Source organism: Kribbella sp. NPDC056345 (genome assembly GCF_042262745.1).
Classification (GTDB): Bacteria; Actinomycetota; Actinomycetes; order Propionibacteriales; family Kribbellaceae; genus Kribbella.
The window spans coordinates 56,719-287,404 of sequence record NZ_JBHJQQ010000003.1 but is presented as its reverse complement, the minus strand read 5'-3'; the positions used below and the strand labels follow the sequence as shown (position 1 = coordinate 287,404).

Here is a 230,686-nt window from a genome sequence, read left to right as displayed (position 1 = left end):
TCGAGGAACTCGTGGGTGCCGAAGCTGTTGTCCTCGACGACGTTGCCCCAGTGGGTGTTGACCATCGTCGGCCGCTCGGCGCGCGGGCCGACGCCGTCGCGCCAGTGGTACTCGTCGGCGAAGCAGCCGCCCGGCCAGCGCAGGTTCGGGATCTGCAGCGCGCGCAGCGCCTCGACCACGTCGGTGCGGATGCCGCGGATGTTCGGGATCGGGGAGTCCTCGCCGACCCAGAACCCGCCGTAGATGCAGCGGCCGAGATGCTCGGCGAAGTGCCCGTAGAGGTGCCGGCTGATCCGCGGTCCGGGCAGATCCAGATCGACAACCGCACGCGTGGTGGTCACAAGTCAGTCCTCCGGTCGTGGTGCAGGGCGGTCAGAAGTATATCGATAAACATCGTCGCCGTACGGCTCGCTCTTGACCCTCTGTTGAGCCCGCACCTACATTCGTCGAAGCGCTTCGACAAATCGACTGGAAGGCCGCAGATGAAGTTCACCGATGGTTACTGGCAGTTGCGGCCCGGGGTGACCCGGTTGTCGCCCGCCGGTGTGGAGAGTGTGGAGGCCGGGGAGCGGTCCGTGACCGCGTTCGCGCCGGCCCGCCGCATCGACCGTCGCGGTGACACCCTCAACCAGCCGTTGTTCACGATCACCCTCGATGCGCCGGCCGAAGGCGTCATCGGGGTCCGGATCGTGCACCACGCCGGGGGAGTCCCGGTCCGGCCGGCCTTCGCGCTGGAGACCGACGACCTGCATCCGGTCAAGGTCGAGGTGGACGACACGACTGCACGGCTGACCAGCGGCGACCTGACCGCCGTACTGCGGCTCGACGGGCCGTGGGACCTGCGCTTCGAGGACGGACGTGGCGAGCTGACCGGGTCGGGGGCCCGCAGTGTCGGGCTGATCACCGACTCGGAGGGCCGGCAATACCTGCACGAGCAGCTCTCGCTGGGAGTCGGCGAGAGCATCTACGGGCTCGGTGAGCGGTTCGGGCCGCTCGTGAAGAACGGCCAGGTCGTCGACATCTGGAACGCGGACGGCGGTACGTCGAGCGAGCAGGCGTACAAGAACGTCCCGTTCTACTCGAGCAGCCGGGGGTACGGCGTACTGGTCGACACCCCGGCGCATGTGTCGTTCGAGGTCGGGTCCGAGGTTGTCTCGCGCAACCAGTTCAGTGTCGAGGGACAGGAGTTGCGGTACCTCGTCTTCGCAGGTCCGACGCCGAAGGACGTGCTGCGCCGCTACACCGGCGTGAGCGGGCGCCCGGCGCGGGTGCCGGCGTGGTCGATGGGACTGTGGCTGTCGACGTCGTTCACCACGGACTACAACGAGCCGACGGTGGCGTCGTTCGTCGACGGGATGGCTGAACGCGATCTTCCGTTGAGCGTCTTCCATTTCGACTGCTTCTGGATGCGGCAGTTCCACTGGTGTGACTTCGTCTGGGATCCGATCGCCTTCCCGGACCCAGCCGGTATGGTCCGGCGGCTGAAGGAACGCGGCCTGCGCGTGAGTCTCTGGATCAACCCGTACATCGCGCAGCGGTCGGTGCTGTTCGAGGAAGGGCGCGAGCACGGCTACCTGCTCAAGCGTCCGGACGGTTCGGTCTGGCAGTGGGACAAGTGGCAGGCCGGAATGGCGATCGTCGACTTCACCAACCCCGCGGCCACGGCGTGGTACCGGTCCAAGCTGCAGAGCCTCATCGATCTGGGTGTCGACTGTTTCAAGACCGACTTCGGTGAGCGGATCCCGACCGATGTCAGCTGGTACGACGGTTCCGATCCGGAGCGCATGCACAACTACTACCCGCACCTCTACAACGAGGCGGTCTTCGATCTGCTCCGCGAGAACCGCGGTGACGGTGACGCCGTCCTGTTCGCCCGGTCAGCGACCGCCGGCGGCCAGCAGTTCCCGGTCCACTGGGGTGGCGACTGCGAGTCGACGTTCGAGGCGATGGCCGAGTCGCTGCGCGGCGGCTTGTCGCTGGCGTCGTCCGGCTTCGGCTACTGGAGTCACGACATCGGCGGCTTCGAGGGCACACCGGACGCCGCGGTCTTCAAGCGCTGGGTGCCTTTCGGTCTGCTGTCCTCGCACTCCCGGCTGCACGGCTCGGGCTCCTACCGCGTGCCGTGGGCGTTCGACGACGAAGCAGTGGCTGTCCTGCGCAGCTTCACCAAGCTCAAGCTGTCACTGATGCCGTACCTCGCAGACGTCGCGGAACAAGCCCACCTCACCGGTACGCCGATGATGCGGCCGATGGCGCTGGAGTTCCCGGACGATCCTGCTGTCAGCCACCTGGATCGCCAGTACATGCTCGGTCCGGACATCCTGGTCGCACCGGTACTGAGCGCCGATGGCGCAGTGACGTTCTATCTGCCGGAGGGCCGGTGGACGAGCTTGCTGGACGGTGGGCAGCTCAGTGGCGGTCGGTGGTTCACCCAGCAGCACGGCTTCGAGAGCCTGCCGGTCTACGTCCGTGAAGGTGCGGTCCTGCCAGTAGGTGCGGTCGACGACCGGCCGGAGTACGACTGGGCCGACGGAGTCGAGCTGCGCTGGTTCCAGCCTGCCGAAGGCGATGTCCGCCGGATCCGGTTGCCCCGGCCCGGCGGCGAGACGGCCGCTGTCATCGAGTTGACGCTGACGGACGGTCAGCCGGTGGCCGCAGTTGCTGAAGGCAACTGCGACCACTTCGACGTGACCGTGATCAGCTGAAGGACAGCTCCCGCAGGGACACCCCGGCTTCGGCGAACACGACGTACAGCGTGTGGACGCCGGAGCCGGTGGTGATTGCGGTGCTGAGCTGAGTCCAGCTGTGGCGATGACCGGTCGGCTGGACCTCGACGGTGGCCAGCACCGCGCCGTGGTACGGATCGTCGAGCCGTAGCTCGATCGTGGCCGGCTTGGAGAGCTCACTGGCCACAGTGAGCAGGCACTGCGCTACTCCGGCGCCGAACGAGGTGTCCGCGAACGCGAGCCAAGCCCCTGGGTGCTCCGACCGTACGGCGTCGCCGCGGTCAGGCTCGGCATCAGTCAGCGCGACACCGCAGTACTCGTCGAACGCGGCGGCAGGCAGGGGAACAGCGGCCAGGTCGCGGTCAGGGATCGGATCACCCAGTACGTCGACCGGCGCGCTGAGCCGGATGTCCGTACACGACCGCCCGATCAGGATGCTGTGCCTGGCCGGCTCGATCCAGTACCGGTCCCGAGTCACATCCCAGATCGCCAGGTCGGCCGCCCGGACGGTCAGCTCGACCCGAGCCGACTCACCGGGAGCGAGATCGAGATGCTGGACCGCGCGGAGCCGGCGCAGCGGCTGCTTCACCCGCGAGTTCTGCTGATGGGTGTAGAGCTGGACGACCTCGTGGCCGGGCCGGATACCGGTGTTGGTCACCGTGCAGCTGACCTGGACCTCGCCATCCTTGGCGATCGTCGGTGCGCCGATCTCCAGTTCGCCGTACGCGAAGGTCGTGTAGCTGAGGCCGTGGCCGAAGGGGTAGAGCGGACTGCCCCGGAAGTACTGGTAGGTGGCGTCGCTGGTGATGATGTCGTAGTCGAGGAGGTCCGGCAGATCGGCCTCGGACCGGTACCAGGTCTGCGGCAGCCGGCCGGCGGCGTCGGCAACTCCGAACAGGACATCGGCGAGGGCGTGGCCGTACTCCTGGCCACCGTGGGCCGACCAGACGATCGCAGGCAGCTCGCGCTCGGCCCATCCGGTCGAGAATGGGTAGCTGCTCGCCATCACCAGGACAGTCCGCGCGTTACCGGCCTGTACGGCGCGGACGAGCCGTTTCTGTCCGGCTGGTAGTTCCAGGCTGATGCGATCCTCGGTCTCGCGGCCGTTCACCAGCGGATGGTTGCCGACGACAACCACTGCGACGTCGGCGCGCGCTGCGGCCGCAGCGGCCAGTACGGCGCCGTCGACGACCTTGGTGAACTCGAACACGGTCGGCTCAGCTGCACTGACCGTGATCCGCCCGTCATCCTGCTTGGTCACGTGGTGACCGGTTGTGTGATGTCGGAGCACGCACTTGCCGTCCTCGACCGGGACGACTGCGAAGGTCTCGTTGACCACCCAGCTGTTGGGACCGGGGTGATCGGCCCGCAGCGTGCCGTCGTCCGTGACGGTCAGATAGCGGCCGGTCCGCACCGAACGCAGGGTGCAGACACCGCCGCCCCAGTCGAAGAGGTCGAATCCGGCGCTCGACCTGGTCAGCCCGACCGCGCCGTCCTCGGCGGCTTCCAACGCCGTACCGTCAGCGCCGAACTGCACCCGATCCGCACCTTCGCAGTACTCGACGGCGTCGGGACCGAGGCGCTCGGTCAGCGCTTTCACCGCAGTCACCTGGTACGGCAGCGTGCCGGAGTACCAATCCTCCTGCAGGGTGTCCGCGAGCGGACCGAGCACAGCCACCCGCTGGATGTCGGTGGGCAGCGGCAGCAGCTCCTCGTTCTTGAGCAGCACGAAGGACTGCCGGGCCGCGTCCCGGGCCAGGTCTCGATGCGCTTGGCAACCGACGATGTCCGGTGCGGAAACGGTGTCACTGACAGGATCGAATTCGCCGAGCCGGAAGCGCAACGTCAGGGCGCGGGCGGCGGCACGATCGATGTCCTGCTGCGTGATCAGCCCTCGGGCCAGGGCCTCTTCGAGCAGGCCGATGACTTTGCTCGGGTCGTTGTCGTCCTGGGTGAAGCTGTCCACCCCTGCGCGCAAGGCCGCCGCGTAGGCGATCGCTCCATCAGCGCAGTAGTCCTGCAGGCCGAAGAGATTCGCTGGGGCGCCGGCGTCGCTGACGACCAGCACTTCCTGATCGGACCAGCCCCGCAGTACGTCGTTGATCAGCGGAGTGAGGTGCGCCGGCCGGCCGTTGACCAGGTTGTACGACGGCATCACGGCGACCGCCGCCCCGGCCCGTAACGGCGCTTCGAAGGCGGGCAGCTCGTACTCCCGCAGCACCCGGGCGGGCATACTGCTGGAGGTCGCGCAGCGATCGGTCTCGTTGTTGTAGGCAAGGAAATGCTTCAGGGTCGGTGCCGTCTGCAACGGACCGGAGCCGTCACCGGCCAAACCGGAGCCGAAGGCGATCGCGAGTTCACCGGTCAGCCAGGGATCCTCGCTGTAACCCTCTTCGTTGCGGCCCCACCGGGGATCCCGCAGCGGGTTCACGACCGGTGCCCAGACGTTCAGGCCGACCGCGGCCGGATCCTTGTCGTGGAAGGCGCGCACTTCGGAGCCGACCGCCGCGCCGACGGCGTGCAGCAGATCGGTGTTCCAGCTGGTCGCGAGGCCGACGGCTTGCGGGAAGACGGTGGCGGGGCCGAGCCAGGCGACCCCGTGCAGTGCTTCCGTGCCGGTCCGGAACGGTCCTACACCCAGCCGGGGGACCGGGGCCTGGTGCTGATGCAGGAGTCCGAGCTTCTCGGCCGGGGCGAGCCGATCCATCAGGTCCGCCACCCGCTCGGCCACGGGGCGCTGCGGATCGCGGAACAGGTCGTCTGACTGGGTCATCGGTTGTCGTCTCCGGGCGTTCGGTGGCTGCCGGCGGCGGGCTGAGAGTAGCAACGGCCCGTCGTCGAAGCGCTTCGACAGTTCTGGAAGGGTCGCACTCCACGGCGACCCGGTCAAGATCCCGGGCAGCGGTCGAGGCGAAATGTTTCGGCGATCGCGCGCCGAGGGGTCAGCCGGGGATGCGCCCGGCGTCGAGTTGGTCCAGAGAACGGGCCACCGCGCCGATGGCGGTGATGTCGTGTCCGAGGGTCGAGAGGACCACGCTGCAGCCGCCGGCCTGTGGTGCCAGCGCCTGCTCCTGCAGCTCCTTCTCGACCCCGGGCAGCAGCCACTCGCCGAGGGTTGCGTAGTACCCGCCGAGGACGATCAGCCCCGGGTTGAGGACGTTGGTGAGCATCGCCACGCCCTGACCGAGCCAGCTACCGGTCTCGAGAAGCGCCTTCACGGTCTTGCTGTCGCCGGCGCTGGCCTGGGCGACGACCTGCTCGACTGCCAGCTGGAGATCGTCGAGCTCGGAATCATCGCGCAACCGGCGCACCAGAGCCGGGATCCCGGCCAGGGCCTCCAGACAGCCGCGGCGTCCGCAGCCGCAGAGTGGCCCGTCCGGCGCGATCCGCAGATGGCCGACCTCACCGACGTACCCGAGGTTGCCTTGCAGTGGACGCCCGTCGGCGATGACTCCAGCCCCGAGACCGGTGTCGCCGGAGATCTGGATCAGGTTGTTCGTACCCGCGAACGGGCCGTAGCGATACTCGGCGAGGGCGCTCAGGTTGGCGTCGTTGTCCACCGACACCGGGAACGTGGGGTGGCTCAGCGCATCGAGCAGCCGGGGCTTGAGCGGGAAGTCGCGCCAGCCGAGACCAGCTGCCAGTACGACGGTGCCTTCGCGATCGACGAGCCCGGGAACTCCGACCGTCAGCCCGAGGATCTCCCGGCCAGTGGCCTCGACGGCGGTCATCGCCCGCCGGGCGAGCGCGCTCGTCGCGGTCAGTGTCTTGTCGGGGCCGGCGCCGCGACCGGGACCCGAGCGATGCCAGCGCAGGATCTGCCCACCGGCGGCGTCGTACGCGATCGCCGTCAGACCGCGCGCGCTGATCTCCATGCCGATCGCCGCGTACGCCGATCCGTCCAGCTCGAGCAGTGTGGCCGGGCGGCCGACGCGGTTCTGGGTCTGCTCGGTCTCGCGGATCAGCCTGCGGTCGATCAGGTCACCGACGATGTTGGTGATGGTCGCCTTGTTCAGGCCGGTGCCGCCGGCGATGGCGGCCCGCGAGCAAGGGGCGTTGGCACGCAGGAATCCCAGCACTGCGGACAGATTGGTGGCCCGGACATCGCTGTAGCCGGCGGTGAGTGTGCTCAACGTGTGTCCGTTCGGAGTCGTGTGTCGTGATTCGTTATGGGAGGTGTTCAGTCTGGCATCTTGTCGCGGCCCGGCGCATCCTCTACTTTGTTTGGCGTCAAGCCAAACTAACTCTAGCTCGGAACGTCCGTCGTTCCCAGTGGAAGGACTCACCGTGACCGGAACTGGAAGCAGCGGACCGAACCGCAGGAGTTTTCTCGCCCTCGTCGGAGCCGGTACGGCGGCCGTCGCCGGTGGCGCCTCGCTGACCGCCTGCTCGGACGGCGGTGGCGGCGGTTCGACCACCGCGGGCCGCGCCGAGGCCACCGACAAACTGACCGGGCTGCTGCCGAAGTACACCGCCTACGAAGGGGTGAAGCCCGATCTGCCTGGTGAGAACGGCGCCGCCCCCGGGTTCACGAAGTACCCGACCCAGCTGACCCGCGCGGTCGCCGAGGCGCCGGTGAAGAGCGGCAAGGAGGTCACGGCGATGACCCCGCTGTGGGCCCCGGCCCCGCCCGGACTGGGCAGCAACTCCTACTACGCCGCCAACAACGAGCGGATCGGCGCCGGGGTTCGGTTCAACATCGTCAACGGGATCGACTACGGCGACAAGCTCGGACCGCTGCTTGCGGCCGGCAACATTCCGGAACTGCTCTGCATCCCGGGCTGGAACATCGGCGGGCTGACCCGGTTCGGCCAGGCCGTGGACAAGCTGTTCGAGGACCTGACGCCGCACCTGGCCGGTGACAAGGTCTCGCCGTACCCGATGCTCGCGAACCTGCCGACCTCGGCGTGGGCGTACGCGGTGTGGAACTCGCAGCTCAAGGCGGTCCCGTTCCCGTCCGACGGGATCCCGTGGCTGCTGTACTACCGCAAGGACCTGCTGGACAAGGTCGGTGCGCAGCCGCCGAAGAACATCGCGGACCTCGAGGCGCTCGGCAAGCAGCTGACCGATGCCAAGCGCAAGCAGTGGGCGTTCGGCTCGATCGCCGACGAGGTGCAGCGGGCGTACGGCGTACCGGCGGGGTGGCGCAAGGATTCCAGCGGCAAGCTGGTCAACAAGATCGAGACGCCGGAGTTCGAGGAGGCCGTGGCCTTCGTCCGCAAGACGTTCCAGAACGGCTGGGTGCACCCGGAGGTTGTCGCGAACGCAAGCGCCGACCAGAAGCCGCTGTTCGAAGGTGGGCAGGTTCTGATCCGCCAGGACGGGACCGGCACGTGGGGCGAGTCGCTGCAGCGTCAGCAGGCCGTCAACCCGTCGTTCCAGATGCAGGCGGTCCTGCCGTTCGCGCACGACGGTGGCACGCCGATCGTGTGGGCCGGTGACCCGGCGGGCATCTTCACCTTCGTCAAGAAGGGCCTGCCCGCCGACCGCATTGCCGAGCTGCTGGGAGTGCTCAACTACACCGCGTCGCCGTTCGGTACCGAGGAGAACCAGCTCTACAACTACGGTCTCGAGGGCAAGCACTACACCCGGCAGCCGTCCGGTGCGCCGAAGCTGACCCCGCTGGGCCAGAAGGAGATCGCGCCCACCTACCTCTTCCTCGGTGGCCGGCCGCTGGCCATCAGCCAGAGCGAGTACCCCGGCTACGTGGAGTCGATGAGCGCCTGGCAGAACGCGGCGGCGAAGGTTCGGGAGAAGAACCTGTTCGAGGGCATCCGGGTCGAGCAGCCGGCCAAGTACGCCGCGCTGGCCCAGCCGTTCGACGACAAGATCCAGGACATCTACCGCGGTCGCCGGCCGATGAGCGACCTGAAGGTGGCGATCAAGGAGTGGCAGACCAAGGGTGGCGACGCCGGTCGCGACTTCTATGCGAAGGTGCTCAGTGACAACGGTCGCTGAGGCTCCCCGCAAGACGTCCCGGCGCGCGACGTCCCCCCGCAAGAGCGGTGCCAACTGGCGGCAGCGGTTCCGCAAGGACTGGCCGCTGCTGCTGATGGTGTCGCCGGTGGTCGTACTGCTCGGGGTGTTCCACTACTTCCCGACGCTGGGCAACGTGATCGCGTTCCAGGACTACTCGCCGTACGCCGGGATCCGGGGCAGCGAGTGGATCGGGTTCGGCAACTTCGCGCGGCTGTTCGCCGAGCCGGAGTTCTGGTCGGCGCTGACGAACACGCTGACGATCACCGGCTTCCAGCTGGTGTTCTTCTTCCCGATCCCGATCTTCCTGGCGCTGCTGCTGAACAGCGTGCTGTCGGTGCGGGTCCGGACGATGATCCAGGGTGTCGCGTACCTGCCGCACTTCTTCTCCTGGGTGCTGGTCGTCTCGCTGTTCCAGCAGATGCTGGGCGGCTCGGGCCTGCTCGCCCAGGCACTGCGCACGCAGGGGCACGGTGCGTTCGACCTGATGACGAACCCGGACACGTTCCTGCTGCTGGTCACCTCGCAGGCGGTCTGGAAGGACGCGGGCTGGGGAATGATCGTGTTCCTCGCCGCGCTCAGCACGATCAACCCGGCGCTGTATGAGGCAGCCGCGGCGGATGGCGCGAACCGGTGGCGGCGGCTGTGGCACATAACGTTGCCCGGTTTGCGCCCGGTGATCGTGCTGCTGCTGATCCTGCGGCTGGGCGACGCGCTCACCGTCGGGTTCGAACAGTTCATCCTGCAGCGCGCCGCCGTCGGCGCCGATGTGTCGGAGGTGCTGGACACCTTCGTGTACTACCAGGGCTTGCTGGTCGGCGACTTCGGGTACGGCGCTGCCGCCGGCCTCTTCAAGGGAGTCGTCGGACTCGTGCTGATCCTGGTCGCCAATCGATTCGCTCACATGATGGGTGAGCAGGGGGTGTACTCGAAGTCATGACGACGCAGAACCTGACGATCCCTGGCCGGTTGGCCCGGCGCCGGGCCGCCGCGGAGAACAAGCGCCCGTCGTGGGAGGAACCGCCCTCGGTCCCCGGCCGGCTCGGCAAGGGAGTCGTGCTCGGGCTGGTCGTGCTGGCGGTGACGTTCCCGCTGTACGTCGTGGTGGTGACCAGCCTGTCGAGCACCGAAGCGGTCACCCGGGCCGGCGGTCTCGTGGTCATCCCGCGAGAGCTGACTCTGTCGGCGTACGTCCAGTTGCTGTCCGGGGGAGTGGTCACCAAAGCCTTGGTGGTCAGCATGGGCGTCACTGTGATCGGGACGGTGTTCAGTCTGGCGATCACGGTCCTGGCGGCGTACGGACTGTCGCGGCCCGGCTCGTTGCTGCATCGGCCGCTGCTGTTCGTGGTGCTGCTGACGTTCCTGTTCGGGCCCGGCATCATCCCCAGCTACCTGCTCGTGAGCTCCTTCGGGCTGATCGACAGCTACGCCTCACTGATCCTTCCGACGGCGATCTCGGCCTTCAACCTGATCGTGATGCGCTCGTTCTTCATGGGCATCCCGGGCGAACTGATCGACAGTGCCCGGGTGGACGGTGCCGGTGAGTTCGGCATCCTGACCCGGATCGTGATGCCGCTGTCGAAGGCGGTCGTGGCCGTCGTCGGCCTGTTCTACGCGGTCAGCTACTGGAATGCCTTCTTCAACGCCTTGCTCTACCTCAACGACAACAACAAGTGGCCGCTGCAGCTCGTGCTGCGGACGTACATCGTGCAGGCCCAGCAGTTGCCGTCCGGTGCCGGGGGGATCGCGGCCTCGCCGGGGATGAACCTGGCCCCCGCGCCGACGCTGGCGATCAAGATGGCGATCGTCGTGATCGCGGTCCTGCCGGTGCTGCTGGCCTACCCGTTCATCCAGAAGCACTTCACCAAGGGCGTCATCATCGGCGCGGTCAAGGGGTGATCAGAACTATGGATCTGAAGCGAAGGAACTTCCTGGCGCTGAGCGCCGGAGCCGCCGCCGTCGCTACCACGTCCGCGCAGCCCGCCGCCGCGGCGGCGGATCGCCGGGAGCGTTATCGCTGGCGCAACGTCGAGATCGTCGGCGGTGGGTTCGTCACCGGCATCATCCATCACCCCAAGCAGCGCGGCCTGGTCTATCTGCGCACCGACATCGGTGGTGCCGCTCGGCTCGACCAGCGCACCCAACGCTGGGTGCAGTTGCTGGAGTGGGTCGGGTTCGAGGACTGGAGCCTGACCGGGGTCGAGAGTCTCGCGCTGGATCCGGCGGATCCGCGGCGTCTCTATCTCGCGGTCGGGACCTACACCAACGAGTGGTCCCCGATCAACGGGGCGATCCTGCGGTCGCGCGATCAGGGCCGGACGTTCGAACGGACGGATCTGCCGTTCAAACTGGGTGGCAACGAGCCGGGCCGGTCGATGGGCGAGCGGCTCGCGGTCGATCCGATGGACGGCCGGGTGCTCTACTTCGGGACCCGCAACCAGGGCCTGTGGCGCAGTCCGGATCGCGGCGTCACCTGGGCCCGGGTGGACAGCTTCCCGAGCACCGGTACGGCGGGGATCGGTATTGGCTTCGTCTTCTTTGACACACGCGGTGCCCGGCGTGGCCGGCCGACGCCGACGATCTATGCCGGAGTCACCGATCTCGCGGCGCCGCTGTTCCGCAGCGATGACGCCGGCCTGACCTGGCAGCCGGTCGCCGCTCAGCCGACCGGCCTGATGCCGCACCACGGCGAACTCGGTCCCGACGGTTGCCTCTACGTCACCTACGGCGACCGCCCCGGGCCGTACGAGATGTACGACGGCTCCGTGCACAAACTCGACACCAAGACCGGGGTGTGGACCGACATCACACCGTTGCGGCCGAACACCGGCGGCGAGGCGGGATTCGGGTACGCCGGTCTCGCGCTCGATCCCCGGAAGCCGGGAACCGTCATGGTGTCGACGATGAGCAGGTGGGGTCCGGTCGACGACGTGTTCCGGTCGGTCGACGGCGGCGCGACCTGGCACTCGATCGCCGAGCGCATCGAGCTGGACGTCTCCGGAGCGCCGTACCTCACGTTCCATGGGGAGAAGGCGAAGCTCGGCTGGATGATCGGCGACATCTCGATCGATCCGTTCGACTCGAACAAGGTCATGTACGTGACCGGCGCGACCGTGTTCGGCACCGATGACGTGACGAACGCCGAGCGTGGCCGCAGTACGCACTGGTCGGTGCGGGCGCAAGGGCTCGAGGAGACCGCGGTGCTGGATCTGATCAGCCCGCCCTGGGGCCCGCCGTTGATCAGTGCGCTCGGCGACATCGGCGTCTACCGGCACGACCGGCTGGACGTCGTACCGGCCGACGGTCAGGCGGCGAACCCGGTCAGCGGTACATCCCCGAGTCTCGACTATGCCGCTCGTACGCCGGGCTTCGTCGTCCGGCTGGCGAATGCCGGGGCGGGGGAGCGCGGTGCGATCTCCGTCGACGCGGGCAAGACGTGGGCGCCGTTCCCTGGTGAGCCTGCCGGGCTCACCCAGACCGGGAAGGTTGCCGTCAGCACCGATGCACGCACACTGGTGTGGGTCTCGGGCAACCTGGTTCCGCACTTCTCGCGGGACCGCGGTGCCACCTGGTCGCCCGTCGAGGGACTGCCGAACGACGTCACCGTGGTCGGCGACCGTGTTGACCCGACGCTGTTCATCGCGGTCGCGGCCGCCACCGGTACGGCGTACCGCAGTGTCGATGGTGGCCGGACTTTCGTGCCGACGGCAACGGGTCTGGTGGTGTCCCAGGCCAAGCTGGAGACCGTGCTGGATCGGTCGGGGCATTGCTGGCTCGCGGGTGGGAGCGGTGGACTGTATCGCTCGGCCGACGGCGGACAGACCTTCGACCGGTTGAGCAGTGTGGACGAGGCGGTGACGATCGGGTTCGGCAAGGCACGACCCGGCTCGTCGCACATGGCGGCGTACGCATCGGCGAAGGTGGCCGGCCAGTGGGGGATCTACCGGTCCGACGACGTTGGTACCACGTGGATCCGGGTGAACGACGACAAGCATCAGTACGCCTCGACGAATGATGCGATCACTGGTGATCCGCGGGTGTACGGCCGGGTGTTCGTGTCCACGAACGGACTTGGGATCCCTTACGGAGAACTCTGTTGACGCTGAGTGGTTGGAGATGAAGGCAATGTACTTCGGCGGCGACTACAACCCTGAGCAGTGGTCGCCGGAGACCTGGAAAGAAGACGCCGAGCTGATGCAGTGGGCCGGGGTGAACCTGGCCACGGTCGGCGTCTTCTCGTGGTCGAATCTCGAGCCGCGGCCCGGGCAGTACGAGTTCGGCTGGCTGGACACGGTGCTGGACCTGCTCGCGGATCACGGCATCGGTGTCGACCTTGCGACACCGACCGCCTCACCACCACCGTGGTTCAGCCTGAGGCACCCGGAAGCCCTCACGGTCACGGCGGCCGGCACGAGGCTGACGCACGGCAGCCGGGACACGTACTGCGTCTGTTCGCCGGCCTACCGCGAGGCAGCGAAGCGGATCTGCGGCGTGCTGGCCGATCGGTACGCCGAGCATCCGGCGCTCACGATGTGGCACGTGCACAACGAGTACGGCACGGTCTGCTTCTGCGATCAGGCTGCCGCGTCCTTCCGCATCTGGCTCCAGAACCGGTACGGCGATCTCGATGCACTCAATGCTGCCTGGACGACGTCGTTCTGGAGCCAGCGGTACTCCGACTGGGCGGAAGTGATGCCGCCACGGGCGACGCAGTACCTGGTCAATCCCGCCCAGTTCGTCGACTATCGGCGGTTCTGGTCGGACGAACTACTGGCGGCCTTCCAGGAGCAGCAGGCGATCCTGCGGGTGGCGACACCCGACGTGCCGGTGACGACGAACTTCGTCTTCGGCAACTGGGTGCCGGTCGACCATCATCGCTGGGCCGACGCGGTGGATCTTGTTGCCATTGACAACTACCCGTCCGGGACCGGTCTGGCGGCCGAGGAGCAGACGGCGTTCGCGGCCGACCAGGCCCGGGGCTGGGCGCGACGCGGTGAGTGGCTGCTGATGGAACAGGCTCCTGGCTCCGTCAACGACGGAACGCGCCTGAGCACCAAGGCCCCGGGCCGGATGACCCGGATGAGTCTGTCGCACGTTGCCCGCGGATCGCGTGGTGCGCTGTTCTTCCAGTGGCGGGCCTCGGCCGGCGGGTCCGAGCAGTTCCATCCCGCGATGGTGCCGCATGCCGGGCAGGAGTCCCGGCGCTTCCTGGAGGTCTGCGAGCTCGGCGGCCTCCTGGGGCGGCTGGACGATGTGACCGGCAGCGAGGTCGAGGCCGAGGTTGCCGTGCTGTGGGACAGTGCGGCCTGGTGGGCGATGCAGGGCACACATCTGCCGTCGTCCGAGCTGGACTACCTCGAGGCGGTCCAGTCCGCGCACCGGCAGTTCTGGCGGGCCGGCGTCGGGGTCGACGTGATTCATCCGGCGGCGGACCTGACGCCGTACCGGCTTGTCGTCGTTCCGTCGCTGTATTTGATCGATCCAGCCCACGCGGCCGTACTGCGGGAATACGTCGCGGCGGGTGGCCACGTGCTGATCACCTATTTCAGCGGCATTGTGGACCCGAACTGCCGGGTATTTCTCGGCGGCTATCCGGGTGCATTCCGTGAGCTGCTCGGAATCCGGGTCGAGGAGTTCTATCCGGTGGCCGAGACCGAGCTCGCCGATGCCGGAAAAGCGCGGTGGTGGAGCGAACTGATCGGCCCTGAGGGCGCCGAGGTGGTCGACGTCTATGCCGGTGGCCCACTGGCAGGTTCGCCGGCGATCACCCGGAACTCGTTCGGTGGTGGCGAGGCCTGGTACGTCTCGACCCAGCTCGAGGATGCCGGCTACCAGCGGCTCGTCGAGACGATCTGCCGACGGGCCGGCGTAGTACTGCCGAACCTGCCGGACGGGGTGGAGATGATTCGCCGCCGGCAGGACGGGACCACGTGGACCTTCCTGCTGAACCACGGCGCGGGAGAAGCCACGATCGAGATCGACGGGCACGACCTCGTCAGCAGGCTGCCGATCGAGGGTGTGCTGACGCTGAAGCCGGGAGATCAGGCGGTGGTCGAGCGGTCCAGCTGAGGCGCGGGGCCACTGCTCGCGCGGGGGGTGAGCACCGCGGGGACGAGAGTCCCCGCGGGCGGGGCGAGCCCGTCGAGCTTGCCGATCAGGAGCTCCACCGCCCGCTGCCCGATCTCCTCGGCCGGTATCGCGACCGAGGAGAGCCGCGGCCGCTGCCCCTCCGCGACGTCGTCGGCGCAGATCGCCAGCACGGACATGTCCTCGGGAACGCGGCGGCCGAGACTGCGCAGGACGTCGAGCAGGGGACCGATGATCGGCTCGTTCTGAACCACCAGGCCGGTCAGCTCGGGCTCGTCGCGCAGCAGTTGCTCGACTGTCTTCAGCACCGCCTCGTGGCTTGACTCGCAGGGCGTCTCGACGCCATGGACGTTGCGGCGGTCGACGCCCGCACGGAAGCCCTCCCGGGTCCGATGCGCGAATCCCGTCTGCCGTTCGTACACGGCCGACGGGGTGCCGAGCAGGGCGATGCGCTGGTGGCCGAGGTCGGCGAGGTGGTCGACGCAGAGCTCGGCGGCCCGGACGAAGTCCAGGTCGATACAGGTCAGTCCCTCGGCATCCAGCGGGAACCCGATCAGGATCGACGGCAGGTCCAAGGCGCGCAGCAGCGGCACGCGCTCGTCGTACAACTCGATGTCCATCACCACGACGGCGTCGACCAGCGAACTCTGCTGGACCCGCTCCAGGCCGGTGGCGCCTTCGTCGGCGGTGAGCAGCAGGACGTCGTGGTCGTACCGCCGGGCGGTCGTCACGACCGCGGTCGCGAACTGCATCATCACCGGGACGTGCATGCCTGCGCGCAGCGGGATGACCAGGGCCAGCACGTTCGACCGGCTGGAGGCGAGGGCCCGGGCGCTCGCGTTCGGCCGGTAGCCGAGGGCGTCGACACTCGCGTTCACCCGCTGGCGTGTCTCGGGGGAGATCGAGCGCTTCCCACTGAGAACATAGGAGACCGTGCTGGTTGCGACGCCCGCGTGCTTCGCAACGTCGGCGATCGTCACCATGGGACCTACCTCGGGGTCGGAGCTGCACTGCGGTCAGAGTTGCAGGTCGAAGCGCTTCGATAATAGCACTGGCCGAGATATTGACGCTGCGCGTTCGCATTGCGACAGTGGTGGTCCCTGGAGTCGGTGGCGGGTTCTCCCCGCCTTCTTTTACGGGAGTTATCGAAGCGCTTCGATCAAATGGTTCGATAAACCAGCCGTCGCCGACGCCCACTCCGAGAAGGGAACATAACGATGATGAAGACCTTCAAGCCGGTGGCAGCGCTGGTGACGCTGTTCGCGGCTCTGTTCGCCTCGGCCCTGCCGGCCCAAGCGGCCACGTGGAGCTCGAGCGACAAATGGGGCACGTGGTCGAACGGCGGCTACACGGTCCGCAACAACGTCTGGGGCAGCGGTGCCGGCGCCCAGTCGATCTGGGCGAACTCCTACAGCAACTGGGGTGTCTGGGCCAACCACCCGAACACCGGCGGCGTGAAGTCCTACCCGCACTCCGACCGGAACATCGGCCGGCGCATCAGTGCCCTCGGCACCCTGACCAGCAACTTCAACGTGTCCAGGCCGGGCAGTGGGGCCTACTGCACCTGCTACGACATCTGGGCCGACGGCACCAACCACGAGATCATGCTGTGGATGAACAAGCAGGGCGCTGTCGGACCCATCGGCAGCCGGCAGACGAGCGCTACGGTCGGCGGCCACTCGTGGGACGTCTACCGCGGTTCGAACGGCTCCAACGCCGTCTACTCGTTCGTCCGCACCAGCAACACCAACTCGGGCTCGGTCGACATCAAGGCCGTCCTGAACTGGCTGCGCAACAACGGCTGGATGGCTGACCACGTCGTCACCGACGTCCAGTTCGGCTTCGAGATCACGTCCTCCAGCGGTGGTCTGAACTTCGCCAGCAACAGCTTCGGGGTCAACTTCTCCTGATCTGTGCAACAGACGAGGCGCTGCCCGCCGGCAGCGCCTCGTCCGGTCCCAGCTAGCTCAGGGTGGTGGGGGCGGTCACCTCCAGTTCGGCTAGCTGGAAGCGGTAGGCGTTACCTGCGGCCTCGGGAATCGGGAGGCCCAGTTTCGTGGCGGTGACTCGCAGATAGCGGTAGGAGCCTGCAGCCGGGAACGTCTGAGGGCCGAGTACCGGGGCGCCAGCGCCGTACCCGGTCTTGGTGACGAGCGGCTGGGACCAGGTGGTGCCGTCGTTCGAGCCCTGGATGGTGAAGTCGGCGGGGAACGCGCGGCCGTCACCGAACTGGTCGCTGCGGGGCCACAACGTCACGGCGTCGAAGGTCCGGGTCGCTCCGAGATCGACGCGGACCGACTCGGTGGCGGCTGCGGTCGGGTGCTCGACCGACGTCCAGCCCATGGTGGGGTTGCCCTCGTTCGCGCCCGTGTAGCTGTAGCGGCGGCCGTCGACAAGTGCGGTCGGACCCCAGCCCTGACCTGCGTTCGTGTACGACGAACTCGGTGCGACCGTCGCGCCCCGCGCGAAGTCGATCGTGGACTGCACTCCTGGTACAGGCTTCGAGCCCGGCGTCTCGGATGACGGGGTGAGTTCGATCAGTGCGACCGCGTTCGGCGCGAGAGTCACCGTGCTGGACCAGTTGGAGGCCGAGGCAACGACCGTCCGGTCCGACGGCCGGAGCGGCTCGTGGGCACTGGGCCGTAGGTTCTTCTGGCCGGCGGCGTTGTCGGAGTAGGAGTTCTGCGTGTTCACGTCGTATTTGGTGACGGCGAAGTTGGACGAGGTGTACGGCAGGCTGCTCAGCGACGGATGGAACGTGGTCGCGTTCAGGGTGTTGTTCCAGAGCAGGACGGTGGTCTTCTTCGTTGCCGTGTCCGCCGTGACCAGACCGTAGGTGGCGGTTCCGTTGTTCCCGGTGATGGTCGTGCTGAGCTTGGTGTTGCCGAGGGCATCGAACATCGCGAATGCGTTACCGACCGCCTTGCGCCGGCCGTCGACGGTCAGCAGGCCGAGGTCACCGTTGAAGTCCGCACTCGGGCGCCAGCCCTCGAGCCCGCTGAAGAAGTGGATCCCGTTGAGCCCCGGTTCGCTGAGTGCGTCGTGCATGCGTTGCAGCGCGTATGACGCGGTCTGGTGCGTGTCCGGCCAGGTGCCCGGGCCGTTGTTCATCGCGGCCGTGGAGTTCCACTCGGTGATGTAGAGCTGCTTGGCCGGGATGCCGCGGCGGGAGAGTTCGGCGCGGATGCCCTGGGTGCTGTTGAATTCGTTGGGGCCGTAGGAGTGCCAGGACACGAAGTCGCAGGGGATGCCGGGGTTGGCCGCGATGTAGTCGAGCCACCCGCCGAGCAGTCCGACCGTGGGTGCCGCGACACCAGGTCCACCGACCTTCGCGGTCGGGTCGCCGCGACGGACGGCCTGGGCGCTGGCGCCGTACAGCTGGTTGTACTGCGCTGTTGTGCCGGTCCAGAAGCCGGCCCTGTTGTCGGGCTCGTTCCAGACCTCCCAGTTCCAGCCGCGGTAGCCGGAGCCGGGCATCGCCGCGTAGTGGGAGACCATCGCCTCGACCGCGCGGCCCCAGGCAGCGTAGTCCCTCGGCGGGCTGAACAGACCATTCGTGGCGAACGCGCCCGGCATGTAGCTGAGGCTGATCCAGGGGCGGACGCCGTTGTCGACCAGGGGCTTCAGTACTGAGTCGAGTTTGCTGAAGTCGAAGTTGTCGACCCCCTTCACGACACCGTAGAAGCTGTCGTCGAAGACGTGATCGACGCGGATCTCGCGCAGGCCGAGGTCGGCCAGCTCGTCGGCGTGGTCCGCGAGGACGTGCAGGTTCTGCAGGGTCAGGTAGCCGCCCTGCGAGGCGCGGAGCACGAGCTCTTTGTTCAGCGTGCCGTTGTCAGTTCCGTAGACGGCCGACACCTCGACGGTCGCAGCGGGTGCGGCGCGAACCGTCGCCGGTATCAGTGCAAGGACAAGTGGCAGAAGTAGTGCGGTCCAGCGGCGCATCGGTATCTCCTTGAGGGTTGGGCGGCTGATCAGCCTTTGATCCCGCCGGCCATCACGCCGGCCAGAATGCGGCGCTGACCGAGGACGAAGACCAGGACGAGGGGCAGGCTGACCACGATCACGTCGGCGAAGACGTAGTTCCAGTTGGTCGAGTGGGAGTTCGAGCTGACGACGGCGAACAGGCCGAGCGGCAGCGTCTGCCGGCTCTCACCGCTGAGCAGGAAGGACGCGTAGAAGAAGTCGTTCCAGATGAAGACCCAGAGCACGATCCCGGCCGCGAACAGCACCGGCCCGAGCAACGGGAAGACGATGGTGGCGAAGATCCGCAGCCGCCCCGCACCTTCGAGCTGCGCGGCCTCTTCGAGTTCCCGCGGTACCGAGCGGACGAACCCGGTGATCAGGAAGATCGCCAGCGAGAGGTAGACCCCGGCGTACAGGCCGATGAGCGACAACCGGGTGCCCTGCAGACCTAGTTGCGCGTCGAGGTACACCGAGGTGATGACCGGCGCCGGTACCAGGATGCCGACGATGCTCGCGTAGAACAGGAGCCGGACCGGACGGGATGCACTGCGGGCGAACACCCACGCGGCCATCGATCCGGCGACCAGGATGAACGCGACCGATCCGGCGGTGATCAGCAGGCTGTTCAGCAGACCGACACCGGCACGGCCCTCGGTCAGCACGGTCCGGAAGTTGTCGATGAGCGCCCAGTCGTGGGGCAACCCGAATCCCGGAGTCCGTGCCTCGGCGAACGGCTTGGCCGCGTTCACCAGCACCATCCACAGCGGTACGCCGATCACCAGGGCGGCGGCCACCGACAGGACGACGTACTTGATCGTCCTCATGCGTCGACCTCCCGGCGCCGGAGTGTCAGCAGCAGCGGGAACGCGACGGCGCAGACCAGGAGCAGAAGCAGGAGGCCCATCGAGATCGAGTAGCCGTAGTACCCCTGCGCGTACTGCTGCTGGATGAACATGTTGAGTACCTGCGTCGAGTCGCCCGGGCCGCCGTTCGTCATCGCGAAGACGATGTCGAAGGTGTTGAACGCGCCGATCAGCGTGGTGACGAAGTTGAAGGTGATGGCCGGTGCGAGCAGTGGCAGCTGAACGGACCGGATGATCCGCCATCGGCTCGCTCCGTCGGTGCGGGCGCTCTCCAGCAGTTCGCCGGGGATCGCGTTCAGGCCGGCGATGTAGACGAGCATGTTGACGCCCATGAACTTCCAGGCGTTGACGAGTGCGACCACCACGATCGTCCAGGTGGTGCTGCCGAGCCATGAGACCTCGATCCCGGCGGCCCGGTTCAGTGGTCCGTCATCCGCGAGCAAGGCCTTGAAGACGTAACCGGCCGCCAGCGGTGAGATCAGTACCGGCAGGAAGAACGCCGCACGGAAGAAGGCGTGGATCCGGCTCGGCTTCTCGAGGGCAAACGCGAGCAGGAGCCCGGCCAGATTCTGCGCCATCATCACGACCACCGCGTAGATCACGGTCACCCGCAGACCGGTGCTCAGGGCACCTTCCTGGAGCAGCTCGCGAAAATTCGCCAGCCCGGTGAACGCGATCGTGCCCTTGTACGCCGACCAGTCGGTGAACGCGAGTGCGAAGTTCAGCAGGTTGGGGATCAGGTAGAACACGGCCACCACGACGAGCGCGGGCAGCAGGAAGCCCGCCGTACCGGCTCGGGCTCTGAGCGAGGTGGTCATCAGAATCCGGTCAGTCCTGCCGTCTTGGCACTCTTCGCCCAGGCGGCCTGCAGATCCGCGGCGACCTGCTCGGGAGTCGACGAGCCGTTGATCAGCTTGCTCAGGTAGGTCGGGAAGGGGCCGAAGTCGGCCGCGAACAACTGCGGATAGCTGGTGCCGTCACTCTCCAGTGCCGCGTACGCCGCCTGGGTCGCGGCCGGGACCTCGGGTGGAGTGGTGAAGCCGGTCAGTGCCGGTGCCTGTTTCTGGACGTCGACGAAGTGCAGATAGCCCGCACCCGACGCGAACTTGAGGAACGCTGCGGCCGCTTGCTCCTGCTTTTCGTTGCCGGTTCGCGGCATCTGGACCGAGAACGTCGTGGAGTACGCCGCTGTCGGGCTGGTCGTGGACAGCGCCTGCCAGCCCATCTTCTGATTCATCGTCGTGACACCGACCGACTTCACGAAGTCAGAGCTGATCCAAGTGCCCTGCGGGAGCATCGCGACCTGACCGGCGGCGAACTTCTCCTGCTGCTCGGCGTACGTTCCCGTCTTCAGGTTGCTGTTGAAGCATCCCTCGGTCACGAGCGACTTGTAGGCCTTCAATGCGTCGACGATGGCTGGGTCGGTCCACTGGGCTTGGTTGTCGTTGAGCTTGTCCTGCAACCCGGCCTTCATCGCATCGGTCCACAGCATGAACGGGAGGATCTGCGTCGTCCACTGATCCCCGCCCGCGTCGTACAGGGGTGTCACGCCGGGGTGCTGTTGCTTGATCGTCTTGCAGGCGTTGACGAGTTCGGTGAGGTTGGTCGGAGGCTTCTCGACCAGTTGCTTGTTGTACCAGAGGCCGAAGACGCTCGGCGGCTCCAGACTGAGACCATAGTTCTTGCCGTCCAGTACGGCGGCGGTCTTGGCCAGCCCGAAGCGCTGCTTGGCCACGAAGTCCTGGCCGGTCAGGTCGTACAGGTTCTTCGCCGGGTCGAGGCGGCGCATGAAGCTGGCGGTCGACTGGAAGATCATCAGGTCGGGCCGGGTTCCGGTCGCCCACTTGGTCAGCAGGTTCGACTCGTACGGGTCGGGGAAGATCTCCGGCCGGATCTTCGCCCCGGTCGCCTGCTCGAAGTCGGCGAACAAGGTCTTGTAGCCGGCCTGCAGGGTGTTCGACTGCCAGACCGTCAGGGTCACGCCGTTCAGGTCGGTGGCCGCCTGCGGGAAGCTCCGGCTCTCGGTCTTGGTCATCGGGTTGCCGCAGCTCGCCAGAACGGTGGTGGCAAGGAGGAGGCTGAGGATCGTGCGTTTCATCGAGGTTCTCCTTCTCGAACGAACAGCCAGTCGCCGGGGCCGACGCGATAGCTCGCCGGTCCGATCGGCTCGGCGTCCTGCGGGGCGGTGATGCTTCCTGTGTGCGGTAGATGGATGACCGCGGGGCGGTCGGTGCGGACCTCGAGCTGGAAGCGGTTGCCGGTGAGGTGCCAGGCGGATCTGACGCCCCGGTGTTCCGCCTCCACCCAGGTCAGGTCGCCGGCAACGATGGGGCGGATGACGAGTTCGGCCGCCGTGAACTGGAGACCGGCCAGATGCTGCGTGAACCAGTCGTCGACGACACCGAGCATGAAGTGGTTGTGCGAGCCGTGGCCGTTCCAGTACTCCGGGAGGGACGTCGTACCGAGGGTCGTCAGGTGGGCGTACCCCGGGTAGCCGGGAGCGGTGACCAGGTCCCAGATGACGTCGTGGCGACCGCCCTCGGCGAGGACCCGGAGGACCGGGCCGAGCCCGATCTCGCCGACGGTGAGGTGGTTGCCCTGCGCAATGATGTCGTCGACCAGGTCTTGCAGGACCGCGGTGCGGGAGGATGCCGGTACCACACCGAGTTCGAGCGCCAGCGCGCGTGCGGCCTGGGTGTTGTAGCGGGGGAAAGCGCGTTGGAAGGCTTCGGAGATCCGAGCGCTCAGTTCCTTGTACGGCGTTGCGTCCTCCTGCAGGACTGTCGCGATCTCGTGCAGCGTCTGCACCGCCCGCAGGTAGCCGAAGGTGGCGGTGAGCTGGATCGGCGTGGACTCGTCGAAGGCGCCCCAGTCGCCGAGACCGTGGTCGAGCAGGTGGCCCTTCGCCTTGCTGGTCAGGTAATCGACGTACCGGACCATCGCGGGGAAATGCTCGCGCAGGGTGTCGACGTCGCCGTACTGGCGGTAGAGCAGCCAGGGGGCGAGGACGAGGGCACTGCCCCAGTTCGGGTCGTCGCGGAAGCCGCCCTCGAAGACGGTGTACTCCGGGGCGATGTCCGGGACCAGGCCGTCGGCGGTCTGCGCCTCGGCGACGACTTTGAGCAATTCACGGTAGTAGTCGGCGACGTCGTACCCGAAGGCGATCGGGCCGAAGACGAGGTGGATCTCCTCGAGCCAGCCGAGCTTCTCGCGGTGTGGGCAGTCGGTGAGGACCGAGTACATGTTGGACTGGACGGCTCGGTCGATCAGCGTGTGCAGGGTGGTGATCAGCGGGTTGGAGCAGGCGAAGCGGCCGACCTGTCGGTTCGCGGTGCGCAGGACCAGACCTTCGATCGTGTCCAGGCGCGGCGGGTGGGGGAGGCCGTCGACCTGGAGGTAGCGCAGGCCGTGATAGCGGAACTTCGGGTGCCAGGTCTCGGTGCCGGTGCCGGCCAGCGTGTAGGTGTCCCAGATCGGGCCGCCGGTGCCGTCGGGGGTCTGGCGCACGTAACCGTGCTCGTCGAGGACCTCGCCGGGGCGCATGGTGATCGTGGTTCCGCGCGGGCCTTCGACGGTGAGCCGTTGCCAGCCGGCGAAGTTGATGCCGAGGTCGAAGACGTAGGTGCCTGGCTCGGGCTCGGTGATCGCTTGGCTGGTGAGGGTTTCGACGAGCTCGATGGCCGGGGCGGTGGTCGCGGAGAGCGCGGGTCCGTCGGTCGTGATTGCGTCTCGCCATCCGTAGAGGTTGCGGGTGGCGTCACAGTCTTCACCGCCGTACCAGCTGGAGAAGGTGGTACGGCCGAGAGCGGTCCGCCAGGCGAGGTCGTGGACGGCGCCGTCGATGCGGAGTTCGGCGTACAGGCGGGGTGGGCCGTCGGAGCGGGTGAGTTTCTGGTACCGGTCGGGGGTCAGCGGGACGTGGGCCATGCCGGGGCCGACCTCGACGGTGATCGTGTTCTCGCCGGGCCAGAGCGCGGCGGTGATGTCGTAGTCGCGGTAGACCACGCGGCGGGAGAAGTCGGTGTACGGCGGTTCGAGGACGGCCGCGCCGACCGGGCGGCCGTTGACCTCTGCGTCGTACACCCCGCGGGCAGTCAGGCGAAGGACGGCGTGGGTGGGCAGGGTACCGACGGTGAACGTCGTCCGGAAGATCGGGAGCGCGGCCGGCGTACTGCCGGGCTGTTCCCAGTCGTGGTTGCCGATCCAGTGAGTCACCCAAGGATCGTGCGCTGCCACGGACACGCCCAGATAGGCCCGGATGAACCGCTACTTGGACGAAACTAACCCCGAGGGAGGTGGACGCCGTGGCTGAACTGCCGGTTGCTCTCGAGAGTGGCCTGATCTTCTTCACCGAAGAGATCACCGCCGGAGCCGGGCGGCACCTGCATCTGGACAGCCACCCGGTACACACCCACAGCTTCATCGAGATCTTCACCGTCGTGGGCGGTACCGGCACCCATCTGTCGCCGCTCGGAACCCAGGTGCTGACCGTGGGCGACGTCGTACTGACGCGTCCCGGGGCCTGGCACGCGTTGGAGAACTGCCACGAGTTGGAGGTCTTCAACTGCGGGTTCGCGCCGGAGATGCTGCGGCGGGAGCTGGCGTGGATGCGTGAGGATCCGCTGCTGTCGTACCTGTTGTTCGAGGGGCCTTACACGCCTGGACATCAGGGAACGCTGGCCCTGCATCTCGAACCGGCTGTGCTGGCCGAGTACGTCGCCCACCTGGAGCCGTTGTCCGATCTGCGGCCACCGCGGACCGAGCGGTACCGCGCCGACGTGATCGGTCGGCTGTCGCTCGGGCTCGGACTGCTGGCCCGGGCGGCCGGTGAGGCGAAGTTCGGGACCGAATCGCCACTGCGGTTCACACATCCCGCCGTACTGCAGGCGATCCGGATGCTGGAGGCCGACGTGACGCGCGCGTGGACGCTGCAGGACCTGGCCGATGCGTGTCACCTCGCCCCGAACTACCTGATCAGGTTGTTCAAGACGAACACCGGCCTGCCACCGCTTGCGTACCTGGCTCACCACCGCGCCGAGACCGCCGCCATCCTCCTCGGCACCACCGACCACCCGATCTCCTCGATCGGCGCCGCCGTCGGCTGGCCCGACCAGAGTCACTTCACCCGCCGCTTCAAGGCCTACTACGGCGTCAACCCGACGACCTACCGCCGGCAGCGCTCGCTTCCGTGACCGGTTCGGTGGCCCGGGCGGCGAGCAGGCCGCCGATACCTGGGATCAGCGAGAGCAGCCAGATGCGATGCCGACCTTTCGCAGTCAGTACGGCGATGATGACGGTGCTCGTGTAGGCCAGGCCGTGGAGCGGGCCGAGTGCGCTGGAGATCGCTGGGTGATGGATCGTTGCGAGATTCGCCAGTAGCAGGATCAACGTGGCGAGCTCGAAGGTGCCGATGACATGCATGAGGCGGCGCGGGTTCACAGCCCGGCTCCGGTGGTCGAGCCCGGGCGATAGATCATCAGTACGACGACGATCGCCCAGAGCAGGTTGAAGATCCCGGTCTGCATCCCGAGCCGCCGGCCGGCTGCTGTGTCATGGAGGTCCGTGAGCAGCCGGCGCTGGCCGGGCAGGATCAGCCCGATCAGTACGGCGGCAGCGATCGCGGTGAGAATCATCGACACGATCAGCCACGTATCCCCGAGAACCCCGAGCCGCGCCCCGGTCGCCAGCCCGAACACCGGCACGAAGATCGCGATCACGCTGTAAACCCGCGTGATCCGATGCAGCACAGCGACCGCCGCCCCCTTCCGCACGTCATCAGGATCCTCAGCCGCACCACGCACCGCCGGCGCAAACATGCTCGCCGCAATCGCCACCGGACCAATGGCCAGAATCGCAGCGAGCACATGAACCGACAACAAGAACGCCGTCACACGCATACCTTTCTCAGGGGAGGTTCGCCTGCACATCCTCGGCCCGGCACCGCCCCACCACCACTGGCGATCCAGACACAAACCACCTGAATCTGGCCACCCACGAACCCCTCCGACCGCCCGCACCGCCACAACCTTGAGCACAGACCACCACCCGCGCCCTCGAACCTGGTCGACCGGCGCCCAAGGTCCCACAGCCAAGCAACCTTGAGCCCACTTCGACCGTTTCGGTGAGGTGTCAGATAGCTGATGCGTGCTCAAGGTGGCTGCGGTCCTGCGATCTCGGGTTCGCAGGCTGTCCCGCGCGTTATCCGATGGATTTTCGTCACCGAGTCCCCAAAATCCTTCGGATAGCGCAGATCTCCAGCCTCACGCACCCCAGCCACAGCCCGTCAGCCCCAGGCAGCGTGGAGCCGCGGTCGCCGGCCTCGCCATCCGGCCTAGCCATCTGCTCGGTGCACCCTCTGGTTTTGTCGGCCGCCTTTGGCGGTCGAGTGGGCTGAGGCCCGAAAGTTCTCGGCCGGGGACGTGCGCTGTGGCTGATCGCCGCGTCCGGCCGATCTGAAAGACAGCGTGGCTGGGCGCCGCGGTGGCTGGGCCGGATGGCGAGGTCGGCGACCGAGCTCCACGTTGCCTGGGGTTGCCGGGCTGTGGTTGCTGCACAGAAAAGACACCAACCGCCAGCTGCCCCACCCCTCACCTCACCCCACCAGCACTTCACCCCAGCCCGCACCTCACCTCACGCAGCCCCACCCCACGCACCCCCGCGCCTGCACGTACGCCCATGTCACCTCGCACCCGCGCACGCAGCTGCACGTAGGCCACCCCGCACCTCGCCCCACCAGCACTTCACCCCAGCCCGCACCTCACCTCACCTCACGCACCCCCGCACCTGCACGTACGCCCATGTCACCTCGCACCCGCGCACGCACCTGCACGTACGCCACCCCGCACCTCACCCCACCCCGCACCCGCGCGTGCACCTCGCACCCGCACCTGCACGCAGGCCCACGTCACCCCGCACCTGCGCGTGCACCTCGCACCTGCACGCACCCCGCTCCCACGCGTGCACCTCGCACCCGCACGCACCCCGCTCCCACGCATGCACCCGCAAACCCACGTCACCCCGCACCTCACCACACCCCGCACCCGCGCGTGCACCTCGCACCCGCACCTGCACGCAGGCCCACGTCACCCCGCACCTGCGCGTGCACACCCACGTCACCCCGCACTCGCGCGCCAACGTCGCCTCGCACCTGCGCGCGCACCTGCACGCAGGCTCACGTCGCCGCGCACCCGCGCATGCACTCCGCACCGCGCCTGCGCGCAGGCCCACGTCACCCCACGCTTCCCGCACGGCACCTCGCCCCGCGCCCACGCCAACCTTGAGGTGCGTCCGAGGTCGGTTGCTTGGGTGGGGCGGGGTGGGTGGGGATTTAGCGGAGGACGGGGCCGGGGGTTTGGTGTTCTCGGCCGGGCCAGATGGCGAAGGTGGCGGCCTCGCTGAGTTGTACGGCGTTGGCTGACCAGCGGCCTGGCCGGGTGGCAGGTCGGGTGGCAGGTTGGGATGGGGTGGCTGTGGCTTGCGTGCGGATCACATGGGGGTGGTCGCGATCGTCGGTGGGGGTGGGTGGTCTTGGGTGGGGTGATTTTTGGTGGGGTGGTGGGGTTGCCCAGGCGGGTTGGGAGACGCGCACTTCACCGTCGACGATGGTGATCTTCCAGTGGCCCAGGTGCAGGTCGCTGTGGTGGCGCCTGCAGAGCAGCACGAGGTTGTGTATGGCGGTGGGCCCGCCGTCGATCCATGAGGTGAGGTGGTGGGCGTCGCACATGACCGGTGGTGCGCCGCATACGACGCAGCCTTTGTCGCGGTGATTGAGGGCGCGGCGCATGCCGCGGGTGATGAGGCGTTCGGCGCGGCCGACGTCGAGTGGTTCGGACTTCGAGCCGAGGACGAGGGGGATGATCTTGGCGTCGCAGGCGAGTCGCCGGATCGTGGCGGCGGACAACCGATCGCCGTACACGAGTCCGCCGGTGGCGTTGGCGGTGGCGGCCTTCAGATCCTCGAAGTCGATGGTGACGGTGATGTTCGCCTTCGCTCCGAACCCAGGCACCCACCCCGCACCCCGACTCCCAGCACTCGCAACAGAACCCGCAGGTCGTGCACCACTCGAAAAGCCCGCCAGCACGGCCGTCTCCTCCAGCCCCGGGAGGGCCACCGACTCAGCAGGAGCATCGACTCCCACCGAATCTGCACCCGCAGCCGCCTCGCCGCCACCGTCCACATCACCGGCTGCCTCCGCGTCCACGTCCGCGCCTGCGAAGTCACCGGCAGTCTCCGCGTCCACGTGAGCGCTGGCGAAATCATCACCTGCTTCCGCGTGCATGTCAGCGCCTGCGAAGTCGCCGTCCGCCTCCGCGTCCGCGTGAGCGCCTGCGAAGTCACCGGCAGTCTCCGCGTCCGCGTGAGCGCTGGCGAAATCACCATCTGCTTCCGCGTGCATGTCAGCGCCCGCGAAGTCACCGTCCGCCTCCGCGTTCAGGTGAGCGTTGGGGAGGCCACCGGCTGCCCGTGGGGCTGTGTGAGTGCTGGGGAGGTCGCCGGGTGCGTCCGGGGTCGCGTTGGTGCTGGCGAAGTTACTGGCTGCCTCGGCGTTCGCGTCAGGGGCGGCGAAATTGCCGTCTGGCTTCGGGGGGACCTTGGCACCCGCACCCGCACCCGCACCCGCGGGTGCGGCTGTGGTAGAAGCGGTGGGTGGCTCGTTGTGGGGGGTGGGGGCTGGTGGTCGGGGGAGGCCGGCGTCGGTGGCGGCGGCTGCGATGGCGAGGGCTGCGGACAGGGCGTCGGCTTGGCGCTTTTCGCGGGGGCGGGGATCGGGGTCGCCGTTGGGGGTTTTGTGTGGGCGGGCTCCGGTGACGACTGCTGACCTCAGCGCTTCGGCGTTCTCGTTGGCCAGGTAGCCGCGGAACTTCACGCCCTGCGGAGCGTTGACGAGTGTCAGCGACTCTCGCTCGTAGGCCTTGCTCTCGTCGGGCTCGGGACCGTCGACGTCCACCACGTCACAGATCTCCCGCGCGGACTTGCGCAACTCGGCAAGCGGCAAGCGGGCGGCCAGCTTCACCAGCTCGGCCTCGGCCACGTCCAGGACCTCGACCGGCACCCTCGAGCGGATCCGCTCCAGCTCTGACACGATCGCCCAGGCCTGCTCCGACCGCATCAGCCGCACAGCCACGTCATCACCAGCAGCAACATCCTCGGTGGAGTCGGGGTCCGGAGGTGGTAGCTCAATGCCGTCTGCCAACCCGCCCGCCACTGCCGCATACTTCGGCAACGCGCGGGCCAGCCGCCTGTCGCGCGACACCTGGGCACGATCCAGGCGATACCGTCGCGTCAGCAACTCGACAACGTCACGAGCACCGAGCTCCTCGGCGTACCCGGTCTCGTCGAGGCTGCCGACGAGCTCCAGCCACCGGGTCTGCAGACGAGCGAACTCAGCATCGAGCCCGTCGAGCTCAGCCAGCTTCTCGCTGCCGCTCATCGACCACACCGGCCGCTCGTCCAAGGCTTCCATGTCTCCAACTGTAGACACCCCCACCGACAGTTTTCAAAGCTGAGAACGCCTTATTTTCAACGGATTTCAGCACCCATCGCCGTACACAACTTATCCACAGGGCGCGATGGAACGAGTAGTTGCTGGTAGCAACAGTGTGGACCGGCGTCCGGTGCCGTCTAATCTGGGCAGATGCAACTGGTTGCTGTTCTGGCGTTGGAAGACGTGATTGCTGCCGACCTGGCCACTCCCGTGGAGCTGTTCGGGCAGGTGCGGCTGCCTGATGGGGGTGCGGGGTATCGCGTGGTGGTGGCCGGGGCGGAGTCATCGGTCGGGGCCGGGCCGCTGCGGATCATGCCGGGGGCCGGGCTCGACATCCTCGAGCGCGCGGACCTGATCGTCGTACCGGGGCGCAACGATTCGACGGCCCGTACGGCGCCGGAAATCCTGACCGCACTTCGTGCCGCGGCGGATCGGGGTGCGCGGTTGGCGTCGATCTGTGTGGGGGCGTTCAGCTTGGCCGAGGCCGGGTTGCTGGACGGGAAGGTCGTGACGACCCATTGGCTCGCCGCTGATCGGCTGGCGCGGGAGTACCCGTTGGCCGACGTCGATCCGGATGTTCTCTACACGGACAACGGATCGATCCTGACCTCGGCCGGAGCGTCCGCGGGGATCGACATGTGCCTGCACGTGGTCGAGAACGACTACGGCGTCGCGGTCGCGGCGGATGCGGCGCGGTTGGCAGTGGCGCCGTTGCATCGCACGGGTGGGCAGGCGCAGTACATCCTGCGCAACCGGCCGACGCAGCATACGGCGAATCTGGAGCGCGTCCTGGAGTGGATCGAGGAGAATGCTCATCGTCGGCTGACTCTTGCCGACATCGGTGCGGCTGCGGGGATGAGCGTGCGCACGCTGGCGCGACGGTTCACCGAGGAGACCGGGCAGAGTCCGATCCAGTGGCTGACCGGTGTCCGGATCAGGCATGCCCAGGAGCTCCTCGAGACCACCGGCTACACCGTCGAGCGGATCGCGGACAAGGTCGGCTTCCCGACCGCAAGCAACTTCCGGGCACTCTTCGCACAGACGGTCGGAGTCACCCCAGGCGCCTACCGCCGCACCTTCCGCCCGGCAGCGTTGAGCCGCTCGTGATCGGCGAATTCGTGGGGTGGCCGCGGAGCGCGTTCGACGTGTTGCTGCAGCTCGAGGGGGAGCCTTCGGTCGAGGTGCGTCGGCAGTGCCGGCGGGACCGTGAAGAGCTGGTACGCCGGCCGATGATCGAACTGCTCGATGCGGTGGCCGAGGCAGACCCGGCGTACGAGGACTTCTCCGTCTGGGGGTACGGCGGGGTCATGCTGGCGGCATGGCAACATCAGAGTGCGATTGTGCGGCTGGCCCGGAACGTCGAGCTGGGCGTTCGGTTCGATCTCGACGGTCTGGAGGTCGGCGTGGCGTGGTGGTATGCGCCGGCCGAGCAGATCGAGCGATACCGGGCCGCCGTGGCGGAGCCCGGGTCCGGGCGGCGGTTGACCGGTATCGTGCGGAAGCTCGAGCGGGAGGGCTTCGGTATCTCGGGTGAACTGCTGAAGCGGCCGTTGCGTGGCTATCCGGCTGACCATCCGCGGGCGGAGTTGTTGCGGCATCGGTCAGTGATCGCACGACGGCCGCTCGGGTGTGAGGACTGGATCCACACGGCGGCAGCGGCCGACCAGGTGCTCCGCGCGTTCACTCAGCTGCGCCCGCTCGACGCTGGCTGCTCGAGAACGTGTCACCCGCCGACGCAACCGATCCCGGCCACCGATTGTCGTGAGGGTGACAAGACGAACTCGGAGGGCTGATGGACGACGAGCGGCTGCGGGAGCTGTACGAGGGCTGCTACGGGCGGTTGATCGGGCAGATGTTCGCCGTCTGCGGTGATCTGGCCGAGGCGGAGGACGTTGTCCAGGAGGCTTTCGTCAAGGCGCTGACGAAGCGGCGGCAGCTCGGGCAGGTGGACAACCCGGAGGCCTGGTTGCGCACGATCGCGCTGAATCTCGCTCGGAACAGGTTCCGCCGGACGGTAAGGCTTCGGCAGCTTCTGCGGCTGCAGCCGCAGTCGGTGAGCCTGCCCGGTCTGTCGCCGGACCGGATCGCTCTGCTCGATGCGCTGCGGCAGCTACCGCTGGAGCAACGCGAGACGCTCGCGTTACGGCACATCGCCGACCTGTCGGTCCGGGAGATCGCCGAAACGCTCGGCATCGCGGAGGGAACCGTGAAGGCCCGGCTGAGCCGCGGCCGGCAGCGGCTGGCTCCCCTCGTCCACGAGTTCGCCGACGAGCCCCAGACGGAGGAGCACCATGTCTGAACTGAAGGATCTGGCCTGGCAGGCACAGAGCCGGTCCCCGGCACCCGAACTCGAAACCCTGCTGAAGCGAAGCCGGATCCGGCTGTGGCGCCGCCGTGTCCTGGCGATCGCGACCGGTGTCGCGGCGATCGCCGTACCGGTCGGCGTGCTGGTCAACCAGCGGCCGGACGCCGCCCCCGAACCAGCGGCTACGCAGGTGCGGCCGGCGTCGGGCCGCGAACTCGCGCACTCCGCGGACGCTGAGCTGACCAGGTTCTACCCGCTCCCCGGCGGCAACTGGGTCGCGGTCTGGAACCGGTGCCGTCAGCCGGATCCCGCTCAGCCGTCGGCTTGCTGGTCCACCCTGGCCTGGAGGTCCGCGACCGGCGTCGAGTTCACCGAACCGGCCGACAACTTCCCGTGGCTGGATCCGTACGGCGACCTGGTCTACGGCTTCCGGAACGTCCACGACGACCCGAAGAACCGCCGGCTGATCACCATCGAGAACGGCCGCCCGGTCGAGCATCCGCTCACGGTCGCCGGGACCACCAGCACGATCGGCGACGGTCTCCTGCTCACCACCGGCGGCCCGCTGCTCGTCGTCGACCCGCGGACGGGCAGCGCTCGGGCGCTGCAGTTGCCCGCCGACCTGCGGAACCCGGATCGCTTCTTCCGCGACCGGACCGGACGCTGGTGGCTGGCTAAGAAGGGGCTGCTGGCCTGGACCGCGGACGGCGGCCGCACCTGGACCCGCCGCCCGATCACGCAGAGCCAGTACCTGGCCTCCGGTTTCAGCCCTGACGGCCGCACGATCCTGCTCCAGGAGCAGTCGAGTGAGACCGAGGGGCCGGGCGAGTATCTGCGATCCCGGGACGGCGGCCGGACCTGGACCACGATCCCGGAGCCGGGCAAGCGGGTACTCGGATTCGATGCCGTGTTCGACGACGGCACTGCCCTGGTCACCGACAAGACCTACCGGACCACGGTGATGACGTCGCTGCTGCGGATAGCTCCCGATGGCTCCGTCGGCACCGAAGTCCAGACGCCGTACGCGCTGAGCTCGATCGCCACCCTGGGAGACCAGGTCACCGGCCTTGTCGAAGGCCCCGCCATCACCTCACCGAGCCCGGTCCCCACCACGACACCCACCCCGCTGCCGCCCCGCACCGAACCGGTCCACAACGTTGCCATCAGCAACAACCAGGGCCGGACCTGGCAGCTCCTGGAACCCCGCTAGGGCCACGCGCCGGCCGGCTACTTTCGACTACCAAGGATGTCCGGAAGTTCGACGGCCGGCGGGCGGTTTCTGGCTAGCGTCGGGGGCATGGGATATTCCAGGCGGCAGATGTTGGGAATCGTGCCGGCGGCGGCAGCGTCCGCGGCGTGGCCGGGGGTGGCGGCGGCTGTGCGGCCGGATGGTGGGGCGGTGCTGATCCGGGACGTTCGCGTCTTTGACGGCCGGCGGATGCTGGATGGTCGGCGGTCGGTTCTGATCCGGGATGGGCTGATCGCTGCGATCGGCGACCGCGGACTAGCCAGCGAAGATGCGGCAGTGGTTGATGGTCGGGGTGGGACGTTGCTGCCTGGGCTGATCGACAGTCATGTGCATACGTTCGAGGGCAGTTCGGCGGATGCGCTGCGGTTCGGGGTGACGACCGAGCTGGAGATGTTCGGCGAGCCTGGTCAGCTTGCGGTGGCGAAGCGGCGGCGCCGGTCGCGGAAGCGGGTGCCGGCGGCCGACCTCTGGTCAGCGGGGAACGGCGTGACCGTACCGGGTGGGCATCCGGTCAACCCGGGGTACGAGTTCCCGCGGGTCTTGCCCGAGACAGATCTGGATCGCTTCGTCGCCGACCGGCTGACGGAAGGGTCGGACTACCTCAAGTTCGTGTACGAGCCGGGCGATCCGCCGGACCGGCCGCTGCCGTCGCTGACGCTTGAGCAGGTGACCGGGACGATCCGCGCGGCGCATCGACGAGGGCGGCTCGCGGTCGGGCATGTGGAGAAACTCAAGCTGTACGTCGAGGCTGTCCTGGCCGGGGCCGACGGGATCGTGCATGTGCCCTACAACGCGGTGGCCAGTGCCGCCGAGGTCGAGACGATCCGGCAGACCGGCAGTTTCGCCGTACCAACGCTCTCGGTCGTCGACTGGGGTCTCGGCGCGAAGTCGCTTCTCGCCGACGACCGGATCACCCCTTGGCTGAGCCCGACTCAGCAATACCTGCTCTCCCAGGACCCGCCGGACCGTCCCGGCCGACCGGACTTCCTCGGCATCGCCTCAGCCAACGTACGTCGCTTCCACGCGGCAGGTATCCCAGTCCTCGCCGGTGCCGACGCCCCGGTCCGCGCGAACGTGAGTGGTGCCAGCCTGTTCACCGAGCTCGAGCACTTGGTCCGAGCCGGTCTCACACCGGCCGAGGCCCTCACCGCCGCAACCGCCGCACCGGCCCGTCACTTCCGCCTCACCGACCGCGGCCGCATCACCCCGGGCCGCCGCGCCGACCTCATCCTCACCACGGCCGACCCGACCCAGGACATCACCAACCTCCGCACCCTCCACACCATCTGGAAGAACGGCCATCAGGTCGACCGCACGCCACCCCCGGAGGAGGCTTAGCGGGCGGCGAGCATCTCGAGGTAGTGCGGGTTGTAGAACAGGCCGAGCCGATTGCCGAACGGGTCGATGACCGACGCGGTGAAGTAGCCCGATCCGGTACCGCCCTGCTCGGTGATCGGCTCATGCTCGGTGGCGCCCATCGCGAGCACTTTCTGTAGCGTCGCACCGAGATCGTCAACGTGCCAAGCGACGGCCGCTCCACTGCCGGGAGCGGCGGCGGGCACGTAGCGCCGGTCGATGAAGCCGAGCTCGACCTGGTCGTCGCCGAACCGGAACTCGATGTAGCCCAGTCGCATCGCCGCGTCGCACTCCGCGCAGTGGTCGACGCCGAATGCCCGCGATCCACAGGTCTCGCACTCGTAGGCACGGAAGTACGGCTCGACGCCCAGTAGTTCGGCGTACCAGCGCGCAGCCGCATCCAGGTCGTCGGCAGCGAACCCGACAGTGCACACGCCTCGAAGCATGATCGTCCCTTTCCGGAAGATGCTGATACCACCATCATCCGGTCAGTAGCGGTCAGGTTCTGTCCTCACGGCTTCGATTTGGTACGGCGTTCCAGCGCGTCGATGACGGTGGGGCAGACGTCGAGGTCGTAGAGCCTCTCGATGCTCTGGAGGCCGCCGGGGCTCTCCGCGTTGATCTCGACCACCTTGCTGCCGATCACGTCGATGCCGACGAAGAACATGCCGTCGGCAACGAGTTTCTCGCTCATCGCTTCGATGATGTCCCGTTCGGTGTCGCCGATCTCGAGCGCGACGGGGTGCCCGCCGGTGCTGATGTTGGCGCGGGGGTCGTTCCCGGTCGGGACCCGGCGGAAGGCGGCCGGTTTGCCGTCGCACTCGAGCAGCCGGCCCTCGAGCAGGAAGATCCGGGCGTCGCCGTCCTCACCGCCCTCGACGAACTCCTGGGCGATCGCATAACCGTCCTCGAGCACCGCCTCCGTCATCTGGGCGAGGTTCGCCTCGCCCTGGCCCTCGATCATGAACACGTTCCGGCCCTTGGATCCGTACAGCGGCTTGACCACGCAGTGGCCGACCTCAGCGGCGAATCGTTCGATCGCCTCGGGGTCGCGGGTGACCAGTGACCGGGGCCGGATCTTGGCCGGGAACTCCTCGAGGTAGAGCTTGCTCGTGGCGCGGCCGAGCGCCGAGGGGTTGTTCACCACTGTCACGCCGCGAGCCTCGAGCAGCTGGCCGAAGATCACGCCCAGTGGGCTCGCCCACGACCGGTCCCGCAGGTCGTCGATCGACTCGTTGCGCAGGAACAGGGCGCCGAGCTCGTCCAGCACGATCCGCTCGGCGTCGCGCTCCTTGATGCGCTCCATGAACGTCTCGAGGGTGTCGCCCTCCTGAAACTCCGCGGCACGCGCCCGGGCCGTCAGCTCCCCGTCACCCGGGCCGGCGTCGACGTCACCGACTCCGACGTACCAAACCTCATGACCACCCTGTACGGCGGCTCTGGCGAGGCGCGTGGTCGTGTATTCGTCGATCTCGGTCGGGACATCGTTGACGAAGAAGGCCAGTCTCATGACGCAACTCCCTCGTACAGGTCGGTGACCGAAACCCCGGCGCGCAGCCTGTCCAGGCGCTCCTGAGCGCCGGGCACCTCCAGCCACCGCGGCCGGACCCAGGGCGCTTCGAGGACGCCGCGGTCGAGCAGGTCCTGGATCAGCGGGACGTGGTCCAGGGCGAGTTTGCCGACGAAGAGCACGTCGAGGCTGTTGCCTTCAGCAAGCGTTTCGAGGATGCGGGTGATGCCGCGCAGGTAGATCGCGTCCTTCACCGAACCGCCACCGACGACGACCCGGGTCGCGATCGACCAGGCCGTCTTGGGCGGGATTCGGTGGTCCGTCCGGAGCGATTCGAAGATGTCCAGGAACTCCACGCCGTCAAGCATCTTGCCGACGGCAACCACTCGGGCCGCGAGCACCCGCAGCCGCCGGGGGTCCAGCCCGCCGACCAGGTATTCGGCGAGGACAGCAAGACCCTCTTGCGTCTCGTCGTACCCAGGCAGCCCGATCTTCAGCATGGTCAGCGGTTGCCGGGCGCCGTTCTGATAGGTGACGACATGGGTTCCGACCTCGTGGTGCAGCAGGGGTTCGACGCGGTCCGCCCGGATTGCGGCAGTCTCGGGGATGAGCAGCCGGCCGAACGAGACCATCAGCTCGGACACGTCCTCACGCACCTCGACGTACGCCGGGAAGTCCGGATAGACGGCCTGGTACCGATCGAACTCCTCCTGAGCCGCCTGCGCGAACGCACCCGCCGTGACGCTGCGGCCACTGGGAGCCTGCGGCGGAATGAGCTCGAGCAACTCCTCCGCCGTGGCGGCGAGCGACGGCGAAACCTCGCCGTACAGCTGTAGTGATCCATACACGAATCGTGACGTGTCGCGGTCCTCCAGGATCGTGATCTCGCGCGCGATCTCGTCCCGCTTCGCCCGGAAGAGCGTGTGCAGCGCGGGATCGTCGACCTTCTCGATCTCGAGGTCGTACAACTCACGCCGTACCAGGTCGGGCTCGAACTCCAGCGGCCGGAGCCGCAGCGTAGGCGCCGACCCGAAGTCTCCCCGTTCGAAGTCCACCCACGCCTCCGCCGTGTTGACCGGCGTCAGATTGAGCAACAGATCCAGCCTCCGCTCGATCGCCGTCAGTTCACCGTCAATCTCAACAGCCGCCCCCAGCCGCTGATCCGAAGAAGTCATCCACCGCCCGTACCCACCAACAACCACCGACAACCTGATCAGGCGGTCATGAGAAAACGTTTTGTTTAATTACGTTCGATTGTGTGCTCAGTCCGAGAGGAGCGCTGACAGCTGGGGGGAGTAGGCGCGGTGGAGGACGAGGGCCGCGCCGCCGACGACGGCGGCGTCGGCGCCCAGGGGGGACAGGACTACGTCGACGCCTCGGATGTGCCTGGACATGGCTCGGGTGGCGACCGCTTGGCGGGCGGTTTCGGCGTAGCGGTCGCCGATATGGCGGATGCCGTGGCCGCCGAGGACGACCAGGTCCACGTCGGTCACGTTGACGACGTTGACGACCGTGCTGGCGACGTAGTCGGCCGCCTGGGCCAGAACGCCGGCGGCCAGCGGGTCATTGGCCACGGCCGCGTCGTGGATCGCCGAGATGTCGACGGTGGCGGGAGCGATGCGGAACCGCTCGGCCAGCGTGCTCGGACTGCCGGCGATGAGCCTGCGGTGGGTCTCGGCGACGATCGCGGCCGGGCGGGCCACGGTCTCCAGGCAACCCCGGTTGCCGCAGTAGCACTCCAGCCCGTCCGGTACGACGGACGTGTGGCCGAACTCGGCTGCGTTGAACGATCCACCTCGGTACACCTGCTGGTTCAGGATCAGGCCGCCGCCGATGCCGGTACCGAAGAAGAAGTACGCGAAGTTGGCGACGCTGCGGCCGGCTCCGGCCCAGCGCTCGCCGATGGCGGCGGCGGAGGCGTCGTTGTCCAGGGTCACGGTCATGCCGGTGGCGTCGCTCAGCAGCTGCTTGATCGGGACGCGGTTCCAGTGCGCCAACTGCGGTGGCGAAACCACCGTCCCGTGTTCCTGGTCGATCGGCCCTGGACTGGCCAGTCCCAGCCCGAGGACCCGGTCGGGACGGACCGCAGCCAGCCCGAGAACCTCCTGGACCAGGCTCGCCATCGACGCGATGACCTCGTCCGGATCTGCGCCGCCCGGCGTCGGGAGCCGCTTGGTGACCAGTGGCCGGCCGCGCAGGTCCACGGCGACGCAGGCGAGCTCCGCCGGGTCGAAGTGCAGCCCGATCGCGCACCCGGCGTCGGCATTGATGCGCAGGATGGTGCGCGGCTTGCCGGAGCTGTTCACCCGGCTGGCGCCGTCCTCCCGCACGATGCCCTCGTCGAGCAGCCGGCGGACGATCCCCGACACGGCCTGGGGAGTGAGGCCGGTGTGCTGGGCGATCTCCTGCCGGCTGATGCCGTCGGCCCGCTGGATCTGCTCCAGCACCACCGCCTGGTTGTACCGCCCGACCTTGGGGAGGTTCGTACCCGCTTGTCGCACCCGTTGCCTCCAGATCACTGATCGGGGCCAGTCTCCCGCAGAGTGTTGACGAAGTAAATCAATTGGATTTACTGTCCTCGCCAGGATGAGCTCGCGACACCCAGAAGTCCCGGAGACAGTGATGCCAATGCAAAGCCCTGCCCTGTGAGCGCCGCTCCGGTGCTGCTCGAGATGCGCTCGATCACCAAGACGTTCCCTGGTGTGAAGGCGCTGGCCGACGTGAACCTGGTGGTGCGCGAGGGCGAGATCCATGCCATCTGCGGGGAGAACGGCGCCGGGAAGTCGACGCTGATGAAGGTGCTCAGCGGCGTCTACCCGTACGGCGACTACAGCGGCGAGATCCGGTACCGGGGCGAGGAGGCCCGGTTCGGCGACATCCGGGCCAGCGAGAACTCCGGGATCGTGATCATCCACCAGGAGCTGGCGCTGATTCCCGGGATGTCGATCACCGAGAACATCTTCCTCGGCAACGAGCCGCGCAAGGGCCTGGCCATCGACTGGAAGACCGCTCAGCGGCGCGCGCTGGAGCTGATGAAGCTGGTCGGCCTCCGGGAGGACCCGGACACGCTGATCAAGGACATCGGCGTCGGCAAGCAGCAGCTGATCGAGATCGCCAAGGCGTTCGCGAAGGACGTCAAGCTGCTGATCCTGGACGAGCCGACCGCCGCGCTGAACGAGTCCGACTCGCAGCAGCTGCTGGACCTGCTGCGCGAGTTCAAGACGCAGGGCATCACCTCGATCATCATTTCGCACAAGCTGAACGAGATCGAGGCGATCGCCGACTCGATCACCATCCTGCGCGACGGGAAGACGATCGAGACGCTCGACGTCAAGGCCGACGGGGTGAACGAGGACCGGATCGTGCGCGGCATGGTGGGCCGCGACATGAGCAGCCGGTTCCCCGACTACACCCCGGACGTCGGCGAGGTCTTCTTCGAGGTCCGGGACTGGACGGTGCGGCATCCGATCGCCCATGACCGGCTGGTGTGCAAGCAGGCGAGCTTCTCGGTACGGCGCGGTGAGGTGGTCGGATTCGCCGGGCTGATGGGTGCCGGGCGGACCGAGCTCGCGATGAGCCTGTTCGGCCGGTCCTACGGCACCTGGCTGAGCGGCCAGGTCTTCAAGGACGGCCGGGAGATCCAGCTGCGGACGGTCTCGGAGGCGATCGGGAACGGCCTGGCCTACGTGAGCGAGGACCGCAAGGCGATCGGTCTCAACCTGCTCGACGACATCAAGACCTCGATCGTGGCGGCCAAGCCGGCCAAGATCGCGCGGCACGGTGTCATCGACGAGGTGGCCGAGCACCGGGTCGCCGAGGAGTACCGGCAGGAGCTGCGGATCAAGACACCGTCGGTCGACGAGGGTATCTCGAAGCTGTCCGGTGGTAACCAGCAGAAGGTCGTCCTGGCCAAGTGGATGTTCACCGACCCGGACCTGCTGATCCTCGACGAGCCGACCCGCGGGATCGACGTCGGGGCCAAGTTCGAGATCTACGGGATCATTCACCGGCTCGCCGCACAGGGCAAGGGCGTCGTGGTGATCTCCTCGGAGCTCCCGGAGCTGATCGGCCTGTGCGACCGGATCTACACGGTGTTCGAGGGCACGATCACCGGTGAGGTCGCCCGCGCGGACGCCGATCCCGAACGCCTGATGAAGCAGATGACCACTACGAAGAAGATGCCGGTGTGATGAGCGGACTCCAAGACCTCAAGAAGAACCTCTTCGGAGGGACCACCTCTGTCGGCCGCCAGTTCGGCATGATCTTCACCCTGGTGGCGATCGTCCTGCTGTTCCAGGTGCTGACCGACGGACTCACGCTGACGTCGGGCAACCTGATCGCGGTGGTCAGTCAGTACTCCTACATCCTGATCCTCGCGATCGGGATGCTGATGGTGATCGTTGCCGGGCACATCGACCTGTCGGTCGGGTCGGTCGCCGCGTTCGTCGGGATCGTGGTCGCCAAGGCGATCCAGAACTTCGACGTACCGTGGCCGCTCGGGATCGTGCTGGGCCTGGTGGTCGGCGCGCTCATCGGTGCCTGGCAAGGCTTCTGGGTCGCCTACATCGGCGTACCGGCGTTCATCGTGACGCTGGCCGGCATGTTGCTGTTCCGCGGTGGCAACCAGTTCATCGGCAACGCCGACACCGTTCCGGTCCCGGAGGGCTTCCGCACGATCGGCGCGGGCTATCTGCCTGAGGTCGGTCCGGCCACCGGCTACAACAACCTGACGCTGCTGCTCGGCCTGATCGGTTGCCTGGCCGTGGCGTGGCGCGAGTGGCAGGCCCGGAAGACCCGGCAGGAGATGGGTGCCGAGCCCGCTCCGCTGTGGATCTCCGGTGTGCGGCTCGCCGTGATGGTGGGCGTCATCATCTTCGCCACCCTGCGGTTCGCCGGTGGACGGGTCGGCACCAGCCTGCCGGTGTCGGGCATCATCCTGATCGGCCTGGTGCTCATCTACTCGTTCTACACGCGCAACACGGTTTCCGGCCGGCGGATCTACGCGGTCGGCGGCAACGCGCGCGCCGCGGAGCTGTCCGGCGTGAAGCTGCAGCGGGTCAACTTCTTCGTGATGACCAACATGGGGATCCTCGCCGCCCTGGCCGGCATGATCTTCGTCGCGCGGTCGGCGGCCTCCGGCCCGCAGGACGGTCTGAGCTGGGAGCTCGACGCGATCGCGGCTGTGTTCATCGGCGGCGCCGCGGTCTCCGGCGGTCTGGGGACCGTCAGCGGCTCGATCGTCGGCGGTCTGGTGATGGCCCTGCTCAACAACGGCCTGCAGCTGATGGGCGTCGGCGTTGACCTGGTCCAGATGATCAAGGGCCTGGTGCTGCTGTTCGCCGTCGCGCTCGATGTCTACAACAAGAGCCAGGGACGGTTCTCCGTCATCGACTCGATCACCCGTCCGTTCCGGCGGGAGGGACCGCCCGCCGCGCCGGTCCCGGCCGATGTGCCCCGGCCGAGCGACAAGACCCCGGCCGCCAGCTGAGGTAGCCAACCGCCCGCGAACGCGGACGGCCCACGAAAGGTATCCACGATGTACAAGTTCATCTCCAAGGCGGTCGCGGCCGGTGCCGTCGCCGTACTCGCTCTCGGGGCCGCGGCCTGCGGCAACACCCGTGAGGGCGAAGGCACCACCGGCGATGCGCCGAAGGGCTTCGCGGCGGACTCCCTGGTGGGCGTCGCACTCCCGTCGAAGACGTCGGAGAACTGGGTGCTGGCCGGTGACCTGTTCACCAACGGCCTGAAGGAAGCGGGCTTCAAGTCCGACGTCCAGTACGCCGGTGCCTCCACGACCGTCGCCGACCAGCAGGCCCAGATCTCGGCCATGGTCACCAAGGGCGCGAAGGTCATCGTGATCGGCGCGACCGACGCCGCGCAGCTGTCCACCCAGGTGAAGCAGGCCAAGGAGTCCGGCGCGGTCGTCATCGCCTACGACCGGCTCATCACCAACACCGGTGACCTGGACTACTACATCGCGTTCGACAACTTCAAGGTCGGTCAGCTGCAGGGCCAGGCCCTGCTGGACGGGATGAAGGCCAAGAAGGCGACCGGCCCGTGGACCATCGAGCTGTTCTCGGGCTCGCCCGACGACAACAACTCCGCGGTCTTCTTCAACGGCGCGATGGACGTCCTCAAGCCGCTGATCGACAAGGGCGAGGTCATCGTCGGCTCCGGCCAGAAGGACATCAAGCAGACCGCCATCCAGGGCTGGAAGGCCGAGGGCGCCCAGCAGCGGATGGACTCGCTGCTGACCTCGACGTACACCGGCAGCAAGACCCTGGACGGCGTGCTGTCGCCGAACGACACCCTGGCCCGCGCGATCCTGACCTCGGTCAAGGGCGCCGGCAAGCCGACCCCGGTCGTCACCGGCCAGGACTCCGAGGTCGAGTCGGTCAAGTCGATCATGGCCGGCCAGCAGTACTCCACCATCAACAAGGACACCCGCAAGCTGGTCGCCGAGACGATCACCATGATCAAGGCCCTGCAGACCGGCGGCACCCCGCAGGTCAACGACACCAAGACCTACAACAACGGGGTCAAGGTCGTCCCGTCCTTCCTGCTCCCGCCGGTCATCGTGACCAAGGCCAACGCGGCCGAGGCCTACGCGAACGACCCCAAGCTCGCCCCGCTCACCAAGTAGCACACCAACGCTGTACGGCGCCCGCCTGGTCTTCCAGGCGGGCGTCTTTGCGGTCCGGGGCGGGATCTGTGCCGAATCTTGACGATTCGCTGACCGGACCATGACGTGGGTTGTGGGAGCTTGGAGCCTGTGCTGGTTCTCCTGGTTGAAGATGATCCCGCGATCGCCGGTGCCTTGTCCGAGGGCCTGCCCCGGTACGGTTTCGAGGTTCGGCACGTGACCACCGGCGCGGAGGCACTGGCCTCGCACCCGGCAGCCGGGGTGGTGCTGCTCGATCTGGGGCTGCCTGATGCCGACGGCATCGACATCTGCCGCCGGATCCGGGCGGTCAGCGACGTTCCGTTGATCATCATCACTGCCCGCTCCGACGAGATCGAGCGGGTCGTCGGGCTCGAGATCGGGGCGGACGACTACGTGTCGAAGCCGTTCGGGTTGCGCGAGCTGGTGGCGCGGATCCGCGCGGTCACGCGGCGTACGGCGGTGCGGGACCAAGTGGTCGCGGCGGCCCCGGTGGATGCTCAGCAGCTCGGCACCGTGACGCTTGATCGAGCTGCCCGGCGGGTGTTCGTGGCCGGGGCGGAGGTCTCGTTGACACCGAGGGAGTTCGATCTGCTCGCATTGCTGGCGTCGCGGCCGGGTGCCGTTCACACCAGGGAGCAGCTGATCGAGGAGGTCTGGGACAGCAACTGGTTCGGATCCACGCGCACCCTGGACGTCCACGTCGGTTCGCTGCGGAAGAAGCTCGCCGGGGCGATCGACGTACAGACGGTTCGTGGTGTCGGCTTCCGGCTCGAGCAGGACGGCGGATGAAGCTCCGGCTGGTCGCGAGCTACGTGATCCTGGTGGCCATTGCGTTGGCCCTGTTCACGATTCCGGTCGCGGCGAGTTCGGCGTCGATCCTGCGGTCGACGCTGGAGCATACCGCTGAGCGGGAGGCCAGGTTGTTCGCCCCGCTCGTAGTCCGGACGGATCCGGCCACCAAGCAGGCGATCAGGGACCGGACCCGTGACTTCGAGAGCGCGACCGGCTCGCAGGTCCGGCTGATCTATGCCGGGGAGGGAGCGGTGAATGACGCACAGGTCAGTCAGGCACTGTCCGGCGGGGATCCAGGCCCGCGCTGGAACGCAGATTCGGTGAGTGTCGTGCTGCCGGTCAAGTCGGGCAGCCGCACCGTCGCCGCCGTACAGATCATCTCGCCGGCCGGCGAGGTCAATGCGCAGATCGCGCAGATCTGGCGGTTCCGGTTGCTCACGGGTGCTGGAGTACTGCTGGCGGCGACCGCGATCGCCGTACTGATCGCCAGCACCATTGCCCGGCCACTCAAGCGCCTCGATGCCGTGGCCCGCCGCATCGGCGAGGGCGATTACTCGGCCCGCGCCGAGACCAAGGGCGCGCCCGAGATCGCGACGCTGGCGCGGACGCTCAACAACAGCGCCCGGCAGACGGACGCCTTGCTGGGTTCGCAACGGGCGTTCGTCGCCGACGCTTCGCACCAACTCCGTACGCCGCTCGCGGCCATGCGACTGACCCTCGACAACATCCGTGACACCAGCGACGACCCGCAGCTGAGTGAGCGGATCGCGACCGTCGACGCCGAGATCCACCGGATGAGCCGGATGGTCGAAGGGCTCCTCACCCTGGCTCGCGCCGAGTCCACCACGACCGCGGCACAATGCGTCGACCTTGCGGAGGTCGTCGATGCCCGCAGCTCGACCTGGTCCGCCGCGATGGACGATGCCGGGGTCACCTTGCACGTCGACGTCGAACGGCCCTGCAAGATCACCGCGACCCCCGGCGCGATGGAGCAGGTCCTCGACAACATCCTCAGCAACGCGCTCACCGCCGCGCCCGCCGGCAGCAGCGTCATACTGCGAGCCCGCCGGCGCGGGCCGACGGTCGACCTCGTGATCCGCGATCAGGGCGCCGGGATGACCGACGAGCAACGCGGCCGCGCCTTCGACCGGTTCTGGCGAGCCGGTCCGCCCGGCACCGGGACCGGCCTGGGCCTCGCGATCGTCCGCCAGCTGGTCGAACATGACGCCGGGACCGTTGAACTGCGGCCCGCCGACGGCGGCGGACTCGACGTACGGATCAGTCTGGGCGCCTGGCAACCACCTGCCAAACGCTGACGTGATCCTGTCGTAGTCCACACCCTTTCTTGGCCGATCGTTGCATGGCGCAACGGAAGTCTGGAGGCATCGAGAACGCCACCAGCCAAGGAGAAACCCAGTGAGGATCCCCACCGCCCGCCGTGTCCAGGTCGCAGCGATCACCCTTCTCGCCATGACTGGCTTGACCGCCTGCAGCAGTGCCGATGCCGCCACCACGGCCAAGCCCACGACGCAGGAGATCGCGGCCCTGTTCGACCAGTGGAACACCGCGCTGAAGGGCGACGCGCAGGGTGTGGCCGACCTGTACGCCGACAACGGCGTACTGCTGCCGACCCTGAGCCCCGTGGTCCGCACCAACCGCGAGCAGATCAAGGAGTACTTCGTCGAGGACTTCCTGCCCAAGAAGCCGACCGGGACGATCACCGAGTCCCACGTCCGCATCATCGACGAGGACTCGGCGAGCCACAGCGGCAACTACACCTTCACCGTGACCGACGAGGACGGCGTTCAGAAGAAGGTCCCGGCCCGCTTCACCTACGTCTACGAAAAGATCGACGGCAAGTGGCTGATCACCGAACACCACTCCTCTGCCGCTCCGGCCAAGTCCTGACCCGTTGCCTGGCCGCGGCCAGGAGCTCGGCGATGATCTCGATGGCGATCTCGTCCGGGCCCTGGCCGCCGAGGTCGAGGCCTGCCGGTCCGCGGAGGCGGGCTTCAGCGGCGGTGATGCCGAGGTAGTCGCGCATCCGCTGGAGGCGACGGCTGGGTCCGAGGACGCCGATATAGGCGGCGGGGGAGGCGAGGGCGGCCGACAGGTACTCCGCATCGCGCAGGAAGTTGTGCGTCATCACCAGGATGTAGCTGCCGGAGTCGACAGGCGGCAGCGTGCGGGTGAGTTTGGTACCGGCGGGAAAGCGAGTGGGGCCGAGCAGAGCACGTCGGTGGTCGGCCACGACGACCTCCCAGCCGAGGCCGGTCGCCGCGCGGGCGATGGGCGGTACGTCGTCGCCCGCACCGCAGATGACGACCCGCGGAGCCGGCGCCAGGGTCTCGGTGAAGACGTGGTGCTCGCCTCTGTCGATGAGGGTGCCGCGGGCCTCCTCGCCGTCCACCTGCCACCGGCGGAGCCCGGTCTGTGGTCCGGACACCACTGTGGTGATCTGTACTGATTTGCGCAGCACCACGGTCTGATCGAGCAACTGCAGCATGCTGCTCGACGGCGTCGCGGGCTCGACGAGGATGCGCAACAACCCGTTGCAACCCATTCCCCAGCCAAGGACGGCCTCCTCGTCACCGCGCAGGTCGTACTCGACCACCTGCGCGCACCCCGTCCGGTGCACGTTCTCGGCTGCCTCGACGATCTCCTGGTCGAGACAGCCACCGGTGAGGTTCCCGACCGTGCTGCCATCGGCGTTGATCAGCAGGCGCGCCCCAGGACGCCGGTACGACGACCCTTCGACCTCAACGAGAGTGGCCAGAGCAAGCGCGGGCCGGCGGCCGTTGCGCCAGGCCTGCCTGATCGCGGCGAGTTCGGCGGCGGTGGCGCTCATCTCCTCACATCACGTCCTCGATGCGGATCGGCAGCCGGCGCAGCCGCCGGCCGGTGGCATGGAAGACCGCGTTGGCGATGGCGGGCGCGACGCCGACCATCGACACCTCGCCGAGGCTCTTCACCCCGACCGAGTTGAGCCGGAGGTCGGGCTTGTCGATGAGGCTGACATCGATGGAGCCGATGTCGGCATTGACCGGAACCGCATAGTCCTCAAGTGACGCACTCAGGAAGCCGCCGAAGCGCGGATCGACCTCGCTGCCTTCCCGCAGCGTCGCGCCAATTCCCCAGACGACGCCGCCCCGAACCTGACTCACCGCGGTGACAGGGCTCGCGACCCGGCCGCAGTCGGCGACGCTGACCACTCGTGGCACCCGGATGCGCCGGATCCGCGGCTCGATCCGCACCTCGACGAAGTGCGCGATGAAGCTCATCGACGTGAATTCGGGGTATTCAGGTCCGGCCCCGGCGCCGATTCCGGTGGCCACGCGGTCCCAGATGTCGTCCGGCTGGCCAGGCGCCTTCGTCCGAGCCTGCAGCTCGATCGGGGGTCTGCCACCCATGGCAGCGGGCAGGTCGACCGGGCCGCTCGGCGGGAGACCAAGCTGTGCACGCAATTTCGCCAGTGCCGCGTCGACAGCAGGCAGGGCGGTCGCCGTACCCCAGGACCCGGCGGTGATGTGTTGCGGTGGCAGACCGCGGGTGTCGCCCACGATGACGACGACATCCCGGGCGGGCACCCGCACGCTGCCGCTGATCAGGTTGGTGATGGCGGTGCGGATTCCCTGGCCCATCTCGTGCCCGTCCACCGTGATGGTGATCCGGCACCGTCGGCGCCCGAGGCTTTCGGCCCGCAGTACGGCGGTGGCCGGTGCCGTGGCTGCCTTGTACGCACCGCTGGCCATACCCCAGCCGATCAGGGTGCCGTCCTTGGTCCGCATCGAGCCGGTACCTGGCCGGCGATCCACCCAACCGAACTGGTCCGCACCGCGGCGCAGGCACTCGGCGAGGTGGCGCGAGGAGAACGGGTGGCCGCTGATCGGGTCGGTGGTGGGCGCGTCGTTGGCGAGCCGCAGCGCCACCGGGTCCTGGCCGAGCCGGTAGGCGAGCTCGTCGACACTCGACTCGAGCGCGAAAGCCGCGATGTGCTCGAACGGCGCCCGCATATAGCCCGGGGTCTGGGCGTCGGTGCGAACCAGTTGCTGCCGGCCACGAAAGTTCGGGATGTTGTAGAGCCGCCCGGTGAGCTCGGTGTACTGCATCGGGAAGAAGTCGCCCCGCGAGGTCTGGGCGTCGATGTCGTGGATCGCCGCGTGCATCCGGCCCGAGTGGTCGGCGCCGAGCCGGATGCGTTGCCGGCTCGCGGGGCGGAAGCTGCCCGCGTGGAACGTCTGGGTGCGGGGGATGACCAGCTTGACCGGCCGGCCCACCCGGCGGGCGGCGATGGCGAGCGGGCCGAGATGCATCTGGAGCCCGTTCTTCTGACCGAAGGCGCCTCCGGCCGACGGGGAGATGATCTCCACCCGGTCGGCGGAGATGTTGAGTGCGTACGCGATGCCGTGCTGGACGCCGTTCGCGTTCTGAGTGCCCTCATGCACGATCAGGTTCTCGCCCTGCCACTCGACCGTGCTGGACAGCAGTTCGATCGGCATCGCGTGCTGCGGCGGGCCGTCGTACGTGGCGTCGAGCTTGATGGGGCTCGCGGCGTAGGCAGCGTCCGCGTCGCCCATGACAGTGTCCGGGAAGCGCGGCAGAACCGCCGACTGGAGGACCGTCTCCGTGCCGGCCGCGCCCAGCTGGACAGCGAAGGACTCAGTCTCGTACCGGGCCTCGACCAACTCGGCGGCCTCGGTGGCTGCAACAAGCGTGTCGGCCACCACGAGCGCGATCAGCTGCCCGCGGTAGGCGACCCGGTCCGACGTCATCGGCTGATAGCCCTGTACGGCGAACCCACCCGCCATCAGGAACGGGGCCGAACGAAGCTCAGCGGGCGAAATGTGCGTCAGCACTAGCCGTACGCCGGGGACGGCCTCTGCGGCTGCGGTGTCGAATCCTGTCACCCGGCCTTTGCCGATGGTGGCGACGACGGGCACGGCATGGGTCATCCCGGCCGGTGCGCGATCGGCACCGTACCGGATCACGCCGCGAACTTTGTCGCGGGCATCGACGCGGCGGAGGTACGACTGCTGCTCGGTCGTGCTGCCCGCCAGGGCGGCAGCGCCCAACGGGGAGCGGACGGTCTCCACTCCGGCCAACGCACTGGCCGCTCCGGCGGCGCGCAGGAAGTTACGCCGTGTGGGCATGGGTCAGCAGCCTCCTGTGGTTGGGCGGGTCATCGAGTGGCTCGGGTTCTGGCGATCAGCAGCGCGTCAGTGACGGTGCGAATGCCCAGCTCGCGCCGGAACCCGTTGTGGTGGCCGACCTTGGCGCCCTCGAAGGCGACTTCACCGGCCCGGCGGGCGGTGTCCTCGGTCAGGCGTGCACCGATCAAGGTCTGCTCGGCGGCCGGGACCCGCCAGGGGCGCGTCGCCACACCACCGAGCGCGATCCGGCACTCCTCGATCCGGCCGCGCCGGCTGACGGTGAGACCGACCGCGGCCGCAGTGAGCGCGAAGGCGTACGACTCGCGGTCACGGATCTTGTGGTACGTCGATCCGCGGCCGGCCGCGGTCTTCGGAACCCGGATCCGCACGATGATCTCGTCCGCAGCCAGGGTGTGCTCCCGCTCCGGCGTGTTACCCGGTTCCAGGTGGAGGTCGGCCAGCTCGATCGTGCGCTGCCCGTCCGGACCGACGACGTCGACCGTGGCATCGAAGGCCAGCAAGGCGATCGCCCAGTCACCCGGGTACGTCGCGATACAGGCATCGCTCGCCCCGAACAGTGCATGGTGGCGGTCGATTCCGTCGATCGCCGAGCAGCCACTGCCGGGTTCGCGCTTGTTACAGGGAAAGGCGGGACCGCCGCGGAAGTAGCTGCAGCGGGTCCGTTGCAGGAGGTTGCCGCCGACCGTCGCCATGTTGCGCAGCTGCTGGGATGCCGCGCGCCACAACGACTCCGACAACGCCGGGTAGTCACGCCGTACGACGGGATCCTCCGCGACGTCGGCCATCCGGGCACCGGCGCCGAAGACGAGCTCGCGGCCGGAGGTCGTGATCCGGGTCAGCTCGGAGATGCGGCTGATGTCGACGACCGAGCGTGGTTTCTCGATCTGCAACTTCATCAGGTCGTACAACGTGGTGCCGCCGGCCAGCACGCGGGTCCCCGGACCGCCGTCGGCGAGTGCCTCGACGGCCTGACCGAGGGTGCGCGGAGCGGCGTACGCGAAAGGTCGCATGGTCAGCGTCCCGCCTGTCGTGCGGTCTGGCGGATCGCGGCAACGATGCCGACGTACGCGCCGCAGCGGCAGAGATTGCCGCTCATGTACTCACGGATCTCGGCGTCGTCGGACGCATGCCCTTCGGCCAGGCAGGCGACTCCGGACATCACCTGCCCAGGTGTGCAGTAGCCGCACTGGAGAGCGTCGTTGTCGATGAACGCCTGCTGCAGCGGATGGAGCTCGCCGTCCGGTCCGCCGATACCTTCGATGGTCGTGACGGCTCGGCCGTCCACCTTGACGGCTGGGGTCAGGCAGGAGACCACCCGGCGCCCGTCGACGTGCACGGTGCACGCGCCGCATTGGCCGTGATCACAACCCTTTTTGGTCCCGGTGAGCTCGAGACGCTCGCGCAGGACATCGAGCAGCGACTCGCGCGGGTCCACGGTGAGCCGGGTCGGGCGGCCGTTGACGGTGAAGGCCAGGGCGTTGTCCATGCCGCCACTGTAGGAATCGCGGACCGAGGACAGGTATCGCCAAATTGCTGCCCGCTACCGGCGGATTGCTCAGGTACGGCGGTGACTCTGCCGGTACGCCGACGGTGACACACCGGTCTCCCGGATGAACACCGCGGACAGTTGCGCCGGACTGCTGAACCCGCACAGGCGCGCCACCTCGCTGATCAGGATGTCGCTGTCGGCCAGGTGCCGACGGGCGGCCTGGACCCGCAGCGAGGTGAGGTAGCGACGTGGTGTCTGGCCGGTCGCCGCCTTGAACACCCGAAGGAAGTGATAAACACTCAGCCAGATCTCGCCGGCGATGTCCGACAACGTCAACGGCGCTTGGAGGTTGTCCCGCATCAGCTCGATGGCCTTGCGTACCCGGGCGTCCTCGTACCGCGGGATCTCGGCCGGCGGCATCCCGCCGTACCGGGTGTGCAGGTGGACTGCGAGGAACTCGGCCGCGGTCTCGGCGTAGAGATCGTCGAGGCCGTCGGACGCTGCCGCGGCGAGGCCGAGTATGACCTGCTCGGCCACGGGGTCGGTCACGGCCAGTGCATCGGGCTGATGCGAGGCGAGGCGATCGCCACCCCAGAGCTCGAGCCCGACCCGCTGCATGAGACTGCCGGGCAGGTAGAGGTGGAGCGTCGTCATACCGGCGGTCGATCGGTAACGCAGCCGCGTCGACCGGCCCGGCGCAGTCAGACCGATCTGACCCCGCGTGTAGTGGGCGGACCGCCAGCCGCCGTCCGCATGGGACTCCAGCCAGGCGTCACCGGCTGTGGCGAGCACCAGGTGCTGTTCCGCGATGGGCGGCAGCGAGAACTCCACGGCGTCCGGGGCGTCGTCGTGCACCTGCAGCAGCACCGACCGCCAACCGGTGTCGGTCCAGCTACAGAACGTGCGCTGCGCGTGTGTCCCGTGATCGAGCTCTAGCGCTTCGTAGGCTGGCATCACATTGCCTCCGGGGTCATCTGTCCCGATGTGCGGAAAACTACCACCGGGCGGAAGGGCTCCCCGGCTGCCGTCCACGGGATGGCCTGCTTGCACTACGTTTGCGAGCGTGCAGATCGTCGGCGTCGTACTGGCGGCTGGGGCCGGTCGCCGGATGGGCGCGCCCAAGGCCCTGGTCCGGGACGCGGCCGGCACGGCCTGGGTCGTGCGAACCTCCCGCCTGCTCGCGGCCAGCGGCTGTGACCCGGTCGTCGTTGTGGTCGGTGCCGCTGCTGCGGAGGTGACAGCAGAGCTGACGGACGAGCCGGTCAGGGTGGTGGTGGCAACCAACTGGGAGCAAGGCATGGGAGCATCGCTGCGCGCCGCGCTGGATGCCTTGGCCCCTGCCGACGCAGCGCTCGTCGTACCGGTGGACCTGCCCGGCCTGACCGAAGCCGCCGTACGCCGGATTGCCGCGGAGGCTGACCGGGATGCCTTGGTCCGCGCCGTGTACGACGGAACGCCGGGGCACCCGGTGCTGCTCGGCACGGACCACTGGTCCGGAGTGCGCGAGGCCGCCGTCGGTGACCAGGGTGCCCGCAGCTATCTACGTGACCACCCGCCGCGGGACATCGACTGCTCAGCCCTCGCCGACGGTGCCGATGTGGATCGCAGCGAGCAGTTACCGCCAGGCCACCGCCTTAGCTAGAGGTGAGGGCGGAGGCGGGAGCGGGCCAGGACGGTCTGGATTCGGTCCGGGAGGCCGAGCTTGGCCAGGACGTTGGAGACGTGGACCTTGACGGTGCTTCGGCTGATGACGAGGCGTTCGGCGATCTCCTGGTTGGACAGGCCGAGTGCGACCAGGTCGAAGACTTCGCGTTCTCGATCGGTCAGGTGCTGCAGTGCTTGCAGGAGGGCTTGGTCTTCGGCGTTGGGGAGGTCGGGGCGGAGGGCCTCGATCAGGCGGGTGGTGGTTTCCGGGGCGAGTACCGAGTTGCCTGCGGCAACGATGCGGATGCCGTCCCGGAGACGTTCACTGGGAGCATCCTTGAGCAGGAATCCGCTCGCGCCTGCCTGCAGAGCGGCGTACACGTAGCTGTCGAGGTCATACGTGGTGAGGATGAGGACGCGCGTGCGGGGGTTGGCGGCCACGATCCGGCGGGTGGCCTCGATACCGTCGAGGACCGGCATCCGGATGTCCATCAGGACGACGTCGGGGGAGTGGAGGTGAGCGGCCTCGATCGCTTCGCGGCCGTTGCCCGCGACGGCGACGACCTCGAGATCGGGCGCGACGTCGACCAGACGGCCGAGGGCCTCGCGCAGGAGCTCCTCGTCGTCACAGACCACGACCCGTACGGCGCCGGTCACGAGCCACCGCCGGAGCGGACCGGTTGGCGGAGGGGCAGCGTGGCGTAGACGGCGAAGCCGGTCTTCGTGGGGCCGGCGTGCAAGGTCCCACCCAGCAGCTCGACGCGCTCGCGCAGTCCCACCAGGCCGGTACCGCGCACAGCCCGCGTCTGACGGCGGTCACGGGGCAGTTCGTTCACGACCTCGATCTCCAGGGCTCCGGTCAGATAGGTCAGCCGGACGTTCGTCGGTACGGCGCCTGCGTGCTTCGCCACGTTGGTCAAGGACTCCTGGACCACCCGGTAGGCGGCGAGCTCGATACTGGTGTCGGCGGGACGCACCTCGCCTTGGCGGTCGACGGTGACCTGCGGTCCGCTCGACGGGATCCGGTCGACGAGTTCGTCGAGCTGGTTCAGATCGGGTGGCGGACGTAGCTCGTCGGGGGTCTCGGTGCGCAGTACGCCGAGGAGGCGCCGCAGCTCGGCGAGCGAATCCCGGCCGGTGTCGGCGACGCGGTACAGGGTCTGTCTGGCGGCGGCCTCGTCACCGGTCTCCGCACCGGCCTCGGCGTCCAGCACCATCCGGGTGACGGAGTGGTTGAGGATGTCGTGCAGTTCCCTGGCCAGTAGTGCGCGCTCTCGATCCGCGGCGCGTTGCTCCGCGACGGCCCTCTCCTCGGCCAGGCGGCTCGAGGTCTCGCGCAGTTCGGAGATGCGGGACCGTTGCGAAGCCTCGAACCGGCCGCTGATCCAGAAGCCGAGGAAGCACATCACCATCGCACCCGCCATCGGCAGCGTCCTGATGTTGCTGATCGTCGTCAGGGCCACCGCGACAGCGCAGTAGCCGAGGCCGGCGGACAACGCGACGATTCGCTGCCGCCGGTCGCCCCACGAGGCTGCGTAGTACGCGGCGATGATGACGCCGAAGGTCAGCACGCTGTGGCTCACCCAGAACAGGGCGGCCTCCATCGCGATGATCACGAGCATCATCGCGGCCGGGAAGCGGCGGGCCCAGGTCAGCGCGACGGTCTGGGCCAGCCCGGCGGCCAGCGCGATCCCGCCGGCGGAGTCGAAGCGCTCGAAGCCGACCAGGGCAACCATCAGCGGGAAGGTCGCCGTGACCAGGTGGTTGACCTGGGCAACCGACAGCGGCGCCGGCCCGAGCCGGCGCCTGAGAGCGGTCAGGTCCATTGCCACGTGTCGCGTCGACGCCCCGGCCTGGTCCTCCACCACAGATAGCCTCCCAGCGGTACGACGGCCGCCAACGGCAGCAGGCCTACTGCCCAGGCTAGTGCCCCAGGCGGTCCCGGACGGCTGCCGACCGGGACTTCGAGTACGCCGGTACCGGGTCCGTCCGGTCCGTCGAGGGTGAACTCGAAGCGCCAGATCCCTGGCTGGTTGAGTGCGACGATGTCGAAGCCCCACTGGTCGAGTGCTCTCGGGTGCCGGGCGAGCTCAGTGCCGTCAGCCGTGGACTGCTGCTGCGGCCGCAACACTTCGCCGTCCGGTGCGACGGGTTTCAGGGTGGCCTTGAGCCCGGCGATGCCCTGCTCGGTCTCGAAGAGGAAGTCGAGTGAGCGTTCGGAGCGCAGGGGCCATCGGCTGAAGGAGGTGCGGACCTGGTAGGGGCCGACCGTGGTCAGTTCGGTGTGCACGATGTCGAGCGGTTCGGCCTCCGTTCCTCGGGCGGAGGCCGGGGTGACTCCGGTCGTTGCGGCGAGCAACACGGCCGCGGCGAGGGCGAACAGGATGCGCTTAGACATGGCTCAGTTCCTTACTTTCCTGGGACGCGGCCCGGCCAACGCTGCCGAGCTGCCAGCCGATCCACGCGGCCAGCGCTCCGACGACAGGTCCGGCGACAAGGGTGAGAGGTTCAGGCTCGAAGACCGGCACCACGAAGTAGCCGAGAGCAACCAAGGTGCCAGCCACGGCACCGAGGACAGGCACCGTCGTCCTGGGAGCCCAGTTGCGCCGTGCAGCGAAGTGCATGCCCGCGGCAAAGGCCAGCGCTGCCAACGGCGTCGCCATTGGGAAGGTGATCGGCATCACCGGCACCCCGACCACATAGTCCCGCAAACCCAGCCCGAGCGATTCGGCGTACAGCTTGGTGGCAGGCATCGGGAAGACCCACAGGACGACCTGTACGACGGCGTAGGTCGCGGCGATCATCGCCACCGCCTTCGGGCTCCGGAGTGCGCCAGCAGTCGCTGCGACCAGGATCACCGCCACGGCAGTGATGGCGAGGACGACCGAATGGACACCGGGCAGAGGCGGGGTCGAATAGGCAAGGAAGACCAGCGAGGCAAGGGATGTCGCGACGGCCGCGGCCAGGCCGAACCTGCCGGACGCACTGCGCCGCATCAGCATGAAGGCCAGTGTCAGGCCGACCGTGTCGAACAGGCTCATCAGCGACATTGCGACATGCGGTGGCGAGGTCGGCGTCACGTCGAAGCCGTAGACCGTGTGCCACCACAGATCCGCCAGGCCGTAGAGCAGTCCGACGGCGGCCGCCGTACCGCAGAGGAGGAAGGGCAGCGGTGCGCGGAAGACGCGCAGTACGGTGATGGCGCCTGCTCGGTCGGCGGCTCGGGTGGTGAGGAGTACGACGGCCAGTGAGGTGGTGCCGCTGATCGCCGAACCCAGGTACATGACGAGGTGCGGGAGGGTGAAGAAGGTGTCGGGCCCGACGTCGGCGTGCCATTGGATGTCCCAGACGAGACCGACGCCGGCGACGGTTGTGCCGAGCAGCAACAGCCAGGCGCCGACGCGTTCCCGGCGCGGTGGTTCGTTGATCATGTGGGTTCCCTTCAGCTCTTCACGGAGGCGGTGATGGTGATCGTGTCGGCGCCCAGCCGGACGGTGAGTTCCCAGGTCCCGGGCATGGCGAACAGCTCGCCGCGACCGCGGTAGTGACCGTCGGCGCCGCGCTGCGCGGTCAGTGGCGCAGTCGCGTGCCCCATGCCCGGCATGCCGGGCTCGAGGGTGATCGCGTCGAGTTGCGTGGTGCTCCCCTCGACGACAGTGAGGTCGAACTCGACTGGGCCGGTGGTCAGTTCCTTGAGCTTGAGTTGGACGGTGTGCTGGTCGGATCGGCCGGTGAGCGTCGTTGCCTCGTCGGTCGGCCAGAGCAGGAAGGCGGCGCCGGCGCAGATCACCACGGCGGTGATCAGGAGCGCCAGCGGCCGGGCAAGGCGGGTCATGGTTGTCCTTTCGCGACGTCGATCGTGAGCGGCACGGTGTGGATCCGGAACGACCGGGCGAACTGCACCCACACGAGATAGCGACCTGGTGCCGGGAACGTGTAGGTGAACCGGAGCGTCGGTCCTTCCCTGGCGACGGTCTCGTCCTGCAGGGGTGCCCGGTCAGCAGTTCGCTGCGCTTGTGCGGCCATCGACGTCAGCTCGTGCACATGGCCGAAGAAGTTGCCCGAGGCATCACGGATGACCAGGTGCCCGGCCATGCCGAGCCAGGGCTGCAGATCACGCGCCGGCCGCCCATCGGCGCTGACCTCCGCCTGGATCGTGACCGGCCTCCCCGCAACCACCCGCCGCGGAGACAACGCCACCTGTACGTCGATCCCGTCGGTCCCGGCGGCAGGTGCTTGTAGCCGTGCCCCGGCCACCTGGAAACTCCCACTGACCAGTTGCGCTCCACTGTCCGCGCGCTCGAACTCGGCGTACAGGAGGTGTTTCCCGGGTGTGCTGACGGACAGCCGCACGGTCAGTACGCCGGGTGCGGTGCGGACCGGATGAACGTGGCGGAACTCGCGCCCGTCCTGACTGGTGATGACGGTGTGGATCAGCGCGGCGTGATGGACGACGAGATCGTCGGCCGGACGGCCCGAACTGCCGTCGGTCAGGCTCAGGAGGAGATCGAAGTCCTGTCCCGTCCGGGGGTTCGCCGGTTGGGTGCTCAGCCGGAGATTCACATACGGGCGGCCGTTGGGTGCCGAACCGTCGGCGGCATCGGCTCGCAGCCCGGTCGTCGGTGGAGCTCCGTCAGGTACGGCGGGCGGCAGATCCTTCGAGAGTCCGGCGGTCGTCGTGGCAATCACCAACGCGAGGACCGCCCCGATCGCCAGCGGTACGGCGAGGGCGCGGAGCAACGGCCGGCGGAGCACCGCACTACCGAGGCTGGTGATGATCAGCAGCCCCCCGGCCGCGAATCCGCCGTACGTGATGATCTCCCAGGCCGCGAGGCGATCGACGAGAACCCGGAACGGGATGGTCGCGCGTTGATCACCCGCGCGGAGTTCGAGGACCTGCTCACCGGCTCGCTCGACGCGGAGCGTCGCGGCCTGTACGCCGGGGGAGACGAGCCTGAGAGTTGCGTCGTGGGGCTGGCCGCTGATGGCGAGCGTCACCGTGATCGGCCGGACCGGGGCGTGCGCGAAAACCTCGACCTGCAACGGACCCGGGACCTCCGGCGTACGCCGCAGCACGATCGTGAGGTCGTTCCCCGCAAAGGTCTGCGCGAGCTGCAGATCCGCCGTCGGACCGACCCCGTGCGCCTGGGCGGGAAGCGGCGATGCCAGGGCAAGGACGAGCACGACCAGAACCAGGACGACCCGTTTCGTCAGCTGTTTTCGCACATCTGTGACGCTACGGACCGCCCGCCGCGCGGACATAGGCCGAGCGGACCGACTTCCCTAGTACCAGAGAACTAGTTCCCCCGGTGCCTCCGGTGGTGGGTGATGAGGGCGACGATGCTGGCGACGGTGATGAGGCCGAAGATGACGCTGAGGACGGGGCTGAAGCCGAGGGCTGAGGTGGTGGCGTTGGCGGTTCCGGCGACGAGCAGGCAGGTCCAGAGTGCGGCGCGGAGTCCGCTTCCGGGGGCTTTGACGGGTGGGCGGTCGTTGCTGATGCGGTAGTGGTCTGTCATGGCTCCACGCTAGGAGCGGATCCGGTGCCGATCCATGCAGTTGGCAGGCCGGACCAAGGTGGGGCCTGCTCTACCTCGGGTGGCCAGCTGGCGGGATGTTGGTGGGGCTGGGAGCTTTCTAGCGTTGAAGCATGACGAAGACCATGCCGTTGCTGACCGCTGATCGTGCCGCCTCCGCCGCGGTGCAGGTACAGGAACTGACTCGCACGTACGACGCCGGCGGCCAGCCGGTGACCGCCCTGGCCGGGATCGACGCGACCTTTGAGCGGGGAACCTTCACTGCGGTGATGGGGCCGTCGGGGTCGGGGAAGAGCACGCTCCTGCAGGCTGCGGCCGGTCTGGATCGGCCGACGTCCGGGCGAGTGTTCGTTGGTGAGACCGAGCTGACGCATCTGTCGGAGACCGCGCTGACCCGGCTGCGCCGTACCAAGATCGGGTTCGTCTTCCAGATGTTCAACCTGATCGGGGCGCTGAACGTCGAGGAGAACATCACGTTGCCGCTCCGGCTGGCCGGTGTGCGGCCGGACCGTCGGTGGTTGGTCGAGGTTCTCGACCGGGTCGGAGTTGCTGGGCTGCTGGACCGGCGTCCGGCCGAGCTGTCTGGTGGCCAGCAGCAACGAGTTGCGATCGCGCGAGCGTTGGCGGTCCGTCCGGACGTGGTGTTCGCCGACGAGCCGACCGGGGCACTCGACAGTCACACGGCGTCCGCCGTACTGGCGCTGTTGAAGTCGATGGTGGACGACCATGGTCAGACCATCATCATGGTCACCCATGACCCGGTGGCTGCGTCGTACGCGGATCGGGTGGTGACGCTGGCCGACGGCCGGATCGTTGCCGACCGCATCCAGCGCGAAGCCGAGGCTGTGGCATGACCGGGATCGCGCTGCGCCTGCTCAGGCACCGGCCAGGGAGCGTCCTGGCAACTTTGATTGCGCTGATCGCCGGGGTGACGATCCTGACCGGCATGGGTGCGCTGGTGGAGTCCGGGCTGCGCCCGCTGCCGGAGCCGCGGCAGTACGCGAACGCCGACATCGTCGTCGCCAAACGCGACCTGACCATCACCGGCAAGCAGTTCGGTGACCCCTACAAGGCCACCGTGCAGCTGCCCGAGCGCGGTTCGCTGCCGGCCGGTCTGGCGGATGAACTGCGTAAGGTGCCAGGCGTCGAGAACGTTGCTGGAAGTGCGGACGCGTTGACTCTTCAGACGAGTGACCGCGGCGCCGTCGAGAAGGTCGCAGCGTCAGCAGGTGCGAAGGTGTACACCGGCAAGAAACGCGTACTCGTCGAGCGACCCGATATCGCTCAGGCGCGCGGTCTGCTGATCGAGGTGGGTGCTGCCTTCGGCGGGTACGTCGTGATGTTGGTCATCTTCGTGGTCGCCGGAACGATCGGCCTGTCGATCCGCAGTCGCCGACGCGACCTGGCGTTGCTTCGGGCAACGGCTGCAACCCCAGGTCAGGTACGGCGGATGCTGATGGCTGAGGCTGCCATCCTGGCTGCCACGGGTTCAGTGGTCGGCGTACCGGCCGGGCTGCTGGCCAGCCGTTGGCTGGGGGACCAGTTGGTGGCGCGCGGTTTCGTACCGGCCGACTATGGCCTCTCCCTCGGGCTACTGGCCGCGCCCGCTGCGGTCCTCCTCATCGTCCTGGTCGCACTCAGCTCGGCATTGCTGGCCAGCCGGAAGCTGTCCGGGATTCGCCCGGCCGAGGCGCTCTCCCAGATCGCGGTCGAGCCCGCGCGGTTGAGCAAAGTACGGCTCGGGTTCGGGCTGGCCGCCCTCGCCGGCGCCGTTTCCTCCAGTGCCATCTCGGTCGGCGCCGGTGGGCAGGCCGCGCTCGCTGGCGCGGTCAGCATGCTGTATCTGTTCGTCATCGCGGTGGCTTTGCTGGCACCGTGGATCAACGGCCTCACCGCGAAGCGCCTCGCCCCGATTCTGCGAGCCGGCTGGGGCAACAGCGGCTATCTCGCCGCGAAGAACCTTGCTGCCAACGCGCGGGGTGGCGCGACCGTGCTGACCGCTCTGGTGCTGTCGATCGGTTTCGGAGGATCCGTGTGGTTCCTCCAGGACAACGTGGAACGCCAGACGGTTCAGCAGTTGAAGTCCGGGACACTCGCGCCGTACACAGTGGTCGCACCCAGCGGAATCTCGAACGCCGCCGTCGAGAAGCTCGGCCGGATTCCCGGCGTCGAGGCAGTGACTCCGATGCGCCAGACCTCGGTGATCGTGAAGGTCTTCGACACGCTCGAGGTCGTCCCTGCCCAGACGATCGACCCGGCCCAGGCCAAGGCGACGCTCGACCTGAAGGTCAGCAAAGGCGATCTTGGAGCGGTCGGGCCGGACAGTATCGCGGTCTCGGCGACCCAGGCCGCCTCGCGGGGCTGGAAGGTCGGCGACGAGGCGAACCTGTGGCTCGGCGACGGAACACCCAAGCGTCTACGGGTGGCGGCGATCTACGAACGCGGCCTGGGCTTCGGCGACGTCGTACTCTCGCAGTCGACCTTCGGGCTGCCCCCGACCAAGCTCCTCGTCCGAGCCACGCCTGACGCCGTACCGGCGCTGACGGCTGCGCTCGGCCGCTCGGCGACCGTGATTCCTTCCGAGCAGGCGACGGCCGAGGTCTCCAAGGATCTCGCGATCAGTGCCTGGCTCAACAAGCTGCTGATCACCGTCATGATCGGGTACGCCGGTTTGGCCGCAGCCAACACGATGACGGTGGCCGCTCTCGCCCGCCGCCGCGAACTCGCCGTACTGCAACTGGCCGGTGTGACAACCCGTCAGCTGAAGCGCATGGTCCACGCAGAACAGGCTGGGCTACTCGGCGTCTCCGTCTTGATCGGGGGAGCCATCGCCGCAGTCACCCTCACCGCTGTTGTCTACGCGTTGACCGGAGGTGCGGTCCCGTACGTACCGCTGGCCGGCGTCCTGGCGATCCTCGGCGGAGCGACCCTGATTGCGATGGGAACCACGATCGTGCCGATCGCCCGCTTGCTCCGGCAGCCGTCACTGGCCGCCGCAGGGACACGGGAGTGATCTACAAGCCGGGGCCGGTCGGTGCGTGCAGTGTGCCGGTCTTGTCGACGGCGTCGTCGGTGATGATCGGGTTGCCCCAGACGAGTGCCTCGTAGTAGGTGGTGTTGGGGATTGCCATGCACAGATGCTGGTTCGGGACGCCCATGCCGTGCACCTCGGCACGGAGGCCGAAGCTCTCGGCCAGGTGGGCGATCCGGAGGGCGCCGGTGATGCCGCCCTTCAGGCCCGACGACGTCCGCACGTACGTCGCCGTACCGGCCTGGATGAAGTCGGCGGTGTTGAAGTGCGCGCCGTCGCTCGTCTCACCGACCAGCAGCGGTACGCCGACCCGTTCGGCCAGCCAGCGATGGCTGGTGATGTTGAACTCGCGCATCGGCTCCTCGTACCAGCGGAAGCCGAGATCGGTCAGGACCTTCCCGAGCTGGATGGCATCCGGCAGATCGAAACCTGCCGACCCGTCGTACATCAGCTCGACGTCGTCGCCGACATGCTCCCGCAATCGCCGGCAGAGCAGAGCATCCCGCCGTACGTCGCCCCAGGCGTGCAGCTTGATCGCCTGGAACCCACGCTCCAGACACTGGTCCGCGATGTCGAGATACTCGTCGACACTGGAGTAGGTAACAGTCGATGCGTACGCCGGGATCTCGGTCCGGTACGTCCCGAGCAGCGCGTGCACCGGCAGCCCGGCGAGCTGACCGGCGATGTCCCACAACGCGATGTCGACGAGGCCGAGGAAGTACAGCGGGAACTCCTCGATCCGGTCGAGTTCCCACATCCGGTGCCACAACCACTCACGGTGCAAGGCATTCTGGCCGATCAGGTCGGCACGCACCCGCCGTTCGACCAGGTCCTTGGCAATCACCCCGCGCGGAGTGGACGCCCGGCCGACGACGCCATCGCGGGTGGTGATCTTCAGTACGCCGCCCTGCAGCGCCGGCTCGGATCCGGGCAGCCCGTCCCGCCAGCGGAACGGATGCATGGCCGGTACGTCGACCAGTTCCACCTCGACCCGGTCGATCAGACTCACTGCGGTCCCGCCTGCAAGCGATCCCGGATGCGCTGCTCGAACTGGGACTGGGTGGTGTCGATGTGCTGGATCATCGCCGTACTGGCCTTGTCCGGGTCACCGGCCGCGATCGCCTCCGCGATGTGCACGTGCTGCTGCGCGGCGACCTCGAGCGAGCCGGGCAGGCCGCCGGCGAACAGCAGCCGGTCGGACTGTTCCTTGAAGTCGCGCAACGACGTGACCGCGGACTGGAGGAAGACGTTGGCCGACGCCTCGGCCACGGCATCATGGAACAACCGGTCCTGCTCCCGGAAGGCGGCGTGGTCGCCGTGCGCCTCGACCGAGGCCTCGGCCGCAGCTCGGATCGTCCGGACCTGAGCCGGCCGGGCGAGCGTCGCTGCGAGCCGGGCGGACTCGGCTTCGATCAGCCGCCGGTGATCGAAGAGCATCGCGACATGTGCGAGGTCGGTCGGCTGGAAGTACCCGACCTGGTTGTCCGCGTCCGGGTTGGAGGGCACGGACACGTAGATGCCCGCGCCCTTCCGGACGGCGACCCGCCCGACCGCCGCGAGAACCTTGATCGCCTCGCGGGTCACCGACCGGCCGGTACCGAGGATCTCGGCCAGCCCCTTCTCGGTCGGTAGGCGATCACCCGGCCGGAGTCCCTGGTCGGCGATGTACCCGAGCAGCTGCTCGGCCACCACCTCGTACCCCGGCCGGTAACTGGGAGTCTCGTTCATCCGTACACCTGGATCTCGTAGATGCTGCCACCGTTGTAGTTGGACCCGACCACTGTCAGGCGAACATATCTCGCCTGGACCGGCGTGGTCCGGATCGACGGGTTCCGCCGTACGGTCGTCGCCGTGGCGGTGCGGTCGTCGAACATCGACCACGCCGTGCCGTCCAGTGAGTACTCCAGCTTGTAGCGGTAGCCGTTGGTGAGCTCGAAGTTGGTCACGATGCTCTGCACCGACGTCGGTGCGCCGAGGTCGACCTGGAACCAGGACGGGTCGGGTAGGCCGAGGCCCTGCGCCCAGCGGGTGCTGAGGTCGCCGTCGACGCCGAAGGCCGGGACGTTCGGTTCGGAGTACGACGAGACCGTGACCGGCTTGCCGACCGCGAGCCCGGCCTCGGCCGGCATGGTGACCTCGACCGGCGGGCTGGCCGGGGCCGCGTTGAGGTTCGCGTCCCGGGCGACCACGGTGAAGGTGTACGTCGACTCCGCGGTCAGGCCGTCGACGCGCAGCTGGGTGTACGGCGTGGTCGCGATCCGCCGGCCGTCCTGATACACGACATAGCTGGTCACACCGACGTTGTCGGTACCGGCCGGCCAGCTGAGGTCGAGCGTGGTCGGCAGCAGCACGTTCACCTCCGGCTTCGGCAGCGCGGCCGGCGGTTCCTGATCCGGGGTGATCACCGCAGGCTTCCCGTAGGCCTCGAGCTCGTAGATGCTGCCGCCATTGAAGTTCGACCCGACAATGGTCAGGCGGAGGTACCGGCCGCGCACGCTCCCAGGCACCGAGGCGTAGTTGTCGGCCTGGGTCGTCGCCGTGGCCGTGTGATCCTCGAAGGTGATCCAGTCGTCCCCGTCGGACGAGACCTCGAGCTTGTAGCGGTAGCCGTTGCTGAGCTCGAAGGTGGTGATCACGCCACTGACGTCGTACTGGGCACCGAGGTCGACCTGCAACCAGGACGGATCCGGGAGACCGAGGCCCTGGGCCCAGCGCGTCGACAACTTGCCGTCGACGGCAAGCGCCGGGAGGTTCGGTTCGGAGTACGAGGAGACGGTCACGTTCTTGCCGAGGGCAAGGTCCTCGTTCGCCGGCATGGTGATGCTGATCGCGGCGCCGGCGCGAGACTGGTTGCCTGCGGCATCACGCGCCGTGACGGTGAACGTGTAGCGCTGACCGGAGGTGAGGCCGGTGACCCGCGCTGATGGTCCCTCGGAAGCGCTGACGAGTTTGCCGTTCGCGAAGACCGCGTAGCCGGTGACGCCGGTCTGGTCGCTGGCCGCGGGCCAGCTCAGGTCGGCGATCGTCGGGAAGTTCGTCCGGACGGTCGGCTTGCCGGGGGCGGTCGGTGCGATCCGGTCGGTCGGCGTCGGCTGCGGGTCGAGGTGCCGGTACGCCGGTTCGAGGCCGGCGTTGGTGACGATCGAGGCGGGCAACTGGTCGCAGCTCGGGACGACCGTGTTGTTGGCGATCGTGGAGTTGGTCGTGTTGGCCTGGGTCAGCGAGACCGGCTGGGTGGTGAAGTTGCGCTGGGCATCGATGTCGATACCGTGGTTGAGGAACAGCCACCGCGCCTGCACGTTGCACAACGCGTTCCCGGTGGTGGTGAAGCCGCGACTGCCTTCGTCGTGGTAGATCGCGCCGTACGCCGGACTCGGGGTGTCCTTGATGTAGTTGCCGGAGACAACGCTGCCGGGCTGCATGCTGAGCGTGTAGATCGCGCCACCGTCGGCCTGCCGCTTCATGATGTCGCTGATCGCGTTGTTGCGGACGATGTTGTTCTTCGCGGTGGTCGGCGTGTCGTAGATCGGGACCCCGACGTTACCGGGGTAGTTGCTGTTGCCGCCGGCATCGGTGTGGCCCCAGCCCCAGCCGATCGAGATCCCGGAGTACGGCAGGTCGCGGATCGTGTTGTGCTCGATCACGGTGTGCTCGGTGTAGCCGGCGAAGATCGCGAGCGAACCGGAGTAGTCGGCCGCGACCTTGGTGATCAGGTTGTTGCTGACGGTCGTGTTCTTGGTGATCGCCCGGACATCGTCCGGGTGGTGGTCGATGATGTCGGTGCCGCCGACCTGGACGCCGGTCGCGGCGACGTCGCGGAAGATGTTGCCGCGGACCACGGAGCCCTGCGAACCGGTGTTGAGGTTCAGTCCGACGGCACCGAGATGGGTGAACGTGCTGCCGGTGAAGGAGATGTTGCGGCTGTAGCCGACGTTCACCGCGCCCGGCGTCTTCTCCCAGTACAGGCGTGAGTGGTCGAAGTCGCGCCAGTCCGGGCCGTTGATCCGGAAGCCGGCCTGGCCTTCGACCATGCCGTCGTCACTGCTCGGGTCGAGCCAGGTCGAGTACGAGAACGTGATGCCGTCGAACCGGATGTTCTGCACCGGCTCCGTGAGCGTCCCGGTGACATTGACCAGATCCTGCACCTGCGGGACCACCACGGTCGCGGTCGCCGGGTTCGGGCCCAGGAAGTAGACATCACCGGTGCTCTTGTCGAGGTACCACTCACCGGGCGCGTCGAGCAGCTCGTAGGCGTTCTCGATCCAGGTCGGGTTCTGGATCTCCTGACCCTCATGGAGGTTCGCGTTCTTGTAGCACGGTTGCTGCATCGTCACCTTGGTGCCGTCGACCGACTGCACCGGGCAGCGGTAGTGCATCCAGCCCCAGCGACTGTTGACCTCGATGTCGCCCTGGTTCTTCCAGCCGACCATGGTCTGCGTGCTGTCCGTGTAGCCGGTGGCCGTCTTCGACCAGCCGGGCGGGTTCTCGGGTCCGCGGGCGCGCTGCTGGCGTTCGCCGTTCACGTAGAGCTGGCGGAAGTCGATCGCACCGACGTGCGCCTTGTAGATGCTCCGGGCCGGGTCGGAGAGCGTCCAGCCGGTCACCAGCCGGCCGCCGTTCACCGTCACCTTGGCGCCGGGCTGCGCCTGGTAGACGACCTGATGCCCGTTCCGCCCAGAGTCGGCGCTGGTCAGCTGGAAGGTGCTGGTCCGCTGGTAGTCACCGGCCAGCAGTACGACGCGGATGTCGGCCCGCTGGTTCTTCGTGAGCTTCCGGACCTGGTCGCGCGCCTGCTCGAGCGACCCGAACGGCCGGGCCAGGGTCCCGGAACCGGCGCCGCCCGACGGAGCGACGTACAGGGTGGTGCTCGCTGCGGAGGCGGTGGGCAGGACGACTGCGGGCAGCGCGAGGCTGGCCAGGACGGCAAGGAGCCGGCGGGCGGAACGCGGCATGGCGACACCTATCTGGACGGATAGATCAGGTCAATCGACCGCGCTACTGTGACATGCTCGCCTGACTTTGGGAAGAGGAACAGGTCTATCTCGTTATGCTTCGGAATAGATCTGATCCTTTCAGTCCACCGGGAGACCGAGTGCGGTGCGGAGGGTGTTGGCCCACCAGGTCCGTTGCGGGCCTGGTCGCTGCGCCGCGGCTGCGCTGACGCCCGCGCTGCGGCGGAAGGCAGCGCCGTACGTGGCGTCGAGTGCGAGTGCCTGGTGGAGCGCGGCCACCGCCAGCCGGGTGTCGGCTAGTGGCCCCGGCCGCCCGCTCCGGGTCCGGGCGGCGTGCAGGACCTGGACCACCGGCTCCAGGAATCCCGTGCCGGGGTCCTCCCAGCCGGCCGCGTGCAGCGCGACGGCGAGTTCGGCGTACCCCTGGTCGTAGACGCGGGCGATGGTCCGGATCAACCCGTCGATATCGGCCTGGCCGTCCGCCCAGCTCGCGACCGCCTCCTCGACCGCGCCGCGAATCCGGCGACCGCCGTACCGCAGGAGTGCGACCAGGAGCTCCTGGCGGCTGCCGAAGTGGTGGGCGACACCGGCATCCGTCATGCCGATCCGCTTGGCGACCGCCCGGACGCTGACGGCGTCCAGCCCGCCCTCAACGAGAAGCTCCTCGGCTGCTTGCAGAATCGCCCGCCGAGACTCCTCCGGTGTTCTGCGAATACGAGTGGCCGCCATAAACCAGGGATTCTAGGACGACGCGGGCCAGGGGCCGAGGGTTTCGCCTTCCTGGCCGCGCGCCTGCACCTGGCCGACGAGGTCAGGGAGTGACTGGGATGTTGGTCAGGCCTGTTTGGGCGTTCTGGACGGTGTTGGAGGAGTGGACGACGTTGGGGTCGGCGCTGCACTTGGACACCGACGAGATGTAGATGGCGTACTTGCCGGTGCTGCCGAGGTTGGATGCGTTGTTGCGCCAGACGTTGCCGCAGCCGTTCGGGAACGACGGGGTGGTGGAGGGGTTGTGCGTCTCGTAGCCGTTCGCGAACGTGCCGGGGGAGGAGAAGGTCCCGGTGTTGTTCTCGATGACGTAGTCGAAGCCCTTGACGTCGACCCACGAGTCGGCCGAGTTCTCGCCCGAGATGCCGCGGCCGTTGAAGGTGTTGCCGCGGATGACGCCGCCCGTCGTTCCCTCCTTCACGTCGATCGCCTCGGCGGCGATGTTCGGGCCGAGCTGGTTGTCCAGCACCTGCACACGGTCGGACTTGTCCACCCCGCCGGAGTTGCCGTGACAACCCCAGTTGGACCCGGCCGAGCCGATGTACACGCCCTCGCCGTACCCCTTCTGTACCAGCCCCGCATCGGTGATCGTCGAGTTCTTGATCACGCCGTCAGCCGACGAGCGGCGGAAGTGCACGGACTCTTCGTCGGTGTGATGGACCGAGACACCGTCGATGGTCACGTGATGAGAGTTGTCCAGCACGATGCCCTTCTTCGATTCCTGCACGGTGAATCCGGTCAGCTTCCAGTACGGCGCTCCGAACAACCACAGCCCGTATCCGGAGTCCCAGCCGGACGTCGGTGCCGGGCACGACGGTGCAGTTCCGGACGGTCCGTCGTTGATCAGTACGGCGGACGACGGGCCGGTCAAGGTGATCGGTGCCGAGGAGGTTCCAGCGCGCTGTGTGAGGAACGAGCCGCGGTACTGGCCGGCCGCGAGCCGGATCGTCTGACCGGCTTGTGCATTCGCCAGCGCCGCCTGCAACTGTGCCGCCGTCGAAACGTCGACCACGGATCCGCCGCCACCGCCCGAGGTCGTCACGCTGATCGCGGTACTCGGTCCCGACTGGTTGCCCGCGGCATCACGCGCCCGGACGACGTACGAGTAGGTCGTCGACGCGGACAGCCCGCTGTCGGTGTGGCTGGTACCCGTGACAGTGGTCACCGGCTGCCCGTTCCGGTAGATCACATAGCCGGTGACGCCGACGTTGTCGGTCGCCGCGTTCCAGGCCAGCGACGCGCTCGAGGACGTCGTACCGGTACTGCGCAGCCCGCCCGGAACGCTCGGTGGGGTGGTGTCACCACCGCCGCCGATCGTCCCGTAGACCTCGAACTCGAACAGCGAGTACCCGTACGCCGTTCCGCGCGCGGTGCCGTTGATCCGCACGTACCGGGCAGTCCCGGTCACCGCGATTTCGTCGGTGCCGCCGTCGCCGGTCGTGGTGGAGTGGGCGGTCGACCAAGTGGTGCCGTCTGTCGAGAGCTGGACCTGATACGCCTTGCCGTACGCGGCTTCCCAGTTCAGCTTCACCCGGGTCAGGTTCGCGGCGGCGCCGAGGTCGACCTGGATCCACTCGGGGTCGGTCCCTTCCCGCGATGCCCAGCGGCTTGCGGCGTCGCCGTCGACTGCCTTCCCCGCTTCGAAGCCGGCACCCTCGATCGACGACGCGGTCGCCGTCTTCCCGCGGGACAGCAGCGTCTCCGTTCCACCGCCACCACCGGGCTGGGTGGTGGCAGTGACTGCGTTACTCACGCCTGACTGGTTGCCGACGGCATCCTTGGCCCGGACGGTGTAGGAGTACGACGTCGCCGCGGTCAGCCCGCTATCGGTGTACGTGGTGCCAGTGCTGGTTCCGACCACCGCGCCGTTGCGCAGTACGTCGTACCCGGTCACACCGACGTTGTCCACGGATGCGTTCCAGGCCAGTGCCGCGCTGCTCGACGTGGTAGAGGTGACCTGCAGGCCGGACGGCGTACTGGGCGGGGTCGTGTCGTCCTCGCCGCCACCGCCTGGGTTGCGAAGGAACAGCGAGCCCGACGTGTCGGTGCGAGACGCGTTGACGCCGCCGTTCGGCACGGTGTAGTCGGCCGTCTCCCGGCTTGCCCAGTCCGGGATGGTCGCGCCGTTCAGTGCAAGGTGCTGGAACTTCGTCGGATCGGCTGAGCTGCTGCCGAACTGGTACAGACGCTGCCGGTCCGGGTAGTAGGTCTGGTAGGCGCCGTTCTCGGTGGTCTGCTTGCTGAGCGCATTGTTGTAGACGACGTTCTGCGGACCGCTGGATCCCGACCACTTGACCGCCTTCGGGCCCGCGGCCCACCAGATCGGCCACCAGGTCGAATCGTCCGGAATGTCACCGCCCTCGTCACCACAGTTGCTCTGGCAGTTCTTCGACGAGTGCTCGAACGGGATCCGGACAGTGTTGTTCTCGAACAGGTTGCGCCGTTCCCAACCGCCGTGCACGTTCAGGTCGGAGTCGAAGTCGTTGCCGATGGCCACATTGTTCGAGGCGGACCACTGGAAGGTGAAGTGCCGGAGGTCCCGCGTGGTGTTGTAGCCGTACAGCGAGTCCCACACCCGGGAACCGCGCAGGTAGCCGTTGCCGCCCTTGCCCTTGTTCCACGATCCGTCCAGGTGTGACTCCTGCACCTGGATGTTCTTCGCGCTCTCGGTGACGATCGGGTGCGAACCGGTCATCTCGGTACCGACCCGCCGTACCCAGGTGTTGATCGCCCACTTCAGGACGATCCCGTGCATCTGGTACTCCGGCGCCATGTTGCCGTAGTTGTGGACGGCATCGGCCTTGTTCAGGTTGTAGGTGCCGCCGGCCAGCTTCGGCATACCGGTCATGTCCTGGGTGATGGTGAGATCCTCGATACCGACCCCGAGGACCGGCTTGAGCGGCGTCACCCGGCTCGGGTAGACGGTGCCACCGATCGCCGCCGAGCCGTCCGAGGTGGAGTTCAGCGGCAGGTCGTACTCGAGGGGTTTGTCGATCGTCAGGTTCCGCCCGGTCGTGTCGACCGCGGCGATCTGGAAGATCTGCTGCCGCATGTGCAGATTCATGTACTTCGACGTGTCGGTGACGGTCTGCTGCTGGTAGAACTTCGCCGAGTTCGCCGCGCCGACCCAGAGGTAGTTGCCGGCCTTGAAGAGCGCCATGTTCGCGTTGGTCGCCAGCTTGATCTGGGTCGTGCCGGTCGCCGAAGCCTCGCGGAGCGGTACGCCGCTGGCCCAGTGCTGGTTGATGCTGCCTTCGAAGATGTCCTTCCGGTTCGCCGGCGCCGAGGCGTAGTCGGCGGCGTACTTGGGCGAGACCTCACGGGTCTGCACCCGAAGCAGTCCGCGGCCGGGCCATGCCCAGCCACCCTTGCCGGACGCGCCGTGCGTCATCCCGTCCTCGTCCCAGTCACTGCCGTCGGCGGTGAGCTTGTCGTACCGGGTGTTGGTGTCGGGGCGGAACACCAGCACGGTTCGGCCCTGCCCGGCGCCCTTGATCAGCAAGTAGCTGGCGTCGAGTCCGAGCTGCCGGGTGACGGTGATCCGTCCCTCCGGCAAGGTGATCTGCGAGAGCTTGTTGTACCCGGCCGACGGAGTGCACTGCGTCCGGATCGCGTCGATCGCGGCCTGCAGCCCGGTGGTCGCATCACTACCATCCGCGCGGACGCCGTACTGCGAAGCCAGCTCCGCGGCGGTGATCTGGCAGTTCTGGTCCGGGTTGATGTCGGCGGCACCGGGGAGCGGGGCGCCACCTCGGTAGCCCGCCTTGCTCCAGTCCGGCAGACCAGCGATGGGCGCGCGCCGGTTCGCACTGGTCAGGTCAGGAATCGCTGCGGAGGCCTCGGGGGCCGCTTGAATCTGACCGGCCGCGACCACGGTGGTCAGCAAGCCGCAGATCAGCACAGCTGCGCCGGCTGCGGCAAGCCGGCGACGCCTTCGATAGGTGGTGGACGACATGGCAGGGCCTCCTGAAGGGCGGGGGGAGGGAGCGGATCTCTGGGCAGAGGTCAGGGCACCCGGTTCGACGGGAGCGGCAAGCGCTTTCCCAAAGATCGAACAACTGTTAGGAAACTTTCTTAATGATTGGATGTGAGGCTAGACCGCCCGGCCGCCTTCCGGCAAGACCTCACTGCCAACGGGTTCAGGGCCTGGGTCAGTGAATGTTCAGGGCCTTGAGGAGGAGGGGGAGGGAGGCGTGGAGTTCGCGTTGCCAGTAGGCCCAGGCGTGGGTGCCGGGGCCGTAGAAGTTGGTGGTGAGGTGCTTGGCTCCGGCACGGGTTAGGGCGGCGGCGAGTGCGTGGTTCTGGCGGTTGAAGTCGGCCTCGAGGGCATCGGTTTTGCCGGGTGGGTCGAGCGGGCCCGCGGTGCCGTCGCCGCAGGAGAGGTAGATCGGCAGTGACTTCAGCCTGGGTGCGAGGTAGTAGGGGTCGTGCGCTGCCCAGATGTTCCGTTGGGCCACCGGGTCGCCCCACACGCGGAGCGGGTCACCTCCCTGGCCGCCGAAGAAGCCCATGATCCGGTTGACCGATTCGGTGTTGAGCAGCGGGTGCGCCGAGCCGGAGTACGCCGCTGCCGCGCGGAACATGCCGGGGTGGCGAGCGGCGTACAGGAGTGCGCCTTGACCGCCCATGGACAGTCCGGCCACGACGCGGTTGCTGCTTGCGCCCCAGCTCTTCTCGAGCAGCCGCCGCAGCTCGACGGTGTGGAAGGTCTCCCAGGCCGGGTCACCACCTGCGCCGTGGTTCCACCAGTTGCTGTACCAGCCGTTCCAGCCGGCCTCGGGCATCACGACGAGCACCTTGCGCAGGTTGTCGATCTTGGCGATGTCGGTGCCGGACCAAGCGGTGTAGTCCCCGCAGCAACCGGCCAGCAACCAGAAGGTCGGCCAGTGCTGCCGGCGATCCGCCGGGTCCCAGCCGTCCGGCGTCAGCAGCCGAACCTTCACGACGCGATTCCCCAGCGCGGGGGAGCGGACCGACAAATCCGTCAGCCGGTCCGCGACCTTGGTGACACCGACGACCTCGGCACCGGCAGGTGCTGCCTGCACGGCCGGTACGGCGATGCCGGCGCTGGGCGGTGCTGCTGTTGCCGGCGTGAGCGGCAACAGCGCGAGCAGCAGGGCGCCGATCCATGAACGCTTCATCTGGTTTCACCTCGGGGCGGGAGAGCGAATAGACCACCTCGGACGATACAGTCAGGTGGCGACGTCAAGGCCGTGTCACGGTCTGCCGTTCCAGGCGCGCGAGTACCGGCTCAGGGTGGTTGTGAGGCGATGGCATCGCTGCGAGTACGGCAGATCCTTCTCGAGGTGCTGGCCATCGACCAACCCGATCCTCCCGGCCTCGAGGGGGACACCGTCTGGCGCAGGCTGTGCGCCTCGGTGACCACATCGGTGCCGGTCAGCGGTGCCGGGGTGGCACTGATGACAGCAGCCGGTCACGGCGGCACCCTGGCCGCGACCGACGGGCCGGCCGAGGTGATGGAGAACCTCCAGCAGACCCTCGGGGAAGGTCCGTGCCTGACCGCGTTCCACGACCGGCGACCGGTGCTGGAACACGACCTGGCCCGGGCCGGACAGCGCTGGCCTGGCTTCGCCCCCGCCGCGGCCGCCGCCGGTATCGCGGCCATCTTCGCGTTCCCGCTCCAGATCGGTGCCATCCGGCTCGGCGTACTCGACCTCTATCGGGACACCACCGGCCCGCTGGACAGCCTGCAGCTGGCCGAAGCTCTCGACTACGCCGCTGCCGCGACCACGATCCTGCTCGACCTGCAGCACGAGCAACCGCCTGACGGGCTGCAATCACAACTGTCCGATGCCGTCGACAGCCACCGGGCCATCCACCAGGCCACCGGCATCATCTCTGTGCAGGCATCGGTCGGTATGGACGAGGCCCTGCTCCTGCTGCGGGCCCGCGCGTACGCCGACGGACGCCCGCTGCTCGAACTCGGCCAGGACGTGGTCGCCCGGACAGTGACCTTCCACCCCGAGGACGATCATCATGAATAACATCTTCACCCCGTGCACGCGGGTCCTTCCGGCCTGGAAAGGCGGCAGCAAATGAGCAGGGAGCAGCGCCTCGCGGAGGTGTTCATCGAACTCGCCGACACCCTTGTCGACAACTACGACGTCATCGACCTGCTGCACACTCTGTGCGAGCGCAGCGTCGAGCTCCTGCAGGCTGATGCGGCCGGCCTGATCCTGGCCGACCAGCGCAGCGTGCTCCACGTCATGGCCTCCACCAGCGAAGAGGCGAAGCTCCTGGAGCTGTTCGTGCTGCAAGCCGACGAGGGGCCCTGCCTGGACTGCTACTCCACCGGCGAGCAAGTGGTGAACATCGACCTGGACGAGGTCGAGGAACGCTGGCCGCAGTTCCGCGCAGCGACCATCGCAGTCGGTTTCCGCTCGACCCACGCGATCCCGTTGCGGCTGCGTGGCCAGGTGCTCGGTGTGCTGAACCTGTTCTGCGCCGACCGCGTCACCCTGAGCAGATCCGACGTGGCTCTAGGTCAAGCACTGTGTGACATCGCCACCGTCGGCCTCCTCCAGGAACGGACCGTGCGCCGTGGCGAAGTCCTGGCCGAGCAACTGCAGTCCGCCCTGAACAGCCGCATCCTGATCGAGCAGGCCAAAGGCGTCCTGTCCGAACGCAGCCGCATCAGCGTCGACGACGCCTTCGCTCTGATGCGCGCTCACGCCCGCCGCAACCACCTGCAACTCGGGGCAGTCGCCACCGGCCTCATCGACGGAAGCATCGCGGCCGCCACGCTGACCCCCACCAGCGACTGATCGCGAGGCTCAGGTCCGGCCGCTGGGCAGCGAAATCCGGTGGCCCGGTATCGCCGGTCGCCTTACGCTGGGACCGAACTGCGTGCTGCCGCGAGATCGCGGCAGGCGTTCTGACGAGTGAGGGGAGCCCGGCCATGCGTTACCGCATCGCTGTGGGCGCTCCCCGGTCACGGTACGACGTGATCCTGGTGTCTTCGGTTGTCAGGTGCCGGCTGCGCGGTCGGCACCTGTCCGCGACGAACTGACCTATTCCGTCCTGTCTGCTCCCCACGGAGCGACGACGCGGATGGTTCGTTCGCGAATTGCGCTGCCCGATTCCGGATCATCCGAAAGGCCGTCGGCCATGCGTACCACCCTCGACAACCTCCGTAATGTCGGCATTCTCGCCCACGTCGATGCGGGCAAGACCACCGTCACCGAACGGATCCTGTACCTCACCGGCACCACACACAAACGTGGTGAGGTCCACGACGGCACGACCGTCACCGACTTCGACCCGCAGGAACGCGATCGTGGCATCACGATCTTCGCCGCCGCCGTGAGTTGCGACTGGGACGGGCACTCGATCAACCTGATCGACACCCCGGGCCACGTCGACTTCTCCGACGAGGTCGAGCGCTCGCTGCGGGTGCTCGACGGTGCGGTCGCGCTGTTCGACGCCGTCGCCGGAGTCGAACCGCAGAGCGAGTCGGTCTGGCGGCAGGCCGACCGGCACGGGGTGCCGCGGATCGCGTTCGTCAACAAGATGGACCGGCCCGGCGCGGACCTCGACGCAGCGGTGGATTCGATCCGGCAGCGGTTGCACGTAACCCCGTTGGTGGTGCAGCTGCCGATCGGAACAGAAGCGGAGTTCAGCGGAGTGATCGACCTGATCACGATGCGGGCGTATGTCTGGGACGACGGGTTGGTGGAGTGTCCGGTGCCCGATGCCCTTGTGGAACAGGCGGTACGACGACGCCGGTTGCTCGAGGAGGCTGTTGCCGAAATGCATCCGCTTGCGCTGGATGAGTTCGCTGCCCGGTCGACGGTCTCGGCGGAGACGCTGGCTGCCGCCCTGCGCGACCTCACCCGGTCTAGAGCGGGCGTGGTGGTGCTGTGCGGATCGGCGTACCGAAACCGTGGGGTTGAGCCGTTGCTGGACGCTGTCGTCGCCTATCTGCCTTCGCCGGCGGAGGTGCCGCCGGTGCGCGGTACGTCGGACGGTGCCGTGCAGGAGCGGATCGCCGACCCGAAGGCGCCGTTCGCGGCGCTCGTGTTCAAGGTCAACTCGACCGCCACTGGGCGGCTGACGTACCTGCGGGTGTACTCGGGAACGATTCGGAAGGGAGAAACGGTGATGGATGCAGGCACGGGACGCACGGAGCGGATCAGTCGCATCCTGCGGGTGCAGGCCGACCAGCACGCGGAGGTCCAGCAGGCGGTCGCCGGCGACATCGTCGCGGTCGTCGGGCCCAAGTTCGCACGCAGCGGCGCCACGCTGTGCGCGCCGGCAGCACCGTTGGTTCTCGAACCGCCGGTCGTGACTGACCCGGTCGTTTCGGTGGCAGTCGAGGCTCGCAAGAGCACCGACACCGATCGGCTCGCGTCGGCCCTGACGCGGCTGATCGAGGAGGACCCCTCGCTGACGGTCCGGACCGATTCCGAGACCGGTCAGACGCTGCTGTCGGGTATGGGCGAGCTGCATCTCGAGGTCGCGGTGGAGAAGGTGCGCCGCGCTCACGGGCTGGAGATCGGAGTCGGCCGGCCGCAGGTGACCTACCGCGAGACAGTCGCGCGCGGTGTGTCCGGACTGGTGTACCGGCACGTCAAGCAGGAGGGCGGTGCCGGTCAGTTCGCTCAGATCACGCTCGACGTCGTACCGCTGGATGACGACAGTACGGAGGAGTTCGTGTTCCGGTCGGTCGTCGTCGGTGGACGGGTGCCGCAGGAGTATGTCCGCGCAGTCGAGGCAGGCTGCCGGGATGCGCTGGCCGAGGGACCCCTCGGCGGGCACCCGGTGACCGGCGTACAGGTCACGCTGACGGATGGAGCCACCCATCCGAAGGACTCCTCGGAGTTGGCGTTCCGGACGGCAGGCCGGCTGGGTCTCCGGGAAGCACTGCGCGCCAGTGCGATGGTGCTCCTGGAGCCGGTCGCCGAGGTCACGGCGACCGTGCCGGAGGATGCCATGGGCGGCGTACTCGGTGACCTGGCGGCACGGCGCGGCCGGATCTCGGGTTCGGCCGCGCGGCCGGGCACGATGGTGATCGTCGCCACCGTGCCCCTGGCCGAGCTGTTCGGCTACGCAACCCAACTACGCAGCCGAACCCAAGGCCGGGGAACCTTCACCACCCGCACCACCGGCTACGTCCCGGCACCGGCCCGGTAGAGCCGCTGGACAGACCCCGCCGCCGAGCGGGGTCTGTTCAGTCCCACCTCGCCGCCGGCCCGCGAAGGGCGAGCCTCTGCAGGGCGTCTTCGATGAGGGACCAGAAGCGCTTGGCGTCGAGGTCCAGGGCGACCGTCGCGTTCTGGGGACCCTGGGGAGAGCCTGACCGGTCGACGCGGGTCGCCCCTCGTGTCCGGGGGTCGTCGCATTCGACGTCCACCCGCGTGCGGATGGTCGTTGCGACCGCGGGATCGATCAGCAGCGCCACGGTGATGGGGTCGTGCAGCGGACCGTCAGGCATTCCTTCGAAGGCGTAGGTCGAGCAGAAGAACTCGAGCAGCTCGACGCCGAAGGCGGCGATCGGGCTCCCCAGTGCTGCGATCCGGGCGCGCACCTCACGGGTGATCAGCGCTTGGTGGGAGATGTTGAGCCCGACCATGGTGAAGTCCAGGCCGGACCCCAGCACGATCGCGGCGGCTTCGGGGTCGGCCCAGGCGTTGAACTCGGCCTCGGCGGTGACGTTCCCGCGACCGGTGGAGCCGCCCATCCAGATCACCCGCTGGATCTTGGGCAGGAGCTCCGGATGACGCTGCACCAGGTGCGCGATGTTGGTCAGCGGGCCCGTGGGCACCAGGACGACCGGTTCTTCCGAAGTGTTGAGGACATCGGCGATCAGCGTCAGCGCGTCGCGCTCGTCGAGCTCCACCGTCGGCGTCGGGAGGGTGAGGCCCCCGAGTGCGTTGGCTCCGTGGATCCACTCGGCCGGCCGCAACTCGCCGTACAGCGGCTCCGCGGCGCCCTGGGCTACTGGTACGTCGTGAATGCCGGCGACCGTGCACGCCACCAGCGCGTTGTGGGTGGTGTGCTCGATGCGGCCGTTGCCGGCGACGGTGGTGATGGCTCGCAGATCGATGGCCGGGTTCGCGGCGGCGAGCCAGATGGCGAAGACGTCGTCGTGCCCGGGATCGCAGTCGATGACGATCGGGATGCTCACAGCTCTCCTTGCGCTCCAGGTGCGGGACCGATGCCGCCAAACTAGCCTCGCCGAACTGATTTCCGGGGGGATGCAACCAACTTCGGCCCCGTTGGTGTGTCTAACTCGGTAGCAAGGACGGGGAGGCGACATGAGTGATCAGGACGCGGCGTTCCAGGCGTATTTCGTGGCACGGTCCGACTCCATGCGTGGTACGGCGTACCTGCTGTGCGGCGACTGGCATCGCGCGGAAGACCTGGTCCAGCAGACGTTCACGAAGATCTATCTGGCCTGGCGCCGGATCCAGCGGCACGAGGCAATGGACAGCTACACCCGGCAGACGCTCGTACGGACGTTCCTGTCCGAGCGCCGGCGGGGGTGGTTCCGGTACGAGTCGGTCGGTTCTCCGGAGACCGATCGGGCCGCGCCGTCGTCGGGTCTCGCCGACGAACGGCTCGTGCTGATGGAGGCACTTGCGAAGGTGCCGCCGAGGCAACGCGCGGTTCTGGTCCTGCGGTACTGGGAGGACCAGTCCGTCGAACAGACGGCCGCGCTGCTCGATTGCTCGCCAGGAAATGTCAAGAGCCAGGCCGCGCGTGGATTGACGACACTGCGCGGTCTACTGACTGTGCCGTTTGATGAAGGAGAGAGAGTCCGATGAACGAAGAGGATCTCAACGAGGCACTGCACGACGTGATGGTGCGCAGCAGTCCGCCGCCGTCGATGGATCCTGCGGCCGCGCTCGACCGGGCCCGCCGGGTGCGCAAGCGGCGCCGGGCGGCGTGGGCCGGGGCGGCCGTCGTACCGCTGGTGGCTGTTGTCGCGGCCGGTCCGACCCTGATCGCGAACTTCCCCGCCGGCGGCGGGTCGACGGATCCGATGGTGGCGGGCGGCACAACGCCGCGGCCCGGGTCCACCGCGGTGCCGACGACGCGGAAGTCCGGTGATCCGTGGCCGGAGGGCCAGGCGGACCGTACGGCGACCGCGGGTCCGCGCGCCGAACGAGCCGTGACGTTGATGGACGACCTGAGCTCGTCGGTACCGTCGGGGTTCAGTACGCCGGACCTGAAGTACCCGGAAGGTCGAGCGATGCGGTCGGCGCAGAGCCAGTACGCCTCCAATGACGGGGAGCAGGACTACTGGCAGTACCGAGCCGACATCCCGGTGCAGAAGGACGACCGGGTGGGTCAGCTGCTGGTGGAGTCGTTCACCCCTGACGGCAAGCGGGCAACGACCCCGTGCAAGCTGGCACAGAGCTTCTGGGGTGGAAAGGGCACCTGCGCCGTCGTGGACGTCGACGGCAAGAAGGTCGGCGTGGTCACCAGCAAGGGCAACGACAGCTACGACCAGTGGGCCGCCTACCGTCACGACAACGGGTCGATCGTCTACCTCGCCCAGGTCAAGAAGAGCGACCACTCGGAGCATGCCCCCCTGAAGCAACCGATCTTCACGACCCGGCAACTGGCCGAGCTGGTGACGTCAGAGAAGTTCCACATCAACAGCTGACCCCTCTACGCTGCATCGGAGTCATCCGCGCAGAGGGGTACATCTTGAGTCTTCGGCCACGTCGGGTTCCCGCAGTCCTGAGCCTCTTCAGCCTGATCGCAGGTCTGGCGGCCGCGGGGGCGAGCATCGCGCTGGTGTTCGCCGACGAGTCGAGGGACCTCCGCGTCACCCTCTGCACTGTGATCGCCGTGGCGGTCGCCGTCATCACCCTGGCGGCCGCACCGGCCACGCGGCCGCTCCCGGCGCTGGCCGGCCACCGTCGCCGCGGTACGGCGAGGTTCGGCCGCGTGCTCGTCGTCATCAGCTGGACGCTGCGGGTCGCGGTCGCCGGTGTGGCCACCTGGTACATCACCTGGAACTCGGACTCTGCTGCCATCCAGCCGCTCGCGGCCGCGCTCGTCGCACTGTCGATGTCCCTGATGGTCGTCGCGCAGTGGGGGCAGCACCTTGCGGGGTTCGTCACGGCGGCCGACGACCTGCGCGGGTCAGGGCTAGCGCGCCGCGCAGTAGCCATCGCAGCAGCGGCCGCTACCGCTGGGGTCGCCGGCTACCTGGCCGCACTCGTGGAGCGCTTCCGCAGCCTGGTCATGGATCCCGTGTGGGACCACGCCCGAGAGCAATGGGGCTGGCCGAGCTTCCTGGCCGGGCTTCTCGTCGCGCTGGTGACCATCGTGGGAGTGACGCTGATCGCGAGCCTGGTCGGTGCTGCGATGCTCTCGATCGCCTTCCTGGTCGGGCCGTGGACCAGAGTCGGGCGTTGGCTCATCAAGTACTCGCCGGTCAAGTACACGCGATGGATCAACGCCGTACGCATCAGTGTCGTCGGCTTCACCGCAGCCTTCCCCGCCGCCCCCAACGAACGCACCACGCGCTGGATCTACCAGGGGGTGCGCGACAGCTCAGGACCGCTGGAACCGATCTTCCTCAAGATGCTGACCGACGACGTGGCCCAGGCCGCGGCCGCACTGGCGCCCGCAGGCGACATCGTCCTGCGCGCGGTCGGCGACCACGAGGAATTCGTCCTGGAATCCGGGCCAGGGGAGACCCGGCGGCTCGACGACTTCCCCGAGGCGGCGGCGCTGCGGCGGATCAGGCTGGCCGTCCACACCATCGAGCTCGGCCTCCCGTCGGTGGTGCGCTGCTCGTCGGCAGCCAACTGGTCGAGCGCGCCGGAGGAGCCCGAGTGGTTCTCCGAACCCAGCCACGAGGACCTCGTCAAGGAGGTCATCCGGTACCCACCCGGAGCCCCCTGGGTACGCGACCGCCTCGGTCTGCCCAGGATCACGCTGGACTGGTGACCAGGCGTCCAATAGGTGGGCTGGCCCTTCCGGGTCGGCGGGCCAGGTGTCACCATGCGAGGGTTGGTATACCAGGAGGCACGTGTAGGTCGATGAGCCTTGCAAGCTACCCAGCAGTCACGGTTACTGCGGTCGCTATGTCGCAGGAACGCGACGACCTGCGCGGCATCGCTCGCGTTCAGTGGGCGGATCCTCACGGTGGGTTAGAGGACAGCTCGATCGAAGACGTCATCCGCTGGCTCGAGCACAGCTCCGGTATCGCGTACGTCGGTAACCCGGACGGGACCCGTGGGCCACGGATCCGCGTCGCCGGCGTCGGCCTCCAGCGGTACATCAGGAGCAACCCGGACGACGAGACCGCCGACGCCCTACTGACGTTGCCACGCCTCGACCGCGTCGTACTCCCCGACCGAACCTCCAGGGCCCGCCGAGCCGCGCGCCAGCCAGGCTGGCGCTGGAGCCCCGGAAGACGGGCCAGACCAGCCATGTAGGCAGGATCCCCCCGTCAACCGAACGGTTGACGGTGGATTCAACCGGCTGAGGAGTGGGGGAGCCGGTCGGTCGATGTGGCGGCAGGCTCTTCGGCGACACGATGAACGCGTTGTGTCGCCGAAGAGAGGATGTTGCCGTGACCAGTGGGTTCAGCCGTCGGAGTCTGCTCGGAGTGGGTGCGGGCGTTGGTGCGGCGCTGGCGGTTGGTACGCCGGCCCTCGCTGCGCGTTCGTCGCGCGAGGAGACGCGGTCCCTGGATGAGCTCTACCGTGCTGCGGTCGCCGAATCGGGACGGTTGGTGGTCTACGCGGGTGGTGATCGCCAGCTTCAGCCGGATGCGACCGTCGCTGCCTTCGAGGCACGGTTCCCCGAGATCGACATGACCATCGTGGTCGACTACAGCAAGTTCCACGACGTCCGGGTGAACAACCAGTTGGCGACCGGAACGCTCGTACCGGATGTGGTTCAGCTGCAGACGCTGCAGAACTTCCCGCGCTGGAAGCGGGAGGGGAGGCTGCTGCCGTACAAGCCGGCCGGCTTCGGCAAGGTGTACGACGGCTTCAAGGACAGCGACGGTGCCTGGACGGCCATCAACGTCTTCGCGTTCAGCTACATCTACAACGTCGCCGGGGTCGGCGGCAATGCGCCGGCGTCGCCCCGTGATCTCGCGGATCCACGGTGGCGCGGCCAGGTCGCCTCGGCCTACCCGAACGACGATGACGCGACCCTGTTCCTGTTCAAGCGGTACGTCGACGCCTACGGCTGGGGCTGGCTTGCTCAGCTGGCGCAGCAGGAGCTCTCGTTCGCGCGCGGCAGCTTCACCCCGGGAACCGCAGTCGCAGAAGGCCGCAAGGCGCTCGGGGTCGGCGGATCGGGTAATCCCCGGGCGACCGGTGCGACCCGTTGGGTGGTGCCGGCCAAGGATCCGTTCATGGCGTGGGGCCAGCGTGCGGCGATCTTCGCGGCGGCGAAGAATCCTGCGGCCGCGAAGCTGTACCTGAACTGGCAGATCAGTCAGGAACGTCAGCAGGCGTCGTCCAACGGCTGGTCCGTGCGCACGGACGTTGCCCCCGGCACCGGCCTGCGCCCGATCTGGACCTACGCGAATGCCGACCTCGACGGCTTCCCGGCCTTTATGGCCGACCGGGCCGAGGCCGAGCGCTGGCGCCAGACGTTCAGCCTGTACTTCGGTGAGGTGACCGGCGCCCCCAGTTCGGGGTGGCTGGGACTTCACCCGGGCCGCTGACAACCGGCCGGTTCGGGACAGGTGGATACACTCGGCGGCATCTGCCGAAGGTGCCGCCAGCCGAAGGAGCCACCGTGTCCCGGATCGCCGTGTCGCGCCTCGAGATCGCCGTACACGCAGCGTTCTTCCTGCTGGTGATCGGTTCGTTCAGCCGGCTGCTGAGCCTGAGCTCCTGGCTGTGTGTCTGGATCGTGAGTCTCAGCGTGCTGCTGTCGGCGGGCTACGCAGTGACGGTCTGGGCCGGGGAGCGACTCGGTCGCGGCCAGCTGCCGATGATCGCCGCAGTGACACTGATGTGGGTGCTGCTGATCACCACGGTGCCGGCGACCTACGCAGCGGTGTACAGCTGGCTGGTCATCCCGTTGGCCTGCCTCTTGCTGCGGTCACTGCCCGTGCCGGTCGCACTTGTTGCCATCGGCATCATGACTGGTCTGCTCGGTCTGACCTTGTTCCGGCGGTCCGCGGGCTTCGACCTGTTCCTGCCGCCCGCCGCGGCGTTGTGGGCAACCGTTGCGCTGTATGCCCGACAGCAACGTGACTCCGCGGTGCGGCAGCAACTGATCGACGAGCTTGAACAGACCCGGGCGGAGCTGTCCCACCAGCAGCACGAGGCCGGCATGCTCGCCGAGCGCGCCCGGTTGGCTCGGGAGATCCACGACACGATCACCCAGGAGTTGGCCGGTAGCCGGATGCTACTGCAGGCTGCGGATCGGGAGTGGGGTTCGGATCCTGCCCGCGCCCGGGAGCGGGTCCGCGGAGTCACCGAGATGCTGGGACAGAACGTCGTACAGGCCAGGCGGTTGATCGCCGACCTGACTCCGGCTGAGCTGGAAGACGGTGGGCTGGAGGTTGCGTTGGCGGAGTTGTGCCGACGTGAACGGGAGTACGGTCCGGAGGTTGTGCTGACTACGACGGGGGAGCCCAGGCAGTTGAGCTCCTCGGTGGAGAGCGCACTCCTCCGGACGGCGCAGGGTGCGCTGGCCAACGTCCGGGATCACGCTCAGGCGGATCGGGTCGAGGTGGTGCTGGACTGGACGGGGGAGACCGTCAGCCTGCAAATAGTTGACAATGGCAACGGTGTCGACGACCGAGCGTCCGCTGCCGACCGGGGCTTCGGCCTGCCGTCGCTGCGCGAGCGCCTCCGGGGACTCGGCGGGACTGTGACGCTCGACAGCACTCCCGGACGCGGTACGGCGTTGACCGCCTCGGTGCCGATCGGAACGGTGACCGGATGAAGGTCCTGCTCGTTGACGACCACGTGGTGGTTCGTGCCGGTCTGCGCGCCCTGCTCGAGGGCGAGCGCGGCTTCGAGGTGATCGCGGAGACCGGCGACGGTGAGGAGGCGGTCCGGCTCGCCCAGGTGCTCGAGCCCGACCTGGTGCTGATGGACCTGCGGCTGCAGGACAGCGCGATCGACGGTATCGAGGCGACCCGCCGGATCGCGCTCGCCGTACCGCAGGTGAAGGTCGTCGTACTGACCAGCCATGGCACCCGCACCGACGTTGCGCTCGCGCTGGCCGCAGGTGCCCGTGGATACGTCCTGAAGGCCGGGCCGCCCGATGACCTCTTCCGCGCGCTGCGGACGACGTACGACGGCGGCGCGGGAATCGCGCAGGACGCGGTCGGGCTCCTGGTCGGCGAGGTGGTGGCACCCACCACGCCACTGACCGACCGCGAGCTCCAGATTGTCAGACTCCTCGCGCAAGGTCGCAGCAACCGGGAGATCGCCGCCGACCTCCACCTCAGCGAGGCCACCGTCAAGACGCACCTGATCCGCATCTACCGCAAACTCGGCAGCAACAACCGGGCCGGCACCGTGGCCGAAGCGACCCGCCGCGGCCTCCTCCACTTCGCTTGATCCGGAAAATCGGGGGCAACTTGTCGGTGGGGCATGTGACGATGCCGTCATGGGAAGCTCAGAGATTGTGCTGCGGGCAGCGACAGCTGACGACCACGACCAGCTGTGGGGTCTGTTCGCCGCGGCGATGATGTTCGACAGTACGTCGTCCGATCTGGATCGGGAGCTGTTCGAGCCCGAGCGCGCCTTGGCTGCGACGGACGGCGACCTGCTGGTCGGTACGGCGAAGGCTCTGAGCCGGGATCTGTCCATTCCAGGTGCCGTGGTGCCGGCGGCGCACGTGACCGGGGTCGGCGTTCGTGCGACCCACCGGCGGCAGGGGATCCTTTCCCGCTTGATGAGCCGGCAACTGCGTGAAGCGCCGGAGGCGCTGGCGGTGCTGTGGGCAAGCGAAGCCGCAATCTACGGTCGGTTCGGTTACGCCCCGGCCGCCCGGAACGTTTCGTACGAGATCAACTTGCACAGAGTGATGCCGCATCCCGTCCCGCGCGGCGCTGACCGCATCGAGGAGCTGCCTGCGGAGGATGCGGCCGCCCAACTTGCGCCGTTGCTCCGGGCTTTACAGGTGAGCCGGCCCGGGGTGTCAGGCCGGTCGGAGCTGCTCTGGCGGAAGCGGCTTCTGGACAAGCCCGAAGATCGTGGCGGCGCGACAGCACGGCAGATTCTGGTCCACCGCGATGCCACGGGCGCCTTGGACGGCTACGCCCTGTGGCGCGGGAAGATGAACTGGGCAGCCGAAGGAGCGGCCAACGAGGTGGTCCTGGAAGAGCTCGTCGCGACCGACCCGACGGCGTACCACGCGCTGTGGCATCACGTGCTGACCCTGGATCTGGCAGGCAAAGTTCAGTACGGCCACGCCGCAGTCGACGAGCCGCTGCAGCAACTGGTGAGCAACCCGGCCGCACTGGTCCGCCGGCTCGGCGAATCCCTGTGGGTCCGGCTCACCGACGTCAGCCGCGCCCTCGCGCAACGCCGCTACGCCACTGGCGTGGACGTCGTACTCGAGGTGACCGACGACCTCATCGAGCACAACAACGGCCGGTTCCACCTGACCGGTGACTCCCAGACCGCCACCTGCGAACGCACCGAGGCCGCTCCTGACCTGTCCCTGTCGGTAAGCGAACTCTCCGCCACGTACCTCGGCGGCCGCTCGTTGGCAGAGTTCGCCGCCACCGGCCGGGTCACCGAACACACGCCCGGCGCCCTGGCCGCCACCGCAGCCGCACTGACCTGGCCGACTGCACCCACCAGCATCGAGATCTTCTAGCTCCTGGCTGAGTAGTTGTACCGATTCCGGGGGTGGGGGAGTTGGGCAGGCTGCAGGGTATGTCGAAGATCTGGGTGTTCTGCGGGGCTGTGATCGTCACGATTGTTGCCATCGTGCTGGTCGCGATCGCCGACGTACCGCTCGAGCAGATCCTGTTGCTGTTCCTCGGCGTTCTGTGTCTGCTCTGGCTGGTTCTGCTGCTGACTGTGCCGTGGAACCTCTACTTCCAGGCCCAGGCGCTGATTCACGAGATCCGGACGAGCCGTGACCGCGGCATCGACGTACCGGCCGAGCGGGAGCCGGAGGCACGACGGATTGCCGCGCGGATGCGCTGGTTCGCGGTCGGCTCCCATCTGTTGTCCGCGGCACTCGTTGCCTTGATCACCTATCTGTCCGGTGGCGCGATCGGCTACTACCTGGCCGGCCTCTACCTGGTCAGCACGTTCTTCCGCCCGGCCGGCGCCTATTTCAGCTATCTGCGCGACCGGATGACCGCCATGCTGCAAGACGTCAAGCACCCTCGCGACGACCTGATCGAGACCCTTCGCCGCCTGGACACCCTGAAGACCGACCTCAAGGCTTTGCAGGCCACATCGAACGATCAGGACCTCCGCCTCTCACACCTGGAGCAAGGCCTGGCCACCGCCGAAGCCAGCGCTGTCGCCCGGGACCGAGCCTTGCACGCCAAGGTCGACTCCCACGCCCGTCAGTTCGAACACTCCCTGACTCGCCTGACCGACAACCAGGAAGTCATCGCCGGCCTCAAAGCCTTCCTCCGCCTGACCCGCTCAGAACTCAGCTGACCGGGTGTTATGGACGGACGCGAATGATGGTCTTGCCCTTGGCTCGCTCGGTCGGGTTGAAGGCGGCCACTGCATCATCGAGGGACGCGACGTTCCCGATGACCGTGCGCAGTCGTCCTTCCCGCACTCGCTGGGCGAGCTGACTGAGCTGGAGGCGGTCGGCCTCGACGACGAAATCGATCGCCAGACCATCGGCCGGCTGTGCCTCGGGCGGGCCGGCGATGGTCACCAGCGTTCCGCCTGCCCGGATGAGGCTCGCGGACTGCTTCTGCATCTCCCCGCCGAAGATGTCGAACACGAGGTCGACACCACCGACGTCGGCCAGCGAGTCCGCCTCCGGATCGACGAATTCGTGCGCACCGAGGTCCAGCGCGGTCTGCCGATCACCGGCCCGTCCGGTGCCGATCACATACGCACCGGCGTCGCGGGCGAGTTGGGTCACCATCGAGCCGACGCCACCTGCGGCGCCGTGCACCAGCACGCTCTGCCCGACCTGAAGGCGGCCGTGCACGAACAACCCCTGCCACGCGGTCAAACCCGAGATCGGAAGACTCGCGCCGACCGTGAAGTCGAGGTCACCCGGCAAGGGAGCGAGGTTGCGCGCCTCTACCGCAACGTACTCCGCCAGCGTGCCGTCACGAGTCCAGTCCGTGAGTCCGAACACTCGCTGGCCCACCGACAAGCCTCTCGTGCCGTAGCCGAGAGCACAGACCACACCCGCGACCTCGTGCCCAGGAACCGATGGCGTCCGGTCGCGACCAAGACGATCGGTCCACGTCGGGTCCCAGTCCAGTTCTCCGGTGGTGAACCCCGACGCATGAACCTCAACCAGTACGTCGTTTCCTGCCGCCTCCGGCTGCGGATGGTCCACCAGCTTCATCCCGGCCGTACCCGCGGCCTGATCCGACACCACGATCGCCTTCATTGCGCACCTCTCTGTATCCAGCCCATACGTGAAAGCTAACCCGCGCGGACCGCCGGATCTGGATCCACTTCAGGCTCCCGAACAGGAACCAATCAGTGCGGATCGTTGGTCTGCAGCGAGTCGCCGGTTGTGGACACGTAGACGACCAGGAGCTTGGCCGGCTCGGTCTTGCTGGCATTGGCAGCGACGACGTGGTGGGCACCTGGATCTTCGAACCAGTTCTCGCCTTGGCGGTACGTCGTCGCGGGACTGGCGTCGACCTTGCTCAGCACCGAGCCTTGCAGGACGTAGGCGTACACGAAAGCTCGCCCATGCCGATGTGCCGGTGCTGCTCCGCCCGGCGGGAAGTCCACGATCTGCGACGTGAACGTGCCTTGGACGTTGGGTAAGGCCTGCTGGAGAAGAACATTCACGGCGGGCGGCGACGGCGCGGCCGTCGAGGTTGCAACAGGGACGCTCGCAGTGCCGGCCCCGCAGGCTGTCGCGGTTGCCAGCGTGGCAACGACCAGCAGGCGACCGAGGCTGCGAGTGTGGCGCGTCCGGTCGAGGATCTGATCGATGCTGAGGGCAAACGTGTTCACGGGCGCGAGGGCCAGCAGCAAGGCCGCGGACGCGGCGGCGAACACCGAAGCGCTGAGCGGTGCCTCCCATCCCAGGAACAACCCCATCGACACGGCGAATCCGATCAGCAAACCGGTAGCGGCCCACGCAGACCAGCGCACGAGGATGCCCATCAGCAACGTCAAGCCCAGCACCGACTCCGCGGCGGTTGCGACCCACGCGGCGGCGTCGTGGAGCGCGTTCGGCACGTACGGCGAGAGGGTGTGCGCGTAAGCGACGTACGCGGAAAAGTTGCCCCACCCAACGGATCCCGTACCCGGCGGACCCCACAGGCCGAACCGATCGGCAACGGCGGACAGGAAGCCTGCCGCCAAGGCAAGGCGCGCGAACACAGTCGCAACGGACCACAGACGTTCGTTCTGTGCTGCGGTCTTCAGGTTTCCGGCTGTCAACATGATGCCGAGGCTAGCCAGCTCCCAGCGCCGAACCTGGGGCCATTTACGATCCGCGAACGGGAACCAATCGAGTTACTGGAGGGCTCGCACCAAGGCGTCCAGCGCACCTGACCAGCCGCTGGCAGAGGGCGCAGCGAATCCCACGGCCACACCGTCCCGGTCCGAGGTGGAGCCAGGGTTGCGGAACAGCGCGAGGGGCTCGATCGCGAGCTGTTCGCGGGCGGCACGGCGTACGAGTTCGGCTCCGCTTCGACCGGGTTGTTCGAGGATGACGTGCAGTCCGGCGGACATCCCGGTCACGCGTGTCGTGGGACAGTGCCGGCTGATCGTCTCGACCAGCTGCTGCAGTCTGCGGCGGTACTGCGCGCGCGTCGTACGGATGTGCCGGTCGTAAGCCCCCGACTCGATGAAGTCGGTCATCGCGAGCTGGTTGACGAATCCGACGGATTCCTCCGCCCACCCTTTCTCCGCGACGATCGAACCGACCAAGCGATCCGGTACGACGAGCCAGCCCAGACGCAGCCCAGGAGCCAGCGATTTGCTCGCGGTGCCCAGGTACAGCACCCGATCGTGGTCCAGCACCTGCAAGGCGCCGACGGGGGACCGGTCGTACCGGAACTCACCGTCGTAGTCGTCCTCGATGATCAGCGTGCCCCGCCGACGGGCCCAGTCCACCACCGCTGCCCGCCGGTCGGACTGCAGCGCCACCCCCAGTGGAAACTGGTGCGACGGCGTGAGCAGCACCGCGCCCAGATCGGGGATCTCGTCCAGGGCGGACACATCGGCGCCGCCGGCGTCGACCGGCAGCAGGACGGGTTCGATCCCGGCTTTCAGCAACGCCGGGCGCTGGGTGTGCAGACAGAACTCCTCGATCGCCACCTTGGTGACTCCCGCGTTCGCGAGCACCGTGGCGGCGAGCCGCAGGCCCTCCGCGGCTCCGCTGCAGACGACGACATTGTCTGCGTGTGCCCGTAAGCCCCTGGCCCGGGCGAGGTAGCGGGCGACGACATCGCGCAGTTCACTCCGGCCCTGCGGATCGGTGTAGCCGAACGCCTCGAACGGTGCGTTGGTCACCGTGCGCTTCACCGCGCGAATCCACTCGTCCCGAGGGAACGACGAGAGGTCGGGATACCCAGGGCGCAGGTCGTGCACGAGCCGCGGCCGGGCCGCGGGGACCCGCGGCCGCGCTCGTTGCCCTACGAGCTCCGCCGAGCGCTGCGAGACCTCGGTACCCGAGCCGTGCAACGCCGTGAGCCAGCCCTCGTTGATCAGCTCCGAGTACACGCGGACGACTGTGCTGCGGCCGAGCCCCAGGTCGGCCGCCAGCACCCGGCTCGGCGGCAGCGGCGTCCCTGGGGCCAACCGGCCGGTCCGAATCGCATCCCGGAAGGCATCCATCAGGCCCGCGCGAACGTTGCGGCCGGTGCCCTCGACGGCACCCAGGTGCAGGTCGAGACCTGATGTTCGGGGACTGCGGGACGCCGGGTCACTCACATCGGGCAACGATACGGGCGCACATCGAAAGTGGATGCAGGCGGCCGCTCAGTCCAGGTGGTCAGCGAGCACCTGCTCCTGCCTGGTGGAGCTGGGTGTGCTCTTCGGGCCGCGAAGGGCGATGTAGACGAAGAGCACACCCAGGACGGCGACGCCCGCCCACATGGCCTGCTGCCAACCGTCGACGAAGGACTGCTGCGCGGCATGCACCAGGTCCCTGGCGTGCGAGCCGGTGCTGGGTGCCACCGCGGTGGCGTTGGCGATGCCTTCGCGGGCGGTCTCCGCGGCGGCCTCCGGAATGCCGCCGAGCCGCTGATCGATAGCCCTGCTGTAGCCGGCGGACACCAGTGCACCGAGCAGGGCGATACCGAGCGCCGTACCGAACTCGCGAGTGACGTCGTTCAGCGCCGAGGCGACGCCTTGCTTCGCGCGTGGCAGCGAAGCCGTGATGGCCTCGGTGGACGGTGTCATCGACAAACCCATTCCGATGCCCATGGCAAGCATGCCGGGCAGGATCGACAGGAATCCGCCGTCGGCAGAGACGAACAGCGCCATCACGGCCATCCCCAGACCGGCGATCGCGACACCGGTGGCCATCGTCGAGCGGGTGCCGACCCGGGCGGCGAGCAGGGGAGCGAGGCCCGAGGAGACCATCATGATGCCGGCCATCGGCATCATCGCGACCGTGGACAGCAGACCCGACCAGCCGAGGACAGCCTGGAAGAACGGGAACATGACCACAGAGATCCCGGCCTGTACGCCGAAGACCACCAGCAAGGTGATTGAGCCTCCGGCGAGACTGCCCTCCCGGAACAACCGCACGTCCAGCAACGCGGCGTCCCGCCGGCGCAGCTCCCAGGCCACGAAGCCCACAGCTGCGAGGAGGCCGACAAGGAGGCTGAGCATGGTGACAGGGTCCGTCCAGCCGCGCTCCGGGGCTTCCTGCAACACGAAGATGAGGCTGATCACGGCGACCGTGGAGATCAGTGCACCGAGGGTGTCGAAGCGGTGGACGGACTGCTCGCGGGAGTTGGGGACCGAGGTCACCGTCATGGCCAGGGCGACCACCACCAGAGCCACCGGCAGTGCGAACAGCCAGCGCCAGTCGGCGATGTCGACGAGCAGCGCGGACAGGAACATGCCCAGTATGCCGCCGGCGCCGGCGACACCGGTCCAGACGCCGATCGCCTTACTGCGCTGGTCTTCGGGGAAGGTCGACGTGATGACTGCGAGGGTGATCGGCATGATCATCGCCGCGCCGACTCCGCCGGCTACTCGTGCGGCGAGCATCACCTCTGCTGTCGGCGCCATACCCGCGACGAGGTTCGCGACGCCGAACACGGCCAGACCGGCGATCAGCATCGGCTTTCGGCCCAGCCTGTCGGCGATGGCGCCGAGTGGCAGCAGCAGCGCGGCCAGGGTGAGTGTGTAGCTGTTGATGATCCACAGGATCGTGCTCTGGGAGGCGCCGAACTCGACCGCCAGGTGGACCTGCGCGACGTTCAGTCCGGTCACCGACGCGATCACCGCCATCAGCGCGACCGATACAGCGATCAGGATGGTCCGCAGTTGCCTTGTCATTGTTTCCTCTCGAATGGGCGGAGTCTCTGCAGACGACGGTAGGTCGGCGTTGCTCATAGGGCATAGGCTGTTGCTCATGACGCAAGAATCTGGTGATCTGGACAGCCTCGTACGCAAACGCATCCGCGCTCTGCGGGTGGCGCAGGGCTGGTCGCTCGACGAGCTGGCCAGGCGCGCCAACCTGAGCCAGTCCTCGCTCAGCCGGATCGAGAACGGTCAGCGCCGCCTGGCGCTCGACCAGCTCGTCACCTTGGCGCGCGCTCTCGATACGACGCTCGACCAACTCGTCGAGACAGCTGCCGACGACGTGGTCAGCAGTCCCACGGTGGACAACGCGCACGGGCAACTGCGCTGGACCGTCAAGGCCGACCCCGGTATGAGCGTCGTACGTCAGCGCATCACCGAACCGCCGCCCGACAATCCGGCCCGGATGCGGGCCCACCCGGGACGCGAATGGCTCGTCGTCCTGTCCGGCACGGCGATTCTGATGCTCGGCCACCACCGCTTCCGGCTCGAGACCAACCAGGCCGCCGAGTTCCCCACGATGATGCCGCACGCCATCGGTACCGAAGGTGGCCCGTGCGAGATCATGGGGATCTTCGACCGCGACGCCGGCCGCGGCCATCGCAGCGGAGGTCTCGAGTCTGCCGCGGAATGACGGTGGATTCTTGCGCAAGCGGCAGGAAATCATGGGATTGCCTTGCGTAACTTGCATGATCCTATGCCAGATGCGCATAGGCGACCTACGGTGAAGACATGTCACCAGCCCACGACCACAGCCCTGCCGATGGCCACCACGCCGACATCCTCGACCTGGATGCCGAGATCCTCACCGAGCACACGGCTTCCATCGCCGAGTGGCTCCCGCTGAGCGCGGTCCCGGGCCAGATCGTCGACCTGGGCTCCGGCACCGGAGCGGGGACCTTCGCCCTGCTGGACCGGTTTCCCGACGCGCACGTCACCGCCGTCGACGCGTCCGTCGAACATCTGCAACGCCTGCGGTCAAAGGCCTGCGACCGCGGCGTCGACGATCGCGTGCACACGGTGCAGGCCGACCTGGACGGTGCGGCCTGGCCAGATCTCGGTACGCCGGACCTGGTCTGGGCGTCGGCGTCGATGCACCACATGGCCAACCCCGACCAGGTACTGCGCGCCGTCCATGACCTGCTCGCTCCCGGTGGCCTGTTCGCCGTCGTCGAACTGGCCGGCTTCCCCCGGTTCCTTCCCGACGGCGTCAGCAGCGACCAGCCCAGCTTGGAAGAACGGGTGCACGCCGAGGCCAACCGCCTGCAAGCCGAACACATGCCCCACCGTGGCGCTGACTGGGGCCCGAAACTCACCGCGGCCGGCTTCACCGTCGAGGGCAAGCGCACCCTCACGGTGAACATCGACGGTTCCCGCAACGAAGCGATCGCCCGCTACGCCCTCAGCGGCCTCCAACGCTTCCGCAAGGGCGTCGCCGACAGACTCTCGCCCGCGGAGCTCGCAGAGTTCGACCAACTCCTCGACACCGACGGCCCGCACAGCATTCTGCTCCGCAACGACGTGGCAATGCGCACCGAGCGCACCGTGTGGGCCGCCCGCCGTACCTGACAGCTTTAACCCGCGACGAAGGTCTTGATGCTGTACGGCGGCAACTGGGTGTCGAAGGAGCCGTTCGTCATGGTGATGGCCGGGTCAGCGGAGAGCGTCCGGTTCGCGGTGGTCACCCAGGTCGAGACCGTCGTGGCCGTGGTGTCCCGGAGGGTGAACGGCTGGTTCACTGCCGACGAGTTCTTGTTGACGGCAACGATGACGATCCGGGATCCGTTCTTGAACGCGGTGATGAAGACGTTCGCCTCGGGTTTCGCGGTCGCGGTGATCCGGAGGTAGCCGGGCCGGACCCACTTCGAGAAGTGCGCCATGTTGGCACCGCGTTTGCTGATCCGACCGTCCTCGCGCATCGGACCGTAGGAGCGGCGGATGTACCACCACACGTACGTCTGGAACCGGCCGTCCACCAACGCGCGGTGCATGTGCTCACCCACGTCGAGTGCCTGCGGCCAGAGATCGCCCGAGTCGGCAGTGCTGTTCGGGTGATAGACCTCCGTCATCCACAGCTCCTTGCCGGCGCCCTTCTCGCGGAAGAGCGGGTAGGGGAGATCGGCGGGCTGGGTGCCGTAGAGGTGAGCGCCGAGGATGTCCACGTTCGCCAGGGCCGCGGGATCCTGCAGGATGGGGTCGGAGGCGGTCTTGCGGTACTGGAAGGATTCGGGCGCGATCACGCGGGTGTTGATCGCGCCGGCGTTCTCCCGCAGGAACCTGACCATCTCGGCCGGCGTCCATGCCGTCCAGTCGTGCGCGTAGTCCGGCTCGTTCTGCACCGAGACGCCGTACAGGGTCGTTCCGTTGTTGCGCATGAAAGTGGCGAAGTCGTTCAGGTGCTGGGCATAGGCGCCGTACGCGTTGTAGCGGAGTCGCTTGCCCCCGGAGAAGGTCTCGGCCATCGACGCCGGCGGGTTCCACGGCGAGGCGATGACCTTGGCTCCGAGCTCAGTGGCGCGCCGGGCGGTGGCGACCTGGCGACTCCAGTCGTCGCGGTTCTCGGGGACCGGGATACGGAGGACGGTGAAGCCCAGCTGTCCTGAGCCATTGCCGAAGGCGGTCTCCCGCTGCTCGGCGGTGAGGTCAGGGATCCAGCCGGGATGGTTCATACCGCCGAACCCCTGGATCTTCTGCTGCACGATCGACGGTTCGACGACCACCCGGGTCGCCGCTGTCGCGGGCGGTGCCGTCACCGCTAACACCGGTACGGCGGCACCTGCGGCCAGCAGCGACCGTCGGCGTAGGAGGGGTGAGTTCAGGTCTTTGGGGTCCATGGCATCTCCACGAGGTCGGTCTGGGGCGGCGGCCGATGTTCGTCGAAGCGGTTCGACGGACCGAAACCATGATGACCTGCGGAGTCACCGTTGAGAAGATCAACGCGTTCGTGGCTAGTGCGGCTTGTTGCTGAGTTCGGTTCGCAGCTGGTCGGTGGTCAAGGTGATGTCAGTGACCTGTCCTGCGAGGTTGGGGTGGCTGTCTCCGAGCCCGGCGCCGGCCTCGGCCAGGGGAGTCAGCAGGGATGCCGTGTCGCTGTCGCCGAGGGCTTGGAGGAGGCGGTCGGCGGCTTCTCGGGTATCGGGGGCGAGGTTGTCCAGTGCGGTGATCTGTGCGGCGAGCCGGCGCAGCATGGCGGCGTTGTCCCGGGCCCACCTGGTGACCGCGCGGTCACCAGCTCGGCGGTCGCGGGCTGCCTGGACGCGTTGTTCGCCGGTCATCCCTTTGGGGTCGGTGGCATGGGAGTTCAGCCGCAGGTAGCGGCGCTCGGCGGCCTGCCGGCTGGCCACACCGAGGGCGGGGGCGATCGCGGCCCAGCTGGAGCCGCGGTCGCGGGCGGCACCGATCAGGAGCGGCTCCCAGACGGCTAGCTGGTCCTGCACGGCCCGGAGGCCGGCCAGTGCTGCGAGCACGTCCGTTGAGCTGACGGCTTCGGGCTCTTGCTCGGTGAGTTGCCGGACCGTTTGGTCGACGGTGGTGAACGCGGCCTGGGGTTCCCCCGGCGTGCCGGGGATCGTGTCAGCGGCTGCCATTGGCCACCGTCCCTTCTGGCTCTCGTGTCAGCGCTTCGATGACACGAGACTCTTGTCATCGGTTCGATGACATGTTATATCAGAAGTGCGTGTTGACACCATCGACAGACGAGTATCTGAGGAGGTGCAGGACGATGTTGATACGCACCGACCCGTTCCGCGAGTTCGACCGGCTGGCCCAGCAGTTCTTCGGTAGCCAGTCGCCGGGTACGTGGTCCCGTCCGACCGCGATGCCGATGGACGCCTACCGTGAAGGCGACCAGTACGTCGTCGCGTTCGACCTGCCCGGGATCTCCCCGGACGCGATCGACCTGGACATCGAGCGCAATGTACTGACAGTGAAGGCCGAGCGGCGGCCGGTGGAGCTGGCCGAAGGCGCCGAGATGCAGGTCTCCGAGCGTCCGCTGGGGGTGTTCTCCCGGCAGGTGTTCCTGGGTGACACCCTGGATGCGGACCGGATCGAGGCGGGCTACGAGGCCGGCGTACTGACACTGAAGATCCCGATCGCCGAGCAGGCCAAGCCGCGCAAGATCGCGATCACGGCCGCCGAGGGCGACCACCGACAGATCGACGCCTGACGCGCCGGCTGCCACCACGTGGGAGGCACGGCCACAGCCGTGGTGGCTGTGTCTCCCCGGCAGACACCGTGAACGCGGCTGTCCACCAGTCACACCCGCGGCATCACCGCGGTCGACCGACCGATGCGTACTCGCAATGCCCTTTCAGGAGATCCGCCATGACCGCGCCGCCGACCGACCCGTACACGATTCTTGGGGTAGGTACTGGGGCGTCGGACGACGATCTCGATCGTGCCTTCCGTGGCTTGGTCCGTCAGCTCCACCCGGATACGAGGGTCACGTCGGCCGGGCACGACGCCGACGTTCGCCTGCAAGAACTTCTGGATGCCTACGCCACCTTGCGCGACCCGATCCGTCGGGCCGCCTACGACCGCGCTCGTACGATCGCGGCGAAAGTGAAACCCACTGCCCCGGGCCCGCTGCGGGGCAGACCGCAGATCCGGGTCGGCCCGGTGTACTGGGAGCCGCTGTGAAGGGTTTGCCGTGCCGGTTACTTCCTCATACGCCGCATGTGCTGGGCCGGCAAGGGAACCGCATCTGTAGGACGTGAACCTGCAGAGCGGAAAGGAAGCCCTGATGACGAGCGCACGTGATCTGATGACGGCCGGCGCCGAATGCATCGGTGAGAACGAGACCCTGGTGGAGGCCGCGCGCAAGATGCGCGACCTGGATGTCGGGGCGCTGCCGATCTGTGGCGAGGACAACCGGCTGAAGGGCATGCTGACCGATCGCGACATCGTGGTGAAGTGCATTGCCGATGGTGGTGAGCCGGGCAGTGCGACCGCGGGGCAGTTCGGTGCGGGCAAGCCGGTGACGATCGGTGCCGACGACAGTGTCGAGGAAGCCCTGCGCACGATGAGCGAGCACCAGGTCCGCCGCCTGCCGGTGATCGACGGCCACGACCTGGTCGGCATCATCGCGCAAGCGGACATCGCCCGGCACCTGAGCAAGGGCGCCACCGGCGATCTGGTCCAGGACATCTCGGCCGCTCAGGTCTGATCTGCTCCCATACTGGCGCGGCGACGGCTCAAAGCGATGCCAAGGGCAACCATCGCCAGGCCGGACAGCAGGCGGGCAGGTCTGCGTGGCGGCATCGGTTGGTGGGTACCGGTCTCTGATGAGCACCCCTGACGACGCCGCTGTGCTGGTTGCCGATCGCTACCTGCTGGGGCAGCCCTTGGGGCGCGGGGGAATGGGCGAGGTCTACCGCGCCACCGACCGGGTGCTCGGTCGGGAGGTGGCGATCAAGTTCCTGCTGCCAGTCCGGGAAACCCTGGCCTCGGCCGAACGGTTCGAGCGTGAAGCCCGCGCCGCAGCGATGATCTCGGACGCCCACGTGGTAGCCGGCTACGACTTCGGGCGGCACCGAAACGGGTACTTCCTCGCGATGGAGCTGGTCGAAGGCTGCACCGTCAGTGAGCACCTCAGGCGCAACGGACCGCTCGATGCTGGGCAGGCCGTCGAGATCATCCGACAGGCCGCGGCCGGCGTAGCAGCTGCTCATGCGGCAGGCATCATCCACCGCGATCTCAAACCTGCGAACCTACTGCTCACCGAGAGCGGCCAGGTGAAGGTCGCTGACTTCGGCATCGTCCGCTTCCTCGACGACACCACGACGACTCTGACCACAACCGGCCAGATCGTCGGGACCAGCCACTACCTCTCGCCAGAACGCGCCCTGGGTGAACCGGCCGACCGTCCGTCGGACGTGTACGCCCTCGGGTGCGTGCTCTACCAGCTCGTGACCGGTCACCCTCCCTTCATGGGTGAAGAGCCCGCGTCGATCATGTACCAGCACGTCGAGACCGCCCCGGTTCCGCCCAGCGACCTTCGCCCAGAGCTGGCCGGGGGAGTGGAGGCGCTGCTGTTCTGGATGCTCGCCAAGGACCCCGCGCAGCGACCAACCGCAGCCCAGGTAGCGCAAGGTGCGACGCCACCTGCCGATCCGATGAGCAAGACGACCATCATGACGCACCCGCCACGACGACCGCGCAAAGCACTGGCCGCGGCAGGGTCCGCTCTAACCCTCCTACTCGCCCTGACCGTCGGCCTTCTGCTCGATGCGGATACCACCAAGCTCCCCACAACAAACGAGCTGCGACCCGAATCGACCCGCACCACACCGGCAGCCAAGCCCAGCCTTCCCCAACCACCGCCCACCAGCACCTCGAACCGCACCACCGTTACGCAGTCGCCGAAGCAGACCCAGAACACCAATCCGCCCAGCAGGTCCGGCAAACAAGACGGCCTCGAGTCCTCGAAGCCGGACAAGAATGACCGCCCAGCCACCGACAAACCCAAAAGGCCGAAGAAGCCCAAACCCTGATCGGCGGGCTTCTTCGGCGGGGTTGTCGAATTCCGGGGGGCGGGTTCGTGGACTGGGTAACCGGACCGAACACGGTCCCTCGCGCCAGGAGAACCACGATGAACGACCGGACCAGCCGAGTTGCCCGCCCCTTCCGGTTCGGGGTCGTCGCGCCGATCACGACCGACCTGCCGGCATGGCGAGATCGGGTGCGCCGGATCGCCGGCCACGGCTACTCGACATTGCTGATGCCCGACGTGCCTACTTGGCAGCCGGCACTTGGCCCGACGCTGGCGACTGCGGCCGCGATCGCTGACCTGCGGATCGGTTCGTGGGTCTATGCTGCCGCGCTGCGCGAGCCCTGGAGTACGGCGTGGGAGGCGCACTCGCTTTCAGTACTCACGGACGGCCGTTTCGAGATGGGGATCGGGGCCGGCCGTCCCGGGATCGAGGTCGAGCTGGGGCTGCCTGCCGTCTCGCCGGCTGAGCGTCGTACCAGGATGCGCGAGACCGTGGCCGCCCTGCGGAGGTATGACGGTCCCGATCTGCACACGCCGGTAGTCATGGCGGTGAGCGGGCCGAAGTCGCAAGAGTTGGCGCTCGAAGTCGCCGATGCGGTCACTTTCGTACTGCCGACCGACGATGATCGGGCCGAAACGACGAACCGGGTACGCAACTTCCCGGGAGACCGCGCCCTCGAACTCGGCCAGCACGTCGCCGCAGTCGGTGACCGGGTCGCTCCGTTCATGGCACCGCCCGACCTCGACACCGCAGCACTCCGCGCGGTTGACTCGCTCGTCATCCTGCCGAGTGATCCCGAGGCAGCAGCCGACGAGATCCAGCGCCGCCGCGAGGAGATCGGCTTCTCCTATTTCGTCATCGGTGCCGACTTCGCCGACACCCTCGCGCCCGTCGTGTCCAAGCTGGCCGGCCAGTAGACAGCGCCACCAAACCCCGCTGACAGCACCGGGTTTCGCGAAACGTGAGACAGTTGGCGTATACGCCCGCCCCGGGTTCACTCCGGCGGGCGTCTCACCCCGGAGCGGACGCCGCCTCATCCTGGCGCGTTTCACCGCTCCCGGTCATTTCGCACCATTCCACGCCAGGACCGGCTACAAGCACCAATTCACAAGGGAGATCTCCCATTACTGCCTTTGCGCTCACGCCGATCCTGGCCGCCCCTCGCACCCTTACCGACATCTACGGCCCGGGTATCGCCGTCTGCGCTCGCCCCGCCCAGGAACCGGCTGTGCCGTCGAGCAGGCATCGCAACACCCGCGACGTCCTGTCCGCCCGCCCGCTGGCCATCGCCGCCGACACCCCGGTCATCACCAGCGCGGGCGGCACTGAGCCCAACCTCCTCGCCGCCCTCCGCGACGGCGGCCTGCCCGTCGGCACCGATCCACGCGAGTTCCGCACCGAGGCCGAGTTCGCCGTCCGCGTCACCGAAGCTCTCAGCGACGGCCTGCTCATGTCCATGGAATACCCGCAGCCCACGGCCTTGTACCCCGACGAACGCTCCGTGAAAAGCGCCGAGCTCGTCGGCTACCTCAACAACAAAGCCAGCATCAGCACCTTCGTCGACCCCCGCTTCCAGGCCCGCCGCCAGATCGTCACCATCGACGAGCTCGCCGAAGCCACCCCCGCCGAGAAGTCCTGGGTGCTCAAAGCCGCCACCAACGCCGCTCACGGCGCCAGCCTCGACGTCTACCTGCACCGAGCCGGGGAGCCGGTGATCCTGCCGGCGTTCACCGACATCCTCACCGAGGTGGTCGTCGAGGAGTACCTCAGCATCCACCGCAACTGGGGAGTCCAGCTCTACGTCGCCGCCGACGGCCGGGCCCGCCTGCTCGCCGTGACCGACCAGCGCATCGACGCCGAGGGCGTCTACACCGGCGGCCGCTTCGGGCTCGTCTTCCCCCTGCCCGCCGACCTGCTCACCGAATGCCTGGCGATCGCCCAGCGTGCCGCCGACGTCGGCTACCGCGGCATGTGCAGCCTCGACTGCGCCCAGACGTACGACGGCAAACTCGTCATGCTCGACCTCAACTTCCGCATCACCAGCGGGTCCATCCCGCTGCTGGCGCTGCACACCATCCGCCCCGACGCCCTGGACCGTCCGTCGGAGTCGACGAAACTCACCACCTCCGCACCCATCGCCACACTGCTGGCCGAGCTGCGGCCCGCACTGCAGCGCGGAGGGCTCATCGTCACCGGCGGCCACGACACCCGCCGTACCGACAACACGATCAACCAGGCCACGCTGCACCTGATGGTCTTCGGCGACGATCACGACGACGTCACCGCCCGCCGCACCGAGCTCGAAGTCAAGTACAACCACCGCGCTTCTTAAGCGTTTACGCATCAGCAGACAGCTGCTGTGTGTCGTAGTGAGGCTGTCGCGAGGTCTTGTCACTTAAGCGCGTAAGTGCCACTCTGAGCTCCGGGCCTGCCCGAGGAGTCACTGGCTCCCGGCCTTCACCTTGGCCCTCGGTTGTATCCGCCCCGGGCGTGACTGCCCGCAACCTCAAGGACCGATCATGAAACTCGCTTTACTGAGGATGGGAGCGCTCCCGGTACTCCTGCTGTCGCTACTTGTCGTCCCTTCGTCCCCGGCCCTGGCCGAGCCCGAGGCGCCGGCGCCGGCGGCCGCGCCGGGCTTCAAGATCAGCGGCCGGAATCTCCTGGATGCCAACGGCACGCCGTTCGTGATGCGCGGCACCAGCCACCCGCACATCTGGTACCAGGGCGAAACCAATTCGTACGCCGAGATCGCCGGCCTGGGGGCCAACACCGTCCGGGTGGTGCTCGGCAGCGGCCAGCGCTGGGGTCCCAGCCCCGCCGCTGACGTCGCCAACGTCATCAGCCTGTGCAAGGCGAATCGGCTGGTCTGTGTGCTGGAGGTGCACGACACGACCGGGTACGGCGAGGAGGCTGCCGCCGCCACCCTGGATCAGGCCGTCACCTACTGGAACAGCATCCGCGACGTCCTGATCGGCCAGGAGGCTTACGTCCTGATCAACATCGGCAACGAGCCGATCGGCAACACCAACCCGGGGCAGTGGACGACCGCCACGGCGAACGCCGTACAGCGCATGCGCACCCTGGGGTTCGAGCACACACTGGTCGTGGACGCGCCGAACTGGGGCCAGGACTGGAGCAACACCATGCGCGACAACGCGCAAACGGTCTGGAACGCCGACACCCAGCGCAACACGCTCTTCTCCGTCCACATGTACCAGGTGTACGGAACGGCGGCGACGATCAAGAGCTACTTCGACGCGTTCGCGCAGGCGGGCCTGCCGCTGATCGTCGGCGAGTTCGGCCACGAGCACCAGGGCCAGAACGTCGACGAGGACACCATCATGGCCGAGGCCCAGACCCGCGGGATCGGCTGGATGGCCTGGTCGTACAGCGGCAACACCGAGCCATATCTCGACCAGACGGTGGCCTTCAACCCGGCGCAGCTGACGACCTGGGGCCAGCGGGTCTTCACCGGACCCAACGGAGTCTCCGAGACCTCGCGATGCGCGACAGTGTACACCGGCTGTGGCTCCGGCGGTACGGCCCCGGCCGCGCCCGGTGGGCTCGCCATCACCGGTACGACGTCGAACTCGGTCTCGCTGTCGTGGACCGGCTCGTCCGGGGCAACCCAGTACCAGGTGCAGCGCGCCGCCGGTGCCTGCGCCGCGGGCAGCACCTTCAGCCAGGTCGGCAGCACCGCCGCCGCGACCTTCACCAACACGGGGCTGGCGGCGAACACGCCGTACTGTTACCGGGTCACGGCCTCGAACTCGGCCGGCACCTCCGGGCCCTCGGGAACGGTCACCGGTACGACGACCAGTGGCGATCCGGGAGGCGGCTGCTCGGCCGTCTCCACCGTGCAGAGCCGGTGGGACGGCGGGTACATCGTCCAGCCGGTAACGGTGACCAACACCCGGACGTCGGCGATCACCGGATGGCAGGTGACGTTCACGCTGCCGGCCGGGCATGCGATCGCCGGTTCCTGGAACGCCTCACTGTCCGGGACCACCGGCACGATCACGGCCACCAACCTGACCTACAACGGCAAGCTGGCCCCCGGTGCGAACGCCACCTTCGGCTTCCAGGTAACCAAACCCGGCGGGGACGCTCAGACCCCGAGCGGGTTCACCTGCACTGCCTCGTAATCTCGATCATCCCTTCGGGCTGGGCCGAAAGCGGTCGCGGGGCGCCGAGCGGGAACGGAGGCTGGGCGGATGAGAAAACTCATCGTTGTTGCAGTCCTGGCGATCACGTTGACCACCTCGACGACGGCGGCCGCGCGGCCCTGGCACGAGCCGCATCGCCCATCGACGTACGTCGTGTCGGAGACACCAGGTGATACGCCCGAGGGGATCGAGGTCACGCGCGACGGCACCATCTACGTCACGAGTGTCGGGACAGGCGCGGTCTACCGCGGCTCGGTGCGGAGCGCCCGGCTCCAGCTGTTCCTGCCCGGCGGGGCCGACGGCCGCACCCGGGCGACCGGCGTACATGTGGATCGCTGGGGCCGGATCCTCGTCGCCGGCGCGAGCACCGGGCGGCTCTTCATGTACGACGCCCGTGGCCGCCTGCTGGCGTCACGGCCGGCGGCCGAAGGCTCGTTCCTGAACGACTTCGCCTTCACCAAGGACGCCGTCTACGTCACCGATTCGGCGCACAACCAGATCTGGCGAGCATCGATCACCCGGCACGGGCTGGGTGAGCTCAAGCCGTGGATCACGCGTGACCAGATCTCCCCGAAGCCGTACTTCCTCAACGGCATCGTCAGCACTCCCGACGGCCGGACCTTGCTCGTCGGCGAACAAGGTCAGGACCTCACCTATCGAGTGGACATCGCATCGCGCGCGGTGCGGCCGGTCGAGGCTGACGGGGTTCTCTCCGGCGACGGTTACCTGCTCGAGGGACATCATCTGTACGTCGTCCACAACGCAGGCAACGGCCGGTACGTCACCCGGCTGGCCCGGCTCGATAGCACGTGGTCCAAGGCCACGATCGTCGCCGATTCGGCACCGGGCGCTGCCGGAACGACCCCGACGACGATCGCGCGGGATCGCGGCCGCCTGCTCTGGGTGAACAGCCAGCTCGACCAGGCTCCAGGGACTCCGCCGTACACCGTGTCCGTCGTACCGGGTCTGAACTAGCAGTCCATGCTGAGCAGCTGAAGAGCGATGGGGGTGAGCGAGTGGTGGGCAGTGCCCCCTGATCGGTCGGTGGTCAGGAGACCGGCGGTGCGCAGAACGCGGGCATGCTCGGAGGCAGATGCGGTGGAGATGTTGAGCCGGCGGGCCAACTGGCTGGTGCCGGCGGGGGTGGCGAGGGTTCGCAGGACAGCAGCGCGGGTGCGTCCAAGGAGTTCGGCCAGGGCATCGGCCGCATCCCGCTCGTCCGAATCCACCGCGGGCAGGGCGACAGCTGGGTAGACGAGCAGCGGCACCACTCCGGGCTCGTCGAAGATCAGGCACTCCGAGACGAAAGGTGACGGACAGAGCCTCAGGCCCCGGCCGGCCAACTTCACGTCGTACTCGAACGGCATCGGGAAACTGAGGCAGTCGTCCTGCCAGGCGACCGTCGGGTGCAGAGTCGCAAGAAGTTCCTCGCTACCGGAGGTGAGGACCGTCCGCGAGCGGATGGCCAGATCGGCCGCGTGAGTGCGCCCCAGGTCGATCGCGGACGGTCCGAGTACGAGCCGGTGGAACTCGCGTACGGCGCCGCCCAGCGCTCGACGCGCATCGGCCTGGCCACGCAGCAGCGCTCGCATGTAGGGATGAATCTCAGCCGGCAGATGCGGTTCGAGCTCGGCCCGAATCAAGTCTGCCGGGGCCTCCAGCAGACACTCGATCGCTGGTTCCAGCCCGGCTCTGTCCACCTGCGGTGTGAGGAAGCCCGGAAACTGCCCGGCCGGCGAGATCAGCTTGAACAGCGGCCCCATCGCCGGGCGGACCCGGCTCGCCGCCACCCGCCGCCACCGCCGAGCCGTGGCGGATGTCTGACCATGCCCGAGCGCGCGAGCGGCCAGCGCCGCCTGCCGAAGCGGCTCGGGTTCGGGAAGGAAGGTCACCCGCCCGACGTCCGCCGCGGTGAAGTGGATCCTGATCACGGCCTGATTCTCACGGCTCACCCACGTCTACACCACCCCTCCACCCTCGCATCCGAAGTCTGTACCGACACAAAGGCTGACCCGTCTATCGTTGGGAGATGCGTCGTCGGTCGGCTTTCGCCTCTCGGTTGGTAAGGACGGTGGGTGCCGGCCGGACGCCGTCGCTGGAGGCCGACTTGCGGCGGGCCATTCTGACCGGTGACCAGCAACCCGGGACGCCGATTCCGATCGACGAGGTTGCGGCGTTCTTCGGGGTCAGTCCGATCCCGGTCCGGGAGGCGCTCAGAACCCTGCTTGCCGAAGGGCTCGTCGAGCATCGGCCGCATGTCGGGTACAGCGTCGCCAAGTTGATCTTCAGTGAGTTCACAGAGCTGTACGACGTTCGCCAGGCGCTCGAGGCGGCTGCGCTTCGTGCGGCGGTCGGCCGGGTCGATCCGGAGCACGAGCAGGAAGTCCGGGCGGCGTACAGGGAGCTCGGTGATGCCATCGAGCGGGGCGACGACCGCGGGTACGACGCGGCGGCGCGCAGGTTCCATCTCGCCTTGATCGCGCCGTCGGGGATGCAGCGCCTGGTCAAGATGTACGAGTCCGCCTGGAACATCACCGAACCCGCCCGGCCGATGTCGCGCGTGCCCGCCACCGACCGGGCCGCGCTGCACGCCGACCATGAGCGGATGATCGAGGCGTTCCAGGCTCGGGACGCAGACGCGCTGATCGCCGAGGCCGACGGGCACTACGCACGCCTGCGGACCGTCATCAGCCGGTTCGCCGACGACCCCGAGTGCTTCGTCGATCCGGTGTGACCGTGCGCGCCGCGTATATTTGAGCGGAAATCCTGGGTTCACCGGCGGTGTCCGCCGACGAAACGAGTTCTCCTTAGCGTCGTGTCATGACCGACAGCGTGACCCAGATCGACCCCGGGACCAGTTACGACCCTCGGCTCACGAACGAGGATCTGGCACCTCTGCGGAAGCAGTCGTGGAGTGCGTACAACATCTTCGCGTTCTGGATGTCCGACGTACACAGCGTGGGTGGCTATCTGACCGCGGGCAGCCTGTTCGCGCTCGGCCTGACCAGTTGGCAGGTGTTCGTCTGCCTGATCGCCGGTATCTGCATCGTGCAGTTCTTCTGCAACCTGGTGGCCAAACCGAGTCAGCTCGCCGGCGTGCCCTATCCCGTGATCAGCCGGGTCTCGTTCGGGGTTCGGGGGGCCAACATCGCGGCCATCATCCGCGGGCTGATCGCGGTCGCCTGGTACGGCGTACAGACGTTCCTGGCGGCTGCTGCGCTGACCCTCGTGTTCCTCGAACTGTGGCCGGGCCTGGCCCCGTGGGCCGACGTCACGCAGCACGGATTCCTCGGGCTGTCCGTCCTCGGCTATGCCGGCTTCGTCATTCTCTGGGTGGCGCAGGCCGCGCTGTTCTGGCGGGGCATGGAGTCGATCCGCAAGTTCATCGACCTCGCGGGCCCGGCTGTCTACGTCACGATGATGCTGCTGTGCGGCTACCTGCTCTTCAAGGCGGACTTCCACATCGACCTCAACCTGGCGGACCACCAGTTGTCGGGCTGGGCCACGGTCGGCACGATGCTGAGCGCGATCGCGCTGGTGGTGTCCTACTTCTCCGGACCGATGCTGAACTTCGGCGACTTCTCCCGCTACGGCAAGAGCTTCGCGGCGGTGAAGAAGGGCAACTTCTGGGGGCTGCCGCTCAACTTCATTTTCTTCTCTCTGCTGACAGTGGTCACCGCGGCCGCCACCGTCCCGGTCTACGGCGAGCTGATCACCGATCCGATCGAGACCGTCCAGCGCATCGACAGTACCTTCGCCATCCTGCTCGGAGCGGCCACCTTCGTCACCGCGACCGTCGGGATCAACATCGTGGCGAACTTCATCTCGCCGGCCTTCGACTTCTCCAATGTGAGCCCGCAGCGCATCAGCTGGCGGATGGGCGGCATGATCGCGGCGGTCGGCTCGGTGCTCCTCACGCCCTGGAACTGGTACAACAACGACACCGCGATCCACTACACCTTGGGAATCCTCGGTGCGCTGATCGGCCCGCTGTTCGGCATCCTGATCGCTGACTTCTACCTGATCCGCCAACAGAAACTGGTCGTGGACGACATGTTCACGATGGACGAGGACGGCGAGTACTTCTACTCGAAGGGTTACAACCCCAGCGCGGTCAAGGCGGTCCTCGCCGCCGGGCTGGTCTCGATCGCCTCGGTGCTGGTTCCGCGCTGGATCGACGCGGTCCTGTGGATCAGTGACTACAGCTGGTTCATCGGTTGCGGGGTGGGCTTCGCGGCCTACTCGGTCCTGGCGAAACGGGCCGACGTCGCCGGCTCGGGCCGGACCGCCGTACCGCAAGCAGCCGCATGACCCGCATGCGACTCAAGATCATCAACCCCAACAGCACCGCATCGATGACCGCCAAGATCGGCAGGTGCGCTCGCGCCGTGGCCGGTGAGGGCGTCATCATCGAAGCGACGAATCCCCGCAAAGGCCCGCCTGCCATCGAGAGCCACACCGACGCTGCCCTCGCCGTACCGGGAGTACTCGAGGAGATCGCGAGCGGCGAGGCCGCGGGATGCGACGGCTACGTCATCGCGTGCTTCGGCGACCCCGGCCTGAAGGCCGCACGAGAACTGGCGCGCGGACCAGTGGTCGGCATCGCGGAGGCAGCCATGCGGACCGCGGCCTACCTCGGACGCGGCTTCAGCGTGGTGACCACACTGCCCAGGACGGTCGGGCAAGCTCTGGATCTGGCCGACGAGTACGGCGTCTCCCGGAGCTGCCTCGGCATCCACGCGTGTGAGATCTCGGTACTCGACCTCGAAACTGACCCACAGGCCAGAGCGATCATCCTCAGCGCCTGTAAGGAGGCGCTCGCGGGCGACGGCTCCGATGCGATCGTGCTGGGCTGCGCGGGCATGGCCGACCTGTGCCACGACCTGTCAGCTGCGCTAGGAGTGAGCGTCGTCGACGGTGTCACCGCGGCGACCCTCGCCGCCGAGAGCCTGGTCCGCCTGCAACTGTCCACCGGCAAGCTCAACGAGTTCGCCGCACCACTGTGGACCGGCCCGCACGCGGTCCCGTGCCGCCCGTAACCCAGCGTAGATGTCGAGGGCCTGCGCGACATCTACGCGCAGGGTGCCAGAGGGCCATGAGGTGAAGACTTCGCGACGGGCCTACAGCGTCGCGCTCATCAAGCAACCAGCGCACCTCGACCACAGCTCACAGAGCCGGCGGGGACACCCCGATCTGAAGCAAGACCTGGCAGAGCGCCGGCACGGAGAGCCTGCTTGCGCACGCAAATATATCTTGCCGGCTCGTGACTTACCGAGGGGCCGTGGGATTCGGCGCGCTATCCGTCGACACCATCACCGCTGCGGAGATGTATCAGCTGGTTTCGAGTCCAGCTTGGCGAGAATCTGCTCCAATGCGATCAGCTCGGTGGCGGAAAGCTTGTCGGTGAACAGTTGGGCGACAAGATCAAGGTGTGATCCGGTCGCGGCGACGAGCGTTTCAGCACCCTTGTCGGTCATCGCCACTGCCACCCCGCGTCGATCGTCGTCGGCAGTTGTGCGCTCCAGCAGTCCGGCCTCGGCCATCCGCGCCAGGAGCCTGGACACTCCGCTGTCGCTCAGCAGCAGGCGATCTGTCAACTCCCGCTGCCGCAGCCGCCGCTCCGGCACGTCGGCAAGATGAATCAGAACGTCGAACGCCTCGAGCGGCAGCCGGTGGTCGGACTTCATCTGATCCGCCAAGGTCTCGACGATCTGCCGGTGGACCGAGAGAAACGTCTGCCACACCGGAGTCTCCTGATGCAGGCGCGCGACCACGCGCCCGAGCTCCGACTCCCGGCTGCCGGCGCGCTGACGTGGAGCCGGCCGTCCCTGGTCCGATCCCCTGCTCTTCGACATCGACCGCTCCTCGCGAGAGGTTGAACCTGCTTGCGCAGGCAAGCTCCAGTGTGAACGAGCGTCACTCTAGATCAACTGCTCAGGGTGGCCGTCGTTGGCTGCCTCAGATATCGGGTCGAGCGGGCCTGCGGGGCGCCGGTCGCGGTCCATGGCTCCGGCGCCGCGCCGATGGCAACAGTTGCGCGCGCACGCAAGTACTGCGCGTAGCATGTCGCCATGCTCGAGTCGAAGGAAACGCCGTACGCCGTCACGTCCCTCAATGCACTGGTCCTGGGTGGCGGAGGACCGGTCGGCGCGTCCTGGATGGCGGCCCTGGTGCACGGACTGCGAGCCGAGGGTATTCCGCTGGCCGGTTGCGGCACGGTGCTGGGGACTTCGGCAGGAGCGGTGGTCGGTGCCTGGCTGACGATGCGGCCCGACGCCGTCCTCGAAGTACCGGATCGGATGCGGAAGCGGGCGGCTTGGCATGCCGAAGCCACCGGCATCGGCCAGGGACGCCAGGAGCTGTCGCGACGTCTGGCCGAACAGCGCGCCGACGACATCGAAGCTGCGCGGAGCCTTGCCGAGGCTGCCGTTGCGGCGATGCCGCCGATGCAGGCCGATCAGGCTGATGCGCTGTGGCGGCCTGCGCTGCCCGACGGGAAGTGGCCGAACCCGCTCGGAGTCGTTGCCGTGAGCGCCGAGACGGGAGTTGCGCGAAGGTGGACTGGCGAGGACGGCATCCCGCTGGCGGTCGCGGTGGCCTGCTCGACTGCGGCACCTGGCGCCGCTCCGGCGGTGGTGGTGGCCGGCGACGTCTGGGTCGACGGAGGAGTCCGGACGAACACCAATGCCGACCTTCTCGTCGAGGCTGCGAGCCCGGGCAGGGTGCTGATCGTAGCTCCGCCGCCGTCCGCCGATCTCGCCCGCGAGGAGGCGATCCTGGTCGGGGCCGGTCATCGCGTTCGAGTCGTCGTCGCTACCCGCTTCTACAGCCGGCCGACCGACATGCTGGACCCGCTGTACATTGACCCCGCGACCGCTGCGGGCGCTGAACAGGCTCGCGAGATCGCAGCAGAACTCGCGGAGTGGTGGGACGAATGATGCTCATGGTGTGCTCGCCCTCCAGGTCCGGGTCCGGAAACGTGGCGGACGATCTCGGGGGCTCTTGACCCGGCTCAGCGGTTCGTCGGGAAATGCCGGTAGAAGGTGATGATCCGTTCCCGCATCGACGGTTTGCTGTTGCCCGACGATGCCCTCGTCCCGTTCGAGACCGCGGCGCGACGCACCTCGTGAGCTCCCGACGGCGCGTCCCACGGCGGTTCGTCGAGTGGACCACGACTGGGCCGGAATCCTGCTCAACCTCGGCGGTGTCGCAGGCACGCTCCGCGATCGCTCCGACGATCCACCCGGCCGCCGTACGGGGTACGGCGGCCGGATGGGCGGCTGCGGCCGGTCGCCTCTGGTGGACGAACCTGCCTAGTGCTAGGGGTGGATGGCTCCCACCTGACCGGTGTCGATCCGCAGCGACTCCAGCATCGCGAACGCGTTGTCGAAGGTGAAGACGTCCACCGCGGCGAGTGTGCCGGCGTACTTGGCGATCACGGGGTCCGCGATCTGGCGGGTGAGCTCGTCCAGGTACTCCTTGAAGATCGCCCACGAGTTGCCGATCGGGCCGTACTTGACGAAGTACGGGGTCGGGTCCACCCGCGCCATCGCGGCCTCGGCGCCGGTCCGCAGATCGTCCACGTAGCTGCGCTGGAGGCCCACGTCGGCGCGCGTGCCCAGCCTGCCGAGGTGGCCACCGACCAGCGTCTGCCACGGGTAGCGCAGGGCCACTTCCTGCATCCGCACCCAGTTCGGGATCTCGTGGGACACGGCCAGGCCCTTGAACGGCACCCAGCCGGGGAACAGGACGTCCACCAGCATGAGGGTTTCCTGGTTCGGTGCGTAGATGAAGATGTTGTCCGGCGTGTGGTTCGGGCCGTGGTGGTTCAGCAGCAGCGTCTCGCCACCCACCCGCAGCGTGTAGTGGCTGTCGAAGGTGATCGTCGGCAGCGGGCGGTTCGGGTCGCGTGCCTCCCGGAGCAGCCGCGCCGTCTCCCGGTGCGCCACCCGGACAACGTCCTTACCGAGAATGGCCGAAGCGCCGATGTGATCGGCGTGGAAGTGTGAGTAGACCAGATGGGTGACCTTGTTCGGCCTCCCGTTGCGTTCCGTGACCTCGTCGATGGCGCGCTGCAGGTTGTGGCCGATCGTCGGCGGGGCATCCACCAGCACGACGCCGGTGCGGGTGGTCAGGAACATCGACTGGTAGAACGAATCCGTAACCCAGTAAAGGTTTCCTTTGATCTGACCGACGTGATAGCCGTCGGCGTTGAGGGCAGGGCCCATCGAACTCGAGGGGATCTCCAAGTAGTCGGGTAGGTCACCCGACGCGGCTCGCGCGGTCCGGGTGGCGGGAAACAGCGTCGCGGTGGGAACCGCGAGTGCGGCGAACGTAAGAACCTTGCGTCTGCTCGGCGTCATGATGATGTGCCCTTCAGGGGGATGGCGGGTCCGTGGCCGAGCGCTCGGCCAAGATGATTTAAGAATAAATCAATTCACTTGCGTGCGCAAGCAAAATTGACCCGAGGGTCCGAGCTCCCGCCCGACGTGAAGCCGACCTGCTGATCAACCCGCGATGAAGGGGGGGGGGGGATGCTGTCAGCCGGTTCAAGTCTTGAAGTTGTCGATGGGCTCGGCTGGATATGCCGAGTTCGCAGCCTCGCTGGTCTTGGTCGGCCGCCAGTTGGCCAGCAGTTTCAGGTTGGATTCGGCGCGGCTGCCCGGCTCCGCGGTGTAGAAGGTGAGCAGCTGGTCCGGGTCGTCCGGCAGCATCAGGGTTTCGTAGGCGAGCTCGAACTCGCCGACCAGCGGATGGTTGAACTGCTTGAACCCGTGCTTCTTCTGCCGCACGGTGTGCGCGGCCCAGTGCTGCCGGAACTCCTCGCTGTGCATGGAAAGCTCGCCGATCAAGGCGGTGAGCTCGGGGTCGTCGGGGTAGCGGCCCGCGTCGAGGCGCAGGTAGCCGACGGTGTCACCGGTGACGTGTTCGCGGTTGGGGTACAGGCTGCGAGCGTCCTCGTCGAGCAGGATCAGGCGGGCCAGGTTCCGCCGGATCGGCGGCAGCGCCGGGAAGTCGGCGATCAGCGCGCACGCCAGCGAGTTCCACGCCAGCACCTCCATCCGGCGGCCGAAGATGAAAGCCGGGGTGTCGCCTACTGCGTTCAGAAGCTGGAGTAGTCCTGGCCGCACAGTCTGGGGCTTGGCCCTGCGCTGCCGTGGCTTGGCCGGTTTGGCCAGCCGGCGCAGATGGACTCGCTCGTCGTCGGTCAGCTGGAGGGCACCTGCGACAGCGTCCAGGACCGTGTCGGAGACGCGGCTGGACCGGCCTTGCTCGAGCCGAACGTAGTAGTCGACACTGATACCGGCCAGTTGGGCCAGTTCCTCACGACGCAGGCCGGGCACCCGCCGTGCGCCGAATCCTGGCGCCAGCCCGACCTCTTCGGGCCGGAGTCTGGCCCGCCGGGTCTGGAGGAACTCACCTAGGTCGGTATGAGGCGACATGTTCACCAGTATTCCTGGGCCTGCCCACTGCAGGGTGGTTCTGCTGGACCGACGGTCGGCCGGACCGGGGAACGAGCAGAGCCTGGAGCCCGGCGGAGCCGACGGCGAGGGTAGGGCTACCCAATCTGACGGAGGGCCCTCCTATGCGTTTCATCAGAGTGTTGTGCACCGCGGTCTTCCTGGCCGGAGCCGGCCTTCAGCCTGCGGTGGCTCTACCGGCCGGCCTGCCCAGCGAGTATGTCGTCCCCGGCGATCGCGCCTTCCCCGGCGGAATCGCCTACGACCCGAGCCGCCGAAGGTTCTTTGTCGGCAGTACCCAGGAAGGCACCCTCTTCGAGGGCAATCCCTCTTTGCCTCGGGCAAGCGTCTGGCTACCGGGCGGCGCCGCCGGCCGCAGTACCACGTCCGGCCTCGAAATCGACCGGCAGGACCGCCTGTACGTCGGCGGCGGCCCCACCGGCAAGCTGTGGATCCACGACCTGAGCAGCCGCCGGCTGCTCGTCACCCTCCAAGGCCTGACGGGCGGTTTCGTCAACGATCTGACGATCGCCCAGGACGGAACCGCCTACGCGACGGATTCACTCGCCCACGTCGTCTACCGGATCGAACTCCACGACGGCCGCTGGCGGATGGAGCCCTGGCTCGACCTCAGGAGCACAGGTGTCGAGCTCCGCGACGGGCACAACTTCAACGGCATCATCGCAGCCACCCGCGAAACCCTTCTCACGGTCAACAGCCAGACCGGGCGGCTCTACCGGATCGACATCTCCACCAGGGCGATCACCGAGCTGCAGACCGATGCGGAGCCCTTGTTCGGAGGTGACGGCCTAGTGCTCCGCGACGGAACTCTGTACGTCGTCCAAGGCGGCCTGTCAGCGCAGAGCCCTCGGGCCCAGGTCGCAGTCCTCGCTCTGGCACCGGACCTGTCGTCGGCCTCCCTCCGCTCGGTCATCCAGCGCCCCGACTTCCGGCACCCCAGTACGGCGCGTCTGATCGATGACCGGCTCCTGGTGGTGAACAGCCAGTACGCCACCGGCCAGGCCGGCGGGCAACCTGACCTGCCGTTCACGATCTCGGTCATCGTCTGCTACCTGTGACCTGTCTGGTGGCGGGCGACGCGGGCGCGGTTGCCGCAGGCGGGGCCGCACCAGGCCTGGTTGGTACGGCGCTGGAAGAAGAGTTGGCCGCATCCTGGCGCGTCGCACAGGGCGAGGTCTTGACGATCATCGGTCAGTACGTCGCGTACTGCGGCCGCAAGTTTGGTCAGGAGCACAGTGAAGGGTGGAGGGGAACCGATGCTGCGCGAGACCGCCGTACCCGGGTCGTCGCCCAGAAGCAGCACCTCAGGGCAGCTGATCAGTTGCTCGTTGAGGGTCTCGACGTCGGCGCGCTGCCTGCTGCCGTGACCGGCGGCGGCCCGGAGCAGGCGGAGGGCGGCGTCGCGCAGGGGCAAGAACGCCTGCAGGTCGGCTTCGGTGACGGACTCGGGGCGCGGGGCAGGTAAGGCGGCGGCGTCGAGCCAGGACTCCAGGTCGGCGACCGAAGTCACCAGTTCGTGCTCGGTCCAGCCGCGCCGGATCACGGTGTTGGCGAAGTCGAGCGAAGGGTAGCCCTCCAGCCACGCCCAGGTCAGCTCGATCGTCACAGCCCGAGTCTAGAACACCAGCCTAATGGTTTACAGATCTGAAACCATTATCTATGGTCGGAGAGATGGAGCACCCACGGAGTCGGCTCATCACCCTGTGCACCGTCCAGTTCGTGGACGTGATGGGCGTGACCGTGGTGGTGTCCGCGCTGCCCCGGATGCTCGCCGACGTCGGTGGATCCGCCGCTCAGGCAGGGCTTCTGGTGCCGGTGTACGCGGTCGGCTTCAGCAGTGTGCTGCTGCTGGCCGCACGGCTCGGCGATCGTCTCGGCAACAGGCGGATCCTGGTGGCCGGCTTGGTGTTGTTCGCGCTTGGCTCGGTCATCGCGGCAGTGGCCCCGACGATGGTCATGCTGGTGGCCGGGCGAGGAGTGCAGGGCCTGGCCGCTGCCGTCTCGGTACCGAACGCGCTGGTCCTACTGACCCGGGCGGCCGAAACCATCGCGGCCCGCCAGCGTGTCCTGAGCGCCTGGAACGCCTGTGGCGGACTGGCAGGCGCGGCCGGGCTGCTCGTCGGCGGTGTCACCACGTCCGCGGTGAGCTGGCGTGCCATCTTCTGGGGGAATCTCGTGGTGACCGCGGTGCTCGTGGTGGCGGTGCTGCGGGTGGTCGAACGCGATCGGGCGGATACACAGCAGCAGGCTGCCTTCGCGCCGCAGTCGATCACGTTGCAGATCGTGGCCGTCGCGGCGATCGTGGCTGCCGCGAATGCGTCGAACAGTCCGTGGCCGGTCCTGACCGCGCTGGGTCTGACCGGCGTGCTGGCGGCATTCCTGCTGGTACGGCGGGAACGTCGTACCAGCTCGCCGTTGGTGCCGGCCGGGTTGTGGCGGCCGCCGTTCGTCGGAGGCCTCGCTGGTTCGTTCGGCATGACAGCGACGACGAGCGCGTTTGTTGTCGTCGGCACCTTTTTCCTCCAGGAGACCCAAGGGTTCAGTCCGGCGGCGGCCGGACTGGGGATCCTGCCGTTCAGCATCGCTGTCGTGGTGGCGGCGTGGTCCGCGGGCCGTCTGCCGTCCACGGTGAGTCTGCGCACCAAACTGGTCTGCGCGCTGCTGTTGATCATCGCGGGCGCGGTCGTCGCCGGTGCTGGGCTGTCGGCAGTCGCATTGTTTGCTGGTCTGGTGCTGGCCGGACTGGGCAATGGCATGGGAGCTGTTGCCGCCTACGGCCTTGGTACCGCGGTGCCGGACAAACACCAGGGCAGCGCTGCAGGTCTTCTCAATACCGCTGCACAGATCGGTACGGCGACAATGGTTGCGGTCACGATCGCCGTGGCCGGCCACGAAGCCGGCCTGAACTATCGGCTCGGCTGGTTGACCGTCGCAATGACCGCGGTCGTCGTGACGGCTGTCGTCGCCGTCGTGACCACGCGCGACCGGCTCGACGAGCAGCGCGCACTTGATGAGGGGCGTTGTCAAGAGATCACTCATGGGGCACGCATCGGGAGATGCCGAGCGTGATCGACGAGTTGCTCGCCGCCGACGACGTGTGTGTCGAGTGGAAGGTACGCCGTGAGCTCCTCGACGAGGATGCCGAGTGCCGGTCCATGCGCCGACTCGCGGACGCAGTGCGTGAGTCCCCACGCGCCGTCGCGCTGCGCGAAGGGCTGACCACAAGCAAAGGCGGAACGTACTTCAATTGGCAAGGAGCGCACTGGTCGATGCTTTCGCTGGCCGACATCGGCTACCCGCCAGGTGACACGCGCCTGGCGCCAATGGCCGGACGGCTGCTGAACGCCCGCCTGAGGGACCGTTTCTTGCGCGACCAAGATCTGGGCGACTGCGCTGGAGCCAAACGTTCCGACGCCGGCGCCGCAATTCCCTTGGTCGGTGGCCGGCACCGGGTTCATGCCTCAGTTCACGGAGCGACGCTGTACGCCGCCACCCGGCTGGGGCTCGCGGATGACCGTTGCGACGGCCGGCACTTCCTACGTCAGAGGCACCACCCCAGGGGTCAGCGGTCACGACTGGGTGACCTGGGGTCCGGTCGCTGCAGGAAACCCAATCCGTGGGTCACTGTCGAGGCGCTTCGGGTCCTCCGATCCGCAGGCCGGATCCCGAGCCTTGGACTACCTTAGGGATGGACGGCCGTTCGCTCTGTGAGGGCTTTACGGGCCTGTGCCGCGGCCGGACTGTCGAGGTCTGCGAGGATGTCGAGTGCCTGGCACCACGCTTGACGGGCGGCGATGTGGTCTCCGCTGTCTCGTAGCGCGTCGCCGAGATCGGTGAGGGCCTCGGCGACGAAATGCTTGTCACCCGCCTCTCGCGATGCAGCCACTGGCCCGCGCGATGCCAGTTGCCCCGCCGAGACTGCATGACGGTAGGAGTCAACGGCGGCCTGGTGGTTGCCGGTCTGGCGGTAGGCATAGCCGAGGCTGTGCCAGGCTGCTGCCTCGCGTCGGTAGCTGCCGATCTCAGTGGCGATCGCGATTGCTGCTTTGCACGCTGACGTTGCAGCTACATGGTCGTTGAGGTGGGCACTGAACCAGCCGATCTCGTTGAGCGCGCTAGCCTGGCCGGGCTTGTTGCCGAGTTGTGCGTAGAGCTCATGGGCTTGCCGAGCATGGCATCGGGCCGTCGCATAGTCGTTCTGCTGATCGTGCAGTGAGGCCATCATCCGGTGACAGTCGGCCTCACCGAGCGGATCTCGATCGGCGCGAGCGATCTTGAGCGACGCATCGAGGTGGCTGGTCGCCTCGGCGTACTGACCTAGACCTGCGTAGGCACGGCCGAGCGCTCGAAGAGCCGTGCTCGCTGCTGCCCGGTCGCAGAGCCGTTCGGCCGCGGAAAGCGCCGAGTGTTCGATCGTGATCCAGTCGTCGAAGAGCCTGTGCTGGAGAAGAAACGTCCTGAACATCTCGCTCAACTGGATGGCTGCTGAGTCGAGGCCGGTCATGGCGGCGAGGTGGATGAGCCTCAGCAGGACCGGACGCTCTGTGCCGAACCAGGCCTGTGCCGCGTCGAGATCGGTCACTGTGTCGGGCCTGACCCCAGGTTGAGCTGGTGGCGGCACCGCAACCGGCGGCGTCCGATGGGGACTTTGCAGCAACTCGCCGGCGTACGAACTCCACAGGTAGTGGTCCAGCATCCGCTGCGTGGCAGTTGCGCGTTCAGGGTCGGCTTCCGACAGCTCACAAGCGTAGGCACGCACAAGGTCGTGCATGCCGTATCGGCCGTGGTCCACTGTGACGAGGTGAGCAGCCACGAGCTGCCGGAGATCGACGTGTACGTCGGCGTTTCCGGTGAGGCTCGCTGCCGCAGTTGCGGATATCTCTGGGCCCGGATGTAATCCGAGCAGGCAGAATGTCCGCTGGGCCTCCGGTTCGAGGGCGTTGTACGACGAGTTGAACACGGCCCGGATCGTCGTTCGTGGATCGTCGGTGTCGAAGGCGTCCAGGCGTCGGTGAATGCTCGCGAGCTGGCTTGCCAGCTCGCCCAGCGGCTGGCGAGGGTGCAGGGCTGCCCGGGCGGCCACTACGGCGAGCGCCAAGGGCAAGCCGCCGCACGGCCGGAGGAGCTCGGCGACGGCTGATGGCTCCGCCGCGAGCCGGTCCGTGCTCACCCGGGCTTGCAGGAGGGCCCGTGCATCGGCGACCGTCAACGGGCCGAGACAGATCACGTCGGCGCCGCGCTCGGCGACCAAACCGGCGAGCGCGTTGCGGCTGGTGACCACCACCATGCAATGACCGGCGCCGGGCAACATCGGGCGAACCTGCTCGGTATCGCGAGCGTTGTCGAGCAGTATCAGCAGGCGGCGCCCGGCGACGAGACTACGGAACATGGCAGCCCGCGCAGGCAGCTCGGCCGGAATGTCGTGGGGAGACGCTCCCAGCGCAGCAAGGAGATCACCGACAGCCTGGCTCGGCTCCAAGGGCGCCCCGACTGGGTCGAAGCCGCGGAGATTCAGGTAGAGCTGCCCGTCTGGAAATCGTCCCGCGACCCGGTGAGCCCAGTGCACCGCCAACGTAGTCTTCCCGATGCCGCCGGTGCCGGTGATCGCTGCGACCACCGTTGTCCCTTCGTCGCCGGTCCCTACCAGGTCGGCCAGCTCGTCCAGCCGTCCGACCTGCTCATCCCGGCCGACGAAGGATCGTCCGAGCGCAGGTAGCTGGCGCAGCACGGCAGGTGCGGCCTCGCGAGTCTGCACCGAGGTCCGGGCCGGAGCGCGGCGCAGCAAGGTGGTGTGCCGTTCGCTGAGTTCGGCGCCGGGCTCAGTCCCGAGCTCGTCCACCAACCGCTCCCGCAGTGCGGCGTAGTGATCAAGGGCCTCGGCGCGCCGGCCGGCGAGTGCGAGTGCGCTCAGCACGTAGCCTGCGAGCGGCTCGGACAACGGGTGGTCTGCCGTCAGCGCGAGCAGTTCATCCGCGATCAGGTCCAGAGTTCCAGCCTGTTCCCGGTGCCGAGCCAGCCCCAGCCAGCCGGCGAGTCGTTCCTGACCCAGGGCTGCTCGAAAGCCGTCTACCCAGTTGCCGGACAGACCGGCCAGCGGCTGTCCACGCCAGAGCGCGAGTGCTTCGCTCAACAGTCCGATCGCGGCGTCCCGGTGGGACAACTTCGCAACCCGCAGCCGCTCACGGAACCTCACCACGTCCACGTCGTTCGCGGCAGCCTCGCACAGATAGCCACCGGAGCGACGAACGATCCCGATACCCGCCGGCTCGAGCGCTTTACGGAGCATGCTCAGATACGGATACAGCGTTGCGGTAGCCCGGCCTGGCGGATTCTGACCCCAGACCCGATCCATCAAAACATCGACCGGCACCAAGGTCCCCGGCGTCGCCGCCAGGATCGCGAAGACCAGCCGTGGCTTGGCCGAGCCGATCTCCAGCCGTTCAAGGCCGACCTGCACTTCGACCGGGCCGAACAGCCGAATCTCCAATGACGCCTCCAAAGCTGGCGAGTGGTCCGGACATTGTCCGCCGCGATCTCCACTGTCGTTCAGCCGGGAGCGGTTGCCACGCCGGGAATGGCCGTCACCAGGGTGATTCATCGTTGCCTGGCTCGAATCCGACACGCTCCAACGGATCGGCCACATCGTCTCGGCCGGGGAATCCGGCGGTGTCCAGGTGGCCGCGGAGCCAGGCGAGCAGCGTGTCGACGAGAGTGCCCTGCAATGGCGGGCCCTGTCTGGCGTGGCGCGGGTAGACGATCAGTGGCCACTCGTCCGGCGATCCTTGCGTGAGCCAGCCCAGGACGTCGCCCTCGACCGTGTTGGCGAACGGCAGGAATCCACCGGGCTCCGGCCAGACCGCAAGTGGCTGGAATTCCGGATACTCCGCCCGCAGATCGGCGTAGCCGTCAAGTATCTCCTTGGCGTGGTAGGCGAATCCGCGGCCGTTGGTGCGCAGCGGGGTGACGAAGTTGAGCCACTCCGACCAGCAACCGGCCCCGTAGGTGTCCATCAGCTCGATGTAGTCGGTGGGGAGCCGGGTGCCGAACTCGTCGAAGAGCTGGTCCCAGCTGCCGTTTCCCAGGTACGGCGTGGCCGGTGGTGCGACGAGTTGCCGGAGCGTGGCCAGGCCAGTGCCTTGCTTGAGCGCGGTGAGCCGGGCCTTCTTCGGGGTGGCCGCACGCCGTGCCGGGGGCGGCGGGGTCCATGGGCCGGCGTCGACCAGATACGAGGTGCGCCGCGCGGTGGGTGGCAGCGGGCCGAGTAGTTGGTTGCTGGGCAGGGGGACGCCGGTGCTTACTGTGGCGGAGATCAGTTCTGAGAGTGGCATGTGGTAGTTGTGCCAGGGGTTGAGCCTGTTGTTGACGGCGTCGCTGTCCATGACGACCACCGGCCATTGGTCGGGGTCGGCGGATGCTGCTGTGTCCCAGAATAGGTAGCTGGCTGAACGGGTCTCTCCCCAGGCGAGTAGTCCACCTCGCTTGGGGTGGAACGGCGGCGGCGTGTGTGGCGGAGCGTCCTTCGACCGTGCCCGGCACAGCTTGTGGGATTCCTTCAGCCATCCTCCGTAGTCGAAGCGGCCAGGCTTGGCACATGGCGTCTGCAGCCAAAGCCATTCACCGATGAGCAGCGGCCCGTGGTCGGTAGCCAGGGCCTTGTAGTCAGCAGGCAGGTGAAGACCGAGCCAGGACTCCACCGCATCCCAGTCGATCGGTATCGGTGTGGTCGCAAGCTCCGGCCGTATGAACGGTAAGTCCATAGGAACGCATGATTCCAGGTCCCTCCGACGAACGGACTACTGACCAGTGGGTTGCCCTGCGGTTCGCTCTGTGGGTTTCGGTGTGGCCGAAACCCGGAGTCCGATCATCGAGACGGCGGCGCCGGTGGTGATGAGGGCTGCCATCGGTACGGCGGTGTGTTCGCCACCGAGTCCGGCGATCGGTGCGATGGTTCCGGCGGTGACCCAGTGGACGAATCCGTGGACGGCGGATCCGGTGCCGGGGTGTTCCGGTACGGCGGCGGATGCGAGGGCGCCGCCGTTCGGGATCATCAGGCCTTGGGCGGTCATCAGGACGAAGAAGCAGATGAGCGCGAGCAGCAACGGGGTTTCGAACCACAGGGCACCGGTCAGCATCGCGATGCCTGCGGTCAGAGCGGCGAGCTGGCCGGTCAGGATGAGTTTGCGGGTGGAGACCCGGCCGGCGAGCCGGGCCGCGATCAGTGCGGCGAGCGTCATCCCGAGGGCGTTGGCCGCGAAGTCGATGGAGTAGGCGATCGGCGAGAGGCCGTTCATGCTCTGCAGCACGAACGCGGATGTGGCGACGTACGCGAACAGCGCGCCCATGGCGGCGCCGGTGACCATGAGGTAGCCGACGTACTCGCGGTTGGCCAGGACGATGCGCCCGGCGGTGCGGAAGCTGCGTAGCCCGCCGGCGTGCCGGCGCTCGGGCGGCAACGATTCGGGTACGGCGACCAGGGTCGCGAGCGTCATCGCGAGACCGAGTACGGCGACGAGCCAGAACGAGACTCGCCAGTGGGACAGTTGCAGGATGAGCCCGCCGAGAAGTGGGCCGACGATGGGCGCGATCCCGCCGACCGCGGCGACGACGTTCAGGACCCGGACGAGCTGGTTGCCGGTGGCAACGTCGACGATGATCGCCCGTCCGATCACCATCGCCCAGCCACCGGCGAAACCTTGGACGAGCCGGGCGATCGTCATCACCGCGATGGTGGGTGCGAGCGCGCAGACGATCGAGGCTGCGGTCATGGCCAGCAGCGCTGCGAGTAGCGGGGTCCGCCGGCCGCGTTGGTCCGAGACCGGGCCGCCGATCAGCTGCCCGAGCGCCATGGCGACGAAGAACGTCGTCAGCGTCAGCTGGACTTGCGTCGCGGTGGTGGACAGCTCCCCGGCGACCTGCGGGAATGCCGGGACGTACATGTCGGTGGCCAGTGGTGCGATCGCGGTCAGGAACACCACGGTCGCGACCAGCCCGGCGGTCAGCCGGGCCTGCGCCTGGGGAGTCTTCATCTAGAGGGTGAGGAGGACTTTGGTGGCGGTGCGTTCGTCCATGGCCCGGTAGCCTTCGGCGGCGCGGTCGAGGGGGAGGACAAGGTCGAAAACCTTGCCGGGGTTGATCTTGCGGTCCCAAATGAGCTGGATCAGGTCGGGCAGATACTGACGGACCGGTGCGGGGCCGCCGTGGAGGTGGATGCCGGCCATGAACAGTTCGTCGCCAGGGATCGCGACGTCGTGGGAGACGCCGACGAATCCGACGTGTCCGCCCGGGCGGGTGGAGCGGATCGCTTGCATCATGGCTTCCTGGGTGCCGACGGCCTCGATGACCGAGTGGGCGCCGAGCCCGCCGGTGAGTTCCTTGACCCGGGCGACGCCCTCGTCCCCGCGCTCCTCGACGATGTCGGTGGCGCCGAACTCCTTGGCCAGGGCCTGGCGATCGGTGTGCCGGCTGAAGGCGATGATTCGTTCGGCGCCGAGCTGCTGGGCCGCCAGGATTCCGAGCAGGCCGACGGCGCCGTCGCCGACGACCGCCACAGTCTTGCCCGGGCCGGCCTCGGCCGCGACGGCGGCGTACCAGCCGGTGCCGAGTACGTCGGAGGCTGCCATCAGCGAGGGGATGAGGTCCGGATCGGGCATCGCCGGGGTGGCGACGAGGGTGCCGTCGGCCAGCGGGATGCGGGCGAGCTCGGACTGGGTGCCGATGGTGCCCATCAGCACTCGGTGCACGCAGTAGGCCTGGTACCCGGCCTGGCAGATCTCGCAGGTGTTGTCCGACGCCCAGAACGAGCCGACCACGAAGTCGCCGACCTTGACCGTCCGCACATCCGGGCCGACCTCCTCGACAACACCGACGTACTCGTGCCCCATGACCTGGTGATCGACGGGCTCAGCACCTCGATAGGGCCACAGGTCGCTACCGCAGATGCAGGTCGCAGCCAGCCGGATGATCGCGTCGGTCGGTTCGACGATCTTCGGGTCCTCGCGGTCCTCCACCTGGACGTTCCCCGGGCCGTGCATGACTACCTGGCGCATCGTGCGCTCCTCCTAGAACGGACGTTGAAACTCACTCTAGGAGTGAACTGCGCCGTCGGCCGGGCAAGAAGTCCCTGTCGATAGGTGTACTCGCAGGGCGCCCTTCGTCGCTTCGCACCGGCTTTCGGCGGGTTACTGTCGGAGGCGTGGACAATCGTCAGGAGGTACGCGAGTTCCTCACGAGTCGCCGCGCCCGCATCACACCGGACCAGGCAGGGCTGCCGACCACCGGTCCCCGACGCGTCCCCGGCCTGCGGCGCAGCGAGGTGGCAACTATCGCCGGGCTCAGCGTCGAGTACTACGCGAGGCTCGAGCGAGGCCAGATCGCCGGCGCCTCCACGGGCGTACTTGAGGCGCTCGCGCGAGCACTCCAGCTGGACGACACCGAGCGGGCCCACCTTCTCGACCTCGCCCGCGCCGCGGACGGAATCCCGACCTCGGGCCGCCCACGACGCCGTACGGCGGGAAAGCCCGCGTCGCGACTCAGCCTGCAATGGGCGCTGGACGCGATCAAGGACGGCGTCGCGTTCGTCCGGGACCCGCACCAGAACCTGGTTGCCACGAACTCTTTGGGCCGTGCCTTCTACTCACCGGTGATCGGCGACAGCGGCCGGATGCCGAACCTGGCCCGTTTCCAGTTCCTCGATCCCGCGTCCCGGGAGTTCTATCCCGACTGGGAACTGTTCGCCCAGATGTGTGTCGGCATCATGCGGGCCGAGGCGGGCCGCGACCCGCACGACCGCGGCCTGCAGGACCTGGTCGGAGAGCTCTCCACCCGCAGCGAGGTCTTCCGCCGCCTGTGGGCGGACCACAATGTCCGCACGCACGGGACGGGGACCAAGCGGTTCCACCACCCGATCGTCGGCGAACTGACACTGGTCTACGAGGAGCTCGCGATCACCGCCGACCCCGGGCTGGTGCTGCTCATCTACACCGCCGAACCCGGATCCCCCTCGTCCGAACGGCTCCAGTTGCTCGCCTCCTGGGCCGCTCCGGCCGACGTACCGTCGAACAGCGACTGAGGAAGCAGATGCAGATCACCCGAACTTCCATCGACACCGTCAAAGGTCCGGCCGACTGGTTCACCGGCGACGTCTACATCGACGCCGTCGCCGCGGCTCCGGCGCCCTCGCGCGTCACCGCGAACCTCGTCCATTTCATGCCCGGCGCACGGACCCACTGGCACCGCCATCCACTGGGCCAGACCGTCTTCGTCACCGAAGGAGTCGGCCTCTGTCAGCGTCGCGGCGGCCCGATCGAGATCATCCGCGCCGGCGACCGCGTCCTCTTCGAGGCCGGCGAGGAACACTGGCACGGCGCCGCCCCCCACCGGCTGATGGTCCACATCGCAATCAACGAAGGCGACTCCGACCACGACGTCGTCCACTGGCTCAACCCCGTCACCGCCGACGAGTACGACGCCGCACCACCTACCGCCTGATCATCGTGGTCGGTTCGCCGCGAGGCGGGACATTCAGTTGGGTGGTTTGCGGTAGATCGCGCCCATGGCGTTGACGCTCCAGAGCTCCTCGCTGCCGGATCGGTGCGAAACCGTCACGTGGAGGACACGGGTTGGCCAGGTAGTACATAAGGATCCACCTCGGCGGGGGCGTTGGTCCGCTTGCACAGATAGGCGATCCGTACCTCGTCGCCCGGCTGGGTGGCGGCGTATCCCTCCCAAACATTCTCGCCGGTCGGCGCTGGAACTGTCAGGTCCGCGACCTTCGCGAGACTGCCCAGCCGGTCGGGCAGCAGGGCAGCCTGGATGGCCTCGGGCGGCTGGGCCTGGGCCTTGGGGGAGCGACTCGTGGTGGTCGGGGACACAGGATCCGGCGCCGTCCCGTTCGAGCGATCGTGCCCGAAGAACCCAACGCCGGCGACGATCACCGTGACGACGGCCGCGACAGTAGCTCCTACACGGCGGCGCTGTACGGCGCGTGTGCTTCTTGCGGCGCCACCACTCGGTCCGGGCGTTGACCATGACCCGCCGGACATACGCTGCCGGGTCCTCACCGGTGATCCGCGGCCAGGCCAACCAGCAGCGCGCCGTAGCGAGCCGCGACGAACGTCTCGAAATCTGCCCGAAGGGCAGTTCGGCGACTCACCCGCCGTCCGTGATCGCCCCGAAGGGCGGTGAAAGCGCGTTGAAAGCGGCCCTTGCGAGAGTTGCCGGGCGGTGGACTGCTGGGCCGGCGGCCGCCGTTTCGGGCTGGAACCGATGAGGCGCAGAGCATCAAGCCGGCATGGGGCGTGCTCTTGCCCGGCAACCACAACAGCGAGGCTGGGGAGAACTGATGTCGGATCGTGTCGTGCGTGGTGGGGTGGCATGTCTGGTGGGGCTGACGCTGGTGGCCGGGACGATTGTCCCGGCAGGGGCGGCACCTCCTCCGGTGAAGGACGAGCCGCTGATCAAGGCAGCCAAGGTGAAATCCGTGTCCGGCAAGGACTACACGCCGATCCCGCGCAAGCCGGATCTGAACGTGGACGTCGTGAAGACACCAACCGTCACCTGGCCGGCAGCAGGCACGGCGGAGGTCGCCGTACCGGAGCCCACTTGGGCCGCGAAGCTGTCCGGGGCAATGCCGAAGAGTGCCGCCGGAGTTCTGCCGGTCTCGGTGGGACCGGCAACGGCCGACGGCAATTCACCCAGCAGCGTCAAGGTGGATCTGCTCGGGCGGCAGGGTTCGTCAGTGGTGGTGAAGCTCACGAACACCGACAAGAGCAAGGCCAAAGGCAAGGTCTCGCTGGAGCTGAACTACGAGGCGTTCCGGCACGCGTACGGCGGTGACTGGGCGACACGACTGCAGCTCGTGGACCTGCCGACCGGGAAGGCGATCCCGACCCGCAACACCGGATCCGGCAAGCTCAGCGCGGATGTACCGGCGACCGGCGTCTTCGCGATGCAGGCGGCCGCCAGTGGGCCCGCGGGCGACTTCGGCGCGACGGCGTTGGCGCCCAGCGCGTCCTGGTCGGTGGGTGGGTCGTCAGGCGACTTCAACTGGCAGTACCCGATGCGCACACCTCCTGGTACCGGCGGGCCTACTCCTCAGATCAGCCTGGGCTACTCGTCCGGCGGTGTCGACGGCCGGACCTCGTCGACCAACAACCAGACCTCGTGGGCCGGGGAAGGATTCGACCTGGCTCCGGGTGGTTCGATCGAGCGGCGGTACGCGTCGTGTGGGTCGAAGTCGGAGAAGACCGGCAACAACGGCACGCGCCCGGTCGGTGACCTCTGTTTCGCCACCGATAACGCGACATTCAGCCTGAACGGCAAGGGTGGCGAGCTGGTCCGCGACGACCAGACCGGACAGTGGCGCCCGAAAGGTGATGACGGTACGAAGGTCGAGCGGCTGCAGGGTGCAGTCAATGGTGATCAGGGCGACAGCGCCGCGACCACCGGCGAGCACTGGCGGATCACGGGCAAGGACGGTACGCAGTACTACTTCGGCCTGAACAAGATCCCGAGCCCGAATGCCGTCGACACGAACTCGACCTGGGTCGTCCCGGTCGCCGGCAACCACGCCGGTGAGCAGTGCTACCAGACCGCCTTTGCGAACTCGTTCTGCCAGCAGGCGTACAAGTGGAATCTCGACTACGTGGTCGACCCCCATGGGAACACGATGTCGTTGTTCTACGAGACCGAGAAGAACAACTACGCGTACAACGGCACCGAGACCACGGTGAAGTCGTACGACCGCGCGGGCAACATCAAACGCATCGACTACGGGCAGACCGCTGGTCAGGTGTTCTCCGAGAAGCCGGTGGCCCGGGTCCACTTCGACACGACCCAGCGCTGTGTGGCCGGGATCAACTGTGCACCGGCGGACTTCCTGGACACCCCGACGGATCAGGAATGCTCCAGCACGACCCGGTGTACGAAGTTCGGCCCGAGCTTCTTCACGAAGACGAAGCTGAGCAAGGTCCGGACCGAGGTGCTCCGTGGTACGACGTACGACACGGTGGACAGCTACACCTTCCGGCACAGCTTCCCGAACCCGGGTGACAACACCAGTCCGCGGTTGTGGCTGGAGGCGATCACGCACGCCGGTGAGGTGGGTACGGGTGCGGTGTCGATGCCTGAGGTGAACTTCGACAAGGTTCAGCTGAACAACCGGGTCGCGGACGGGTCCGGTCAGTCGCTGCTGGACTGGTTCCGGATCAAGGCGATCCATTACGGCACCGGCGGCGAGCTTTCGGTCTCCTACTCCGCGAAGGACTGCAGCCTGCCGGGCAACGTCCCGCCTGTCGACGACAACCACCGCCGCTGTTACCTGGTGAAGTGGACGCCGCCGGGTGCCGTCGATGAGCGGGAGGACTGGTTCCACAAGTACGTCGTGACGTCCGTGGTCGAGTCCGATCGGGTCACCGGGATGGTTCCGGTGATGACGTCCGTGACCTATCCGGAGGGCCCGTCGTGGCGGCACGACGACGAGGACGGGCTGGTCGAGATCGGCCGGAAGACCTGGTCGCAGTGGCGTGGCTACAAGCGAGTGGTCGTGACCAAGGGGCACCCGTCGGGGACCCAGTCGGTCACCGAGCACAGGTACTTCCAGGGCATGGACGGTGACAAGCTGAAGGCCGGCGGCGTCAAGGACGTCCAGATCGAGGACTCCACCGGAACGAAGGTCGACGACCTGAACACCCTGGCCGGTCAGGAACGGGAGAGCAGCAAACTCGTCAACGGCGCGGTCGCCGAGCGCACGATCACCGACTCCTGGGTGTCCTCGCCGACGGCGACCCGGGTCCGCGACTGGGGTACGACGAGTGCGTTCCAGGTCGAGCAGAAGGCGGTCCGGCAGTGGACGGCCAAGCCTGGTGGCGGCTTCCAGCAGACGGCGGCGAGCAACGAGTACACCTCGACCGGTGTTCTCACCGCCTCGTCCAACGCCAACGACCTGGCGACCACTGCGGACGACACGTGTACCCGGTTCGAGTACGCGAGCAACGCAACCAAAGGCATCGCGGAGCTGCCGACCCGGACCCAGACGGTCGCCAAGGCGTGTGATCAGCCGTGGACCAAGGACGACGTTGTCTCGGACCAGAAGCAGTCCTATCAGGGCGGCGCTGCCCCGGAGAACGGCAAGCCGATCGCGACCCAGCGGCTGAGCGGGTTCACCAGCGCGGGCGCGCCGACGTACCAGACGGTGAAGCTGACCACGTACGACGACCATGGCCGGAAGAAGACCGAGACCGACGCGAAGGACCGGACGAGCACGTTCGAGTACCTCCCGGCGGACGGTCCGGTGACGAAGACGAAGGCGACGCTGCCGAACGGGCACAGCACGAGCACGGACCTGGATCCGGCCTGGGGTCAGTCGACCAAGGTCACCGACGTCGCCGGCCGGGTGACGGTGGCGCAGCGGGATCCGATCGGGCGGATCAGCAAGGTCTGGCTACCCGGCCGGGCCCAGACCGCGACCCCGAACGTCGAGCACATCTACCACGCCGGGGTCGACGCCCCGAACGTGATTCAGAGCAAGCACCTGCAGTCCGACGGGTCGGTCGAGACGAGGTACGAAGTCCTGGACGGGCTGCAGCGCAAGCGCCAGGTCCAGCAGCCGGCCGCGGACGGGATCGGCCGGGTCGTCACCGACATCGAGTACGACTCCCGTGGTCTGCAGATCGTCGAGAACAGCCCGTACTACAACGACGGGCCGCCCGGGATCGTCCCCTACGACCCGGTCGAGGAGGAGCTTCCGGCGCGCAAGGCGACCGAGTTCGACGAGGTCGACCGGCCGAAGAAGGAAGCGTTCTGGTCCTTCAACCAGGAGAAGTGGTTCACCACCCACGCCCATGAGCCGGACCGGCAGACGGTGAACCCGCCGACCGGTGAGCAGGCGACCACGAAGATCTCCGACGCCCAAGGGCGGCCGGTCGAGTTGTGGACCTACAACACTCCGGACCCGAGTACGAACTACGCCAAGACCAGCTACGCCTACACCAAGGCGGGTCAGCTGGCCTCGGTCACGGACCCGGCCGGGAACCAGTGGCGCTACAGCTACGACCTGATGGGCCGGCGGACCAAGGTCGAGGAGCCGGATCGCGGGACCAGCCTGTTCACCTACAACGAGCTGGACCAGGTGACGTCGAGCACCGACGGCCGCGGTACCAAGCTGTTCTTCAGCTACGACGAGATCGGCCGCCAGCTGGAGGTCCGCGAAGGCAGCGAGACCGGGCCGCTCCGGGTCGAGCGCAGCTACGACAACCTCGCGACCGGTTCGCCGAGCACGGCGACCCGGTGGGTCAACGGCAACGCGTACAAGACCGAGGTGACCGGGTACGACGTGGGCGGGCAGCCGCTCGGTACCAAGGTCACGATCCCCGCGAGTGAGGGTGCGCTGGCCAAGACCTACGAGATCAGCGCGACCTACACCCAGACCGGTCAGCCCAAGAGCCTCACGATGCCCGGGGTGGGCGGTCTGCCGGCCGAAACGCTGACCACCGGTTACGACGCCAACGAGGTACCGAAGACGTTGTCGAGTGAGCTGGGCAGCTATGTCACCGATGCGGAGTTCAACTCGTTCGGCGATCTGACGATGGTCGAGCTGCAACCCACGGGCGGGAAGTGGCTACGGCACTCCTACGTCTACGACGAGGCCACGCGACGGATCACCCGGGCAATCAGTCAACGGGAGACCACTGGTCCGCAGCGGGTCCTGGACCAGTCCTACACCTACGACCACGCGGGCAACGTCACCAAGATCGTGGATGCTCCTGCTACGGGTAGTACCGACCCGACCGATACCCAGTGCTTCAACTATGACGAGTCGCGCCGGTTGACCCAGGCATGGACTCCGTCGAGCGGGGGGTGTGGGGTGCAGCCGACGAGTGCGAGTCAGCTCGGCGGCCCGGCGCCGTACTGGCACCAATGGACGTTCGATGCCATCGGCAACCGCAAGACCGAGAAGCGGACCGCGACCGCCGGGGTGACGACGAGCACCTACGACTACCCGGCAACGGGCCAGCCCCGGCCGCACGCGGTCCAGAAGATCACGACCACTGGACCGGGTGGTACCAAGGTCAACGAGTACGGCTACGACGCGATGGGGAACCAGACCAGCCGGACGCTGGCCGGGGTGGGGGAGTCCTTCGACTTCGATGCCGAGGGCAAGCTGGCCAAGGTCACCAAGGGCGACAAGAAGACCGAGTTCATCTACGACGCCGACGGGAACCGGTTGCTGCGCAAGGACTCGACCGGTACCACGCTGTACCTGGGTTCGACCGAACTCCTGCTGATGCCCGACGGTTCCCAGCTGGGGACCCGGCACTACACGTTCGGGAAACAGACGATTGGAGTCCGGGTCGGGACCAAGCTGACCTGGCTGGGTTCGGATCACCATGGTTCGGCGACGCTGATGGTGGACGCCGGGACCCAGGCGTACCAGCGCAAGCGGATCACGCCGTACGGCGAAACCCGGGGCGCGGTACCCACCAGCTGGCCCGGCCAGAAGGACTTCGTCGGCGGGACCCGGGACGACTCGACCGGGCTGGTTCAGCTCGGCGCCCGCGAGTACGACCCGACGTCCGGCCGGTTCATCTCCGTCGATCCGGTGGTCGATCCCGAGGATCCACAACAGCTCAACGCCTACGCGTACGCGAACAACAGCCCGGTGAGCTTCGTGGATGCCGACGGCAAGCGGTACCGGGTGGAGACCGTCACGGAACTGAAGACGATCGTCCGCCAGCACGTGAAACGGATCGTCGAGCTGCAGAAGGAGGTCATCACGGTCTACGTGAAGATCGTGATCTGGACCTTCATCTCCCGGCTGGCGTCGATCTTCGGCCTGCACAGCCTGGCCGTGAAGAGCACCGCCGAGGTGGCCCGCCAGGTGACGATCTGGAAACAGGTCGTCAAGACGATCAGGTACCACACCAAGGAAGTCATCCGGATCGTCACCAAACGGTTCGTCAAACTCTCCGGCAACGACGCCACCGAGATGAAGAACGCCCTCAACCTGGCGAACAGTGTCGAGGCCGGCCTGAACAACCAGGACAGATCCGTCGACGCGCTGGCCAAAGTGGCCAAGGGGATCGGTGATCGGGCCAGAGCGGCCCAGCTCGCAGCGGCGAAGAACGAAGGACAGAACCAGACGGCCGCGGACAAGGAGGACGCTGAAGGCCGGGAGAACGCCGAGGATCTGGGCAAATCCGGTGGCCGGGCGCTCGGCGGGACACTCGGCGGCTTCGCCGGGCGAGCTCTGGGCGCTGCGGGACTGGCGTGTGGGCCCATGGCGTGGGCGTGTGTCACCCTCCTCGGGGCTGCCGGCGGCTACGCCGGCACCAAGGTCGGTGGCTGGCTCGGTGGTCTCTTCCACGACATGTGGACCAGGCCCAAGACCCAGCCCGACATCACGCGGAAGGAATACAACGACCTCTGCAGCACCCCTGGCGCGCAGGAAGCCTGCAAGTATTCGACGGTGCCGGGATGAGCCGGTTGCTGCGCGGCCTGACGGCTGGGTTGCTGGTGGTACCGACGGCTGTCGTTGCCGGTCCGGGTGCGGCGGTGTCCGCCGCGCCCGCCCCGGCGCAAGCGCAACGGGTCGAGCTGACGCATCTTCGGTCCGAGACCCGGCAGGTGTTCCAGGAGCCGTCGGGGCTGCACACGATGGAGCAGTTCGCGTATCCGGTCCGGGCCCGGAAAGGCTCGGACTGGGTGCCCGTCGATACCTCCCTGAAGCTGCACCCGGATGGCTCGGTGCGGCCTGGTGCGATCGTCACCGAGCTGCGGTTGTCCGGTGGCGGCGACGGCCAACTGGTTGCGTTGGGCAAGGAGGACAAGCAGGTACGGATGGGTTGGAAGGGCCGATTGCCGCGACCGGCTCTTGCCGGTGACACGGCGACCTATCCGGAGGTGCTGCCCGGGGTCGACCTGAAGGTGCGGGTCGAGGCGGCCGGGTTCCAGCACTTGCTGGTGGTGAAGGATCGCGAGGCGGCGAAGAACCCGGCACTGAAGAAGCTGCGGTTCCCGGTCAGCGGCACCGGCCTGAAGGTGGTGACGACGCCGGATGGGATGACCGTTGCCACCGATTCGGCGGGGAAGACGCTGTTCACCGCGGCGAAGGCGGTGATGTGGGACACGGCCGCCCCGGCGAAGTCGCCGGAGGCCGAGCCGATGGCGCGGTCCACGAGCATCCCGACGACCCAGTCGGCGAACGAGTTGGTGATCGAGCCCGACCAGGCGCTGCTGAGTTCGGCGACGACGCGCTATCCAGTGACGATCGATCCGTCCTGGTCGGTCAGCAACTACCTCTGGACTCACGTCATGAAGGAGTCCGAGGGAACGTCGTACTGGGTCGACGACCGTCAGGACGGCGCCAAGGTCGGCAGGGCTTGGGGAGAGGCGGTGACCTACCGGAGTCTGGTGCAGTTCGAGTCCGGGCCGTTCCTGGGCAGCAAGGTGATCGGCAGCCGGTTCGAGATGAGTCTGCACCACAGCCCGACCGGTTCGCCGACGCCGGCCCAGTTGTGGCGGACCCGAACCATCGATCGCAGCCAGCCGGTGACGTGGGCGAACATGGCGAGTCACTGGTACCAGCATCTGGCGACTGCCCACGGCAACTCGTGGGGCAGCCAGCCGGACATGCTGATGGGCTGGACGGACCCCAGACTGACCAGCCACCTCCAGACTGTGGCCGACAACCGGAGCCCGACGGTCACCTTCGGGATCAAGGCGGAGACGGAGAGCGCCGCAGCGCAGGACCAGTGGAAGAAGTTCCATGGCGGCAGTGCGAAGCTCGTGGTCAGCTACAACAACGCGCCGTACGCGCCCGAGCGGGTCAACTTCAGCCGGCCTCGCCCTTGCGGAACGGCGGCGGCGCCGACGGTGGTGAGCTGGCCGCTGTCGGGGTACTCGTTCTCGGCGAAGGCCACCGACAAGGACAGCGACAACGTCGTCACCCGGCTGTCGATCCACCGGGCGTCCGACAACGGGCTCGAGTACGAGGTCGATTCGGCGAACACCACGTCCGGCTCGGCCTTCGCCTGGCCGGCGATCCCGCGGGAGGAGTTCGCGGACGGCCAGACCTACTACTTCGTGGCCAAGAGCAACGACAACGTCGAGAACGACGGGATCGACTTCGGTCCACCGACGCCGCCGTGCTACTTCAGGGTCGACGCGAAGAAGCCCGGGCCGGCGGAGCTGATGTCCACCGACTTCCCGGACGGCGAGGCCAACCTTCCCACCCGGACCGTCGGTACCGTCACGCTGAAGCCGGCTGCCGGTGACACCGATGTGGCCGAGTACCTGTACGGGTTCAAGCCGGAGCGGATCGTCAGCCGGATCAAAGCCGGGCCGGACGGTACGGTCAAGCTGCCGGTGTCGGTCTGGCAAACCGCGAGCGGGAGTGTTCCCGCCAGGATGCTGTACGTGAAGGCGGTCGATGCTGCCAACAACGTGAGCGACGATCCGGCCGTGTGGCAGCTCAGCGCGAACAAGGTCACCCAGTTGCCGGCCAAACGCCGCGGCGACGTGAACGGTGACGGCCGGGCAGATCTGTCGATGGTGCTCGATCAGGGTGAAGGACGGACCGCGATCTGGAACGTGGTGTCGAACCCGGGCGGTGGGATGCACACCGGCCAGATGGCCTGGGACAGTGGCACCAGCGGCGGCTTCGCGATGTACCGGACCCGCCCGGTGCGGGGTGACTTCGACGGTGACGGCCGGACCGACGCGGTCCTGGTCCGGGAAGAGGCCGGCCGCCGGATCGGGCTGTACCGGGGTCTGTCGGACGGAGAGCGGTACGACTTCGCGTCAGCGCCCTTCTGGCACAGTGGGCCGAACGGCTGGCCGCTGAGCACCGCGCGGATCGTAGCGGGTGATGTGAACGCCGACGGCAAGGACGACATCGTTGCCCAGCTCAACGTCTCGGGGACGAGCTGGCGGACGCTGACCTTCCTCGGCCCGACGCTGACCAACCCGGTCGAGTGGCTGTCGACGCCGAGCCCTTGGTCGGCCAGTGCGCCGCTTCTGGCGGATGTCGACGGCGACGGCAAGGCTGATCTGGTGGACATGCAGAATCTGGGCAGCTGCCGGACGGTGACCAGATACTTCAAGTCCAATGGCACCGCGTTCAGCGCGACACCCGTGACGTTGCTGGACTCGAACAGCTACTGCTGGGAACGCAGCAAACCACAAGTCGGCGACGTCGACGGTGACGGCAAGGACGACATCGTGGCGCTCTACGAGAACAGCTCGACGGACACGGCCCTGAAGGTGTTCCGTTCCACCGGTACGGCGTTGGCCCTGACCGAGTGGTGGCGTGACACGACCTCGTTCGACCCCGCTCGGACCGCCGTCACGACAGGTGACATCACCGGCGACGGCAAGGATGACGTGGGGCTGTTCTCCTCGCTCGACGGTGGCGGCCGGGAGGTCTTCACGCTCGCTTCGACCGGGACGTCGTTCGGTACTGCGACCAGTGGGTGGAAGGAGCCGCGGGTCGGTGCGAGTACCGGTCCGAGCTTCGACATCGAGGAACGCACGTACGAGCTGATCAACCGGAACAGCAGCCGCTGCCTGGACGTCTGGCTGGCCAGCCAGACAGACGCCGAGAAGCTGGTCCAGCACACCTGTAGCGGTACGTTGAATCAGCGGTTCCGGATCAAGCAGATCGCCGGCACGGATCAGTACGAGATGCACACCGTTCACTACCAGGGCCAGATCGGTGACGGGCGGCCGCGGTGCCTGGATGTCGACGACCGGCTGCTCCAGGACGAGACCATGATCCTGCAGTGGCCGTGCGTGGGCACATCGAATCAGCAGATGCGGATCGAGTACCTCGAGGGCAGCAGCTACGACACCGTGGTGCGGTTGAGGTTCGCCCATAGCGACAAGTGCGCTTCGCCGTCACAGGGGAGCACAACCGAGAACGCCACGATCGTCCAGCGGACCTGTACGTCGGAGGCGAGCCAGCAGTGGATTCTGCGTGCCGGTTTCAACCCGATGCAGCCGGACGGTAAGTACCGGATCCGGGCGGTTCATGGCGGGCATGCTCTCGACGTCGTGGATTGCCGCCCCGACGGCGACGTCCGGATGTGGGTCTGGGTGGCCGGCAGCCCGTGCCAGCGCTGGGAGTTCCGGCCGATCGGCGACGACGTGTACAAGATCGTCGAGCCGAGCACCGGTGAGGCGCTGGACGTGATCGGCTGCACCGGCGCCCTGAACCAGCGGGTCGGGACCATCCCCGAGTCGGAGACCAGCTGCCAACGCTGGCGGGTCGAGCCGGCAGTCGGCGGCAGTTGGTCCATCACCCAGGAGGGAACCGGCAACTCGCTCGACGTCGCGGGCTGCAGTCCGGACAAAGACGCCAGACTCATCACCTGGCACTACTGGAACGGCCCCTGCCAACGCTACCTGCTCGACCAGCCTTGACGAACACTCTCGCTCCCGTGCAACCAGCGAGCGATCCTTGCCGGTGGCAACCATCATGGACGGAATCCATGTGTATACAGGAATGTGAAAGCTGAAGCAGTTCTCCGGCTGCATCGGATGACGCGTCGCGCAAGCCGGATCAGGCGTGTCGAGCGCGGCGTTGTGAGTCATCTAACGAACCCGCCAACGCAACGCTTCGTGTTGCTAGCGTGACCACGCGCTTGCAGCAGTCGGGGGCGGCTGCGGCAAGCGGCGGGTGGGGATCCCCGCACGGGGCCGGAGGGGGCGGGGCTGGGGCGAGCTCGGCCCCCTCTTGGCCCGTCAGTCGCCGGGTCGGGACGCGCCACGGCATTTGACTTTCAGTGACTGGAAGTGCGCGGTAAGTCGTCGCCCGCAGACTGGCAGTCCACTTGCCAGTACTACTGGAGGGCCTGCCATGTGCTACCCGAGTGGCGTGACGGTTCTGTCTGCACCGGTCAGCCGGCGCGGCTCGAGGTTGTGGCCAGGTGTCGTTGGGCCTCTGCGCGTGGCGGGTGCGGGAGGTCTTGGCGGACTCTGGCTTTCAGGGTGAGGAGGTCGTGGCTGGGGGCTATGCCTAGGTCGCGGGTCAGCGAGTCGAGGAAGGTGCTGATCCAGTGCCGGGCGTGGGCCAGGCGGCCGTGGGCGAGGTCGGCTTCGACGATGGTGATGACGGCGAGTTCGTTGTACGGGTCGTCGATCAGCATCTGGTGGGCGTATTCGAGGGACTCGTCGATCTGGCCGCGTTCGCCGTGGATCTGGACGAGACGTAGTAGTGCTTCGCGCTGCAGCGCCTGGTAACGACGGCGGTACGGCGTGAGCCAGTGTTGCTCGGGGGAGTCGTCTTCCAGGAGGCGTCTGTTCATGTGGCCTACGACCTGGCCGTAGTAGAAGCAGGCCCGCTGCGCGTCTCCGCGGCTGTCACTCTGGCGGCCCTGATCGAAGAGGCGGTCGACCTCGGCGGTGTCTGTCCACCACTCGTCGTCGGCCTCGAAGCGGTAGAAGTTGTTGCTGCTGCGACGGATGTACGACGATTCCTCGCCGGGGCGCAGGTCCGGTTCGAGCATGCGGCGCAGGCAGTGCATCGCGACGTGGAAGCTGCTCGCGGCCTTGTCCGGTGCGGCGGCCGGGAACGCGAGGTCGATCAGCTCGTCGATCGAGCGCGGCTGGCCCGGGTTGAGCAGGAACCACTTCAGCAGCAGTTGAGCCTTCTCCCTGCGTTGGCTGCGCTGTCCCAGCGCGTCGTCTCCTCGGAACACCCGGAACGGGCCGAACATGTAGGCGCGATAGACCGCCTTGTGCTCGCGCTCTCTGGGATGAACCCATTCCAGCGGCTCGAGCATCCCCACCCTACGGTTAACGCCATTCACTCTAGTTTCCCTCCGTAACCCCAGTCTATAGGCGTACGGCTCGTTAACATGGTTTAGCGTGAATGTTGTTCACTGGAGTTGTCAAGCGTTACAGTTTCAACTGATGGGCCGCGCTCCCTGTCGCAGCCCAGGTGGCCGGAGGTTGGCAATGACTCAGCGTGAATCCAGGGGTGCGGGGCCTGACCGTCCTGTCCTCACCCGCCGGGAACGACAACGGCTCGCGACCTTCGACGAGATCGTCGAGCTCGGGCGGTCGATGCTGCGCGACGGGCGGGAGGTGACGTTGCGGGCGCTGGCAGCGGAGATGGGTCTGACGCCGCCCGCGCTGTACCGCTACGTCAAGAACCCGGCGGCTCTCAACGAACTGCTCTCGGACGCGATCTTCGCCGACGTCGCCCGGGAGATGGTCGAAGCCGGCGAGGTGTACGGCGAGGAGGACCCCGCGGCTCAGATCGTGGCGGCCGCGACTGCGTTCCGTGATTGGGCGCTGGACAACAAGTCGGAGTTCCAGCTCGTCTTCGTGACCAACTCGCTGTCCGGTGAGCGGACGATCCGTACCGAGTCGGGCAGCTACCCGCTGTCGCGTGGAGTCAGCGGTACCGGGAGTCACGGCGTTGAACTGTTCGCAGACCACTTCGGCGGCGCCCTGGCGAGGCTGTCGAAGAAGTCACCCTTTCCGGTGCCCGCGCCGGACGAGCTCGATCCTGATTTCGTGGCGGTCCACAGCCAGGCCTCAGAAGCCCGGTCCGAGTTGGCCGCACTGCTCGGCAAGGACGCGCTCGGGATGGTCTGGTTGTTCGAGTTCGCCTGGGCTCAGTTGTTCGCGATCGTGACGCTGGAGGTCTACGGCCACGTCCGGCCGCAGCTGATCAAGTCGGGAGTGCTGTTCCGGGCTCAGATGCGTGAGATCGGCGCTCGCGTCGGCATGAGCGCCGACTGGGATCGGCTGGTCGGGGTCAGTCAGGCAGTCGCAGAACGCCGGGCAAAGCAACGGGCGGGCATCGCCTAGCAAATGGCGGACTTACGCCGGTGATATGCCGTCTGTAAGTCACTGAGCGCATGGTCGAGCGGGAAGGTCCGCTGTGAGGAGGCCATGTGCTCAGATGCCTCGTGATCATTGGGCGGGGAGCACCCGCCTTACAGGCGATCCATGCTGTCCGCGACTTGAACGCCGACCTGCCGTCGGATCGATCGGTGTGCGCAGCGGTGCTCCATCTGAGCGAGGACCGATCCGCGCGCTTCGTTCGCGACGCCGACATCGCTGTGGAGCTTGGGCCCGCCAGGGAACACCTACAGGGCGACGTTTCGGTTCTGCTCCGAGTCCTGACGGACCTGGGCGCGGATGCCGTCTGGACCGGCGGCTGGCCCGCCATGGACGACCGTGTACGTCGGGTGTGCCGAACCCTCGGGATCCCCTTGCTCGGTGGCGAGTCGGCCGCGCCGGGGCTCGGCGTCGACGCGGGCTCAGTTGTTGCCGCCGGCATCGATCTCCGGATGGCAGAGCTCAGGACCGCCGCGGGCCTACCGCCGGGCTGTTCCGGCGTGGTGGTCCCCGCGTTTGCCGCAGCCGCGCAGCTGCGACTGATCGATCTGGACAACGGATCGGAAAATCCCCGGCGCATCCGCCTGCTGGAGTTACCCGGTGGCGCCGGAATCCACGTGGATCCCGGTGTCTCCCAAGGCGATGCGGTGTGTGCACTGGGGAGTCCCGTCCTGGCGCGGATCACGGCGTACGGTTCGACGACGCACGAGGCTGCCGCTCGGATGGAGCGTGCCCTTGCCGGTACAACGGTTGTCGCGGATGGGGCAACAACCAGCAAGGGTGAGTTGCTGGCCGAGCTCGGCAACTGTCGTCCGCAGACCGCCGGCCGGGTCGCGCTGGTCGCCGCGGCGGTTGAGGCCTACACCCGTGCACTGGCTGACGATGTCGCGACCTTCGTGGACACGGCCGCCCGTGGGTTGCCCGCTCCAGGCGCGGACGAGGGACACACTGTTCATCTCGGACACGACGGGATCACCTATCACGTGCGCGTGCTTCAGCGCACCAAGGGCGTCTACCAGCTCTCCATCCAGAGTGGGCGTGGCGCTGCCGCCGACGTCGAGGTACACGTCGAAAGCCGCGACACGTTTCGGCGGCGGCTCGCCATCGACGGCTCCACGGTCACCGTCGTCGCCTCGGCGCACGCGGGGTTCGAGTTGGTCGAGGTCGCCGGCCATTCGATCCGGATCGAGCACCGGGACGGGTCGATCCTGCGATCGCCGATCCCGGCCATCGTTGTCCAGCAATCCGTTGCCGAGGGCAAACGTGTAGCTGCCGGTACGCCGCTCGCCGTGCTGGAGTCGATGAAGCTCGAGTCGGTGATCCGGGCACCGTTCGACTGCGAGGTGGGGGAGTGGTTGGTCCGGCCCGGAGCGCAGGTTGCGTATGGCGCCCCCCTGGTGCGGGTCGGTTCAGTTCTGCTGGAAGCGGAGCCGGCTGCGACAGATGACGTCCTGAGTGGAGGCGTTGGCCCAGGCTCGCGGCTCGACTGTCACGACGAGATGTTGGCACAGATCCTCGGGTTCGATGCTGACGAGGCGATCGCAAGCGCCGGGCTCGCGGCCTACCGGACGACGTCAGGCGGTCCGCCTTGTGCTGAAGAGGTTGACCTGCTGGCCGCCTACACCGACCTGGACGATCTGTTCCGGTGCGGGGAGGCGCCGTACGACGCATTCCAGGGCTACCTGCGATCCCGCAGCCTCGACGACGGCGACGTGCTCCGGACCAGGCTCGAACGCGCATCGTCCTGGTACGGCGTGAGTGACCTGCCCCCGCCCGACGTGCTCTTGCGGATCTGCCGCGCGCGTCGTCGGCACGATTCGACGACCAAGCAGGTGGTCGCGGCGGTGCTCCAGCGCTGGCTTCACGAGAGCCCCTCGACGTCGAAAGACGCGCAGGTGGTCTTGGATCGGCTGTCCATGCAGGGTCGGGTGCGGGAACTCAGGGATCTCGCGCTGGCGGTGCGCCATCTCTGGTACGGGCGGCCGCCGGTCATCGCCGAACTGACGGAGCCGGCCTGGCTGGGTGGTCAGCGGCTGGAACTGTTCCAGGTCAAGCGGTTGCCGGCCGCTGTGCTGTTGTACGAATGCCGGGCTGCCGCCACACCGTCGGATCGCCGACTGGTCGCGATCGGCGAGGTCGTCGATCGGAAGGGCGTCGAGCAGGTCGTCAACGACTGCATGGCCGCCGTCCGGATCGCTCGGGCCTCGGCACAGGCCGGTCCCAGCCGGGTCCACATCTGGATCCACGGTGCCACGACACCCGTCGAGGACCTGGCCGCACTCGTCGATGATCCGGACCTCGAAGAACTGGTTCTGTACGGGCGGCCGGGCCGGCGGCTGATGTTCGATCCGTTGAGCCGGGCGCCCGTGGCGTCCGACGCTCAGGACCTCGACGAGCCACTGCGGCCCTTCGATGCGGACGGCTTGCGGGCCAGGCAGGCGAGCACGCGCGGGTATCCCAGCCCACGCCACCTGGGTGCCTTCCTGGCTGGTGCGGAAGGCTCGTTCACCGAACTCGACCTCGACGTGGGCAGCGCCGGCATTGTCGTCGGCCTGGTCACCACGGTTACCCCTACGTATCCCGAAGGCATGACGCGAGTGCTGATGTGCGGTGACCCGACTCGAGCACTCGGTGCGGTCGCGGAACCGGAATGCCGCCGGATCATTGCTGCGATCGATCTGGCCGCGGAGCTCGGCGTGCCGGTCGAATGGTTCGCGCTGTCGTCCGGAGCGCGGATCTCGATGGACTCCGGTACGGAGAACATGGACTGGGTCGCTGCGGCCCTGCGCAGGATCGTGTCCTTCACGCAGGCCGGTGGCGAGATCAATGTCGTTGCCGCGGGCATCAACGTCGGGGCGCAACCGTACTGGAACGCCGAGGCGACGATGCTCATGCACACCAGGGGAGTGCTGGTGATGACGCCGCTGAGCGCGATGGTGCTGACCGGCAAGCGGTCCCTCGATTTCTCCGGTGCGGTGTCGGCCGACAGCGAGGCCGGTATCGGTGGCTACGAACGTGTCATGGGCCCGAACGGCCAGGGCCAGTACTGGGCTCCGAACCTGGCCGGCGCGGCGAGCATCCTGATGCGCCACTACGACCACACGTACGTCGTTCCTGGCGAGGCCGGACCGCGGTGGGTGCCGACCGCCGATCCGGCCGATCGGGATATCAGCGAGTACCCCCATGCCGTCGACGGGTGCGACTTCCGCACGGTCGGCGAGATCTTCTCCGTCGAGCACAACCCGGAGCGCAAGAAGGCCTTCGACATCCGGACCGTCATGCGCGCGGTCACCGACCAGGACTCGACACCGCTCGAGCGCTGGGCCGACATGGCCGACGCCCAGAACGCGGTCGTCCTGGACGCGCGCCTTGGTGGATACGCCGTCTGCATGCTCGGCGTCGAGTCACGGCCGACACGGCGACGGGGCGTCGTACCCGCGGACGGGCCGCCGATGTACAGCGCGGCCACCTTGTTCCCGCAGGCGTCGAAGAAGCTCGCGCGGGCCATCAATGCCGCCTCTGGAAACCGCCCGCTCGTGGTGCTCGCCAACCTGGCCGGCTTCGACGGGTCTCCGGACTCGCTGCGGAACTTGCAGTTGGAGTACGGCGCCGAGATCGGCCGCGCGATCGTGAACTTCCAGGGGCCCATCGTGTTCTGCGTCGTCGGCCGGTACCACGGTGGCGCCTTCGTCGTCTTCTCCAAGAGACTCAATCCGAACCTGACCGTGCTGGCCGTCGCCGGTGCGCGGGCCTCGGTGATCGGGGGCGCTCCGGCAGCCAACGTCGTGCTGTCCGGTGAGGCAAGGCGGCGTGCTCGGGCCGACGGGCGCGTCGCAGCTCTCGAGGTGGACCTGCAGTCGATCACCGGACCGGAGCGGTTGCGTATCGGCCTGGACCTTGCTGATGTGCGGGACTCCGTTCAGGCGCAGATGCTGGACGAGCTCGCGCATGAGTTCGATCGCGTCCACGATGTCGATCGCGCGGTCGCGGTCGGGTCCGTGGACGCGGTGATTCCGCCGGACCAGCTCCGGCCGGCGATCATTGCGGCTGTCGAAAAGGCCCTGTCCCGCCAGGGCTCAGCCTGATGAGGACAACCGCCGGCGGAGTGCCACGACCCGCGGGCTCGGCTGCGTGCCGAGGTCGTCCTTGAGCGTGCGCACAAAACGGTCCAGCTCCGACACCGCGGCTGCGAGGTGGCCTTGGGTGAGGTGCACCTCGACCAGTGCTGTGACCGCGCACTCGGAGTACGGATCACGGTCCAGGATTCGCTGCGCGAAGGCCAGCACCTCGTAGCGACGGCCCAGATCGCTGTACAGCTTGAGGAGCGCATGGAGTGCCTCGTCGTGCTTGCGGTCGTGCAGGTCGCGAAAGTGCGTGAACGCGTCCTCGTACAGCTCCTCCGGAAGGAAGCCCCGGCCGTAGTGGTCGACGAGCTGCAGCAGCGTCGCGATCGCCGCGTCGTGGTCGTCGCGCTCGGCGCTGGCCTGGACCGATCGCCACAGCCAGTCCACCTCGCCGACGTCGGTCCACCAGAGGTTTTCGTCGAACCAGTACCGCCCCGCCTCGTCGGTCCGGACGAATCGGGACGGGCTTCGCCGGGGAGAATCCGGATCAAGAACCCGGCGCAAATAGTGCAGGGTCACATGCAGATTCTTGGCTGCGGACTTCGCGTTTCCATTCGGCCACAGAACGTCACAGAGTTCGTATACAGTGAACGGCCGGCCGGGATTCAGCAGAAACCATTTCAGGAGCGTTCGAGCGCTTTTCCGGGTCCAGGCCTGATCGGCGATCTCGGTGCTCCCGCGGACGACGCGGAAAGGCCCGAACAGCCAGGCGCGAAAAGGTTCTTGAGGCACGAACGTTTGATTCTCGGACCGGGCACCCAACGTAGCCTCCCTATGACCAAGGGTGATGGAGCTTTCGCGCCCGGTCGAACGAGTTACTCCGGGCGACGAGCGTACTACGTTCCCGGGGTCATTTCCGCCCCCGTGCGCATTCCTTCCAGATCAGGTAAGTCGTGCGTAATCGGGCGCCGTCAGCCTGTTACCAGGATGACGACAAAGGGGATGCGATGACGCAAGAGACCCGAGTCCGGATTGCTGATTTGCCCGCGGGCAAACGGGCCCAATTGGTCGAGGCGCTGAAGGCCAGGCCTACTGCCGAAACCGCAGGCCCGAACCATTACGACGTGGTAATCATGGGCGGCGGCGTAGCCGGCCTGACGCTGGCTCTCCATCTGCGCAAGGAACGTCCGGGTGTCCGCCTCCTGGTGGTGGAACGGCTGGAGCACCCGGTGCCCGAGACGACCCACAAGGTGGGCGAGTCGACGGTCGAGATCGCTGCGCACTACCTCCGGGACGTCCTCGGGCTGGGTGAACACCTCGAGAGCCGGCAGATCCGCAAGTTCGGCCTGCGGATGTTCTTCTCCAACCACGACAACACCGACATCACCCAGCGGGTAGAGCTCGGCAGCTCGGTCTTTCCGCCGCACGCCACGTACCAGCTCGACCGTGGCCGACTCGAGAACGAACTCGGCCGGCTGTGCGCGGAGCAGGGCGTCGAACTCGTGACCGGGAGCAGAGTCCAGCAGGTCGACCTCGACGCGGAGCGCACGCACCACCACCTCCGGGTGGCGACGGGCGACGAGGAGCGCGAGGTCTCGGCGAGCTGGGTGGTCGATGCCACCGGACGCAACCACATGCTGCAGCGCAAGCTCGGTCTGCAGAAAGCGGTCGGCCATGCGGCGAACGCGGCATGGTTCCGGGTCGGTCACCCGATCGACGTCAGCACCTGGACCGACGATGCGGACTGGCAGCAACGGGTCGAGGGACGCCGCGAGCTGTCGACCAACCACCTGATGGGTCCCGGGTACTGGGTCTGGCTGATCCGACTGGCCTCCGGGTCGATCAGCATCGGCATCGTCGCCGATGCCAAGCAGCACAGCTTCGACGGGTTCAACACCCTGGAACGCGCGCTCAGCTGGCTGGCCGAGCATGAGCCCCAGTGCCACGCAGAGATCCGGCAGCACCTCGACAAGGTGCAGGACTTCCGGGTCATGAAGGATTACTCGTACAGCTGTGACCAGGTGTTCGACGGGCGGGCCCGCTGGTGCCTGACCGGCGAGTCCGGGATCTTTCTGGATCCGTTGTACTCACCCGGTCTCGACCTGATCGCGATCGGCAACAGCCTGGTGGCCGACCTGGTCGGGCGCTCGCTGGACGGGGAGGACGTCACGGCCGCGGCCGCGATCCACGACTCGCTGTTCCGGCGGATCACCGAGATCTGGCTGGCGATCTACGAGAACCAGTACACGCTGATGGGCAACGCCCGCGTGATGAGCTCGAAGGTCATCTGGGACACCGCCTTCTACTGGGGCGTGTTCGGGCTGCTGTTCTTCCAGGATCAGTTCCGCAACGTCGCGACGAGCCCGACGGTCGCGAACGATCTGGCCCGGCTCACCGATGTCAGCAACCGCGTCCAGGCGTTCTTCCGCGAGTGGGCCGCGATCGACGACCGTGAGCTGGAGCCCCGGTTCGTGGATCTCTACTCCCCGTTGAACTTCATGGTGAAGCTGCACGGCGGGATGGCCGACGAGCTGTCCGGCGCGCAGTTCGCCGAGCGGTTCTCGGCCAACAGGCGGCTGTTCGAGCAGTTGGCCGGTCAGCTGATCAGCACTGTCATCGATGCCCACGGCGACCGCTACTCCGACGACCAGGTGGTCGCTCAGATCCAGGCATGGCAACGCGATCCGCTGATCGGCGAACTGGTCGCCGCCTACCGGCGCGAACGGCGCCGCAACCCGACCAGCGAGGGCTGGATGGTCCTCGGCGCCGGCGGAGCCGGCAACAGTGAAAAGACCATCGAAGAGGTGACCTATGCCTGACATCGCCGGCCGGTACGACGTCGCCATTCTCGGCGGCGGGATCACCGGACTGACCCTGGCCCTGCAACTCAAGCGGACCGACCCCGACCTTGAGGTCACGGTGATCGAGCGCAAGCAGCATCCGGTCCCCGAGGCCGCGCACAAGGTCGGCGAGTCGAGTGTCGAGGTCCAGGCGCACTACCTGCGCGACGTGCTCGGGCTCGAGGAGCACCTCACCCATGACCAGTTGCACAAGTTCGGTCTCCGGATGTTCTTCAGCCACGAGGGCAACGCGGAGATCGCCCACCGGGTCGAGTACGGCCAGATCGCGGCGGCCCCGCTGCCGTCGTACCAGCTGGACCGCGGCCGGCTGGAGAACCACCTCGGCGAGCTGATCACCGAGCACGGCGTCAGGTTCGCGCACGGCAAGGTGCTCGGCGCGGAACTGGCCGAGGACGGTAGCGACCACGTCGTCGAGGTGCAGGACGACGACGGCACGCGCCGGATCGCGGCTCGGTGGGTTGTCGACGCGACCGGCCGGGCCGCACTGCTGAAGCGCAAGCTCGAGCTGGCCAAGCCGGTCGCCCATCGGGCGAACTCGGTCTGGTTCCGGATCGCGCACCCCGTCGACGTCCAGGGATGGTCGACCGACGAGGCCTGGCAGGAGCGGGTCTGCGACGGCCAGCGGCGGCTCTCGACCAACCACCTGATGGGGCCTGGCTACTGGGTGTGGCTGATTCCGCTCGCCTCCGGGTCGACCAGCGTCGGGATCGTCGCCGAGGACAGCGCGCACTCGTTCCAGGACTTCAACACACTCGACCGCGCCCTCGCCTGGCTGGATGCACACGAGCCGCAGTGCGCCGCCGAAGTCCGGGCACACAGCGAGAAGATCCAGGACTTCCGGGTGATGAAGGACTACGCGTACAGCTGTCAGCAGGTGTACTCGGAGAACCGCTGGTGCCTGACGGGGGAGGCCGGGGTCTCGATCGACCCGCTGTACTCGTCCGGCGGCGACCTGATGGCGATCAGCAACGGTCTCATCACCGACCTCGTGACGCGGGACCGCCGCGGTGAGGACATCGAGGACATCGCCGCCGCTCACAACCAGGTGTACCTCGTCTTGAGCGACATCTGGCTGGTCGCGTACGAGAACCAGTACCCGCTGATGGGCAACCCGAAGGTGATGGTCGCGAAGGTCGTCTGGGACACGATCATCTACTGGGCGGTGCCCGGGCTCCTGTTCTTCCACGACAAGCTCCGCCGGCTCGGTGACAGCCCACGCGCCTTCGGGAACCTGCAGCGGACCTGGGAGCTGCACACCCGGGTCCAGCAGTTCCTGCGCGAGTGGCACGCCGTCGACTGCGAGCCGGCGGCGGATACCTTCGCGGACCCCTACAGCCTGCTGGACTGGATCGTCGACCTGCACAACGGGATGGCGGCCGGCCTGCCCGACGAGGAGCTCGAGGACCAGTTCACCAAGAACGTGATCCTGCTCGAGCAGCTCGCCGGTCAGCTGGTCATCACCGTCATCGAGCAGCTCGAGGCCCGGGGCGGCGCCCAGGAGCAGATCGACAAGTGGCGCAGCGACGAGTTGCTGCAGGAAGTCGTCGAGCGGTTCCGCGAGTACGAATCGATCAACCCGATCGACAGTGCCTGGATCACGTTGGGCAGCGAAGCCGCGGCGGTGGGCTCGTGACCGGCTTGCCCACTGAGGTCGACGTCGCGATCCTCGGTGGGGGAGTGGCCGGTCTGACCTTGGCCCTGCAGCTGCACAAACAAAGGCCGGACACGCGGATCGCCGTACTGGAACGACAGAGCCACCCAGTACCGGAGACGACGCACAAGGTGGGCGAGTCCACCGTAGAGATCGCCGGGTACTACCTGCGTCAGGTTCTGGGTCTGCAGGAGCACCTGCAGGCCGAGCAGCTGAACAAGTTCGGGCTGCGGGTCTTCTTCTCGCACAACGGGAACGACGACATCACCCGGCGGATCGAGCTCGGCCACTCGGTACGCCCGCCCGGGGCGGTCGGCACCTACCAGCTCGACCGGGGCCGGCTGGAGAACGCGCTCGGCCGGATGCTCGTGGACGGCGGCGTTCAGTTCGTGTCGGGCGTCAAGGTCGAGGCCGTCGAGCTCCAGCCGGACTCCGACCACCACCGGGTCACTGTTCGCGACGCTGACGAGGTGGTCGGTGAGATCCAGGCGAAGTGGGTCGTGGACGGGACCGGGCGCAGCGCGCTGCTCAAGCGCAAGCTGGGCCTGGCGAAGAAGGTCGGTCATCGCGCGAACGCGGTCTGGTTCCGGATCGCTCATCCGATCGACATCGACCGGTGGTCCGACGACCCGGACTGGCGCGGCCGGATTGTCGAGGGACGGCGCGAACTGTCCACCAATCACTTGATGGGCCCGGGGTACTGGGTCTGGCTGATCCGGCTCGGCTCCGGTGGAATCAGCATCGGCATCGTCACCGACGCCGACGTACACGCGTTCGGCGAGCTGAACACTTTCGACAAGGCCATGCAGTGGCTCACCGAGCACGAGCCGCAGTGTGCGCGAATCATCGAGGAGCACCGCGACAAGCTGCAGGACTTCCGGATCATGAAGGACTACGCCTACAGCAGCGAGCAGGTCTTCTCCAGTGACCGCTGGTGCCTGGCCGGTGAGGCCGGCGTCTTCCTGGACCCGTTCTACTCCCCGGGACTGGACCTGATTGCCATCAGCAACGGTCTGATCGCGGACCTGGTCGGCCGGGCACTCGACGGCGAGGACGTCGAGGAGACCGCGGCGATCCACAACACGGTGTTCTTCCTGCTCACCGACGGATGGCTGACCATCTACGAGAACCAGTATCCGCTGATGGGCAACGCCCGGGTGATGACCTGCAAGGTGGTGTGGGACACGGCCGTCTACTGGGCCGTACCGGGTCTGCTCTACTTCCAGGACAAGTGGCGGGTGCTGGCCGATCACCCGGGCCTGCTGGAAGGGTTGGCCCGCTTCGGCACCAACAGCAAGGAAGTTCAGCGCTTCTTCCGGGAGTGGGGCGCGGTCGACAAGGAGTCGCCGGACCAGGCGGCGTTCACCCGCTTCTACGACTTCGACTTCATGCCGCGGCTGCACATCGGGATGACCGCCGATCTGGGCGAGGTCGATCTGCAGGAGCGGTTCGAGGCGAACGTCCGGTTCATCGACCAGCTGTCCGGCCAGATGATCGCCACCGTGCTCGCGGAGTTCGAGGCCGACTCCGGCAGCCTCGCCAAGCAGGAGCAGGCGCAGCGCTGGCGCAAGGACGAGATCCTGATGTCCCTGGTCGAGGTGTACGAGGCCGAGCAACCGGCCAACCCCGTCGACGACCACTGGATCACCCTCAGGCCGGCCGTTGAGACCGGTGCCGGAGACGGACGATGACCGCCAACACTGTCCCCGAGAGCGCCCTGCTGCACGAGCGGATCACCCGCCTCACAACCGACAAGCGCGCCCAGCTGCTCGCCCGGCTACGGGCGGAGCCGTCCCGGGAGGAATCGTCTTGGCTGGTGCGGTTCTCGCGCGGCGACGCTCCCGCCGTTCGGCTGTTCTGCTTCTCGTACGCCGGCAGTGGCGCCTCGATCTTCCGCGGCTGGACTGACGGCCTGCCGGCTGAGGTCGACGTGTGGGCGGCCCAGTTGCCGGGCCGCGAGACCCGCGTGGGTGAGCAGGCGCTGCGCCGGATGGGTCCTGTCATCGACGCGCTGCACGAGGCGATCCGTCCGCAGCTGGATCTGCCGTTTGTCTTCTTCGGGCACAGCATGGGTGCGCTCGTGGCATTCGAACTTGCCCGGCGGTTGCGGAGTGCCGGTGATCCGGCGCCCGCGCACCTCGCCCTGGCAGCGTTCCGGGCCCCGCAGCTGGCCAATCCGAACATCAAGATCTACCACCTGCCGGACGAGGTGCTGAAGACCGTCCTGCTCAAGGAGGGCACGCCGCAACAGGTCCTCGAGAACGACGAGCTGATGCGCGCACTGCTGCCCACTCTGCGGGCCGACTTCGAGCTCTGCGACACCTACGAGTACGGCGACGAGCCGCCGCTGCGGATGCCGCTGTCTGTGTTCGGAGGGCATCAGGACGTACGCGTCGGCCGGAGTGACCTGGAGCCCTGGCGCGATCAGGCCGCCGGCCAGTTCCGCCTGGCGATGATCCCCGGTTCGCACTTCTTCCTGCACAGCGCGCAGGACCTGCTGCTGACCGAACTCGTCCGCGACCTGAGGGCCACCGCCCTGATCAAGGAAGGAGAACCCGGCCATGACCGATCGATCGCCGGCTGACCGATCCCGCGACCCGATCGCGATCGTTGGCATCGGCTGCCACTTCCCTGGTGGTGCGAACGGCCCCGGTGCCTTCTGGGACCTGCTGTGCGACGGAGTCGACGCCACCCGCGACCTGCCGGCCGACCGTTGGGAGACGGGCAAGTTCTACGACCCGGCCGGCGGCAAGCTCGGCAAGATGAGCACGTTCCACGGTGGATTCCTCGACCGCATCGACGAGTTCGACGCTCAGTTCTTCGGCATCTCGCCGCGTGAGGCCATCTGGCTGGACCCGCAGCAGCGCCTGCTGCTGCAGGTGGCCTGGGAGGCCATGGAGGACGGCGGTCAGGTCCCCGAGCACCTGGCGGGAACCGATGTCGGCGTCTTCATGGGCGGCTTCACACTCGACTATCAACTGCTGCAGAACTACGGCATCTACAGCCGCTACGAGCTTCAGACGCACTCGGCCACCGGCATGATGATGACGATGCTGGCCAACCGGCTGTCGTACTCGTTCGACTTCCGGGGCCCGAGCCTCGCCGTCGACACGGCCTGCTCCGGTTCGCTGGTCGCCGTACACCTGGCAGCACAGGCGATCGCGAACGGCGAGTGCTCGATGGCGCTGGCCGGTGGCGTGAACGTGATGATCGCCCCCAACATGACCATCGCCGAGTCCAAGGGTGGATTCCTCGCACCGGACGGCCGGTCGAAGGCATTCAGCTCGGCCGCGAACGGATACGCCCGCGGCGAGGGCGCTGGCGTGGTGGTCCTGAAGCCGCTGAGTGACGCGCAGCGTGACGGCGACCCGGTGTACGCGGTGATTCGGGGGAGCGCGGTCTCGCAGGACGGCCACACCAACGGCATCACGGTGCCGAACGGCGATTCGCAGGCTGCGGCGATGCGCGCGGCGTACCTGCGCGCCGGTGTCGCACCGCATGAGGTCCAGTACGTCGAAGCGCACGGAACCGGTACGCCGGTCGGCGACCCGATCGAGGCCGGCGCGATCGGGCGCGTGGTGGGCGAGGGCCGTGCCGATGCGGATCGCGTGGTCATCGGGTCGGTGAAGACGAACATCGGTCACCTCGAAGCGGCAGCCGGGGTAGCCGGACTGATCAAGACCGCCCTCGCCCTCAAACACGGCAGGATCCCCGGCCAGCTGCACTTCGACGATCCCAACCCGGCCATCGACTTCGACCGGCTCGGGCTCCGGGTACAGACCCAGCTCGGTGACTGGCCGGCAGCAACGGGTTCCCGCCTCGCGGGCGTGAACTCGTTCGGGTTCGGCGGTACCAACGCCCACGTCGTCCTCGAAGGCCCGCCTGCCCAGGCGGCCCCGACCCGGCGCTCCCACGACCGGCGGTACCTCATTCCGCTGTCGGCGCGCTCACCCGAGGCACTCACGGCAGCCGCCGCGTCGACGGCCGAGCACCTGTCCGGGAACGCCGTACACCTGCTGGACGTCGGGCACACCACCGGTCTCCGTCGCAGTCACCACGAGTACCGGCTCGCGGTCGTCGCCTCGACGCCGGCCGACGTCACGAAGTACCTGCGTGAATTCAGTGCCGGACACGCCGTCAAGGCGGTGACAACTGGCAGATCGCCCGCAGGGGGTAAGCCGAAGCTTGCGTTCGTCTTCTCCGGCATGGGCCCACAGTGGTGGGCGATGGCTCGGCAACTGCTGACCACCGAGCCGATCTTCCGCGCGGCGGTCGAGAGATGTGACGCGGAGCTGCGCAAGTACACCGGCTGGTCGCTGCTCGACGAGATGCTCGCCCCCGAGGACATCTCGCAGATGGCGGAGACGAAGATCGCGCAGACCGCCAACTTCGCCGTCCAGGTCGGCCTGGCTGAGCTGTGGCGGACGTGGGGGATCGAGCCCGACGGGATCGTCGGACACAGCACTGGTGAGGTGGCCGCGCAGTACCTGTCCGGTGTCCTGTCGTTCGAGGAGGCCGTGAAGGTGAACTACTACCGGAGCAGCCTGCAGCAGCGCGCTACCGGCACCGGCCGGATGCTCGCGGTCGGGCTCACTCCGGAGACCCTCGACAAGGCCGTCGCGGACGCGGGACCCCTGGTATCGGTTGCCGCGATCAACAGCCCGTCCGCGGTCACGCTGTCCGGTGACGCGGCGATCTTGGAGAGCATGGCCGCGCAGCTGGAGACCTTCGGTGTCTTTCACAAGTTCCTCACCGTGAAGGTGCCCTACCACAGCCATTGCATGGACCCATTGCGCGACGACCTGCTAGCCGGTCTCGCGGATCTGAAGGCCCAGTCGGCGACCGTCCCGCTGTACTCCACCGTGACCGGGACCAGGATCGACGGCGGCGGCGTCAATGCGCACTACTGGTGGCAGAACGTCCGGGCCACCGTGCTCTTCGCTTCCGCGTTCCGGGAGATGCTTGCCGACGGCTACACACACTTCCTCGAGATCGGCCCGCACCCGGTGCTCGCCGGCTCGATGAAGGAGCTTGCCGCTGAGCAGCAGGCCGACGTACTGGTCGTGCCGTCGCTGCGCCGTGACGAGGCCGATGACGCTGTCCTGCTCGGTTCGCTCGGGTTGCTCTATGCCCACGGGCAGGACGTGCAGTGGGAGACGTTCTACGACGACGGCCGGCACGTTCAGTTGCCGACGTACCCGTGGCAGACCAAGCGGTACTGGAACGAGTCGGTCGAGGCGCGCGAGGACCGTCACTACACGCAGGTCCATCCGCTGCTCGGTCAGCGGGTCAGCGGGAGTCAGCCCGCTTGGGAGCGTGAGTTCGGGGTTGGCGTGCTGCCGTACCTCGCCGATCACCGGATCCAGGGCCTCACCCTTGTTCCGGGTGCCGCGATGATCGAGATGGCGCTGGCGGCCGCTCACGAGGTGTACGGCGAGGCCTGCTACACGGTGGAGGATCTCGAGTTCCGCAAGGCCGTCGTACTCCCGGAGACCGCTGACCCGAGGTTGCGGACGACCCTTCACCAGGAGTCGGGGCGCGTTGAGATCGCCGGCTACACCGCCACGCCGTCGGGTGACCGCACCTGGACGATCCATGCGACCGCACAGCTCGGCCGGCGGACGACGACGCCCGCACGCCGGGACCTGGCTGCCGCTCGGGCCGGGTGCGACCACGATGTGCCGCGGGACGACTTCTACGACCGGTCCCGGCAGATGGGGTTCGAGTACGGCCCGGTGTTCCAGGCGGTGCAGGACATCGTCAGCGGACCGGGCTCGGCCGTCGGGCGGGTGACCGTTCCGGAGCAGATCCGCGACGACCTCTCGTCGTACCGGTTCCACCCGGCGCTGATCGATGCGGCGTTCCAGGTCCTGCTGACCGCGGCAACTCCACAGACCGAGGGCCTCGGTACGCCGTACCTTCCAGTTGGCGTCGACAGTATCGCCGTCCACGAGCCGCCGCGTGACGAGATGTTGGTCGTCGCCGAGGTGGTTCAGGCGGATGCGCGGGTCGTGGTCAGCGACCTCGCGCTCTGCGCCGCCGACGGAACAGTGCTGGCCGAGATCCGTGGCTTCCGGGCGCAGTCGCTGCAGGCCGCGTCGAGTCAGAGTCTCGACCGCATCGACCGGAACCTGCACGAGCTGACCTGGCGGGAGCAGCCGCTCGAGCCCACGGCGGTCGCGGAGCCGGACTCCGCGGCCTGGGTCGTGTTCGCCGACTCTTCCGGTGACGCCGTACGGCGGTTGCGCGACGCAGGTCGTCAGGTGATCACAGTCGAACCCGACGACGTACCGGAACTGATCGAGACGGCCGGCGCTTACCGAGTGAACCCGGCGGACGCCGAGCAGTACAAGGCGTTGTTCCGCAAGCTGGGTCAGGAAGTCTCGGTCGGCAAGGTTGTGCATCTGTGGAGTCTGGATGCGCCGTCTGGTGACGATCTCTCGGCGGACTCGCTGGAGAGCGGCCAGGAGCTCGGCTCGGTCTCGGTGCTCTACCTCATGCAGGCCTTGGCCGCCGAGCTCAACCACCAGCTCGCGCAGGTCTGGCTGGTGACTCGCGAGGCGCAGCCGATCGAGGGTGGACCGGTTGCTGTGTCGCAGGCTCCCATGTGGGGGATCGGCCGGCTCGTTGGGCACCAGGAGTTCCCGAGCCTGTGGGGCGGGCTCGTGGACCTCGGCGCCGACGACGATGCCGCGCGGCTGATCGAGGAGATCGACTCGGCCTCCGGTGAGGATCAGGTTGCCTACCGCAACGACAGGCGGTTCGTGGCCCGGCTCGCGCCGAGTACGAACCTGACCCCTCCCTTCCCGGTCCGCCTGCGCCGGCACGGCAGCTACGTGATCACCGGCGGACTCGGGACCCTCGGGCTCCTGACCGCCCGCTTCCTGGTGGATCGCGGGGCACGGAATGTGGTCCTGATGGCGCGGACCGCCGTGCCGTCGCGGGACACCTGGCGTGATCTTCCGGCAGACCACCCGCAGCGCAGGCTGATCGATCAGTTGCTGAGCCTCGAGGCGAGCGGTGCGACCGTGTCGTGTGCCGCAGTCGACTCGGCCGATGAGGACCAGCTCCAGGCTTGGTACGACGATCACCAGCGCAATCACCGGCCACCGATCAGCGGTGTGATCCACACCGCGGGTGTGGTCGAGGACGAGCTGATGGTCCGGATGACGCGGGAGTCGTTCGATCGGGTGATGCGGCCGAAGCTGCGGGCGGGGTGGCTGTTGCACCGGCTGTTCGCCGACGTACCACTGGACTTCTTCGTCTTGTTCGGTTCCACCGGATCCGTCATCGCGTCGGCGGGCCAGGCCAACTATGCGGCCGCGAACGCCTTCCTGGACGCGTTGGCTGCACACCGCCGCCGGCAGGGTCTGCCGGCGTTGACGATCGGCTGGGGGCCCTGGTCGATCGGCATGGTCGAGAAGCTGAACCTCGAGCAGATGTACGCGCGCCGCGGCATCGAGCTGATCACGCCGGAGTCAGGCACGCAGATCCTGGCCCGGGTTCTGAGCCAGCGCCCGGCTCAGCTGGTGGCGATCACGGTCGACTGGCCGGCCGCCCGGGCTGCGTCGATTGCCGGTCAGCTCCCACCGATGTTCGCCGAGCTCGGCGTCAGCAGTGGTGAAGACCAGTCCTCCGAGTCGACGGTGGATGCGGACTCGATCTTGGACGGCATCCGGCAGGCTCCCGAGGACGAACGGGCCGACCTGCTCCGGGACCTGCTGCGCGACATCGCGGCCACGGTCCTGAATCTCGAGGCCGCCGAGCTCGGGGACGAGGAGAACCTCAGCAACCTCGGCATCGACTCGATGATGGCCGTCGAGGTGAAGGCCCGGATCGACATCATGCTCCGGGTCGACGTACCGGTGCTCGATCTGCTGCAGGGCGTCAGCGTCGTCGACCTCGCGGCCCGCATCCTGCCCCGGCTGGATCTCGCCGCGACCGCGACCGCGGCCGATGAGCCGGAGCCGGCAGCCGCCGCGGCCGAACCGACTGACGACGAGCTCGAGCAACTCCTCGCCAAAGCCTCACCCGACGAGCTGGAGGCGCTGCTGGCCGAGCTCGAGCGCGAAGAAGGGATGGATCATGAGCCAGCTTCTTAGCCGGTTGCGTCGGGCGGTGATGGGTGTGCCGGATCGCGAGGCCACCGGATTCAGCCGCGGGGACACACCGAACTGGCAGCACCTGAAGACGGTCGTCCGGTCGGCTGTCGGCGGATATCACGCGGTGCTGGACGGCCACCGACTGGACGACCTGATCCCGCGGCTGGACGAGACGCCGCTGGAGTTCCGCGGTTATGCCTACGAAGGCGCTGCCATGGGACTGACCGGGATGGATCTGTTCCTGCCCGGGTCCCGGTTCCAGCGGTACGTCGACGGCCCCGGCCAGCCGCACATCTACATGGTGCACATCGGTGCGGGCGAGGCACTTGGCAGGTTGAAGCGTAAGCCGGAGCCCTTCCTCGCCAAGCTGCCCGACCCGGCCCTGCGCTGGCTGGTGATGGATGGGTACGGCTTCCACGAAGGCTTCTTCAAGCCTGCCAAGTTCGTTCAGGCGCAGCGGGTTCCGTCGCACCTGTCGCCGTTCGGCCGACGCGTCTTCGACCAGGGCGTCGGACGCAGCATCTGGTTCGCATCGGGCGCGGACATCGGCGAGATCGCGCGAGCGATCGCGGCCTTCCCGGCGCACCGGCACGCGGACCTCTGGCTCGGCGTCGGCGTCGCCTGCGGGTACGTCGGCGGCGTCGACAAGGCGGCGGTCGAGGAGTTGCGAGAAGCCTCGGGTCGGCATCTGGCCCGGGTTGCCGTCGGTACGGCGTTCGTCGCCAAAGGCAGGATCCGCGCCGGCAACCCGATCCCAGGTACCGAGCTGGCGTGCGAGGTGCTGTGCGGCATGACGAGCCGGAAGGCGGCCGAGCACGTCAACGAGGCGTTTCGCGATCTGCCGGACAGCCCGGCCCGGCCGGCGTACGGCGTACTGCAGGAGCGGCTGGAAGCCGTGTTCAGTCCTGTCGGGCAGAGTCTGGGGGAGCCGGCATGAGCGTCTTGGGAACCTTGCTGCGACCGGTCTTCGAGGTCACCCCGACCGATGTGCCGGTGCTGACCAGCGGAGACGGTCCAACGACCGAGCGCCTGAGCAAGGTGGTCTTCACCGTCACCGAGTGCTGCGAGCTGACGCTGATGACGCGGCGCGACAAGCTGGTGGCCAAGCTCGATGCCTACCCCGAGGAGTTGCTCGGGTTCGCCTACGAAGGTGCGGGCATCGCCCTAGCTGCGCTTGACGACCTGCTGCGGTGGAAACAGCGCACTCGCTCGTTCGTCGACGGACCTGCGAGCGACTACATCTTCGCGGTCTACCTCGGCGCCGGCATGGGCCTGGCCCGGTTGCGCCGCAATCCCGAACCGTTCCGCCGTCGGCTCGACGACCCGGTCATGGGCTGGGCCGTTCTTGACGGATACGGGTTTCACGAAGGCTTCTTCGCCTACCGCCGGCACGTGCAGGAGCGGGCCACACCGCGGCACCTCAGCGGTTACGGCCTGCGGGTGTTCGACCACGGTCTCGGTCGTGGCCTCTGGTTCGCGACCGGCGCCGACGCGAAGCGTGTCCACGCCACGATCGACGGGTTCCCGCCGTACCGGCAGGGCGATCTGTGGGCCGGTATCGGGCTGGGCTGCGGGTACACCGGCGGTGTCGACGAGCAGGCGCTCGAGACTCTGCGCACGCTGGCGGGGCAGCACTTGCCGAGGCTGGCCGAAGGGGTCGTCGTCGCTGCCCGCGCGCGTCACCAGGTCGGCAACCCGGGCGACACCGTCGAGCTCGCCTCCCGCGTGATCTGCGGGTTGAGCAGTCAGGAAGCTGCCGAGATCGCCCGGAACGCACTGGACGATCTCCCGACCGACGACATCGAACCCGCCTACGAACTCTGGCGGCAGCGCATCCGCTCCCAATTCCCGAATCCGTCCTAGGGGGATCACGCATGACTCAATCAGAGTTGGCCATCCACATGTTTCTTCAGCTCGCGATCATCCTGGCGGTCTGCCGGGTGGTCGGTCTGCTGGCCCGCAGGATCGGGCAGCCGCAGGTCGTCGGCGAGATGATCGCCGGGGTGCTGCTCGGTCCGTCCCTGTTCGGGCTGCTCGCGCCGCACTGGCAGCAGGACCTGTTCCCCAAAGGTCCCTCCATGACCATCATCTACGCGGCTGCTCAGGTCGGGATCGTGCTGTACATGTTCCTGGTCGGCCTGGAGTTCGACACGAACCTGATCAGGCACCGGGTCCCGAGCGCGGTCTCCATCTCACTCGCGGGAGTGCTGACACCCCTGGTGCTGGGCGTCCTCGTGGCGCTCATGCTCGTCCAGGACGAGGGCAGGTACTTCACCGCCGGGGTGAAGGACTGGCAGGCGATGCTGTTCGTCGGTGTAGCCATCGCGATCACCGCGTTCCCGATGCTCGCCCGGATCATCGTCGACCGGAAGCTGGCCGGCACCTCGCTCGGCACGCTCGTGCTGGCGGCCGGCGCGACCGATGACGCGATCGCGTGGTGCCTGTTCGCCGTCGTACTGGCCGTCTTCAAGAACGACCCGACGCTCGCCTTCCTCGCGATCGGCGGCGGTGCGGTGTACGGGCTTTTCGTCCTCACCGCCGGCCGACGGCTGCTGCAGCGATTCCTCGGCACGCGGGCCGAACGGCAGGGCGGCGTCAGCTCGCCGATGCTCGCCGTGATCCTGATGCTGCTGATGTGCGCGGCCTGGTACACCGACTTCGTCGGGATCTACGCGGTCTTCGGTGCGTTCATCCTCGGGGTGGCGATGCCGCGCGGCGTGATCGCGGTCGAGGTCCGGCGCTCACTGGAACCGCTCGTCACGAACTTCCTGCTGCCGTTGTTCTTCGTCTTCTCCGGTCTCAACACGCAGATCGGGCTGGTCAACAGCATCGGCCTGCTGGCGGTCGCGCTGGTCATCCTGGTCGCCTCGATCCTCGGCAAGGGCGGCGCCTGCTACCTCGCGGCACGCCTGAACAAGGAGTCGCAGCGCGAGTCGCTCGCGATCGGGAGCCTGATGAACGCCCGCGGTCTGATGGAGCTCATCCTGCTCAACATCGGCCTCCAGGCCGGCCTGATCACGCCGACGTTGTTCACGATCCTGGTCCTGATGGCGATCGTCACGACGCTGATGGCGACGCCGCTGTTCAACGTCTTCTACGGCCGGTTCCGCAAGCAGCCGGAGAAGGAGTTCATCGGCGCCGCGGTTCCGCACCCGGCTGCCGACGGCGACGTACCGGCCGGTCTCGCTCCGGCGACCAGGGAGTAGAACGATGAGGCTGCCGCTCGGAAAGCTGCTCAAACCCGTCTTCCCGCTGTCCGCCGAGGCGTTCCCCAAGATGGCTGCCGAGCGGTTCGGGGCCCAGGAGGACATGGACAAGACCTGGCTCACTTTCGAACCGGTCGCCCGGACACTGGTCGACACCTTCTACACGACCCTCGACGATCCGCGGCACAGCGTGCTCGTGCCGCACTTGGAGTCGATCGAGCCCGAGCTGCGTGGTATCGCCTACGAGGGTGCGGGGATGGGGCTGATGCTGCTGGACAGCCTGTTCCCGTTCACGAAGCGGCTGCCGGCCTTCATTCACGGCCCGGGAGCGCCGTACCGGTGCTTGATCTACATCGGCGCCGGGCTCGTGCTGCCGCGGGTGCCGATCAGCCCGCAGCGGTTCCTCGCGCGGCAGGATCCGTTGCTGCGCTGGCTGGTGATGGACGGGTACGGGTTCTACCAGAGCTTCTTCGCTTGGCAGGAGACCGTCGAGAAGCACCAGGTGCCGAGGTCGGTCCGGGGCTATGCCAAGCGCGGCTTCGACCAAGGCGTCGGCCGTAGCTTGTGGTTCTCGACCGGCGCGAACGTCGAGCGGATCATTGCCACGATCAACGGGTTCCCGGCCGACCGGCAGGGAGACATCTGGAGTGGGATCGGCGTGGCCTGCGCGTACGCCGCCGGTGTGATGGACCGAGCTGCCATCGAGACGCTCTTCGAGGCGGCCGGCCGGCACCGGTCGAGTGTCGCGGTCGGATCCGCGATCGCGTCGATCTTCCGCGAGCAGTCCGGTCAGCCTGCCCCGCACACCGACCTCGCGTGTGACGTCATCTGGGGGAAGGACGCCAACGCGGTCGCGGCGATCGCCCATCAGGCCGGCCTCGGTCTGACCCACGACGGCCCGGACCCGGCGTACGAGCTCTGGCGTCATCAGATCGGCAACGTCTGGAGTCGTACGTCGGTGGTCCGGCCCTCGGCGACGGAGGTCGGGGCATGAGCACCGTGGGTCAGCTGCGCCGCCGGATGTTCGGGATCCCTTCGGCCAAGGCCGTCTTCTCCCGGCCGGGGTTCGCGCCGGCAGCCTGGGACCGGTTCGCCCCGGTGGCGGTCAACCTGATGGAGGGCTATCACGCGACGCTCGAGGATCCTCGGCTGGCCACGCTGCAGAAGCGCCTCGATGCGGTCGAACCGGAGTTCCGGGGTTTCGCCTACGAGGGCGCCGGGATGGGGCTCGCGGCGCTGGACGCGGTCGCGCCGTGGAAGAACCGGCTGAAGGCCTTCGTCGACGGGCCCGGGGCGGCTCACATCTACCCGGTGTACGTCGGTGTCGGGCTCGCCTATGCGCGACTTCGCCGTACGCCGGAGGCCAACCTCGCTGGGCTGGATCCGTTGCTGGGTTGGGTGACTGCTGACGGCTACGGCTTCCACGAGGCGTTCTTCCGGCGGCGCAAGTACGTCGACCAGCACGCGGTGCCCACCCGGTTGTCGCATTACGGCCGGCGATTCTTCGACCAGGGCATCGGCCGGGCACTGTGGTTCTCCAGTGGCGCTTCGGTGGAGCGGGTGATCCAGCAGATCGCGGGCTTCTCCGTGACTCGGCACGCCGACTTGTGGAGCGGAGTCGGCCTCGCGTCGGCGTACGGCGGAGGTGCCGAGCCCGACGAACTGCGGTCACTGCTGGATCGGATGCGGTTGTTCCAGCCGCAGTTGGCCCGGGGAGCCGCCACCGCGGCCTGGGGACGCGAACACGCGGGCAATCAGGCCGCTCACACCGATCTGGCCTGCCAGATCTATTGCGGCCGCAACGGCAAGGAGGCGGCTGCCGCCCTCGAGCAGGCTGCCCATGACTTGCCCGTGATCAGTGTCGAACCGGTCTACGAGATCTGGCGCCGCCGTACCGAACAAAGACTTGCCGCCTAGCGCCGGCGACCGCCACCAGCTCGACCGTTAGGGAAAGGAACCGACGTGTACGACGCGATCGTGATCGGTGCCCGGGTTGCCGGCGCCCCGACCGCCATGCTGCTGGCCAAGAAGGGGTACCGGGTGCTGTTGCTGGACCGGGCCACCTTCCCGAGTGACACCGTCTCGACCCACATGATCACCGTGGACGGCAGCGCGTACCTGCGGCGCTGGGGTCTGATCGGTCAGATCGAGGCGTCCGGCTGTCCGCCGGTGCGCAACATCGTGCTGGATCTGGATTTCCCGCGGTACGGGCATTTCACGCTCACCGGGTTCCCTTACCCCGACCAGGACGGGTTCGGTGCCATCTATGCGCCGAAGCGCACGGTGCTCGACAAGCTGCTGGTCGATGCGGCGGTCGCGGCCGGTGTCGTCGTCCGGGAGGGCTTCTCGGTCCGGGAGGTCCTGATGGACGGCGACCGGGTGGTCGGTGTCCGCGGCCGTGGGCCCAGCGGTATCCCCGTCACCGAGCACGCGAAGATCGTCATCGGTGCCGACGGCCTGCGGTCGGTCGTCGCCGAGACAGTAGGGGCGCCGGAGTACTTCGTCGTACCGCCGAAGGCTTTCGGCTACTACACGTACTGGGACGACGTCGAGCTGGCCGGGCTGGAGTTCTACACCCGGCCCGGGTCCACCGTGATCGCGTTCCCGACCCACGGCAACGAGGCCGCGGTGTTCATCGAGCGACCCGAGCGTGACTTCGCGGACTTCAAGACCGACGTACAGGCCCAGTACCTCGAGACGGTGCGCCAGATCGCGCCGGATCTTGCCGGCCGGATCGAGGGCGGGCGGTTGGTGCAGAAGCTGAAGGGCGCGGGGAACCGCCCGAACTTCTTCCGGCGGCCGTACGGTCCCGGCTGGGCGCTGGTCGGCGACGCGGGCGTTCACAAGGACCCGATCACCGCGCAGGGCATCACCGATGCGTTCCGCGACGCCGAACTGCTCGCGGATGCGATCGACGCCGGCTTCTCCGGGCGCAAGCCGATCGAGACCGCATTGCGGACCTATGAGTACAAGCGCAACCAGGCGCTCAAACCGCTGTACGACTTCATCGTCGACCACGCCGCGATGGAGCCGTTCGACGACGCTTTCCAGGACGTGCTGGCCGCGATGCGCGGCAATCAGGACGCCATCAACCAGTTCTTCGGCGTCATCCAGAACACCGTCCCCTGGGACGAGTTCTTCTCGCCGTCGAACCTGTCGCAGCTGATGCAGCTGCCCGAAGAGCTCGAGCTGGCGGAGGCAGTCTGATGACGTACGTGATCACCCAGGCCTGTATCGGCAGCAAGGACACCGCGTGCTGGGACGCCTGCCCGGCCGACGCGATCCACCCGAGCCCGAACAAGGCCGAGTTCGCCGAGCACGAGCAGATGTACATCGATCCCGCGGAGTGCATCGACTGCAGCGCCTGCGAGCCGGCCTGCCCGGTCGAGGCGATCTATCCCGAGGACGAGGTCCCGGACGAGCTGGCGGACGCGATCGCGCTGAACCGCGACTACTTCGCGAGCCCGGCCTGTAACACAGCGTCGAACTAACTTTCACGCCGAGTAAGCCAACCGGAAGTCACCGGTCCTACCGTCATCCTCAGGGGCACCTTGTGCGCCCTGAGGTCGTGACGACCTGGAGGAAGGAAGTAAGGCCATGACCATGACCGTCGGAGAACTCTTCGAAGCCCTCTCGACCCGGTTCGACAGCGATGCCGCTGCCGGCCTGAACCGGACCCTGCAATGGAAGATCACCGACGAGGACCCGGGCGTCTGGGCCTTCGAGATCACCGACGGCCAGGGCCGCCTCATCCCGGGCGGCGTCGACGCCCCCGACACGACCTTCACCACCACCGGCGCGACCTGGATGGCGATCGCCGAGGGCCGGCAGGACGCGATGCGGGCGTTCATGACCGGGAAGCTGAAGGTCAAGGGGGACATGATGCTCGCGATGAAGGTGCCGAAGCTCTTCCGGACCGGTTTCTGACGGCGACAACCCAGCAGAGGAGTTGAGCATCATGCCGCAGCTGACCGAAGCCACGACAGACCCCGAGAAGGACCGCCTCGAGCGGATCGCCGAGCTCACCGACCCGGCCACCATCCGCTACCTGGAAGCGATCGGGGTGCAGGAGGGCTGGACCTGCGCCGAAGTCGGTGCCGGAGCCGGCTCCATCGCCCGGTGGCTGTCGAACCGGGTGGGCCATTTCGGCAAGGTTCACGCCATCGACATCGACCCCGGTTTCATGGCGGGGATCAGCGCGCCGAATCTGGAGGTGCGCGAACAGGACATCACCACCACGCCGCTGGAGGAGGGCACGTACGACGTCGTGCATTGCAAGATCCTGCTGATGCACCTCGCCGACCGGGAGCGGGTGCTCGGTGAGTTCGCCCGGGCGCTCAAGCCCGGTGGCTTCCTCCTGGTCGAGGAGGCGGACATCCGCAGCATCCAGCGCGTCGATCCGCCGTCGCCCCTGCTCACCCGGGCCGCCGCCGCGCTGGAGACGTTCTTCTACTTCGGCGGAGCCGACCCCGGCTACGGGATGAAGCTGCTCCCGGCAGTACGCCGTACCGGGTTGAAGGTGCTGGGCACCGACTGCCAGTTGACCGCCGTCCAGGCCGGTACGCCGGAGATCGCCACCATCTCGATGAGCCTGGCGAAGCTGGCGCCGATGATCGTCACCGCCGGCCTGATGGGCCAGAAGGAGATCGAGGCCGCGTTCGACCAGCTCGAGCAGCCCTCGGACACCGTCATCTACACGCCGACCACGGTCTCGGTGTGGGCCCAGCGCAGCGACGACTAGAAGGAGTCAGACCATGCTCTACGTAGTGATCGCGTACGACGGCACCGAGCCGGGCACCTTCGAACGCCGGATGCTGGTTCGTCCCGCGCACATGGCCAACGGCGAGAAAATGATGCAGGACGGCTCGTTCCTGTTCGGCGGCGGCATTCTCGACGGCGCCGGGAAGATGGCCGGCGGCGTGCTGGTCGTCGACTTCGAGAGCCGTGCCGAGATCGACGAGTGGCTCGAGAACGAGCCCTACATCCTCAACAGGGTGTGGAGCCGGGTCGAGGTGCATCCCTTCCTGGTCCCGCCGCAGTTCCGCAGCCTGTTGCCCGAGCACCGGCCCGAGCCGGTCGCCGGTTAGACCGTATGCCCTATCGGAAAGCTCAGGACATGAACACCACCTCACGCCGTACCGGATTACTGACCTTGCTGGTCACCAGTCTGGGATCCTTCATGGTCCTCCTGGACGGGTCGATCATCTTCGTGGCCCTGCACGAGATCCAGAAGGATCTCGGCGGCGAGTTGTCCCAGTTGCAGTGGACCGTGGACGCGTACACGCTGCCTTTCGCGGCTCTGATGCTGACGGCCGGAACTCTCGGGGACCGGTTGGGCCGCAAGAAAGTCTTCCTGACCGGCCTTGTGCTGTTCGTGCTCGGATCGGCCCTGTGCGGTTTCGCGCCGTCGGTCGGTCTGCTCATCCTCGGACGTGTCATCCAGGGACTCGGCGCCGGTGCGATCAGTACCGGCAGCTTGTCCCTGCTGGTCTCGACCTTCACCGATCCGCCGGGACGGGCGAAGGCCATCGGCATCTGGACCGCGGTGTCCGGAGTCTCGATCGCGCTCGGCCCGCTGCTGGGTGGAATCCTGATCGAGTCGTTCAACTGGCAGGCGATCTTCCTGCTGAACCTCCCGATCGGTGTGATCGCGTTGCTGCTCGGGATACCGCGCCTGATCGACTCCAAGAACCCGGCTGCCCGCACCGTCGATCTGCCGGGTCAGGTCCTGGCCGCGGGTGGGTTGTTCTGCCTGGTACTGGGGTTGATCGAAGCCGGACGGGACGGGTGGGGCTCTCCGACGATCCTGGCTCTGCTGGGTGCGGCCGTCGTACTGCTGGGCGGGTTCCTGGCGGTGGAGTTGCGCAGCAGAGAGCCGTTGCTGCCGCTGGAGCTGTTCCGCAATCGCACCTTCGCGACGGCCTGTCTCATTGCCTCCCTGCTCGGGTTCGTGATCGTCGGCGTCATGTTCTTCATGGCGCAGTACTTCCAGGCCGTCCAGCAGCATGACGCCCTCTCGACGGGTCTGCGGTTGCTGCCGCTGACGCTGGGCATCTTCTTCCTGTCGCCGCCGGCCAGCCGGATCGCAGGTAAGGCGGGTCCGCGGATCCCGATCATGGTCGGCGCGCTGCTGGCGACGCTCGGCTTCTTCCTGCTGTCGACGATCGAGCCGGCCTCCGGTTTCGGGAGTGTCTGGTGGAAGCTCGCTCTGGTCGGTATCGGTATCGGCTGCATGTTCGCTCCGCTGACCCTGGCGGTGATGGCGTCGACGCCGCCACAGCGGGCAGGTCTCGGCTCGTCGATGATCAACACCACCCGGATCACCGGCTTCACGGCCGGAGCCGCCGTACTGGGCACGATCGTCGTCGGCCAGACCGACGGAGCGGGTGCGGGTGGTCCGGCGGCGCTGGTGGACGCCTTCCACACCGTGTTCTACATCTGCGCGGGAGCCACCATCCTCGCCTTCGTCGTCGCGGCCGCCGCGATGGTTCGTGGCCGGCTGCCTGGACCGGGACAGGCTCCGGGCCGGGCGACGGCCGCGCCCGGGGAGAGCCAGGCGGCGGTCTCGCCGCAGGGGTGATCTCCCTGGCATCGTGATGGCAAGGCGAAACGGGGCGGTGGCTGTGGTCGCCGCCCCCGACGAAAGGACCTCTGCAATGGCGTACGACCGGGATCTGGCTGACCGCATCCGCGATGCCTTCGCCGGGCTGGCGGTTCGGGAAGTGAAGATGTTCGGCGGCCTGACGTTCATGGTCAACGAGAAGATGACCGCGACCGCGAACACGCATGGCGACCTGATGATCAGGTGCGACCCGTCGCGGGTGGAGGACCTGCTGACGCGCGACGGCGCGGACTGGCCCGAAATGCGCGGCAAGAAGATGAGCAAGGGCTGGATCGTCGTCGAGGCCGGGCGGATCGAGTCGGACAAGGTGCTGGGGTCGTGGCTCGACGAGGCGCTGGACTACAACGAGAAGGTGACCGGAAGTGGCGACTAGACAGGCAACCCAGTTCGACGGCTTCCCGCGCGCGTTGTTCACGTTCCTCGCAGGGCTGGAGAAGGACAACTCCAAGTCCTACTGGGACGCCAACAAGGCGACCTGGGAGGCCGAGGTCCGGGACCCGGTCGAGGCGCTGATGGCCGAGCTCGAACCGGAGTTCGGCCCGCTGCGGACGTTCCGCCCGAACCGCGACGTACGGTTCTCCAAGGACAAGTCGCCGTACAAGACCTGGGTCGGTGTCACCACCAGCGAGCGTGCGGTCGGTGGCATCGGGTACTTCCTGCGGATCGAGTCCGGCGCCATCCGGCTGGCCTGTGGATCGATGGTGATGGCGAGCGATCAGCTCGAGCGGTTCCGGGCTGCCGTCGCCAACGCGGCGAGCGGCGCCGACTTCGACGAGCTGCGTGAACGGCTCGCCGGCCAGGGGCTGACCGTTGGCCCGGGCCGCGAGGACCCGCTCAAGCGAACCCCGACCGGCTACCCGAAGGACCACCCGCGGGAAGAGATCCTGCGGTGGAAGGGCGCCGTCGTCGTGAAGGAATTCGAGCAGGCGGCCTGGATGCACAAGGCCAGTGCCGCCGACAAGGTCCGGGAAGTCTGGAGTGGGGCCGCCCCACTGACGAACTGGATCACCGAGCACGTGGGGGAGAGCACGACCCCAGTACGCCGTCCGCGCGGCTGACCGGGCCGTCTGTCGTGAAGTCCGGCGCCAGGAGGGCTCGGGCGGTGCTGATCTGCGTCGCCCTGCTGTGTGTCTACGTGCTCGGCTACGCCGTTCTCCTCAACCTGCTCTACGGAGTACTGCCTGCAACCTCTATCAATCCTTGGGCCAACCACCCTTAGACGATTGGCGGAAGCTGTCATGTCCCACCTGGATCTGGTCACCCTGCTGACCTACGACATGGAACGCACGAAGGCCTTCTACTGCGAGATGCTCGGCTTCGAGGAGGTCCCGGAGTTCTCCCGCGGTGAGCACTTCTCCTGGCTGCGCTCGAAGAAGCGCAGCGCCAGCATCGCCTTGTTCAACGCCCGCGAGAAGGCGGAGCGGCCGACCGTCGCCCACATCCCCGACGAGAGCGGCGGCGTGATGATCGGCTTCGAGGTCGACAGCGCCGCGGAACAGTACGAGATCTGGAAGGCGCGCGGGGACATCCCGATCCGGACCGAGGTCTTCGACATGGGCAAGGGCTTCACCTTCGGTGCGCAGGATCCGGAGGGTAACTTCATCCAGTGCTTCGACGTCCACCCGCACTTCCGTGAGATCCAGCAGCGCATCGGAATGGACTGACGAGACGCGCCGGCTCTACCCATGCGGCCAGGCCTACGCCGACCTGTACGACGCCGTCGGCCCGCGCCTGCGCGCCGCCGTACTGCATCTGGCGACCGCGGCTGCGAGCAGTCGGCCGAAGGAAGACGCGTTCTTCCGGCTGGCCGACTGGCTCGGCGGATATCCCGGCACCGGACGCGCATCCGGTGCGGCCGGTCGGAGACAGCGCCTAGTTCCCGCCGTACCAAGGAGGCCGTTCACTCGTTGTCACGGCGTGGAGATCAACTGGCTGGCCATCGTGCCGGCAACCGTCGTCGGCATGCTCGTGGCGCGCTTCTGGTACGGCAAGTTCTTCCTGGCCCTGTGGTGGAAGTTGACCGGCATAGCTCCAGAAGACTCCAAGCGGGCCAGCCGACGGAACCTGACCCAGCTCCTCGTCGCCAACAGCGTGACCGCGGCCGGGCTGGCAGTCGGCATCGGAATCGCATCGGAGGCCACTGGCGACGACTCGGTGTGGCCGGCGCTGCTGGTCGGTCTACTGGCGTCGTTGACGTTCTCGGCGACCACGCTCCTCCAGCACAACGCCTTCGAGCTCAAAGCACCGAAGCTGACCTTCCTCAACATCAGCTACCAGCTGGTGCTGTTTCTCGCCATGGCACTGGTGATCGGGGCGCTATGACGTCCGAGCCAGACTGACCACGAAGACCGGTCGCGCCAGGTGTCGCGGCGCATGGTGGGGTTTGTTGTGTCAGCCTGTCAGGCATGGGTTCTTTGGTGTTGTTACATGGGCTTGGGGCCACGGGGCGGGTCTGGGACGGGTGGGCGCAGCCGTGGCTGGCGCCGGACTTGCCGGGGCATGGGCGGACAGGGGCGTTGGAGCGCTACACCTACGAGTCGATGACGGCCGGGGTGGCTGAGGCGTTGCCGGTCCGGCGTGGGCTGGTTGTCGTCGGACATTCGTTGGGTGGGGTGCTCGCGCTCGAGCTGGCCAGCGGGCGGTACGGCGTACAGGTTGACCGTGTGATCGCCCTCGGCGTGAAGGTTTCTTGGACGGATGACGAACTGGCGAAGGCCGCTGCTTTGGCGCGGAAGCCGGTGGCATGGTTCGAGAGCCGGGATGAAGCAGCGGTGCGGTATCTCAAGGTGTCCGGGCTGCAAGGACTGGTGGATCCGGCGGACGCGTCTGTGGATCAGGGTTTGCTGAAGGTCGACGGTCGCTGGCGGCTAGCGATGGACCCGGCCGCCTTCGGCGTCGGGGCACCGAAAATGCCCGAACTGATCGCAGCCGCCCAGGCCGACGTCGTCCTGGCGCGCGGCGAGCTCGACCCGATGAACACCGATACCGAGCTAGCCGCGCTGCACGATCACACCGTCACCCTGCCCGGCCTCGGCCACAGCGCGCACGTGCAGAACGCCGCTGCCATTCAGCGGTACGCCAAGGCCTGAGGCGAGCCTGAACTGCTGGAAGGGCTGCTGGAATGACTTCCTTCGAATCGGCGCCCGCGGCGCCTGACGCAAGGTTTGGGGAAATGTCCGGTCTGGAGCAAGACAAAGGCAGCGACAATCGGCTGCGCATCCGTGGAGTGCTGAGTGATGTCGCCGTTGTGGGAGCTGTGGTGGCGCTCGCGCTTGGATTTTTCACACCCTTGGAGAAATTCACCTGGATGGAGTCTGCCGAGCTGGCACGGATCATCGATCCTGATGCATTGCTGGTGGCGACCTTGCTGTCGGTGGTCGCCGTGGTTCTGGCCGCGGTAGCAATCAAGCTGTCACGACGGGGCCGCCTTGTCCCTGGTGTGCTGCTCGTACTGTCTTTACTGTTGTGCGGCCGGTTGGCTTATATCTATGTCTTCACCCCGGAGTTGATCTGGCATCAGTGAGGAAGCCGGCCTACGCGCGCGGTGTCGGAGTGGGAGATCCTGGCGAACTCGCGAACGCTCTGGCGCTTCACCACTCTCGAACGAGTAGTCCCTGTCCTGTTCGCCCTCGCCTACACCGGAGGCTTCGTGCTCGCTGCCGCGTCGTCCTGAACCAGGGACTGGACCTGGCGACAGTTGCTGCTGGCAGTCAGGCGGGTGCTACGGCCAGGGCCCGGTAGTAGAGTCGCCAGCCTTTCTGTGTCAGCTCACGTTCGCCGCTGTCGCTGAGTACGGAAGCGAGGAGCTGGCAGTACTGAACAACTCCGTGCTCGCGCACCGTCGCTGCGTCGTCTACCACCAGATCGAAGTGGTGGATCGCCTCTCGGGCAAGAGCGACGAGCTCGGATCGTTCAAATGCATCGGCCCGCACCAAGAGCCGGCTGCACGCGATCGCCAGCTGTACGCCGTACGACGCCCACGACCGCGTGAGCTCGCGGTAGAGATCGCACACCTCACGCTGGCATCGTATGGTCTCGTCGTCGCGGCCGAGGCGTGCGGCGATCCCGGCGGCGTTCTGCAGCGCGATGGCGAGGTCGGGCAGGTATTCGGCGCGCGACCCGGCGACCAGTTCGCGGAGAATACGCACGGCATCGGAGATCGCGGTCCAGGCCTGTTCAACCTGGCCTGCCTCAACGCGAGCGAGGGCCAGGTTGAATGCCGACCTGGCCAGGGCCAGCGGATCGGCCCGCGTCGCTCCACGGCCGGCGGTCGTGCCGGCAGCGAATTGCTTGGCCCGATCGAGCGCCCGTGCTCCGCGCCCGCGCTGACTCTTTCGGAGTGCGGCGAGTTCGACCTCCAGCCGTGTCGCGTCGTCCCTGTTGCCGGGCCAACCTTTGAGCGTCTTCGCGACCAGGCGCAGGACTTTCCGCGCTTCGTCGATGCGCTGTGCGTCCTCCAGAATCTTTGCCGCCATGATCGTGCCGACGGAGAGCCACCGACCGGTCAGCTGCTGGAAGCCGGCCAGCCGGGGGTCATCGTCGGGGCCGGGGCGACTCCGGTGGGCACGTCGCAGAGCCTTGGCCGCCACCTGCGCGGATCGAGCGGCGTCATCGCCGGACACCTCTTTCACGAACGCGTACACCTGAGCCATGGCGGCGATCGCTTCCGCGAGTGCCGTTGAGGTCGTCACGTCCTTCGCCATCACGGCGATCCGGTCGGCCAGCTGCCGAACCTCGGCACCGTCGCTCGCCACCAGATCCATCCCGAGCGGCACGATCATCGCCACCAGATCGGCGATCGTGGGCTCGCTCGCCGAGGTGGCGTACGACATGTCCTCGCCCGCGACGAGCTGGTAGCCGGCTGCGAGCGGCCTGCCCTGTCGCACGGCCGCGGCGTCGAGCTCGCAGCGCTCGGCATCGACCAGTCGGTCGCAGCGACGAAGGATGGCGGCGAGAGTCTCGAGAGCGGCTGCGAGGTCTGCCCGGGTACGCCGGGTGTCCGTCGGCATCAGGTGTCTGCCGATCAGGACCGCGACCTCCGCGGTCTCCAGTGCGTTCTCCGGCGGGCCGGCGCGAGCCATCGATTCAGCCGTCGCTCGCAACTGCCGACCGAGGTGAGCCAGCCCGCTGGCCGGAGTCGCCGTCAGTAGATGCTCGAACAGGCGCTGCGATCCACCCGGGCCACTCGGCGGCCGCTGTGATGCGCTCCACGCGTACAACGGCTCGTCGTCCGTCATCGAATCCTCCCCTGTTCGATCGCGATGTGCTCCTCGATCCGGGTCATCGCGGCGGAACCGTTGAACATCCGGTGCACCTGCTCGCCGAGCTGACCGTCCGGGCTCAGCTTCCACAGCAACACCGCAAGACTCTGGTAACAGGGACTCAGCAGATCCGGCCGCCTGAGCAGGTCGCGCAGGATCCGCCAGCGCCGCCGTACGTCATCGCGATCGACTGGCCCACCGGCAGGATCAAGGATCCGCAGCAAGCTGACGCAACGCTCGGCGAACTCGTGCCCATGGCCACCTTGGGTGTCGAACAGTTCGAAGAGGCCGACGACCGCTTGGCGCACGATCAGACCGTCGTCGTCCAGTACCGCCCTACATATCCGGCGCAGACAGTCGGCACCCCACACGTCGGCGAGTACCTCTTCGAGGTCGGCGGCGCCGTGTTCGACGGTGCCCGCGATCGGTGCGCCAGGTGCCGCGGCTTGGGCGACGTGACCCAACTCGTGAAGCAGCATCAGAATCTGCTGGACGACAGTGACCGCCCAGACGTAACTGCCGACCGGGCGGTTGCTGGAGCGGCGCCAGACTTTCAATGCCAGTTCGAGGATTCCGACTTCCTCACTCAATGGCGCAGAGAGCTCAGCGCCGGTCGTCCAGTGCCGCTGAAATTCCTTCAGCCCGTCGCCGATTCTGAGCTGCAACAGCTCGCCGGTACGGCGTCGCCTCGGATCGGGCGGCGGTGCCGTGGGGTCGTTGCGGTCCCCTTGCTCGACCTGAAGGATGATCAGCACTTCGTTCCACAGGTACAGGCCACCGAACGACGCCCACGGCAGCCCGAGAGCCACACCGCCCGACTGGGAGACGATCATCCGAGCCGAGCTCGTGCCGGGCAGCAGAACCCTGGGAATGTCGAGCAGCCACCGATCAGCCGGCGGCAGATGCGGCCGGACTACAGCGTTCAGGGCCTCGTTGACCGCACTCTCGGCGGGTGCCAGCGTCCAGTGCGTACCGCCCGGTGCGTCATTGAACGGGTTCCGGCTGCCATCCGCGAGCCCGTAGTCCTCCCAGCAACGGGCCGCGACGGCCAGCAGACTCCGCGCCGTTGCCGTCTCCGCATCGCTACGGAGCAAGGGGATCAGAGCCGGGTCTCCGTGCAGCGAGGGTCCGGTCACACGGACCGCCCCGAACCGGGCGGCAGGATGCGGACCTCGGTACCGTCGTCCGACTCGATCACGTGGATCGACGTACCGGTCTGGAAACCGGCGACAGTCAGCCGGAACGCCTCGGCCAGTTCTGCCGCAGTCAGGTCTTCGGTTACCTCGCAACGAAAGCGGACAGGACCGTCCGGACCGTCCTGAACGATGACCGCGAACGTCCGGACCGTTTTGTCCTGCCTCTTGACGCGCCGCAGTGACCGGGCGATGCCGCGGATACCGTCCCAGAGGTCCTCGCCCATCTTCGCAAGCACTCCGGCACTCACCCCGCCGACCAGTGCGGTGATCAGAAAGACGACCGTCTGATCCCCGTCGAAGCTTCGCGCGTCGAGTTCCTCGACGTTCACAGGGATGTCGAGCCGACGTTCAAGGTCCGCTACGTAGTCAGAGGTGTCTTCCTGCATGGGGCGGCCTCGGATTCCCATCGGTGCGCATGGACGAGGATCACACTATCGGCCGGACCGATCACAGACCGCGCACAGCGGAGTGCCTGACTACTTGCCGAGCAGGAGCACTGGGCCATCCACGAGTGCGCAAACTCACTGTCGACGACAAGTCCGACCAGCAAATGGTGACCTACGACGCCCTCGCCGCCCCTCATCCGCCCACAGAGCAGCCACGTCGGCGTCGACCAACGCGCCTTACCGCGAACAGCGATCCGCCAGGCCTCCTGACCGGCGAGTGGCGAGGGTTGCAGGTCAGCCGTCAGCTGCGGGGTTGGTCAGTGGCGGTCATGCGGTCGAGGAGGTTCGTCCAGGCTTGGTCAGCGGCTGCGTCGCCGACACTCTCAAGAACTTCGAGAGCTTGCTGCCAGGTTTGCCGTGCGCCGTCTCGGTCGCCGGCGTCGAGCTGAGTATCGCCGAGGTCGGTGAGGCTGCTGGCTTCGAAGTAGCGGTGACCGACTTGGCGGATCAGATTCACGGAACGGAGGTAGCAGGCTTGAGCTCGTTCGTGATCGCCGAGCTGGCGGTGGGTGTATCCCAGCGTGTCCCAGTTGGCAGCCTGGCCTTTCCGGTCGTCGGCTTCGCCGAGCAACGCGATGGCGCGCTCGGCGTTGTCGATGGCCTGCTCGAAGTTTCCCAGGTGGGCGTTGTCCCAGGCCATGCTGCTGAGCGCTCGCCCCTGACTGGTCCGATTTCCGGTCTTCGTCTGCAGGTCGAGTGCATGGCTGCTGTGTACGAGCGCTTCGGCGTACTTTCTCTGCTCACTCAGGATGTGAGCGAGAATCAGGCTGGTTTTGGCCTCTCCGCTCTGGTCCCCGTCGGCACGGCAGACGTCCAAGGCGCCTTCGAGAACGGTTTCGGCCTCGGCGAAACGGTGCAGCCGGGAGTAGGCGTGGCCGAGGCGGCGGCGGGCAAGGCCTTCAGCCGGCCTGATTCCCATCCGCTGAGCAGCAGCCAAGCCTGCCTGCGCCACTGTGATCCAGTCACTCCATAGGCCTGCGGAGTCGAGAAACGTGACGAACGCGTCGGCCAACTGCATCACGTGCAGGTCGAATCCCCTTGACGCCGCTTGCTCGACAGCCGCGATCAGTACGAAACGCTCGCTGGCGAACCATTCCTGCGCCTGCCCGGCATCGGTGAACTCCTCAGGTGACACGCCCACCTGACAGGCAGCCGGTACGGCCGGGCTGCGGGTGGGCGCCAGGATGCGCTCCGCCGAGTAGGCACTGTGCAGATAGTGGTCGAGTAGCCGAGGGATACCCGATTGGCTGTCGGGCTCGCCGTCCGACAGCTCAGTGGAGTAGGCGCGCAGCAGGTCGTGGAACGTGTATCGGCCTGAGGCGCACTCGACCAGCATGCTTGCATGGCAGAGCTCGCCGATGAGCCGAGTCGCATCCGGGCGCGTGATGCCGCCGAGGCTGGCCGCCGCTGCGATTGAGATATCAGGACCGGAGTGCAAGCCGAGCAACCGGAACATCCGCTGCGCCGGAGGGGTCAGCGCACCGTAGGACGACAGAAACACTGCTCGGAGCGTGGTGCGCTGGTCATAGGTCTCCAGGCCGTCCAGCCGCCTCCGCTTGTCCGCGAGATCAGCGGCGACGGCAGCAAGACTCAAACGGGAGTCCACCGCCAACCGCCCGGCGACAATCGCTAGTGCAAGGGGCAGTCGAGCACAGTGCTCCACCAGTTCGGCGGCCGCTGTCGGCTCCGCGGTCACCCGCTCAGCTCCGAGTCGCTCCCGCAATAGCTGGCCGGCCTCGGGGACGGACAGCAGATCGAGCTGGATCGGCCGGGCCCCGTGCTCGGCAACCAGTCCGGTCAGCCGGTTGCGGCTCGTCACTATTGCCAGGCAACCCGGCGCGCCCGGGAGCAGCGGACGGACCTGGTCGACATCGCGCGCGTTGTCCAGGAGCACTAACATCTTGCGGTCGGCGAGGAGGCTCCGGAACATCGCCGATTGAGCATCGTGCTCCTGTGGAATCGCTTCTGGTGCAGTCCCCAGCGCCTCCAGGAAACCCCGAAGCGCGTCGACGGCCGGTAATGGCTCCGCGCCCGGGTCGAAACCACGGAGGTTCACGAAAAGTTGGCCGTCCGGGAACTGATCGGCGACGCGGTGGGCCCAGTACGCCGCAGTGGTGGTCTTTCCAATCCCGGCTGTTCCCGCAATCGCCGAGATGATCACCGTAGTCGTGCTCTTCGCGGATTCAGCCAGGTCGTCGAGCATCCGAAGCTCGAGTTCGCGTCCGGTAAAACCACGCGCCACCGGCGGCAGTTGGCGCGGTACGACGCCCATCGACCCTCTGGCAGGTGGGTTGGTTCCAAGTTCTGGGTCCCGACGCAGCAATCGCAGATGCAGGTCCTTCAACTCGTCGCCGGGTTCTTCACCGAGTTCGTCAACCAAGTGCTTGCGAAACTTCGCGTAGTGATTGAGACCCTCAGATCGCCGTCCATTCGCCACCAGCGCGCGGATCACGTAGCTGGCCAAGGGTTCGGACAACGGAAACTCACCAGCAACCCTCAGTAGACGATCTGAGAGCTCGGCAAGGTCGCCACATTCGTTGCGCTGTCGAGCGAGCAGCAGCCAGGCTGACAACCGCTCCTGATGCAGCGTGTCGCGAAGCCGGTTCACCCAGTCGCCACTCAAACCCGCCAGCGGCGCTCCCCGCCACAACGCGATCGCCTCGTCAAGCAACTGGCCTGACGTAGCGGCGTCGGCCGCGTTGGCCTCTTGAACCCGGGCGCGAAAACGCACTACATCCACACACTGAGGCGGGACTTCACAGACGTAGCCACCGCCACGTCGTGCGACTAGAGCCCCGGCAGCGTTCAGCGCTCTCCGAAGCTGACTCAGATAGGGGTAGAGCGTCGCCGCTGGGTGAGCAGGAGGGTGCTCGCCCCAGACCCGGTCGATCAGCGTCTCGAGCGGCACGATCTGGCCAGGCGTCACCGCCAACGCCGCCAGCACCAGGCGCTGCTTCGGCGAACCAATGTTCAGCCCCACACCGTCGACTCTGACCTCGACCCCACCCAGCAGTTGTATCTCCATCAAGACGACAGGCTAACCCGGAATCCAGGGCAACCCAGGCGCGGATTACGGGGATTTCGGCAAGCCGTTTCGGGTCGCCACAACCTGGCAGTTGCTGCGGGAGTGGATCGTCAAGAACCTGCCTGAGCCGCCTGATCGGGATCCGTTGCTGCGCAGACGAATTCGGGCCTGTCTGGAAGGGACGATGGACGAGATCGCGCAAGAATGGTCAACCAGCCGCAGGCGCCGAAGACTCATGGCCGAGAGTCGTAAGGAGACGCTCGATCGGGCCCGAAAGAATGCCGGCTCCGACGGCGAGCCCCGTCTGGCAAGTCTGATCGCCAACCTTAGGTCGGGATGGTGGTTGGTGATCAGATCATCTCTGCGCGGGACGTCGACTGCGTAGTAAGACAGCCAAAGAGCCACTCGGGCCTGCCCGAGTGGCGTGGTGGCTGAGTTTGCATTGGTTCTGGGCGACTACACCCGGCGGCTGCAGGTCACTTGCGAGGCTCGGGCTCCGACGGGCTGACGTCGAGTACCGCGAGGAAGGCCGCCGCTGCGGGGGTGAGCCCGAACCTGCTCCAGATGAGGTGTTCGATGCGGACGGGGGCGTCCAGCACCGGGATCGTCACCACGCCGGACAGGTGCGGGGCGTAGTTCGACGGCAGCATGGCGATGCCGAGGCGCAGGTGGACCAGCCTTGCGAGGAATTCCGGCGAGGTCACCTCGAAGGGGACCTCGCGGTGTAGGCCGGCGGCCGCGAAGGCCTGGTCGGACTGGTCACGCCCGGCGCTGCCCGCAGGGAAGTCCACGAACATCTCGGTCGACAGCCGAAGCAGGTCGACATCGGCCTCGCCTGCGAGCGGGTGGTCGGGAGCGACGACGGCGACATGCCGGTCGTGAGCGAGCTCGCGGGAACGGACGCCGTCCGGGCGCGCAGTGGTGGGCAGGCCGAGGAAGGCGACATCGATCGCCCCGTCCTTGACCTTGACCACCAATGACTCACTGGTACCGACCCGAAGACCGATCCGGACCTGTGGATAGCGCTCGTGAAAGGCGCGCAGGACGGCGGGTACGTCGACCGCCGCCACCGTCGGGATCACGCCGACGGTGAGCTTGCCTCGGACTTCTCCGACAGCGGCCGCCACTTCGGCCGCCCCGCGTTCGGCGGCGTCGAGGCACTGCTGTGCGTCGGGGAGGAACGCTTCGCCTGCTGCCGTCAGCCGGACCCGCCGACTGGTGCGGTCGAAGAGGCGGGCGCCCAGTTCCCGCTCCAGCCGGGCGACCTGGTGGCTGAGGGCGGACTGGACGACGAGGCATCGTTCGGCGGCGCGGGTGAAGCTCTTTGTCTCCGCGACGGTGACGAAGTACTGCAACTGTCGAAGCTCCATAGATCTATCTTCAATCACGATGGATGAAGTGACAAACATGTGTTGGACTCATCGATCGACCGGGCCGCACGCTGGATAGGTGAAGAACATCGCCGCACTACAGCCCCGGTTGATCGGCGTCATCGCGGTCACCTCCCTCGCACCGATCGTCTGGGGTACGACGTATGTGGTCACGACCGAGCTCCTGCCAGCAGGTCATCCGCTGTTCGCGGCGCTGCTCCGGGCACTGCCGGCCGGGCTGATCGCGTTGGCGGTCACCCGAACGTTGCCGCACGGGACCTGGCTGGCGAAGGCCGCGGTCCTCGGTGTGCTGAACATCGGGCTGTTCTTTCCGCTGCTCTTCGTCGCCGCCGAACGCCTTCCGGGTGGGGTCGCCGCCACGCTCGGAGCGGCGCAGCCGATTCTCGTCGCGGTGCTGGCGGTGACGATCCTCAAGCAGCGCCCGTCGGTCTGGCGGTTCGCCTGGGGTGTGGTCGGCGTGGTCGGGGTCGGTCTGGTAGTGATTGGCCCCGATGCGGGATTCGACGTCGTCGGGATCCTGGCCGGTCTTGCCGGCGCGGTCACGATGGCGCTCGGGGTGACCCTCACGAAGCGCTGGGGACGCCCGGAAGACGTCCGCCCGACAGCGTTCGCCGGCTGGCAACTGACCGCAGGCGGCCTGTTTCTGCTCCCGGTGACGTTGCTGTTCGAGGGGATGCCGCCCGCGATCGACGGCCGCGCCGGGCTCGGCTATCTCTGGCTCGGCCTGGTCGGTGGGCTACTCGCCTATGTCCTGTGGTTCCGCGGCATCACGAAGCTGCCTGTCACTTCCGTCGCCGTACTCGGCCTGCTCTCGCCGATCGTCGCCGCTCTCCTCGGCGCCCTGCTGCTCGGCCAGTCGCTCGGACCGGTCGAGCTGACGGGATTCGCGCTCGCCCTGGCCGCGATCCTCGCCGGGCAGATTTCTCCGACTCTCAAGAAGCAGCGGGCAGGAACCACGCCGTCCGCTCCCCAACAGATCACACCCATATCAGGAGGCAGGAACAATGACTGAGAAGCAGGAACTGACGCTCTCCCACAGCGATGGCAAGCCGGATGCGATCGGCATCGACGCCGTCAACCGGGTACTGCGCCCAGTGGGTGTACGCATCTCCCAGGTACCCGTCCCCACCGCGGCACACCCGATCCTCAAGACGTCCCAGGACCAGGCTGTTCCGGAATCGCAGCACCCGGAACTCATCTCGACCTTCAACCTCGACAGAGACCAATTGCTGGAGCAGATCGAGCTGGCCGGCCGCGAGGCCGCGACCCACCGCGGCGGCTTGTTGAGCACCTCGGAACATGGAGTAGCTCCCTATCCCAAGGTGTACGACATGAGGGCGATGGACTCCGCTGCACGGACCGCCACCCTGCGCCGCTTCGGCAGACTCCATATCAACAGCACCGATGAGGGTCTCGGCATCGACGAGGTGATGACGGTGGTGTACGCCGGACCGCTGACGTGGTTCTTCCATCTGGCCGACGGTGGAGTCGCCAAGGTGTCGCTGCCCGCTGTGGAGATCGGCGATCCGGCCTGGCGCCTGAGCTACCCCGGCCTCCGGCCCCACGGCGGCTTCCTCGATGCCGAGTACGGCCTGGTCGTAGCTTTCGCGCACGGCCCAGAGAAGTTTGTGATGCGCTACGAGCACCCGAACGTCGAAGCCGAAGGCGCGGAGTTGCTGGGCACGAATCCGTGGGTCGACTTCAACGGCGAAGTGCCCCGTCTGCTCGACGACGCGATCCAGAACTGAGACACGGCGTACCGAGCCGTAGAAGGGAATCAAACGGTGTCAGCCAACGACCTGGAAGCCCGACTCGTCGCTGTGGAGTCGAAACTCGCACACCACGGCGACCTGGAAGCGATTCGGGACTTGATGTACGAGTACGGATTCGCCTTCGACGAGGATCGCTTCGACGACTTCGCCAACTGTTTCACCGAGAACGCCACGGGCCAATATCACCCCTTCGCCCCCGGCTTTTCGGGAAGGCAGGAGATCGTCGACTTCTGCCATCGGCTTCGTGACGAGGACTCACTGCCCCGGCTGGAGATGGTTGTCCACTACACGGTTTCGCCAATCATCGAGATCGATGGTGACTCGGCCAGCGGCCGGTGGAACTGGATAGCGCCGTGCACGGTCACGAAGGCGAACCGGGATCGGGTCGCGGCATGGCAGTTCGGCCGCTACGACGTGCAGTACGCCCGGACCTCGGACGGCTGGAAGATCCAGCACCAGACCACAGCCTATTTCGAGGTGTTCGAACACCTCGAGGGATGGGTGCGGCAGCCGATGATGTCGCTGCTGTCGTGATTCTCGAGGTCGGCCGAGTGCTCGACTTGTCGGAAGGTGTGTCATGACTGTCCAGTTCGGTGTCTCGATCAATCCGACGCTCGATGTCGAGAACGGCTACCGGCTGGCGGCCGCAGCTGAACATTCGGGCCTGAGTCTGATTGGTGTGCAGGATCATCCGTACGTGAACAACTACATCGACGCGTTCGTCTTCATCGGCCAGCTGCTGGCGCGTACGCGGAGCCTGAGTGTGTTGACCGATGTAGCGAACCTGCCATTGCGGCCGCCGGCCATGCTCGCCCGTACAGCGTCGGCACTCTCCCGCGTCTCCGGAGGGCGGTTCGTCCTGGGTCTTGGCGCGGGCGGTTACTGGGACGCGATCACCTCGATGGGAATGCCACGGCGGTCCTCGGCCGAGGGACGGAGGGCACTCGCCGAGGCGGTCCAGCTGATGCGGGAACTGTGGCAGCCAGGTGCGAAAGTGACTCGTAGCGGCGAGTTTGCTTCAGTGTCCGGGCTCGCTGGTCAGGGCCCGGCCGTACCCATCTGGATCGGCGCCCAAGGCCCGCGCACCCTAGCTGTCACCGGCCGACTCGGCGACGGCTGGGCGGCTCCGATTCCGTCCTATCTTCCGTACGAGCAGTACGCTCCAGCCAACGCGATCATCGACCGCGCAGCAGAAGCGACCGGGCGGCTGCCGGCGGCGGTGACCCGCGTCGTACAGCTCGTCGGCACGATCAACCCCACCACGCACGGCACTACATACCGCAGTCCCGACCTGGTCGGCGCCGCGCCGATCCGCACCGATGCACGCGGCTGGGCCGAGACGCTAGTACGTCTTGCCACCGAACAGCCGTTCACTGTGTTCGTCTTCTGGCCCGAGAAGGGGGAGGACATGCAGGTCCGCCGCTTCGGCGAAGACGTCGCCCCGATGGTCACCGCCAGTCTCGGGGCGCACAGAGGCTGAGCAGTTGTTCGCGTGAGAGCAGGGACAGCCTGGTGGACATCAGAGTTCAATCAAGCCTGGTGTCGCGGCCATGTCCGTAGAACCGAATGCCGGTGCGATGTACGTGGTAACCGCGGAGGCCAAATCTTTCCGAGGCGGGAACATCCGAAATCCGCTCACCGAGCGCGACAGCCTCACCCCTGAGGTTTCTGCAGGGCGAGGCTCCGCTCGGCCGGGGGTATCTCCTGCATCAGTCGTCTGGCAACAAAGGATGCATCTCCCCGCCGTGAGAGGTATCCACCGGCGGCCAAGGCGACTGGCGACGAGTGTCCCGACAACGAGATAGACGAGTGTCCCGACAACGAGATAATTGACCAGGAACGGGAGCACCTCGATCGGCATTCCCATTGAGATGAGGCAGTCTCGCCGGGATACGGTTCCATCGCGTGGGCGCTGTACCGCGCGGGGACGATTGCCACGGCATCGAGATACGTTGCCGAGAAATACTTGATGTCGGTGGCAGGGATGACGACCAGTCCCACTTCCCGAGCTCCTCCCATCCATGGCTGGGATCTGCTGTGGGAAGCAACCGGAGCATCTCTGCGCCGCCGATCGAGATCTCGCGGACGTTGTCTCTCTCCTGGCGTATATCCGCGAAGAGGACCCTTGAACTCGATCCCGTCCTCGTCACGATCCACGGCCAGACTCTCGTTGCGGCAACCGGCACCTCCCTGTGCAGTACGCCGTACCAGAGGCTTCCTGACAGAATGTTGCGTCCCGCTAACCTTCCTCGTTGAACCTTGTCCTCGGCGAGCCGATGCCGGTGCTGCAGAACGGCGTACCCGGCGAGATGAGATCTCCGCCTCCGAGCTCGCGGTAAGCAAAGTTCATTCAGGGGCCGCTGGACGGTTCCGTCGTCGTCGGATGGCCGGGACTGCGGGTGGCGACTGTGACCGTGATTGAGACGATCGTTCCTTGGCTCCGAAAGGGCCCGTGCGTGGAGTGAGTTGGGTGATGTCGTTCGAGTCGAGTTCGGGGAAGATGAAGTGCATTCGAACGAACTCGTCGAGGAGGTCCTCGGCCGTCTTCCGGGCCGCCGGATCGCCGCCCTCGCGACGCTGCTTGGTGAACGACTCGATAGCGGATACGCGAAGGGCAATTCGGCGCCGATCGAATTCGCGCCGGCGATGGTTGTGGGACTCGATCGACGCATACAGGAACAGGCCGATGAGGCAGGACATCACCGAAATGCCTGTAGCTACTTTCAACTTGTCCGCGAGTGCGAGGGCACCCGCTACGCACGGAGCGAGCAGTAGCGTGGCAACTGCGCCGTACCTCCATCGATTCGCGATTCGCAGATGGTGATCTGCGTCCTCGGCGTACCGGCCGAAGAGCTCGGTCCCGTGCAGGATCGAGGTAATCTGCTCGACCTCACGACGAGCGTCGCGGATAAAGGCGACGTCTTCCTCGACCTTGGCTGCTAGACCGTGCTTGGCGCGGCGATACTCAACATCGAGGGCAGCACGGGCTCGTTCCAGGTCGTCGAGCTCGCGCTTGAGCTTCGCCACGTCCTTCGACAGGTCGGCGATAGTGCGTTCAGGTGGCGGAGGGATGCTGCCGGTCATGGCTTCAGCGTCCTCGACCGTTGGCACGTTCCGAGGCGAATGCTTGGACGGTGTATGTGATGGTGGCGGCCAGCATGGCGAGCAGCACCAAGGTCATGATTGCAGCGATGGGCGTGATCGCGCTGGTCGAAGTCAGGTAGATGAGGGCGTCGATGACAATCGCCAGACTGGACAGCGCGCCGACGCCAAGGGTTGCGCGCTCGAAGTTCAACAGCGATTGCGGTGTTCGCTTGGTCTTTGTGTTGCTGGTGTCCGCGTAGAGCCAGACGACCGGGCGCCGGACGATGACAACCGCGACAAGGCCCCAACTGCTGTAGATGATCAAGGTCGAGAGCCAGACGTATTGCGGATTCACAGCCTCGAGAACGAGACCGTCGACCGGCCGGAGCAAGGTGAGTACGCCGCTTGCTGCGATTGTCACCACAGTGGTGACAATCGTCAGCAAGAACGCCTTCGCATACCTGAGCACGAGTCCCCGGAGGAAGCGGAGATGACGGGCAATCGAGGCCTCCATCTTCGCTGCCTCCTCAGGGAGCGTCCGTATATGGGAAGCGGTTTGCCGTAGAACATATTGCTGCAGCGAGTCTGCGACATAGGTTTCGTTGTCGTTCATGGTCAGGCTTGCGAGGTCACCGATCGATTGGGCGTCCTTCATCATCCGACGCCGGAGATTGGCCGGACTCGGAACGAGTAGATCCCGCACGTACTCGTCGTCTCGAGCCGATTCGAGCATCTCCAACGAATCTTCGAGGGAAGACTGGGAGACCATGATTCCCGAGAGCACGAATCGCGGATAGACAAGTCCCTTGCCCTCGCGCTTGAAAGTGCGTGCGGTGAAGTAGAAGAGGATCAGGTCGCGGATGAGTAGATACAAGGCCGCCAACGGCATCGTTATCGACGCCAGCACCGGCACCAACACGAGCCACCGCTGGAAGGATGCCGGCGCTGGCATCCCCGTGCTCGGATAGAACAGGATCAGCGCGAGCAGGCCCGAAAACGTGCCACTCAGCAGCAACGGGAGCAATGTAAGCAATCCAGCTCCGCTGATGAACGCACCGGCGACCCGGTGCAGAGTCGACAATCGCGTCTCAGCACGCTGTAAATAGGCACGGTACTCCTGCAGGTCTCGCTCACTCATCCTATTCGAGCTGGACGACTGCAGGTCAGTTGATTGATTCACTAATCCCCCTCAGCTATTCCACGACCCCCATCTTGCTCTCTCCAACATCGTGGCGTACTGCGCTGCCGTTACACCGTGCACACGATCCCCCGGGAGTGGCCAGAAGGTCACCCTGACAATGAGCAGATCGATGTCGGTCACGCCACGGGCGGTGTTCGAGTTCGACACCGACTGGGGGCAAGTCAAACTCGTTGAAAACCACGCAGCTCTGGCCTACGAGCTCAGCGGAAGAAGCTCGGGATGCCAAAACCACCGAGGTGCAAGGCGACGGGCAACAGAGTTGGTTGTCCCGGGCCGGACACGCACATTAACCACACGCCTCGACCTCGATCTCGATCCGCCGGCCCGAACGCCGTGATCGTCAAGCCCTGGCCGGAAGTGAGAATGGTGGACGCGATGCGGGCTTGAAGCGCGGTAGCGGAGGGCACGTGTCGTACAGCGAGCAAGGTGGATGGATGCTTGGGTTACTAGAAGCCCTCCAGCACCCGTGCATGGCGACTACGTGTCGGTCGGGCCGACAAGCCGGCGGTCGCGGGTCTTGATCGCGTCTTCGCCGCCTTCGAGGATCCTGCAGACGTTGGCGCCTTCATAGCGGGATCTGGAGGGTACCTTCCGTTTCGATGTACGGGAGGACCTCTCCGTGCTCCAGGATCACGGTGAGGAGCGCCGCCGTCTTCTGGCCGGGGGATCCTTGATCGACAGGTGTCAGGTTGCCGCCATTGGTTTGCCGGTACTGGACCGCGACGAGGTCCTCGGGGAACCAGAGCATGATGCCCGTAATCAAGTCGAAAGTATCGGCCGTGGCGAGCCGGTTGTAGAAGCGGCAGGAGACGAACTATCCATCCACGGCCGATCAATGGGGCCCTGACCCGAACATCAGTTTCACCACTCCGGCCACAGGCAGCGGTGGAACGACCACCGGCGGTTTCTGACCTGACTGCACCCTGCCGAAGGCTGGCCGGGTGCGGTCAATCGGACTGGCGCCAGATGGCGTGCTCGTAGGTGTTGATCGATGGGCGGGTTCAGGTCGGCTATCCGGCCAGTTCCACAACGGTTCCCTGGCGATAGGGTTCGGCGGTGACTGACAAGCGGGTGGTCGAGATCTTCACCGACGGGGCGTGCAGTCCCAATCCGGGGCCTGGTGGGTGGGGTGTTGTGCTGCGGTACGGGGAGCATGAGAAGGAGTTGTACGGCGGAGAGCCGGGAGAGACCACCAACAACCGCATGGAGTTGATGGCTCCGATCATGGCGCTGGAGGGGCTGACCCGGGACGGCGAAGTGGTGACGGTCCATACCGACAGCACGTATGTGCGGAACGGGATCACCCAGTGGCTGCCGAGGTGGAAGCAGAACGGGTGGCGCACGTCGGCGAAGTTGCCGGTCAAGAACGCCGATCTGTGGCAGCGGCTGGAGCAGGCGGCCGCGCGGCACGAGGTTGAGTGGTTGTGGGTGAAGGGGCACGCCGGCCATCCGGAGAATGAGCGCGCCGATCGGCTTGCGGTCAAAGGGCTGGAAGAGGCGGTCGGACATGCGGTGGTCCAACCAGGTGCCCCGTCCGGCACGAGATCCTGGCCGGCTCCGACTCAGCACGACCCGGAACCCAGCCTTTTCGACTAGGTCCTAGCAGCCGCCGGCTGATCGAGTGAGCCGCGGCGGCGGCCCCTGATCTCTGATGTGCGCGGGGCTTAGCCCTAGTCCGTGTGTGTTCTGGCGGCCGTTCAGTGGCCATGCTGTGCCTGCATCTGGTCAGCCGTCAGGATGTGGGCGCCGGGGCCGGGGACGAAAACGGATTCCGTCCCCGTGTCGTCCCAGCGGACGAGGAACGGCGGCTCGCCCGCCGCGCCGCGCACCTCCAGGATCAGGCCGCGCCGCTTCGGCATGTCCAGGTGCGTGCTCTCGACCACGACCCAGTTCCCCTGCGTAGCCTTCATGCCGACCCCTTCCACGGACGGCTCGTGGGCCGAAGCCGTCAGATTCGACTCTGCTCGCCTTCCGGCGGTCAGTCCAGAGCCAAAGGTAGTTCCGGACTCTGGTTCGAAGGTCAGTCGGCGCGGCGAGTTGGCTGCGACATCAAGGACCAGGCGTGCGAGAAGGCCGAGATGCGGCGCGCATGTATGACTACTACCTCGGAGGCAAGGGGGCCACCAAGCCGCGCACACCGCCCAACGGCAGAGTCACGAAAGATCCGGGCCGCGCCGCTGTCCTGTCAGATCGCCAGCGTTCTGGCCGCGGGAGGCGCGTGGGCGCTGAGTTCTCCGATGCCTTCGCTCAACTGTCGAAGGCAGTTGGTAGCGCACCGTTGGAGTTGTTTGATGGCGCCGTCTGTCACGAACGTCGAGCGCTCCAGCGGGGTGCTGCCGCTGGTCCGCTAGCCGGCGTGTGGCCGCGGTCCGCTAGCCCGTATCGGCGACCATCACCTGAAGACCCTCGGGCTCCGGGCAAGTCAGTCCCAGCGGCGGCGGTCGGCGAGCAAGGGGCCCTCTGCGAGGTCGTCGACCAGTTCCACGTCCGCGGCGAAACGCAGCCCCGACCTGATCCGGTCGCGGACCTCGGCGGCCACTTGATCGGCCGCCGCCCCGGAGTCCGGCACCACCTGGCAGCGGAGTTCGTCGCGGTGTTCGACGCGGTCGACGACGAACCGGTAGGAGGCGACCCCGCGCAGGTCGCCCATCACTGCTTCGATCTGGCGCGGATGCAGGAACATACCGCGCACCTTCACCGCTGCACCGACGCGGCCCAGTACCCCGGCCAGCCGCGGGATATCCCCGGGCAGCCAGGCCGATAGGTCGCCGGTGCCGAACCGGACCAGCGGATAGTCCGGCCTGAGCAGGGTCACGACGACCTGGCCCTCGCCGTCGGCGAGGGGCTTGCCGCTGTCGAGGTCGCAAACCTGAACGAGGACGTCGGCGGGTACGACGAGCCCTCCGGCCGGTTCCGTCTCGTAGCCCAGCAGACCTGCTTCTGCGGTGCCGTAGGCCATTCGGACGACCGGCACCCGCTCGGTGAGTACAGCCCGCAACGAGTCGGGTAACGGCTCCGCGGTGACGATCGCCTTTGCGATCCGCCAGCGCGCGGGGTCCAGCCCGGACTCGTCGTACCGCTCGATCAGTGCCTTGAGGTAGCTCGGCAGCCCCGTGTACGTCGTGACGCCCAGGTCGGCGACGGCCTGCGCTTGCAGGTCGAGGTTGCCGACACCGCCAGGTACGACGGTGCAGCCAACCGCGAGCGCCGCTTCCTCGAACATCGCGCCGGCAGGGGAGAGGTGATATCCGAAGCAGTTCAGCAGCACGTCTGCCGACGCGAACCTTGTTGCTGCCAGTGCCTCACGCCAGCGCCACGGATCGGCCCCATCCAGTTGTGGCTCATAGATCGGTCCCGGGGACTGGAACGCCCGTCGCACGGTCGCATCGGCGGCGAGCAGGCCGCCGTACGGGGGCCGTTCCCGCTGCAAGGCCAGGACATCGTCCTTCGTGAGGATCGGTAGCGCGTCCAGATCAGCGACGCCGCGGACGTCGTCGGGCGAGAGGCCGGCTGCTCGCAGCCGGTCGGCGAACACCGGGACCCGGGCGGCCGCGTTCCGGACCATGGCCGCGACGCGGTGGTCGAGCGGGTGAGTTGTGTTGTCAGGCATGGTCGGCTCCGTCATAGCCATCGCTTCCGGCGTTTGTAGTGCTTGACATCGCGGTAGCTCTTACGGCCGCCTTCCTCGCCGAGGCCGAGGTAGAACTCCTTGACGTCCGGGTTGTCCCGCAGTTGGTTTGCCGTTCCCTCCAGCACGATCCGGCCCTGCTCCATGATGTAGCCATGGTGGGCAACCTCGAGTGCGCGCCGGGCGTTCTGCTCGACGACAAGGACGGTGAGTCCGGTGTCGGCATTCAGCCGGGAGATGTAACCGAAGATCTCCTGCACCAGCCGGGGCGCGAGACCCAGTGACGGCTCGTCGAGCATCAGCAGCCGCGGCCTGGCCATCAGCCCACGGCCGATCGCGAGCATCTGCTGCTCCCCGCCGGAAAGGTAGCCGGCGATCCGCCCGCGCAGGTCGGCCAGTTTCGGGAAGTAGCCGTAGACCAGGTCGAGGTCCTCGGCCGAGACCCGGCCCTTGGCGTAGGCGCCGGCGACCAGGTTCTCGTGCACGCTCAGGTGCTCGAAGACGTGGCGGCCCTCCATGCACAACGAGAGACCACGCCGGACCCGTGCGGCAGCGTCGAGGCGGGTGATGTCCGCACCGTCGAAGTCGATCCGGCCGTCGGTGATCTCGCCGTGCTCGGTAGGCAGCAGGCCGGAGATCGCCTTCAGGGTCGTCGACTTCCCGGCGCCGTTGGAGCCGAGGAGCGCGACGATCTTCCCCTCCGGTATCGCGAGGGACAAGCCGCGCAGCACCAGGATGACTTCGTCGTAGATGACTTCGACGTTGTTGAGCGCCAGCAGCGGCGGTCCTGGTGGGGCGGCCCGCGAACCGGCCACCCCTTCGCTCGCCTCGACTGCCATCGCTACCCCTTCGGTGCCGCGTTGGCGGTCAGCTCGGTGAGCTGGCCACTCTTGACCTGGTAGATCCCCGTACCGGTCGACCCGCGGTGGCTGTCAGAGCTGAACTTCACGGCCCCGCCACCGACGACGCCGCCGGTGTCGAGCTGCAGGCCCTCGAGCGCCTTGCGGATGTTCGGGCCGTTGAGCTGGTCGCCGTCCTTCAGCACCTTCTCGATGCCCTGCGCCATCGCCGCCATCGTCCACCAGCCCTGGACATAGTGCAGCCCCTTGTCCATCAGTGAGGAGCCTTTGCCCTTCAGGAACTCCTCGATCTCGGCATGCCCTGGCTTCGCCGCGCTCGGCGGCGCGAACGGCTGGAGCATGATGTGGCCCTCGGCCACAGCCGGCGTCGCGGTCTTGATGAACAGCTCGTCGGCGCACCAGTTGAGGCAGACGATCTTCATGTCGAGGTTCTGCGCTTTGATGTCCTTGGCCACCTGGGCGGCCGGGCTCGAGACGTTCTGGATCACGATGTACTTCGCGCCGAGCGACCGCGCCTGTGACAGCAGGCCGACGAAGTTCGGCGTCTTGGGCATCGCGAACGACTTGTAGCCGAGGTCGTAGCCCTTCTCGGCCAGCCACTTCTGCCCGTCGGCGACCGGTGCGGTGCCGAAGGGCGAGTCGTGATGGAACACGGCGACCTGGGCACGCTTGCTGCCGCTGTCCTGGGCGATCCAGTCCAGCGCGACCCGCATCTGGTCGGAGTACGTCGGGGCGACGACGAAGTTGAACGGCGACTCCTTCACATCCGTGAGCACTTCGGCGTACGACGCGGACATGAACGGCAACTCGTCGGAGGCGACCTTCTTGCGCAGTGCCTCGGAGTCACCGGTTCCCCAGCCCTGGATCGCGACCGCGCCGTCGGCGACGTACTTCTTGTAGAGCTCTTCGGCCTTGGGCACCTGGTAGGCGTAGTCGTTCGACATCGCCTCGATCTTGCGTCCTTCGATGCCGCCCTTGGCGTTGCGCCATTCGGCATAGCCGAGCATGCCCTCGTTGTACGGCGTGCCGACGTCGGCGGTCGCGCCCGACCGGTCGGCGATGACCCCGATCTTGATCGGGCCTTCGGTGTCGCCGCCGCCAGTCGCCGCGCCGCCTCCGCAGGCCGACAGGCCGAGGAGGGCGGTCGTCGCGAGTGCCGCGATCCCGCTGAGTCGCTTCATGTGCCGTTCCTCCGATTGCATGGGTCGAACAAATCAGTTGGTTCAGTACCGGAAGGGCCAGAACCGCACGTAGTCCTTCATTCGTTGCCAGACGCGAGCCAGGCCGCGAGGTTCGAAGATCAGAAAGAGCAGGATCACCAGGCCGAACATCGCGTTCCGGATCGCCGGGAGTTGCGTGGACAGGAAGGGGAAGGCCGGTTCGACCGCCTCGCTCAGTTCGGAGATCAGGACCGGCAGCAGGATCATGAACGCCGCGCCGTAGACCGCGCCCGCGATCGAGCCCAGCCCGCCGACGATGATCATCGCGAGGTACAGCACCGACACGTCGAGGGTGAAGCGCTCCCAGGTGACCGTCTCGGTGTAGTGCGCGGTGAGGGCACCGGCGAGCCCGACGAACCCGCTCGACACCGCGAAGGCGGTGACCTTGGTGCGGGTGACGTCGACGCCCATCGCGGCGGCCGCGATGTCCTGGTCCCGCACTGCCATGAACGACCGGCCGAGGCCGGTACGGAACAAGTTGCGGGCGGCAACGACCGCGATCGCGGCGATCACCAGCAGGATCCAGTACCACTGGACCTCGAACATCGTGCGTTGGATCCGCCAGCCGAAGATCTCCAGCCGGGACACGTCGAGGAAGCCCTGGCCCTCGGTCAGCCAGGACCAGCGCTTGACGGCGAACACGATGATCTCCTGGCTGGCCAGGGTGGCGATGGCCAGATACAGCCCCTTGAGCCGCAGCGCCGGCAGGCCGAAGAACGCGCCGATCGTGGCGGTGGTCAGCACCGCGGCGAACACCGACACCGGGACCGGCAGGCCGGCCCGTTCGTGCAGGATCGCCGAGGTGAAGGCCCCGACGGCGAGGAAGCCGCCTTGGCCGAGTGAGATCTGCCCGGTGAAACCGACCAGGATGTTCAGCCCGACAGCACCGATCACCGCGATCAGGATCGTGTTGACGATGCCCAGCCAGTAGATGTTCAGCACGTAGGGGAGCGCGACCAGGAGCACTACGACGATCGCCAGGCGGGCGTACTCGGCCCTGGTGTGCCGGAGGGCGAGCTCGCCGCGGTAGCTGCGGTGGTGGATCCCCGTGGCGGTGACAGTACTCACGTCATACCCTCTCGATACGTGTCTCGCCGAACAACCCGTAGGGCCGGACCATCAGGATCGCGACGAGCACGAGGTACGGCACGACCTCGGCGAGACCCGGGTCCGCGTAGCCGGAGACGTACTGCTTCAGCAGGCCGATGGTGAGCCCGCCGACGACCGTGCCGGGCACTGAGTCGAGCCCGCCGAGGATCACCACCGGGAAGACGATCAGACCGAAGGCGGCGATGTTCTGCTCGACCGCCGAGATGTCCGCGAGCAGTACGCCGGCGACCAGAGCACTGGCCGCCGCGAGCCCCCACGCCATCGCGAACACCCGCCGGACGGAGATGCCCACAGTGAGCGCGGCCTGCTGGTCGTCGGCCACCGCCCGCATCGCGATGCCATGCCGGGACCGGCGGAAGAACACCGTGAACCCGGCCAGTACCACTGCCGCGATCCCGATCACGAGCAACCGGTTGAGCGGTACCAGCGCACCGAGAATCCGCACCGAGTCCCGTGGCAGGATCGGCGGCTGCTCGCGGACCGCCGTACCGAAGAACATCTGCACCACCGCGCGCAGCACCGCCGCCAGGCCGATCGTCACCATGATCACACTGATCGCGCTCTCGCCGATCAGGGGTCGCAGGACGAAGCGTTCGATGCCGATCCCCAGCAGGATGGCGATCGCGAGGCCGATCACTACCGCCGCGACCACCGGCAGACCCATCAGGACGAACACGGCGTAGACCGTGTAGGCGCCGACGAGCAGGAACTCGCCTTGAGCGAAATTGATCACCGAGGTGGCCTTGTAGATCAGCACGAAGCCGAGCGCGGCCAGCGCCAGGATGGCCCCGTCGGCCAGGCCGTAGACGGTGAGGTTGAGGAGGTTGCTCATCGGCGACCGCTCCAGATCGGCCGGCGGCCGAGGCCCGCCGGTGCGGTGTAGCCCCGCAGGTCGAAGATGCGCAGCGCGATCTCCCGATCCACCGTCGTCCCGTCCTGGTACGTCACCCGGCTGTGGATGCCGACCGACTCGTCGCCGCGGTCGAGGGCCGCGATGATGTCGGCGTACCTGGTGTTGATGACGTTGCGGCGGACCTTGCGAGTGCGGGTGATCTCGTCGTCGTCCGGGTCGAGTTGCTTGTGCAGGAGCACGAACCGCCCGACCCGGATACCCTCCGGCAGGTCGCTGTTCGCGCGGTCGACGTCCTCGGCGAGCAGGTCGTACACGTCAGGCTTCTGGGCCAGATCGGTGTACGTCGTGTAGCTGAGGTGCTCGTGCTCCGCCCACGATCCGACCGTCTTGGGGTCGATGGTGACCAGCGCGGTGATGGCTCCACTGCCGGCGAAGACCACGGCCTCCTCGACGTACGGCGAGAACTTCAGCTTGTTCTCGATGAACGCGCAGGAGTACCGGGTGCCGTCGGCCGTCGTCATCACGTCCTGGGCCCGGTCGATGACGACCAGGTGGCCGTCGTCGTCCAGGTAACCGGCGTCACCGGTGCGCAGCCAGCCCTCGGCGTCGACGGCCTCGGAGGTCGCCTCGGGGCTGCGGTGATATCCGTGGAAGACCGACGCCGAGCGCAGCAGGATCTCCCCGTCGTCGGAGATCCGGATCTCGGTGCCTGGCAGCGGTACGCCGACGGTGTTGAACTTGATGTCGTCGTCGCGGTGCACGACCGCGATGCCGCAGATCTCGGTCTGACCGTAGATCTGCTTGAGGTTGACGCCGATGGCGTGGAAGAACCGGAACACGTCGGGACCGAGCGGTGCGCCGCCGGTGTAACAACGACGGATCCGGGTGAGGCCGAGCTGGTCGCGCACCGGCCGCAGCGCGGTCCAGTCGGCGAGCCGGTACTCGAGCCGCAGCAGCGCCGACGGTCGCCTGCCCTGGACGCGTAGCCCGGCCACCCGGTCACCGATCCGGTAACCCCAACCGAACACCCGCCGCTTCAGCCGGCCGGCCTCGTCGATCCGGACCTGGACCTCCGACAGCATCGACTCCCAGATCCGCGGCGGGCTGAACATCACGTCCGGGCCGATCTCGCGCAGGTCGGTTTGCTGGGTGCTGGAGTCCTCCGGGAACGACAAGGTGAGTCCTTGCGAGAGCGCACAGGCGACGCCGAGCATCTGCTCGCCGATCCAGGCCAGCGGAAGGAACGAGACGTAGCGGTCCTTCGCGCCGAGTGGGTCCACCTGGGTCAGATGCGCCGCCATCGCCAGCAGGTTGGCGTGGCTGAGCTCGGCGAGCTTGGGTCGCGACGTCGTACCGGAGGTCGTGCAGACGACCGCGATGTCATCGGGACGGGTGCCGTCGAGCCGCTGGTCGAGCCAGCCCGGGTGATCCGCTGCCCAGTCACGGCCCTGTTGTTCGACCGCGACGAAGTCCCGCAGGTACGGTTCGTCGTAGGCCTCGAGACCGTGCGGGTCGTAGTACACGACCGCACTCAGCTTCGGCAGATCGTGGGCCAACCGGATCAGCTTGTCCACCTGCTCCTGGTCCTCCGCGACCACGACCCGTACGTCGGCGACGGTCAGGACGTGCAGGATTTCCTCGTGGATGCTGGTCGGGTAGATCCCGACCACGGCGGCGCCGACCGACTGCGCGGCGAGCTCGGCGACGAGCCACTCGGGCCGGTTGTCCCCGAGCACCGCGACCACGTCGCCGCGGTCCACGCCGAGGGCGGCCAGACCGTGGGCGAAGTCCCGCACCCGGCCGGCGTACTCCCGCCAGGTGACGCCCTGCCAGATGCCGTAGCGCTTTTCCTGGACGGCTGTGTCGTCGGGCCGTTCGGCCGCGAGGGCCGCGAGCAGCCGGGGGAACGTCGAACGGGCCGCCTCGGGCACCTCGGCCGAGGGCTTGGCGGCCGAGCGCGCGGCGTCCGGGTGGGCGTCGGTCATCACGCGCCTCCCTCCGCCCCGAGATAGGCCTCGATCACGCGATCGTCGGCCTTCACGTCCTCCGGTGCGCCATCGGCGATGACCCGCCCGAAGTCGAGCACGGTGATCTGGTTCGAGATGTCCATCACGACGTTCATGTCGTGCTCGATCAGGACGACGGTGACGCCGGCGAGCTCGTGCACGTCGAGGACATAGCGGGCCATGTCCTCCTTCTCCTCGGCGTTCATGCCGGCCATCGGTTCGTCGAGCAGCAGCAGCGCAGGTTGCAGGCACAGGGCCCGGCCGAGCTCGACCCGCTTCTGGATGCCGTAGGCAAGGGATCCGACCGGCTTGTGCCGGTGTGCCTGCAGCTGCAGCAGGTCGACGACCTCCTCGATCAACTCCCGCTGCGCGATCTCCTGCCGCCGGGCCGGGCCGAACCACACCAGCGACGGCAGCAACCTGTGCCGCATGTGCACGTGCCGGCCGAGCATCAGGTTCTCCAGCACGGTGAGGTGGGAGAACAGCTCGATGTTCTGGAACGACCTGGCGACGCCCAGTTGGGCGATCCGGTGCGGCGGCAGGCGGGTCAGGTTGCGTTGCTGCTGGTCGCCGTCGGTGGCGGCGGTGTGCAGGACGATCGCGCCGTGCTGCGGGCGGTAGAGGCCGGAGATGCAGTTCAGCAGGCTGGACTTGCCGGCGCCGTTCGGTCCGATCACCGCGTGAATGTCGCCCTCGGTGACGGTGAAGGCGACCTCGGCGAGAGCGTGCACCCCGCCGAAGCGCAGTGAGATGTCGCGAACCTCGAGCAGCGGCTGTCCGGGCGGGATCAAGCTGCTGTTGAGCTGATGGCGGTAAGCCCGAGTGAGCACTGGCTGCGCCTCTCGACGTCGGGGATTTTCGATGAGCGTACGATTCCACTATCTGAAAGGCAATAGTGGATTCCGGAAGCCAGTTGCGATTGATACCCTTATGTGGTCAATATGTGGAAGTCTGGGTGAACGCGGGGCCGAGTGTGCAGGTTCTGGCAGATGCCGGCGAGGAGGCATGGGTGGTTGAGGTCGGGGCTGGCAGCGAGGCGCGAGGCACGTTGGGCACCGTGCGCAACGCGGTACTGCTGCTGGAATTGCTCAGCGAGGGTCCTGCGCATCAACAGCTCACCGACCTGGCCGAGCGCTCGGGTCTCTCGGTGCCGACGGTGCATCGGCTGTTGCGATCGCTGGTGCTCGCAGACCTGGTCGAGCAGGACTCTCGTTCGGCGCGGTACGGGCTGGGCCCGGGCGTGACCCGGCTGTCCCACCGCTATCTCGCCAGGTTGCCGGTCCTGAGCGGGCTCTCGCCTTACCTCCTTCCGCTGCGCGACACGATCGGCGCGACGGTTCAAGTCGCCCTCCTGGTGCGCGGCAGCGTGGTGTATGTCGACCGGGTGGACGGCGCGGGAGGAGGCATCTATCGCGAGAATCATCGGGTCGCCGGTGCGCTCGAGACTGCCGCCGGCCGCGTGCTGGCGGCTGCGGCTGACGAGGAGACCTGGCGCCAGCTCACGGCGGCGGCCGCACCAGCTGACCGAAAGACCGCCGAAGCGGAACGGGACACGTGGAGGGCGGCCGGCTACCTGTTCACGCGGGCAGCGGGATCCGGTGAGGTCGCCGTACCGGTCCTGGACAATCAGGCTCGTCCGCTGGCCGCGCTGGCCTCGACACTCCAGCCGGGCGCGACACCTGAGCAAGCTGAGCAGGCTGCCGCCCACCTCTCGAGGGCCGCGCACGCGGCGGGCCGGGCGGTCGGTCATGGCTGACCGCTCTGTGCCCGAAGAACTCGCGGCCTGGGCGGCGGTCGCCGACCAGCTCGAATGGGACGAGCCATGGACCACGCTGTACGAATCAGACGGGCAGGTCGGACGCTGGTTTGCCGGTGGCCGGTTCAATCTGACCGCCAGCTGCGTCGACCGGCATATCGAGCTGCGCGGCGATCAGCCGGCGCTGTTCTGGGAAGGTGAGCCCGGCGACCGGCGACAACTCACCTATCGCGAGCTGTACGACGACATGGTGCTGCTCGCCGGTGCCCTGCGTGGCATGGGCGTCGGTGTTGGCGACCGGGTGGCGCTGCATCTCGGCTGGTTGCCCGAGGCGGTGACCGCGATGCTGGCCTGCGCGCGCATCGGCGCGATCTATACGGTGCTGCCGACCCCGCTTCCGGCCGAGGCCCTCGCCGAACGGCTGGCCGACTTCCGGCCGCGGGTGCTGTTCACCCAGGATGGTGCCTGGCGGCACGGCACGATCCTGCCTCTGAAGGCTCGTGCTGATGAGGCCTTGACCGCTGTCGGCGGAGTGCAGCACACAGTGGTGGTACGACGTACTGGCGTGGACGTCGCGTGGTACGAGGGGGACCGGTGGTTGCACGACCTCGTGGTCGGGGCAAGGCCGGGCGGTGCAGCCCCCGAAGAAGGCCGGGCGTCCCTCGACCCGGAGCATCCGGTGCTCGCCGTCCATCTGGCCAACCGGCGCGACCAGAATGTCTCCCTGCTGCACGGAGGGGCCACATTGATCGCCTCCTCGCTCGCTGTCCATCGCCACGGGCTCGCGACCGACGGTGTCTTCTGGTGCGCCGGCGACGTCTCCTGGCTGGGGGCGCAGTCGCACGGCATCTACGGACCACTGGCTGCTGGTGCCACCGCAGTCATGTTCGAGGGAACCCTGGACGTGCCTACCCGGCACCGCGCCTGGGACATCGTCGAGCGGTACGGCGTGGCCACACTGCTGACCACGCCCACTGTGGTGCGGCAACTCCGCGGCTGGTCCCGCCGCCCACCGGCCCAGCGCGTGGTCGCCAGCCTTCGCCGGGTGGTCACGATGGCGGAGCCGGCCGATCCGGCACTGTCGGAATGGCTGCGCCATGACGTCGGCCGAGGCAGGATCGCTGTCGCGGACGCCTGGGGACAGGTGCAGCTAGGCGGGATCGTGACCGTCGACCACCCGATCGACACCTCCGCACTTCCGGATCCGGGTTTCGCGATCGTCGACGAGCAGGGCCAGGAGTTGGCGCCGGGCTCGCGTGGTGAGCTGATCATGCGATCACCTTGGGCGGGGACAATGCGCAGCATCGAGGGCTCCGGAGCCGACGAGGTGGTACGACGGCACTGGCACCGCCCGGGTGCCTACTCGACGTATGACCGGGCTCGGCGCCGGCCGGAAGGGACGCTCGAGTTCCTGGGCCGGATCGACAAGGTGGTCAGCGTGTCGGGGCAACTGGTGTCGCTCGGCGAGGTGCGCGAGGTACTGCTCGAACAGCCGTTCGTCGAGGCGGCTGAGGTTTTCGAGCGAGCCGACCCTCAGCTCGGCCGATCAATTGCCGCAGCCGTTGTGCTGACGCCGGACATGCACCCGGATGACGCGGTGGCGCGCGATCTGCTGGATGCGGTGCGCGAGGTGCTGGGTGGGTTGTCGCGCCCGCGGGCGCTCGCCTTCGTCGATCGTTTCGGTGACGAGCTGGCCACGGATACGCTCCGCCAGGCCCTGGCCCTGCTCACCGCCGGGGCCGGCGATGAGCCGCTGCATCTCACCTGGGATCAGTTGCTCACGGCATCGGCCGTGACAAAGCCCTGAGCCGCTCAGCCGGCTCGGGCTTCTCGCCAAAGGCGTGGGTCGCGTCGGCCACGTCCGACGGGCCTCGGCGAACCGAGCCCGTACGGAGTCAGCGCGACCCCGACGCCACCAACGTGCTACGCCCGCCGATGCACCCGCCGGCGCCGGAACGCGAGGGTATCGAATGCGGGTGCGACGTTCCGCCGGATTCCAAGGAGTCTTGGATTTGCTGTTCCGGATCCGCCGCCGTCCGGCGTACGCAGATGGTGGTGGAGACAACAAGCGTGCCGGATGGACGGACCGGCGCGCAGGCAACGCTCGACACCGAGAAATACAAAGGGTTCATGTCCCTAGGGACATGAACCCTGCGTGTCCGAGGGGGGACTTGAACCCCCACGCCCCGTAAAGGGCACTAGCACCTCAAGCTAGCGCGTCTGCCTATTCCGCCACCCGGACAGGTGGTCTGCGCCTTGGTGGCGCCGACCGGAGAACAGTAGCAAAGAACCTGGGTGGAATTCACATCGGGTGGGTGGGGGTGTGTGATGGGGGTAGTTGGAAGTTCAAGGAGAGGGGCTGGGTGCTGTGGGGACTGTTGATGTGGCAGGGATCGAGGCGGAGCGGGAGCGGTTGCGGGGGGAGTATCTGCGGGCGGAGCGGGCGGGGTCGTCGGCTCGGGGGTTGCATCATGTGGCGGTGTTGTGTGCGGATGTGGAGACGACCATCCGGTTCTATCAGGGGGTGCTGGGGTTTCCGTTGACGGAGATCGTGGGGAATCGGGACTACGCGGGGTCGAGTCACTTCTTCTTCGATATCGGGAACGGGAACCTGCTGGCGTTCTTCGACTTTCCGGGGCTGGATGTGGGGGCTTACGCGGAGGTGCTGGGTGGGTTGCATCATCTGGCGATCTCGGTGGAGCCCGCGCGGTGGGCCGAGCTCAAGGAGAGGCTGGACGAGGCGGGGGTCGAGTACCTGGAGGAGAGCGGTACGTCGATCTACTTCCGGGACCCGGATGGAACGCGGGTGGAGCTGATCTCGGATCCACTGGGGGAGATGTACGGGCTGAGTGTGCTCTGAGAGAAGATGGGTCGCATGACTGAGCCGTCGTACAGCCCTGATGCCGAAGTGGTGGAGCTCTGCAGTGAGCTGATCCGGATCGACACCACGAACTACGGCAACGGGAAGAGCAACGGGGAGCGCGTGGCGGCGGAGTATGTCGCGGCGAAGCTGGACGAGGTCGGCATCGAGTCGACGATCTACGAGTCGGAGCCGGGGCGGGCGACGCTGGTGGCGCACTGGGAGGGCGAGGACCAGAGCGCGGATCCGTTGCTCGTGCACGGGCACCTGGACGTCGTACCGGCGGATCCGAAGGACTGGAAGGTCGATCCGTTCGCGGGGGAGATCTTCGACGGGTGCGTGTGGGGGCGCGGCGCGGTCGACATGAAGGACTTCGACGCGATGGTGCTGTCGGTGGTGCGGGCGCGTCAGCGGGCGGGGGTGAAGCCGCGGCGGCCGGTGCGGCTGGTGTTCACCGCTGATGAGGAGGCCGGCGGTCTGTACGGCGCTCAGTGGCTGATCAACAACCATCCGGACACGGTCGCCGACTGTACCGAGGGGATCGGGGAGGTCGGTGGGTTCTCGATCACGGTCAAGGACGACCTGCGGCTCTACCTGATCGAGACGGCCGAGAAGGGCATGAACTGGATGCGCCTGAAGGCCCGCGGTACGGCGGGTCACGGGTCGATGGTGAACACGGACAACGCGGTCACCAACCTGGTCGAGGCGGTGACGCGGATCGGTGGGCACCAGTGGCCGCTGCGGATCACGCCGACCGTGCGGGAGTTCCTGAAGACGCTGGAGGACGTGCTCGAGGTCGAGCTCGACCCCGAGGACATGACCGAGACGCTGGCCAAGCTGGGCAGCTTCAGCCGGATGTTCGGGGCGACGATCCGGAACACGGCCAACCCGACGATGCTGAACGCCGGCTACAAGGTGAACGTGATCCCGGGTGACGCCGAGGCGCATATCGACGGGCGGTTCCTGCCCGGGTACGAGGACGAGTTCAACGCGACCATCGACGAGCTGCTCGGCGACAAGGTGATGCGCGAGAGCGTGGTCACCGACATCGCGCTGGAGACCGAGTACAGCGGCGACCTGGTCGAGGCGATGAAGGCGTGCCTCGCGGCGGAAGACCCGCAGAGCCGTACGGCGCCGCTGCTGATGTCAGGCGGGACGGACGCCAAGTCGTGGAGTCGGCTGGGCGTCCGCTGCTTCGGTTTCGTGCCGCTGCAGCTGCCGCCGGAGCTCGACTTCATGGGCATGTTTCACGGTATCGACGAGCGCGTCCCGACGGCGTCGCTCGAGTTCGGTTCCCGGGTGCTCGATCAGTTCTTCGACAAGGCCTGACCTTGGGACGTCGTTCCTGAGGTGAGGAAGTACTGGCCGGCGGCGTAGGTCGACATGGTGAGGGGGCCGCGGCCGGGGAAGTCGCGGCCGGACATGCGGAGTGCGATGAGGGCGTCGGAGATGAGGAAGAGCAGGCCGCCGAGGCCTGAGCGTGGGTTGTGCCAGCGGGAGACGATGGCTGTTGCGGTGAGCAACAAGGCGTAGGCCGCGACGGGGATCTTCTGGTTGCCGAGGCCGGGGGAGAGGGCGGCGATCAGCGCTGCCCACAGGGCGCCGTACACGGCGAGGACCCGCCAGCTGCGGGTGCTGGGTTTGCTGACGAAGAACGCGAGGTAGCAGGCGTGGGCGGCGGCGAAGGCGGCCATGCCGGCCAGTTCGAAGCGGGTCTCGAGGAGTAGGTCGCCGGCGGCTGAAGCGAGGATCGCGGCCTGGAGCAGTGGGTGTGCCTGCTGGCTGCGGGTCCAGGAGAGCAGTAGCGGCATCAGCGCGATCTTGCTGCTCTGGCGGAGGATCTTGACGTCGAGCGCGACCGCGGCAACCTGCACCACGGCCGCGCTCCAGTACGCCGTCAACCGTCGCCGGTCAGTCGCCAGCCGTCCCAGGTTCATGGGATCGAGTCTGCCGGACGAAGTGGCCGGCCGAGCGGTTGTTCACAACAAGTTCACGAACAGCTAGCAGGGCTTGATACCGCTGTAGTTCAGGCCTTGCCACGTGTACTGCGCGTGCCACGCTTGCGGCGTGACATCCGGGCCGCCACCCGGCTGGTCCCAGTACATGAGGGCCGCGGCGCGGTCGGACTGGTTGTTCACGTACGACCAGAAGTCGTCGTAGTAGGAGTAGACCCGGCAGTTGTAGAAGTCGGTCCGGGCGCCGTTGTAGCCCACGTTCGCGTACACGCAGAAGTATCCGTAGCTGCAGGTCGCAGGGTCGCCCTGGATACCCATCGAGGCGCCGAGGGCGCGAGCCTTCCGCTCGCTGGGGTACGGAATGGTGGTGGCGGCGCCGCCGTCCGCCCACAGGATCTTGTTCGCGGCTACCTGGTGGCCGCCGCGCTTGGCCAGCTCGGCGTTGACCGCGCGCTGCAGTTCCTTCTGCTCGTCGGTCGAGAGACCGGCGGAGCGGACCTCCGCTGCGAACCGGGCCGGCGTCGCATCGGGGCCTGCGGCAACTACCGGCAGAGCTTGAGTGCTCAGGGGCAGTACGGCGACAAGGGCTGCAGCTGTTGCCACAACACGAGATGTGATCGACATCATGACCTTTCAGATGGGGGGCTGATCTTCAGGCACCCGCACCTTAACCGCGGAGAGGTTCATGCCTAAGGCAACAAGTTCAGTGTCTTCCGGATGCGGGGCAGTTGGGTCATGAGGGCCTTTGGGGGTGTTGGTGTGGTGACGACCGAGAGGGTGAGTTTGTAGCGGAAGGGGGCGGGGATCAGGCGTTCGCCGGGGAGTAGCTCGGTGGCCAGGGCGCTGCGGGGGACTACGGCCAGGTGGGAGCGGCGGCGGGCCATGGCGACTGTGGTGCCGAGGGTGACGCCGCGGCGGGCGGTGGCGCCTGCCGCTACCAGGTGGGCCTGGACCTCTTCGCTGCCCCGGTCGTACGTCGAGAACGGGACGAGGCGGTCCTTGAGGGGCTGCTTGCCCGGGCCGGGGAGCGGTACGCCGTTCGGGACGAACAGGACGAGGTCGTCGCGACCGATTCGGCGGGACACGGTGCCGCGGGGGAGTGTCATCTGCTCGGCGATCGCGATGAAGGCGGCATCCATCGTGCCTTCGGCGACCCGCTCGACCAGGAAGTGGCCGTGGTCGACCTGCTGCACGATGTCGGTCTCGGGGAGGTCGGCGTCGAGGACCGGGAACAGGATCGGCGCCATGCTGGCGAAGGTTCCGATCACCAGGCGGCGGCCGGAGGCGGCTGCGCGGGCGGCGTCGTACACCTCCTCGAGGTGGCCGAGGATGTGGTCGGCTCGGCGCGCGAGCTCGGCGCCGGCCAGGGTGGGGCGGGCGCCGCGGGTGTCGCGCTCGAAGAGCTTGGTGCCGCAGAGGCGTTCCAGCCGGGCCAGCCGCTGGGATGCGGACGGCTGGGAGATGCGGAGCTCGCGGGCCGCCGTACCGACTGCGCCGGTCCGCACGATCGCTTGCACCAGCCGTAGGTCCTCGACCGCGGGTAATGAGGTCATAGGTTCAGGCTATGGCAAGGGGGCAAGTCGTGCTGCCTACCTGGAAGGGCTGAAACCCCAAAGAATCAAGGGTATGAGAGCTCGGGGTGAGGCGCTGGTGTTGCTGGCCGGTGGGGGATTGGCCGACCTCGCCTATCGATTCACACAGGTTGCGTTGCCGTTGGTGGTTCTGCAGGAGACGGGGTCAGTCGCTGCGACCGGGCTGGTAGGTGGAGCGGCCGGCGTACCGGTCTTGTTGTCGCCGTGGTGGGCGCGCCGGGCTCGGCAGTGGGTCGATTCGGGGCCGCGGCTGGCGGTGATCGCGATGGTGTCCGCGATTGCGTTGGCGATGGTGCCGGCAGCTGCGGCCCTGGGGTGGTTGTCGCCGTGGCTGCTGGTGGTGAGTGGGTTGCTGCTGGGGTGCGGCGATGCGTTGGGGTCGCCCGGGCGGACGGCGTTGCTTGCCGACATCGGTGATCGGTGGGGTGCCGGGAAGGCGGTCGCGTTGCTGACCTGGCAGGACGGGGTACGGCGGGTTGGCATGGTCGTCGGACCGATCATCGCCGCGCTGGCCGTGGCCGCCGGAGTCACGAACGGCCTGCTGTGGATCGAGGCAGGCGCGGTCCTCGCGGCCGGGCTGGCAGGGCTCGGCATTCGCGGGGAGGCCCGGGCCGAGGGTGGCGCGGCGCCGTCGATCCGCGCCGGTCTGGTGGGGCGGCGCGAGGTCAGGCTGGGCTGGGTGGTTCGTGGGACGGGATGCGTGACGTGGTTCGCGTTCACGCTCGGGTTGTCCGTGGTGGGGGCCGAGCGGGGCGAGCCGGGGGTCTATGTGGCGGCGGGGATGAGTGGGTACGGCGTTGGTGCCGTCGCGGGGACGTTGGTCGCGCTGCGGGTCGTACGGCGGGTCGCGCCGATGCCGTTGGCGAGTGGTGCCTGGGCGGTCGTGGGGCTGTGCTGGGCGGGGATGGGGATCTGGACGAGCCCGCCGAGTGTCGCCGTACTGGCCGGGCTGGCAGGGGTGGCGGTCGTGTGGGGGATTGCCGCGATCTCCGCCGTGATCACGCGGTCGTCGGCCGGTGCCGATCGGCGGGCGTTGTTGTCGGGGCAGTCGGTGGTGGTGAACGCAGGCAGTTCGGCCGGGCTGCTCGCGGGTGGGCCGATCATCGCGGCGGTCGGTGCGGAGAACACGCTGATCGGCGCCGGCCTGCTGACGACCCTGGTCGCCGGCGCGGTCGGCTGGTCGGTGAGCGGCCGGCGCAGGGAGGGCGCGTCTGGTGGGCGTGAACAGGAAATGGTGGTTGGGGACAGGTAATGCCTTGTCCCAGGCCACCGGTTCCTGTCCGAACCCACGGTTTGTGGCGGTCGGCGGGAGCGTGCAGACGGACTGTTAGTGGGGGGTGCGCCGGGCCGGAGTTTGCGGTGGGGGTCGACGGAATCGGGGGTCGCGGGCCGCGTATCAACAGTTCTTCTGTACGGCGAGGTCGATGCCGAAGCCGGGGCGGTCGGGGAGGGTGAGGAGGCCGTCGGCGAGGGTGTAGCCGTTGTCGACGGTGCCCAGGGTTTCGCCGGGGACGCCTTCGATGGTGTCGATGTTGCCCAGACCGGCGGCCAGATGGGCGGCGTACAGGGTCTTCAGGGGCAGACCCCAGGCGTGCGGGGAGGCCTTCATGGGCAGGCCGGGCATGGTTCGGCGCCAGGCGGTGAGGCCGTGGCCGATGACGTCCATCAGGGCGACGTCGATCAGGCCGGCTTCGCCGAAGCGGATGATCCGGTCAACAGAAGGCTCGAACTCACCGTCCGCGATCCGCGCCGGTACGGCGGGGTGGGAGCGCAGGAACTCGAGGTCTTCCCAGCGTTCCGCGAACGGCTCTTCGAGCCAGTAGATGTTGCAGTCGGCAACGGCTTCGAGGTAGCTGACCAGGGTGTTGATCGAGTAGCCGTCGTTCGCGTCGACGAGGATCTCGGCGTCGGGGTACAACGAACGGGTGAGCCGGGTGACCTCGATGTCGCGGTCGAGACCGGCCTCGGGTGGCATCCAGCGGTAGCCGCGGCCGATCTTGAGTTTGAAGTCACGGAAGCCGGAAGCGTGGTCCTGCGCCAGATTCTCGGCGATCACCGGGAGTCCGGAGTCCAGATCGTCGAAGTAGATCCCGCCGCTGTAGCAGCGCACCTGCGGTGATCCCGCTGCGCCGAGCATGACATGCACCGGTACGTCGAGGACCCGCGCGGCCAGGTCGTGCAGCGGATAGTCCAGGAACAGGGCCTCAGGCGCGACCACCCCGATCGACGGCGAGATGAGCTCAGCCAGATTGCGGCCGATGAGCGCGCCCGGATCACCAGGTCCGAGCGGCAGTCCCCAGCCGGTGGCGCCGCGCGAGGTGGAGACGATGTACGCCGTCTCGGTCGGACCGGTGCCGTGGTGGCCGCGGAAGGCGTTCCGGCCGACCGGCCGCGGGTACCGCGCACCGATCTCGACCGGGCTGATCGAGCTGATCACGTGCTGGGAGAGCGGCATGCCTTCAACTTATCCAGGTGAAGCCGAGTCAATCCTGGTGTCACACTGCGGAGCATGTCCGAGATCGTGATCACCACACTTGCCGAGCGCCCCGAAATCACCAGCGTGCTGGGAAACTTCTGGAAGGTCTGGCCCCGCTTCATGCTGGAGGACCTGATCGGCGACGCGCTGATCGCCCAGGTCGCGCAGCAGTTCGCCGACCAGTGCCTGGTCGCGACCGAGGACGGCGAACTGGTCGCGCACGCCCGGAGCCTGCCGTTCGCGTTCCCCACCGAGGACCGCACCGAGCTGCCGTCCCGCGGCTGGGACCAGGTCCTGCAATGGGGGATGGAGGACCACCGGCTCGGTCGAGAGACGAACGTGTCGAGCGCGCTCGAGGTGATGATCAAGCCGACGCATCACGGCCGCGGCCTGTCGCACCGGATGGTTCAGGGCATGCGGGACGCCGTGAAGGCGAAGGGCCACACGGCCCTCTACGCCCCGGTTCGCCCGAACGGCAAGACCGACGCCCACCTGCCAATGAGCCAGTACGCCGCGATGACCCGCGATGACGGTCTGCCCGTCGACCCGTGGTTGCGGGTGCACGTCCGGGCCGGCGGCAAGATCATCAAGGTCGCGCCGACGTCGATGGTCGTGGCAGCCTCGCTCGCCGAGTGGCGCGAATGGACCGGGTTGCCGTTCGACAGCACCGGTGAGGTCGTCGTACCAGGTGCGTTGGTACCGGTGCTCGCCGACGTGGCGCACGACCGGGCGATCTATGTCGAGCCGAACGTCTGGGTCCGGCACGAGGTCTAGAAGGTTCGCAGGACCTTGATCACGCGGCGGCGGAGCCAGACCCTGCGGGTGCCGTCCGGGTAGCGGCGGAGGCGGGCCAGCTCCCACCCGCCGTACTCGGCGTGCTCCGTGAGCAACCGGCGGACCGCCCCCCGCGTCTCCGTCCTCGACACCTCGAACTGCTGCAGCTCATATTCAGCCATTCAGCCTCCTACTTCACGAAACGTCCTCCAGCGCCGCCACGATGGCCGGCGGCAGCGTCAGCTCCTCCACACCCAGCACCGACTTCAGCTGCAGCGCCGTCCGGGCGCCGACGATCGCCGCCGACACGCCGGGCCGGTCCCGCACCCAGGTGAGCGCGACCTCGAGCGGAGTCCAGCCGAGCCCGTCCGCGGCACGTGCCACCGCTTCAACGATGCCCGAACCGCGGCCGTCCAGGTAGGGGTCGACGAATCTGGACAAATGCTGAGACGCCGCCCGGGAGTCCGCCGGGATGCCGGTGCGGTACTTCCCAGTCAACACACCCCGGCCAAGCGGGGACCATGCCAGTACGCCGATGCCGAGCCCGCCGGCCGCGCGGATCGCATCCGCTTCGGCGTCCCGGGCGAGGAGTGAATACTCCACCTGGTTCGACACCGGTACGGCGCGTCCGGGCCAGGCCTGCTGCCAGGTGACCGCTCGGGCGGACTTCCATCCCGCATAGTTCGAGACGCCGACATACCGCACCTTGCCGGCGTTGACCGCGTAGTCGAGCGCGGACAGCGTCTCCTCCAGCGGCACGTCGTCGGACCAGGTGTGCAGCTGCCACAGGTCGATGTAGTCGACGTTCAGCCGGCGTAGCGACGCATCCAGGTCACGCAGCAGCGAGCCGCGCGAGGTGTCGGTGATCCGCTCACCACGGCGCACACTGAAACCGGCTTTTGTGGCGATCACCACATCGTCGCGCTCGACCACGTCGCCGAGCAGGGTGCCGATCAGCCGCTCGCTGTCACCATCGCCGTACGCCGCGGCCGTGTCGATCAGGGTGCCACCAGCGGCCACGAAGGCGGCGAGCTGCTCGCGCGCCTCGTGCTCGTCGGTGTCACGGCCCCAGGACATGGTGCCCAGGCCGAGCCGACTCACCGCCAGTCCACTGTGACCGAGATAGCGCTGCTGCATAACCTGAGCCTATTGCGGCCCGCCGACAACGGCTGGATAGGCTCGCCAGTCATGCGACTCGGACTGAACATCGGCTTCGTCTTCGGCGACGAGCATTTGGACCACCTGAAGCTCGTCAAGGAGGCCGAGGCACTCGGTTTCTCGGTCACCTGGGCGGCGGAGGCGTACGGTTCGGACGCCGCCACGCTGCTGACCTGGATCGCCGCCCAGACGACCACGATCGACGTCGGCGCGGCGGTCTTCCAGATCCCGGCCCGGACGCCGGCCATGACCGCGATGACCGCGGCCACGCTGGACCGGTTGTCCGGCGGCCGGTTCCGGCTCGGTCTCGGCGTGTCCGGGCCGCAGGTGTCCGAGGGGTGGCACGGGGTCCGGTTCGACAAGCCGCTGGCCCGCACCCGCGAGTACGTTGCCATCGTCAACGCCGCCCTGCGGCGCGAGACGGTGGAGTTCCACGGCGAGCACTTCGAGCTGCCCCTGCCCGGCGGACCGGGCAAGGCGCTGAAGCTGTCCAGCCGCCCGCTCCGCGACCACGTGCCGGTCTACCTGGCCGCGGTCGGCCCGAAGAACCTCGAGCTGGCCGGCGAGATCGCCGACGGCTGGCTCGGGATCCTCAACGACCCCGCCTATCTTGGAGAGCAGTTGAAGCACATCGAGGCGGGACGTCAGTCCCGCCAGCTGGGGCTCGACGGTTTCGATGTCGTCGCTTCGGTTCCGTTGATGACCGGTGACGATCTGGACGCGGCCGCCGATCCGATCCGTGGGTACGCCGCCCTGTACATCGGCGGGATGGGCAGCCGGGAGAAGAACTTCTACAACGCGCTAGCGGTTCGGATGGGTTACGCCGACGAGGCCAAGCAGATCCAGGACCTGTACCTGGCCAAGCAGCACCGGGACGCGATGGCCGCCGTACCGCACGGTTTCATCGACGGGATCTCGCTGCTCGGTGGCAAGGAGCGGCTGGCCGAGAAGCTGACCGCGTACGCCGAGGCCGGGGTGACCACCGCGGCCGTCACCCCGTTCGCGTCGACCGTCGACCAGCGGATCGCCGACCTGCGGGTGCTGGCGGAGGCGCTGGAGCTGTCCGGAGTGGGTGCCTGAGTGACGATCTGGGACTCGATCATCCTCGGCATCGTCGAGGGGCTCACCGAATTCCTGCCGGTCTCCAGTACCGGCCACCTGACCATCACGTCGAAGGCCCTCGGGCTGCCGATCGACGACCCGAGCGTGACCGCGTTCACCGCGGTGATCCAGTTCGGCGCGATCGCGGCGGTCGTGTTCTACCTGTGGAAGGACATCGCCCGGTACGCCGTGGCGTGGTTCCGCGGACTCACCAAGCCCGAATACCGGGGCGAGTTCGACCACCGGATGGGCTGGTACGTGATCATCGGCTCGCTGCCGATCTGCGTCGTCGGATTCGTCTTCCGGGACCTCATCTCCGGTCCGCTGCGGAGCATGTGGTGGGTCGCGGGATCGCTGATCGGCTGGTCGTTCTTCATGGTCGCGGCCGAGCGGCTCGGCTCGAAGAAGCGGCCGCTGGAGAAGATCACCCTGACCGACGCGATCGTGATGGGACTCGTCCAGTGCCTGGCGCTGATCCCGGGCGTCTCGCGGTCCGGTGCGACCATCACGGCGGGTCTGTTCCGCGGCATGGACCGGGTCGCGTCGACCCGGGTCGCGTTCCTGCTCGGCATCCCGGCCCTGGTCGGGGCCGCGGTATTCGAGCTGCCGCACGCACTCGGGGGCCACGTGGGCGCCGTACCGCTGCTGGTCGGCACAGTGGTCAGCTTCATCGTCGGCTACGCGTCGGTCGCCTGGCTGGTCCGGTTCGTGGCCAAGCACACGACGGAGGTCTTCGCCTTCTACCGGGTGCTGATCGGCCTCGTGATCCTGATCCTGCTCGCCACCAGCACGATCACGGCGACCTAGATCTCGCTGTCATCGAGATGTCATGGGGGGTGAGGAGACTCGGGACATCGAGGCCGATCGACAGGAGCCGAGGATGATCTACAACCCGCCACCGAACTGGCCGAGGCCTCCCGAGGGCTGGCGGCCGAAGGCCGGCTGGCAGCCGGATCCGAGCTGGGGACCGCCGCCGCCCGGCTGGAAGGTGTGGCTGCCGGCGAACTCGTGGGGCCGCGCATTCGGCTGCGCCTACGCCGCAGCTGGCATGATCGGCATGCCTGTCTATGTCTTGGCCTACATCACTGAGGTGATGCCGACCTTCGCGGTGATGAACGGCTTCGTCTACGCGCCGGTCGGGGTGGCTCTCGTGGCCCGGGTCACCTCCTTCAAGTGGCCGTTCGCTGTTTACCTCCCGGTGGTTCTCGTGGCCGGCCTCGTGGCCGCGGAGTTCTTCGTCGGCCCGAACCAGCCGGGAGCCCCGGTCCGGGTCGGCTAGAGCCAGCCCACTTTGCGGAAGATGCCGTACATGGTGCCGCAGACACTGCCCATCAGGAGCAGTACCGCGTAGTACCCGAAGTGCCAGCGCAGTTCGGGCATGTGGTCGAAGTTCATGCCGTAGATGCCGGCCAGCATGGTCGGCACCGCGGCGATCATGACCCAGGCCGAGATCTTGCGCATGTCGTCGTTCTGCTGCACCGAGACGCGGGCGAGATGGGCGTTGAGCGCCGAGCTGAGCAGGGTGTCGAGGGCGTCGGTCTGATCGGACACCCGGCTGACATGGTCGGCCACGTCGCGGAAGAACGCCGATGCGTTCTGGTTGATGCCGGGGGCGCCGTGGGCGAACGCCTCCATCGGTTCGCGCAGCGGGACGATCGCCCGGCGCATCTCGAGCACCTCGCGCTTGAGCTTGTAGATCCGCTCGGCGTCGCTGGTCCGCTCCGGCGAGAAGACCGAGGACTCGACCTCGTCGATGTCGATCTCGACCTGGTCGGCGACCTCCTCGTAGCCGTCGACGACCGAGTCGCAGACCGCCCACAGGACCGCTCCGGGGCCGTGACCGAGCATCGAGGCCCGCTCCTCCAGCGCCTGCCGGGTGGTGGACAGTTCCGCGCCGGCGCCGTGCCGCACGGTCACGACGTACCGCGGTCCGACGAAGACGCTGACCTGGCCGGTCTCCACCTGATCGCCCTCGTCGACGTACCAGAGCGTGCGCAGTACGACGACCAGGGCGTCGCCGTACCGCTCGACCTTGGGGCGCTCGTGCGCCTTCAGGGCGTCCTCGACGGCGAGCTCGTGCAGGCCGAACAGGGCCTGCACGCGGCGCATCTCGGAGTCGGACGGATCGTGCAGGCCGACCCAGCCGAAGGTGCCGGTGTCCTGGTCGATGGTCCGGGCAACGGTCTCGGGTTCCTTCGGCAGATCGAGCCGCTCGCCCTCGGCGTACACCCCGCAATCCACGATCACCGCCCCATCATGGCACCGGTGGTTGCGCCGACCGGATAACGTGCCCCCTATGCCCACGGTGATTCTGGTTCGGCACGGCCGCAGCAGCTCGAACACATCCGGCACGCTGGCCGGGCGGACGCCGGGTGTGAAGCTCGACGAGACGGGGGTTCAGCAGGCCGAGGCAGTCGCCGAGCGGCTCGCGGGGCTGCCGCTGGCCGCGCTTGTCACCTCGCCGCTGGAGCGCTGCCGGCAGACCGCGAGTGCGATCGCGAAGCACCACGCCGGGCTGCGGCCGGCGACCGACCGGCGGCTCACCGAGTGCGAGTACGGCGATTGGACCGGCCAGAAGATCTCGAACCTGGCCAAGGACCCGCTGTGGGCCGTTGTCCAGGCCCATCCGTCGGCGGTGACCTTCCCGAACGGCGAATCGATGCGGGCCATGCAGCAGCGCGGGGTCGACGCCGTCCGGGCGCACAATGCCGCGCTGCCGGACGATGCGATCTGGGTGGCAGTCTCGCACGGAGACGTGATCAAGGCGATCGTTGCGGATGCGCTCGGTCAGCACCTGGACACGTTCCAGCGGATCGTCGTCGACACTGCCTCCACCACGATCATCACCTACACCCAGACCCGCCCGTTCCTGGTCCGGCTGAACGACACCGGCAGCGAGCTGGCGTCGCTGATTCCCAAGCCGGCGGCCAAGGGCAAAACGACCAAAAAGCAGTCCTCGGACGCCGTTGTAGGTGGACGGTAATAGGGTCTTAGGTATGGCGCGCGTTGTTCATTCCTACGACGATCCTGAGCGGTTCGTCGCCGGCACCGTGGGGGAACCCGGTGCGAGAACCTTCTTCCTGCAGGCCCGGGCCGGGGTCCGGCTGACCTCGGTGGCCTGTGAGAAGGAACAGGTGATGGCGCTCGCGGAGCGGCTGGACGTGATGCTGGACGAGGTCGCGCGGCGGTTCGAGCGGGAGCCGCTGACCCCGGTCGGGCCGGACGACACCGACCCGCTGGAGCAGCCGATCGAGGAGGAGTTCCGGGCCGGCACCATGACGCTGGCCTGGGAGGCCGACTCCGAGCGGGTGGTGATCGAGGTGTTCGCGGTCGTCACCACCGAGCAGGTCGAGCTGGAGGACGACGACCCGGTCGCGGCCGCGCTCGAAGCCGAGGACAGCGAGGTGTTCGTGGTCCGGCTCAGCGAGCAGCAGGCCCGGGCATTCGCCCGGCGCGCGGTGGCGCTGGTCGCCTCCGGACGGCCGAGCTGCCCGTTCTGCGGCCGCCCGATCGACCCCGAAGGCCACATCTGCCCGAGGGCCAACGGCTACCGCAGGCACCTCCCGAATGACTGATTCAGACCTGTTAGCTCGTGGGGAGCTTTCCCTGCACGGCCGGCTGGTGGCCGCCTCGAACGGGACGTACCAGGGTTCGGTCAGTCTTGGTGCGGCGAGCGCGACGGTGGTCTACAAGCCTGTGCAGGGCGAGCGGCCGCTGTGGGACTTTCCCGACGGCACGCTGGCCGAGCGGGAGTACGCGGCGTACGTCGTCTCGGAGGAGCTCGGCTGGTCGATCGTGCCGCCGACGTTGTTGCGCGACGGGCCGCTCGGTGAGGGCATGGTCCAGTTGTGGATCGACGAGGTCGAAGTGGGCGCGGGGGAGACCGAGCTGGTCGACATCGTGCCGCAAGGCCGGGTGCCATCCGGTTGGGTCGGCGTACTGGATGCGCTGGACGGACGGCACAACCCGGTGACGCTGGTCCATGCGGACACCGAGGCGTTGCGGCGGATGGCCGTGTTCGATGCCCTGGTCAACAATGCCGACCGCAAGGGCGGCCACGTGCTGAACCCGGGCGACGGCCGCGTGTTCGGCGTCGACCACGGGGTGACGTTCAACGCCGACGACAAGCTTCGGACCGTGTTGTGGGGTTGGGCCGGTGAGCCGATCGCGCCGGACCTCCTCGACGACGTACGGCGGCTCGCCGACGGACTGGCCGGTGGCTTCGGGCAGGAGCTCGGCCGGCTGATCACCGCGGTCGAGCTGACCGCGACCCGGGAGCGCTGCGCGACCCTGCTGAAGACCGGTTCGTTTCCCTACCCGAGCGAGGACTGGCCGGCGATCCCCTGGCCGGCTTTCTGACTGGGCGACCTCCTGACTGGGCGACCTTCTGACCGACGGTAGTCAGCTAGACTTCATACTGGTTGTCAGTTAGCCTACCTACCCATGAGCGTGAACCTCCGGCAGCAGTGGCTGCACGGCTTCCTCGATGTGTGCCTGCTCTGTCTGCTGGCCGAGCGCCGCGACTACGGCCTCGGCCTGACCCAGCGGCTGGTCGCGGCCGGGTTCGACGAGATCCCGGGCGGGACGCTGTATCCGTCCCTGCTCCGGCTGGAGAAACAGGGCCTGGTCGAGACCGACTGGATGCCCTCGGCAACGGGGCCGCGGCGCAAGTACTACGACCTGACCGCGGCCGGCCACGACGCTGTCGCCGACCGGATCGGGTCCTGGCGCCAGTTCCGCGACTCGGTGGAGTCGCTGACGGTGCAGGCGCAGCGAGCGGGATCGGAGCGGCGCGGGTGACGCCCGCCGAGGAGTGGTCGCGACGGCTGGATCGGAGCCTGATCGAGCTCGGCGTGGAACCGGCCGAAGCCCGCCGGCTGACCGAGGACAGTCACGAGGAAGCCCGCGGCGCCGGTGCAGATCCGAGCGAGCTGTACGGACCTGCGGCCGCGTACGCCGTCCGGCTGGCGCAGGCCGTCCGCACGCCCCAGCCGCGGTTGTCGACGATGCCCGCGGGCGAGGTCGTCCTGCGCTTGTCCAGGGTTTCCAAGCGCTACGGGCGGCACACCGTGTTCGACAACGTGAGCCTGACCCTGCGCGCCGGCGAGGTGGCCGCTGTCGTCGGCGCCAACGGTTGTGGGAAGTCGACGCTGCTGAAGATCTGCTGTGGGATGACGGCACCGTCCGGCGGAGTCGTCGAGCGCACCCCGCGGATCGGCTACGCGCCCCAGCAGGGCGGTGTGTCCGGGTTCCTCACCCCGGCCGAACACTTCCGGCTGTTCGGCGCCGTACACGGGATGGGACGACGCAAGGCCGTGTCCACCGGCAATCAGTTGTGCCGGCGACTCGGCTGGCGGCCAAGGTCCGGACTGTCCGCGGCCCGGTTGTCCGGCGGTACCCAGCAGAAGCTGAACGTCGTCCTCTCCGAGCTGAACAGTCCCGACCTGATCCTGCTCGACGAGCCGTACCAGGGCTTCGACCAGGACAGCTACCTCGACTTCTGGGACCAGGTGCTCAAGTGGCGGGACGCGGGTGCCGGCGTCCTCGTGGTCACGCACCTGCTGCAAGACCTGGAGCGGGTCGATCACCTCGTCGAGCTGCACCGATCGGAGGACCAGTGATGGTGTCAGCCGTCGTCGCCGTGACCCTTCGCGAACTCCTCCGCCGGCGCCGCGCCCTGGCCCTGGTCGTCGCGCTGCCGCTGGCCTTCTACCTGGCTCGGATCGACACCACCGGACAAGCCGTCCGCTTTCTCGCCCTTGGCGTCGGATGGGCCGTCGCCACGCTCTCCTTGTTCACCCATGTCAGCTCCCGCGACCTGGATCAGCGGCTCGCGATCGTCGGCGCGTCGCCGAGCGCACTCGTCGCCGGTCGCCAGCTGGCCCTGACCGCTACCGGCCTGGGGCTGGCCGGTGCGTACTTCGCTCTGGTCGCACTCACTCAGGACGTGGCGCACCTGTGGACGGTCGCGCTGCTCCTCGGCACCAGCGTCCTGATCGCGGCCCCGCTCGGTGCTGCCGTCAGTCTGCTCGTCCCACGAGAGCTTGAGGGCGCACTGGCGCTGCTCTCGATCATGGCCCTGCAGATGCTCGCCGACCCCGACGGCACGGGCGCCAAGTTCCTCCCACTGTGGTCGACGCGAGAGTTCACCACGTACGCCGTCGATCCGTCCGGCGGCGCCGACCTGGCCCAGGGCCTGCTGCACTTCGCCGCGGTCGCCGCGATTGCCATCGGCACCACCTGGATCGCCGGCGTACTCCGGCTGCGTCCCCGGCGACTCCCCGTTCCTTCCACCCAGTGACGGCCGACCACAGATCTGCTGAACCGGTGCGAGGTTAGGCTCCGCCTGTTCGCGTTCCGACGGTCGGGAGAATCACTCGATGTTGGCCTTGGCCAGGTCCGCCGCAGCCTCTGCCGGCGCAGCCGCCGGAACTCTGGCTGCGATCGTGGTCGGTGGTCCGCTGGCCGCGCTGCTGTTCATCCAGATCGGCGAGCCCGTCGTGGCGGGATTGACCGCCGGTGCGACCGAGGGCCGGTCCGGCATCGAGGCTGTTTTCGCCGGACTCTTCGCCGCCGTCGGTGCCGTCCTGATCGCGATCCTGATCGTGGCGGCGATCATCGCTCCACTGTTCGTGCTGCTCCCACTGGCCGCGGCGGCGATTGCGCTCCGGCTGACCGGTGCCGGTCTCATCCTGCGCTCGCTGTGGCTGATGATCGTCGCGGTTGCCGCCGTGGTGGTGATCTCGCTGTTCCAGTCCCGGAGTCAGCTCGGGCCGTCGACGGCCGACATCGACGGTCCGCACTCCGTCCTGCTTGGTGGCGGAGCGTGGATCCTGGTGCTGACGGCGGCCGGTGCCGCGTTCGTCGGGCGCATCTGCGTCGAGCTCTGGAATCCGGACCGGGCTGCTAGCCGACCGAGGTCCGATCGGCCTTCTGGCCGATGAGGTAGCTGCTCGGGCTGACGCCACGTTCGCGCTTGAACGCGGCGCTGAAGCTGAACGCGTCGGCGTACCCGACCCGGCGGGCGACCGTCGCGACCGTCGCTCCGGGCTCGGCGAGCAGGTCCGCGGCCAGCGTCATCCGGAGCTCGGTCAGGTAGCTGAGCGGGGCCTGCCCGGTGAGGTCACTGAACCGCCGTACGAGCGTCGTCCGGGAGACCGCCGCGACCTCGGCGAGCCCGGCCAGGCTCCACGGCGCCGCGGGGGAGCTGTGCATGGCCTGCAGGACCGGGCCGGCCACCGGGTCGCCCAGAGCGGCGTACCAAGGCGGACGGTTGGCGTCGAACCAGTCGCGCAGGCAGCAGACCATCAACCAGTCGAGGAGCCGGTCGAGACCGACGTGACGCCCGAGTGCACCGGCTGCGATCCGCTCTTGCAGATAGTCGCGCAGCGGCGTGCAGTCGTGGTCTTCGGGGATGACCACCAGCGGCGGCAGCTCGTCGAGCAAGCGGCGGGGAAGCTCCTGGCGAACGTGATAGGCACCCGCCATCAGGACGGTGCCGTCGTCGATCGGACCGGGTGAGTCGACCCGGCCGTCGCACCGCGTGTCAACGGTCGGACCCGAGCGCGCCGGGTCGTCGGTGAAGAGGAACGGCTGTGGACCACGGACGATCACGGTGTCACCCGGTACGACGCGGACCGGGTCGATGCCGTCGGCAACAATCCAGCCGGAGCCGAGGAGCGGTGCCAGGAACGTCATCGCCGCGCCGTCGACGAAACGCAGTGCATAGGGCGGCGCGAGCACCGGCGTACCGAGAACGGCGCCTTCGGCCCGCAGGCCGCGCAACAGGTCGTCGAGAGGATCCACACCCACCACCGTAGTGCCCTGCGTCGAAGTGGGCCGTCGGCACATGAGTGTGGTCCGCTCGACCATTCGGTCCGGTGCGGGTGGCGGATTGACTGTGAGTATGACGATTCTGGTGCTGGGCGCGACAGGTAAGACGGGTAAGCGAGTGGTTGCGCGGTTGCGTGCGGACGGTGTCGAGGTACGGGCGGCATCGCGGTCGGGGGAGACCCGGTTCGACTGGACCGACCGCGGTACCTGGGCGGCCGCCGTACAGGATGTGGAGGCGGTGTATCTGGTGGCGCCCGAGGATCCGGAGCCGATCGAGGCCTTTGTGGAGCAGGCGGTGGCGGCCGGTGTACGGCGGTTTGTCGCGCTCTCGGGGCGTTCGATGGACAAGGTGGCCGGGCGGTTCGGTGCGGGGATGGCCGAGGGGGAGCGGGCCGTGCAGGCCTCAGGGGTCGGCTGGACGATCTTGCGGGCGAACAACTTCGCGCAGAACTTCTCCGAGGACGTGTGGCAGGAGGCGGTGCTGTCGGGACGGCTGGAACTGCCTGCGGGGGACGTGCGGGAGCCGTTCGTGGACCTGGAGGACGTGGCGGAGGTAGCGGCCAAGGTACTGACGTCGGACGAGCACCACGGGCGGGCGTACGACCTGTCGGGGCCGGAGGCGATCACCTTCGACGAGGCGGTGGAGGCGATCGCCAAGGTGTCGGGGCGGGCGGTGTCGTACGTCGCGGTGACGCCGGCCGAGTATCGCTCGATGATCGTGGGCAGCGGTTGGCCGGCCGAGGTGGCGGACGAGCTGAACGAGCTGTACGCGATCATGCGGGAGGGGTACCTGACCACGCCGAGCGACGACATCGCCGCGCTGCTCGGAAGGCCGGCCGGGACCTTCACGGCGTACGTCGAGCGGACCTGGGCAGGGTAACTGAAACGTGGTCGGGGCGACTGGGCGAGACCAGGTAATGGAACCGGGTCGCCGCGCGGAATTCCGGGCTGACATAAGCTCCAGAGCATGCAGGCGTGGACTCAACCAGACATCCCGGTCGTCCCGGGCCAGGGCCGGCGGCTGCGCCTCCACGACACCGCTTCGGGCGGACCGGTCGAGGTGGCGCCGGCCGACGGCCGGACCGCACGGATGTACGTGTGCGGCATCACGCCGTACGACGCGACCCACATGGGCCACGCGGCGACGTACGTCACGTTCGACCTGGTGAACCGGCTCTGGCGCGACGCCGGGTACGACGTCGTGTACACGCAGAACATCACCGACGTGGACGACCCGCTGCTCGAGCGGGCCGCCGCGACCGGCGTCGACTGGACCGAGCTGGCGCACAAGGAGATCCAGCTCTTCCGCGACGACATGACCGCGCTCCGCGTGATCCCGCCGCAGCACTACATCGGTGTCGTCGAGTCGATCGATCTGGTCGCTTCCGCCGTCGAGGAGCTGCAGCAGGCCGGTGCCGTCTACTCGGTCGACGGTGACCTGTACTTCGCCGTCAAGGCCGACCCGGCCTTCGGTGGCGTCTCGAACTACGACCGGGAGACGATGACCGCGCTCTTCGCCGAGCGTGGGGGAGACCCGGACCGCTCCGGAAAGCAGGATCCGCTGGACAGCCTGCTGTGGCGCCACGAGCGTCCCGGCGAGCCGTCGTGGGACTCACCGGTCGGCCGGGGCCGGCCGGGGTGGCATGTGGAGTGTTCGGCGATCGCGCTGAAGCACCTCGGGATGTCGTTCGACGTCCAGGGCGGGGGATCGGACCTGATCTTCCCGCACCACGAGATGTCCGCCAGCGGAGCCCAGGTGGCGGCCGGCCGGCACCCGTTCGCGCGCGCCTACGTCCACCAGGCGATGGTCGGGCTGGACGGCGAGAAGATGTCCAAGTCCAAGGGCAACCTCGTGCTCGTCTCCCAGGAACGCCAGTCCGGGACCGACCCGATGGCGATCCGCCTCGCGCTCCTCGCTCACCACTACCGGACCGACTGGTTCTGGACCACCGAGGGTCTGACGGAAGCCGAGTCCCGCCTGGACCTCTGGCGCGGCGCACTCAGCCGCGGCACCGGCCCCGACGGCGCCGCCGCAGTTGACGCCGTACGAGCTGCTCTCACCAACGACCTGGACACCGTCGCGGCCCTCTCCGCCATCGACACCTGGTCCGAAACCAACGGCGACGACACCGCCGCACCCGCCCAAGTAGCCCAAGCCATCGACGCCCTCCTGGGCATCAAGCTCTGACCCAAAGCCCCACCGAGTCCGGCGGGGCTTTTGCTTGCAATGATCTTGTACAAGAGGTCTTGTCTAACCGCTGAGGCTCCGCGTGTCTTCTCGAGGGAAGGCGAGAGCCGCAGCAAGGACAGGAGGTGCCGGGGGTCGACCGCACCTGGTGGGGGCGCTCAGGCGGGGCGAGCGGCCGGTGGAGGGGAGACCTCCTGTCGTTCGTGCTGGTCAGCCGGTGACGGGGAGGTGGGTTTTGACGGGGGTGGGCTGAGGGGCGTTGGGGGGCTGGTCGGCCGGGGGGTGCGGGGTCGGCTTGGGGGTGGGCCTGGGCTTGACCAGGGCGGGCTTGGCGCAGGTGGCGGAGGCCAGGCGGATGATCTGGGCGCCGTTGCCGAGGTTGATCTTGAGGCCGGTGACGGTGAAGGAGCCGTCGGCGTTCTTGGTCTGCTCGTTCACCGTGATGGCGATCAGCGGGTTGGCGGGCGTGCTGAAGGACTGGGTGGTACTGGGGATCTTGATGGTCTGACCCAGCAGGGTGAGCGAGCCGACGTCGACACCGCCCTTGGCTCCGGAGCACCAGACGTTGACCGCGTCGATGCCGACCAGGGAGCTCGGCGGGGTGAGCAGGAGCTTGCAGAGGTCGGGGAGGTTCTTGACCGGCAGGTCCTTGGTGCTCAGCTCGGGCAGCGGGAGCGGCAGGCCGACGTCCGGGAGCTTGATGTCCGGGAGCGGGAGGTCGTCGGCGCCGGTCGGCGGGAGCTCGTCGCACCGCTTCTTCAGGTCCGGCGGAATCGGGATCTGGCCGAGGATGTCGGCGCCGACCGAGATGTCGATCAGCTCGACGGAGGCCGAGTTGTTGCCGGCGTTGACGGTGCCGGCGCGGACCGCGAGCAGCGGGTTGTCCGGCAGTTCGAGGGCCGAGGACTTCTTCGGCTTGCCGTCGGCGGATTCGACGTACGGCGTCTTGTCGACGGGCACCTGGCCTTCGGCGCTGACCGCGTAGGCCGACGAGGGCCGGGTGGCCGCGCTACCCACCGGGCTACTGGCGACCAGGCTGAACGCCACGACTCCGGCCACGGCGGCTGCCGTGACGACGGTCGGTACGAGTTGTCGGCGCATCTCCGGTCTCCTCACGTACGTCACTTGTTGTCGATCTGAACGAGGGTCCCGAGCGGGACCCGCTGAAGTTTCGCCAAGGCGGTCTTCGGCACCCGGACGCAGCCGGCGCTGATCGCGGCTCCGAACACGTCGGCGCGCGGCCAGCCGTGGATCGCGACCGTACCAGGCCCGCCACCGAACGTGTCGAGAGTGGGACTGTGCGCACCCAACGGCAGCACGATCGGCGAGGCGGAGCGCTTGTGGTCGACGATCGAGCCGAGCAGGAAGGTGCGACCGGCCGGGGTCGGCGTCTTGCGCGCACCCACGCCGGCCTTCCACGCCCCCAACCGCTTGCCCTTCTCGAACAGCTCGATCGTCCGCGATCCGGTATGGACGCGGATCAGGTACGGCGAGCTCGCGCGCTCGAGATCGTCGTCGCGCATCCAGCCGGTCGACCGGTTCGGCTTCGAGGGCAGCAGCACGCGGACCCAGCCGTCGGTCTGCTCGACCACGGGCAGCCAGGTCGGCCCGAACTGCTTCGGCCCGATCTTGGCGAACGGGTCGCCGTCCGGCGCGGAGTACAGGGCGGACTCGGAGCGCGGGTGCACGACGATCCCGTCGGTCGCGGCGTACGGCTCGGGATCGAGAGGTGCGGTCGCGATCGTGGTCGCCGTACTGGATGCGGCGAGGACCGTCAGGTCGACCGGTGGCGGTTCGTCGTCATCGTTGCCGAGGATGCCGATCACCGCGACGGCGCCGAGGATGAGCAGTACGGCGAGGGCGGGCATCGACGAACTGCCGTGCTCACCCCGCGACCCACGCATGTCGTACTCCCCAGTGACCGGCCTACCGTCCGACGACGACAATAGGCCGATCCAGGGCGTTACGCCACGGTAGGTGACCCGTGAGTAGCAAAAACTCTCAAGGCGTGTCCGGGTGGTTCTTGTTCCGCCGGCGCAGGTACCGCTCGAACTCCGCGGCGATCGCGTCACCCGAGGCCTCCGGCAGGTCGGCGGTGTCGCGCTGCTCCTCCAGGGAGTGCACGTACTCCGCGACCTCGGGGTCCTCTTCGCTCAGCTCGTCGGCGCCGCGCTGCCACGCGCGGGCCATCTCCGGCAGCTCGCCCTCGGGGATCTGCAGGTCGAGCAGGGCCTCGATCTTGCTCAGCAGCGCCAGCGACGCCTTCGGGCAGGGCGAGCCCGCGATGTAGTGTGGGATCGCGCCCCAGATCGACACCGCCGGTACGCCGAGGGCGCCGCAGAGGTCACCGAAGACGCCGGTGATACCGGTCGGCCCCTCGTACGTCGACGGCTCCAGGCTCCACGATGCGTTCAGCCCCTCGTCCGAGGAGGTCGCCGAGACGGGGATCGGCCGGGTGTGCGGTGAGTCGGCGAGCAGGGCGCCGAGTACGACGACGATCTGGGCGTTGGACTCGTCGACGACCTCGAGCAGCTCCTGGGCGAATCCGCGCCAGCGCATGTTGGGCTCGATCCCGCGGATCAGCAGGACGTCGCGGTCGGTGTCGGCCGGCTGGGCCACGTAGACCCGGGTCGTCGGCCAGGTCAGCTGACGGTCGCCGTTCTCGTCGAAGCCGACCTCGGGCCGGTTCACCTGGAAGTCGTAGTACTCCTCCGGGTCGATCTCGGTGACGAGCTCGGCGTTCCACTCCTCGATCAGGTGGTCGACCGCTCCGGTGGCCGCTTCGGCGGCGTCGTTCCAGCCCGCGAACGCCGCGATCACGACCGGGTCCCTCAGGTTCGCGAGATCAACCACTCGCAGGCCCCCTGTCGTCTGTTAGCCGTCCGGCAGGGCTGCCGGAATCCGGACTGCCCAGCCTACGTCGTTCGGTCCCGCCACGCCCCGCGTTTCACCCCCGGCGGAACGTGTCGACCCGCGCCGAAGGAAAATGGCTTCCGAACACCGAACAAGTGGAGGGGGAGCCGTGCTGCAGGCCGTGCTCTGGGACATGGACGGAACGCTGGTCGACTCGGAGAAGGTCTGGGCAGAGGTGCAGCTGCGGGTGCTGCCCGAGCTCGGTGGGACCTGGACCGACGAGGACAGCCTCGGGCTGATCGGCAGCGATCTGCGCGACGCTGTCCAGGTCTGGCTGGCAGCACTCCCGGCCGGTGTGATCACCGCCGAGGACCTGGCCGAGCGGATCTTCAGTGAGGTGATCGAGTCGCTGCGCCGGGAGGTCGAGTTCCAGCCGGGTGCGCTGGAGCTGCTCCAGGCGCTGCGCAAGGCCGACGTACCGTGCGCGCTGGTATCGGCGTCGTACCGGGTGATGATCGACGCGGTGCTCAGTCATCTGCCGGACGATCCGTTCGACGTGATCATCGCCGGTGACGAGGTGACGAACGGCAAGCCGCATCCCGAGCCCTACCTGACCGCGGCCGCCAAGCTCGGGGTGGATCCGGCGCAGTGCGCCGTGATCGAGGATTCGATGACCGGGACGGAGTCGGGTACGGCGGCCGGTGCGTACGTGATCGCGGTTCCGCACTGGGTGCCGATCCCCGAGGCGCCGCGCCGGTTGATCGTTGGCTCATTGGAAGCCGTGACTCCGGAGTCACTGCGGCAGTTGCTCTCCTGAGGCGTTACCGTCACTTGGTGCCCTCGGGGGACGTTGCTTGGGCCAGGAGAAGGCACAGTGGGCTGGGGAAGGTGACATGGTGAGCGAGTTGTGGCGGCGGTTGGTGGTGACCGCTGCGGTCGGTGGGCTGGGTGTCGGCCTGGTCGCGTGCGGTGAGCCGGACGACAACGCGCCGCACACCGGGGCGACCACGCCGAAGGCTATGGTGCTGCGGCTGGCGACCACCGACATGATCAGCTCACTCGATCCGGCCGGTCCGTACGACGTCGGTTCGCGGACCGTGCAGGCGAATCTCTACCAGACCCTGCTGACGATCCTGCCGGGTAAGCCGACCCCGGTACCGGATGCGGCGGACTGCCAGTTCGATTCGCCGACGACGTACACGTGCAGTTTGAAGGAGGGTCTGACCTTCCCGAACGGGCATCCGTTGACCTCGTCGGACGTGCGGTTCAGCTTCGACCGGATGCTGACTCTGAAGACCCCGGGTGGGCCGGCTCCGCTGTTCTCGTCGGTGACCTCGGTGAGTACGCCGGACGAGCTGACCGCGGTCTTCAATCTGAAGGCTCCGGATGCCCGGCTGCCTTATCTACTGACCACGACCGGCGCGTCGATCGTGGACGAGGAGGCGTACCCGGCCAAGAAGCTGCTCGACTCGACGGCGATCGGCAGCGGGCCGTACCAGTTGACGGCGTACCGGCCGGGGGAGTCGGTCACGCTGGCCCGGTTCGCGGCGTACAAGGGGTCTCGTGCCGCGCAGAACGACGGGGTGCAGATCGCCCTGGTCAAGGACGCGGTGGCGCTGAATGACGCGGTGGGCAAGGCGGACTTGGCGTACCGCGGGTTCACGATCGGTCAGCTCGACAGTATCCGGTCGATGAGCGGCGTGCAGGTGATCGAGTCCGAGGATGCGGTCATCCAGTTCGTCGCGTTCCAGCTGAAGTCCGTGACCTCGCGCAAACTCGCCGTACGGCGTGCTGTCGCGCAGCTGATCGATCGGCCGGCGCTGGTGAAGAAGGCGTACGCCGAGCACGTGACCCCGCTGTACTCGATGGTGCCGCCGAACTTCGGTGGCGCGACGGATGCGTACCGGTCGGAGTACAAGCAGCCGAGTAAGGCTGCCGCGGCGGCGATCCTGAAGGCGGCCGGCGTCAAGGGGCCGGTGCCGCTGACGCTCGGGTGGACGCCGACCCGGTTCGGTCCGGGGTCGAAGGGTGAGGCGCTGGAGCTCAAGCGGCAGCTGGACGCGTCAGGGCTGTTCCGGGTGACCTTGCGCAGCGCGGAGTGGCCGGCGTACCAGCAGTTGATCCGCTCGGGTGTCTTCGATCTGTACCTCGCGGGGTGGACCGCGGAGTACCCGGATGCGGACAACTTCCTGGCGCCGTTCCTCGGGGTCAGCGACCCGTTCCCGAACGGGTACCGTTCGGCGGCCGCGACGAAGCTGCTGCAGCAGGAAAGAGTCGAGCAGAACGGCATCAAGCGCGCGGAGCTGCTGGAGCAGTTGCAGGGCGTGTTCGCCCGGGAGGTGCCGGTGGTGCCGATCTGGCAGGGGCGACTCAGCGTAGTTGTCGATCATGAGGTCGAGAACGTGTCCGGAGCTCTGGATCCCCTTGCGTTTTTGCATCTGTCCGGCCTGCGTAAATGACACAAAGATGCCATGACAGTAACGTTTTGCGAGGTAACCGCGACCCTCGGTAGGAGGGCGTGCTTTACTGCGGAAACGTCCACGATACGGGACGATTTCCTGGCGATCACGATCGGGCAACGCACCGCATTCGGCGTTTGACTCCAGACCGTAATGGCGGCAGGTTAAGGCGGCAGCCATACCGGATTTCGTTCCGGTTCAACCGAATGAGGCAGGGGAGTCGCATCGCGTGAGCGCACCACTCGAGGTCGAACCGGGGTCGTCTACGGCCCAGCCGGAGGCCGTCCTCGACGGAGTCAAGAAGATCGAGGGCCGGTCGCTCTGGCAGATCTCCTGGATGCGGCTGAAGCGCGACAAGATCGCGATCGCCGGTGGAGTCTTCGTCATCCTGCTGATCATCGTGGCGATCTTCGCGCCGCTGATCTGCAAGCTGATCGGTGTGACGCCGAACGACTTCCACCAGGACCTGGTCGACCCGTCGCTGCAGACCCCGATCGGCCGGCTCGGCGGTATCAGCTGGGACCACCCGCTCGGGATCGAGCCGGTCAACGGCCGCGACATCCTGGCCCGGATCCTGTACGGCGCCCGGATCTCGCTGCTGATCGCGTTCCTGGCGACGCTGTTGTCGGTGGTGATCGGTGTCGTGATGGGCGTCGTGGCCGGCTACTTCGGTGGCTGGGTCGACACGCTGATCAGCCGTTTGATGGACATCTTCCTGGCGTTCCCGCTGGTGCTGTTCGCACTGGCGCTGGTCGGGGCGATCCCGGACTCGATCCTCGGGCTGAGCGGTGACCCGCTGCGGGTGGCGCTGATCGTCTTCATCATCGGCTTCTTCAGCTGGCCCTACATCGGCCGGATCATCCGTGGTCAGACGCTGTCGCTGCGGGAGCGTGAGTTCGTGGACGCGGCCCGGAGCCTGGGTGCGCGGCGGCCGTACATCCTGTTCACCGAACTGCTGCCGAACCTGATCGCGCCGATCCTGGTCTACTCGACGCTGCTGATCCCGACCAACGTCCTGTTCGAGGCCGGTCTGTCGTACCTGGGTGTCGGTGTCCGCCCGCCGACGGCCAGCTGGGGCGACATGCTGTCGATCGCCTCGAAGTGGTACGCGGTCGACCCGATGTACATGATCCCGCCGGGCCTGGCGATCTTCGTCACGGTGCTGGCCTTCAACCTGTTCGGCGACGGGTTGCGCGACGCGCTGGACCCGCGGTCGCGGTAGTACTTCTCTCCAAACCGGGAGTCGTGTGAACGCACAGCTCCCAACCACACAAAGGGGTGCAACAAGAGATGAGTCGGAAACGCATCACGACGGTGACCGCCGTCGCTGCGGCCGTCGCCTTGAGTCTGGCGGCTTGCGGGGGACCGAAGGCCACGCCTGGTGGTGGCAGCAGCGCAGGCGGCGCCACGGCCGAGGCCAACGCGGCCGTTGACAAGATCTTCAGCCCGAGTGACAAAAAGGGCGGCACGCTTCGGATGGCCGTCACCGAGAAGTGGGACTCCACTGACCCCGGTGACACGTACTACGGTCTGTCCTGGAACCTGGTGCGGAACTACGTCCGTCCGCTGATGACGTTCAAGGCGGCTCCGGGTGAGGAGGGCGGCAAGCCGGTTCCGGACCTGGCCGAGGCGCCTGGTGTCCCGAGCAACGACGCCAAGACCTGGACGTACAAGATCCGCAAGGGCGTGAAGTACGAGGACGGCACGCCGGTCACCTCGAAGGACGTCAAGTACGCCGTCGCGCGCTCGCTGGACAAGGCGACGCTGCCGAGCGGCCCGACGTACTTCAACGACTTCCTGCTGGACGTGCCCGAGGGCTTCAGCGTCTACAAGGACAAGGAACTGGCCGGGGTCGCGAAGGCGATCGAGACGCCGGACGACCAGACCATCGTCTTCCACCTGAAGAAGCCGTTCTCGAGCTTCGACTACTTCGCGCAGCTGCCGTCGACCGCTCCGGTCCCGCAGGCGAAGGACACCGGCGCGAAGTACAAGTTGCACCCGATGGCGACGGGGCCGTACAAGTTCGGCACCTACGACGACAACAAGGGCTTCGACCTGGTCCGCAACGAGAACTACGACCCGGCCACCGACCCGGACTCGGGCCGCAAGGCGCTGCCGGACAAGTTCACCATCGCGTACAACGTCGAAGGCACGGACATCGACAACCGGCTGATCGCCGGTGACCTGGACGTCGACATCGCCGGTACCGGTGTGCAGCCGGAGACGCAGGCCAAGGTGCTGGCCGACCCGAAGCTCAAGGCGCACACGGACAACGTGCCGGCCCCGCGCCTGAACTTCACCGTGCTGAACACCGAGGTCCCGCCGCTGGACAACCTGCACTGCCGCAAGGCGATTCTCTACGCTGCCGACCACGAGGGTTACCAGCGTGCCTACGGTGGCCCGGTGGGTGGCGACATCGCGACGAACCTGATGCCGCCGTCGGTGCTCGGTTCGCAGAAGTTCGACGACTACGGCTTCGAGGCCGACAAGAACGGCAACGTCGAGAAGGCCAAGGACGAGCTGAAGCAGTGTGGCCAGCCGAACGGCTTCGCGATCAACATCGCGTTCCGTGGTGACCGCAACAAGGAGAAGGCTGTTGCCGAGACCCTGCAGCAGTCGCTGAAGAAGGCCGGCATCACGCTGACCACGAAGCCGTACCCGACCGGTGACTACACCAAGCTGTACGCGGGCAAGCCGGACTTCGCGAAGGCGAACAAGCTCGGTCTGATCGTCTACAGCTGGGGTGCGGACTGGAACGACGGCTTCGGCTTCCTGCAGCAGATCGTCGACAGCCGGACCATCCGCGCCACCGGTGGTAACACCAACCTCGGCGTCCGGATCCCCGAGGTCGACGCACTGGTCGACAAGGCGATGGCCGAGACCGACGAGACCAAGCGCAACCAGTACTGGGTCGACGTCGACAAGAAGGTCATGGAGCAGGCGGGCGTGCTGCCGGGTATCTGGGCCAAGGGCCTGCTGTACCGGCCGGACAGCCTGGCCAACGTCTTCACGAACGCCGGTCAGAACATGTACGACTACGCGGGCATCGGCCTCAAGTAAGTCGTTGCTCTGACCAACCAACCGAAATCGCTCAGCAGAGGTAGGTGAAGGCTGACGGTGGCCGGTGATCAGCGATGATCACCGGCCACCACGCCGAGCACGGTGTTCGCATATCTGGTCCGCCGGGTGATCGGAGCAGTAATCCTGCTCTTCATCGTCACGGCCGTGACATTCGCGATCTTCTTCCTGGTTCCCAAGCTCGGCGGCGCGACCGCCGACGACCTGGCGTCCCGCTATGTCGGCAAGAGCGCGGGGGCGGCGCAGATCCACGAGACCGCTGTTCGGCTCGGCTTCACCGATCCGCTCTACGAGCAGTACGGCCGCTTCGTGAAGGGTCTGTTCGTCGGGCAGGAGTACAACTACGGTCCGGCGACCGAGCACTGCCCGGCGCCGTGCTTCGGCTATTCGTTCCTGACCCAGCAGCCGGTGTGGCCGGACCTGGTGGCGCGAATACCGGTCACCGCCTCGCTGGCGGGTGGTGCGGCCTTCATCTGGCTGATCACCGGCGTCGGCACCGGCATCATCTCGGCACTGAAACGCGGTTCGGTCCTGGACCGGTCGCTGATGTCGGTCGCACTGGCCGGTGTCTCGCTGCCGATCTTCTTCACCGGTCTGCTGTCACTGTCGATCTTCAGTTACGGACTCGGCTGGACAGCCCAGGGCGGTACCAACCCGATGGATGAAACGAATCCCGTCTGGTGGGCGTACGACCTCATCCTGCCCTGGGTGACACTGGCCTTCCTGTACGCCGCGTCGTACGCGCGGCTCACCCGGGCCGGCATGCTCGAGACGATGAACGAGGACTTCGTCCGGACCGCGCGGGCCAAGGGCCTGACCGAGCGGACGGTCGTGATGAAACACGGGCTGCGCTCGGCACTGACCCCGATCCTGACGATCTTCGGTCTGGACCTCGGGCTGCTGATGGGCGGCGCGATCCTCACCGAGACGACGTTCTCGCTGCCCGGTATCGGTCAGTACGCCGTCATCGCGCTGCGGGTGAACGACCTGCCCAAGGTGCTCGGCGTGACGCTGGTCGCCGCGTTCTTCATCGTGCTGGCGAACCTGATCGTTGACCTCCTGTACGCCGTCGTCGACCCGAGGGTGCGCATCTCGTGACCGAAACCGCAGACAACACCGTCCAAGACACCGTCCAGCGGATCGACCGCGGCGAGGCGTTCCTCGACGTCCGGGATCTGAAGGTGCACTTCCCGACCGACGACGGCGTCGTCAAGTCGGTCGACGGGATCTCGTTCCAGCTCGAGCGCGGCAAGACCCTCGGCATCGTGGGCGAGTCCGGCTCCGGCAAGAGCGTGACGAGCCTGTCGATCATGGGTCTGCACAAGCGTGGCGTGGCCAAGATCAGCGGCCAGATCTTCCTCGACGGCCAGGACCTGGTCTCCGCGACGCCGGAGGAGGTCCGGCTGCTCCGCGGGAAGCGGATGGCGATGATCTTCCAGGACCCGCTGTCGGCGATGCACCCCTTCTACACGGTCGGGACGCAGATCGTCGAGGCGTACCGGGTGCACAACCAGGTCACCAAGAAGGTCGCGCGCAAGCACGCGATCGAGATGCTCGACCGGGTCGGCATCCCGCAGCCCGACAAGCGGGTGGACGCCTACCCGCACCAGTTCTCCGGTGGTATGCGGCAGCGCGCGATGATCGCGATGGCGCTGTCGTGTGACCCCGACCTGCTGATCGCCGACGAGCCGACCACCGCGCTCGACGTGACCGTGCAGGCACAGATCCTGGACCTGATCCGGGACCTGCAGCGCGAGTTCAACTCGGCCGTCATCATCATCACGCACGACCTGGGCGTGGTGGCCGAGCTCGCCGACGACATCCAGGTGATGTACGGCGGCCGCGCGATCGAGTACGGGACGGCGGAGGACATCTTCGACAACCCGCAGCACCCGTACACCTGGGGTCTGCTGGGTTCGATGCCGCGGATCGACCGGGAGCGCACCGAGCGGCTGATCCCGATCAAGGGCACGCCGCCGAGCCTGATCAACGTGCCGAAGGGCTGCGCCTTCAACCCACGCTGCAACTACGCACACCTGAACGGCGGCGCCAGCGAGACCGAACGCCCCGAGCTGCTCGACATCGGCGCCGGCCACAAGGTCGCCTGCCATCTCTCCCCGAAGGAGCGCCAGCACGCGTGGGAGACCGACATCAAGCCGAAGCTGTGAACGGGACGACACTGTGACTGTTGAAGAGATCGATCCGACCGCCGTCCCGGGCGTGGAAGCACCGGCCATCGGCGAAGAGTTGCTGTCGGTCGACGGGCTGGTGAAGCACTTCCCGATCCGCAAGGGCCTGCTGCAGCGGCAGACTGGCGCCGTACAGGCTGTTGACGGCCTGACGTTCAACGTCACCCGTGGCGAGACCTTGTCGCTGGTGGGGGAGTCCGGTTGTGGCAAGACCACGACCGGCCGGCTGCTGACCCGGCTGCTGGAGCCGACCGCGGGCAAGATCGTGTTCGAGGGGCGCGACATCAGCCACCTCAGCGAAGGCAAGATGCGGCCGCTGCGTCGCGACGTACAGATGATCTTCCAGGACCCGTACGGTTCGCTGAACCCGCGGCACACCGTCGGCAAGATCGTCGGAGCGCCGTACCGGCTGCAGAACGTGAAGACCGAGCACGGCGTGAAGCGCGCCGTACAGGAGCTGCTCGAGCTGGTGGGTCTGAGCCCCGAGCACTACAACCGCTACCCGCACGAGTTCTCCGGCGGTCAGCGGCAGCGCATCGGCATCGCCCGCACGCTGGCTCTGCGCCCGAAGCTGATCGTCGCCGACGAGCCGGTGTCGGCGCTGGACGTGTCGATCCAGGCCCAGGTCGTCAACCTGCTCGAGGACCTGCAGAACGAGTTCGACCTCACCTACGTGATGATCGCCCACGACCTGTCGGTCGTCCGGCACGTGTCCGACCGGGTCGCCGTCATGTACCTCGGCAAGATCGTCGAGATCGCCGACCGCGTCGGCCTCTACGAGACCCCGATGCACCCGTACACGGTCGCGCTGCTTTCCGCGGTTCCGGTCCCCGACACGAAGCGCAAGGGCAACGTCAAGCGCATCCGCCTGGAAGGCGACGTACCAAGCCCGATCAACCCACCGCCCGCCTGCCGCTTCCACACCCGCTGCTGGAAGGCCCAGGACATCTGCAAAACGGTAGAGCCCCCGCTCCTCCAACTGGCCCCCGGCCACCAGGCCGCCTGCCACTTCCCGGAAAACCAGGCCGGCGAGGTCTCCACAACCCCCGCCGCCACCAACCAAGCCGGAAACTAACTGAACGAGCACCAGCGCCTGACGAACCTGTCAGGCGCTGGTTCCGTTCCGGACCTTCTGCAGAAGGGCTTCGGCCTTCGAGGCCTTGCCGGGATGGTGTTGCTCGTAGAAGGTGAGCGCGAATTCCAGGTTGGCCACGGCCTCGTCGCGCTCGCCGATCTCGCTCAGCAGCTCACCCAGGAGGACCCGGATCTGTGCCTCTCGCCGCCGGTCGTTCACGTCGACTGCTATCTCGAGGGCGGACTCGGCCTGCTCGAGGCCGGATTCGAAATCGATCATACGCAGGTACGTCATGCCGAGAACCCAGTGCGCGTCGCAGACGTTCTTGCGCAGGCCGAGCTGTTGCAGCTCCGACAGAGCGAGCGCCAAGTCGGCGATCGCATCCTCGGGATGACCCGATCGAGCACGTGCCCAGGCTCCGTCGATCCTGAAGTTCGCGGCCATGCCTTGGCTCCCGGCCGTGGCAGACAGGTCGACAGCTGCTGCCGCTGACTTCTCCGCTGCGGGCCAGTCCCCGAGCTCGGTGTAGATCTCGGCGAGCGTGCCGTGGGAGGCCCCCATGGCCCGCGCGTTGCCGAGTTGAATGTTGGTCGCAAGTGCCTGCTGGGCGAGGGGGAGTGCTTCGGCGTGCCTGTCCATGCGGATGAGCAGGCGTGCCTTGTTGTTGGCTGTCAGGGAGAGGCCGCGCAGGTTCCCGATGGCCTCGAAAGCGTCGTGGGCTAGTCCGAAGCGCAGCGCCGACTCGTCATAGCGGGCCAGCTCGGCCAGTGCGATAGCCGCGTCTGCGTGGAGCTGAGCAAGGGTCCAGCGGCCGATCCGTCCATCGACAACCCGGTCGATCGCCGGCAGCCAGTCTGCGAGGTTGCCGCGCTTGACGAAGTAGCTGTAGAGACCGACAACCATACCGGCGACGGCCTCGTCGCCGGTTCCCAGCGAGGTGAGTCGATCGATGATCGCCAAGTAGTTGGAGAGCTCGCTGTCCAGCCAGGTGAGTGCCTGTTCGGAGGTTTCGAAGACTGGGAAGTCCGGCGCCGGAGGACGGCCGTCCCAGGCTGTCCTGGCGGCATGGGGGTCGGCGAGGGCGGCTGAGCGCCAGGCGACGGCGAGGTAGAAGGTCAGGAGGCGGTCGATGGCGGCGGTGCCTACTTCGGTGGGGAGTTGGTGGGCTAGTTCGTGGGCGTAGGCGCGGACGAGGTCGTGGAAGTGGTAGCGGCCGGGGGTGTGGGACTCGAGGAGGTGGAGGTCGGTGAGGTGTTCTAGGAGGTCGCCGGCTTTGGGTGGGGTGGTTTCGAGGAGGGCGGCGGTGGACTCGGGGGTGAAGTCTTGGGCTGCTGAGAGGCCGAGGAGGGTGAAGGTTTGGGCGGCTTCGTGGTCGCGGGGGCGGGGACTGCTGGTGAGTTGGTTGATCGAGAGGGCGAGGCTGGCGCGGACGTCCAGGTCGTCGACGCCCAGGAGATCCAGACGGCGGGTTTCGTCCTCCAAGCGGCGTACGAGTTCTGCGGCTGAGGTGTCGGGGTGGCGAAGGAGCCAGGCACCGGCGACCGAGAGTGCCAGGGGGAGGTGGCCGCAGAGTTCGGCGATTCGGTCGGCGGAGTCGCCGAGGCATTCGCTGCCGGCGGATTGGGTGAGGAGCTCGACGGACTCGGTGGCGGGCATTGGCTCGAGCTGGATGTGGAGCCGGGCCGGCAAGGTGGTGAGGGTGTTGCGGCTGGTGATGAGGACGGCTGAGCCGCTCGCGCTGGGGATCAGGTCGGCGACCTGGGCGACGTCGCGGGCGTTGTCGAGCAGCAGAAGGACTCGGCGGTTGGCCAGGCGGGTGCGCAGTGCGGCGATCGCATCAGCCGAATCACCGGGCACCGACTCGGCCGGTACGCCGGTGGCCCGGAGGAGTTGTCCGATCACCTGGACGCCGGAGAGCGGCGTACCGGAGCCGAACCCGCGGAGGTTCACCAACAGGATGCCGTCCGGGTAGGTGGCTCGGCAGGCGTCGGCGGCCTCGACCGCGAGGGCGGTCTTTCCCACGCCGGCCATCCCGCGAACGGTGACGACGACGGTCGCGCCCACCTGCACTTCGCCGGCCGTCAGCGCTTCCTTGAGTTCCTCGAGGTGCTCGACGCGACCGGTGAACGAGGCTCGCGTCGTCGGAAGCTGGTCGGTGACGGTCCAGGCGGGACCGCCGGTCTCGGGGCCGGTCGGTGTGGTTGGGGTGCCACGTGCGGCAAGTCGCCTGAAGTGCGCACGCTCCTCTGCGGTGAGCTCGAGCGCCAGGTCAAGCTTGTCGAGGGTGGTCAAATGCGGATACCTCCGCACGCCGCGCTCCAGCAGGCCGATGGCCTGACCGCTGAGACCGGCACGCACGGCCAGCGCCTCCTGGCTGAGGCCCCGCGACTGGCGGGCCTTCCGGAGTGCGTCGGCGAACGTTTCCTCCACGGAGCCGATTGTGCCAGGAGGGTTCGGTGGAGTTGGAAAGGATTGTGGGGTGGGGCGGGGTGGCTGAGGATCGGGGGAGCCGCCTTGAGGAGGAGTTGTGATGCGTGGAGTGTTGCGCGCTGTGCCGGTTGCGTTGGTTGGGTCGTTGCTGGGGTTCGGGATGACGTCGGGGGAGGCGCCGGCGGAGGTTGCGGTTGCGGTGCCGTTGGTGCGGGCGGTGCCGACGAAGGTGATGCCGATCGGGGACTCGATCACGGCGGGGGCCGATGCTGCGCAGGGTGGGTACCGGACTGATCTGTGGCAGTTGTTGCGGGCTGATCAGCGGCCGGTGGATTTTGTCGGGTCGGTGAGTTCGGGGTCGGCGGCGTTGGCGGACAAGGACAACGAGGGGCACGGCGGCTGGACGATCGAGATGATCCAGGGCAGTGTCGTCGGCTGGCTGAACACTTACCAGCCTGATGTCGTGACGTTGATGATCGGCACGAACGACATGCACACCGATGAGTCGTCGGGGGCGGCGCCGGGGCGGTTGTCGACGTTGCTGGACACGATCGCGCAGACGTTGCCGAACACGCAGACGTTCGTGAGCAGCATCCCGCCGATCAACGACGAGCTGAAGGATGCGCACGTCGACGCGTTCAACGCGACGATCCCGGCGATGGCCGCGGCCAAGGCGGCTGCCGGGAAGAAGGTGACGTTCGTGGACACGAACCAGGCCTTCTCGAACCCGTTCGACATGGCCGACGCGCTGCACCCCAACTACGGGTCGCTGTCGAAGGCGGCCGGCCTCTGGTACGGCGCTCTCACCGGCCAGCCCCTGCTGCGGCTGGAAGCCGAGCAGACGGCGAACGCGACCCTCACGCACGTTCAGACCGGCCGCATCACGTCGGCCTCAGGTGGCGGTAAGGCCCGCTACATCGACTTCGACGACAGCGTGGTCGCATTCACCTTCCAGGTACCCACAGCCGGCAACTACCGCATCCGAGCCCGCGCCGCCAACGGCATGGGCACGAACTGCAGCCACAAGGTCGCCGCCAACAACGGCCCACAGTCAACAGTCGTCTACCCGTCGTACAGCTGGGACCTGCTCTCGGTGACAGCGGTAGACGTCCCCCTCAATGCCGGCCAGAACGTCGTCCGGTTCACCAAGGGGGACTGCTACTCCGAGCTCGACGCCATCGACGTAGGCCCGGTCCCCACAGCCTGACCCCGCGGACCTGCAGGCCATCACAATCGTTGCTGGCCGACGGCTGCCGCGCTCAGCCGACCCCGCGGACCCCACTTGTGATGGCCTGGGGGACCGCCACTGCCCACAATGGGTATTGTGCAAGACGTCTTGTCTAACTGCCGGGGAGTTTGGTGTTGGGAGCAAGGAAAGCGAAAGAACGGCTCACAAGACCGGCGCCAACGCCCTCGCGGGGCCGAAACCCGGGGCCGTGAACAGGAAATGGTGGGTTGAGACAGTGCATTACCTGTTCAAGCCCCCGGTGGTGGGCGCGAACCCACCGGTTTAGGTGTGGCGGTTGAGTGGGTTGAGGCGCGAAAGGACTCGGCTGGGTACGTGCGCTGTGGCCGATCGCCGAGTGCGGGAAAGAGGCCCGCTGGCAGCTGACCCACCGATCACCGACCAACGCCCCTCAGCGCCCAAACGTCCGACGATCCGGAGACCACGCGTACGGGTTCTTCGGACGTTGTGGGGGCGGGGAGCGGGAGGGCATCCACCGGGCGAGGGGGCTCCCGGAAGGAGGTGGTTCCGGGAGTCGTGGGGCTACCTCACTGGGGGAAGCAGAAGGCTTGGGCTCCTACGGACCAGCATTGGATTTGTTTGGTGGCGGTGCTGGTGTTGCCGGCGCGGTCGGTCACCTTCAGCCCAGCGGTGTAGGTCTTCTGGGTGTTGGGGTAGGTGTTGGTCGTGGTAGGGCCGGTGCCGGTTTTGCCGTCGCCGAAGGTCCAGCTGTACGACGCGATGTCGTTGTCGGGGTCGGTTGAGCCAGTGCCGTTGAAGGTGCAGGCGGCCCATTGGCATTGGACTGTGAAGGCGGCTTTCGGGGGTTGGCCGGCAGGTGGGGCGCCGGCCTGGATCTGCTGGGTGGTCGAGGCGGTCTTGCCGGAGTTGTCGGTGACCGTCAGCTTCACGGTGTAGGTGCCGGCCGAGGCGTAGGTGTGGGAGGGAGTGGCCCCGGTGCCGGTTTGGTTGTCGCCGAAGTCCCAGGCGTACGACGCGATGGAGCCGTCGGGGTCGGTCGAGGCGGAGCCGTCGAAGGTGCAGTCGAGCGAGGTGGTTGAGCAGTTGGCGGTGAAGGACGCCACCGGGGCGCCGGGTTCTTCGGTGTACTTCTTGATGGTTTCGTTGGCCCAGTCGCCCATCACGCCGGTGAGTTTGCCCCAGGCGCCGTAACTGCCGCAGCCGGTCTTGACCCAGGAGGCGACGCCGATGACGACGCCGTCGACGAGCATCGGGCCGCCGCTGTCACCCTGGCAGATGCCGTCGTGGCCGTCGGCGTAACCGCCGCAGATCATGTAGGCGTCGTTGAACGAACCGAACGAGCCGCAGGTGTTGCGGCCGTCGACGAGCGGGAAGTTCTCCACCTTCTTCAGGTGGCCGAACTCGTTCTCGCCGTCGCGGACCCGGCCGTAGCCGAGCAGCAGCGCCTTCCGGCCCGGGTCGTCGAGGGTGCCGTCGGCCGAGCTGGCGACGCGTGGGTACTGGTAACCGGCCGGGACCGGGATGTCGGTCTCGGTGACCACGATGCCGACGTCCCAGCCCTGCTGCCAGCCGTTGGGTGGCTGGTAGTTCGGGTGCTGCAGGTACTCCTTGACCGCGAGCTTGGTCCCACCGGGCTTCGTCAGGTCGTCCGAGCCGTAGAGCATCGACTTCGTGCCCTGGCCGTCCTTGCAGTGCGCGGCCGTGACGATCACCCGGCGCGCCACGACGGCCGCCGTACAGGTCTGGCCCTGCGGCCGGGCACCGCCTTCGCGCAGCATCGCGATGACGAACGGGTGGTCGCGGACGAAGGCCTGCTGCCCGCCGATGATCTGGGTGGTCGGCGGGTTCTCGTTCGGCAGGACCGCGTCGTACGACGGTGGATCGGCGTACGCGAGTCCGGGGCTGAATGCGATCAACGTGGTGAGGGCTGCCAGTAGTCGTCTCATGACCGCAGCATCACCAGCTGCCGCAGACCGAACAATCCGCGCAGGGATAGGTAGGGCTACGCATCTATTACTACCTACCCCACTACGGATTGTTCCGCGGATCGCCCGCCTCGACAGTGGCTGCAGATCCGAAGGAGGAACCATGCGTAGAAAGTCCATTGGGCTGTTCGCCGCTACCCTGGCGCTCGTCGTGGCCGGCGCCGGTCAGGTCCAGGCGGCGCCCACCGGCACCGTGCTGAACGCCGGCGCACCCGACACTGTCCCCGGTCTGTACATCGTCGGGCTGTACGGCGGTACGTCGGCCGCCGCAGCGACGGTCGGGGCCGAGGCCGACGTACTGACTGATCGGTACGGCGGCACGATCCGCAACGTGTATTCGGCAGCTCTACGGGGTTTTGCCGTGAAGATGTCCGAGGGGCAGGCGCGGCGGCTCGCGGCTGATCCGAAGGTGGAGTTCGTGCAGCAGTCGTTGTGGGTGCATCGGGCCGATGTCCAGGGCAACATGTTCGGTGCTCAGGTGGCCGGGATCGCGGCGGCGGGGGAGCAGCCGAATCCGCCGTCGTGGGGCCTGGACCGGATCGACGGCGTGAAGGACAGCGTCTACAAGTACCCGAACACCGGCACCGGCGTCACCGTCTACAACACCGACTCCGAGCTGAACACCGACCACGTCTCGTTCGAGGGCCGGGCGAAATCCGGGTACGACTTCGTCGACGAGGACGCGAACGTCAACGAGTGCAAAAACCCGACCGACCAAGGCCACGGTACGCACACCGCCGGTACGTCGAGCAGCGAGACGTACGGCGTGGCCAAGGATGTGACCGTGGTCGGTGTGAAGGTCCTCGGCTGTGACGGGAACGCCCCTGACGCGGACTCCATCCAGGGCGTCGACTGGGTCACCCAGAACGCGGTGAAGCCGGCCGTGGCGAACGCGAGCTGGACGTCCGGTGGCGCGAATGCCGACCCGGAAGGTGTCAACCGGGCAATCAAGAACTCCATTGCCGCCGGCATCGTCTGGTCGGTTGCGGCGGGCAACGACAACGGCGGCAGCGCCTGTACGCCGAGCCCGGCCAAGGTGCCGGAGGCAATCACCGTCGCGTCGACGGACTCCAACGACAGCAGGTCGAGCTTCTCCAACATCGGATCCTGCGTGGACATCTTCGCGCCCGGTGGCAACATCACCTCGGCCAGCAACTCGAGTAACAACGGAAGCAAGGGCATGTCCGGTACGTCGATGGCCGCGCCGCACGTGACCGGGGCGGCGGCGATGTACCTGTCGGCGAACCCGAGTGCGACCCCGGCGCAGGTTCGCGACGCGCTGGTGAACATGGCGCAGGAAGGCAAGGTGCAGAACCCGGGCGCGGGTTCGCCGAACAAGCTGCTCGATGTCAGCAAGATCGGCGGCGGTCAGCCGGGCGGCCCGACGGCCTCCTTCACCGCGAACTGTGCGAACTCGCTGACCTGTTCCTTCGACGGCTCCGCCTCAAGACCCTCCATCGCGTCGTACGCGTGGGACTTCGGGGACGGCCAGACGGGTACCGGCGCCAAGCCGTCGCACACGTACAGCACCGCCGGAACCTACACCGTGAAGCTGACGGTGACTGACGATGCTGGGAAGACGGGTTCCACAACGAAGCAGGTGCAGGCGGGTGCGCCACCGGCCGGGCAGCCGCCGAAGGCGTCGTTCACGGTGCAGTGCCAGTGGGCGGCGTGCAGCTTCAACGGTTCGGGTTCGACTGACCCGGACAACGACATCGCGTCGTACGCGTGGAACTTCGGTGACGGCAAGACCGGGACCGGTGTGACCGCATCCAACACCTACGCCAACACCCAGAAGACCTACACCGCCGAACTGAAGGTCACCGATCGGAGCGGCAACACGAGTACCGCGACCAAGCAGATCCAGTGCTGGGCAGTAGGTGCTCAGGGCTTCTGTTTCAGCCAGTAATGCGGCCGAGCTCGGAGCGGGAGACCGCTCCGAGTTTCCGCAGCACCTTCGCGAC

195 protein-coding genes, 1 tRNA gene and 1 pseudogene (2 of these 197 running past the window's edge) are annotated in these 230,686 nt (G+C 67.6%); 112 read left to right on the top strand and 85 right to left on the bottom strand.

Going from position 1 to position 230,686, the window contains the following annotated elements; translation table 11 throughout:
- Window positions 1–341, bottom strand: the start of a protein-coding gene (locus tag ACFCV3_RS12290; protein WP_376029311.1) for an alpha-N-arabinofuranosidase. Its footprint begins 1,153 nt before the window's first position; the window shows 341 of its 1,494 coding nt (coding positions 1–341); the start codon lies at window positions 339–341; the stop codon falls past the left edge of the window.
- A 141-nt stretch (window positions 342–482) separates the two neighbouring features.
- On the opposite strand from ACFCV3_RS12290, the gene yicI reads away from it, so the two are divergent.
- Window positions 483–2,705, top strand: a complete 2,223-nt coding sequence (gene yicI, locus ACFCV3_RS12285) for an alpha-xylosidase (protein WP_376029308.1) — start codon at window positions 483–485, stop codon at window positions 2,703–2,705.
- Here yicI and ACFCV3_RS12280 read toward each other — a convergent pair.
- Both ACFCV3_RS12280 and ACFCV3_RS12275 read right to left on the bottom strand, forming a co-directional pair.
- Window positions 2,698–5,499: a glycoside hydrolase family 3 C-terminal domain-containing protein gene (locus ACFCV3_RS12280; protein WP_376029306.1), complete on the bottom strand. Its 2,802-nt coding sequence runs from the start codon at window positions 5,497–5,499 to the stop codon at window positions 2,698–2,700. The two genes, yicI and ACFCV3_RS12280, sit on opposite strands and share 8 nt — an antisense overlap.
- A 169-nt stretch (window positions 5,500–5,668) precedes the next feature.
- Window positions 5,669–6,859, bottom strand: a complete 1,191-nt coding sequence (locus tag ACFCV3_RS12275) for an ROK family protein (RefSeq protein WP_376029304.1) — start codon at window positions 6,857–6,859, stop codon at window positions 5,669–5,671.
- Window positions 6,860–7,013: 154 nt separating this feature from the next.
- Here ACFCV3_RS12275 and ACFCV3_RS12270 point away from each other — a divergent pair, with 154 nt between their 5' ends.
- Genes ACFCV3_RS12270 through ACFCV3_RS12250 form a run of 5 tightly spaced genes read left to right on the top strand, consistent with a single transcriptional unit; the run spans window position 7,014 to window position 14,771 of the window.
- A complete protein-coding gene (locus tag ACFCV3_RS12270) occupies window positions 7,014–8,684 on the top strand; it encodes an ABC transporter substrate-binding protein (RefSeq protein WP_376029301.1) in 1,671 nt (556 codons plus the stop codon).
- Window positions 8,668–9,642 carry an ABC transporter permease gene (locus ACFCV3_RS12265; protein WP_376029299.1) on the top strand — a complete coding sequence of 325 codons (975 nt, stop codon included), beginning with the start codon at window positions 8,668–8,670 and terminating at the stop codon, window positions 9,640–9,642. Before ACFCV3_RS12270 ends, ACFCV3_RS12265 begins: the two co-directional genes overlap by 17 nt.
- Window positions 9,639–10,601 (top strand): carbohydrate ABC transporter permease, encoded by a 963-nt coding sequence (locus ACFCV3_RS12260; RefSeq protein ID WP_376029297.1) that lies wholly within the window; start codon window positions 9,639–9,641, stop codon window positions 10,599–10,601. Before ACFCV3_RS12265 ends, ACFCV3_RS12260 begins: the two co-directional genes overlap by 4 nt.
- An 8-nt stretch (window positions 10,602–10,609) precedes the next feature.
- Complete coding sequence (locus ACFCV3_RS12255) at window positions 10,610–12,802, top strand: carbohydrate-binding protein (RefSeq protein WP_376029294.1); 2,193 nt, start codon at window positions 10,610–10,612, stop codon at window positions 12,800–12,802.
- Between the two features lie 16 nt (window positions 12,803–12,818).
- Window positions 12,819–14,771 (top strand): beta-galactosidase, encoded by a 1,953-nt coding sequence (locus ACFCV3_RS12250; protein ID WP_376030362.1) that lies wholly within the window; start codon window positions 12,819–12,821, stop codon window positions 14,769–14,771.
- On the opposite strand, the gene ACFCV3_RS12245 is transcribed toward ACFCV3_RS12250, so the two are convergent.
- The gene (locus tag ACFCV3_RS12245; RefSeq protein WP_376029291.1) at window positions 14,744–15,772 is read right to left on the bottom strand and encodes a LacI family DNA-binding transcriptional regulator; all 1,029 of its coding nucleotides are present in this window, start codon (window positions 15,770–15,772) and stop codon (window positions 14,744–14,746) included. The two genes, ACFCV3_RS12250 and ACFCV3_RS12245, sit on opposite strands and share 28 nt — an antisense overlap.
- A gap of 234 nt (window positions 15,773–16,006) precedes the next feature.
- On the opposite strand from ACFCV3_RS12245, the gene ACFCV3_RS12240 reads away from it, so the two are divergent.
- Window positions 16,007–16,699: a hypothetical protein gene (locus ACFCV3_RS12240; RefSeq protein ID WP_376029288.1), complete on the top strand. Its 693-nt coding sequence runs from the start codon at window positions 16,007–16,009 to the stop codon at window positions 16,697–16,699.
- A 52-nt stretch (window positions 16,700–16,751) separates the two neighbouring features.
- On the opposite strand, the gene ACFCV3_RS12235 is transcribed toward ACFCV3_RS12240, so the two are convergent.
- The 5 genes from ACFCV3_RS12235 to ACFCV3_RS12215 are packed head-to-tail and all read right to left on the bottom strand — an operon-like array spanning window position 16,752 to window position 23,833.
- The gene (locus ACFCV3_RS12235; protein WP_376029286.1) at window positions 16,752–18,734 is read right to left on the bottom strand and encodes a discoidin domain-containing protein; all 1,983 of its coding nucleotides are present in this window, start codon (window positions 18,732–18,734) and stop codon (window positions 16,752–16,754) included.
- Between the two features lie 29 nt (window positions 18,735–18,763).
- A complete protein-coding gene (locus ACFCV3_RS12230; RefSeq protein ID WP_376029284.1) occupies window positions 18,764–19,579 on the bottom strand; it encodes a carbohydrate ABC transporter permease in 816 nt (271 codons plus the stop codon).
- Complete coding sequence (locus ACFCV3_RS12225; RefSeq protein ID WP_376029281.1) at window positions 19,576–20,436, bottom strand: carbohydrate ABC transporter permease; 861 nt, start codon at window positions 20,434–20,436, stop codon at window positions 19,576–19,578. The genes ACFCV3_RS12230 and ACFCV3_RS12225 overlap by 4 nt, the downstream gene beginning before the upstream one ends.
- The gene (locus ACFCV3_RS12220) at window positions 20,436–21,716 is read right to left on the bottom strand and encodes an ABC transporter substrate-binding protein (protein ID WP_376029278.1); all 1,281 of its coding nucleotides are present in this window, start codon (window positions 21,714–21,716) and stop codon (window positions 20,436–20,438) included. The genes ACFCV3_RS12225 and ACFCV3_RS12220 overlap by 1 nt, the downstream gene beginning before the upstream one ends.
- Window positions 21,713–23,833, bottom strand: coding sequence for a family 78 glycoside hydrolase catalytic domain (locus ACFCV3_RS12215; protein WP_376029276.1), 2,121 nt, complete (start codon window positions 23,831–23,833; stop codon window positions 21,713–21,715). The genes ACFCV3_RS12220 and ACFCV3_RS12215 overlap by 4 nt, the downstream gene beginning before the upstream one ends.
- Window positions 23,834–23,922: 89 nt before the next feature.
- Between ACFCV3_RS12215 and ACFCV3_RS12210 the strand changes: the two genes are divergently transcribed.
- Window positions 23,923–24,810, top strand: coding sequence for an AraC family transcriptional regulator (locus tag ACFCV3_RS12210; protein ID WP_376029273.1), 888 nt, complete (start codon window positions 23,923–23,925; stop codon window positions 24,808–24,810).
- On the opposite strand, the gene ACFCV3_RS12205 is transcribed toward ACFCV3_RS12210, so the two are convergent.
- The 3 genes from ACFCV3_RS12205 to ACFCV3_RS12195 form a co-directional block, all read right to left on the bottom strand.
- A complete protein-coding gene (locus ACFCV3_RS12205) occupies window positions 24,770–25,057 on the bottom strand; it encodes a hypothetical protein (protein ID WP_376029272.1) in 288 nt (95 codons plus the stop codon). The two genes, ACFCV3_RS12210 and ACFCV3_RS12205, sit on opposite strands and share 41 nt — an antisense overlap.
- Window positions 25,054–25,515 (bottom strand): hypothetical protein, encoded by a 462-nt coding sequence (locus tag ACFCV3_RS12200; protein WP_376029270.1) that lies wholly within the window; start codon window positions 25,513–25,515, stop codon window positions 25,054–25,056. The genes ACFCV3_RS12205 and ACFCV3_RS12200 overlap by 4 nt, the downstream gene beginning before the upstream one ends.
- Before the next feature lie 1,430 nt (window positions 25,516–26,945).
- Window positions 26,946–29,081, bottom strand: a complete 2,136-nt coding sequence (locus ACFCV3_RS12195; RefSeq protein ID WP_376029267.1) for a DUF222 domain-containing protein — start codon at window positions 29,079–29,081, stop codon at window positions 26,946–26,948.
- A 171-nt stretch (window positions 29,082–29,252) separates the two neighbouring features.
- On the opposite strand from ACFCV3_RS12195, the gene ACFCV3_RS12190 reads away from it, so the two are divergent.
- The 5 genes from ACFCV3_RS12190 (at window position 29,253) to ACFCV3_RS12170 (ending at window position 33,994) form a co-directional block, all read left to right on the top strand.
- Complete coding sequence (locus ACFCV3_RS12190; RefSeq protein WP_376029264.1) at window positions 29,253–30,209, top strand: GlxA family transcriptional regulator; 957 nt, start codon at window positions 29,253–29,255, stop codon at window positions 30,207–30,209.
- Window positions 30,206–30,895: a DUF2461 family protein gene (locus ACFCV3_RS12185; RefSeq protein WP_376029262.1), complete on the top strand. Its 690-nt coding sequence runs from the start codon at window positions 30,206–30,208 to the stop codon at window positions 30,893–30,895. Before ACFCV3_RS12190 ends, ACFCV3_RS12185 begins: the two co-directional genes overlap by 4 nt.
- Window positions 30,895–31,401 (top strand): RNA polymerase sigma factor, encoded by a 507-nt coding sequence (locus ACFCV3_RS12180; RefSeq protein ID WP_376029260.1) that lies wholly within the window; start codon window positions 30,895–30,897, stop codon window positions 31,399–31,401. Before ACFCV3_RS12185 ends, ACFCV3_RS12180 begins: the two co-directional genes overlap by 1 nt.
- Window positions 31,394–32,617: a hypothetical protein gene (locus ACFCV3_RS12175; RefSeq protein ID WP_376029258.1), complete on the top strand. Its 1,224-nt coding sequence runs from the start codon at window positions 31,394–31,396 to the stop codon at window positions 32,615–32,617. The genes ACFCV3_RS12180 and ACFCV3_RS12175 overlap by 8 nt, the downstream gene beginning before the upstream one ends.
- 87 nt (window positions 32,618–32,704) lie before the next feature.
- The gene (locus tag ACFCV3_RS12170; RefSeq protein WP_376029255.1) at window positions 32,705–33,994 is read left to right on the top strand and encodes an amidohydrolase family protein; all 1,290 of its coding nucleotides are present in this window, start codon (window positions 32,705–32,707) and stop codon (window positions 33,992–33,994) included.
- Here the strand turns inward: ACFCV3_RS12170 and ACFCV3_RS12165 are convergent.
- From ACFCV3_RS12165 to ACFCV3_RS12150, 4 genes are all read right to left on the bottom strand, one after another.
- Entirely contained in the window at window positions 33,991–34,446 is a 456-nt protein-coding gene (locus ACFCV3_RS12165) for a VOC family protein (RefSeq protein WP_376029253.1), read from the bottom strand. The genes ACFCV3_RS12170 and ACFCV3_RS12165 overlap by 4 nt on opposite strands.
- Window positions 34,447–34,523: 77 nt before the next feature.
- A complete protein-coding gene (locus ACFCV3_RS12160) occupies window positions 34,524–35,522 on the bottom strand; it encodes a glutathione synthase (protein WP_376029251.1) in 999 nt (332 codons plus the stop codon).
- Window positions 35,519–36,697, bottom strand: a complete 1,179-nt coding sequence (locus tag ACFCV3_RS12155; RefSeq protein ID WP_376029248.1) for a flavohemoglobin expression-modulating QEGLA motif protein — start codon at window positions 36,695–36,697, stop codon at window positions 35,519–35,521. The genes ACFCV3_RS12160 and ACFCV3_RS12155 overlap by 4 nt, the downstream gene beginning before the upstream one ends.
- Window positions 36,698–36,784: 87 nt before the next feature.
- Window positions 36,785–38,023 carry an ROK family transcriptional regulator gene (locus ACFCV3_RS12150; RefSeq protein ID WP_376029245.1) on the bottom strand — a complete coding sequence of 413 codons (1,239 nt, stop codon included), beginning with the start codon at window positions 38,021–38,023 and terminating at the stop codon, window positions 36,785–36,787.
- Window positions 38,024–38,167: 144 nt separating this feature from the next.
- Here ACFCV3_RS12150 and mmsA point away from each other — a divergent pair, with 144 nt between their 5' ends.
- The 6 genes from mmsA (at window position 38,168) to ACFCV3_RS12120 (ending at window position 44,886) form a co-directional block, all read left to right on the top strand.
- A complete protein-coding gene (mmsA, locus tag ACFCV3_RS12145; RefSeq protein WP_376029242.1) occupies window positions 38,168–39,712 on the top strand; it encodes a multiple monosaccharide ABC transporter ATP-binding protein in 1,545 nt (514 codons plus the stop codon).
- Window positions 39,712–41,010 carry a multiple monosaccharide ABC transporter permease gene (mmsB, locus tag ACFCV3_RS12140; protein ID WP_376029239.1) on the top strand — a complete coding sequence of 433 codons (1,299 nt, stop codon included), beginning with the start codon at window positions 39,712–39,714 and terminating at the stop codon, window positions 41,008–41,010. The genes mmsA and mmsB overlap by 1 nt, the downstream gene beginning before the upstream one ends.
- 48 nt (window positions 41,011–41,058) lie before the next feature.
- The gene (locus ACFCV3_RS12135) at window positions 41,059–42,165 is read left to right on the top strand and encodes a substrate-binding domain-containing protein (protein WP_376029237.1); all 1,107 of its coding nucleotides are present in this window, start codon (window positions 41,059–41,061) and stop codon (window positions 42,163–42,165) included.
- Between the two features lie 129 nt (window positions 42,166–42,294).
- Window positions 42,295–42,975, top strand: coding sequence for a response regulator transcription factor (locus tag ACFCV3_RS12130; protein ID WP_376029235.1), 681 nt, complete (start codon window positions 42,295–42,297; stop codon window positions 42,973–42,975).
- Window positions 42,972–44,294, top strand: a complete 1,323-nt coding sequence (locus tag ACFCV3_RS12125; protein WP_376029233.1) for a sensor histidine kinase — start codon at window positions 42,972–42,974, stop codon at window positions 44,292–44,294. The genes ACFCV3_RS12130 and ACFCV3_RS12125 overlap by 4 nt, the downstream gene beginning before the upstream one ends.
- Window positions 44,295–44,448: 154 nt before the next feature.
- A complete protein-coding gene (locus ACFCV3_RS12120) occupies window positions 44,449–44,886 on the top strand; it encodes an SgcJ/EcaC family oxidoreductase (RefSeq protein WP_376029230.1) in 438 nt (145 codons plus the stop codon).
- On the opposite strand, the gene ACFCV3_RS12115 is transcribed toward ACFCV3_RS12120, so the two are convergent.
- From ACFCV3_RS12115 to ACFCV3_RS12095, 5 genes are all read right to left on the bottom strand, one after another.
- Window positions 44,846–45,826 (bottom strand): XdhC family protein, encoded by a 981-nt coding sequence (locus tag ACFCV3_RS12115; protein WP_376029227.1) that lies wholly within the window; start codon window positions 45,824–45,826, stop codon window positions 44,846–44,848. The two genes, ACFCV3_RS12120 and ACFCV3_RS12115, sit on opposite strands and share 41 nt — an antisense overlap.
- Before the next feature lie 4 nt (window positions 45,827–45,830).
- Entirely contained in the window at window positions 45,831–48,128 is a 2,298-nt protein-coding gene (locus tag ACFCV3_RS12110; RefSeq protein ID WP_376029225.1) for a xanthine dehydrogenase family protein molybdopterin-binding subunit, read from the bottom strand.
- Window positions 48,129–48,157: 29 nt separating this feature from the next.
- Window positions 48,158–49,159: an FAD binding domain-containing protein gene (locus ACFCV3_RS12105; protein WP_376029223.1), complete on the bottom strand. Its 1,002-nt coding sequence runs from the start codon at window positions 49,157–49,159 to the stop codon at window positions 48,158–48,160.
- Window positions 49,160–49,161: 2 nt separating this feature from the next.
- A complete protein-coding gene (locus ACFCV3_RS12100) occupies window positions 49,162–49,635 on the bottom strand; it encodes a (2Fe-2S)-binding protein (protein ID WP_376029221.1) in 474 nt (157 codons plus the stop codon).
- A 69-nt stretch (window positions 49,636–49,704) separates the two neighbouring features.
- Window positions 49,705–50,592 carry a helix-turn-helix domain-containing protein gene (locus tag ACFCV3_RS12095; protein WP_376029218.1) on the bottom strand — a complete coding sequence of 296 codons (888 nt, stop codon included), beginning with the start codon at window positions 50,590–50,592 and terminating at the stop codon, window positions 49,705–49,707.
- Window positions 50,593–50,701: 109 nt separating this feature from the next.
- Here ACFCV3_RS12095 and ACFCV3_RS12090 point away from each other — a divergent pair, with 109 nt between their 5' ends.
- Entirely contained in the window at window positions 50,702–51,280 is a 579-nt protein-coding gene (locus ACFCV3_RS12090) for an NTP transferase domain-containing protein (protein ID WP_376029216.1), read from the top strand.
- Here ACFCV3_RS12090 and ACFCV3_RS12085 read toward each other — a convergent pair.
- From ACFCV3_RS12085 to ACFCV3_RS12055, 7 genes are all read right to left on the bottom strand, one after another.
- On the bottom strand, window positions 51,277–51,939 hold the full coding sequence (locus ACFCV3_RS12085; protein WP_376029214.1) for a sigma-70 family RNA polymerase sigma factor: 663 nt from the start codon (window positions 51,937–51,939) through the stop codon (window positions 51,277–51,279). The two genes, ACFCV3_RS12090 and ACFCV3_RS12085, sit on opposite strands and share 4 nt — an antisense overlap.
- Entirely contained in the window at window positions 51,936–53,150 is a 1,215-nt protein-coding gene (locus ACFCV3_RS12080; protein WP_376029211.1) for a sensor histidine kinase, read from the bottom strand. Before ACFCV3_RS12080 ends, ACFCV3_RS12085 begins: the two co-directional genes overlap by 4 nt.
- Window positions 53,099–53,680, bottom strand: coding sequence for a hypothetical protein (locus ACFCV3_RS12075; RefSeq protein ID WP_376029208.1), 582 nt, complete (start codon window positions 53,678–53,680; stop codon window positions 53,099–53,101). Before ACFCV3_RS12075 ends, ACFCV3_RS12080 begins: the two co-directional genes overlap by 52 nt.
- Complete coding sequence (locus ACFCV3_RS12070; RefSeq protein ID WP_376029206.1) at window positions 53,673–54,713, bottom strand: hypothetical protein; 1,041 nt, start codon at window positions 54,711–54,713, stop codon at window positions 53,673–53,675. Before ACFCV3_RS12070 ends, ACFCV3_RS12075 begins: the two co-directional genes overlap by 8 nt.
- A gap of 11 nt (window positions 54,714–54,724) precedes the next feature.
- A complete protein-coding gene (locus ACFCV3_RS12065; protein WP_376029203.1) occupies window positions 54,725–55,117 on the bottom strand; it encodes a FixH family protein in 393 nt (130 codons plus the stop codon).
- On the bottom strand, window positions 55,114–56,508 hold the full coding sequence (locus ACFCV3_RS12060; protein WP_376029200.1) for a hypothetical protein: 1,395 nt from the start codon (window positions 56,506–56,508) through the stop codon (window positions 55,114–55,116). The genes ACFCV3_RS12065 and ACFCV3_RS12060 overlap by 4 nt, the downstream gene beginning before the upstream one ends.
- Window positions 56,509–56,579: 71 nt before the next feature.
- A complete protein-coding gene (locus ACFCV3_RS12055) occupies window positions 56,580–56,801 on the bottom strand; it encodes a hypothetical protein (RefSeq protein ID WP_376029197.1) in 222 nt (73 codons plus the stop codon).
- Between the two features lie 131 nt (window positions 56,802–56,932).
- Between ACFCV3_RS12055 and ACFCV3_RS12050 the strand changes: the two genes are divergently transcribed.
- Both ACFCV3_RS12050 and ACFCV3_RS12045 read left to right on the top strand, forming a co-directional pair.
- Window positions 56,933–57,673, top strand: a complete 741-nt coding sequence (locus ACFCV3_RS12050) for an ABC transporter ATP-binding protein (protein WP_376029194.1) — start codon at window positions 56,933–56,935, stop codon at window positions 57,671–57,673.
- On the top strand, window positions 57,670–59,832 hold the full coding sequence (locus tag ACFCV3_RS12045) for an FtsX-like permease family protein (protein ID WP_376029193.1): 2,163 nt from the start codon (window positions 57,670–57,672) through the stop codon (window positions 59,830–59,832). The genes ACFCV3_RS12050 and ACFCV3_RS12045 overlap by 4 nt, the downstream gene beginning before the upstream one ends.
- 1 nt (window position 59,833) lies before the next feature.
- Here ACFCV3_RS12045 and ACFCV3_RS12040 read toward each other — a convergent pair whose 3' ends face one another.
- The 6 genes from ACFCV3_RS12040 to ACFCV3_RS12015 form a co-directional block, all read right to left on the bottom strand.
- On the bottom strand, window positions 59,834–60,859 hold the full coding sequence (locus ACFCV3_RS12040) for an enolase C-terminal domain-like protein (protein ID WP_376029190.1): 1,026 nt from the start codon (window positions 60,857–60,859) through the stop codon (window positions 59,834–59,836).
- A complete protein-coding gene (locus tag ACFCV3_RS12035) occupies window positions 60,856–61,578 on the bottom strand; it encodes a FadR/GntR family transcriptional regulator (RefSeq protein ID WP_376029189.1) in 723 nt (240 codons plus the stop codon). Before ACFCV3_RS12035 ends, ACFCV3_RS12040 begins: the two co-directional genes overlap by 4 nt.
- Window positions 61,575–64,802, bottom strand: coding sequence for a discoidin domain-containing protein (locus ACFCV3_RS12030; protein WP_376029186.1), 3,228 nt, complete (start codon window positions 64,800–64,802; stop codon window positions 61,575–61,577). The genes ACFCV3_RS12035 and ACFCV3_RS12030 overlap by 4 nt, the downstream gene beginning before the upstream one ends.
- 120 nt (window positions 64,803–64,922) lie before the next feature.
- On the bottom strand, window positions 64,923–65,531 hold the full coding sequence (locus ACFCV3_RS12025; protein WP_376029184.1) for a TetR/AcrR family transcriptional regulator: 609 nt from the start codon (window positions 65,529–65,531) through the stop codon (window positions 64,923–64,925).
- Window positions 65,532–65,613: 82 nt separating this feature from the next.
- On the bottom strand, window positions 65,614–69,525 hold the full coding sequence (locus ACFCV3_RS12020) for a discoidin domain-containing protein (protein ID WP_376029182.1): 3,912 nt from the start codon (window positions 69,523–69,525) through the stop codon (window positions 65,614–65,616).
- 196 nt (window positions 69,526–69,721) lie between these two features.
- Window positions 69,722–70,711, bottom strand: a complete 990-nt coding sequence (locus tag ACFCV3_RS12015; RefSeq protein ID WP_376029179.1) for an alpha/beta hydrolase — start codon at window positions 70,709–70,711, stop codon at window positions 69,722–69,724.
- A 129-nt stretch (window positions 70,712–70,840) separates the two neighbouring features.
- On the opposite strand from ACFCV3_RS12015, the gene ACFCV3_RS12010 reads away from it, so the two are divergent.
- The 3 genes from ACFCV3_RS12010 to fusA all read left to right on the top strand — a co-directional run bounded on the left by ACFCV3_RS12010 (window position 70,841) and on the right by fusA (window position 74,723).
- On the top strand, window positions 70,841–71,575 hold the full coding sequence (locus tag ACFCV3_RS12010; protein WP_376029177.1) for an ANTAR domain-containing protein: 735 nt from the start codon (window positions 70,841–70,843) through the stop codon (window positions 71,573–71,575).
- 51 nt (window positions 71,576–71,626) lie between these two features.
- Window positions 71,627–72,355, top strand: coding sequence for a GAF and ANTAR domain-containing protein (locus ACFCV3_RS12005; protein ID WP_376029176.1), 729 nt, complete (start codon window positions 71,627–71,629; stop codon window positions 72,353–72,355).
- 343 nt (window positions 72,356–72,698) lie between these two features.
- The gene (gene fusA, locus ACFCV3_RS12000; RefSeq protein ID WP_376029174.1) at window positions 72,699–74,723 is read left to right on the top strand and encodes an elongation factor G; all 2,025 of its coding nucleotides are present in this window, start codon (window positions 72,699–72,701) and stop codon (window positions 74,721–74,723) included.
- A 37-nt stretch (window positions 74,724–74,760) separates the two neighbouring features.
- Here the strand turns inward: fusA and ACFCV3_RS11995 are convergent, their stop codons facing one another.
- Window positions 74,761–75,717, bottom strand: coding sequence for a nucleoside hydrolase (locus ACFCV3_RS11995; protein WP_376029171.1), 957 nt, complete (start codon window positions 75,715–75,717; stop codon window positions 74,761–74,763).
- A 130-nt stretch (window positions 75,718–75,847) separates the two neighbouring features.
- Here ACFCV3_RS11995 and ACFCV3_RS11990 point away from each other — a divergent pair, with 130 nt between their 5' ends.
- The 9 genes from ACFCV3_RS11990 (at window position 75,848) to ACFCV3_RS11950 (ending at window position 84,166) form a co-directional block, all read left to right on the top strand.
- A complete protein-coding gene (locus ACFCV3_RS11990; protein ID WP_376029169.1) occupies window positions 75,848–76,357 on the top strand; it encodes a SigE family RNA polymerase sigma factor in 510 nt (169 codons plus the stop codon).
- Window positions 76,354–77,202 carry a hypothetical protein gene (locus tag ACFCV3_RS11985; RefSeq protein WP_376029166.1) on the top strand — a complete coding sequence of 283 codons (849 nt, stop codon included), beginning with the start codon at window positions 76,354–76,356 and terminating at the stop codon, window positions 77,200–77,202. The genes ACFCV3_RS11990 and ACFCV3_RS11985 overlap by 4 nt, the downstream gene beginning before the upstream one ends.
- A gap of 44 nt (window positions 77,203–77,246) precedes the next feature.
- Window positions 77,247–78,500 (top strand): hypothetical protein, encoded by a 1,254-nt coding sequence (locus ACFCV3_RS11980; protein ID WP_376029165.1) that lies wholly within the window; start codon window positions 77,247–77,249, stop codon window positions 78,498–78,500.
- Window positions 78,501–78,592: 92 nt separating this feature from the next.
- Entirely contained in the window at window positions 78,593–78,991 is a 399-nt protein-coding gene (locus tag ACFCV3_RS11975; RefSeq protein WP_376029163.1) for a DUF3892 domain-containing protein, read from the top strand.
- Window positions 78,992–79,128: 137 nt separating this feature from the next.
- Window positions 79,129–80,238 carry an ABC transporter substrate-binding protein gene (locus ACFCV3_RS11970; RefSeq protein ID WP_376029162.1) on the top strand — a complete coding sequence of 370 codons (1,110 nt, stop codon included), beginning with the start codon at window positions 79,129–79,131 and terminating at the stop codon, window positions 80,236–80,238.
- A 74-nt stretch (window positions 80,239–80,312) separates the two neighbouring features.
- On the top strand, window positions 80,313–81,473 hold the full coding sequence (locus ACFCV3_RS11965; RefSeq protein WP_376029160.1) for a sensor histidine kinase: 1,161 nt from the start codon (window positions 80,313–80,315) through the stop codon (window positions 81,471–81,473).
- Window positions 81,470–82,096 (top strand): response regulator transcription factor, encoded by a 627-nt coding sequence (locus ACFCV3_RS11960; protein ID WP_376029158.1) that lies wholly within the window; start codon window positions 81,470–81,472, stop codon window positions 82,094–82,096. The genes ACFCV3_RS11965 and ACFCV3_RS11960 overlap by 4 nt, the downstream gene beginning before the upstream one ends.
- Window positions 82,097–82,145: 49 nt before the next feature.
- Window positions 82,146–83,363 carry a GNAT family N-acetyltransferase gene (locus tag ACFCV3_RS11955; RefSeq protein WP_376029155.1) on the top strand — a complete coding sequence of 406 codons (1,218 nt, stop codon included), beginning with the start codon at window positions 82,146–82,148 and terminating at the stop codon, window positions 83,361–83,363.
- Window positions 83,364–83,422: 59 nt separating this feature from the next.
- Window positions 83,423–84,166 (top strand): hypothetical protein, encoded by a 744-nt coding sequence (locus ACFCV3_RS11950; RefSeq protein WP_376029152.1) that lies wholly within the window; start codon window positions 83,423–83,425, stop codon window positions 84,164–84,166.
- Window positions 84,167–84,173: 7 nt separating this feature from the next.
- Here the strand turns inward: ACFCV3_RS11950 and ACFCV3_RS11945 are convergent, their stop codons facing one another.
- From ACFCV3_RS11945 to ACFCV3_RS11930, 4 genes are all read right to left on the bottom strand, one after another.
- Window positions 84,174–85,091 carry an NADP-dependent oxidoreductase gene (locus tag ACFCV3_RS11945; protein WP_376029149.1) on the bottom strand — a complete coding sequence of 306 codons (918 nt, stop codon included), beginning with the start codon at window positions 85,089–85,091 and terminating at the stop codon, window positions 84,174–84,176.
- Window positions 85,092–85,183: 92 nt separating this feature from the next.
- Entirely contained in the window at window positions 85,184–86,107 is a 924-nt protein-coding gene (locus ACFCV3_RS11940; protein ID WP_376029148.1) for a cupin domain-containing protein, read from the bottom strand.
- Window positions 86,108–86,179: 72 nt separating this feature from the next.
- Window positions 86,180–87,601: a PLP-dependent aminotransferase family protein gene (locus ACFCV3_RS11935; RefSeq protein WP_376029145.1), complete on the bottom strand. Its 1,422-nt coding sequence runs from the start codon at window positions 87,599–87,601 to the stop codon at window positions 86,180–86,182.
- Window positions 87,602–87,649: 48 nt separating this feature from the next.
- Window positions 87,650–89,182: an MFS transporter gene (locus ACFCV3_RS11930; protein ID WP_376029143.1), complete on the bottom strand. Its 1,533-nt coding sequence runs from the start codon at window positions 89,180–89,182 to the stop codon at window positions 87,650–87,652.
- Window positions 89,183–89,258: 76 nt separating this feature from the next.
- On the opposite strand from ACFCV3_RS11930, the gene ACFCV3_RS11925 reads away from it, so the two are divergent.
- On the top strand, window positions 89,259–89,840 hold the full coding sequence (locus tag ACFCV3_RS11925) for a helix-turn-helix domain-containing protein (RefSeq protein ID WP_376029140.1): 582 nt from the start codon (window positions 89,259–89,261) through the stop codon (window positions 89,838–89,840).
- A 98-nt stretch (window positions 89,841–89,938) separates the two neighbouring features.
- A complete protein-coding gene (locus ACFCV3_RS11920) occupies window positions 89,939–90,775 on the top strand; it encodes a class I SAM-dependent methyltransferase (RefSeq protein ID WP_376029137.1) in 837 nt (278 codons plus the stop codon).
- A 5-nt stretch (window positions 90,776–90,780) separates the two neighbouring features.
- On the opposite strand, the gene ACFCV3_RS11915 is transcribed toward ACFCV3_RS11920, so the two are convergent.
- Both ACFCV3_RS11915 and ACFCV3_RS11910 read right to left on the bottom strand, forming a co-directional pair.
- A complete protein-coding gene (locus ACFCV3_RS11915) occupies window positions 90,781–92,040 on the bottom strand; it encodes a glucuronoxylanase (RefSeq protein WP_376029134.1) in 1,260 nt (419 codons plus the stop codon).
- 114 nt (window positions 92,041–92,154) lie between these two features.
- Entirely contained in the window at window positions 92,155–92,793 is a 639-nt protein-coding gene (locus ACFCV3_RS11910) for a hypothetical protein (RefSeq protein WP_376029132.1), read from the bottom strand.
- Window positions 92,794–92,927: 134 nt separating this feature from the next.
- On the opposite strand from ACFCV3_RS11910, the gene ACFCV3_RS11905 reads away from it, so the two are divergent.
- The 8 genes from ACFCV3_RS11905 to ACFCV3_RS11870 all read left to right on the top strand — a co-directional run bounded on the left by ACFCV3_RS11905 (window position 92,928) and on the right by ACFCV3_RS11870 (window position 100,841).
- Window positions 92,928–93,371 carry an Hsp20/alpha crystallin family protein gene (locus tag ACFCV3_RS11905; protein ID WP_376029129.1) on the top strand — a complete coding sequence of 148 codons (444 nt, stop codon included), beginning with the start codon at window positions 92,928–92,930 and terminating at the stop codon, window positions 93,369–93,371.
- A gap of 158 nt (window positions 93,372–93,529) precedes the next feature.
- Window positions 93,530–93,844 (top strand): J domain-containing protein, encoded by a 315-nt coding sequence (locus ACFCV3_RS11900; RefSeq protein ID WP_376029127.1) that lies wholly within the window; start codon window positions 93,530–93,532, stop codon window positions 93,842–93,844.
- Between the two features lie 103 nt (window positions 93,845–93,947).
- Window positions 93,948–94,370 carry a CBS domain-containing protein gene (locus ACFCV3_RS11895; RefSeq protein ID WP_376029124.1) on the top strand — a complete coding sequence of 141 codons (423 nt, stop codon included), beginning with the start codon at window positions 93,948–93,950 and terminating at the stop codon, window positions 94,368–94,370.
- Between the two features lie 118 nt (window positions 94,371–94,488).
- Window positions 94,489–95,697 (top strand): protein kinase, encoded by a 1,209-nt coding sequence (locus ACFCV3_RS11890; RefSeq protein ID WP_376029121.1) that lies wholly within the window; start codon window positions 94,489–94,491, stop codon window positions 95,695–95,697.
- Window positions 95,698–95,795: 98 nt separating this feature from the next.
- Window positions 95,796–96,614 (top strand): LLM class flavin-dependent oxidoreductase, encoded by an 819-nt coding sequence (locus ACFCV3_RS11885; protein ID WP_376029118.1) that lies wholly within the window; start codon window positions 95,796–95,798, stop codon window positions 96,612–96,614.
- Between the two features lie 311 nt (window positions 96,615–96,925).
- Entirely contained in the window at window positions 96,926–98,029 is a 1,104-nt protein-coding gene (locus tag ACFCV3_RS11880; RefSeq protein WP_376029115.1) for a hypothetical protein, read from the top strand.
- A gap of 187 nt (window positions 98,030–98,216) precedes the next feature.
- Entirely contained in the window at window positions 98,217–99,845 is a 1,629-nt protein-coding gene (locus ACFCV3_RS11875; protein WP_376029114.1) for a cellulase family glycosylhydrolase, read from the top strand.
- A gap of 69 nt (window positions 99,846–99,914) precedes the next feature.
- A complete protein-coding gene (locus ACFCV3_RS11870; protein ID WP_376029112.1) occupies window positions 99,915–100,841 on the top strand; it encodes an SMP-30/gluconolactonase/LRE family protein in 927 nt (308 codons plus the stop codon).
- Here the strand turns inward: ACFCV3_RS11870 and ACFCV3_RS11865 are convergent.
- Window positions 100,838–101,797, bottom strand: a complete 960-nt coding sequence (locus ACFCV3_RS11865) for an ArsR/SmtB family transcription factor (protein WP_376029109.1) — start codon at window positions 101,795–101,797, stop codon at window positions 100,838–100,840. The two genes, ACFCV3_RS11870 and ACFCV3_RS11865, sit on opposite strands and share 4 nt — an antisense overlap.
- A gap of 98 nt (window positions 101,798–101,895) precedes the next feature.
- Here ACFCV3_RS11865 and ACFCV3_RS11860 point away from each other — a divergent pair, with 98 nt between their 5' ends.
- The 3 genes from ACFCV3_RS11860 (at window position 101,896) to ACFCV3_RS11850 (ending at window position 104,905) form a co-directional block, all read left to right on the top strand.
- Window positions 101,896–102,600, top strand: coding sequence for a GntR family transcriptional regulator (locus tag ACFCV3_RS11860; RefSeq protein WP_376029108.1), 705 nt, complete (start codon window positions 101,896–101,898; stop codon window positions 102,598–102,600).
- Window positions 102,601–102,686: 86 nt separating this feature from the next.
- The gene (locus ACFCV3_RS11855; protein ID WP_376029106.1) at window positions 102,687–104,177 is read left to right on the top strand and encodes an NCS1 family nucleobase:cation symporter-1; all 1,491 of its coding nucleotides are present in this window, start codon (window positions 102,687–102,689) and stop codon (window positions 104,175–104,177) included.
- Complete coding sequence (locus tag ACFCV3_RS11850; protein ID WP_376029104.1) at window positions 104,174–104,905, top strand: aspartate/glutamate racemase family protein; 732 nt, start codon at window positions 104,174–104,176, stop codon at window positions 104,903–104,905. Before ACFCV3_RS11855 ends, ACFCV3_RS11850 begins: the two co-directional genes overlap by 4 nt.
- Window positions 104,906–105,178: 273 nt before the next feature.
- Here ACFCV3_RS11850 and ACFCV3_RS11845 read toward each other — a convergent pair whose 3' ends face one another.
- Window positions 105,179–105,640, bottom strand: coding sequence for a MarR family winged helix-turn-helix transcriptional regulator (locus ACFCV3_RS11845; protein WP_376029102.1), 462 nt, complete (start codon window positions 105,638–105,640; stop codon window positions 105,179–105,181).
- Between the two features lie 297 nt (window positions 105,641–105,937).
- Between ACFCV3_RS11845 and ACFCV3_RS11840 the strand changes: the two genes are divergently transcribed.
- Both ACFCV3_RS11840 and ACFCV3_RS11835 read left to right on the top strand, forming a co-directional pair.
- Window positions 105,938–106,804 carry a patatin-like phospholipase family protein gene (locus ACFCV3_RS11840; protein WP_376029099.1) on the top strand — a complete coding sequence of 289 codons (867 nt, stop codon included), beginning with the start codon at window positions 105,938–105,940 and terminating at the stop codon, window positions 106,802–106,804.
- A gap of 226 nt (window positions 106,805–107,030) precedes the next feature.
- Window positions 107,031–107,183, top strand: coding sequence for a hypothetical protein (locus ACFCV3_RS11835; RefSeq protein WP_376029098.1), 153 nt, complete (start codon window positions 107,031–107,033; stop codon window positions 107,181–107,183).
- Window positions 107,184–107,185: 2 nt separating this feature from the next.
- Here the strand turns inward: ACFCV3_RS11835 and ACFCV3_RS11830 are convergent, their stop codons facing one another.
- Together ACFCV3_RS11830 and ACFCV3_RS11825 are read right to left on the bottom strand one after the other, a co-directional pair.
- The gene (locus ACFCV3_RS11830) at window positions 107,186–108,229 is read right to left on the bottom strand and encodes an MBL fold metallo-hydrolase (protein ID WP_376029095.1); all 1,044 of its coding nucleotides are present in this window, start codon (window positions 108,227–108,229) and stop codon (window positions 107,186–107,188) included.
- A gap of 186 nt (window positions 108,230–108,415) precedes the next feature.
- The gene (locus tag ACFCV3_RS11825) at window positions 108,416–109,309 is read right to left on the bottom strand and encodes a helix-turn-helix transcriptional regulator (RefSeq protein ID WP_376029092.1); all 894 of its coding nucleotides are present in this window, start codon (window positions 109,307–109,309) and stop codon (window positions 108,416–108,418) included.
- 143 nt (window positions 109,310–109,452) lie between these two features.
- Between ACFCV3_RS11825 and ACFCV3_RS11820 the strand changes: the two genes are divergently transcribed.
- Entirely contained in the window at window positions 109,453–110,406 is a 954-nt protein-coding gene (locus ACFCV3_RS11820; RefSeq protein WP_376029090.1) for an SMP-30/gluconolactonase/LRE family protein, read from the top strand.
- Here ACFCV3_RS11820 and ACFCV3_RS11815 read toward each other — a convergent pair.
- Window positions 110,397–110,954 (bottom strand): CGNR zinc finger domain-containing protein, encoded by a 558-nt coding sequence (locus ACFCV3_RS11815; protein ID WP_376029087.1) that lies wholly within the window; start codon window positions 110,952–110,954, stop codon window positions 110,397–110,399. The genes ACFCV3_RS11820 and ACFCV3_RS11815 overlap by 10 nt on opposite strands.
- A gap of 65 nt (window positions 110,955–111,019) precedes the next feature.
- On the opposite strand from ACFCV3_RS11815, the gene ACFCV3_RS11810 reads away from it, so the two are divergent.
- Window positions 111,020–112,417 (top strand): MFS transporter, encoded by a 1,398-nt coding sequence (locus tag ACFCV3_RS11810; protein WP_376029086.1) that lies wholly within the window; start codon window positions 111,020–111,022, stop codon window positions 112,415–112,417.
- Here the strand turns inward: ACFCV3_RS11810 and ACFCV3_RS11805 are convergent.
- From ACFCV3_RS11805 to ACFCV3_RS11785, 5 genes are all read right to left on the bottom strand, one after another.
- The gene (locus ACFCV3_RS11805) at window positions 112,384–112,611 is read right to left on the bottom strand and encodes a hypothetical protein (protein WP_376029084.1); all 228 of its coding nucleotides are present in this window, start codon (window positions 112,609–112,611) and stop codon (window positions 112,384–112,386) included. The genes ACFCV3_RS11810 and ACFCV3_RS11805 overlap by 34 nt on opposite strands.
- 419 nt (window positions 112,612–113,030) lie before the next feature.
- Window positions 113,031–115,835 carry a BTAD domain-containing putative transcriptional regulator gene (locus ACFCV3_RS11800; protein WP_376029082.1) on the bottom strand — a complete coding sequence of 935 codons (2,805 nt, stop codon included), beginning with the start codon at window positions 115,833–115,835 and terminating at the stop codon, window positions 113,031–113,033.
- 94 nt (window positions 115,836–115,929) lie between these two features.
- Entirely contained in the window at window positions 115,930–117,105 is a 1,176-nt protein-coding gene (locus ACFCV3_RS11795; protein WP_376029079.1) for a hypothetical protein, read from the bottom strand.
- 36 nt (window positions 117,106–117,141) lie between these two features.
- Window positions 117,142–118,374, bottom strand: coding sequence for a multidrug effflux MFS transporter (locus ACFCV3_RS11790; RefSeq protein ID WP_376029078.1), 1,233 nt, complete (start codon window positions 118,372–118,374; stop codon window positions 117,142–117,144).
- Window positions 118,375–119,394, bottom strand: coding sequence for a zinc-dependent alcohol dehydrogenase family protein (locus ACFCV3_RS11785; RefSeq protein ID WP_376029075.1), 1,020 nt, complete (start codon window positions 119,392–119,394; stop codon window positions 118,375–118,377).
- 146 nt (window positions 119,395–119,540) lie between these two features.
- On the opposite strand from ACFCV3_RS11785, the gene ACFCV3_RS11780 reads away from it, so the two are divergent.
- A complete protein-coding gene (locus ACFCV3_RS11780) occupies window positions 119,541–120,416 on the top strand; it encodes a helix-turn-helix transcriptional regulator (RefSeq protein ID WP_376029073.1) in 876 nt (291 codons plus the stop codon).
- A gap of 8 nt (window positions 120,417–120,424) precedes the next feature.
- Window positions 120,425–120,835, top strand: coding sequence for a cupin domain-containing protein (locus tag ACFCV3_RS11775; protein ID WP_376029070.1), 411 nt, complete (start codon window positions 120,425–120,427; stop codon window positions 120,833–120,835).
- A gap of 113 nt (window positions 120,836–120,948) precedes the next feature.
- Here ACFCV3_RS11775 and ACFCV3_RS11770 read toward each other — a convergent pair whose 3' ends face one another.
- On the bottom strand, window positions 120,949–121,281 hold the full coding sequence (locus ACFCV3_RS11770; RefSeq protein WP_376029069.1) for a hypothetical protein: 333 nt from the start codon (window positions 121,279–121,281) through the stop codon (window positions 120,949–120,951).
- 407 nt (window positions 121,282–121,688) lie between these two features.
- Between ACFCV3_RS11770 and ACFCV3_RS11765 the strand changes: the two genes are divergently transcribed.
- Together ACFCV3_RS11765 and ACFCV3_RS11760 are read left to right on the top strand one after the other, a co-directional pair.
- Window positions 121,689–127,823, top strand: coding sequence for an RHS repeat domain-containing protein (locus ACFCV3_RS11765; RefSeq protein ID WP_376029066.1), 6,135 nt, complete (start codon window positions 121,689–121,691; stop codon window positions 127,821–127,823).
- The gene (locus ACFCV3_RS11760; RefSeq protein ID WP_376029064.1) at window positions 127,820–131,764 is read left to right on the top strand and encodes an RICIN domain-containing protein; all 3,945 of its coding nucleotides are present in this window, start codon (window positions 127,820–127,822) and stop codon (window positions 131,762–131,764) included. The genes ACFCV3_RS11765 and ACFCV3_RS11760 overlap by 4 nt, the downstream gene beginning before the upstream one ends.
- Window positions 131,765–132,240: 476 nt before the next feature.
- On the opposite strand, the gene ACFCV3_RS11755 is transcribed toward ACFCV3_RS11760, so the two are convergent.
- Window positions 132,241–133,125 carry a BTAD domain-containing putative transcriptional regulator gene (locus ACFCV3_RS11755; RefSeq protein WP_376029061.1) on the bottom strand — a complete coding sequence of 295 codons (885 nt, stop codon included), beginning with the start codon at window positions 133,123–133,125 and terminating at the stop codon, window positions 132,241–132,243.
- 175 nt (window positions 133,126–133,300) lie between these two features.
- On the opposite strand from ACFCV3_RS11755, the gene ACFCV3_RS11750 reads away from it, so the two are divergent.
- A complete protein-coding gene (locus ACFCV3_RS11750) occupies window positions 133,301–134,161 on the top strand; it encodes a TetR/AcrR family transcriptional regulator (protein WP_376029058.1) in 861 nt (286 codons plus the stop codon).
- Between the two features lie 86 nt (window positions 134,162–134,247).
- Window positions 134,248–138,279, top strand: coding sequence for a carboxyl transferase domain-containing protein (locus ACFCV3_RS11745; RefSeq protein WP_376029055.1), 4,032 nt, complete (start codon window positions 134,248–134,250; stop codon window positions 138,277–138,279).
- Here the strand turns inward: ACFCV3_RS11745 and ACFCV3_RS11740 are convergent.
- On the bottom strand, window positions 138,271–138,837 hold the full coding sequence (locus ACFCV3_RS11740; protein ID WP_376029053.1) for a BTAD domain-containing putative transcriptional regulator: 567 nt from the start codon (window positions 138,835–138,837) through the stop codon (window positions 138,271–138,273). The two genes, ACFCV3_RS11745 and ACFCV3_RS11740, sit on opposite strands and share 9 nt — an antisense overlap.
- Before the next feature lie 428 nt (window positions 138,838–139,265).
- On the opposite strand from ACFCV3_RS11740, the gene ACFCV3_RS11735 reads away from it, so the two are divergent.
- The 23 genes from ACFCV3_RS11735 (at window position 139,266) to ACFCV3_RS11625 (ending at window position 164,373) form a co-directional block, all read left to right on the top strand.
- Entirely contained in the window at window positions 139,266–141,077 is a 1,812-nt protein-coding gene (locus tag ACFCV3_RS11735) for an NAD(P)/FAD-dependent oxidoreductase (RefSeq protein ID WP_376029050.1), read from the top strand.
- Window positions 141,070–142,752 carry an NAD(P)/FAD-dependent oxidoreductase gene (locus ACFCV3_RS11730; protein ID WP_376029047.1) on the top strand — a complete coding sequence of 561 codons (1,683 nt, stop codon included), beginning with the start codon at window positions 141,070–141,072 and terminating at the stop codon, window positions 142,750–142,752. Before ACFCV3_RS11735 ends, ACFCV3_RS11730 begins: the two co-directional genes overlap by 8 nt.
- Window positions 142,749–144,461: an NAD(P)/FAD-dependent oxidoreductase gene (locus tag ACFCV3_RS11725; protein ID WP_376029044.1), complete on the top strand. Its 1,713-nt coding sequence runs from the start codon at window positions 142,749–142,751 to the stop codon at window positions 144,459–144,461. The genes ACFCV3_RS11730 and ACFCV3_RS11725 overlap by 4 nt, the downstream gene beginning before the upstream one ends.
- Window positions 144,458–145,354 carry a thioesterase II family protein gene (locus ACFCV3_RS11720; RefSeq protein WP_376029041.1) on the top strand — a complete coding sequence of 299 codons (897 nt, stop codon included), beginning with the start codon at window positions 144,458–144,460 and terminating at the stop codon, window positions 145,352–145,354. Before ACFCV3_RS11725 ends, ACFCV3_RS11720 begins: the two co-directional genes overlap by 4 nt.
- Entirely contained in the window at window positions 145,332–150,872 is a 5,541-nt protein-coding gene (locus tag ACFCV3_RS11715; RefSeq protein WP_376029038.1) for a type I polyketide synthase, read from the top strand. The genes ACFCV3_RS11720 and ACFCV3_RS11715 overlap by 23 nt, the downstream gene beginning before the upstream one ends.
- On the top strand, window positions 150,856–151,809 hold the full coding sequence (locus ACFCV3_RS11710) for a DUF1702 family protein (protein ID WP_376029036.1): 954 nt from the start codon (window positions 150,856–150,858) through the stop codon (window positions 151,807–151,809). The genes ACFCV3_RS11715 and ACFCV3_RS11710 overlap by 17 nt, the downstream gene beginning before the upstream one ends.
- Entirely contained in the window at window positions 151,806–152,735 is a 930-nt protein-coding gene (locus ACFCV3_RS11705) for a DUF1702 family protein (RefSeq protein WP_376029035.1), read from the top strand. Before ACFCV3_RS11710 ends, ACFCV3_RS11705 begins: the two co-directional genes overlap by 4 nt.
- A gap of 11 nt (window positions 152,736–152,746) precedes the next feature.
- Window positions 152,747–154,078, top strand: a complete 1,332-nt coding sequence (locus ACFCV3_RS11700) for a cation:proton antiporter (RefSeq protein ID WP_376029032.1) — start codon at window positions 152,747–152,749, stop codon at window positions 154,076–154,078.
- Between the two features lie 4 nt (window positions 154,079–154,082).
- Window positions 154,083–155,072 (top strand): DUF1702 family protein, encoded by a 990-nt coding sequence (locus ACFCV3_RS11695; protein WP_376029030.1) that lies wholly within the window; start codon window positions 154,083–154,085, stop codon window positions 155,070–155,072.
- Complete coding sequence (locus ACFCV3_RS11690) at window positions 155,069–155,995, top strand: DUF1702 family protein (protein WP_376029028.1); 927 nt, start codon at window positions 155,069–155,071, stop codon at window positions 155,993–155,995. The genes ACFCV3_RS11695 and ACFCV3_RS11690 overlap by 4 nt, the downstream gene beginning before the upstream one ends.
- 45 nt (window positions 155,996–156,040) lie before the next feature.
- The gene (locus ACFCV3_RS11685) at window positions 156,041–157,285 is read left to right on the top strand and encodes an NAD(P)/FAD-dependent oxidoreductase (RefSeq protein WP_376029025.1); all 1,245 of its coding nucleotides are present in this window, start codon (window positions 156,041–156,043) and stop codon (window positions 157,283–157,285) included.
- Window positions 157,285–157,569 (top strand): ferredoxin family protein, encoded by a 285-nt coding sequence (locus ACFCV3_RS11680; RefSeq protein WP_376029023.1) that lies wholly within the window; start codon window positions 157,285–157,287, stop codon window positions 157,567–157,569. The genes ACFCV3_RS11685 and ACFCV3_RS11680 overlap by 1 nt, the downstream gene beginning before the upstream one ends.
- A 106-nt stretch (window positions 157,570–157,675) precedes the next feature.
- On the top strand, window positions 157,676–158,005 hold the full coding sequence (locus ACFCV3_RS11675) for an SCP2 sterol-binding domain-containing protein (protein WP_376029021.1): 330 nt from the start codon (window positions 157,676–157,678) through the stop codon (window positions 158,003–158,005).
- A gap of 31 nt (window positions 158,006–158,036) precedes the next feature.
- Window positions 158,037–158,819, top strand: coding sequence for a class I SAM-dependent methyltransferase (locus ACFCV3_RS11670; protein ID WP_376029018.1), 783 nt, complete (start codon window positions 158,037–158,039; stop codon window positions 158,817–158,819).
- A 13-nt stretch (window positions 158,820–158,832) separates the two neighbouring features.
- On the top strand, window positions 158,833–159,165 hold the full coding sequence (locus tag ACFCV3_RS11665) for a YciI family protein (RefSeq protein WP_376029017.1): 333 nt from the start codon (window positions 158,833–158,835) through the stop codon (window positions 159,163–159,165).
- A 29-nt stretch (window positions 159,166–159,194) separates the two neighbouring features.
- A complete protein-coding gene (locus tag ACFCV3_RS11660) occupies window positions 159,195–160,658 on the top strand; it encodes an MFS transporter (RefSeq protein WP_376029015.1) in 1,464 nt (487 codons plus the stop codon).
- Between the two features lie 76 nt (window positions 160,659–160,734).
- Entirely contained in the window at window positions 160,735–161,073 is a 339-nt protein-coding gene (locus ACFCV3_RS11655) for a TfoX/Sxy family protein (protein ID WP_376029012.1), read from the top strand.
- The gene (locus ACFCV3_RS11650; RefSeq protein ID WP_376029010.1) at window positions 161,063–161,758 is read left to right on the top strand and encodes a DUF2461 domain-containing protein; all 696 of its coding nucleotides are present in this window, start codon (window positions 161,063–161,065) and stop codon (window positions 161,756–161,758) included. The genes ACFCV3_RS11655 and ACFCV3_RS11650 overlap by 11 nt, the downstream gene beginning before the upstream one ends.
- 180 nt (window positions 161,759–161,938) lie before the next feature.
- On the top strand, window positions 161,939–162,364 hold the full coding sequence (locus ACFCV3_RS11645; RefSeq protein WP_376029009.1) for a VOC family protein: 426 nt from the start codon (window positions 161,939–161,941) through the stop codon (window positions 162,362–162,364).
- A complete protein-coding gene (locus ACFCV3_RS11640; RefSeq protein ID WP_376029007.1) occupies window positions 162,333–163,022 on the top strand; it encodes a DUF1761 domain-containing protein in 690 nt (229 codons plus the stop codon). The genes ACFCV3_RS11645 and ACFCV3_RS11640 overlap by 32 nt, the downstream gene beginning before the upstream one ends.
- 83 nt (window positions 163,023–163,105) lie before the next feature.
- Window positions 163,106–163,789 (top strand): alpha/beta fold hydrolase, encoded by a 684-nt coding sequence (locus ACFCV3_RS11635; protein ID WP_376029005.1) that lies wholly within the window; start codon window positions 163,106–163,108, stop codon window positions 163,787–163,789.
- A gap of 83 nt (window positions 163,790–163,872) precedes the next feature.
- Entirely contained in the window at window positions 163,873–164,223 is a 351-nt protein-coding gene (locus ACFCV3_RS11630) for a hypothetical protein (RefSeq protein WP_376029003.1), read from the top strand.
- Between the two features lie 21 nt (window positions 164,224–164,244).
- Complete coding sequence (locus ACFCV3_RS11625; RefSeq protein WP_376029002.1) at window positions 164,245–164,373, top strand: hypothetical protein; 129 nt, start codon at window positions 164,245–164,247, stop codon at window positions 164,371–164,373.
- A 37-nt stretch (window positions 164,374–164,410) separates the two neighbouring features.
- Here ACFCV3_RS11625 and ACFCV3_RS11620 read toward each other — a convergent pair whose 3' ends face one another.
- The 5 genes from ACFCV3_RS11620 to ACFCV3_RS11600 all read right to left on the bottom strand — a co-directional run bounded on the left by ACFCV3_RS11620 (window position 164,411) and on the right by ACFCV3_RS11600 (window position 171,998).
- Entirely contained in the window at window positions 164,411–165,937 is a 1,527-nt protein-coding gene (locus ACFCV3_RS11620; protein ID WP_376029000.1) for a hypothetical protein, read from the bottom strand.
- The gene (locus tag ACFCV3_RS11615) at window positions 165,934–167,097 is read right to left on the bottom strand and encodes a hypothetical protein (protein ID WP_376028998.1); all 1,164 of its coding nucleotides are present in this window, start codon (window positions 167,095–167,097) and stop codon (window positions 165,934–165,936) included. The genes ACFCV3_RS11620 and ACFCV3_RS11615 overlap by 4 nt, the downstream gene beginning before the upstream one ends.
- Complete coding sequence (locus ACFCV3_RS11610; RefSeq protein ID WP_376028995.1) at window positions 167,094–167,543, bottom strand: hypothetical protein; 450 nt, start codon at window positions 167,541–167,543, stop codon at window positions 167,094–167,096. Before ACFCV3_RS11610 ends, ACFCV3_RS11615 begins: the two co-directional genes overlap by 4 nt.
- A 301-nt stretch (window positions 167,544–167,844) precedes the next feature.
- Window positions 167,845–170,628 carry a BTAD domain-containing putative transcriptional regulator gene (locus tag ACFCV3_RS11605; RefSeq protein ID WP_376030360.1) on the bottom strand — a complete coding sequence of 928 codons (2,784 nt, stop codon included), beginning with the start codon at window positions 170,626–170,628 and terminating at the stop codon, window positions 167,845–167,847.
- 476 nt (window positions 170,629–171,104) lie between these two features.
- Window positions 171,105–171,998: a LysR family transcriptional regulator gene (locus ACFCV3_RS11600; protein ID WP_376028992.1), complete on the bottom strand. Its 894-nt coding sequence runs from the start codon at window positions 171,996–171,998 to the stop codon at window positions 171,105–171,107.
- Window positions 171,999–172,077: 79 nt separating this feature from the next.
- Between ACFCV3_RS11600 and ACFCV3_RS11595 the strand changes: the two genes are divergently transcribed.
- Genes ACFCV3_RS11595 through ACFCV3_RS11580 form a run of 4 tightly spaced genes read left to right on the top strand, consistent with a single transcriptional unit; the run spans window position 172,078 to window position 175,271 of the window.
- A complete protein-coding gene (locus ACFCV3_RS11595; protein WP_376028990.1) occupies window positions 172,078–173,031 on the top strand; it encodes an EamA family transporter in 954 nt (317 codons plus the stop codon).
- The gene (locus tag ACFCV3_RS11590; protein WP_376028988.1) at window positions 173,024–173,767 is read left to right on the top strand and encodes a hypothetical protein; all 744 of its coding nucleotides are present in this window, start codon (window positions 173,024–173,026) and stop codon (window positions 173,765–173,767) included. Before ACFCV3_RS11595 ends, ACFCV3_RS11590 begins: the two co-directional genes overlap by 8 nt.
- Window positions 173,768–173,803: 36 nt before the next feature.
- Complete coding sequence (locus ACFCV3_RS11585) at window positions 173,804–174,325, top strand: nuclear transport factor 2 family protein (protein WP_376028985.1); 522 nt, start codon at window positions 173,804–173,806, stop codon at window positions 174,323–174,325.
- 43 nt (window positions 174,326–174,368) lie between these two features.
- The gene (locus ACFCV3_RS11580) at window positions 174,369–175,271 is read left to right on the top strand and encodes an LLM class flavin-dependent oxidoreductase (protein ID WP_376028983.1); all 903 of its coding nucleotides are present in this window, start codon (window positions 174,369–174,371) and stop codon (window positions 175,269–175,271) included.
- Between the two features lie 866 nt (window positions 175,272–176,137).
- Here ACFCV3_RS11580 and ACFCV3_RS11575 read toward each other — a convergent pair.
- The 3 genes from ACFCV3_RS11575 to ACFCV3_RS11565 form a co-directional block, all read right to left on the bottom strand.
- A complete protein-coding gene (locus ACFCV3_RS11575; RefSeq protein ID WP_376028980.1) occupies window positions 176,138–176,875 on the bottom strand; it encodes a hypothetical protein in 738 nt (245 codons plus the stop codon).
- A 4-nt stretch (window positions 176,876–176,879) separates the two neighbouring features.
- On the bottom strand, window positions 176,880–178,013 hold the full coding sequence (locus tag ACFCV3_RS11570) for a hypothetical protein (protein WP_376028979.1): 1,134 nt from the start codon (window positions 178,011–178,013) through the stop codon (window positions 176,880–176,882).
- A gap of 628 nt (window positions 178,014–178,641) precedes the next feature.
- The gene (locus ACFCV3_RS11565) at window positions 178,642–178,839 is read right to left on the bottom strand and encodes a hypothetical protein (RefSeq protein ID WP_376028976.1); all 198 of its coding nucleotides are present in this window, start codon (window positions 178,837–178,839) and stop codon (window positions 178,642–178,644) included.
- 293 nt (window positions 178,840–179,132) lie between these two features.
- On the opposite strand from ACFCV3_RS11565, the pseudogene rnhA reads away from it, so the two are divergent.
- Window positions 179,133–179,576, top strand: a pseudogene (gene rnhA / locus ACFCV3_RS11560) (ribonuclease HI); the annotation flags it as partial.
- A gap of 197 nt (window positions 179,577–179,773) precedes the next feature.
- Here rnhA and ACFCV3_RS11555 read toward each other — a convergent pair.
- The 8 genes from ACFCV3_RS11555 to ACFCV3_RS11520 all read right to left on the bottom strand — a co-directional run bounded on the left by ACFCV3_RS11555 (window position 179,774) and on the right by ACFCV3_RS11520 (window position 188,583).
- Window positions 179,774–179,986, bottom strand: a complete 213-nt coding sequence (locus ACFCV3_RS11555) for a DUF1918 domain-containing protein (RefSeq protein ID WP_376028974.1) — start codon at window positions 179,984–179,986, stop codon at window positions 179,774–179,776.
- A gap of 512 nt (window positions 179,987–180,498) precedes the next feature.
- The gene (locus tag ACFCV3_RS11550) at window positions 180,499–181,686 is read right to left on the bottom strand and encodes a phenylacetate--CoA ligase family protein (protein ID WP_376028972.1); all 1,188 of its coding nucleotides are present in this window, start codon (window positions 181,684–181,686) and stop codon (window positions 180,499–180,501) included.
- An 11-nt stretch (window positions 181,687–181,697) separates the two neighbouring features.
- Entirely contained in the window at window positions 181,698–182,543 is an 846-nt protein-coding gene (locus ACFCV3_RS11545; RefSeq protein WP_376028970.1) for an ABC transporter ATP-binding protein, read from the bottom strand.
- Between the two features lie 2 nt (window positions 182,544–182,545).
- On the bottom strand, window positions 182,546–183,745 hold the full coding sequence (locus tag ACFCV3_RS11540; protein ID WP_376028968.1) for an ABC transporter substrate-binding protein: 1,200 nt from the start codon (window positions 183,743–183,745) through the stop codon (window positions 182,546–182,548).
- Between the two features lie 42 nt (window positions 183,746–183,787).
- On the bottom strand, window positions 183,788–184,852 hold the full coding sequence (locus tag ACFCV3_RS11535; protein ID WP_376028966.1) for a branched-chain amino acid ABC transporter permease: 1,065 nt from the start codon (window positions 184,850–184,852) through the stop codon (window positions 183,788–183,790).
- Window position 184,853: 1 nt separating this feature from the next.
- Window positions 184,854–185,726 (bottom strand): branched-chain amino acid ABC transporter permease, encoded by an 873-nt coding sequence (locus ACFCV3_RS11530; protein ID WP_376028963.1) that lies wholly within the window; start codon window positions 185,724–185,726, stop codon window positions 184,854–184,856.
- A complete protein-coding gene (locus ACFCV3_RS11525) occupies window positions 185,723–187,732 on the bottom strand; it encodes an AMP-binding protein (protein WP_376028961.1) in 2,010 nt (669 codons plus the stop codon). Before ACFCV3_RS11525 ends, ACFCV3_RS11530 begins: the two co-directional genes overlap by 4 nt.
- Entirely contained in the window at window positions 187,732–188,583 is an 852-nt protein-coding gene (locus ACFCV3_RS11520; RefSeq protein ID WP_376028959.1) for an ABC transporter ATP-binding protein, read from the bottom strand. Before ACFCV3_RS11520 ends, ACFCV3_RS11525 begins: the two co-directional genes overlap by 1 nt.
- A 179-nt stretch (window positions 188,584–188,762) precedes the next feature.
- Between ACFCV3_RS11520 and ACFCV3_RS11515 the strand changes: the two genes are divergently transcribed.
- Together ACFCV3_RS11515 and ACFCV3_RS11510 are read left to right on the top strand one after the other, a co-directional pair.
- Window positions 188,763–189,509: an IclR family transcriptional regulator gene (locus ACFCV3_RS11515; RefSeq protein ID WP_376028957.1), complete on the top strand. Its 747-nt coding sequence runs from the start codon at window positions 188,763–188,765 to the stop codon at window positions 189,507–189,509.
- A complete protein-coding gene (locus tag ACFCV3_RS11510; RefSeq protein WP_376028955.1) occupies window positions 189,502–191,316 on the top strand; it encodes an AMP-binding protein in 1,815 nt (604 codons plus the stop codon). The genes ACFCV3_RS11515 and ACFCV3_RS11510 overlap by 8 nt, the downstream gene beginning before the upstream one ends.
- A 349-nt stretch (window positions 191,317–191,665) precedes the next feature.
- Here ACFCV3_RS11510 and ACFCV3_RS11505 read toward each other — a convergent pair.
- Window positions 191,666–191,751, bottom strand: a tRNA-Leu gene (locus tag ACFCV3_RS11505).
- A gap of 126 nt (window positions 191,752–191,877) precedes the next feature.
- Between ACFCV3_RS11505 and ACFCV3_RS11500 the strand changes: the two genes are divergently transcribed.
- Window positions 191,878–192,369: a VOC family protein gene (locus tag ACFCV3_RS11500; protein ID WP_376028953.1), complete on the top strand. Its 492-nt coding sequence runs from the start codon at window positions 191,878–191,880 to the stop codon at window positions 192,367–192,369.
- Window positions 192,370–192,384: 15 nt separating this feature from the next.
- Window positions 192,385–193,698, top strand: coding sequence for a M20/M25/M40 family metallo-hydrolase (locus ACFCV3_RS11495; RefSeq protein WP_376028951.1), 1,314 nt, complete (start codon window positions 192,385–192,387; stop codon window positions 193,696–193,698).
- Here the strand turns inward: ACFCV3_RS11495 and ACFCV3_RS11490 are convergent.
- From ACFCV3_RS11490 to ACFCV3_RS11480, 3 genes are all read right to left on the bottom strand, one after another.
- On the bottom strand, window positions 193,677–194,306 hold the full coding sequence (locus ACFCV3_RS11490; RefSeq protein ID WP_376028948.1) for a lysoplasmalogenase family protein: 630 nt from the start codon (window positions 194,304–194,306) through the stop codon (window positions 193,677–193,679). The genes ACFCV3_RS11495 and ACFCV3_RS11490 overlap by 22 nt on opposite strands.
- A 63-nt stretch (window positions 194,307–194,369) precedes the next feature.
- On the bottom strand, window positions 194,370–194,927 hold the full coding sequence (locus tag ACFCV3_RS11485; RefSeq protein WP_376028944.1) for a hypothetical protein: 558 nt from the start codon (window positions 194,925–194,927) through the stop codon (window positions 194,370–194,372).
- Between the two features lie 86 nt (window positions 194,928–195,013).
- The gene (locus tag ACFCV3_RS11480) at window positions 195,014–195,877 is read right to left on the bottom strand and encodes a LysR family transcriptional regulator (RefSeq protein ID WP_376028942.1); all 864 of its coding nucleotides are present in this window, start codon (window positions 195,875–195,877) and stop codon (window positions 195,014–195,016) included.
- Between the two features lie 73 nt (window positions 195,878–195,950).
- Between ACFCV3_RS11480 and ACFCV3_RS11475 the strand changes: the two genes are divergently transcribed.
- Window positions 195,951–197,168 (top strand): MFS transporter, encoded by a 1,218-nt coding sequence (locus tag ACFCV3_RS11475; protein WP_376028939.1) that lies wholly within the window; start codon window positions 195,951–195,953, stop codon window positions 197,166–197,168.
- Between the two features lie 144 nt (window positions 197,169–197,312).
- On the opposite strand, the gene ACFCV3_RS11470 is transcribed toward ACFCV3_RS11475, so the two are convergent.
- Window positions 197,313–198,371, bottom strand: coding sequence for a mandelate racemase/muconate lactonizing enzyme family protein (locus ACFCV3_RS11470; RefSeq protein WP_376028937.1), 1,059 nt, complete (start codon window positions 198,369–198,371; stop codon window positions 197,313–197,315).
- Window positions 198,372–198,425: 54 nt separating this feature from the next.
- Here ACFCV3_RS11470 and ACFCV3_RS11465 point away from each other — a divergent pair, with 54 nt between their 5' ends.
- Window positions 198,426–199,166, top strand: a complete 741-nt coding sequence (locus ACFCV3_RS11465) for a GNAT family N-acetyltransferase (protein ID WP_376028934.1) — start codon at window positions 198,426–198,428, stop codon at window positions 199,164–199,166.
- Here the strand turns inward: ACFCV3_RS11465 and ACFCV3_RS11460 are convergent.
- Entirely contained in the window at window positions 199,163–199,348 is a 186-nt protein-coding gene (locus ACFCV3_RS11460; RefSeq protein ID WP_132169922.1) for a DUF5703 family protein, read from the bottom strand. The genes ACFCV3_RS11465 and ACFCV3_RS11460 overlap by 4 nt on opposite strands.
- A 13-nt stretch (window positions 199,349–199,361) precedes the next feature.
- Complete coding sequence (locus ACFCV3_RS11455) at window positions 199,362–200,303, bottom strand: aldo/keto reductase (RefSeq protein WP_132414094.1); 942 nt, start codon at window positions 200,301–200,303, stop codon at window positions 199,362–199,364.
- A gap of 51 nt (window positions 200,304–200,354) precedes the next feature.
- Here ACFCV3_RS11455 and ACFCV3_RS11450 point away from each other — a divergent pair, with 51 nt between their 5' ends.
- From ACFCV3_RS11450 to ACFCV3_RS11440, 3 genes are all read left to right on the top strand, one after another.
- On the top strand, window positions 200,355–201,404 hold the full coding sequence (locus tag ACFCV3_RS11450) for an LLM class F420-dependent oxidoreductase (RefSeq protein ID WP_376028931.1): 1,050 nt from the start codon (window positions 200,355–200,357) through the stop codon (window positions 201,402–201,404).
- Window positions 201,405–202,232 (top strand): undecaprenyl-diphosphate phosphatase, encoded by an 828-nt coding sequence (locus tag ACFCV3_RS11445; protein WP_376028928.1) that lies wholly within the window; start codon window positions 201,405–201,407, stop codon window positions 202,230–202,232.
- 73 nt (window positions 202,233–202,305) lie between these two features.
- Window positions 202,306–202,704, top strand: coding sequence for a hypothetical protein (locus ACFCV3_RS11440; RefSeq protein ID WP_376028926.1), 399 nt, complete (start codon window positions 202,306–202,308; stop codon window positions 202,702–202,704).
- On the opposite strand, the gene corA is transcribed toward ACFCV3_RS11440, so the two are convergent.
- Entirely contained in the window at window positions 202,701–203,672 is a 972-nt protein-coding gene (gene corA / locus ACFCV3_RS11435) for a magnesium/cobalt transporter CorA (protein WP_376028923.1), read from the bottom strand. The two genes, ACFCV3_RS11440 and corA, sit on opposite strands and share 4 nt — an antisense overlap.
- Before the next feature lie 49 nt (window positions 203,673–203,721).
- Between corA and ACFCV3_RS11430 the strand changes: the two genes are divergently transcribed.
- The 7 genes from ACFCV3_RS11430 to ACFCV3_RS11400 all read left to right on the top strand — a co-directional run bounded on the left by ACFCV3_RS11430 (window position 203,722) and on the right by ACFCV3_RS11400 (window position 208,369).
- Window positions 203,722–204,408: a histidine phosphatase family protein gene (locus ACFCV3_RS11430; protein WP_376028920.1), complete on the top strand. Its 687-nt coding sequence runs from the start codon at window positions 203,722–203,724 to the stop codon at window positions 204,406–204,408.
- Between the two features lie 13 nt (window positions 204,409–204,421).
- Window positions 204,422–205,000, top strand: coding sequence for a DUF3090 family protein (locus tag ACFCV3_RS11425; protein ID WP_376028918.1), 579 nt, complete (start codon window positions 204,422–204,424; stop codon window positions 204,998–205,000).
- A complete protein-coding gene (locus tag ACFCV3_RS11420; protein ID WP_376028916.1) occupies window positions 204,993–205,784 on the top strand; it encodes an SCO1664 family protein in 792 nt (263 codons plus the stop codon). The genes ACFCV3_RS11425 and ACFCV3_RS11420 overlap by 8 nt, the downstream gene beginning before the upstream one ends.
- Window positions 205,785–205,868: 84 nt before the next feature.
- Window positions 205,869–206,225 carry a PadR family transcriptional regulator gene (locus ACFCV3_RS11415; protein WP_376028914.1) on the top strand — a complete coding sequence of 119 codons (357 nt, stop codon included), beginning with the start codon at window positions 205,869–205,871 and terminating at the stop codon, window positions 206,223–206,225.
- Window positions 206,222–207,046 (top strand): ATP-binding cassette domain-containing protein, encoded by an 825-nt coding sequence (locus ACFCV3_RS11410; RefSeq protein WP_376028911.1) that lies wholly within the window; start codon window positions 206,222–206,224, stop codon window positions 207,044–207,046. The genes ACFCV3_RS11415 and ACFCV3_RS11410 overlap by 4 nt, the downstream gene beginning before the upstream one ends.
- Complete coding sequence (locus tag ACFCV3_RS11405; RefSeq protein ID WP_376028909.1) at window positions 207,046–207,726, top strand: hypothetical protein; 681 nt, start codon at window positions 207,046–207,048, stop codon at window positions 207,724–207,726. Before ACFCV3_RS11410 ends, ACFCV3_RS11405 begins: the two co-directional genes overlap by 1 nt.
- Window positions 207,727–207,805: 79 nt before the next feature.
- The gene (locus ACFCV3_RS11400) at window positions 207,806–208,369 is read left to right on the top strand and encodes a hypothetical protein (protein WP_376028906.1); all 564 of its coding nucleotides are present in this window, start codon (window positions 207,806–207,808) and stop codon (window positions 208,367–208,369) included.
- On the opposite strand, the gene ACFCV3_RS11395 is transcribed toward ACFCV3_RS11400, so the two are convergent.
- Window positions 208,332–209,231 (bottom strand): AraC family transcriptional regulator, encoded by a 900-nt coding sequence (locus ACFCV3_RS11395; protein ID WP_376028904.1) that lies wholly within the window; start codon window positions 209,229–209,231, stop codon window positions 208,332–208,334. The genes ACFCV3_RS11400 and ACFCV3_RS11395 overlap by 38 nt on opposite strands.
- Before the next feature lie 100 nt (window positions 209,232–209,331).
- Here ACFCV3_RS11395 and ACFCV3_RS11390 point away from each other — a divergent pair, with 100 nt between their 5' ends.
- Window positions 209,332–210,138, top strand: coding sequence for an NmrA family NAD(P)-binding protein (locus tag ACFCV3_RS11390; protein ID WP_376028903.1), 807 nt, complete (start codon window positions 209,332–209,334; stop codon window positions 210,136–210,138).
- Between the two features lie 87 nt (window positions 210,139–210,225).
- Window positions 210,226–211,446 (top strand): cysteine--1-D-myo-inosityl 2-amino-2-deoxy-alpha-D-glucopyranoside ligase, encoded by a 1,221-nt coding sequence (gene mshC, locus ACFCV3_RS11385; RefSeq protein ID WP_376028901.1) that lies wholly within the window; start codon window positions 210,226–210,228, stop codon window positions 211,444–211,446.
- Window positions 211,447–211,656: 210 nt separating this feature from the next.
- Here the strand turns inward: mshC and ACFCV3_RS11380 are convergent, their stop codons facing one another.
- The 3 genes from ACFCV3_RS11380 to ACFCV3_RS11370 all read right to left on the bottom strand — a co-directional run bounded on the left by ACFCV3_RS11380 (window position 211,657) and on the right by ACFCV3_RS11370 (window position 214,299).
- Window positions 211,657–212,547 carry a hypothetical protein gene (locus ACFCV3_RS11380; RefSeq protein ID WP_376028899.1) on the bottom strand — a complete coding sequence of 297 codons (891 nt, stop codon included), beginning with the start codon at window positions 212,545–212,547 and terminating at the stop codon, window positions 211,657–211,659.
- A 20-nt stretch (window positions 212,548–212,567) separates the two neighbouring features.
- The gene (locus ACFCV3_RS11375; RefSeq protein WP_376028896.1) at window positions 212,568–213,350 is read right to left on the bottom strand and encodes a L,D-transpeptidase; all 783 of its coding nucleotides are present in this window, start codon (window positions 213,348–213,350) and stop codon (window positions 212,568–212,570) included.
- Window positions 213,351–213,447: 97 nt separating this feature from the next.
- Window positions 213,448–214,299, bottom strand: a complete 852-nt coding sequence (locus ACFCV3_RS11370; protein WP_376028893.1) for a PAC2 family protein — start codon at window positions 214,297–214,299, stop codon at window positions 213,448–213,450.
- A 169-nt stretch (window positions 214,300–214,468) separates the two neighbouring features.
- Between ACFCV3_RS11370 and ACFCV3_RS11365 the strand changes: the two genes are divergently transcribed.
- From ACFCV3_RS11365 to ACFCV3_RS11335, 7 genes are all read left to right on the top strand, one after another.
- On the top strand, window positions 214,469–215,116 hold the full coding sequence (locus ACFCV3_RS11365) for an HAD family hydrolase (RefSeq protein ID WP_376028891.1): 648 nt from the start codon (window positions 214,469–214,471) through the stop codon (window positions 215,114–215,116).
- A gap of 76 nt (window positions 215,117–215,192) precedes the next feature.
- Window positions 215,193–216,758 (top strand): ABC transporter substrate-binding protein, encoded by a 1,566-nt coding sequence (locus ACFCV3_RS11360; protein WP_376028888.1) that lies wholly within the window; start codon window positions 215,193–215,195, stop codon window positions 216,756–216,758.
- A gap of 229 nt (window positions 216,759–216,987) precedes the next feature.
- Window positions 216,988–217,980, top strand: coding sequence for an ABC transporter permease (locus ACFCV3_RS11355; protein ID WP_376028885.1), 993 nt, complete (start codon window positions 216,988–216,990; stop codon window positions 217,978–217,980).
- A gap of 68 nt (window positions 217,981–218,048) precedes the next feature.
- Window positions 218,049–219,818 carry an ABC transporter substrate-binding protein gene (locus ACFCV3_RS11350; protein WP_376028883.1) on the top strand — a complete coding sequence of 590 codons (1,770 nt, stop codon included), beginning with the start codon at window positions 218,049–218,051 and terminating at the stop codon, window positions 219,816–219,818.
- A gap of 102 nt (window positions 219,819–219,920) precedes the next feature.
- Window positions 219,921–220,934, top strand: a complete 1,014-nt coding sequence (locus ACFCV3_RS11345) for an ABC transporter permease (protein WP_376028882.1) — start codon at window positions 219,921–219,923, stop codon at window positions 220,932–220,934.
- Window positions 220,931–222,004 (top strand): ABC transporter ATP-binding protein, encoded by a 1,074-nt coding sequence (locus ACFCV3_RS11340; protein ID WP_376028881.1) that lies wholly within the window; start codon window positions 220,931–220,933, stop codon window positions 222,002–222,004. Before ACFCV3_RS11345 ends, ACFCV3_RS11340 begins: the two co-directional genes overlap by 4 nt.
- 13 nt (window positions 222,005–222,017) lie before the next feature.
- Window positions 222,018–223,100 (top strand): ABC transporter ATP-binding protein, encoded by a 1,083-nt coding sequence (locus ACFCV3_RS11335; protein ID WP_376028880.1) that lies wholly within the window; start codon window positions 222,018–222,020, stop codon window positions 223,098–223,100.
- A 30-nt stretch (window positions 223,101–223,130) separates the two neighbouring features.
- Here ACFCV3_RS11335 and ACFCV3_RS11330 read toward each other — a convergent pair whose 3' ends face one another.
- Entirely contained in the window at window positions 223,131–225,530 is a 2,400-nt protein-coding gene (locus ACFCV3_RS11330; protein ID WP_376028878.1) for a tetratricopeptide repeat protein, read from the bottom strand.
- Between the two features lie 100 nt (window positions 225,531–225,630).
- Between ACFCV3_RS11330 and ACFCV3_RS11325 the strand changes: the two genes are divergently transcribed.
- On the top strand, window positions 225,631–226,737 hold the full coding sequence (locus ACFCV3_RS11325; RefSeq protein ID WP_376028875.1) for a GDSL-type esterase/lipase family protein: 1,107 nt from the start codon (window positions 225,631–225,633) through the stop codon (window positions 226,735–226,737).
- A 566-nt stretch (window positions 226,738–227,303) separates the two neighbouring features.
- Here ACFCV3_RS11325 and ACFCV3_RS11320 read toward each other — a convergent pair.
- Window positions 227,304–228,683, bottom strand: a complete 1,380-nt coding sequence (locus ACFCV3_RS11320) for a PKD domain-containing protein (protein ID WP_376028874.1) — start codon at window positions 228,681–228,683, stop codon at window positions 227,304–227,306.
- Window positions 228,684–228,825: 142 nt separating this feature from the next.
- Here ACFCV3_RS11320 and ACFCV3_RS11315 point away from each other — a divergent pair, with 142 nt between their 5' ends.
- The gene (locus tag ACFCV3_RS11315; protein ID WP_376028872.1) at window positions 228,826–230,631 is read left to right on the top strand and encodes a S8 family serine peptidase; all 1,806 of its coding nucleotides are present in this window, start codon (window positions 228,826–228,828) and stop codon (window positions 230,629–230,631) included.
- On the opposite strand, the gene ACFCV3_RS11310 is transcribed toward ACFCV3_RS11315, so the two are convergent.
- Window positions 230,621–230,686: the 3' portion of an AAA family ATPase gene (locus ACFCV3_RS11310; protein ID WP_376028869.1), read on the bottom strand. Its footprint extends 2,772 nt past the window's final position; the window shows 66 of its 2,838 coding nt (coding positions 2,773–2,838); its start codon lies off the right edge, out of view; it ends in the stop codon at window positions 230,621–230,623. The genes ACFCV3_RS11315 and ACFCV3_RS11310 overlap by 11 nt on opposite strands.

Coding starts and splice junctions, on each gene's coding strand:
- ACFCV3_RS11475 (WP_376028939.1), top strand. CDS start 195,951: ATGAGAGCTCGGGGTGAGGCGCTGGTGTTGCTGGCCGGTGGGGGATTG.
- ACFCV3_RS11670 (WP_376029018.1), top strand. CDS start 158,037: ATGCCGCAGCTGACCGAAGCCACGACAGACCCCGAGAAGGACCGCCTC.
- ACFCV3_RS11790 (WP_376029078.1), bottom strand. CDS start 118,374: ATGAAGACTCCCCAGGCGCAGGCCCGGCTGACCGCCGGGCTGGTCGCG.
- ACFCV3_RS12105 (WP_376029223.1), bottom strand. CDS start 49,159: ATGCGACCTTTCGCGTACGCCGCTCCGCGCACCCTCGGTCAGGCCGTC.
- ACFCV3_RS12190 (WP_376029264.1), top strand. CDS start 29,253: ATGCAACTGGTTGCTGTTCTGGCGTTGGAAGACGTGATTGCTGCCGAC.
- ACFCV3_RS11730 (WP_376029047.1), top strand. CDS start 141,070: ATGCCTGACATCGCCGGCCGGTACGACGTCGCCATTCTCGGCGGCGGG.
- ACFCV3_RS11350 (WP_376028883.1), top strand. CDS start 218,049: ATGAGTCGGAAACGCATCACGACGGTGACCGCCGTCGCTGCGGCCGTC.
- ACFCV3_RS12195 (WP_376029267.1), bottom strand. CDS start 29,081: ATGGAAGCCTTGGACGAGCGGCCGGTGTGGTCGATGAGCGGCAGCGAG.
- ACFCV3_RS11940 (WP_376029148.1), bottom strand. CDS start 86,107: ATGTTGACAGCCGGAAACCTGAAGACCGCAGCACAGAACGAACGTCTG.
- ACFCV3_RS11630 (WP_376029003.1), top strand. CDS start 163,873: ATGTCCGGTCTGGAGCAAGACAAAGGCAGCGACAATCGGCTGCGCATC.
- ACFCV3_RS11635 (WP_376029005.1), top strand. CDS start 163,106: ATGGGTTCTTTGGTGTTGTTACATGGGCTTGGGGCCACGGGGCGGGTC.
- ACFCV3_RS11875 (WP_376029114.1), top strand. CDS start 98,217: ATGAAACTCGCTTTACTGAGGATGGGAGCGCTCCCGGTACTCCTGCTG.
- ACFCV3_RS12070 (WP_376029206.1), bottom strand. CDS start 54,713: ATGATCAACGAACCACCGCGCCGGGAACGCGTCGGCGCCTGGCTGTTG.
- ACFCV3_RS11950 (WP_376029152.1), top strand. CDS start 83,423: ATGTCGAAGATCTGGGTGTTCTGCGGGGCTGTGATCGTCACGATTGTT.
- ACFCV3_RS11885 (WP_376029118.1), top strand. CDS start 95,796: ATGAACGACCGGACCAGCCGAGTTGCCCGCCCCTTCCGGTTCGGGGTC.
- ACFCV3_RS11750 (WP_376029058.1), top strand. CDS start 133,301: ATGACTCAGCGTGAATCCAGGGGTGCGGGGCCTGACCGTCCTGTCCTC.
- ACFCV3_RS11960 (WP_376029158.1), top strand. CDS start 81,470: ATGAAGGTCCTGCTCGTTGACGACCACGTGGTGGTTCGTGCCGGTCTG.
- ACFCV3_RS11760 (WP_376029064.1), top strand. CDS start 127,820: ATGAGCCGGTTGCTGCGCGGCCTGACGGCTGGGTTGCTGGTGGTACCG.
- ACFCV3_RS12175 (WP_376029258.1), top strand. CDS start 31,394: ATGTCTGAACTGAAGGATCTGGCCTGGCAGGCACAGAGCCGGTCCCCG.
- ACFCV3_RS11400 (WP_376028906.1), top strand. CDS start 207,806: ATGTTGGCCTTGGCCAGGTCCGCCGCAGCCTCTGCCGGCGCAGCCGCC.
- ACFCV3_RS11890 (WP_376029121.1), top strand. CDS start 94,489: ATGAGCACCCCTGACGACGCCGCTGTGCTGGTTGCCGATCGCTACCTG.
- ACFCV3_RS11900 (WP_376029127.1), top strand. CDS start 93,530: ATGACCGCGCCGCCGACCGACCCGTACACGATTCTTGGGGTAGGTACT.
- ACFCV3_RS11460 (WP_132169922.1), bottom strand. CDS start 199,348: ATGGCTGAATATGAGCTGCAGCAGTTCGAGGTGTCGAGGACGGAGACG.
- ACFCV3_RS11675 (WP_376029021.1), top strand. CDS start 157,676: ATGACCATGACCGTCGGAGAACTCTTCGAAGCCCTCTCGACCCGGTTC.
- ACFCV3_RS12255 (WP_376029294.1), top strand. CDS start 10,610: ATGGATCTGAAGCGAAGGAACTTCCTGGCGCTGAGCGCCGGAGCCGCC.
- ACFCV3_RS11775 (WP_376029070.1), top strand. CDS start 120,425: ATGCAGATCACCCGAACTTCCATCGACACCGTCAAAGGTCCGGCCGAC.
- ACFCV3_RS12250 (WP_376030362.1), top strand. CDS start 12,819: ATGAAGGCAATGTACTTCGGCGGCGACTACAACCCTGAGCAGTGGTCG.
- ACFCV3_RS11575 (WP_376028980.1), bottom strand. CDS start 176,875: ATGACCGGCAGCATCCCTCCGCCACCTGAACGCACTATCGCCGACCTG.
- ACFCV3_RS11715 (WP_376029038.1), top strand. CDS start 145,332: ATGACCGATCGATCGCCGGCTGACCGATCCCGCGACCCGATCGCGATC.
- ACFCV3_RS11620 (WP_376029000.1), bottom strand. CDS start 165,937: ATGACGGACGACGAGCCGTTGTACGCGTGGAGCGCATCACAGCGGCCG.
- yicI (WP_376029308.1), top strand. CDS start 483: ATGAAGTTCACCGATGGTTACTGGCAGTTGCGGCCCGGGGTGACCCGG.
- ACFCV3_RS11360 (WP_376028888.1), top strand. CDS start 215,193: ATGGTGAGCGAGTTGTGGCGGCGGTTGGTGGTGACCGCTGCGGTCGGT.
- ACFCV3_RS11420 (WP_376028916.1), top strand. CDS start 204,993: ATGACTGATTCAGACCTGTTAGCTCGTGGGGAGCTTTCCCTGCACGGC.
- ACFCV3_RS11525 (WP_376028961.1), bottom strand. CDS start 187,732: ATGACCGACGCCCACCCGGACGCCGCGCGCTCGGCCGCCAAGCCCTCG.
- ACFCV3_RS11870 (WP_376029112.1), top strand. CDS start 99,915: ATGAGAAAACTCATCGTTGTTGCAGTCCTGGCGATCACGTTGACCACC.
- ACFCV3_RS11555 (WP_376028974.1), bottom strand. CDS start 179,986: ATGAAGGCTACGCAGGGGAACTGGGTCGTGGTCGAGAGCACGCACCTG.
- ACFCV3_RS12225 (WP_376029281.1), bottom strand. CDS start 20,436: ATGACCACCTCGCTCAGAGCCCGAGCCGGTACGGCGGGCTTCCTGCTG.
- ACFCV3_RS11655 (WP_376029012.1), top strand. CDS start 160,735: ATGGCGTACGACCGGGATCTGGCTGACCGCATCCGCGATGCCTTCGCC.
- ACFCV3_RS11720 (WP_376029041.1), top strand. CDS start 144,458: ATGACCGCCAACACTGTCCCCGAGAGCGCCCTGCTGCACGAGCGGATC.
- ACFCV3_RS11700 (WP_376029032.1), top strand. CDS start 152,747: ATGACTCAATCAGAGTTGGCCATCCACATGTTTCTTCAGCTCGCGATC.
- ACFCV3_RS11830 (WP_376029095.1), bottom strand. CDS start 108,229: ATGACGCCGAGCAGACGCAAGGTTCTTACGTTCGCCGCACTCGCGGTT.
- ACFCV3_RS11480 (WP_376028942.1), bottom strand. CDS start 195,877: ATGACCTCATTACCCGCGGTCGAGGACCTACGGCTGGTGCAAGCGATC.
- ACFCV3_RS12200 (WP_376029270.1), bottom strand. CDS start 25,515: ATGCGTGTGACGGCGTTCTTGTTGTCGGTTCATGTGCTCGCTGCGATT.
- ACFCV3_RS11765 (WP_376029066.1), top strand. CDS start 121,689: ATGTCGGATCGTGTCGTGCGTGGTGGGGTGGCATGTCTGGTGGGGCTG.
- ACFCV3_RS11375 (WP_376028896.1), bottom strand. CDS start 213,350: ATGCGTGGGTCGCGGGGTGAGCACGGCAGTTCGTCGATGCCCGCCCTC.
- ACFCV3_RS11315 (WP_376028872.1), top strand. CDS start 228,826: ATGCGTAGAAAGTCCATTGGGCTGTTCGCCGCTACCCTGGCGCTCGTC.
- ACFCV3_RS12035 (WP_376029189.1), bottom strand. CDS start 61,578: ATGAACGAGACTCCCAGTTACCGGCCGGGGTACGAGGTGGTGGCCGAG.
- ACFCV3_RS11705 (WP_376029035.1), top strand. CDS start 151,806: ATGAGCGTCTTGGGAACCTTGCTGCGACCGGTCTTCGAGGTCACCCCG.
- ACFCV3_RS11440 (WP_376028926.1), top strand. CDS start 202,306: ATGATCTACAACCCGCCACCGAACTGGCCGAGGCCTCCCGAGGGCTGG.
- ACFCV3_RS11580 (WP_376028983.1), top strand. CDS start 174,369: ATGACTGTCCAGTTCGGTGTCTCGATCAATCCGACGCTCGATGTCGAG.
- ACFCV3_RS11910 (WP_376029132.1), bottom strand. CDS start 92,793: ATGGCAGCCGCTGACACGATCCCCGGCACGCCGGGGGAACCCCAGGCC.
- ACFCV3_RS11975 (WP_376029163.1), top strand. CDS start 78,593: ATGAGCCTTGCAAGCTACCCAGCAGTCACGGTTACTGCGGTCGCTATG.
- ACFCV3_RS12020 (WP_376029182.1), bottom strand. CDS start 69,525: ATGTCGTCCACCACCTATCGAAGGCGTCGCCGGCTTGCCGCAGCCGGC.
- ACFCV3_RS11920 (WP_376029137.1), top strand. CDS start 89,939: ATGTCACCAGCCCACGACCACAGCCCTGCCGATGGCCACCACGCCGAC.
- ACFCV3_RS12235 (WP_376029286.1), bottom strand. CDS start 18,734: ATGCGCCGCTGGACCGCACTACTTCTGCCACTTGTCCTTGCACTGATA.
- ACFCV3_RS11545 (WP_376028970.1), bottom strand. CDS start 182,543: ATGGCAGTCGAGGCGAGCGAAGGGGTGGCCGGTTCGCGGGCCGCCCCA.
- ACFCV3_RS11405 (WP_376028909.1), top strand. CDS start 207,046: ATGGTGTCAGCCGTCGTCGCCGTGACCCTTCGCGAACTCCTCCGCCGG.
- ACFCV3_RS11850 (WP_376029104.1), top strand. CDS start 104,174: ATGACCCGCATGCGACTCAAGATCATCAACCCCAACAGCACCGCATCG.
- ACFCV3_RS11390 (WP_376028903.1), top strand. CDS start 209,332: ATGACGATTCTGGTGCTGGGCGCGACAGGTAAGACGGGTAAGCGAGTG.
- ACFCV3_RS11690 (WP_376029028.1), top strand. CDS start 155,069: ATGAGCACCGTGGGTCAGCTGCGCCGCCGGATGTTCGGGATCCCTTCG.
- ACFCV3_RS11590 (WP_376028988.1), top strand. CDS start 173,024: ATGACTGAGAAGCAGGAACTGACGCTCTCCCACAGCGATGGCAAGCCG.
- ACFCV3_RS11695 (WP_376029030.1), top strand. CDS start 154,083: ATGAGGCTGCCGCTCGGAAAGCTGCTCAAACCCGTCTTCCCGCTGTCC.
- ACFCV3_RS11450 (WP_376028931.1), top strand. CDS start 200,355: ATGCGACTCGGACTGAACATCGGCTTCGTCTTCGGCGACGAGCATTTG.
- ACFCV3_RS12045 (WP_376029193.1), top strand. CDS start 57,670: ATGACCGGGATCGCGCTGCGCCTGCTCAGGCACCGGCCAGGGAGCGTC.
- ACFCV3_RS11710 (WP_376029036.1), top strand. CDS start 150,856: ATGAGCCAGCTTCTTAGCCGGTTGCGTCGGGCGGTGATGGGTGTGCCG.
- ACFCV3_RS11840 (WP_376029099.1), top strand. CDS start 105,938: ATGCTCGAGTCGAAGGAAACGCCGTACGCCGTCACGTCCCTCAATGCA.
- ACFCV3_RS11495 (WP_376028951.1), top strand. CDS start 192,385: ATGACTGAGCCGTCGTACAGCCCTGATGCCGAAGTGGTGGAGCTCTGC.
- ACFCV3_RS12110 (WP_376029225.1), bottom strand. CDS start 48,128: ATGCCCACACGGCGTAACTTCCTGCGCGCCGCCGGAGCGGCCAGTGCG.
- ACFCV3_RS12005 (WP_376029176.1), top strand. CDS start 71,627: ATGAGCAGGGAGCAGCGCCTCGCGGAGGTGTTCATCGAACTCGCCGAC.
- ACFCV3_RS12220 (WP_376029278.1), bottom strand. CDS start 21,716: ATGAAACGCACGATCCTCAGCCTCCTCCTTGCCACCACCGTTCTGGCG.
- ACFCV3_RS12015 (WP_376029179.1), bottom strand. CDS start 70,711: ATGAAGCGTTCATGGATCGGCGCCCTGCTGCTCGCGCTGTTGCCGCTC.
- ACFCV3_RS12055 (WP_376029197.1), bottom strand. CDS start 56,801: ATGACAGACCACTACCGCATCAGCAACGACCGCCCACCCGTCAAAGCC.
- ACFCV3_RS11465 (WP_376028934.1), top strand. CDS start 198,426: ATGTCCGAGATCGTGATCACCACACTTGCCGAGCGCCCCGAAATCACC.
- ACFCV3_RS11540 (WP_376028968.1), bottom strand. CDS start 183,745: ATGAAGCGACTCAGCGGGATCGCGGCACTCGCGACGACCGCCCTCCTC.
- ACFCV3_RS12240 (WP_376029288.1), top strand. CDS start 16,007: ATGATGAAGACCTTCAAGCCGGTGGCAGCGCTGGTGACGCTGTTCGCG.
- ACFCV3_RS12050 (WP_376029194.1), top strand. CDS start 56,933: ATGACGAAGACCATGCCGTTGCTGACCGCTGATCGTGCCGCCTCCGCC.
- ACFCV3_RS12230 (WP_376029284.1), bottom strand. CDS start 19,579: ATGAGGACGATCAAGTACGTCGTCCTGTCGGTGGCCGCCGCCCTGGTG.
- ACFCV3_RS12160 (WP_376029251.1), bottom strand. CDS start 35,522: ATGAGACTGGCCTTCTTCGTCAACGATGTCCCGACCGAGATCGACGAA.
- ACFCV3_RS12030 (WP_376029186.1), bottom strand. CDS start 64,802: ATGCCGCGTTCCGCCCGCCGGCTCCTTGCCGTCCTGGCCAGCCTCGCG.
- ACFCV3_RS12115 (WP_376029227.1), bottom strand. CDS start 45,826: ATGAGCGCCACCGCCGCCGAACTCGCCGCGATCAGGCAGGCCTGGCGC.
- ACFCV3_RS11665 (WP_376029017.1), top strand. CDS start 158,833: ATGCTCTACGTAGTGATCGCGTACGACGGCACCGAGCCGGGCACCTTC.
- ACFCV3_RS11855 (WP_376029106.1), top strand. CDS start 102,687: ATGACCGACAGCGTGACCCAGATCGACCCCGGGACCAGTTACGACCCT.
- ACFCV3_RS11925 (WP_376029140.1), top strand. CDS start 89,259: ATGACGCAAGAATCTGGTGATCTGGACAGCCTCGTACGCAAACGCATC.
- ACFCV3_RS12260 (WP_376029297.1), top strand. CDS start 9,639: ATGACGACGCAGAACCTGACGATCCCTGGCCGGTTGGCCCGGCGCCGG.
- ACFCV3_RS11810 (WP_376029086.1), top strand. CDS start 111,020: ATGGAGCACCCACGGAGTCGGCTCATCACCCTGTGCACCGTCCAGTTC.
- ACFCV3_RS11990 (WP_376029169.1), top strand. CDS start 75,848: ATGAGTGATCAGGACGCGGCGTTCCAGGCGTATTTCGTGGCACGGTCC.
- ACFCV3_RS11320 (WP_376028874.1), bottom strand. CDS start 228,683: ATGAGACGACTACTGGCAGCCCTCACCACGTTGATCGCATTCAGCCCC.
- ACFCV3_RS11455 (WP_132414094.1), bottom strand. CDS start 200,303: ATGCAGCAGCGCTATCTCGGTCACAGTGGACTGGCGGTGAGTCGGCTC.
- ACFCV3_RS11915 (WP_376029134.1), bottom strand. CDS start 92,040: ATGGACCCCAAAGACCTGAACTCACCCCTCCTACGCCGACGGTCGCTG.
- ACFCV3_RS11825 (WP_376029092.1), bottom strand. CDS start 109,309: ATGTCGCCTCATACCGACCTAGGTGAGTTCCTCCAGACCCGGCGGGCC.
- ACFCV3_RS11610 (WP_376028995.1), bottom strand. CDS start 167,543: ATGCAGGAAGACACCTCTGACTACGTAGCGGACCTTGAACGTCGGCTC.
- ACFCV3_RS11985 (WP_376029166.1), top strand. CDS start 76,354: ATGAACGAAGAGGATCTCAACGAGGCACTGCACGACGTGATGGTGCGC.
- ACFCV3_RS12095 (WP_376029218.1), bottom strand. CDS start 50,592: ATGCCAGCCTACGAAGCGCTAGAGCTCGATCACGGGACACACGCGCAG.
- ACFCV3_RS12170 (WP_376029255.1), top strand. CDS start 32,705: ATGGGATATTCCAGGCGGCAGATGTTGGGAATCGTGCCGGCGGCGGCA.
- ACFCV3_RS11785 (WP_376029075.1), bottom strand. CDS start 119,394: ATGCGCCAGGTAGTCATGCACGGCCCGGGGAACGTCCAGGTGGAGGAC.
- ACFCV3_RS11490 (WP_376028948.1), bottom strand. CDS start 194,306: ATGAACCTGGGACGGCTGGCGACTGACCGGCGACGGTTGACGGCGTAC.
- ACFCV3_RS11470 (WP_376028937.1), bottom strand. CDS start 198,371: ATGCCGCTCTCCCAGCACGTGATCAGCTCGATCAGCCCGGTCGAGATC.
- ACFCV3_RS11735 (WP_376029050.1), top strand. CDS start 139,266: ATGACGCAAGAGACCCGAGTCCGGATTGCTGATTTGCCCGCGGGCAAA.
- ACFCV3_RS12245 (WP_376029291.1), bottom strand. CDS start 15,772: ATGGTGACGATCGCCGACGTTGCGAAGCACGCGGGCGTCGCAACCAGC.
- ACFCV3_RS12100 (WP_376029221.1), bottom strand. CDS start 49,635: ATGGACAACGCCCTGGCCTTCACCGTCAACGGCCGCCCGACCCGGCTC.
- mshC (WP_376028901.1), top strand. CDS start 210,226: ATGCAGGCGTGGACTCAACCAGACATCCCGGTCGTCCCGGGCCAGGGC.
- ACFCV3_RS11415 (WP_376028914.1), top strand. CDS start 205,869: ATGAGCGTGAACCTCCGGCAGCAGTGGCTGCACGGCTTCCTCGATGTG.
- ACFCV3_RS11680 (WP_376029023.1), top strand. CDS start 157,285: ATGACGTACGTGATCACCCAGGCCTGTATCGGCAGCAAGGACACCGCG.
- ACFCV3_RS11905 (WP_376029129.1), top strand. CDS start 92,928: ATGTTGATACGCACCGACCCGTTCCGCGAGTTCGACCGGCTGGCCCAG.
- ACFCV3_RS11930 (WP_376029143.1), bottom strand. CDS start 89,182: ATGACAAGGCAACTGCGGACCATCCTGATCGCTGTATCGGTCGCGCTG.
- ACFCV3_RS11955 (WP_376029155.1), top strand. CDS start 82,146: ATGGGAAGCTCAGAGATTGTGCTGCGGGCAGCGACAGCTGACGACCAC.
- ACFCV3_RS11380 (WP_376028899.1), bottom strand. CDS start 212,547: ATGCGCCGACAACTCGTACCGACCGTCGTCACGGCAGCCGCCGTGGCC.
- ACFCV3_RS12065 (WP_376029203.1), bottom strand. CDS start 55,117: ATGACCCGCCTTGCCCGGCCGCTGGCGCTCCTGATCACCGCCGTGGTG.
- ACFCV3_RS11425 (WP_376028918.1), top strand. CDS start 204,422: ATGGCGCGCGTTGTTCATTCCTACGACGATCCTGAGCGGTTCGTCGCC.
- ACFCV3_RS11550 (WP_376028972.1), bottom strand. CDS start 181,686: ATGCCTGACAACACAACTCACCCGCTCGACCACCGCGTCGCGGCCATG.
- ACFCV3_RS11600 (WP_376028992.1), bottom strand. CDS start 171,998: ATGGAGCTTCGACAGTTGCAGTACTTCGTCACCGTCGCGGAGACAAAG.
- ACFCV3_RS11570 (WP_376028979.1), bottom strand. CDS start 178,013: ATGAGTGAGCGAGACCTGCAGGAGTACCGTGCCTATTTACAGCGTGCT.
- ACFCV3_RS12135 (WP_376029237.1), top strand. CDS start 41,059: ATGTACAAGTTCATCTCCAAGGCGGTCGCGGCCGGTGCCGTCGCCGTA.
- ACFCV3_RS11325 (WP_376028875.1), top strand. CDS start 225,631: ATGCGTGGAGTGTTGCGCGCTGTGCCGGTTGCGTTGGTTGGGTCGTTG.
- ACFCV3_RS11660 (WP_376029015.1), top strand. CDS start 159,195: ATGAACACCACCTCACGCCGTACCGGATTACTGACCTTGCTGGTCACC.
- mmsB (WP_376029239.1), top strand. CDS start 39,712: ATGAGCGGACTCCAAGACCTCAAGAAGAACCTCTTCGGAGGGACCACC.
- ACFCV3_RS12180 (WP_376029260.1), top strand. CDS start 30,895: ATGGACGACGAGCGGCTGCGGGAGCTGTACGAGGGCTGCTACGGGCGG.
- ACFCV3_RS11530 (WP_376028963.1), bottom strand. CDS start 185,726: ATGAGCAACCTCCTCAACCTCACCGTCTACGGCCTGGCCGACGGGGCC.
- ACFCV3_RS12075 (WP_376029208.1), bottom strand. CDS start 53,680: ATGTCTAAGCGCATCCTGTTCGCCCTCGCCGCGGCCGTGTTGCTCGCC.
- ACFCV3_RS12125 (WP_376029233.1), top strand. CDS start 42,972: ATGAAGCTCCGGCTGGTCGCGAGCTACGTGATCCTGGTGGCCATTGCG.
- ACFCV3_RS11645 (WP_376029009.1), top strand. CDS start 161,939: ATGTCCCACCTGGATCTGGTCACCCTGCTGACCTACGACATGGAACGC.
- ACFCV3_RS11605 (WP_376030360.1), bottom strand. CDS start 170,628: ATGGAGATACAACTGCTGGGTGGGGTCGAGGTCAGAGTCGACGGTGTG.
- ACFCV3_RS11820 (WP_376029090.1), top strand. CDS start 109,453: ATGCGTTTCATCAGAGTGTTGTGCACCGCGGTCTTCCTGGCCGGAGCC.
- fusA (WP_376029174.1), top strand. CDS start 72,699: ATGCGTACCACCCTCGACAACCTCCGTAATGTCGGCATTCTCGCCCAC.
- ACFCV3_RS12280 (WP_376029306.1), bottom strand. CDS start 5,499: ATGACCCAGTCAGACGACCTGTTCCGCGATCCGCAGCGCCCCGTGGCC.
- ACFCV3_RS11895 (WP_376029124.1), top strand. CDS start 93,948: ATGACGAGCGCACGTGATCTGATGACGGCCGGCGCCGAATGCATCGGT.
- ACFCV3_RS12025 (WP_376029184.1), bottom strand. CDS start 65,531: ATGGCGGCCACTCGTATTCGCAGAACACCGGAGGAGTCTCGGCGGGCG.
- ACFCV3_RS12120 (WP_376029230.1), top strand. CDS start 44,449: ATGACTGGCTTGACCGCCTGCAGCAGTGCCGATGCCGCCACCACGGCC.
- ACFCV3_RS12155 (WP_376029248.1), bottom strand. CDS start 36,697: ATGACTTCTTCGGATCAGCGGCTGGGGGCGGCTGTTGAGATTGACGGT.
- ACFCV3_RS11510 (WP_376028955.1), top strand. CDS start 189,502: ATGGCTGACCGCTCTGTGCCCGAAGAACTCGCGGCCTGGGCGGCGGTC.
- ACFCV3_RS12010 (WP_376029177.1), top strand. CDS start 70,841: ATGGCATCGCTGCGAGTACGGCAGATCCTTCTCGAGGTGCTGGCCATC.
- ACFCV3_RS11795 (WP_376029079.1), bottom strand. CDS start 117,105: ATGGACTTACCGTTCATACGGCCGGAGCTTGCGACCACACCGATACCG.
- ACFCV3_RS11860 (WP_376029108.1), top strand. CDS start 101,896: ATGCGTCGTCGGTCGGCTTTCGCCTCTCGGTTGGTAAGGACGGTGGGT.
- ACFCV3_RS11945 (WP_376029149.1), bottom strand. CDS start 85,091: ATGAAGGCGATCGTGGTGTCGGATCAGGCCGCGGGTACGGCCGGGATG.
- ACFCV3_RS11755 (WP_376029061.1), bottom strand. CDS start 133,125: ATGCTCGAGCCGCTGGAATGGGTTCATCCCAGAGAGCGCGAGCACAAG.
- ACFCV3_RS11430 (WP_376028920.1), top strand. CDS start 203,722: ATGCCCACGGTGATTCTGGTTCGGCACGGCCGCAGCAGCTCGAACACA.